Raw genomic sequence first — 215,963 nt, forward strand, 5'->3', positions numbered from 1 at the left:
GCGCAAGCATCCGGAGCCGGGTCCAGGAAAGCGAAGTTCATGCCCAGCGGAGTACCCGCCAGCGCTAACATGCGGCCCAACTGGCCGCCACCGATTACACCGATCTTCATCGTCAACAACCTCAGGCGATGCGTGGGTCTGGATTGTCCAGGACGCTGTCTGTCTGCTCAGCACGGAAGGTTTTCAGCACCGCGTGGAACTGCGGGTGCTTGGCGCCAAGGATACTCGCCGACAGCAGCGCCGCGTTGATCGCGCCCGCCTTGCCGATGGCCAGGGTGGCGACCGGAATGCCCGCTGGCATCTGCACAATGGATAGCAGCGAATCAACGCCCGACAGCATTGCCGATTGTACTGGTACGCCCAGCACCGGCAGGTGGGTCTTGGCTGCACACATGCCTGGCAAGTGGGCTGCGCCACCGGCACCGGCGATGATCACCTCGATGCCACGCGCCTCGGCTTCTTCAGCGTACTGGAACAGCAGATCCGGGGTGCGGTGGGCGGAGACCACTTTCACCTCGTAAGGGATGCCGAGCTTTTCCAGCATATCGGCGGTGTGGCTAAGGGTGGACCAATCGGACTTGGAGCCCATGATCACGCCAACCAGTGCACTCATCGTCGTGCCTCTTCTCTCTGGGCGCCCGCAGGCGCATCAAAAAACAACAAGCCACGCAAAATGCGTGGCTTGATTGTACGAATTATGGCCGGTCGTAACCGGCCGAAGGCCGCGCAGTATACCTCAATGAAGCAGATAAACAGCCCCTGTTGCGACCATCTGTCGACATAGGTTTTTAACCAGAACACTTTTTTTACTGACTCAAAAGTCAATCTACATGCCTGTATCAATTCTCTCTGTGAGAGTGAAGAAATTTGATGCTGACAACAAACTCTGAAATTCATTCAATTGATAACCAACCACAAGCCAACTAACAAAAAAACCATGACGCCTTTTACAACACTTTCCGACATACATCACCACTACACAAAAAAGTTGTTTTGAACTATCAATTTACGTCGTCACTCAAGACACAACAACCCATCAAACCAATGAAGAACACCTATGAATATATCATTCACACTAAAGCTTATACTTTTCGGAACTGTTTTTATTAGCGTCGCATCCCAAGCAACAATCGCTATTGACGAAAAACCCTGGCCCTTGGAAATATCTCAACCGGTTGTTAAGTCGCTTGATACTGCCAATACGAGCAAGCATACAATCTTCATTCATACATTCATCCACGATGATGTAAAAGAACCTCAGTCGGAAATATTTGAAAAGTTTTTCCTGCCAATGATCAAGGAAATCGAGGGCTTTACCCAGCGGCGTGTCTCCATTCAATTTATTCGAAATTTGCCACCCTACACTAACTTTGTTTATGAGAATGAAGACCATCAATCCACTGGAAAAAAATGGGACATATTGGCCTTAAAATACAAAAATGAAAAAAACCTTCCCTACAACAGAACAACGAAGTTTCTTTTGATTACCAAAAACCTCCTTAATAGCAAAGTAGCAGGCATTGCTGGTGTCGGCCAACAATTCGCCATTGCCTCACTGACCAATGTATTGGCCGTAGGACATGAAGTTGGGCACACGTTAGATGCCAAGCATGAAAACTCCGACTTACTCTACAGGGGCGGTTGGTGGTGCGATAGTTACATGAAGCCGAACCCGACTTACTTGGCCGGCAACTGTCATGTTTATACCGACGCAAACCGTCAACGAATCAGTGCCTATCTGAACAATGTTCCTTGACGCTATACGACAGCGATAGAACCGGAGTCAGTAATGCTGGCTCCAACGCACACCCTCACGACCCCGACGCTGCCCCACCTTCCAACTTGCGCCACAACAACCGCACGTTCGCCTTGCGCACCAGCGCACAGCGATACAGGCGAATCTCCAGCGGCACATGCCATTGCGGGCCGCCGCAGACCACCAACTCACCCCGCGCCAGTTCGGCACGCACGCTGAGTTGCGGCACCCAGGCGATGCCCAAGCCTTCAAGGGCCATGCTTTTCAGGCTGTCGGCCATGGCGGTTTCGTAGATGGTGGTAAAGCGCAGCGCCCGTTGGCGCAGCAACATGTTCACCGAACGACCGAGGAACGCACCGGCGCTGTAGGCCAACAGTGGCACGCTGCCTTCGCCTTCCAGATCGAACAGCGGCTTGCCATCGGCGTCTGCCGCGCAGACCGGCAGCATCTCGGTGTGACCAAGGTGTAGCGAGGGGAAGATTTCGGGGTCCATTTGCATGGCCGCGTCGGGATCATAGAACGCCAGCATCAGATCGCAGCCGCCTTCGCGCAAGGCATGCACGGCGTCACCGACGTTGGTCGCCACCAGCCGCGTGGCGATGTTCAAACCTTCGTTGCGCAACTGCGCGATCCAGCGCGGAAAGAAACCGAGCGCCAGGGAGTGCGCGGCAGCGACCTGCATCACTTCGCCCTGCCCGCCCTCCAAGTGATGCAGATGGCGTAGTACTTCGCCCAGCTGTTCGACCACGGTGCGCGCGGTGACCAGAAACAATTGCCCTGCCGCCGTCAGCTCCACCGGCGTGCGCGAACGGTTGACCAGGGTCAGCCCCAACGCGGCTTCAAGGCTGCGGATTCGCCGACTGAACGCCGGCTGCGTCACAAAACGCCGCTCGGCGGCCTGGGAGAAACTGCGGGTGGCGGCCAGGGCACTGAAGTCCTCCAGCCATTTGCTTTCCAGATTCATTACGTCCTCCCGGACACGCACCAATTTAGGTCACACGTTCGCCGTCAGGCTGGCGTCACACGGGCATTATGCCGAATATGCATAGCCTAGTGTTTAACAGCATTGGCCCAAAATTCTCCACAAGCCTAGCATTCACAGCGTTCCGGCACAGACCGGGTCCATATTGAGATGATTTCTATCATGTCCTCCGCTGCATCATTCCGCACAGAAAATGACCTGCTTGGCGCCCTCGAAGTACCGGCTCAAGCGTATTACGGTATCCAGACCCTGCGAGCGGTGAATAACTTCCGCCTTTCGGGCGTTCCGATTTCGCACTACCCGAAACTGGTTGTCGGTCTGGCCATGGTTAAACAGGCCGCTGCTGACGCCAACCGTGAGCTGGGTCACCTGAGCGAAGCCAAGCACGCCGCCATCAGCGAAGCTTGTGCACGCTTGATCCGCGGCGACTTCCACGAAGAGTTCGTGGTGGACATGATCCAAGGCGGTGCTGGCACTTCGACCAACATGAATGCCAACGAAGTCATCGCCAACATCGCACTGGAGGCCATGGGTCACCAGAAAGGCGAGTATCAGTACCTGCACCCGAACGACGACGTGAACATGGCGCAGTCGACCAACGACGCCTACCCGACGGCGATCCGTCTGGGTCTGTTGCTCGGTCACGACGCCCTGCTCGCCAGCCTCGACAGCCTGATTCAGGCGTTCGCGGCCAAGGGTGAAGAATTCAACCACGTCCTGAAGATGGGTCGTACCCAACTGCAAGACGCCGTTCCGATGACCCTCGGTCAGGAATTCCGTGCGTTCGCCACCACCCTGGGTGAAGACCTCGCACGCCTGAAGACTCTGGCACCGGAAGTTCTGACTGAAGTGAACCTGGGCGGCACCGCGATCGGCACCGGCATCAACGCCGACCCGCGTTACCAGCACCTGGCCGTTCAGCGCCTGGCAGTAATCAGCGGTCAACCACTGGTACCGGCCGCCGACCTGATCGAAGCCACCTCCGACATGGGCGCCTTCGTGCTGTTCTCCGGCATGCTCAAGCGTACCGCGGTCAAGCTGTCGAAGATCTGCAACGACTTGCGCCTGCTATCCAGCGGCCCACGCACCGGCATCAACGAGATCAACCTGCCGGCACGTCAGCCAGGCAGCTCGATCATGCCAGGCAAGGTCAACCCGGTTATTCCGGAAGCGGTCAACCAGGTAGCGTTCCAGATCATCGGTAACGACCTGGCCCTGACCATCGCGGCCGAAGGCGGCCAACTGCAACTGAACGTGATGGAGCCGCTGATCGCCTTCAAGATCTTCGACTCGATCCGCCTGCTGCAACGTGCCATGGACATGCTGCGCGAGCACTGCATCGTCGGCATCACTGCCAACGAAGCACGCTGCCGTGAACTGGTCGAGCACTCGATCGGCCTCGTCACCGCGCTGAACCCGTATATCGGCTACAAAAATGCCACCCGCATCGCCGGCCTCGCCCTTGAAAGCGGCCGTGGCGTGCTGGAACTGGTGCGCGAAGAAGGTCTGCTCGACGAAGCCATGCTCGCCGACATCCTGCGCCCGGAAAACATGATTGCTCCGCGTCTGGTGCCTCTGAAGGCATAACCCGGCGCGTTACTTGTAGCACCGCTCACCAGGTCGAGGGACTAGACACCTCTCACCTTTTGAGGGCTTGGGGATTTAGTCCCCAGGCCCTTTTTTTTAACTGTTTGAAAGGACACACGTCTTCTGTGTGAGCTAGCCTGCTCGCGATGAACGATGACGCGGTGCAGCTGTAAAACCGTGGCGCCTGCATCGCGAGCAGGCTCGCTCCCACAAGAGCCTGACAGCAAAAATGTCAGGTGTTTCAAAGGCTTCGTTTCACCGCATGCACCACAACCGTGCAGACGGATGGCACTGTCATCGGTATAGTGCCGCCCCTCTTCGCATGAGCGGTCGTCGGTAGCGAGGCCATAACCCATGCGAAACCCGAACTAATAACAAACCCGCGATATGAAACCGGGACGAACTTCGTACCGCCCATTGTGCCGTGCGCCAAGGGGTGTAACTCGATGTGTCTGTCCGGCCAGCATTGTTGCCTACACAAAAAACAGCGAGGAATAATCCATGCTCGAAGTCATTAACGACTTCCTCTCAGGGAAAGTACTGATCGTGCTCATTGTCGGGCTCGGTAGCTACTTCACGATCCGCTCGCGTTTCGTTCAATTGCGTCACTTCTTCCACATGTTCGCGGTGTTCCGCGACAGCCTCAAAAGCAGCGCCGGGCAACTGAGCTCGTTCCAGGCCCTGATGCTCAGCCTCGCCGGCCGTGTCGGTGCGGGCAACATCGCCGGTGTCGGTATTGCCGTGACCCTCGGTGGCCCAGGTGCGGTGTTCTGGATGTGGGTGACCGCGCTGGTCGGCATGTCCAGCAGCTTCTTCGAATGCTCCCTCGGCCAGCTCTACAAGCGCTGCGATTCCGAAGGCCAGTTCCGCGGTGGCCCGTCCTATTACATCCAGCACGGTTTGCAAAAACGTTGGTTGGGCATGCTGATGGCGTTCCTGTTGCTGGTGACGTTCGGCTTCGCCTTCAACGGCCTGCAAGCTCACGCTGTGACGCACTCGCTGAACAACGCGTTCGGCCTCGACACCACTTACACCGGCATCGGCCTGGCCGTGCTGCTGGGTCTGGTGTTCATCGGTGGGATCAAGCGCATCGCCAAGGTCGCCGACCTGTTGGTGCCGGTGAAAACCCTGGCGTACATCGGCGTGACCATCTACGTGATCGTGCTGCAGTTCGACCAAGTGCCGGACATGCTGATGACCATCGTCAAGAGCGCCTTTGGTCTGGACCAGGCCTTCGGCGGCCTGATCGGCAGCGCCATTATCATGGGCGTGAAGCGTGGCGTGTTCGCCAACGAAGCAGGTCTGGGCAGTGCACCTAACGTGGCGGCGGTTGCAGCGGTCGAACACCCGGTTGCGCAAGGCGTGGTCCAGGCGTTCAGCGTGTTCCTCGATACCTTCGTGATCTGCACCTGCACCGCGTTGCTGATTCTGCTCTCCGGTTTCTACACCCCTGGCTTCGAAGGCGACGGTATTGCCCTGACCCAGAACTCGCTGGCCGCCGTGGTCGGTGACTGGGGCCGGATGTTCATCTCCGTAGCTCTGGCATTGTTCGTGTTCACCTCGATCCTCTACAACTACTACCTGGGTGAGAACAACCTGCGCTTTTTGATCGGTGAAAACCGCAAAGCGCTGATGGGCTATCGCGCGCTGGTACTGGTGCTGATTTTCTGGGGCGCCATTGAAAACCTCGGCACCGTGTTCGCTTTCGCCGACATCACAATGACCATGCTCGCGTTCGTCAACCTGATCGCGCTCTTCCTGCTGTTCAAGGTCGGCATGCGCATCCTGCGGGACTACGATGACCAGCGTGCTGCCGGGATCAAGACTCCGGTGTTCGACTCCGCCAAGTTCCCGGACCTGGATCTGGATCGCCAGGCGTGGCCGGCCAACCCGCCTGCCGCTGTCGGCAAGACTGAAGTTGAGCAGCAAGGCGTACCCGCAGCGCAACGCTAACAGGTGAATGACGGGCGCATCGCGTGCGCCCGTCAGTTAAAGTTCGAAAAACTGTGGGAACTCTTCCTTTCGGAGAATCTTCATGAATTCGTCTACCTACCCCGCCGCTCAGCACGTCATGGTGCTCTACACCGGCGGCACCATCGGTATGCAGGCCAGCGCCAACGGCCTGGCCCCGGCGTCCGGCTTCGAAGCGCGGATGCGTGACTATCTGCACAGCCAGCCTGAGCTGGTGGTACCGCAATGGCGTTTCCGTGAAATGTCGCCGCTGATCGACAGTGCCAACATGACCCCGACGTACTGGCAGCAGTTGCGTGAAGCAGTGGTCGATGCGGTGGATGTTCAGGGCTGCGACAGCGTGCTGATCCTGCATGGCACCGACACCCTGGCCTACAGCGCGGCCGCGATGAGTTTCCAGTTGCTCGGCCTGCATGCCCGCGTGTGCTTCACCGGCTCGATGCTGCCGGCAGGTGTAACTGACAGCGACGCCTGGGAAAACCTCGGCGGCGCGCTGGTTGCGCTGGGCCAAGGCCTGGCACCGGGCGTGCATCTGCACTTCCATGGCGAACTGCTGGACCCGACCCGTTGCGCCAAGGTACGCAGTTTTGGCCGTCATCCGTTCAAGCGGCTGGAGCGTCAGGGTGGCGGTGTGAAAGCGCCTTCGCTACCAACACAGTTGAACTACAACCAACCCAAAAAACTGGCGAACGTCGCGGTGCTGCCGCTGTTTCCCGGCATCGGCGCCGAGGTGCTGAATGGCTTGCTCGACAGCGGCATTCAAGGTCTGGTGCTGGAGTGCTACGGCAGCGGCACCGGGCCGAGCGACAACCCCGGGGTCCTCGCCAGCCTCGGCCGTGCGCGGGATAACGGCGTGGTGGTGGTTGCCGTTACCCAATGCCATGAAGGTGGCGTGAAGCTCGACGTGTATGAGGCAGGCAGCCGCCTGCGTGGCGTTGGTGTGCTGTCCGGTGGCGGCATGACCCGTGAGGCGGCGTTTGGCAAGTTGCATGGTTTGCTGGGAGCCGGACTCGAAGCTGCCGAGGTTCGCCGTCTCGTTGAACTCGACCTCTGCGGCGAATTGAGCTGACACACCACAACCACGTGTAGGAGCGAGCTCGCTCGCGATGGTCGTTAACGATAACGCCGGGAGCCTGGCACCCCGCGGCGCTCTCAGGCTTTTCGCGAGCGGGCTCGCTCCTACAGTTTCCAGCGCTCGGCATATAACTTGCTGTGTTCCAGCTATCCCAAGGCTGGAAGTCTTTATGCTCCACTCCCACCTCACCACCCTCAATGCCGTCTCCCTGGTTCTCGATGCCTTCAAGGCACAAGGCTTGTCCAGCGAAGCACTGCTGGCCGGAAGCGGCATCAGTGCGGCGGATCTGAACCGTGCCGACACGCGCATTACCACCAATCAGGAAATGCAGGTCTGCGCCAACGCTGTCGCGCTCAAGCGTGACATCGGCCTGGAACTGGGCCGGCGGATGCACGTCTCCTGCTACGGCATGCTCGGTTACGCCCTGCTCACCAGTGCCACCTTCGGTGACGCTTTGCGTCTGGCGATGCGTTATCCGGCGCTGCTGGGAACACTTTTCGAACTGAGCCTTGAAGACGATGGCGAACGCATCTGGTTCGCCGCCGCCGATTACCGCGAGAGCCCGACCATGGCGGTGTTCAACGCCGAGTTCTGCCTGGTGTCGCTGAAAGTCACCTGCGACGACCTGCTCGGCCATCCTTTGCCCTTGCTCGGCGCACGCTTCGAACATGCCGCGCCCGACTACGAGACAAGCTACGCCGAACACTTCGATTGCCCTGTGCACTTCGGCGCGCGCAACAATGCCTTCGCCTTTGACAAGTGCTGGCTCGACCAGCCGTTGCCGCTGGCCGATGTGATCACCCATCAGGCCATGGCCGAACGTTGTCGCAAACAGAACATCGAGTTCACCGGGCGCCAGGCCTGGCTCGGGCGGATCCGCCAATTGCTCAGCGCACAACTGAATGCCGCGCCCGGGCTGGAGGGGCTGGCCGAGCAAATGAATTGTTCGGCGCGGACCTTGCGCCGGCATCTCAAGGACATGGGTTGCAGCTACCAGGAGCTGCTCGACGAACTGCGCTTCGAGCAGGCCAAGAAAATGCTTTGCGAGGATCAATTGCCGATCTATCAGATTGCCGAAGCGTTGGGCTTCAGCGAAACCGCGAGTTTTCGCCATGCCTTTGTGCGCTGGAGTGGTGTAGCGCCGAGTCAGTTCCGGCCCTGAGGGCTGTAGTGACCGATCTGCCGTCATCGCGAGAGCTCCGCATTATCAAGGGGCGAATTTCGGTCAAATGTTTTGGCCGTATTGATCCCCTTTTGGCCTTTCCTGCCGTTCTCCGATTCGCCGTACGCCGCAACACTGGGGGCAACCGAATCAGCCCTGCGGAGAACAACAAATGCTGACGATCTACTCTGACGATCACCACCTGCACCATGGCCGCTGTGAACTCATCGACGGCCAACTCAAGCCGTGCTTCGAGATGCCATCGCGCGCCGATCATGTGCTGCAACGCGTGCAGAACCAAAACCTTGGCCCAGTCGAAGCGCCGAAGGATTTCGGTCTTGAGCCTATCGCCCGCATTCACAGCCGCGACTACCTCGACTTCTTCAAAGGTGCCTGGGCACGCTGGACCGAGTTCAACACCGACGGTGACCTGCTGCCCTACACCTGGCCTGCACGCACCTTGCGTGCGATCAAACCGACCAGCCTGCACGGCCAACTCGGCTATTACAGCTTCGACGGCGGCGCCCCGATCACCGCCGGCACCTGGCAAGCGGCGTACAGCGCAGCACAAGTCGCGCTCACCGCCCAAGCTGAAATCCAGCGCGGCGCCCGTTCTGCTTTCGCCCTGTGCCGTCCACCGGGACACCACGCCGCCAGCGATTTGATGGGTGGTTATTGCTACCTCAACAACGCTGCCATCGCTGCCCAGGCGTTCCTCGATCAGGGCCACAAAAAAGTCGCGATCCTCGACGTCGATTACCACCATGGCAACGGCACCCAGTCGATTTTCTACGAGCGAAGTGATGTGCTGTTCACCTCGATCCACGGTCACCCGGAAGCCGAGTTCCCGTTCTTCCTAGGCTATGAAGACGAACTGGGCGAAGGCGCCGGTGAAGGCTTCAACTTCAACTATCCACTGGCCGCCGGTTCAGGCTGGGATACCTGGAGCGCAGCGCTGGAACAAGCCTGCAAAGAGATCGAAAGCTACGGCGCCGACATCATCGTGGTGTCCCTTGGCGTCGATACCTTCAAGGATGATCCGATCTCGCAATTCAAACTCGACAGCCCGGATTACCTGGCCATGGGCAAGCGCATCGCGGCGCTCGGCAAACCCACGCTGTTCGTCATGGAAGGTGGCTATGCCGTGGAAGAAATCGGCATCAATGCCGTGAACGTTCTCGAAGGTTTTGAAAGCGCTTAATGAGGAAGTAGAAGAATGAAAAGTCTTAAGCGTTTTATTTTTCCAGCGCTGTGCGCCACGCTGCTCAGTGGCGCCGCCCACGCTGAAGAGCGAACCCTGCGCGTCTACAACTGGTTCGACTACATCACCCCCAAGGCCCTGGAAGACTTCAAGGCTCAGAACACCCAGACCAAACTGGTCTACGACATCTTCGACACCAACGAAGCACTGGAAGCCAAACTGCTGACCGGCAACTCCGGCTACGACGTGGTGGTGCCGTCCAATGTGTTCCTCGCCAAGCAAATCGAAGCCGGCGTATTCCAGCCCCTGGACCGTAGCAAGCTGCCGAACTGGAACCACCTCGATCCCAAGCTGATGAAGCTGATCGAAGCCAACGACCCGGGCAACAAATTTGCCGTGCCGTACATGTACGGGACCATCCTGATCGGCTTCAACCCGGACAAGGTCAAGGCAGCCCTGGGCGCCGACGCGCCGGTAGACAGCTGGGACCTGATCTTCAAGGAAGAAAACATCAGCAAGCTCAAGCAGTGCGGTGTCGCCCTGCTCGACTCGCCCTCGGAGATCCTGCCGCTGGCCCTGCAACACCTGGGCCTGGACCCCAACAGCAAGAAGCCTGCGGACTACGCCAAGGCAGAAGCACTGCTGATGAAGATCCGTCCATATATCACCTACTTCCACTCGTCCAAGTACATGGCCGACATTGCCAACGGTGACATCTGTGTCGCAGTCGGCTATTCCGGCAGCTTCTCGCAAGCCGCCAATCGCGCCAAGGAAGCCAAGAATGGGGTGGTCGTCGACATGCGTTTGCCGAAGGAAGGCGCGCCGATCTGGTTCGACATGCTGGCGATTCCGAAGGGGGCGAAAAACCCCGAAGACGCCTACACCTTCATCAACTACCTGCTACAGCCGCAGGTGATTGCACCGGTCAGTGACTTTGTCGGTTACCCGAACCCGAACAAGGACGCCACGGAGCTGGTCGACCCGGCGATCCGCAACAACCCGAACCTGTACCCGACCGATGCGGCGATGGGTACGCTCTACACCCTGCAACCGCTGCCGCGCGATGCCGAGCGCGCGCGGACTCGGGCCTGGACCAAGATCAAGTCGGGCACCTGATAACCGACGCGGGTTTATCCTGACCTGCGGTTGCGCAGGTCTTTTTTTTGCCCGCGATATTTATTTACCGCCAACGCCGCTATACCCGTCGCTACTTTGCAATGGACCGCGCACCGAACCTTCCACGGTGCCTGCTACCCTCACAAAGGACGTGACCATGACAAGTACCTCCAGCCCTTCGTCTGAAACCAGCCTCTCCTCTGATCAAGATGCCCTTCTCACCCAATTGGTAACCGGCCCCTCGATCAGGGAAGTCGCCACACATGCGCTGCAACCAGCCCTGAAAGCGCTGTACCCGAATCTGCAAATCGATCCCCGCCTGGCCATGGTGGTGACGCCGACCTGGATCTTGCACAATGGCAGTGTCGAGCCTGGGTCAAGGCGCTTCGAGTCGCTGACAGACGCACTGGTACGCCATGGCGTAGCGCGGACACCCGTGATCTACCTCGACGGCGAGCACTACCTAACGTTGCAACCCCAGGTGCAGACACCGGCGCAACTGCCCGTCAGCATCGATGCCATCGGGCGCCTGCTCAATGAGTTGGCGCCACTGCTGTTTGTCGCGTTTCAAGAGCAACAAGTCGATTACTGGAACCAGTTCACCCGCGCATCGGCTCCACGCTGGCAGGCACTGTCCAAATCCTTGCGCGACCTGTGGAACATCGAAGCCAACCCGGACTGGGACAGCGACCAGCACGCCATGGCCGGCAAGCTTTTCGCCTACCCGGACAAGAACGCACGTCGTGCGCATGACCCTTATCAGTCACGCGCCTGCCTGATTGACCTGGACGGCCAAAGCGGCGCGGCTTCGACGCACATTAACATCGTCGACACGGCGGTACTGATCGGGACGCTGGGTAGCCGTACCCTGGTTCTCACTCACACCATCACCCGTGGCTTCCAGGTGTTTGACTCCTTGCAGGAGCTGGGCGCGTCGTTGCTGGCGAACACCGATGGACAAGTACAGGGAAATGTCCTGCATTGGCGCTTGATCGAACCGCCGGGTAATTATTTCGACCACCTGGCGTGCAACCTGATAGCTCTACAGGCCGATGCAATCGGTGCGCTGGCCAACGACCCCGCGGCGGCAAACCCGGACCTGGCGCCCCACGTCAGCCGTACGACCAACGAACTCGACCCGACGGACAAACAGTCGTCCTCGCGATTCAATCAGGTCGAACAATCGCTGCCAGACTGGATGGCCGATGCGTCATCCACTGATCTCACCGCTTACAGCCGTCATCTGATGGATCTGGTGACGGTGCGCAATCAGAACGCCGGGCAGTCCTTTCTGGACGGGCTCAAGCCGATCCGCGAATTCGCGCTGGATCAGATGCGCGAAGCCATGCTCGCGCAACATGCCGATGCCGCACATCTGAACCTGGCGGACATCGAGATCGTGGTCGATAGCCTGGTGGTCTGGGGCAGCTTTGTGCCAATGGTGGACCCTGAGCGCACCACCCTGAGCCTGGTCGACCTGGCGCTGCAAAACCTGATTGCCCTGCCGCAAGGCAACAAATTCGTACGCAGTTCCAGCACCGCCGCGCTGCCGCAGTGGATGACGGTGAGCTATCTGGAGGAACTGATTACACGCGTCGACATCGGCCAGAACTACCCGGCGCTGATCAAAAGCAAACTGCTCGCCGACCCCGTGGAAACCCTGCGACGTCAAAACCTGTTCACCAGCCATTTGCGCGTCGAGTTACCGCTGCTGGCCTTGCAGTTGAAGATTCGCAAGCAGCATGGCATCGACGAAACCGGTTACCGCTATGTCGCCGCCGTGGTGCAAGTGCTCGACGCAAATCGTTGGGTGGATGGCCAGGAGATCGTGATTCGCCCACTGGCCTTCGAGCCAGGCTGGCGCATCGGTGGCGCCGTCGATGAAGTGACCAACATGTTCGTGATCGGCCCCCGGCAGATGGAGAAGGGGCCGTGCTTGCTTTACCGGCCAATGCTTGAGCAACCACTGAGCCAGTATCCAACGCCGGCCAATTTGGTCTACGCCATCAAGCACTCGCCGACGTTGCGCCATTCCGTTCTCGCCTGGCTGCCGGATGACGCCCGCGCCAACTACGCCAACTATGCGTTCACCGGGGACCGACCTTCGGTCTGGAGCCTCTCTCAAATGCTGGCCGACCCGCTGACCTCCCTGCAAATGAGCGGCCCGATTTCCCTCGGCTCGCGGGTCCTGAGCGGCAATTACCTGGCCGTCCTGTACAAGGCCAACGTCAATGCGCTGGTCGAACTGGCGCAGCGGCAATCGTTGTCCAACGCGCAAAATCGCTGGGCGGTTTTCAAGCGGACAGCCTGGACGCTGCTTAACGCGGCGCTGCCCTTTCTTGGTCGAACCGTCGGGACGGCCGCCTGGATCTGGCAAGTACTGGATGACTTGCAGCAAACCCTCGACGCTGCCGACAGTGGCGACCAACAGCAGCAGAAATCAGCCATGACCGACCTGTTGCTGACCCTGGCCATGGTGCTTGCCCATCACGCCAGTACGCGCAATCCGCCTGCGCGCAGGGCCCAGGAAAAGCCCATTGCAACAGCGATCGAGCACCCGGAAAAACCGGCCCGACAACCTGTGACCGTCGTGCAATTACCCGACATCGTCAGCGAGCCCCCTCCTGTGCAACATCGCCAGACAGTGGCAACCGATGCGGCCCTGGACCTGACAAAAACCTTGGATCAGTTCAAGGTCGTTCCACCTGATCAGCTCACACCGCCCGACAGTGGCAACGGCCTATATCGCCACCTCTATCGAAAGGGAAACGCTTGCTACGCACTGGTGGGCGAGCGCTGGTTCGAAGTTTCTGTCGAGGACACGGGTGAAGTGTCGATCATCGACTCTCGAAAGCAACCCCTGCGCAACGGCCCGGCACTGATCAGCAACCAACGGGGCGAGTGGTTCGTCGACACGCGCCTGCGCCTGCGCGGTGGCGGTCTGTCGAGCCGACGCAAGGCATTGAAACAACAAAACCGTGCACGTATCGCCGAACTCAAGAAGCAACTGGCCGAGTTTGACGATGAACGCGAGCGGGCGCGTACAGAGCTGACTGACGCCCACAACACCATGAAAAAATCAGTCGGTGACGAAGCACGGTTGGCCGCGCAAACGCAGTTCCTCGAGAAGCTCGAGCGACGCACCCAGGAATACGCCGCCCCTATCGAGCAGTTGAAATCGCTGAACCTGCTCGACACGGTGCCCAACTACCGAACCGCCATGGTCGAGATGCTCGGCACTCAGTTGTTCTTCAACCAGACGTGGCTCGATCAGCGCAATGCAACGTTTGCGCAGACCCTGAGGGAAACCCTGGCGCTGCTCGATGCCGAGCAAACGGCAGGCGGGACCGGTAACCCTGCGACCTATCGGAAAATGGTCGACCTGACCGAGGGCGTGATCGGCAAAATAGAGTTTGCCCAATCACGGTTCCATGACTTGAGTCGACTCGGTAAAGATGCCGCTGAAATGGCCAGTACCTACCGGGCAAAACTGCCTGCTTTCAGTGTTAACGATCTCAAGGCGCTCCAGGTTTCGCTGGCTCGCGACGTCTGCTTGAAAGAAGGCAACAGCGCCGCTCTGATCGACGCTCGGGGTGCATTCGAGCGCTTGCTCGATAACACCAACCTGGTCATACAGACCTCGCAAGAACTGATGCTGCAAAACAGTGCCTGGGCGGCCGGCGAACGTATCGAAGGCCTCAACGGCATGCTCGAACAGTTTGCCGCTATCGACCAGGCCTTCGAAGACTTCAGCCTCACCCACAAGGACGCGGTTCTGGAGCAACCGTTTAAACACGTACGTGCACGGATCAGTGAATTCCAGCAGGAAACCGAAGCCAATCTGGCGCAACTGCTACGCGAACAACGGCCGGTAGAACCCCGACCCGGCCCGTCAAAACCCGCCTCGGCATCGCGCAAACGGGTGGTCAAGACACGCTTCAAGGGTACGGTTGTGGGCGAAGTGCGTCCCTCGACATCGGGAGAGCCGATCCTGCTTGATGTGAAATCACCCTTGACCGGTAAAGTGATCGCCACCTTTCACGAAAAAACACCCGGCGTCTGGGTTGAGCGCGTGCAACCCAGACGTCGTCGGCCAGCGGCGCAAATACCGGACCTCGCCACACAAATCACTCAGGGTCAGGAGCTGCTCGATGGCGTGGAAAGCTTCATCCAGAAAACCGAAGCGAGCGCAAAAAAAGCCGGCCGCATCCCGGTGGAAATCGAAGAATTGTTCCAGCACAAAGCCGAACAGCTCGACAAAAGCGCGAAGACACTCGAGCAAACCCTGACCGCTTCGAATACGACCGACGCTGCGACAACATTGGGTGCGGCCTTGAACACGGCGCGTGATCGACTGTACGCCGAGGGCTACCGGATTCGCGTCCAGATGATCAAGCAACAGCCGCCCACGGCCGCCCGTATCGAATGGCTTTCGAGCAAAAATGAAATCGATGTCGTGCGCAGTGGTGAACGACGTCGACTCAAGGGCCCGCGCAAGGACTACCTGCAGGAATACGAAATTCGCGAGCGAAGCACCAAGCAACCGTTGTGGTACGCCCACTTTCACTACGCCGGTCCCGACACGCCTGTCGAAGCGTTTACCGCCGCCCATTTGAAACTGCGTGATCAACGGATGATGACCGGAGGGGGCGACCTTAATTCCGCCTCCAGCAGCCAGGTGATCGCTATCTATCGCAGCGCAATCAGCCCGCAACTGGCGCGCTCGCTGTTTTTTTCGTAAGCCGCTACGTCAAAAAGGAAAATGACGATGACAGACCACCCTGAGAATACCCAAACCCCCGGTTCATTAAAAAAGAGCCAAGTGAATTACCAGACCAGCAGAGGACCCACTGTCGATGGCGTCGCCACCCTGCTCCTGCGCCAGGCGCTGAAGGTGTTGCACCCCGAACGCGAGATCGACCCTGACCAAACCATGATCGGTACGCCGCAATGGCAGGTCCGCGACGGCACGCTCGTGGCCATGCCCACACAGTTCGAATCGCTGACCCAGGCGCTGGTCCGGCAATTCTTTACCTCTGCCACTGCCAATTATCTTGAAGGCGAACACTTCCTGACATTGAACCCCCTGGCCACGCCGGTGGTGCATCTGGATATCGATATTGAAGCCATTGCCGGGCTGCTCAATGATTACTCACCGCTGCTCTTCGTTGCCTTCGGCGAGCAGCAACTGGCGTACTGGAACCGCAAGGGACAGCAAACGGAACATTGGCGGGAGCTGTCCGAATCCTTGCGCAAAACCCTTGATATACAAAGTGTAGAAGGCTGGGACGCTGATCAGTGTCGAGTGGCTCAAGCCGTATCGCGTCATCCCGACAAACAGGAACGGGTGGCACATGATTCGGCATTTTCAGCTATTGAAGTCAGTCTGATCGACGTCGATACCGTCGATGCCCGTGGCACCACCCGCCATCTGGTATTGGGTGGAGCCGCCGTGATTACCGGCCGCTACGAAAAGCGTGATTTGTTCATGATGTACACCGTGGAAAACGGTTACGAAACGTTCGACTCCCTGGATCAGTTAGGTAAAACCTTGCCGAGCCGAATCGATGCGCAACCGCCAGGGCAGAACCTGAAGTGGCAACTGTTCGAGCCCGAAGGCAACTTTTTCGACCACATGGCCTGGGCCTTGATAGCCACTCAACTGGATGCCATTGCTGCGTTGACGGATGACCGCCTGACCAGCGAAGCGCACGACCCCATCACCTCGACGCCGTTGATAGAGAACGCCAGCGACCCGGAAAAACAGTCGCTTATCGCGCTGGATGATTCCATTCCTGACTGGCTGTTCGATGCTTCGGCCGCCGACCTGGATCATTACAGCCAATCGATCAATGCACTGGGCAGACTGTACAAATACACCGACAAAAAACTGTTCCGGATTGCGCCCATCACAAGTTTCGCCCAGCAGCGCATGCGCGAGGCGATCATTGCTGACAAACCATCCGCTATCGATCTGCCGCTGGATACACTCGAAATCACCATCACCAACAGCTTCGAATCCGGTGGTTTGACGCTGCCCAACCCACTTGATATCCACATCGAAACCCTGGGCGAATACGCCCTGCAAAACAGTGCACCTTATCAAGCGAGCCTACGATTCAAGCCGCCGCATGCCGTCCCCGAATGGCTGGAGGACACCTACCTGACAGAGATGGCAAACAAGGTCGATATCGGCCAGGCGTATCCCAAACTGATTCGCGACAAACTGATCGATGACCCCGAGCAAGCCCCCTTGCAGCAGCACTTCTATATCAGCCAACTACGTATCCTGTTGCCGCTGATTGCGCTGGAGTGCAAGGTCCGGCGTATTGGCGGCGTCGATGAACTGGGTTGTCGCTGCCTTCACGAATGGCTCAAACCGACACCGGGCCAGCAACCGGTGGTCATCCGCCCCCTGACCTTCGTCCATTCCGGGAGTACCGATGGCGACACCGTGACCAATATGTTCATCATCGGCCCGCGCCAGCCAGATGCCGGCCCTTGCCTGCTCTATCGCCCATTGTTCGAACAATCGTTGCTGCAATTCCCTTCGCAGCAAAACCTGCTGTACGCCTTGCATCAGCCGGGCGAGTTGAGGGACTCGGTGTTGGCGTGGATGCCCGACTCGACCATCAGCTTCAAATATGCCCAATACACATTTCCCGTGGGGTTTCCCAACCCATGGCTGGCCGCGCAGCTGCTCGCCGAACCCTGGACATCCACGGACTGGTCCGGTCCCATCGGACTCTCCTCGAAAGAACTGAGCGGCGCTGTATTCCCCGTACTGTTCAAGACCCATGCCCAGGCCATGGCCGAACTTGCCGACCGCCAATCGTTATCCAATGCTCAACGGCGTTGGGCCGTGCTTCGAGACAGCGGATGGGCGCTGTTCAACGTCGCCGCCAATTTTCTCAGTGGCCCGGCGGGCGCCGCGGTTTGGGTGTGGCAGAGCATCACTGAAGTCGAGCAGGCGCTGGACGCCCACGAACGCGGTGACGCGCACGCCCAATGGAGCGCCGTCGCCGACATGCTGCTGAACCTGGGCATGATCCTGGCCCACCACGCCGCCACGCGACGCAAAGCCGGCGCCGGAATTGAAAAACCAGCCGAGCACGACAGACCGCTGAAAACCGAAGTCACTCCGGCGATCAGGCCCACGCAGGTCACCGTGACACGGGCATCGACCTCTCTTATGGGCGACCTTGCGCCCAGCCACTATTCTTCACTGGAGCCCGGCGGCTCGGTGCCCCATCGCTCCGCCACGGCATTGGCGCTTTATCTGGACGGCCTGAAAGTCTCTGCCATCGATCTTGCGAACCCCGACCTGCTAACCCTCCCGCGCGACAACGCGAGCTTGTATCGCCTGGATGAAAACACCTACGCACAGGTTGGCGAACGCTGGTTCCGTGTCATGGAAAACGACGACCAATACGTGCGAATCGTTGACCCGCAATCACCCTTGAAAACCGGCCCGCAGTTGGTACATGACAAGCACGGACGGTGGGTTGTTGACACGCGATTGCGCTTGCGCGGGGGTGCCGGTGGTACCAGTCTGCAAAGCCGGCTCAAAGCACAACGCAAGGCAAAGGAGCAGCAAAAGAAACAACTGAAGGCTGAACTGGACACGTTCAAACGACAGGAAGCGACCAACAACGCCGCTCTGAAAAAAGCCCAGTTAGAGATGCAGAACGCAGCCGGGCCAGCGCATGAGCAGGCGACACAGCGCTACTTGGGCCACGTGGAGAAGCTGATTGTTGATTACGATCAGGCATTGAAAAACCTCGAGCAATGGCATCTGAAGGGTGGAACCGAAGGCTATCTCGGCGATTTGCAGCGCATGACCATCGAGCTGCAAAAAAACCTGAGTCTATGGTTCGTGCTCAAGCGCAACGTCTACGCAAAACTCACCCAACGGCTGGCTGAAGATACCGTCATCGATTCAAACGTTTTAATGCAGACTCACGTTGAGGGCGTCAGGCAGGCGCTGGCATTGAGTCAGGACATGGTCGCGCGCCTGCAACTTTCCAAGGTCTCCCTGGAAACCCTTGAGGCGGTTGGCAGTGCAGGCATCACCACCGGGCAAAGCCTGCGAAAACTGTTGCCTGCATTCACGTCATGGGACTTGAAGTCGAACGAGATCGGCATGTCCCATGAGGTGTGCATGCGGGGCACAACCATTGACGTTAACGAGCCGGCTCGTGAAGCGGTGGGCTTGCTGATTATCGAGGCAGCCACCGCCGCTCATCGGCATGCGGCATTGATGAGAACACCCAGTGGCGAGGATGCCACTTCGCTTCGCATCGACAGCCTGAGCAGGCTGATCGATATCTACGCCGATGCCGGTCAACGACTTGAAGACCTTCCCGGCGAATTCCCTGACAAGGTAGAACCCGATGAGATCAAGCGGGTAAGCCGCTTGATCGGCGAGTTCAGGCAACTGGCCCAGGAGCAGCTGAATGTGTTATTGCCTGTCGGAGGCGAAAGCGTCGCACCAGTCACGCCCAAACCTGCCGTTGCCGGACCCTCTCGCCCCGCCGGAAAAGTCACCAAGACCCGGCCCCGTGATCCTGCACCCTCCAAAGTCCCTGCTTCCACCGAATTGGACCTCGAGGAGGTTCTGCCCACCCGGCCAAGACCCGCTCCACAGCCAATACTCGACGATATCGACACCCTCGACGAGGCCCTGACGCTGAAGGAGGGTGTACAGGCCTTTATTGATCGAACCCGCAAAGACGCCCACAAACCTAACCGTATTCCGGCGGATATGCAGGACTTGTTCGATCAGCAGGCCCAACGACTGGAACAAACCGCCGCCAGTGTCGAACGGGTCATGGCGCGTATTCGGGCGACCGGTGCAACACTGCCTCCGGTGGGCAACTTGAGTTCGGAACTCAATAGCGCCGCCGTCCAGTTACGCGCTCAAGGCATCGGTATTCGCGCCAGCCTGCTCAAGGATCGACAGCCCCGACAGGCGTATTTGCAGTGGCTGCTGGACAACAATCAGGTCCGGATCGTCAGGAACGAACAAGGCCGGATTAAAACCAAAAAGCGCCAGGACTATTTTCAGGAGTATCAGGTGCTCGACATTGGCAACCAGAACAAACCGCTGTGGCTCGCCCATTTTCACTACCAGTCCCTTGAAGCCCCGCTGGAGCAATACACCGCCGCGCACCTGAAAATCGCCGAACCACATCTGCAACAGTTCACTGCCGAACGTCGCGAGGCAATGACCACGTTGACGCCACTCGACTATGTACTGCGGCGCATCAGCGACCCGTCACTGTTCTTCAAGCTCGAAGCGCAACGCTGATCCAGGAAAACAGGCGGGTTGATCGCCCGCCTGTTTCAGCGAACACGCCATACCGACCGCAACCGCTCCAGCGCCGCCTCGATCGACTGTTCGGGCACCGCCGCGAAGCCCAATACCAGACCGGCACGTTGATCAATGGGAGTAATGGATTCCGGCAGCCAATAGCTGCTCAAACCGTTGATCTCGACATCGACACTGCGCGCCAATTCGATCAGTTCCTGTTCGCGCGCCACGCTTTCGACCGGCACGGTCATGTGCAGCCCGGCAGCGACTGTGGGCAACGGGCCAACGCCGGGGATATCCAGCGGCCAACCACTGAACAGTGTATTGCGCCGACTCAGTGCCGCACGGCGCATGCGACGAATATGCCGCTGGAAGTGTCCGGCCGCCATGAATTCGGCCATGACTGCCTGCGTGCTGACCTCGGAGTGGCGCACATCCACTGCACGACGCTGGGAAAACGCGTCCACCAGCCCCATTGGCAACACCAGATAACCCAGGCGCAGTGCCGGAAATGCGACCTTGCCAAAAGTGCCGACATACAACACTCGCCCGTGATGATCGAGTGCCGCCAAAGGCGCCAATGGCGCACCGCTATAGCGGTACTCGCCATCGTAATCATCCTCGACGATCCAGCCTTGGGTGCGCTCGGCCCAGGCCAGCAACTCCAGACGGCGAGCGAGGCTCATCACCACGCCAGTCGGGTATTGATGTGACGGCGTGACGTAGGTCAGGCGGCAATCACTGAGCCCCGCCAGCTCATCGCAGTCGATGCCCTCGCTATCCACCGCAACCCCGTGCAACCGCGCGCCGGCCACGGCGAACGCATGACCCGCCGCGCGGTAGCCCGGATTCTCAATCGCCACCCCATCGCCCGGCTCCACCAGCAACTGTGCACAAAGGCTGATTCCCTGCTGCGCGCCACTGGTGATCAAAATTTGTTCAGCCGTGCACTGCATACCCCGCGAACTGCGTAAATACGCGGCGATCATCCCGCGCAAACGTGCATCGCCTGCCGGGTCGCCGTAGCACAGTTGTTGAAAATCCGGCTTGCGCCAGAAAGCCGCATTCAGCTTGGCCCAGACGTCGAATGGAAACAGATCGAACGCCGGAACACCGACTCGAAATGCCCGGGGCGGACCGCTCGGCGGACTTGCCAAATGGTTGTTCTTGACTCGGGTCAGCGCGTCGTTGTGGATAACTTTGCTGGATGAATTCACAGGTAAATCGAGCCGATCTGTGGATAAGGTTGTGGGTAACCCTGTTGAAAACCCTGTGGATACTTTTGTGGATAGTTTTTTTGCCGGCACGGCTGCCTGGGGCAGTTGCGCGACATAAGTCCCATCGCCCACCCGCCCTTCGATAAACCCTTCGGCGTACAACTGATCGTAGGCGCGCACTACGCTGTTACGGGAAATTGCCAGCGCGGCTGCCAGATCACGACTGGCAGGTAGACGCGTACCGCTAGCCAGTCGCCCGTCCAACACACGGGTGCGCAATGCCTGGTAGAGCTGACGACTCAGCCCTTGGCGACGATCAAGTTCGATACCTGCCGGGTTGAAGGTCAGGGACAGTGATTCGCTAGTCATCACAATGGACCTATGAAATTGGTCATTAATGGCTCTTACAACAGACCAATAGCCTGCCTAGGATGCAGACATTCGCCAAGGAAAATATCTCCATGTACACGCCACGTGCTTTTGCCATCGACGAATTGTCCCAACTGCATGAACTGATCCTCGCCACCCGTCTCGCCATATTGGTGACCCACGGTGAAAGCGGCCTGCAAGCCAGCCATGTACCGGTGCTGCTGCATTGCGAACAAGGCTCGAACGGCACGTTGTACGGGCATCTGGCCAAAGCCAATCCACAGTGGAAAGACCTGCGCGACGGCGCCGAAGCCCTGCTGATTTTTGCCGGTGCCGACGCCTACGTCAGCCCTGGCTTCTATCCGAGCAAGGCCGAACACGGCAAAGTCGTGCCAACCTGGAACTACGTCGCCGTACACGCCTATGGCCGAGCCGAAACGTTCAGCGATGGAGGGCGGCTGCTCGACATCGTCAGCACCCTCACCGATCGTCATGAAGCTGGCCGCGCCCAGCCGTGGTCAGTGGCCGATGCCCCCGCCGATTACATTGACGGCATGCTCAAGGCCATCGTCGGTTTCGCCATTCCCATCGACCGTCTGGAAGGCAAGCGCAAGCTCAGCCAGAACCGCAGCCCCGCCGACATCGCCGGAGTGCGCAAAGGCCTGGCCGCCAGCCCCGACGTCAACGACCAAACCCTCGCCCAATTGATGCGCTAAGGAAATCACCATGAGTCAGATCGACATTCGCCAAGTCACCGCCGGTGATCACGCGGCATGGTTGCCGCTGTGGCAAGCCTACCTGCGCTTCTACAACACCGAACTTGCGGATACCGTCACTCAAAGCACCTGGCAGCGCATGCTCGACCCGAGCGAACCGACCCACGCCGCCCTCGCCTGGGCCGATGACAAAGCGGTGGGCATGGTGCACTTTATCTACCATCGTTCGAACTGGGCCATCGAAAACTCCTGCTACCTGCAAGACTTGTTGGTGGTCCCGCAAACCCGTGGTACCGGCGTCGGCCGCCAGTTGATCGAGTTCGTCTACACCACAGCCAAGGCCGACGGTTGCAACAAGGTCCACTGGCTGACCCACGAAACCAACGCCACCGCGATTCGGCTCTACGAGCGCATCGCCGAACGCCCCGGTTTCATCCAGTTTCGCAAAGCCATCTAGGTTCAAGGAGAACAGCATGTCGATTTCACTCGCCGACTGGAAAGGCGTTCCGCCCCCCACGACTCAACTGATCGAGGGGCGTTACATCCGCCTGGAAAGACTCGACCCGGCGCGCCACGGCGACGGCCTGTTCAAGGCCCTGCAAGGCCCGGGCGCTGACCCGAAGTTGTGGGACTACCTGCCTTACGGCCCCTTCCCGGAGCGCAACGTCTTCAACGACTGGCTGAACAACCACGCGACCAGCAGCGATCCGTATTTCTTCAGCGTGATCGACCGCGCCAGCGGCGAGGTCCAGGGCATTCTCAGCCTGATGTCCATCGTCCCGGCCCAGGGCCGCATCGAAATCGGCCACGTCACCTTCGGCGCCCCGATGCAGCGCTCGCCGAAAAGCACCGAGGCGGTTTATCTGCTGGCCAGAGAATCCTTCGCCCTCGGCTACCGTCGCCTGGAATGGAAGTGCAACAACGCCAACGCTCGCTCCAAATATGCTGCCGAGCGTTTGGGCTTCAGTTTTGAGGGTGTGTTTCGCCAGCACATGGTGGTCAAGGGACAGAACCGGGATACGGCGTGGTATTCGATCCTGGATTCGGAGTGGCCGGCGATTGGTGCGGGGTTTGAAAAGTGGCTGAGCGATGAGAACCAGACCGGTTCGGGGCAGGTGAAGTCGTTGGTGGAGTGTCGCGGGTAATCGACACCCCCTTCACTGATGGGACACAGGGTTTCAGGCACGGATTTGCAGACATAAAAAAAGGGGAGCACATGCCCCCCCGAGGTTTAAAGCGTTGAATCGAGGCTGTTAACTCAGCCTTCGATCTCGATCAGGATTTCGCCCGGGTTCACCCGGTCGCCCTTGGCCACGTGAATGGCGGTGACTTTGCCGGCGATGGCTGCCTGGACTTCGGTTTCCATCTTCATCGCTTCGGTGATCAGCACGGCCTGGCCTGCCTTGACGGTGTCGCCTTCCTTGACCAGCACATCGACGATGTTGCCCGGCATGGTGGTGCTGACATGGCCCGGCGCGCTGGCCTGCTTGCGCTTGCTGCTGCCGCCACTGACGAACTCGTTGAGCGGCTCGAACACCACTTCTTCCGGCATGCCGTCGATGGACAGGTAGAAGTGACGCTTGCCTTCGGCCTTGACGCCAACACCGGTGATGTCGACGCGATAGGTTTCGCCGTGAACGTCGATGACGAACTCGGTCGGCACGCCTTCGCCACCGGCAGAGGCCACGCCACCCGCTTCAGGAATCGGCAGCAGAACCTCTGGCGTGAGGGTGCCAGCAGCGCGTTCCTCGAGGAACTTGCGACCGATGTCCGGGAACATGGCGAAGGTCAGTACGTCTTCTTCAGACTTGGCCAGAGCGCCGATGTCGGCACGCAGCTTGGCCATTTCCGGTTTGAGCAGGTCGGCCGGGCGAACATCGATCACTTCTTCGCTGCCGATGGCCTGGCGACGCAGTTGTTCGTTCACGGTGCCCGGCGCCTTGCCGTAGCCGCCTTGCAGGTACAGCTTCACTTCGTTGGTGATGGTCTTGTAGCGCTCGCCGGCCAGCACGTTGAAGAACGCCTGGGTACCGACGATCTGCGAAGTCGGGGTCACCAGCGGCGGGAAGCCGAGGTCTTCACGAACGCGCGGGATTTCGGCCAGCACTTCACTCATGCGGTTGAGCGCGCCCTGCTCTTTCAACTGGTTGGCGAGGTTGGAAATCATCCCGCCCGGTACCTGGTTGACTTGAACACGGGTGTCGACGGTGGTGAACTCGCTTTCGAACTGGTGGTACTTCTTGCGCACCGCATAGAAGTACAGACCGATCTCTTGCAGCAGCTCCAGGTTCAGGCCGGTGTCGAACTCGCTGCCTTTAAGGGCGGCGACCATCGACTCGGTACCCGGGTGGCTGGTGCCCCAGGCGAAGCTGGAGATCGCGGTGTCGATGTGATCGGCACCGTTTTCGATGGCCTTCATTTGGCACATCGCGGCCAGGCCAGCAGTGTCGTGGGAGTGAATGAACACTGGCAGCGATTGCTCGGCTTTCAGAGCCTTGACCAGTTCACCGGTGGCGTACGGGGTCAGCAGGCCAGCCATGTCCTTGATCGCCACCGAGTCGCAACCCATGGCTTCCATTTGCTTGGCCTGGTTCACGAACGCCTCGATGGTGTGCACCGGGCTGGTGGTGTAGGCGATGGTACCCTGGGCGTGCTTGCCGGCGGCTTTCACCGCTTCGATGGCCACGCGCAGGTTACGCACGTCGTTCATGGCGTCGAAGATGCGAAACACGTCGATGCCGTTGACCGCTGCCTTGGCCACGAAGGCTTTGACCACATCGTCGCTGTAGTGGCGGTAGCCCAGCAGGTTCTGGCCGCGCAACAGCATTTGCAGGCGGGTGTTAGGCAGCGCGGCGCGCAACTGGCGCAGACGCTCCCACGGATCTTCTTTCAGGAAACGTACGCAGGCGTCGAACGTCGCGCCGCCCCAGCACTCCAGCGACCAGTAGCCGACTTTGTCGAGCTTGTCGCAGATCGGCAGCATGTCTTCGGTGCGCATGCGGGTGGCGAGCAGCGATTGGTGGGCGTCGCGCAGGATAGTGTCGGTAACGTGGATTTGCTTGCTCATTGTTCTATTCCTCACAGGCCTGCGTGGGCGGCGATGGCGGCGGCGATAGCCAGGGCCAGCTCTTCGGGTTTGCGCTTGATCGAGTAGTTGGTCAGTTCAGGGTGGCTCTCAACGAAGCTGGTGTTGAACTGGCCGCTACGGAATTCCGGGTTACGCAGGATTTCCTGGTAGTACGCGGCGGTGGTCTTGACCCCTTGCAGACGCATGTCATCCAGGGCGCGCAAGCCACGGTCCATCGCCTCTTCCCAGGTCAGCGCCCACACCACCAGTTTCAGGCACATGGAGTCGTAGAACGGTGGAATGGTGTAGCCGGTATAGATCGCCGTGTCGGTTCGCACGCCGGGGCCACCAGGAGCGTAGTAACGAGTGATCTTGCCGAAGCTCGGCAGGAAGTTGTTTTTCGGGTCTTCGGCGTTGATCCGGAATTGCAGGGCGAAACCACGGTGGTGGATGTCTTCCTGTTTAACCGAAAGCGGCAGGCCGGAGGCAATGCGGATCTGCTCGCGGACAATGTCGATGCCGGTGATTTCTTCGGTGATGGTGTGTTCCACCTGCACCCGGGTATTCATCTCCATGAAGTACACCTCGCCCTCGGCGAGCAGGAACTCCACAGTGCCAGCGTTCTCATATCCCACGGCCTTGGCTGCGCGCACCGACAGATCGCCGATATAGGCGCGCTGTTCCGGGGTCAGCTGTGGGCTTGGGGCGATTTCGATCAGCTTCTGGTTGCGGCGCTGGATCGAGCAATCACGTTCGAACAGGTGCACCACGTTGCCGAAGCTGTCGCCAAGAATCTGCGCTTCAATGTGCTTCGGATTGACGATACATTTTTCCAGGAACACTTCCGCCGAACCAAAAGCCTTGGTGGCTTCGGAAATGACCCGTGGGAAAGCCTGTTCGAGTTCTTCACGGCTGTTGCAGCGACGAATGCCGCGACCGCCACCACCGGAAGTGGCCTTGAGCATCACCGGGTAGCCGATGCGATCGCCTTCGGTCAGGGCTTCTTCGATGCCCGACACGTTGCCTTCAGTGCCCGGGGTCACCGGTACACCGGCCTTGATCATGCTGCGACGGGCTTCGGTCTTGTCGCCCATGCGGCGAATCACTTCAGCCGACGGGCCAATGAACTTGATCCCGCGTTCGGCGCAGATCTCCGCCAGCTCGGCGTTTTCCGAAAGGAAGCCATAGCCGGGGTGCAGTGCATCGCAACCGGTTTCCACAGCCAGGTTCACCAGCTTGCGCGGGTTCAGGTAACCGGCCAATGGCTCGGCACCAATGCTGTGGGCCTCGTCCGCTCGCTTGACGTGCAAGGCATGACGGTCGGCATCGGAGTAGATCGCGACCGAGCGAATGCCCATTTCGGCACAGGCACGTACGATTCGTACGGCAATCTCACCACGGTTGGCGATCAGGATCTTTGTTATCACTTGGAGTTTCCCTTGAGCCGGTGGTACCCACGACCTGTTAAACCCAGGTCGACGCGTGACCAAATGTTTCAATTTGGTCGCAGGCCCACACTAGCGCTCACAAGGGATTAACAAAAATGAATAATTATTGGGTCATGCATAAGTAAAGACTTATAGTTGATTCATCAGCCAGCGACGAGAGTGATCAAATTATGCGTAAGTCATTGATGCGCATGACTTTACGGCAATTGCAGATCTTCAACGAGGTCTGTGATTTGCGGTCGTACAGTCGCGCGGCCGAGGAAATGTCGCTCACACAACCTGCCGTCAGCCTACAGATTCGTCAACTTGAAGAGCTGATCGGCCAGCCTTTGTTCGATTACGTCGGCAAAAAACTCTACATGACCGAAGCGGCTGAAGCGTTACAGCGGGCCAGTCGGGATATTTTCGGGCGCCTGGAAAACCTCGACATGCAGCTGTCGGACATGCAGGGTTCGTTGCAGGGGCAATTGAAACTGGCGGTGGAATCCAGCGCCAAATATTTCGTGCCGCATCTGTTTGCCGCGTTCAAACGCCAGCACCCGGAAGTGAACCTGCAACTGACGGTGGTCAATCGCGGTCAGGTCATTCGACGTTTGTCGGACAACCGCGATGACCTGGTGATCATGTCCATGGTGCCTCAGGACATGGGCCTGGAATTCCTGCCGTTCCTGAACAACCCGATCGTCGCCGTGGCGCCACCGGATCACCCGCTGTGTCATATGGGGCCGCTACGCTTGCAGGATCTCGAACCCTACACACTGCTGCTGCGTGAGCCAGGTTCTGGGACGCGGCTGGCGTGCGAAGAATACTTCAAAGAGAAACGCGTGCACTTCAACCAGACTCAGGAAGTCTCGTCTGCCGAAGCCCAGCGAGAATGTGTATTGGCAGGCCTGGGCGTTGCGCTGTTGACGCGCCACGCCCTGAACCTTGAACTGGCAACCGGTGGGCTGATCGAGCTACCCGTCGAAGAGCTGCCACTGTTTCGCAGTTGGTGCCTGGTGCAGGCCAAGGCGAAACGGCTGTCACCGGTGGCTCACGCCTTCCTGGCGTTTATCCGTAGTGAACGGATTCAAATCAGCGCGCTGGTTGAGCGTTTCGACGGGAAGTCGAGGGAGTTGCCTGCCAGAAGTTGAGTTCCAACTCCGGAAAATCGCCAATTTCGGCCAGTAGCTGACGGCGTTCGCAGCGATCTTCGATGGCGCGACGGAATTCCATGCGGCGCTGATCTTCTTGCTGACGACGGGTTTTGACAGCGCTGTTGCGTTCTTCGTAGGGCATGGCCATTTCGAGTCTCCCAAGGCGAGTACGGGAGTTTCAAGATAGGCGCGGGGGATGACGGTTTGGCGGCTTGGGGGTTACAAACTGATGAAAATTGCGGTGTATTCGAGGCCGCCATCGCGAGCAAGCTCGCTCCCGCATTTGATTGCGCACGCCGCAGAACCTGTGGGAGCGAGCTTGCTCGCGATAAGGTCGGAACGACCTTCCTGCAATCTCAGGCCAGAATCAATCGTCCAGCGCTTTCACTGATTTGGGCGACAACCGCAAGCTGCGCAGGCTGCGCTTGACGCTCTTGAGGTGGTTGACCAGGCTCGGGCCGCGCGCCATGGCCACGCCCATCGCCAGCACGTCGATCACCACCAGGTGGGCGATACGCGAAGTCAGCGGCGTATAGATTTCAGTGTCTTCATGCACATCGATCGCCAGGTTGACCGTCGACAGCTCGGCCAATGGTGTCTGGCTTGGGCACAAGGTGATCAGCGAAGCACCACTTTCACGCACCAGGTTCGCGGTGATCAGCAGATCCTTGGAGCGCCCGGACTGGGAAATGCAGATCGCCACGTCGGTTGGCTTGAGCGTCACGGCCGACATCGCCTGCATGTGCGGGTCGGAATACGCCGCAGCGGTGAGCAGTAAGCGGAAGAACTTGTGCTGGGCGTCCGCCGCGACCGCACCCGAGGCGCCGAAGCCGTAGAACTCGACACGCTGGGCCTGGGACATCAGCGTCACCGCCCGCTGCAATTCCAGCGGATCGAGTTTCTCGCGAACCTCCATTAGCGTATGCAGGGTGGTGTCGAAAATTTTCAGGCTGTAGTCAGCGACCGAATCATCCTCATGGATCGCAAACTGGCCAAAACTTGCACCTGCCGCCAAGCTCTGGGCCAGCTTCAGCTTCAGGTCCTGAAAGCCGGAACAACCGATGGCACGGCAAAAACGCACGATGGTCGGTTCGCTGATGCCCACGCTGTGGGCCAGGTCGGCCATGGAACTGTGCATCACGGCCGCAGGATCAAGCAGCACGTGGTCGGCGACCTTGAGCTCCGACTTGCGTAACAGGTGGCGAGACTGGGCGATGTGTTGCAGCAGATTCAAAGGGCTGGACTCTTTGTTATTGGCAGGTGCCGGGGATGTAGCACGCTTGTAGTTATACTACATGAATCGGCTTTTTGCCTGCTCAATGCGTTACCGAATCCCTCGATTTCAGGTGCGGACACCTCATGTAGCCCTCGTCGACAGATGTAAACCAGTGATCGATCAGGCCCACAAGAAAACGATAACCTCCGATCGAGCCACTGGAAGTTCAGATAACGACTAATAACAAATAAAATCAAACATACAAACTTACATAGTCCCCGAATAAGTATCACCAAAAACAAAGCTGACCTTGCTACATTAATTGCGCAGGAGCAAAACAACTTATTCAAAAGGAATTAAATACAATGAGCATTCAAACAAAAAACTGGACTGTACAAATTGACCGTATGCCTGGCGCTGCTTCTTTTCGAGTATTCGGCACTGTAACCGTTGCCAACTCCGGAATTACACCCAAGCTGGTATTAAGCCAGGTACAGGACACCCCTTTTCTGCCTCTGGAGCTGGTCCTTGAGCGTACTGCTGATATTTCACTGCCGGTTTTAACAGACAAAATAGTAGAATACAAAGTACTTGGAAACCACGCTCCAACCAGCGTTGGTATCTTTTACAACGGCGGATTACTGCATCACATCGATAAGGTTCTAATAACCGACTAATTAGTTTTCATCCCTACGTAACACCGGGCCTCCCGCCGGTTAACTATTACCGTCGGGAGGCACGATATTACGATAGCAATTCATTCGACGCGTGGCGCTCTTAGCAAGGCTGCCAAGCTTTGCGCCTCCACCGGCCGACTGATCAGGTAACCCTGAACCTCGTCGCAGCGCTCACTCTTGAGAAACTCAAGCTGCTCCTGCCGCTCCACGCCTTCCGCGACGACCTTCAAAGACAAGCCATGAGCCATGGCAATGATCGCCCGGGTGATCGCCGCATCCTCGGTGCCTTCCCCCAGCCCCCGGATAAACGCCTGATCGATCTTCACGTAATCCACCGGAATCCGCTTGAGGTAACTCAGAGACGAATACCCCGTGCCGAAATCATCGATGGCCAGCTTCACCCCAAGATCACGCAATTGCTGGAAGGTCGCGATGATATGTTCGACGCTATCGAGCAACTGGCTTTCAGTGAGTTCCAGCTCCAGGAGGTGTGGCGCCAGCCCGGTCTCTTCCAGCACCTGCCGCACCAGACTGACCAGCTTGCCTTGGCGCAACTGATGTACCGACAGATTGACCGACACCCGGATCGGCTCAAGCCCTTGTCGCTGCCACTCACAGGCTTGCCAGCAGGCCTGACGCAGCACGAACTCACCGATTGGGCCGATCAATCCGGTTTCTTCAGCCAGGCCAATGAAATCCCCCGGCGGTACGCGGCCCATGGTCGGATGATCCCAACGCACCAAGGCTTCGGCGGCATTCAACCTGCCAGTGGCCAGGCATAGCTTCGGTTGGTAAAACACCTTCAGTTGTTTGTCTTCGATGGCTTTGCGCAAGTTGTTTTCCAGCTGTAAACGCTCCAACGTGCTGGCTTGCAAGCTGTCGGTGTAAAACTGGAAATTATCGCCACCCAGGTGTTTGGCGTGCTGCATTGCCATGTTCGACTGACTGACCAGTGCCGATATTTCCCGCGCGCTGTCCGGCAACAAGCTGATGCCCATCGACGCGCTGAGCACCAGCTCATGCCCGTCAATGGTCACCGGCAAACGCAACTTGTTCGCCAGACGAGTCGCCACCCTCGCCAGGCTCGAAAGGTTGCCGTAGGAATTGAACAGCACGGCAAACTCATCACCGGAAAGGCGCGCGATGGTGTCTGCTTCAGGCAATGCATTCACCAGTCGCCGGGCCATTTTCTGCAACAACTGATCGGCGACTTCATGCCCCAGGCTGTCGTTGAGTTGCTTGAACCGATCGAGATTGATGTGCAGCAACGCCAGGCTGCGATAACCGCCCTGCCGCACTCGTTGATGAGCCTCGTTGAGTCGTTCGCGAAACATCGCGCGATTGGCCAGACCGGTAAGTTCGTCGTAATGGGTCAGATAGCGCATGCGCTGTTCGGATTCTCGACGAGCCGAGAGATCAGCGAAGAAGCCCACAATATGGCTTACATTTCCCCGGACATCGCGCACGGCATTCAGTTGCAGCCATTGCGGATACATCTCGCCGTTCTTGCGGGTTTCCACCAATTCGCCCTGCCAGCTACCTTGCTGCTCCAGCGCCTGATGTATAGCGGCGTAATGCCTACGCGCATCGCGACTGCATGGCAACTCGACGACATTGCGTCCGATCATGTCGTCGATGTCATAACCGGTCACCCGACTGAAGGCTTGATTGATCGCGATCAGGACGTAGTTCGGATCGAAAATCACGATCCCTTCACTGGCCGCCTCGAACACGGTCGCCGCCAATTGCCGCTGCTCTTCCAGGCCTTTGCTGGCGCTGATGTCGCGGCGAGTGCCAACCATGCGAATCACCCGGCCGCTGTCGGCACGCTCGACTGCCCGCCCGCGGTCCTCGATCCAGACCCAGTGACCGTCGCCATGCCGCACGCGATACTCGATTTGATAGTCCTCAGTGCGGCCCTTCAAATGCTCGATCAGCGCCCTTTTCAGCGCAGGAAGATCCTCGGGGTGAAGCCGCGGCTTAAGGTGACGCAATATCGCCGTGACCTGTTCCGGCTCCAGGCCGAACAATTCCTGAATTTGTGTGTGATGGACTTCGTCGGTTTGCAGATTCCAGTCCCACAATCCCAACTCGCTGGCCTTCAATGCCAGCGCCAGGCGCGCCTCACTTTTGCTCAATGCCTGGTTGGCGGCGTCCAGTTCCAGGCTGCGCTGAGCGACTCGGTTTTCCAGGTCGACCTGGATCTCTCGCAATTCGTCCTCGGCACGTCGGCGCTGTTCTATCTCCTTGGCCAGCTTCTGATTGAGCTGATCACTGCAGCTTTGCGCCTGCTGCAGATGCTCGATCAGTGCCTGATTCTGAAAGCGTCGCATCAAGCCCCGATCGATCAATCGATTGACTTGCCAGGCAACCACGCTCAATGCACCGAGCAGGATCAGCCCGAACCAGCCCCAACCTTGCTGCTGTTCGTCAGCCCCCCAAAACATATAGGCGATGGCCGGCAACAGGCAGGGCAAGGTGAATGACAGGAAGGCCGGCAAGCTGACCGCATAAGCCACGCTGGCCGAGAGCGCTGCGGCACCGATGAGGCCGAAGACCCAGGCTTGCTGAATGAAGTTATCGGCGGGAACCAGGGCGATGCCGGCACCGGCCAGGGTCAGACCGGTGAGGCCGGAGCCCAGCAAAAACATCCGCCGCCAGATGGGGTGGGCCTGACGGTTGGGAATGGCCGAATCAAAGGCTGCGACCTGAATCACCCGCAACGCCACCAATGACAACAACCACACCAGCCAGACACTGACAAGGAAATAGCGCTGCGGGCTCCAGAGCAAACTTGCACAGACCAGGCCATTGATCAGCATGAACAACGTGGGCAGCAGCGAGCCTTGATACAACAGGCGCGTGCGTTCGACCGCCATTTCCATGGCGTACTGTTTACGGATCACCCGGGGCTCCACAGTGGGGCCCGACAGGTCGAAGCTGAGGGTCATAGGCGATGTTCTTGTTCTTATAATGATGAGCATGTGCCCGAAACTGCTCGGAGCATACACAAGCAATTGCCCGGACCAAACTGCTGCTGATCAATAATTCGCCAATTTTTTCGGACGCCGATGCCGCTGAAAATGCAGAAGGCACGCCCCGCCAATGCCTGCAGCCGATGACTGACCGGTCGTCCTTTGCATAACTTTCATCGGTTAAAGCGAAGCGGGGTTTGCCCGGTGTGTCGCGGCCCCCTAGAATGCCCCGATGCGCGATGATCTCTCCCTTCTGCTGAACTCCCTCAACGATGCCCAACGCCAGGCCGTAGCGGCCCCCGTGGGTCGTCAGTTGGTCCTGGCCGGTGCTGGTTCCGGTAAAACCCGAGTGCTGGTGCACCGTATCGCCTGGTTGATCCAGGTCGAAAACGCCTCGCCCCACTCAATCCTGTCGGTGACCTTCACCAACAAGGCCGCTGCCGAGATGCGCCAGCGCATCGAGCAGCTGATGGGCATCAACCCGGCCGGTATGTGGGTTGGCACCTTCCACGGCCTGGCGCACCGCCTTCTGCGGGCACACTGGCAGGAAGCGGGCTTAAGCCAGACCTTCCAGATTCTCGACAGCGATGACCAGCAGCGGTTGGTCAAGCGGGTGATCCGCGAGCTCGGCCTGGACGAACAGCGTTGGCCGGCCCGTCAGGCCCAATGGTTCATCAACGGCCAGAAAGACGAAGGCCTGCGCCCGCAACACATTCAAGCCAGTGGCGACCTGTTCCTGGCAACCATGCGCGGTATCTATGAGGCCTACGAGGCCGCCTGCCTGCGTGCCGGTGTCATCGACTTCTCCGAATTGCTGCTGCGCGCACTCGATCTGTGGCGCGATCACCCAGGCCTGCTCGCTCACTATCAAAAGCGTTTCCGGCACATTCTGGTAGACGAGTTCCAGGACACCAACGCCGTGCAATACGCCTGGTTGCGCCTGTTGGCCAAGGGTGGCGACAGCCTGATGGTAGTGGGCGACGACGACCAGTCGATCTACGGCTGGCGCGGCGCGAAAATCGAGAACATCTACCAGTATTCCGAAGACTTCCCGGACGCCGAAACCATTCGCCTGGAGCAGAACTATCGCTCCACCGCCGGCATCCTGAAGGCTGCCAACGCCTTGATCGCCAACAACACCGGGCGCCTGGGCAAAGAGCTTTGGACAGACGGTGGCGACGGAGAAGCGATCAACCTGTACGCCGCCTTCAACGAGCACGACGAAGCACGCTACGTTGTCGAAACCATCGAAAGCGCGCTGAAAACCGGCTTGTCTCGAAGCGATATCGCGATTCTGTACCGCTCCAACGCCCAGTCGCGGGTTCTAGAAGAAGCCTTGCTGCGCGAGCGCATTCCCTACCGCATCTATGGCGGTCAGCGCTTCTTCGAACGCGCCGAAATCAAGAACGCCATGGCCTACATGCGCTTGCTCGAAGGCCGCGGTAACGATGCTGCGCTGGAACGGGTCATCAACGTACCGGCCCGTGGCATCGGCGAGAAAACCGTCGAAGCGATCCGCGACCATGCGCGCCACAGCGATGTGTCGATGTGGGAAGCTATGCGCCAACTGGTGGCCAACAAAGGCCTGACCGGTCGTGCAGCCGGTGCCCTCGGCGCGTTTATCGAGCTGATCGAGAACCTCGCCGCCAAGTGCATGGAAATGCCACTGCACCTGATGACCCAGACCGTCATCGAGCAGTCGGGGCTGATCGCCTATCACGAAGCGGAAAAAGGCGAGAAAGGCCAGGCCCGGGTAGAAAACCTTGAGGAGCTGGTCAGCGCCGCGCGCAACTTCGAGAACAGCGAAGAAGATGAAGACCTGTCGCCATTGGCGGCGTTCCTCGGTCACGCATCGCTGGAGGCCGGCGACACGCAGGCCGACGAGCACGAAGACAGCATCCAACTGATGACCCTGCACAGCGCCAAAGGCCTGGAGTTTCCTTACGTGTTCCTGGTGGGTATGGAAGAAGGCCTGTTCCCGCACAAGATGAGCCTGGAAGAACCCGGCCGCCTGGAGGAAGAGCGTCGCCTGGCCTACGTAGGCATCACCCGGGCCATGCAGAATCTGGTGATGACCTACGCCGAAACCCGACGCCTTTATGGCAGCGAGACCTACAACAAGGTGTCGCGCTTCGTACGCGAAGTTCCGAAAGGCCTGATTCAGGAGGTGCGGTTGTCCAACAGCGTCAGCCGTCCGTTCGGCGGCAACCAGTCGATGAGTGGCAGCAACCTGTTCAGCGGCAGCGAGATTCCGCAGACCGGCTTCAGCCTGGGCCAGACTGTGCGCCACTCGATCTTCGGTGACGGCGTGATCCTCAACTTCGAAGGCGCCGGAGCTCAAGCCCGAGTGCAGGTGAACTTCAGCGAAGGCAGCAAGTGGCTGATGCTGGGGTATGCCAAACTGGAAGCAATCTAGCCTTTCTGTGCTGGCCTTGACTGATCCTGGAGGCGCAAACACATGGGCTCAGGCTTTTTTTCCTCCTGGACATTCTGGGCCCTGTTATCCGCGGTATTCGCGGCAATGACCGCCATTTTCGCGAAAGCCGGCATCGAAAACGTCAACTCCGACTTCGCCACCCTGCTGCGTACGATAGTGGTATTGGTCAGCCTGGCCTTGATTTTGTACGCCACGGGCCAATATCAGTCCTTGGGATCGATCTCTGCGAAGAGCTACCTGTTCCTGCTGTTGTCGGGCCTTGCCACCGGTGCATCGTGGATCTGCTATTTCCGCGCACTCAAGGTCGGTCCGGCGTCACTGGTTGCTCCAGTGGACAAACTCAGCGTGGTGCTGGTGGCTGTCCTTGGCGTTGTCCTGCTGGGTGAAAAACTCGACTTGCGCCAATGGGGCGGAATAGGCCTGATCACGGCCGGGGTGGTCATGCTTGCCCTGCGACGCTAGGCAAGCGTCCTACAAGCCCTGTCCACTCATCTGACAGATCAAAGTCAAAAGGCCTTATTGCACGGACTGGAGCTGAACACGACCTGTCAGGCAAAAGCCCGAAACACTCTGCCGCTAGCCAGCAACACTTCACCTGTGCAACATGGCGCGCGTGCCTTCCACAAATGGGAATTCCCTTTATGAAACGTTTTCTTAGCATCGCCATGGCGTTGTGCATCGGCCTGACGATGAGTCTCGACGTCAATGCCGCCAAGCGCTTCGGTGGTGGCAAAAGCGCAGGCGCTGCGCCGACTCACCAGACCAGCCAGATGGCTCCTTCTTCTCCAGGCATGGGCGGCGCTGCGGCGACCGCTGGTGCTGCCGGTGCCGCTGGCGCTGCTGCCAAGGCCGGTGGCGCTTCGCGCTGGCTCGGCCCACTGGCCGGTATCGCGGCCGGTGGCCTGCTCGCATCCATGTTCATGGGTGACGGCTTCCAGGGCATGCAGATCTTCGACATCCTGATCATGGCCGTCATTGCGTTCCTGGTCTTCCGTTTTATCGCCGCCCGTCGTCGCAAGCAGCAGGAGCAGTACGCTCCGGCTGGCCACGCGCCGATGCAACGTGAGGCGTTCGAACAAAAGCCTGCCGGCGGTTCGATCTTCGGTGGTTCGGCAGCGCCTGTTGCCGCTCGCCCGGTGATCAACGCCCCAGCCTGGTTCAACGAAGGAAACTTCGTCGAAGCGGCACGCAATCACTTCCAGTCCCTGCAACAGCACTGGGACGCCAACGAAATGGACAAGATCGCCGAGTTCGTGACTCCGCAAATGCTGGAGTTCCTCAAGCGTGAACGTGCTGACCTGGGCGACGGCTTCCAGTCCACCTACATCGATAACCTCAATGTACAGCTGGACGGTGTGGATGATCGCGCCGACAAGACCATCGCCACCCTGACCTTCACTGGCCTGTCGAAAACCTCGCGTTTCGACCAGGGCGAAGTCTTCAGCGAAAGCTGGAACATGGAACGCGCACAGGGCGAAAACCAGCCTTGGCTGGTGGCAGGTATCCGCCAGAACGGCTGATCCCGCGCAGAACTTCACTTGCTGTAAACAAAACCCCGGCTTAGGCCGGGGTTTTCTATTTCGCGGTTGCATCTATAGCAAGCTACTGTATAAACCGCCCCATATAAACCGCGCCATACAAGCAAGAGGATCCCGGACGTGGAAGAAATCATCGAACAACTGCGTGAAGCCAACGAACCGGTACCGGTCCCCTTGGAGTTGCCCGACGAAGACCTGCTGGTCGAAATCGAAGAACAACTGTTCATCGACATTCCGTTCGTCTTCAGAGAGTTTCTGCTGACCGTCAGCGATGTGGTCTACGGCAGCCTGGAACCGGTCACCGTAACCGACCCGCAATCCCACACCTACCTGCCCGACGTTGCCGCCAACGCCTGGGACGCTGGCGTCGATCGCAGTCTGATCCCGATCTGCCAGGACGGTGATGACTACTATTGTGTCGAAGAAGACGGCACCGTGGTGCTTTGGCAGGCCGAAGAAGAGCTGATCGCCGAAGAAACCTGGGAGTCAGTGTGGCACTGGGCACGGGACGTCTGGCTGGAAAGCTGATCCAGTCAACGCCGCAGGGTGGTCAATGCCCGGACGACTCCTTGTGATTGTCGAGGGTTTCCAGCAACGCCACCTGCATCCGCGTATGCACACGAATGAACCAGCGCCACAACAGCGCCGCCACGGCGGCCGCGACCACGGCGATCAGTACCAGCAACTTGTTGGTCGGCAGAATACTGGCCGACAAGGCTGCCAGCAGAAAAAAGATCACCAGCAGCGACAGGATCGGGATCACTTCGGCGATCACCCGGCGCACTCGCTGCGTGTGGCGCCCGGCCATCTCCGGCTTCACGCCCATTTCCGCGAGCAACATCGACAGCGCCTTTAGCTTGCGGTACGCCGCAATCAAAAAAGGCAGCGATAACAATAGCGCTCCGCCCCAGATCAACGCCTTTTGCCAGCTAGGATCGCTGATCCAGCCTTGCAGGTAAGCCGAAATGCGTTCGGCGAAGTACGCGCCCGAAAAGAAGATCGCGATCACCAGTGCCAGATTGACGCCCACCTGCAGCAAGATCCTGCGAATCATGGATGCCAGTAATGCGCCCTCACCCTGCGGCTGGATGCTGCGCAGCCATTCGCCATACATCCCCAGCACCCGTCCCAAGCGTTCTGGCATCGCACTGGCGAGCTTGATCGACAATGGATCGGCCGCACGGATCAGATAAGGCGTCAGCAGGGTCGTGATCACCGAAACCGCCACAGCCACGGGGTATAAAAAGTTACTGGTGACCTGCAACGTCATGCCCAGTGCCGCGATGATGAAAGAGAATTCGCCAATCTGTGAAAGACCCATCCCGACTCGCAGCGATGTACGTCCGTCATTGCCGGCGATAAATGCACCAAGGCCGCAGGACAACATCTTGCCGAGCACCACGGCTACGGTGATTACCGCGATTGGCCAAGCGTACTGAAGCAGGATTGCCGGATCGAGCATCAGCCCGATGGCCACAAAGAAAATTGCACTGAAAAGATCGCGAACCGGTTCAATCAAACGCTCGATTTTCAGCAGTTGCCGGGATTCCGCCATGATCGCGCCGATCAGGAATGCACCGAGGACCATGCTGTATTCAAGCTTGACCACCAGCAGGCAGAAGCCAAAACACAGGCCCAGCACCGTGATCAGCAGCATTTCGTTGCTTTCGAATCTGGCGACGTAGGCCAACAGCCGCGGCACCATCAGGATGCCAATGACCAAGGCGACGATCATGAACAGCGACAGTTTGCCGACCGTGGAAAACACTTCGCCGGAGCTGACCGTACCGCTGACTGCGATGCTGGACAGCAGCGCGATGATGCCGATGCCCAGAATGTCTTCGACGATCAGCACTCCGAATATCAACTGGGCAAACCGCTCGTTTTTCAGCTTCAGATCATTGAGCGCCTTGACGATGATGGTGGTCGAGGAAATCGCCAGGATCGCGCCGAGGAACAGTGAATCCATGGTGTTCCAGTCGAACCAGCGACCAATCTCGTAGCCGATCCAGATCATCAGCACGATTTCCAGGAATGCCGCGATGAATGCCGTGGCACCGACCTTGAACAACTTGCGCAGGCTGAACTCCAGGCCCAGGCAGAACATCAGGAATATCACACCGAGCTCGGCCAGGGTCTTGATGGTTTCTTCGTCGTGGATCAGGCCGAATGGCGGGGTGTGCGGGCCAATGATGAAACCGGCGACGATGTATCCCAGTACCACCGGTTGTTTCAGGCGATGGAAGACCACGGTGACCACGCCTGCGATCAACATGATCACTGCCAGATCCTGAATGAAACTGATGGCATGCATGGCGTGAGACTCCCTGGGTGGTATTGCTCGATCCCCGGACGCAGGAAAAGTCTGATCGAGCAGAACAAAAATCGGAATTGCACGTAGGAAATGCCCTTGAGGCGGGGCTTTTTTGCAGGGTAACACCGCGACTTCTGGCAGAAAGGCGGTGCAATATATGGAAACAGATCGATCCGGCGTGACGGCGACCCGGCACCCGGCGTCCCGATAACTGTTGGTTTGAAAAAAAACCGCCGAGGCACCCGCAGAGGTGCATCCCTCAAACCTGGCCTTGACCCGTGAGAATGCTATGGAACCCGGAAACGCCCAGCTGTCGATGACGGTATTGATGACCCCCGACATGGCCAATTTCTCTGGCAATGTTCACGGCGGCACCCTGCTCAAATACCTCGACGAAGTGGCCTACGCCTGCGCCAGCCGTTATGCCGGCCGCTATGTGGTGACCTTGTCGGTGGATCAGGTCATTTTCCGTGAACCGATCCATGTCGGCGAACTGGTGACCTTCCTGGCCTCGGTCAACTACACCGGCAACACCTCCATGGAGGTGGGCATCAAAGTGGTGACCGAGAACATCCGCGAACGCTCTGTGCGCCATACCAACAGTTGCTTCTTCACCATGGTCGCGGTGGATGAGCAGCGTAAACCTGCATCGGTACCACCGCTGCAACCGCAAAACAGCGAAGACAAGCGCCGCTATATGCAGGCCCAGCAGCGTCGGCAGATTCGTCAGGAGCTGGAAAAGCGCTATCAGGAAATCAAGGGCGACGCCTGAGCTGGTCTGTCAGGCTGATGGTGTTCGTTAGATAGCCATTCGCGAGCAAGCCCGCTCCCACACTGGATCTATGCAATACCGAAGATCAAATGTGGGAGCCTGCTCGCGAATGGGGGCAACGCAGAATCAAAGGCTGATCGAGGTCGCCTCGAACCGCACCCGCGGATGGGAAATCCGGTCCTGAGCCCGAACCAGTTCCAACTCGTAGCTGGCACAAGCCTGGGTTTCCAGCAGCACTTCATGCACCGCCGAGGCCGCGAACTCGAACGCGGCCACCAGGCTGTCGCCCAGCAGCACACGCGCCAGGAACAGGCCGGACGTCAGATCGCCCACGCCCACCGGCTGACGCGGGAACGCCAGCAACGGGCGTTGCAAATGCCAGCTGCCTTCGGCCGTCACCAGCAGCATCTCGAAGACCTCAGCAGACTTGCCTGGGTAGTCCAGATGCTTGACCAGCACCGCTTTCGGGCCGCGCACCAGCAATGCACGCGCCATTGCCAGGCAATCGAACAGCGATTGCGGCTTGCGTCCGGAGAAGCTATCCAGCTCCAGCTGGTTCGGGCACATGAAGTCCGCCACGGCGGCGGCCTCTTCCAGCAGAAAATCACTGACCTCCGCCGGAACACTGCAGCCCTTCTCCGGATGCCCCATGACCGGGTCACACAGGTACAGCGCCTTGGGATTCATCGACTTGATCCGCTCCACTCCCGTCAGGATCGCCCGGCCCTGGGCCGCACTGCCAAGGTAACCGGAGAGCACCGCATCGCAGTTGCCCAGCTCGCCAATCGCCGCGATGCCTTCGACCAGGTCAGGTATCTGGTGCGGCGCCAACACTTCACCGGCCCACTGACCGTACTGGGTGTGATTGGAGAACTGCACAGTGTTGAGCGGCCAGACATTCACCCCGACCCGTTGCATCGGGAAAACCGCGGCACTGTTGCCGGCGTGACCGAATACCACGTGGGACTGGATAGCGAGCAAATGCGGTGTACGTTTCATGCGGTGGATTTCCGTAAAACGATTGAAATTCTAGCCGCGCAGTATGCGACTAAACGCAGCCTGTACGACAGACCAGCGACACAGTTAAGCTGACACTATCTTGTTGGAGCACCCTGTTGATGCTGACTCTTGGAAATATATTCGTGCTGATGCTGTTCGCCACTGCCGGCGCATGGCTATGGCACAACCACGGCTTGCGCGAGCGCGCGCTGGAGCGGGTCAAGCAGCATTGCGGCAAACTCGGGATCGAGTTGCTCGACGGCAACGTGGCCTTGAAACGAATTGCGTTCATCAGGGATGCCAGTGGTCGGCGACGCCTGGCCCGTGTGTATAACTTCGAATTCACCGTGACGGGCGAAACCCGCCACAACGGTACCATTACCCAGTTCGGCGCTCACAGCGCACAGATTGAGCTGGCACCCTACCCGGTCCCGTTCGACGAAACCGAACCAGTGGTCGAAGTGGCGAAACCTCGCGCGGAAGTGATCGAGCTGAGCCAGTGGCGTCAGGAACACACCAAGTGGCGACCTTGAGCCATTAACCCGATCCGGATCGACATGCTGCCAGCTCACGCTGCAGTCGTTCTGCGTTCTGCGTTTCACTGAAAATCAACTCGATACGCGAATCCTGCCGCCATTCACTGGGCTGCCAGTCCAGCACCGAGTTATCCACAGCGTTCGCCGAGGCCCACCCGTGGGCGCTGTGGATAACCAGCTTCGCCCGCTTCCAGCCAAGGCAGTCAAGCCACCGGCCAACCAGAGCGGCATCAAACACCTGGCTTGGGTGCCAACGCCATCCGATGCTCCAGCCTCCGTCCTGTTCCTGACTCAAGCAAATGGGCAACGCGGGATCACTCCAGACCGCCGGCAGCTGCGCCAATCCCTTGGGCAAGACGAAGTTACCCACACCTGCCAGCGCTTTGGCATGCAGCCCCGGCAACTCGCTCAAGGGTAAAGCCGCCTGTTGCGTCCAGCACAGGGGGAGCGGCGGCAATTGCCCGGTGATTCGCTGGCGGCTTTCTTCTTCGAGCCCTTCAGACTTGTTCAACAGTAATAATCCCGCATAGCCCAGCGCCTGCTGTTGAACATCCGGCAGCGGTTTGCCCGCAGCGAGCGACTGGGCATCCAACACCAGCACACAAGGCTGGACAGCCAACACGCCTTGCCACGGCGCTTCGCTCAATTGCCTGAGCAGCTGCGCCGGATGCCCCAGCCCCGAGGGTTCGATGAACAGCCGATCCGGTTGTGCCTTGCGCAACAAGCGCCCAAGACCAATCTGAAACGGCGCACCGTTGACGCAACACAAGCAGCCCCCGGCCACTTCCCCCAGTGCGATACCATCGGCGTCCTGGGTCAGAAGCGCAGCGTCGAGACCGATCTGGCCAAACTCGTTGATCAACACCGCCCACCGCTCGCCAGCCGGGCGCTGGGCCAGCAGGTGCTTGATCAGGCTGGTCTTGCCGGCACCCAAGGGGCCGGCAATGACATGGGTGGGGATATTTTGCAGCATGGTTGATGATTTCTGAGGAGGTGGTGGATGCGGTTGATTGGCTTGGCGTTGCTCCTGGCACTCGTTTCAAGCGAAACGCTGGCCCAGGCTTGTGTGGTTCATAGCCAGGGCGAGCGACTTGATGTCCAGGTTTGCCAGCAGAACCGCAACATCCCGCCAAAACTCTTCGCCGATGGTTTCTGCCAACCGAACCTGGCTGGGCAGAAAGTCGACGTGCAGTATGTCGATCAATGTCCCGGCGGCGCATTTGGAATCTGCAGCAACGCCCAAGTCGCCAATATGCCCTACCGACAGGATATTCACTATTACGGCGTTGCCACCGACGCGGCGTATTTGCAGCCGTACTGCGAGGCCCAGAACCAAGGCGCCTGGATCAGGCCCTGAAGCGCCAGCAGAGGATCAGGCAGCTTCTTCGTACCAAGGGCCGAATGGATCAGGCAGCAAATGCCAACCCTCTACGCCCAGCGCCATTTCCTCATCGGTCAGCAGGCATGCGTCCAGCTCGGCCGCAAGCTGCGTGAAGTCGATGTTCTGGCCGATGAAAACCAGTTCCTGACGACAGTCCCCGCTGTCAGCGCTCCAGTTTTTCATGATCCCGGCGGTACTTTCTTCGTCTTGCGGCCATTGGTTTTTCGGTACGAACCGCCACCAGCGGCCGGCGAAGCCATAGCGCATCAAACCACCGGCCTGAGACCAGCTGCCGGCATCCATGTGCTTGCTCGCCAGCCAGAAAAAGCCCTTGGAGCGCAGCAGTTTGCCGTTGTCCCAAGGACCGTCGATGAAATTGAAGAAACGCTGAGGGTGGAACGGTCGGCGAGCCCGGTAAGCACTGGAAGCAATGCCGTATTCTTCGGTTTCCGGCACATGTTCGCCACGCAGCTCCTGCAACCATCCCGGTGCCTGGGCAGCCTTTTCGAAGTCAAAACGACCGGTGTTGAGAATCTTGTTCAAGGGAATTTCACCCATCGACATCGCAATGATTTCCGCCCTGGCGTTGAGCCGTTCAAGTATGGCGATCAACTCCTCACGCTGGTGGCTGCTGATCAAGTCGATCTTGCTGAGCAAAATCACATCGGCGAACTCGACCTGCTCAATCAACAGATCGGTAATCGAACGTTCGTCTTCCTCCCCTAGTGTTTCTCCTCGGGAAGCCAGGCTTTCGGCAGCCTGGTAATCGAGCAAGAAGTTCATGCCATCGACCACCGTGACCATGGTGTCCAGACGTGCGATGTCGTTGAGGCTCTGGCCGTTTTCATCGCGGAAGGTGAAGGTTTCCGCCACCGGCAGCGGTTCGGAAATACCGGTGGACTCGATCAGCAGATAGTCGAAGCGACCCTCCCTGGCGAGTTGGCTCACTTCCTCCAGCAAATCTTCACGTAACGTACAGCAAATACACCCGTTACTCATTTCCACTAACCGTTCTTCAGCCCGGTTAAGGCTGACATAGCGCTGGACTTCGGTGCCATCGACGTTGATTTCGCTCATATCGTTGACGATGACTGCAACCCGCAAGCCATCGCGATTACGTAGTATGTAATTAAGAAGTGTACTTTTTCCGGCACCAAGAAAGCCGGAGAGAACGGTCACGGGGAGTCGATTGGACATCTGCATATTCCTCACAGGGGTGCCCGGTCGCTGTGTCGGGCCTACACAATGTTATACTGTAACAATACAAATAAACCATCCTCTCTTGCTCAGCAGGGCAAACGACAGATGCTGAACGCCGCCGCCCTCGTGAGAAAGCCCATGCGCAACGCCCTTAAACCCGTATTGATCATGCTGTCCCTGCTGGTTGCTGCCGACGCGATGGCACAGATCCAGAACCTGGCCAAGTGCACTCGCAGCGCCAACCTGCTGGCCTGCGTGGATGCTGATGGCAACACCTACAGCGTCAATACCGCCGGAAGCACGATCTATTTGCGGGGTTTCGAAGTGGCCGGAAAACGCTATTGGGCACAGACCAACAGCCGCTACGGCCAGCTTACGTTTTTCACCGGTATCGCTTCCGACGGCGAGGCCTGGGTTGGCTACAACCGACGCGTCGGCTGGACCACAATCAACCGGTTTTCCAGCTCCGGCGGTAGCAGCGCCAGGTTCACCTGCAGCCGGATCGCTGGCTGTTAGGCCGGCTGTTTTTCTGCTCCTACTGCCAGGCAAATGACGTCTGTGCATGATGACGACCGACTCATGAAAAAGGCATCGCTGATCTAATTGTTATGATATAACATCTTATATAAGCCCCCACGATGGACCTGCTCATGAATGCGCTGACTCTGCCGGATATCGCCGCGCAGGCCTCACGCCAAGCCCTGCCACTGGAGTGGGTGGGCATGTGCGGCATTGCTCTTCCCATTTTGTTTGATGGCCAACGACTGAATGCAAAGGCCGATGCTGGCGTGAGCCTCGACGATGGCAACGCGCGTGGCATTCACATGTCACGACTCTATCTGGCGCTTGAATTGTTGGAACAGGAAAGCCTTTCAGCGGCTTTATTGCGGCGGGTTTTGCAGCGTTTTCTTGAGAGCCATGAAGGGCTGTCCAGCAGCGCTCACTTGACCCTTCACGCCGATTTGTTGCTGAAAAGGCCAGCGCTAATCAGCCCATTGGCGGGCTGGAAAAGTTATCCGGTGACCATCGAAGCGCGTTTGAAAAACGCGATGTTCCACGTGGAACTAAAAATCGACCTGCCTTATTCCTCAACCTGTCCGTGTTCCGCGGCCCTTTCTCGACAGTTGATTCAGCAGCAATTCGTCGATGATTTCGCCAACACGTCACTGCAACACGCTGAGGTTTTAGCCTGGCTCGGTTCCACCAACGGCATCGTCGCCACACCTCACAGCCAACGCAGCAGCGCAAAGTTACGCGTACGGTTGGCTGACTTTCTGGATGAGTTACCTCTGATTGCCGTCATCAACGACGCCGAAGCCGCACTCGGCACCGCCGTTCAAACAGCAGTAAAACGCGCCGACGAACAGGCCTTCGCCCTCGCCAATGGTCAGAACCTGATGTTCTGCGAGGACGCCGCACGCCGCTTGAACCTGGCCCTGAAACGTTCCACGGGCATCAATGCCTTCCACATACGTGTGATCCACGCCGAAAGCCTTCACGCCCACGACGCCGTAGCCGAAAGCCGATTCAACTGGGAGGCAGCATGATTGCTTGCCATGCCTTGCGCTGGGGCGTACCAGGACAGCCACTCACACCAGCGCTGGACTTCGAACTGCCGAAGGGCAGCTTGACCGCCATCATCGGTGCGAACGGGTCCGGTAAAAGCAGCCTGTTGAAGGTCATCGCTGGCCTGCAGAAACCCTTGGCCGGAAAGATACGTCTGGGTGTTCCAACCAGGGGCGGCGTGTCGTTCCTGCCTCAGCAACAGCACCTGGACAGGCAATTCCCGATCAGCCTTCATGCATTGATCGCCGCCGGTTTCTGGGGCAACAGACAATCAGCGGAAGTCCGCAGCCAACGATTGAAAGCCATCCTCGAAGACTGGTGCCTGAACGGCCTGGAAGATCGCCCCCTGATGGCCCTTTCCGGCGGTGAATTGCAACGCGCCCTGCTCGCCCGATTGAGCCTGACAGACGCACCCGTGCTGTTGCTCGATGAGCCCCACGCGGCCCTCGATGAACTCGGTCAGGCATTGCTCTGGAAACACATACACGATTGGCACCTCGACGGCCGGACACTGGTGGTCGTTTGCCATGACCTCACCGCTGTTCGCGAGCACATCCCACATACATTGCTGATCAAAAGCAGCGGTTGTGTATTCGGCCCGAGCGCCGAACTGATCCGCCAACAACCTCAATCGCAGGTGGCCTGATGATCGCTGCCGCGCATCTCTGGCTACCGTTCCACGAATTCGTCTTCATGCGTCGGGCGCTGCTCGGTGGTTTGCTCCTGGCGTGCAGTACAGCGCCTTTGGGGGTGTTCCTGATCCTCAGACGCATGAGCCTGATCGGTGATGCCGTCGCCCACGGCATCCTCCCCGGTGCGGCGTTGGGTTTCTGGTTTGCCGGGTTGAGCCTCCCTGCGTTGACCATCGGTGGCCTCGGCGCGGGCCTGAGCATGGCAGGCCTCGCAGCCTGGATTACGCGACGCACCGGCCTGCGAGAGGACGCCAGCCTCGCGGCGATCTACCCGATTTCCCTGGCCGGTGGCGTGCTGATTCTCGGCATCGCCGGCAAACGCCTGGACCTGTTGCACCTGCTGTTTGGTTCCGCGCTGGCAGTCGACGGCCCGACCTTGACCGGCATGCTTTGGGTCTCGGGCCTGAGCCTGATGGCCATGGCACTGATCTACAAACCACTGCTGCTCGACACCCTCGACCCGCTTTTTCTGCAAACCGTCAGCCGACTCGGTCCACTGGCCCACGGCGTGTTCCTGACACTGGTGGTGCTGAATCTGGTCATCGGTTTCCAGGCGATCGGTGCATTGATGGTGGTCGGCTTGATGATGTTGCCTGCCGCTGCGGCGCGTTTCTGGAGTCGCCGCTTGCCAATACTGATCGTCGTCGCCGCCGTGCTCGGCAGCCTCTCGGTATGGCTCGGTTTATTGATCTCGTTCTATTACTCGCTGCCCAGTGGCCCGGCAATCGTGCTGGTGGCCGGCGGTGGATATCTGTTGTCCGTGGTGTTTGGGCCGGTGCACGGCTTGCTGCGCCGCCCGCCTTTGCTCACATCCCAATGAGGTGTTAATCGATGCGCGCTTTACTTGTGCTGTTCAGCTTGATGGTGTCGATGTCACTGTCTGCCGCCGAAAAACTTCAGGTGGTGACCAGCTTCAGCATCCTCGCCGACATGACCCGGCAGGTCGGCAAGGATCACATCCAGATCACCAACATGGTCGGCCCGGACGCGGATGCGCACACGTACGAGCCGACACCGGACGACGCCAAAGCGCTACTCAAGGCCAGGCTCATCATCAAGAACGGCCTGGGTTTCGAGCCCTGGCTGGATCGCCTGGTGACAAGCACAGAGACTCGGGCGGCGGTCATCAGCGCAAGCCACGGTGTCATACCCCGTAGCCTGGATGAAGACGGTAAAACCGTTCCCGACCCGCACGCCTGGCATAACCTGGCGAACACCGAGCTGTACATCACCAACATCACCAAAGCGCTGATCGCCGCTGACCCGGCGAACACCGCCGACTATGAGCGCAACAGCCAGCTGTACCTGAAACAGGTCTACGCCCTGCTCGCCGAAGCCAAGGCCAAACTCGGCTCACTGCCATCGGGCAACCGCAAGGTCGTGACGTCCCATGATGCCTTCGGTTATCTCGGCCAAGCCTACGGCATCGAGTTCATGGCGCCTCAAGGACTCTCAACCGAGCGCGAGCCTTCAGCCGCCGAAGTGGCCGCACTGATTACCCAGATTCGTCAGGCCAAGGTCAAGGCGGTGTTCATGGAAAACATCAAGGACGCCCGCCTGCTCAAGCAGATCGCGGATGAAAGCGGCGCGCAGATCGGCGGCACGCTGTACTCCGATGCCCTGGCGGCGAGTGGTCCGGCCGGCACCTTCACAGGGTTGTTCGAGTACAACCTCAACACCCTTTACAACGCGTTGAGCAAGCCATGATCCGCAAGAACCCTTCTGGAGATTTACCGCTGATTGCCGAATCGGCCTACGTCGACAAGACGGCGATCATCTGCGGCAAAGTGGTAATCGGCGAAAACGTGTTCGTCGGGCCTTATGCCGTGATCCGTGCTGACGAAGTCGATGACTCTGGCGACATGCAGCCGATCAGCATCGGCGCCAACTCGAACATCCAGGACGGTGTGGTGATCCATTCCAAATCTGGTGCGGCGGTGACCATTGGCGAGTTCAGTTCCATCGCTCACCGCTCGATCGTGCATGGCCCCTGCACCGTGGGCAATAGAGTGTTCATCGGCTTCAACAGCGTGCTGTTCAACTGCGTGGTCGGTGACGGTTGCGTGGTGCGGCACAACTCGGTAGTTGATGGTCGCGACCTGCCTGAAGCTTTCTACGTACCTTCCACCACACGGATCGGCCCCAACACCGACCTCTCGCAATACCCGCCGGTGAGCGTCAGTGCTTCGGAATTTTCCGAAGATGTGGCGCGCACCAACGTCGACCTGGTACGCGGCTACAAAGCCCTGCAAAACGAGTTCTGAGCATGAGTAGCGTGCTGATTCGCAATGCCCGCGTTGCTGGAACTGGTCGCGGAGCAGATTTTGCCGACCACCACACTGGTGGCCAAAACCAGCCATCGCGTCAGGATAAAGTGCCTGGCACGACAAACGTCTTAATGAAGCACCCCTAAGGTTTATGCGATAACGCTCGTTAGAAGCACCAGAGTACGCCGACCATGATCCAGATCACCCTGCCCGATGGTTCATTGCGTGAGTACGATCAGCCTCTGTCCGTGCACGAGGTGGCCGCCAGCATCGGCCCCGAACTGGCCATCGCGGCCGTAGCAGGAAGGGTCAATGGTGTACTGGTGGACTGCGAATACCTGATCGAGGCGGATGCCCGGGTCAGCATTGTCACCCCCCGGGAGCCGGACGGCCTGGAAATCCTGCGTCGCTCCTGTGCATTGATGCTGGCCATGGCGGTCAAGCAACTCCACCCCCATGCGCAATTGCATGCGGGAAAGGAACTGGGTGATGGTTTCTATTACGAGTTTGCAGTCGAGCAACCACTGACCCCCGCAGACCTGCCTCTAATCGAAGCGCGCATGCAGTCATTGGCAGCAACCAACCACTCGATCCGTCGTCGCCCGGCGCGCGAAGCAGTGTCGCTGTACCGTCTGGGGGACGCCGAGTACCAGAGTCATGGACCGCACGTCCCAACCACCAAAGTCTTGCAGGCGTTTGCCCTGGATCACATCAGCGGCACGTTGCAACAACGGATCTACGGCACTTGCTGGTCGAGCCATCAGGAGCTGCAACACTGGCGCGTTCCACCCCATGTGGTGGTCGTTAGCATTGATGACCGCCAGACGACTTATGCACAAGAGGTGACCGAGTCCTTGCGCCAAAAAGGCGTGCATGCAAAGGCCGACCTGCGAAACGAAAAAGTCCGCTACAAGATTCGCCAGCACAGCCAGACCGTGCCGTTCCTGGTCGTGGTTGGCGAAAAGGAACAGGCTGGAGGGTTCGTCAGTGTGCGCAGTCGCACGGGGGAGGATTTTGGCCGGATGGCTGTCGAGGCGGCGTGTGAGTGGTTAAGTCGGCCGGGGATTCAGGGCGGCTGAATGGACGCTTTCGCGAGCGGGCTCGCTCCGACAGGGGGATTAGTGTTCGACACATAATCAATGTGGGAGCGAGCCTGCTCGCGAAGCTTTTTAAGCTCTTGGCTTCACCGTGCCGCAATCCTGCCCCAACCAGACGGCGCGGGACTCGAGGCTGCCCTTCTGCTGAATGCCGGTGGCGTTGAACGTCCCGTTGACCTTGGTGGTGAATTCGCGGTCACTGAGGAACGTCGCCACGCCGGCTCCCTGGGCTTTCGGGCAGCTAAAACGGAATTTCCACTGATTGCCGGAGCGGTCGGTGATTTCCTGTTTGCAGCCCGACTGTGGATCGGTCAGCGGGATGTTGTCGGTCTTGACCTGTTCAGGGGTCAGGCATGCCCGGATCCCTTTGCCGCCCATGGTGATGCCCTGCTTTTCCAGCAGCGCACGCTGCTCGGGAGTCATCTGGTTCTGGATCTGGCCGAGGATCAATTGCAGGTCCGGCATATTCTGCTCGTCGACCTTCATGTTGCTCGTGGTCAGCTCCCACAATCCTGGTTGCAGCATTTGCGCGTGAGCCGCCACAGGAAGTGCCAAACCCAGTGCCATGGCCAAACCCAGCAGACGAACGTTCATCGAGTAACTCCTGATCAGTAGTGGCCGTTAGACGTCAGCCGCAGGCTTCGGTTCATGGTCGAATTAATTAGCGACATTCTGCACGGAACATGGTCTGTTAAGCACTGAATCTTCAGGAGCAAGGTCGCCGCCCCCATGGATTATTTCGGACCACATATTTTCGGTTATACCATCGCCCTGTTGCACTTGCTGGGCATGATCGCGGCCATACACGCCGTGTTGACCGTCCGTACCGCCCAAGGCTCGATCGCTTGGGCCCTGTCGCTGTTTTTCATCCCTTACCTGACGCTGATCCCTTACCTGATGTTCGGCCGCAGCACCTTTGATGGCTACATCAAGGCCCGACGGCAGGCCAACGACGAGATGCGCAAGGCTGTTTCCGAACTCAACTGGCGACCTTGGGTAGAAGAAGCCCTCACCGCCCGCGCTTCGTCTGCCTACGCCTCACTTAGAGCGATGCCCAAGCTCGGACACATGCCCTGCCTGGCCAATAACCAAATGCGGCTGTTGATCAACGGCCAGTCGACGTTCGAGGCTATTTTCGATGCCATCGGTCAGGCGAAAGAGGCCGTGCTGATCCAGTTTTTCATCGTCCACGACGACCGCCTCGGCCAACGCCTGCAGACTTTGCTGTTGAAGAAAGCCGCCGAAGGCGTAGCGATCTATCTGTTGTATGACCGAATCGGCAGCCATTCCCTATCCAACGGCTACGTGCAGGCCTTGCGTGATGGCGGGGTCGAGGTCAAGGCTTTTGGCCCCCGTAATGGCTGGTTCAATCGCTTTCAGGTGAACTTCCGTAACCATCGCAAAATTGTGGTAGTGGACGGCATTCTCGGCTTCGTTGGCGGGCACAACGTCGGTGATGAATATATGGGCGAGAAACCGCCCTTGGCCCCTTGGCGCGATACCCACGTGCAAGTGCGCGGGCCAGTGGTGGCGTGCATGCAGGAGTCTTTCGCTGAAGACTGGTTCTGGGTGGCTCATGCCCTGCCGCCACTGATCCTGCCCGAGGTTTATCCAGAAGACGGCGTGCTGTGCCAGTTGCTCGCCAGCGGGCCGGCAGACGCCTACGAAACCTGTTCTCTGTTCTTTGTCGAAGCGATCCATGCAGCGACGGAACGGATCTGGATCACCAGCCCATACTTCATCCCCGATGAAGCCGTATTCGCAGCGTTGCGTCTGGCGGTACTGCGGGGTGTGGATGTGCGGCTGCTGTTGCCGTCTCGACCCGACCATCGAATCGTCTACGCCGCCTCCAGCCTCTACGCTTTCGAAGCCGTTCGTGCCGGTGTGCGGGTGTTCCGTTACGAGCCCGGATTCCTGCACCAGAAAGTGGTGTTGATCGACAGCGAAATCAGCGCCATCGGCAGCGCCAACCTGGACAACCGTTCGTTCCGGCTGAATTTCGAAGTGATGTTGCTGACCGTCGACAGCGCCTTTGCCGCTGAGGTGGAACAGATGCTCAACGATGACTTCGCCAATGCCCACGAAATCGCCAAAGGAGAAGGCCGGGAGACCCACCGCCTGCAGCAGATCGGCATGCGGGTCGCCCGGCTTATTTCGCCGGTTCTCTAGAGATAGATATCGTCACGGGTCCATGGCAGTTCATGACTGCCATCGGCATGGGTCTTCACCGCGAGAATCTGGTGCAGGTTGATCCAGCCCCGGGCAAACGCGTAAGCACAACCGGCCAGGTACAGCCGCCAGATACGCAGGGCTTGTTCCGGTATGAGCTTGGACGCCGCTTCGAGGTTGTCCTCCAGGCGCTCGCTCCAGTGATCGAGCGTGCGTGCGTAGTGCAGGCGCAAGCTCTCGACGTCAACGATTTCAAGCCCGGCTTCACTGATCTCGGCAGAAATCATCGACAGGTGCGGCAACTCGCCGTTGGGGAACACATATTTCTCAATGAATTCACCGGCACCGCGTCCCACCGGACGGCCATCGGTGTATTTGGCGGTGATCCCGTGATTCATCACCAGGCCGCCCTCTTTCACCGCACCGAACAGTGTCTTGCAGTACTCGGCGAGATTGGCGTGGCCGACGTGTTCGAACATGCCGACGCTGACCACTTTATCGAAACGGCCATCCTGCGGCAGATCGCGATAGTCGAGCAATTGCAGTTCAACCAAGTCCTCCAGGCCCTCCGCTTTTACGCGCTCCCGGGCCAAGGCCAACTGCTCCTTGCTGAGGGTGATACCGAACACTTTCGCGCCAAATTCTCGCGCAGCAAAACGCGCCAATCCGCCCCAACCACAACCCACATCCAGCAGATATTCGCCGGGCTGCAGGCGCAGCTTGCGACACAAATGACGGAACTTGGCTTGCTGGGCCTGTTCGAGGCTTTCGCTGCCGGTCTCGAAGTAAGCGCAGGAATACGCCATGTCGCTGTCGAGCCACAGCTGATAAAACGCATTGGAAAGATCGTAGTGGTAGGAAATCGCCTTGGCGTCCATCTCTTTGTCGTGGGCGCTACGAACCGGCTGATTGTCGTCGTCTTCGTCCAGCAATGCCTGGCTCCATTCATCGCAGACGCGAATCACATCGCTGATCGAACCTTCGAGTTCCAGTTTGCCTTCGACAAAAGCAGCACCGAGGGCGTCCAGGCTTGGATGGGTAAACTGGGTGACCATTTGTGGGTCCTTGACCACAATCGTGACGCTGGGCGCCGGTCCCAGATTGAGTTCATGGCCATCCCAGAGTCTCAGGCGAAGCGGTAATTGCAGATTCTGTAAGGCCGGTGGAAGATGCGCGAGCATGGAGAAGCCCCCTTGTTTCAGACGTCTAAACAGAGGGTAGACCATCTTTGAAAAATAGCTGGCTATCGAATTAATAGCCGTTTTCAATGATTCGCAACGCCTGCACCTGCCGCTGCGAACGCACAAAATGATGTGCCCTCATCTCCAATGACTACGAACCGGGCGCACAGTTCTAAAAAGTTTAAGCCCCGTGATTGCCCGGTTTAGAGCATTCGCCTTCAGGCTTCATCCTTAAGCTTGAGCAAAGGCTCCTGGAACCGCAGCAAACGACCGGCATTGCCCAACACCAACAAGGTGCTGAGGTTATGCAGCAGCGCCGCAATCATCGCCCCGGCAGCGCCAAGCCAGCCGAATGCGGCGAAGGCCACGATTGCCAGGGTCCAGCCCAGCCCGATGATCACATTCACCTGCAACGTCTGGCGGCACTGACGACTCAGGCGCACGCAAGTACCGAGACGGCGCAGGTCACTGCCGGTCAGCACGATGTCCGCCGATGCCAAGGCGATGTCTGCACCGCCCGCGCCCATGGCCACACCCACCACGCCAGCCTTGAGGGCAAGGGAGTCGTTGATGCCATCGCCGACCACCATCGGCCGGAAGCCGCTGTCGATTTCTTTGAGCACGCGGTTCAGTTTGTCTTCGGGCAGGGCCTGCGCTTCGACATCACTGATCCCGACATCCCGGGCGAGCGTTTGAGCGACGCTGTGCCGGTCACCGGTGAGCAACAACTGGCGACCCAACCCGAGTTCGCGCAACTCACCCAAGGCAAATTGCGCCTCGGGTTTGACGCTGTCGGCCAACAACAGCCAGGCGAGAAATTCACCGTTGAGCGCCAACCCGGCAATCGGACCGTCGTGATCGGGAACCTCCGTTGTACTGATGCCCAGTTGCGCGAACAGTTCCGGTCGGCCGAGCGCTGCTTCACCCTGCCCGGTCATCGCCACCACGCCCAGGCCCTGGCGCTCATGGATGTCAGTAAGCAGCAGGAAATGCTCCTGGGTCACCACCCCCGCGAGAGCACGACTGACCGGATGGCTGCTGGCCGAGCCAAGGCTGGCGGCGAGTTTCAATACATGACTGCGATCCTCCAGCGGACTGTCGATGGATTGCAGGCGCAAGGTGCCGAAGGTCAGCGTCCCGGTCTTGTCGATCACCAGCGAAGTCAGGTCCGCCAACTCTTCAAGGAACGCAGAACTGCGAATCAGAATCCCGTGGCGTGCCGCTACCGCCACCCCGGCAATCGCCGTGGCTGGCGCCGACAACACCAGCGCACAAGGACAGGCCGCCACCAACACCGCGAGCATCGCTTGAGCGTTGTTGGTGATGAACCAGGTCACCGCCGCCAGCAGCAACACCAGCACCATATAGCTGCCCGCGTAACGCTCCAGCAGACGAGTGATCGGCGGTTTCGAGCGCTCGGCGTTTTTCATCAGGGCGATGACTTTGCCAAGGGTTGATTCATGGCCGGTGCGGGTCACTTCGATCCGTAGCAGACCGTCGAGGTTGATCGCGCCACCGAACACCGACATGCCAACGCCCGCCTCCATCGGTACCGATTCGCCGGTAATTGAGGCGGTGTCCAGACTGGCCTGGCCGGACAACACTCGACCATCCGCCGGCACCCGGTCCCCGGCGCGTACCTCAACCAGGTCTCCCGCCTTGAGCGTGCCGTTGTCGACTTCAATGATGGATCCGTCCGCCTGAACCTTGCGCGCGTGGCTGCGGGTCAGTTTGCCGAGGGCGTGAATCGCCTCCTGGGAACCGATCACGCTGCGCTCCTCCAGCACGTGCCCGAAGATCATGATGATCGGCAACAGGGCCGCCGTCAGCAGATCCCCGATGGCCCAGGCACCCAGCATGGCTAGGGCAATCAATTGATCGGTGATGCCGTGCAGGCTTGGATAGCGCAGGCTGTACCAGGCTGAACGCATGACCGGAACGGCAACCAGCAGCGAGGCAAAACCCAGTAGCAGTTGACTGACACCAGTCTGCTCCGGCGCCAGCCAACGCCAGATCAAGCCCAGCGCGAGCAGGCCCAACGCGAGCATGGCCAGGGTCAACTGGCGCGCGGCGCGGCGCTGTTCGGCCGATGACAACAGGCTCGGTGCAGCGGCGGTCTGAGCGGTCATTGTGTAACTCCCTGAATAATCAGGCGGGAATCGTCTTTGGGATCGACCGTAGTGACCGAACCGGCCTGACCGAGAGTTTTCGGCAACCGCTCGCGATAAATGCGCAGCAGCATTTGCGGATCAGTGCCCTGTTGTTGCGCCTTGGCCAGGCTCAACACAGTGGCCGTGTCGGTAGACGCTTTGGCCAGTCGCTCACTGGCCTTGGCATGGGCAACTTGTAATGTTCTGTCGGCTTGCTCGTTGGCAGTTTGCGTCAGCTTTTCGGCTTCGGTACGCGCATTGGCCACGGCTTTGTCGGCTTGCTGACTGGCTGTCAGGACCGCATTGAAGGCATTGACCGCCGGGCTTGGCAGACTCGATTGCACATCGACCCGCGCCACTTCGATCCCCAAGCCCTGCCCCGTCTCGGTGAGTTCGGCCAGCCGTTGATTGATGCCCTGCACCAGATCGCCTCGTAAGCGCTCGCGCCGTTCCGCCGCCTGGCTATCAGCGCCGATCAATTCCGGGCGAGCGACCAGGATAGTGTCCAGATCCCGTGCGGCCGTGAGCGCGACCGCACTGCGGGTCACCAGACGATCCAGTGCCGGCAACACGTGTTCGCCTTGAAGCACGAATGCATAGGGCTCGGTGACTTTGTAGAAAACCCGCACATCCAGTTGCACCACACCGGCATCACCCGTTAACAGATAGCCGGAACCTGCGAGGGCATCGCTGATGGGTGTGGCAAAACTGGCCACGCGATCTGCCTGCATTGCGGCACCACTGCGCAACAAGCCTTCCACTCGGTGCTCGATCACTCGATCCGCCGCGGGCAACAAAATCACCTGCTCGAACGGTTGCGGCCAGGCCAATAACAGCCCGGCATTCTGAATGCGATCCAGCGCACCGAAATGCAAAACCACCGCGCGATTTTGCGGATCAATCTGCCTCACATTGGAAAACGCCCACGCCAATGCCGCCAACACCGTCACCGCGTAGAGGGCGAGAAACGCCAAGCGCCCGGCCTGAATCCAGGGGCTGCTCAACTCATTTGTTCCACGTGGAACCAAACTCATGGCTGCGATCCGGACTTGTTGTCGAGGCTCGGCGGACCGTCAACCAAGACCCGGAACGGTGCGGCGTCGGTACGCAGAATCAGCTTGGTTCCTGGCGTCACCACCGCGCCCAAGGTGTCGAGCGAGCGCAGCAGGTTGTAGAGCTGCGGCGATTGCGCGTAGGCGCGGCCATAAATCTGCGCCGCTTCGACGCGCGATTGCGCTTCGATATCTGCTGCTTTCACCGTGGCATCGGCCTGCACAATTCGCGCATCACGCTCGGCGGCAGAACGAATTTGCGCGGCTTCACGCTTGCCGATGGCCGTGCGCTCAGTAGCGATGGTTTCGCGCTCGGCACGCATCCGGTCGACTGTCGCGGTGAGCGTCACCGAAGGCAGCGTCAATCGCTCGATACCGACCTGCAACACGCGCACACCATAAGTGGTGAGCAACTGCTGATCGATTTGCTTGCGCAGTTGTGTTTCGAAATCGGCGATGCGTACCTGGCTGGCATCTGTGTTGACCAGGTTCGCCAGATCAAAACTGCTGGCGGTGGTTTCCAGCGCGGAGCCGACAAAGGTGCGAATCTGCCGCGCGGCTTCATCGGGCTGGTTCTGCACCGCGCGCATGAAACGTTGCACGTTGTCAGGGTCGCCCTGCACCTGCCACGCCACATAGGCCTGAACGATGATGCGCAGACCGTCTCGTGTGCCGACATCCTGCAAACCGCTGGACGTGGTACGCAGCCGCAGATCCACAGGGATCGCCGCTTCGAACGGTGCCGGCCAGCGCCAGCCCAGTCCCGGTTCCAGCAAGACCCGTGAGGGGTTGCCGAAGCGCGTGATCACCGTGGCCTCACCCGAGCGCACCTGCACCAGGCTCGCGGCAGCGACCGCAAACGCCACCAGCAATGCCGCCCACCCCATCCGACGCCATGGGAATGGACCGCCCTCCTGCGGATCGCCGTGATGATGGTGATGGCCGTGGTGATGACCGCCATGACTGTGATCGTGTCCGGCGTGGTCATCGTGATCGTGCGTATGGGACTGGCTCAATTGGCAGCTCCTGGCTGAGCGTTTTTACGCGGCGGCGCAGGGTCAACCGGCGGCGTGAACGTACGGAGGTCGATGGTCGGCGCATTACTACTGCCGCCCAGACGATGATCAAGAACCAGCAACTTGGCATTGGCCAAACCTTGGGACAACTGATTGAAATACTGCTCCAGCACAAAGGCCTGACCGGCGCTGGCATAGGCTTTTTGCTCGGCGTTGAATTTCAGGTCCGCGGCCTGGGCGCCAGCGTTGATTTCTCGGGCGCTGGCCGTCGCCTGATCGCGGGCGATGCTGGCCTGCAACTGCGCCTGATTGGTAGCTTCGGCAGCGGCGCCACGTTCACGGGCGATCAAGGCTTGCGCGCCAATCTGCGCCGCTTGCACGCCGTGATAGGCATTGGCTGCACCGGCCGGGGGGTGAATCGCCTCGACCACCGTGGCGAGTATTTCTACGCCGCTGTCGAGTTTTTGCAGGTCCGCCTGAACCGCGCGGCCGATCTCTTCAGCCAGCCCTACCCTGTCCTCGCCAAGCAATCCGTCGAGAGTGCGCGAGGCGAAGTCGTGAACCAGGATTCGGCTGGCGGTGCTGCGAATCAACATCGGTACATCGGCACTGTTATAGGTCGCAGCCAACGCCGCCTTATCGCTCAGACCAATGCGATAGACGAAGCGCACATCCATGTTGACGACCTGAAAGCTCTGCTTGTCGGCTCGGCTGCTGGCAATCACCTGGGATTTGTCATTCACATGGCTGGTGTCCCATAGGCGATTGGCAATCGCCGGGGCCGGGCCTTCGGCGGGATCGGCCTGAGCGGGGGCCGAGGTTTCGCCAACACTGGTGGCCAACTCGCGTACCACGCCATTCTCGACGCTCAACACCCGGCCCAATGGCCAAGGCAACCCCATATGCAAACCTGGGCCAAACACCTCCACTGGCTTACCGAATCGTTCGTAGATGCCACGCTCTTGCAGGGCAATCTCGTGAATGCCGGTCAGCGCCCAGCCAACAAGTGCAACCACCGCCAACACCGGCAGGAAGGCCCGACGCATGTAAGTGAAGGCCCAGATCTGCCGCAGGTCGATGCCGAAGCGGTTATGCAATTCGTGCTGCAACGCCAGCAATGGCTGTGGTGGCCAGCGCAACATGTCAGCGATAAAACTGCGCGCCAGTAGCTCCGGCTCAAGACGTTCACGGCGCGGGCTGAACAATGACAACACCGCGCGCAGCAACAGTTCTGCCGCCACCAGCCCCGGCAGCAGTCCAATCAACACCGCCAGGCGTACGGGCCATACCGAGGTTTCATCGGCAAACAACAGACAAAAAGCACCGAGCGCCAGGCTGATGATCGCCACACGGATCAATTGCGCCAACGTAGCGGCTTCAGGCCATTGCGCGGTGTTTTCCTGCGCCAGATGACGCTCCATCACCAACAGGCCGAACGCCAACAGCAAGAAGCACGCTGCCCCGACAGTGGCTGCCAGCCCCAGCGCTGCCGGGGGCAATGTGAGGTTCCAGGCCTGTTCGACGCCCAATACCGCCAACAATGCCCAGCCACCAAGCCACAGCGTTGGCGCGCCGATTTGCCCGAGCAGGTGCTGCGATTGCAGGCTGATCCGGTCCAGCAAACGCTCATACCACCCCGAAGGCGCGACAGATTCGTCGACAGCAATCACCTTCCCCACGGGGTTCATGGCGCGAGCACGCCACTGGGCCACCCACCAGGCCGATTGCAAACCCGCTATCAACACGACAAACGCCATGCTCAGGTTCAGCAGCAATGTTGGCCACAGTGTTTGCGAGGAAAACAACCCGGCAAAAAACGCCAGCAGCACACCTACTGTCGCGAGCACGCCCGCACCGATGGCGAACTGGCGCAAACGCCGCCCTTGAATGAACGCCTGCTGAAAGCGCGGCAACCCGGCTAACGGCGTTTCATCAACATCGAGATCGACTTGCATACCACCCCAGAGTGTCTTCGCTTGCATGGCAATTCGTTACGATATAACGAAAATGGTGAAATTTTCGTACTCGAGCGCGCTATCTAAAGATGCCCAACCTGTCGCTTGGCTGAAGCCTTGACCGAAATGCGGCAGAACGCACATATTACGTTCGTAATTTTACTCAGGAACTACTTTTACCCATCCCTTCCCCATTCGATCCAGGAGTACATCCATGAGCACTTATGACGTCGTGATACTCGGCGGTGGCCCCGGCGGTTACAACGCGGCGATCCGCGCCGGACAACTGGGTCTGAAAGCTGCCTGCGTGGAAGGACGCGCCACACTCGGCGGCACCTGCCTGAACGTCGGTTGCATGCCATCCAAGGCGCTGCTGCATGCCTCCGAACTGTACGACGCGGCCAAGGGCGCGGAATTCGCCAATCTGGGGATCGAAGTCAAACCCGTGCTCAACCTCAACCAGATGATGAAGCAAAAGGATGAAAGCGTTACCGGGCTGACCAAGGGCATCGAGTTTCTTTTCCGCAAGAACAAGGTCGACTGGATCAGAGGATGGGGCCACATCGACGGGCCGGGCAAAGTCACAGTGACCGATAGCGCCGGCGGCAAGACCGAACTGAGCGCCAGGGACATCATCATCGCCACCGGTTCCGAGCCTACGCCCCTACCCGGCGTGGATATCGATAACAAACGCATCCTCGACTCCACCGGTGCCCTGGCGCTGACCGAGGTGCCCAAGCATCTGGTAGTGATCGGCGCTGGTGTGATCGGCCTGGAGCTGGGTTCGGTATGGCGGCGCCTTGGGGCGCAGGTAACGGTGGTCGAGTTTCTCGACCGGATCTGCCCCGGCGTAGACATCGAAGCCGGCAAAACCCTGCAGCGCTCCCTGAGCAAGCAAGGCTTGAGTTTCAAATTGAGTTCAAAAGTGACCAGCGCCACCACCTCCGCCACCGGCGTGCAGCTCAGCATCGAGCCTGCCGCTGGCGGTGCTGCCGAGCTACTGGAAGCGGATTACGTATTGGTAGCCATCGGGCGCCGACCTTATACACAGGGCCTGGGCCTGGAGAACGTCGGCCTCGCCACGGACAAGCGCGGCATGCTCGCCAACAAGGGGCATCGCACCGAAGCCGTCGGGGTCTGGGTGATTGGTGACGTGACGTCCGGCCCCATGCTCGCCCACAAGGCCGAGGACGAAGCCATGGCCTGCGTCGAGCAGATGGTCGGCAAGGCTGGCGAGGTCAATTACAACCTGATCCCCAGTGTGGTCTACACCAAACCGGAGCTGGCCAGCGTCGGCAAGACCGAAGAGCAGCTCAAGGCTGAAGGCCGGGCGTACAAGGTCGGCAAGTTTCCCTTTACCGCCAACAGCCGGGCGAAGATCAACCACGAAACCGAAGGCTTCGCCAAAGTGCTGGCCGATGAACGCACGGACGAAGTCCTCGGCGTGCATCTGGTTGGCCCGAGCGTCAGTGAAATGATTGGCGAGTATTGCGTGGCCATGGAGTTCAGCGCCTCGGCCGAAGACATCGCCCTGACCTGCCACCCACATCCGACCCGTTCAGAGGCCTTGCGCCAGGCGGCGATGAATGTGGAGGGGATGGCGACACAGATGTAAGACTTGAAGAGTTGCAGTGACTGATTTATCGCCTTCGCGAGCAAGCCCGCTCCCTGTAGGAGCGAGCTTGCTCGCGATGCAAACGACTCGGTCTACAGCGGCAAATGCTCCAACGGCAACGCCCCCGGCGCCTTCACCGTGTGAATCGCAAAGTTGCTGCGGATGTCGCTCACACCCGGCAACTTCAACAAACGTCCGGTGAGAAACCGATCATAGGCACGCAAGTCCGGCACCACTACCTGCAGCAGAAAATCCGACTCTCCTGATACCAGAAACGCCGAAATCACCTCCGGCAATGCCGTCACCGCCAGGCGGAAGGCTTCTGCTTGCTCATCGTTATGACGCTCGACCTTGACCCCGACAAACACTGTCAGCCCCAACCCCACTTCGTCGCGATCCAGATTGGCCTGGTAGCCGCGAATCACCCCCGCCTCTTCAAGCATCCGAACCCGGCGCAAGCAAGGCGATGCCGACAGGCCGATCTCGTCTGCCAGTTGCACATTGCTCAGGCGGCCATCCCGTTGCAATGCGGCGAGAATCTTGCGGTCGTAGGCGTCAAGTTTCATGGTTTGGCAGATCCTGATGGTTCAAGCTTGATTAAGTGGCAGATTATGCCAATTCATGACCCGATAGAAACTGACAACGCAAGCACCTGCCCCGCCCTTCAGCCCTAGACTGGCACGACCAAATCGACAACGAATGGGGTGCAACATGCAAGGTCTCTGGCTGTTTTTCATGGCACTGGCGGTGGTCTACCTGTTGCCGGGGCCCGACATGATCCTGCTGTTGCAGACCGGTGCCCGCCAAGGCAAAGGCGCCGCGCTGGCCACGGCCGTGGGCCTGGGCATTGCCCGGGGTTGCCATGTGGCATTGGCGGCGCTGGGGCTGGCGGCACTGTTCAAGGCAGCACCCTGGACCTTCGACGTGGTACGCCTGGCCGGTGCCGCGTACCTGCTGTGGATCGGCATTCAGTGCCTGCGAACCACGATGCTGCCGAGCCTCACCAGCGCCGACACAACCGGCGAAAAACTGCGCTGGGGCGCAGCCATCCGACGCGGACTGCTGACCAACCTGCTCAATCCCAAGGCACTGCTGTTCTGCTCGGTGCTGCTACCGCAATTCATCGACCCACAGTCTGGGCCGGTGCTCGGGCAATTTGTGATCTTGGGCATGGTGCTGGTTAGTGTCGGGTTGCTGTTCGACAGCGCATACGCCCTGGTCGGCGCCGCACTCGGCCGTTGGCTGCAACGCAGCCCCTCAGCCCAGCGCCTGCAACAATGGTTGTTCGGCAGCCTGTTGATCGGTTTCGCCGTGCGGCTAACCTTTGTGCAACAGGCTTGAGCCTCACTGCGCCTTACGGCGGCGACGTTTGAACATCAACAGCGCGGCCGCCGCGAACGCCACTACGCTACCAACCTGTAACGGCATCTTGTACGGTCGCAAGGCCGAACGCGCAGCGTCGGTCACTTGGGTCACGTAGCGTTTGTCGGCGTTTTCGAAGTCGGGGTACGGGCACTGGTGGCCGAAATCGGCGGCCCATTCCACGTAAGGCCCTTCTTTGACATAACGCTGATATATCGCACTTTGCTCTTCGAGGCTGCTGTTCCACCCCGCCGCCTCGCACAGCACCGCCGCAAACGCCTGACTGGTGTGAGGCAAGTTATCCGCCGCCTTGCTCGCCAGCGCGGTGGCCACGAAGCGATAGTGATAACGCTGATCAGGCTGGGCAGCGCTGGCCTGCTGGCGCTTCACTTCGTCCTCGGCCACCAAAGGACCGACCTTGAGTTCGGTGTTTTCGAGAATGTAGTTACCGCCGAACGTGGCGTAATCCGGCGCCATTTCATAGCCCAGAATGTCCATGCCCCACTCGCGTGCCGTCCAGGCCGCATTGAACAGAGCAGCGGCACGACGGGTCGGCCACCAGGCTGAATCAGCCGCCAGACGTTGCTCGCCATACAGCTTCGCCTTGTGCCGCAAGCCATCATTGTCGAAGTACGCCGGCGCTTGCTCGTAATGCCCCTCGCGCAACAGCCTCCGGCCCAGCAGATTGCGCAGGCTCGCCGCCACCGGCAAGGGTACGTAGTTGTCGCGGTCCTGTTGGCTGAGCGGCGGCGGAGCCGGCACTTGAGTGTCTACGTAGTGTTTGAGTTCTTCGAGGGTCAACACGCGCTCGGCAACGGTGGCGGCGTCGAACCAGTAAATGCTCTGGCTGCGATACAACTGATCGAAGGCTTGCAGGTAATCCCCGCGTTGCAGGGCCAGGATCGCACTTTCACCCTCGACCCTGCATTTGGGCTGGAGCGTTTCGTAATCGAAGTCCTGTGTGCGGCGTTCGCCCCAGGATTCATTCTGCGGGAAGGCCTGCGCCGCTTTGGCATAGGCTGCGGCGGCCGAGTTCTTATCGCCCTCGCGCACCGCCAGTTTCGCCCGCAACCACCAGGCCAACCCACCATCGCCAGCGTGTTCGAGGAAAGCCTTGGCGCTGGCGTAATCACCCTGTTGATAATTCATTGCCGCCAGGCGGTCGGCGTTTTCGAGGCTGCCACGGGTACTGTTTTGCAGCAACTTGATCATTTTCTGTTCGTTGGGCGGTTGATCACCGAACGACCACCCCAACCGACTGATCAACGATGCTGTCACCAATTGCTGCACTGACTGGCCCTTGAGCAACTCGGCCGCTTGATCATCCGGCAGCGTCATCAGGTCTGCCATCAACAGCTTCAACGAGGTGTAGCCCACCGCGGAGCCGTGCAGATTCTGCGTGGCGTACAACTCGATGGCGCGGTTCCAGTCGCCAGCGGTGCGCACCACCCGGGCTTCTTCACCGAGGCTCGCGACACCCAGTTCCAGTGGATCACTGAAGCCGTCGATGCTCAGTTGCCGGGTTTGCTCGAAGGCGTCGCGGGATTGTTCGAGCAGATCCGGAGCCGCATTGGCTTCGGCGCTCATGACGAACAACGCTCGACCCAACGAGTAAGCCGCCCAGGTACTGCGCGAAGCCCGTTGCTCTGCGGGCAGGGCCAGCACTTTCTTGAAATACCCGGCGGCCAAGGCAGGATCACCCGCGGCAAATGCCACAGCGCCGGCCAGGTACAACCGGAGCTCAGGCGGCAGTTGCGCGCCCTCGCTTTCGACCTGGCGGGCATCGGTCAGGCTGCGCAAGTGTTTCACCAGCACCTGTTGTTCGGCGGAAAGTCCCGCCTGCTCGGCTTGATCGCGCAGCGCTACAGCGTCAGGTACATCCGAGTAGTCAACGCCAGCGGTGACGTTCTTCAACCCGTTGATGGCGTGGCCGAGGCGACTGATTTCGAAGCTGAAGTTGCCTTCCGGCAGCTCCGCCAGCGACTGACCACGGTTATCCAGCAGGCGCATGGGGAAGTCAGGGCCGCAGGCCAGTGCCGAACCCAGCGGCAGGCTGAGGCTCAGGCAAAGCAAATGACGCGGCCAGTTACGGGTGAACATTCGAGCCTCCTTGATCAATGTGTGCGCAGCGAGCCCAACCAACGGCACGCTGTCCGCCGGCCGGTATTCGGCCATCACGCAGGCGGGTGAAGGTAAGCAGATCCGGACGCTGTTGCAACGCGTAACCGGCCAAGGCATCGGCCCCCTCACAACCGCTGACCGCCAGTGTCAGGCGTTCGGGCCAGGCGCTGTCGAGATTGCCCTGGTTGCTGATGCCGATGTCATAGAGGCCATTGTCGGCCGAGAGTTTCAGTTTCAATTGACTGTCCAGGACATCACCACGCGCCACGGCGAGCAAAGTGGTCAGGCTCCAGGCCCGACGGTCGTTGGCCAATGGCAGGCGAAACCAGATCAGGCCCGCCAGACGTTTCGGTGGATCGGCACGCAACTCGGTGCCGAGGGTGCGCAATGACTGAGGGTCGGCCAGTAATTCCCGGCGCAGGCCTTCACGCTCCACGGTCACTTCGCTTTCCACAACAGGCGCGCCGCCCGCCGACGGCAGCAACGCCACGCCATAAGCCGGCAGCGCCAGATAGAAGGGTTTTGTCGTAATGCAGCTCCAGGCCTTCGCCCATTGCCGGGCCTGGTCAGCATCGAACAAGCCACGACGCGGATCGCTCACCGCGTGCACCTGCAACACACTGCTGTCGACTGTGGATAACAGCGCCGGCAGTTCGCGACTGTCGAGCCAGGATGGCAACGCGGTGATGCTCAGTACCAGCGAAGTCGGCAATGCTCCGCGCAACTGCGCGAGAAATTGGCGGTACTCCGGTAGCCGAGCGTTACCGGCATCGTGGTCGATTTCCACGCCGGCGAGGTTCAGCCCCTGGCCCTGCCAGTCGCCGATCACCTGGCGGATTTGCGCTGTGATCTCATCCTGATCCAGCGCCTTGAGCTGCCCATCCAGGCGAATCACTGCAATCACCGGCCGACCATCGCGCTTGAGCAGTGCCGGGTCAATCCGGGCACGACTCCAGCCCGCGTTGGGAAAGGCCTGCAAAGCCAGCACCCGCAACGTCGAAAAATCGGCGCGGCTATCCCTGAGGGCAGCGTCGTGGGCCGGCGTCCACTGCCGCTGCCAGACGTAAAGCTGTTGATCCAGCGGCGGTGCATCCTGTCTTTCGCAACCGGTGGTGAGCGCCAGCACCATCAGTAAGACCATCGAGCGTGTGAAAAAAACCATTGAAACGCCTGTTCCTGAAATGCAGAAAGGGCCTCTGCGGCCCTTTTTCGTTCTGCTCACTACCCTACCCAGCCATCGACCGGCGGACAATGTTCGCCTGCAATGATCTTCAGATATCGAGTACCAGCGGCTGCACCCCCTGCGCCGGAATCGCACAGCAAATCAGCACCTGTCCATCATCCGGCACCTCCGCTGGCGGCAGCGGGTAATGCACCTGACCGCTGATCAAGCGCGTCTTGCAGGTGCCGCAGGAGCCGCCACGACAACTGAATTCCGGGCGCAGGCCACGGCTTTCCGCCAACTCCAGCAAGCTGCCGCCCTCCGGCTGCCAGCGTGCTTCCTTGGCCGAGCGCTGGAACACCACCGGCACGGACGTGGTGGCGGCTGGCGGTTGCTCGATGACCACGGCATCGGGGTCCGGTCGCCGGCACAAGGTGGATGGGCCGAAGGTTTCGGCGTGAATCCGCGAATCGCGAATGTCCAACTCGCGCAAGCCGTCGTACAACGCCTGGGTAAAACTACCGGGGCCACAGACGACAAAATCCGGCTGATCGTAGTCCTCGACTGTCAGCAGATCCTTGAGCAGCGCGACGTCAATCCGTCCACTGAGGTCGAAGTCCTCTCCTTGTATCGCCTCGGCTTCCGGTTGACTGAGCAAACGCACTACCCGCACCGCGTCACCGGCGTCTTCGAGCAAGCGATCCAGTTCGCAGCGAAATGGCTGGTCGGCCAGCGTGCGCGAACTCTGGATGAACCATGTGGGCCGGATACGGCGGGTGCGTAACCCTTGGTAAACCACTTCCCGCAGCATCGATAACAGCGGCGTGATGCCGACCCCGGCCGCCAACAACACCAATGGTCGATGCTCATGGGGCGCCACGGTGAAATGCCCTTGCGGCGCCCGCGCCTCCAGCAGGTCGCCGACACGAATCTGCTCATGCAAATGCGTAGACACCCGCCCGTCACGCTTCACGCTGATGCGGAAAAAATCATCGGACGGTGCGCTCGATAAACTGTACGTGCGGATATGCACATCGCCATCTATTTTGAAGCGCAAAGGCAAATGCTGCCCGGCCTGGAACAGTGGCAACCCCGCTCCGTCGGCGGGCTCCAGGTAAATCGAGCGAATACTGTGGCTTTGCGCTTCAATCCGCGTCACCCGCAACGGCCGCCATTGATCGCCCAGGGCCTTGGCCTGCAAACGCGCGGTGGCTTGCTCCCATGTACCAGTGAGCAAACTGGTGGGTGACACGCCGTCAAAGCGCCAACGCAACGCCAGGGCGGCCGGGCGCCGTACGACTTGCTCGACATCGATTGTCCACAGACGCTCGGCTCCCTGGAACGCCTCGACTTGCGGGCCCTCCAGGATGATTTCGGTCCGCCCGCTGAGCTGCAGCAAGTCACCGGTATTGAAATCGATGAACAACAACCCGGCCCGGGGATTGAGCAGCAGGTTGCCCAAGGTATTGAAATGCAGGTTGCCAGCGAAATCCGGGATGGTCAGGCGATTGCCTTCCACACGTACGAAACCGGTCTGGCCGCCACGGTGAGATACATCCACCGAGCGCTCGCCATCGACATCCACATAACTGGCAACGAAGAACGTGTCCGCTTCGGCGATCATGGCCATGGCCGCGTCATCCAGTTCACTGAAATGTTGCGCGACACGCGTCGAAGGGTCGGCCAGTGGCACCGAGTGAAACTGGCGCAACTGAATGTACTGCGGGCAATTGCCGAAGGACTGATCCACCGTCACCGTGAAACCACCGGTTGTCATGGCCCGAACATGCCCATTGATGCGGTTGCGGCGGCGGGTGTGCAACTCGATGCCCAGCAGTCCGATGGCCGAGCCTTCGCTCAACTGCGCGGGATCATCAAAGGCCGGCAGACTGCGAAATTGCAGCAAGCCAGGTTCTGGCGAGTGTGCGAAACCGGGCTGGCCTTCAAGGACACTGGCCCAGGGATGACCATCGGCATCCACCGCTGCGTACAGCATGAACGGCAATTGTTGATAGAAGGTGCGGTGCTGATCCGGCATCTCGCGGCGAATCACCTTACGACCGAACGCCTCCATTCGTTCGGCAACGCCCACATGCGCCTGCAATTGTTTCTCGCCGGCATGCCAGGGTGAACGGTCCATACGGCTGCTCCCTTGCGCCTGTGGCGCAGAACGGGGCGGCCCAGCAACACCGGGCCACCAGCATCAGGCGGTTTTTTGCAGGCCAGCGACGGTGCGCGGCATACCGATAAAACCCGGCAAGGCTTCGATGCGGGCCAGCCAGGCACGAATGTTGGTGTACTCATCCAGCGACACATTGCCCTCAGGCGCATGGGCGATGTAGCTGTAGGCGGCGACGTCGGCAATCGTCGGATCAGTGCCGGCCAGGTACGGCGTATCGGCCAATTCGTGATCGATTACTTTGAGCACGGTATGGGCATAGGCAATCACTTCTGCAGCGTTGTAAGGCGCGCCGAACACAGTAATCAATCTTGCCCGGGCAGGGCCGAAGGCAATCGGACCGGCCGCCACCGACAACCAGCGTTGGACATTGGCGGCCCCTACCGGATCAGCCGGCAGCCAACGACCGTTGCCGTACTTTTGCGCCAGGTAAACCAGAATCGCGTTGGAATCGGCCAACACCACGCCCTGATCATCAATCACCGGTACCTGACCGAAAGCATTGAGCGCGAGGAACGCCGGTTGCTTGTGTTCACCTTTAGCGAGGTCAACGAAGATCAATTCGGTCGGCAGTTTCAGCAGGGACAGCATCAATTCGACACGATGAGCGTGGCCGGAACGTGGGAAGTTATAGAGTTTGATCGCTTGCATGGTCGACACCTCGGGTGAGTCGTGCTGTTCAGGAGAGAGATGGGTCGTATCTTCTACTCACCTCCAAAACAACAGAATCACCAGCCAACGCAATCCATCATTTCAACAGGTGAAATAATTCAATGCTTGAGCGCTGGGTGCTCGCGCAGGGTCTTCACCGCGAAATCGACAAAACTGCGCACACGGGCCGGTGCTTTGCGCCCGCCTTGATAGACCACATGGATGGGCAACGGCGGCAGTTCGAAGTCGGCCAGAATGATTTCCAGCTCACCAGCAGCCACCTTGCTCGCCACTTGATAAGACAATACCCGCGTGAATCCCAACCCCAGACTGGCTGCCGTGATGGCCGCCTGATTCGCTGTCACCACCAGTCGCGGTTCAACCCGGACACTCAAGGTCTCGCCGTCTTCAATGAATGGCCAACTCTTGAGTTGGCCGATAGCAGAAGTCGCAATAATCGGCGCCTGGACCAGTTCCCGGGGATGTCTTGGCCGACCATGGCTGGCCAGAAACTGTGGCGATGCGCAGATCACCCGCCGCACCTCGCCCACGCGGATCGCATGCTGGTTGCTGTCGGGGAGCTCGCCGATGCGGATGGCCACATCGACGCCCTCCTCGACCACGCTCACCACCCGATCCACCAGCAACGCGTTGATGCAAACCTCGGGGAATTGCGTCAGATAATTCACCATCAACGGCGTGACAAACAGCTCGCCAAACAAGACCGGTGCAGTGATGGTCAGTTGCCCACGGGGATGGATATGGCTGCCCGCTGCCGAGTCCTCGGCTTCCTGCACCTCGACGAGAATTCTCCGACAATCCTCCAGATATCGCTGACCGGCCTCGCTCAAATAAACGCTGCGCGTCGTACGCGTGAGCAGTTGTGTGCCTATTCGCTTCTCCAGCGCCGCGACCGCTCGGGTGACGCTGGCCGCCGACAGACCCAAACCCCGCGCCGCCGCCGAAAAACCCTGCTCCTTGGCGACAGCAACGAAGACCTGCATTTCCTGGAAGCGGTCCATGGGACTGTCCTCATTTCAAATAGATAAACCGCAACCGAAGGCCGGAATGTTAAGCGCAAATATTCAACAACATAGTTGGGCGCCAGACCATCAGGTAAATCAATGGGCTACTGCACTGTAGCGCCTGCACCGTGAAAACCAAGCGTGTCACAAACCTCAAAAAGCGGACCGTGGAGTATTGATAATTAATGACGATTATTTTCTTGCGATGGGTGCGACTGTAAGCAATTATTCTGATCATCCCGCTGCAATGGCGAATGCCCGGTAGAGAAAAAGAGCCATTGGCTCAGCTTCCAAACCGCTTCAGTCAAGGGCTCGCAGCGGATTCCATCAACTGCAGCAGGATTCCAGCCTGTATAAACAGGCGGAATATACGACTGCTCCTATACTACAAACCACCTGTTACCTATTGGGTTTTTGGTAGGTACCTCATTGAAGTTTTCTCTACTTAAAGTAAGGCGTTTTCGGTTTTTAACGCTTTGACGGCTGCCCGTCGATCTTGCTTTCTGGATTCACTTTGTAGGGAAGAGTTGAACTTCAACGGCCTGGCTAACCTGTGTGACACAGCAAGGAGTTCGACAATGTTGCGCACTAACATTTCCGCTAGAGCACTGTCCGGTGGTTTGCTCGATGTACTGATTCGCGCCGGGTTGATTACGGTGCTGGTACTGTTCTGCTTCCAGATCTTCCACCCCTTCCTCAACCTGATGCTCTGGGCAATGATTCTGGCCATTACCCTGTATCCACTGCATGCGCTCATCAAGCGCAAGCTGGTCAACAAGGACGGTCGTGCCGCCACCCTGATCGTGGTGGTCGCCCTGGCTTTGCTGATGGTACCGATCTACCTGCTGGGCACCTCGATCAGTGAATCGGTCCAGGGCACCCTGGCAGTCCTCAAGTCCGATACGCTGCAGATTCCACTCCCCAGCGAAAAAATCGCTTCCCTGCCGCTCATAGGCGAGCCGCTCTATGGCTACTGGATGCAGGCCGCCACCGACATGAGCAGCGTTCTCATGAAACTAATGCCTTATATCAAGTCCGTCGGCCTGACCTTGTTGGGCAAAATGGCTGATGTTGGTGTGGGCTTTCTGTTGTTCATCGGCGCCCTGATCATTGCTGGCGTGCTCATGGCCTATGGCGAAAACGGCGAAAGAAGTGCCCTGGCCATCACCTCGCGCCTTTCCGGACCAGAGCGTGGGCCACGTATTACCGTGCTCTGCACTGCAACCATCCGCGCGGTCGCCCAGGGCGTAGTGGGCATCGCGTTCATTCAGATGTTGCTGGTCGGCGTGGGCTTCGTTCTCATGGGTGTCCCCGGTGCCGGGCTACTGGCCATGGTGGCGCTGTTGATGGGGATCATGCAATTGCCGGTACTGCTGGTGACCCTTCCGGTGATCGCTTTTGTCTTCGCCACCGAAGGGACCAGCCTGGCCACCGTCGTGTTTGGCATCTACAGCCTGATTGCCGGGATGGCCGACAACGTCCTCAAACCGTTGATGCTGGGTCGTGGCGTCGATGTTCCGATGCCGGTGATTCTGATTGGTGCCCTGGGCGGCATGGTAAGCGGCGGCTTCATCGGTTTGTTCATCGGGCCGGTGGCGCTGGCGGTGGGCTACCAATTGTTCTGGCAATGGGTCCAGGACCAACCGTCTGCCGAGCTAATGAACGAGACACCCGAGATCGAGGCGTTGAACGATCAGCGTCCTGTCTGAGGAGTTTGCGCTTGATGCCACGCCCTGCCCGCATCAGCCGGCTTCTGCTCTGTGGCACCGTCGTCCTGGGGGGCTGTGTACAACTGGGCCCGGATTTCCAGTCGCCGGCCCAGCCCTGGGTCGACCACTGGAACAGCCCGGCCCTGGAGGTCGCCGGCCAACAACGCGCGCAACCTGACAGCCGCCAATGGTGGCGCGTGTTCAACGACCCAGTGCTGGACCATTTGATGGCCGAAGCCGATGCCCACAACGCCGACCTGCACCTCGCTGGCCTGCGGGTCATGGAGTCCCGGGCGCAATTGGGTATCGCCCTGAGTGGACGCTACCCGCAATTGCAGCAGGCCAGCGCCGACAGCCTGTACCTGAACCGTCGACAATCGGGCGGCGCCAACCCTCAGGACACGCATTTCTGGCAATACAGCGCCGGTTTCGATATCGGCTGGGAGCTGGATTTCTGGGGGCGTTTCAGCCGTGCCATCGAGTCGGCGGACGCATCCTGGTTTGCCGCCCAGGCCAACTATGAAAATGCCTTGGTGCTGTTGCACGCGCAACTGGCGCAAAACTACTACGCCTTGCGCACCGCCGAGGCGCGTCTGGCCATCGCCCGCAGTAACGCCAAATTGCAAAAACGCAGCTACGAAATCACCGAGCGCCTGTTCAACAGCGGGGCCGAAGCCGAACTTGATCTGCAACAAGCCAAGACCCAGTACCTGGGCACCCTCAGTACCATCCCGGATTTCGAGAGCCAGGTGGCGAGTTTGCGCAATGCGTTGTCCACCCTGATCGGCCAGCCACCCGGCTCGATCCCTGACCTCAATCGCAACACCGGCTTAGTGCCGCTGCTCGATACTGCGGTCTTGCAGGATGTGCCGGCCAACCTGCTGGTGCGGCGCCCCGATGTTCGTGCTGCCGAGCTGCAAGTGGCGGCGCAGTCGGCGTTGATCGGTGTGGCCGAGACTGACCTGTACCCCTCCATCAGCCTGCTGGGCAGCATCGTCTGGTCTGCCAGCTCGCTCAGCGGTGCATCCAACACCCTGGATATGGTGGCCGGCCCCAGTTTGCGCTGGGACATCTTCGACCATGGCCGGATCACCAACAACGTCCGCGTGCAGGATGCGCGCTTGCAGCAGTTGATCGTTATCTACCAGGACAGCGTGCGCCAGGCGGCACGCGAGGCGGACGACGCCGCGACCGGCTTGATCAAGGCACTGGAGCGCGACCGGATCCTCAGCGATGCATCGGTGGCTGCCGAACGTTCGGTGACCCTGGCCAATGCCCAATATCGCGAAGGCTATTCCGATTTCCAGCGCGTGCTGGATGCCCAGCGGGCCCTGTTTGCCCAACAGGATATCTACCTGGTCAACCGTGGCACCGCGGTCAACAGCCTGATCGCCCTATACAAGGCTCTTGGCGGAGGCTGGTACAGCGACCAGCCGATGATCGACCCGGCCACCCGCAAACAAATGCAAGAACGGACCGATTGGGGCGATCTGCTCGACGAACCGAAGGAAAGTGCCAATGACTGACAGCCAACAACCGGCCGCCGAGAAAGCCCCGACACCTGCCGCCGACCCTGCGAAAAAAGCGATCAACTGGGTGGTGCTGCTGATCATCCTGAGTCTGGTCTGGTACCTGATGGCCGACCGTTACACCCCCTACACGCAACAGGCACGAGTGCAGGCCTTCATTGTGCCTGTGGCGGCCGAGGTATCCGGCCGGGTGACCAAGGTGCACGTACGCAACAACCAGGACGTAAAGGCTGGCCAATTGCTGTTTGAAGTCAACCCGGAGCAGTACCAGATTGCCGTCGATCGCGCTCGCGCCGACCTTGAGTCAACCCGTCGCCAGGTGGGCGCCAACACCGCTGGCGTCGACTCCAAACAAGCGTCACTGCGTGCATCCCAGGCCAACGAGCTCAAGGCACGCCAAGACATCCAGCGGCTTGAACGTCTGTACAGAGAAGACCCGGGCACCATCTCGCTGCGACGCCTGGAGATATCCCGCGCCACCCTGGAAGAATCCATCAGCCAGGTCGCCGCGGCCAAGGCCGAGGTGCAACGTGCGCGCGAACAACAGGGCGGTAACGAAGACGAAAACGCCCAGTTGCTCAGCGCCGCCAGCAATCTTGAAAAAGCCGAGCTGGACTTGAGCAATACGAAGGTCCACGCGCGCTCGGCCGGCCTGATCACCGATCTGCGCACCGATGTCGGCCAGTTTGCTTCCGCAGGTGCGCCGGTGATGACCCTGATCGCCATCCACGATGTGTGGATCAGCGCCGACATGACCGAAAACAATCTGGGAAGTGTCCAGCCCGGGACGCCAGTGTCCATCGTCCTCGACGCCTTGCCCGGGAAGATTTTCAAAGGCCATGTGCGCAGCGTCGGCTATGGTGTCGATATCGGCCAGACCACCCAGCCGGGCAGCCTGCCGAAAGTAGAAAACAGCCGCGATTGGTTGCGCCCTGCCCAGCGCTTTCCGGTGATCATCGAGTTCGAACCCGGTGAGTTGACCAGCCCGCAAGGCATCCGGTCTGGCGGGCAGGCCGAAGTCATGGCATTTCCGAGTGAAAGTAACCCGCTGAATATCCTGGGCCGCCTGTTCCTGCGCGTGATGAGCTGGATGTCCTATGCGTATTGAGCGCCCGCCCCGGGTTCAGCGCACCCTGCGCCTGAGCTTCGGCACGGCGCTGTGCCTGGCGGCGAGCTTTGGTCTGGCCCTGCCCATCCCGTTCCTCTCTCCGATGCTGGCGCTGATGATGCTGGCAGCCATGAACCGACCATTGCCGTTCAAGGCCAGCCTGGGCCTGATCCTGATCCTTATGCTGACCACCGGGACCGGCCTGTTGCTCATTCCCCTGCTGCGTTACTACCCATTCAGCGGTGTGCTGCTGGTAGGGCTATGCCTGTTCCTGGCCTTCGGTTATGGCCTGCGCGGCGGCAACCCGCTGGTGGCGACTTTCCTGGTGGTGGGCCTGACCTTGATCAGTTCCGCCGGAACCGCTGAATTCGCCCTGGCGCTTGAGGTGATCGTGGCCCTGGTCAAGGGGCTGTTCCTGGCCGTCACCACGCTGACCATCAGCCATTGGCTGTTTCCCGACCCCGCCAGTGCCCCCGCGGCCAAACCTGGTCCGAGCCTTACTCCAACCGAAAGCAGTTGGCTGGCGCTACGTGCCACGCTGGTGGTACTGCCGACTTTCCTGCTGGCCATGATCGACCCGGCCAGCTACCTGCCGATCATCATGAAAGCCGTCAGCCTCGGCCAACAAAGCTGCGCGACCAGTGCCCGCACCGCCGGCCAGGAGTTGCTCGGCTCGACCCTGCTCGGTGGCCTGATGGCAATTCTTTTCTGGTGCGCACTCAGCCTGTTCGTCAACCTGTGGATGTTCTTTCTGTGGATGCTGCTGTTCGGTTTGCTGGTGGCCAGAAAACTCTACGGTGTGGCCATGACTCGACAACCACCGAGTTTCTGGCTCAACAGCCTGGCGACGCTGATCATTCTGTTAGGCCAATCGGTACAGGACAGTGCAGCGGGCAAGGACGTCTACACCGCCTTCGCCATCCGCATGGGCCTGTTCATATTGGTGACCTTGTACGCCTGTGTCATGGTCCATCTGCTGGACACACGGCGGGAGCGTCGAATTACGACCGCCTAGAAACAGAAAAACCCCCTGAGAAGGGGGTGTGACGAAACAATAAAGATTGTCACAGTACCTTACGTATTTCGCGGCCTGTAGGGCACTACAAAGCTAGCTCTTTGAAAATAAAGCTTGTCACAAAATTCCAAATCTCTCCAAAAATGGGTTCCGCTGCAAACAATAAAGATTGTCACAGGGCCTTCGGGGAAAATCGCAAAGAGGCACGCTGGCTTGATCACCACTTAACTCTCCATCACATGCGACACCAGCCTTCAGGATCACACCTAAACTCCGAGCGCCGCGATCAGCTTCGCTGGAGAAGCCACCACCTGCGTCCCGAAGCGCTTGGTAAGCGGCTGTATGACACTGCACATGTACTTATCAGCCCTGAAATAGGAGACGTAAGGAACGTACAGCGCATGGATGATATCCACGAAGTCGCTGGCCTTCATGGCCCGAGGACGCTCTGCGAAGGAGTTCTGGAGCGAGTCGTAGAAGGTACTGATGCAAATGAAAATGCCAGGGCAATATTCCTCAATGGCCGTGGTGTCATCGCACGCCGACGCCCCGGGCAACAGTAGTTTGAGCAGGCGGTTTACGATGTCGATCATCCCCTGCTTCTTCAGCTTCGCCCAGTGTGTACCGCTTACGCCCTTCATAACTGCAGCACGATCACTTTCTGGCAATTCTGCCAATTGCTCTCGTAGCTCCGTGAGCGTCTCTTCGCAGCTTTCCAGCAGCTGCCGGGCCGGACGCCTCACCCATTCCACGATAGAGCCCAACTGGTGGTGATGGTGAATGAACCATTGGGCCATGTAGCTGGGGTCGCGCAGGCTTTCCAAGAAGGCTTTGTCGGCTTCCTCCCGAGTTGCTCGACCCAGGACATAATTCTTGAGCACCGTAAAATCACGAGGTCGCATCGGCACTTTATCGGTCAGCTCGCTGTAATCCATCTGACCGAAGCGTTGCTCCAGATCGCTACGAAAATTGCCGCGCTTATTGGTCGTACCCGCCTTAAGCATCCTCCGCATTTTTCGATTGAGCGCGTGCTTGTCCATCTCCTGCTGCATTTTTCCGGCAACGTCTATCTCATCGAGGGGACTCATAAGTGACCCCATGTCCGGAAACCACTCGCCATTTCTATCAAAGACGTCCACGGGCTGTGGGCTTCGCGCGACCAAGCGAGAGAGCTCAGCTTTCATGAGCCGATCGAACGAGATCACCGTATTACGACCGCAGAGCTCTACCAGCAAATTCGTGCGCTCCACTGCGGCTTTGGAGTGCTGCTGATCCAGAGGAGACATCTCTGAGATGTGTGCTCCAGAGAACACGAAAAGTGCGCCCCCGCTAAGCTTGAGCGCTTTGAGGGTAGCCAATTGCTGCGCTTCTGACTCAACGAGCTGAGGTTTGCTCAGGGCGGAGTAATCGCAGCTATCGAGGTAGATGAGGGTTGGCTTGGGAGGCTGCAATCGTCGAAGTCCTTAATTACCCCGAATTGAGTATGCACAAGCGTGTGTGCTGCACATGGAGCTAGAAGCAGTATGTACCGTTACTCGTTTATAGGCATGAGTTTGTTCACAAGCTCAAGCTCGCGCATCAAACCGCACACCTTGAACCGCCCAGTTGCTCACCGCCCTTACGCATAACCGACAAGATGCTGCGGCTGCCCGCAGCACTACGACTTTCTGTGATCAGTTCATTGACCAAAAAGTACGGCACAAGCAATGCGCATGAATACTCATGTAGCACTGATGACATCCCAGCAGGAATGTTTGTTACTTATCACCTTAGCCTAATATAGTCGAAGAAATTTCATGAGCAGTGGGCATACAGCTTGTCGCTGAAAATGACTCAAAACTTTCGTATCCCTCCATTTTTGACCAAGCGTTTATCCATAGGGTGCATAGCTCGTACAAGAAAGTGGCATCTTTTTCAAGGAACGCCACGACAGTATGGGAAGCCGGATTTCGTACGCACTCTACTAGCTTCTGTTGTTGCGACTTTATAAGAGTTTCATTCGTGAATACTTCACTACCGCTGGGAGGTGACAAGGATAATATTGCTGGAATCATCACAAGCAAAGCGGTCAACGCTAATTTAGACCCTTGCCCCGGCAGTTTGAATTGTTCTACGCTAGCAAAAAATTCATTATATGGTGCTTCTGGGTAAATATTTTGAAACTTAATAAAGTCTATGCCGCAAAATCCAATACTGATTGCCTGAAGAATTGCCTCAGGGATGTTTACCAAGTGCAATATTCTTTGTATAGGCGAATCGACTTTGAATGCAGCTACAACATAGAGCCCAAGAGCCCTCAGTGTGGCTAGTCTGATTTCTATTTTTGAGGATGAGGATGTCAGTGCATCCAGCTGAAGTCTATTGAGCGGACCTGTCGCATTTTGCACAATGGATTTTGCTAGATTCTCGGTTTCTTTAACCCAATCTGCTACAACTTGAGGAAGATGGTGATTGTAATTATTGAGACGCTTTGTTAAGTGGATTACATTTTCCCAATCGACACCAAGCAAACCGACGCCAGGCTTAGGCTGCATTGCCAACCTCAGTAACACCGTTTCTTTGAATGCAATCAGTCGTGGGTCAGGGTCATCAAAAGTGTTAGCAATCTCAGCTGCTAACTCAAATTGCCCTTTGTTCATAGCCTCAAGACAAATCCCGTATACCTTCCACTTTGGTTGATCTCCTCTCAAAATTTTTCGAGCAAGGATCTGCGAACTACATACTAGTTCTCCACGTGGGGTTTCTTTAGCTAAAAAAGGATGCAGGGGATTGCTGAGGATAAAAGACATCTCCTGTCGCAGCAGCTTACCTATCGCAAGCTTTGACAGTAGGTGCCTGTCGCTTTCTCCATTAGTTATAAAAGACCTTACCAGAAACTTATCTAAAGTCTCTTCAATACGATCTATACAGGCCTCCACGACCTGCCCGTCTGGAAGATGCGAAAAATCCACGAGCGCCTTATAAACAGCATCAGGACCACCTCCCTTAGGAAATAACATGTTCGACTTTTGTGCCGACACCCCCCGGCAGGTCGCATAACTCACAAACTCTTCACGTGTAAGTGGGGCCATGACTACCTGATCATGATTATCACCGTAGACAGAGTTTAAAAATGGCAAACCAGGCTGCATTAATCGCCTAATCATCGCATAATTTAAAGGCGAGAAAGCCAATGTAGTTAGCTGCCCTGAATTTTCAAGCGTACGCATACCCGAAAGAACAGACGTCATGCCGGAGTCGTTAATTAATGCGAATGCGTGAAATCTCTCAATGGCGACTATCGGATAGTATCCGGCAGCTAACATCGCCTCAACAGTTGCTTGTATTACATCAGTGGGATAGTCGTCATCATCTGTTTCCAACTCGATGTTGTATCGACGTGTAAATCGCTTCGCGAAAGTTTGTGCAAAATGCTCGCAAGACAACAAACTATCAGTAGTCAAACTAATACAAACTGCCTTATGACGATCAAATGGGACTGGAGGAATAAAATTAGCCTCGGTCCAACTCCTAACTAGCTGGGAAGCCTCCGTTTCATCACAGCCCTGCGGAACCAAAAGTAGCATCGAACGACCCTTCTGAGCATTCCATGTTGTACTAGCCCTATTGCTGAACCAGTTGCAATTGGATCTCATTGGGCAACTCCTTGAAGTCGTGCGTTATACTCTTGCCAGTGCTTTTTAGCCCTGAATCCCTCACCGAAAAGCGGAACATGAAAGCGAACCGTAGAAGCTGACTCCATTCTTAGAATTTTTAGGTCGACTAATGATCGGAGGCGCCGATTCCAAGATGGTCGTTCATCTAATGAAGCGAGAGCATAATCTATCACAAAAGGGACAGTTGCATCTTCTGCAACTAATGAGCTAGCGCTCGCGACTCTATATAAAAGCATCCACAGTAAATCTCTTTCGCGAGGGCTTTCTAAAGATAGAATGCTATCAATCGGCTCTAAAATTTCATAAGCCTTAAAAGGAAGGTCACTTTTATTGTCGCCTATTAGCGCTGCAACAGCTAACCTCACATCTCTCTTGGTGGCGGATCCTACCCTGACCAGGTGCGCAACTGTAGCCCCAACTTGCCATAGAAACTGTGGCATACCGGCACACAATGAGAACGCATATTCGATGGCTGCTGGATCGAACTGAATAAATGCAGATACGCGTTTCGGCGCAATTAGAGCTGCGGCTTCTCTTGCATCCTTAAGCCCAGTGAGCTCAATTGATTGGCTACTACCAAAGAAAGCATTTTTATATTCGCGTGCAAAAACATTTATATGGTTACTACCAGAAAGTAGTATTCCAATTGATCCGGTAGTTTGTGAAACCTCCCTCAAACTTTGAAGTAATTGTTCGAGTTCAAGCTTTTTTTCACCTCCAGCTTGGTAAGGTGCCACTAGGGCCTCGGCTTCGTCTATTAGGAGGACGAATCTTTCGAGGGGAGCCCCGACCCATTCTATTATTTTTGAACTAAGCGCTATCAGTGAGTCAGAAAGGCTCTCTTCATCGTAACACTCTTGTATTGCATTGCGCGCAGCTTTCCAGTCTCCGTCAAAACGCTGTCGTATGCGACTACAGAGCGCATAATTCTGGTCTGTAATAGATAAATTAGGTCTAACCAATCCGTGTGAGATTGCGCGAAAGAGTGTCGCAGATACCGGTCGCTGGTGACCCACAAACTCCACTCGACGCTCCGCGAGAGAAAGGTAGAATGTTATCGCCGTAGCATTTCCGGGCTGTCTTAGACGTTTATGGAATGCGAACAATAGCGATGTCTTTCCTATCCTACGCATACCCGTTAGTAAGACAGGGCTAGGTCTTCTAGCTGACACCAAAACCTGATTCAAAAGTTCTAGCTCGTCATGTCGACCTATGAAAGTTTCTTCTATCGCTGGGGTGTTACTAACTCCAGGGTACAGATCAAGCAAAGTGTCAGTTGATAGCCGCGCACCGTTATATCCTCTCGGGTCGATCGAACGAACCCTGAAAATAATATCTTCTGCAAAAAGCTCATCTGTTAACGTCTTTGCTCTAATTCTAATCCTCACGCCATCCTTCGATTTACCTCTGGAGAACCAACTCGTTCCAAACGTTATTCGCAGAGTAAAGTCGGATGCAAAATAGGTTGGACGATTTGAAAGCTCAAGCCGCAGTGTACCGTCCTCAAAATAAACGTCGTCGCCTTCAAATAAACTCGCTTCTAGTTTTGCAGGAACCAAGCCATTCGGAGTAACGATTATAGGCAGTTCGAATATAGCATTTCTTTTGGAATCATGTAGGCAAAGGTCACCTTCATAATCAACGGCAAGATTTGGTTTTACAGCGTGCGCTGCGGTAGGAAGCTCTTTGATAAAGTTCCTAAATGGAACACTTTTTGCCGAACTTACTATCTGGTCTGCGACCGATTGTGCAACTGGTATAAGGTCAGGTCGAGCAGAAGCTACAGATCTGAGTTCGAATAGTTGCGACAGACGTGTTGCGATAACCGAGTCATGTCGAGCTGCTAGCCGGCAAATAGCTTCGGAAGCTCCATGATCATACATAAAACTCAAAATCGGAGTACGGATAAGGTGTGGGTCATTAATATTTGTCGCGGCATCCCACAGCCTATCGGCAATAGCTTGGCTTAGGTTTCCAGAAAGCAAAGTCTCAAGAACTTTTTCAACTCGAAATGGAACGCCAGTGACTAACATCTTCCGAAATGCGGACGACCTGCCAAGTATTTCTGCCCATCCACCGCTCGAGCTTGGGGTACGCGCCATGCCCTCGCCACTATCAGCCGCGATACTTCCGCTCAAAACAAAAAAAGCTAATGAAAGACGCTGTGATTCTGTTAGCTGCATTACAAGTTCATGCGATCCTGACAGCCATGAAGCAGCAGACTGTAGATGGTCAATTGCACTTCCACCTGGAATGGGCGATACATCAGAAAAAGCTAAGAAAACTCCTTTGAGGTTATTCTCGTCTGGTATCGAGTTAATTTTGTTACACAGATCTGATGCAAGCGCCCAGTTTTCGGATCTAATCAGCTCTGCAAGGCGCACACTATCGTAACTCTCATAGTGCTCTTCTGGCTTACTAATGTTTTTTCTTACACTCAGGCCTTCTGTTTCTCCCAATAAAGAATTTTCGATGGCATGAGTTAACTCTTCTGGAAGCTCACCAGTGTCTTTAAGCTGTGATGCGCATTCTGCGGGGCTACTGGCACTTACTATTGTTGCTGAGACCTCAAATATCCGATCCATAGCTGAGCTAAGATCTTCGGCCTCATCCAGTTGATTCATTGAAAGAGCGCGCTCTACAATAAAACTCAAAAACCACTCACAGATTACATATGTTGCACTTTTTTCCTGCGGTATCATTATGGGCGCTGACTTTGCCCAAACAACCAACCTATCTGCGGCTTCGCGAGCATACTCAGAGAAATCGAGCGAAATTTTCTCGCTCAACCATCTACCAGGATGTTCGTTTTCTGTCTTAAAAATGTTTAATAAGCTTTCCAATGTTGGTGGAAGATATTCGACGGATTCAAAAATCCTTTCTACTACCGTTAAGTGAGAACGCTTAAGCGCGTTTTGTTGAAGAATATTTTCCCAACGTTCTTCGAGCGCTGATAATCGGTCGTCATCAGACTTCCCCGTCTCGAACAAAGATAGCATTTTCTTAAGATATACGAGACGCCCTTCTGTTGTGCTATATTCCTCACCAACAGTCAACGGTTCGGAAGCAATTAACTCAAGCAAATCCAATGTATCAGAGGCAGTTCTTAGCTCTAGAGCAGCAATTGCAGCATTAAACAATCCATACTCTTCAATTTGCTCAATTACTGCTTCGCCGTATTGAGCCTTTATCGAATCGAGCCTTGCAACCAATGCGGCGCAAATTGGTGAACAAACCTCTAATACATATTCGCTTATAGCTTGATCGTTTCGCTCTTTCGAAAAAGCTACCGCATCGAAGATTTGCCCACTGGAAACTAGTGTCTTAGCTATCTGTAAACCTGAAGGGGATTGTCCCTGCGCTCGCCAATATAGACACGATGCTGCTACATCCCTAAAGCTTACTAAATTCGAGTAATAGAACTCCGGAATTTCAATATGCTGAGAAGCAAAGTCAGTTGCTTCTTCGGTCCAGGCTGAATCAAGATCGAATTCTGGGATTGGCCGAATTGATTGAAAGCTTGTTTCCCGTCTAGGCCTCTCTAAAATATCCGCTATCTGCCCTTCAAGCCACTCTATAGACCCGACATCAGTTGAGTTTCTGAGTTGACGGTGTAATCTCTTGATCTTCGCGGAGAGGCTTTTTACGCGCGCGTCTGGCCTGTGTTGGGATTCTGATAGACAATCTTTCAGCAACACAACCATCTGGGCAATATAACGTATTAACTGTTCTTTATGCCTTCTTTCCAACTTATCGTCTGGGCGCTCGATAGAAAATTCTGCGATTACTTCACGAGCTAATTCACCGTTCTCGACATACGAAAGGAAGCTTGTAATATTTTTTGCATTAAAGTCGCCAGTCTTTAATGCATTTTTAGATAGCGACTCTCGAGCCTTCTCTTTAAGCCGTCGGTAATTCCCCTGCATAGTGGCAGGAGTATTAGCAAATAAAACAAGCGAATTGAAGGAATCATCACCAGTAGGTACTTGCCTAATTAGTCTTGAAATGTCGGCAGCGGATCCTAGGATACCAGCGTTAGTGCAAAGAATCTCCACAAGCTCATAAACGCTACGACCAATAATATCAACACTTGTTAAATTTGAAGTTAGATCTAAAATTTGGGCTATTGGTTCAAAAAGCATTACGGTGCGGAACCGCTCCACAGCCATTATCCGGGACAGAACAATGCTTGACTTAGCCACAGTACTTTCCGGATCTATGAAGCTTAATAACATCCTTCTACTTTTTTGATTTGCGTTAATAAGCGGTTCCAAAACGCTTTCGGATACAAAGTTCTCTTTCTCTACGGCAGCTCTTAAAATTATTGCCTCACCAACACCCCAGGCATGCTCACTCTCTGTTGTTATCAAAGCGCCTAACTGATTACAATCTAGAGTTGGCAGAAGTTTTGATACAATCTCGACACCGGATGCTTTTGCAAATACTTCAAAGTTTAATTTGTAGTCTTCTCTTGCCTTCCTGTTTAACTCACTACTTTCGCAGGCGGCAATAAGCTCCTGAAGTGTTTCTAAATTTACACAATCTTTATTTCGGCCCTTCCAACTTTGAAGCTGATGGTAGGACGGTTTCAACGAGCGCAGCGCTAATTTTATCTGGCTGATTGATAGTGCAGACGCAATAATCTCATCGTCAACCGACTGCTCTGTGCTATCAACTTGTATCTCGGTTTTTAGAAAGCCGCCTATTTCTTTCCAACATTCTGTCTCTTGCTCAAAAACTATACTTCTAGACTTTGAAAGTTCCTTTTGGGCATTCCGTGCATTTTGAATTGAAGAAATCGCGGAAATCCATTTCTCCTCAGTAAGATTTATCAGAACCTGTGTGTTGCTTCCATGCCAAAGTATTGCTGTTTCTTGTGCTGAATCGCTGTTAATTTTCGCTTGGCGAAGAATATCAGTGGATGCAACGACCTCAAGACCAGCTTGCCGATTATCTATCAGATCTGTAGCAAAAAAATTTAGAATAGGCTCTTTAACTTGAATACTTGATCCAGGATCTGCAATTTCTTCTCTTTCTGCTTCTGTATACGAGATCGACGCTTTTTCTACAATGTTATTTGGCAACACTTTAATCAGGAGCGAACAACCTATCTCCGTAGCCGCCTTTACTAATTTTACTTTGTCATCAAAATTACTTAACACCGATGCATAGATAAGCACCATTCGAGCAAAATCAACAGTATCTGCGGCGAATGGGCAATTGCCTTTTGCGAATCCTTCGATTAAAAGCTCAGCTGTTAAGTATCTCTCTAGATCACGCTTATTTTTAGGTTGAGCCGTATCTAGAAACCAATCAAATAATGGTTCTACGTTAGGATCGTAACAATATGCTTTACCAAGAAGTTCACCAAACGAGCTTTTTGGCTCAAGGACTTTACTTTTTGTGCTTGGCCGACCGAACCTCAAAGCTGGTTGTTCGACAATAAATGAGAGCTCTTTAGATTTTACTCTGCACGGAGCTATAGAGGCATATAAGTTAGCTAGGGATTTTAATTGGTCTGCCTGATTACTCTCTTGCTTTTTTAGAGCTTGGGGAGCAATTTTTTTAATATGCGACCTGAGTCCGCCACGTATTGTACTTAGCGGGCATTTGAATGCTAATGGCCATAAGGTAAATATGACATGCTCGAGATGGTCAGGACTAAAAATATCATCTGGGAGCTGGCCATCAACACGGAGCGGCCATAAAAGGTGTATAGCGGTTCCAGTCTCACCGATCTCATTGTCGGCTGATTGCAACTGTGATGCCTTGGACATAGTCACCTTTCCCTAGGTTTACATTCGCATTTGATTTCAGGAGCGCGCCATCCGCTTTCTGCTTGGAGGGGTAGGACGACGATCAATGTAGCTCCATTCGTGTTGTCCCATCTACCATTTTTTGGCTACAAAGCTTAGGAAAGCATTCAGAGAATGGAATTGATGATTTTACGATGACAATAGTGGCCCACCCCATCTCTATGGTGCGGTTTTATGCCTGCTATCTGCGTTTTCCGCAAAAAATCAACGCTCAATTTTCGAATTTTTTAAAGGTTTCTTGCAATGCACGATCTTTCGCAGCGTCATTCCTTACGTTCCTCTAAGGCTATACATTCGACCACGGAGGATTGATGTGTGGAGATCCCCCTGCCTCCAGGAAACACGTCTTAAACCAAGAATTAGCGCTTTCTACGATGCTAGTGTTGACGCTAACGCTGAACTGATCCGTTTGCCGACGCAACACTGCCCCTCCTCCGACCGGAACAAATCCAGCACAGGCAATGGTTCGCAAGGAATCAGACTGGGTCAAGGACATCTCGGCAACTGGGTCAATTCGGCGGCGGTGCCAACCATTGCTATTTATGGGAGACGAACCAGCTGGTATTAGCAGTCGTTCGAATCTCTCGAGGAGAAGCGCTTTTAAATTCCCCGCCTACTTTGCTTCTACCGCTGAAGTGGGAAAATCTCAGGATAGTCAAACAGACGCTCAGCATAGGACTTTGCACTTCCAACTTGGCCGCGCAGTTGGGGCAGTCCAGCCCCAACAATTATGATTGGAAGACTCAACTGTGAAACCCGATGCAAAGCGGCAACGAGCGCGACCATCTCCGGTTCGGCAACGTACTGAAGGTTGTCGATGAATATCACTAGGACTGAACTTGCATGACGCGCAGCTTCACCAACCTGAGTCAATAGGGTGACAAGATCGCCCTCGAGATCGCCGTTATCGGCCAATCCCGGCTCAGGGTCATAATCGAAATCCACCTCAATATCTTGGTAGCCTCCTTTCAGTGATTTTGCGAAGCCTGAGAGCGCTCGGAGCGCCCTAACAGCAGCATCCTTGGCCGCCTGTACAGTACCCATGGACAGCAGCGCTGTCCTTAATTGTGGGACCAGCAATGAAGGCAAGGACCGCTTTTCCAATGCATCTGCAAAGGCCGTGTGAGTACCGAACGACTCCGCGTCCCTCAACATCTGATTAAGCAATACCGTCTTGCCGACACCTTGCAATCCGACAATTATGAGGCTTTTTGCTGGCCGCCCAATGCGTAGGCGTTCGATGGACACTCGCAACCGCTCACGTAGATCACCACGACCAACCAGCTCAGGAGGTTGTAAGCCGCCAATGGGTGAGTAAGCATTACGTATTACGGCCATAGAAATGCACTCCAGTAATCAGTACCAATATTGCCCAAAGCCGGCCCTTGGCGATAGGTGCGAAATCGCACTCCACTTGACCACCCGTTTGCATTCGACCTGGTCAGCCATTTGCGTTGCATCTGACCACCGATTGCTTTGGATTTGACCAGCATGCTTCGTAACTATGATTGGCAGAGAACGACACATTGCTAAGGGTGGCGGCAGCAGGCGGCAATATAGCCCCAGTAGGTCTGCAGGATGCGAACTGATGCACGTTAGTACCCGCATAGGTGGAGCACGGACATACGTCAGATACCACATCTGTGGGGGGCCATTTCAAATCGACCGATGATTTTCATCAATGTACTCTTCCACGGTCTCTAGTCCATGTGCCAGCAATCAGGTAGGAGGCAGGAGCCTAGCTAGACTTCCGATGATAGATTGGCGGGAACGAACATTCGCTGACAATCAATGGTATAGGTGATCGACGCCTCAGCGGCTGAGAGATCGCAGGACCAGAGCGAATCCGCTGATGGCTCCAAATGGAGGTCGATTATCTACCCCAACGGAACCCATCTTCCGTGCGAACATCCGAGTCTCTCAGACTGCAGGTAACTATTGCACATGCTCACACCGTGCATTCTATCTAGCGGTATAGTCTATAAGGATTCTCAAGAAATTGAGCTCCGAATGATAGACCATGTAATATATAGAGCGTCGACGCCATGATCAATTCAAAAGCAAACAGCGAGGCAGAACAGTGTTTTACACCCCACTCCCAGGAGAGTATATAGCATCCGTTATAAAAAGAGGTAATGAAACTCTCGGAATTAAAGGTATAAGTAGGGATAACTACTTAATAATCAAAACTGCTACAACATCAAGGAGAAGGGATGGAGAGATAATTTTCCCCCAATTATTTAAAGACCATGGAGTCACAGAGGAAGTTCTCTATGAGAATACGCTCTACCCGCTTACGGCAGCACTAGGCAGAATTCATGCTGGCACTATATATACACCAATGACGCGGTGGAAGATTTGCCTTGACTGCGTGACCACAGATCTTGCTCTTCATGGGACCGCCTACATACACTGCCGAAACCTACCCTCATCGGTATTTGTCTGCAGTATTCATGGATCTAGACTTTATGAAAAATGCCCAACTTGTAGCAAATCAATTACTGCACATAGCATTGGGGAACTTTCCAAATGCGGAAATAATTTTCCTAAGCCAGAGAAAAAGCTAAACATACCAATCCATCAATATTCGATATTTATTAGTGAGCTTCTAAGCTACGAGGGCGAGGCTTTCACCCCTAGAGCTGTAGAAAGCGTGTTTGCAAGATGGAGAACAACCACAAGCATAGTTCAACATAATCAATCAAGCAGAAGAGAGGTTTGGGAAAACCATATGAGCAACTTACTGGAGACCCATCTTAAACGGTCACATATTTTGTCGGTTGAAGCATGTGCAGCAACTGCATTTTTCACTTTTACTAAAGCAAAAAAATATTTTTCAGCAATTGAAGAACACGTAAAATCCTCAAAACATAGATATTGGAACAATTATCTAAAATTATTACGCGACAACGCAGAAAAGTCAGCTAATCCTTACAAGTCTGGAAATTTCAAACTCTGAAATGCGCCTAATCCGAATTCCGGCAAGTCGAAGAATCAAGCTTGTATAACAGCACTGTGGAAACGATAACTGTTTGATCGCCCAAGACACTTTACGCAGTTGGTAGTCGTGCTCTGTCTCGAGGAGAGACTCTAATGCTTTAGAACTTTCCGGAAACCTTGAAACATTTCTCAGAAAATTATAATCATTAGACAACTTACTAACTATAGCAGATTTGGTGATCTTAATCGGCTTACCCTCAGTAGCCATCAACTCGTCACGTGCCGCTACAAGCTCATGTGATAGAGTGACATCGCGGGCGCTCCAGTCGATACGACTTTTGATTCTCCTACCGATGCAATTATGCTTCGTATTCTTCCGCAACCATTCCTTATCGTGACGATATAGCCAAAAATAGCCAGTCTTATCGTGACACTTTTCATTAGGATCATCCATGTATGCCAGACGATACTTGACTATCTCAGCTTCGGAGACGGGTCTGCACCGGTGTTGGGTTGGAGAAATAAAGCTGCCTTCTTCAGATCGATCACTATGGTTGAAGTCACGTAAATGATCCATGGTCGACTCAAGTAGCCAGCATAGAAAGTAGAAATGGAATGGCTGAATTACTCGTCCACGCCGTCGAAGCAATCGCATAACCCATTCGCTTTCTTTAGTGACCGCCTGGAAATCACGTTCTTGGGCACAGCGTCTGAATCTGCGCTCTACATAGGTTTTTATCGCCTGCTCCATGAGTCGGCCCCGTTTGAGCATGCGCATTTCTGCTAGACGCCATCTAAGGAAGCCGCCGCGCACAAGATCACATACGCGCTGTGGGTTCATAAGCCCCCAAAACTGCATCTCCGCCACTGCATTCACAGCTTCCGAGGAGAGGTCATCCAAGACGAGGGTACCAGTAGATTCACCTGGCAGGAGCATGCAACGCCAATCCGAGCCACCAGGAAAGCTTGCGGAAAGAAGCACGTTGCCGTGATGTGGACAAGTGCAGACCCCTGCGGCCATGTGAATTCGGTGCCAATAGGGCACGCCATAGTCGTCGGCGTCATGCCGCAAGCACGCGTCGCAGTATCGGAAAGATGCATGCTTCAGCAGTCCTGAGGCAGTCATCCCCAGGCTCATCTTCAACCCTGTGCCCTGTGTACCTTGCATACACTGGAGGGCTGACTCGTACGCCTCCTCGCTCAGGAAGGGTTTGTAGAGCGGCAGCAACGTTCGAGTCTCGACAAGTTCCGCAATCGAATACTGTCCCTCCAATCGCTGCGATAAGGGCCCTAAGCAACAGGGCAGCACAGAGCCGCAGGTTCTTGAATAGGTACCGAACAACTCTTGGCTGGTTCGTCGATAGCTATCGTTGGCGACTAATCGATGGTAGCGGACCGCGAGGCTATACAGAGACTCGTCTGGTAACGGTTCTGGGAACAACAACAGACGATCCATCCTTTCGCCCTCGCGTCAGGAATGCTCACCAGATTGGTTCGTCATCGATCCAGCCTCGTTTCAAAAGCTCCGCCTGGACATCCCCGTCCTGATCCAAATGAACGTTCTCTAGGCTGTCAGTGACCACTCTAGCTACGGGCTTACCGACGGGCTTTCTCGGTTGCGTTTCTGCAGATGCGGGCATGCCTTGTAAGATCAGAGCGAGGTCTGCACGTTTAGCTCGACGGGCCAAGTCATGGTTAAGCATCTGCGCGATCTGATCTTTCGTGGGCATCATGTCCTCAAAATCGGCGATCTGCAGTGGGTCACCACTGCGCAACGCCTCGATCGGCTTATGAAGCATCCTCATCTGATTGTCGTAGACGCGCTGCAGCACCTGCGAAGTGACGGCCTCTAGCTCTTCTGATATCACGTGACGCTGAGCCAGCATCAACAGCTTGACGAGGAAGTCTGTGTTGCCCTGAGTAAGGTCGTAGATTTTCCTCAGGAGATTATCGTTCAGCGGAGTCGCGGATCCTGTCCAATCATATTCCCACAGGCGGGTGACGAGGTGCTCCCAAAAAGGATCGTCCTCGCTGAACCTGTCAAAGGTGATTTCCCCCATCCCTACGGCTCGCCTGGCGTTTCTCAGCACACCGGAGAAAAGAGGCAGCATTGCATTCGTCCCGACATAAACCAGCGGGACACCTGCATCGTTTGAAAGCGTGACGAAGAAATTAAGGAGCTTCTCCCTGTCTGCACCTCCACGCGAAGAGTTCAAATGCTGCATCTCATCAATGATCAGTGCCCCAACAAAATAGGCTTTGCACAGCTGGCTTATGTGCTGCAGCATCACGCTTACGCTGGATCGACTCACACTGAGCGATGAATACTTTTCAATTCCCAGGGCATTGTCTAAGGACGCGAAGAACGCAGCACAAAAACCGCGCAACGACCCATCATGGGGGCACTCGATCTTCAGCCAAACCACTTGAGTCTGGATGAACACCTTAAGTCCATACTTGCTGTGACTCACAACCTGCGGATAAAGCCTGGTTATCGCATCTAGGGCGGTAGTCTTACCCATTCCGCTCAGCCCAATCAGCGTCATGATGTTTGCAGAGGACTTGAAACCACCACGGCCCACGCTGCCTGACGAGGGTTGGCGATATCTAACCGTTTCTGCACTAAACGGATTTCGGGCGGTGTACCCATATCGGATCAGTTGGCTAAAGCAATCCTCTAGCTCAAGATGAATATCCAACGGGATTACTACGTCTTTCAGCCTATTTACACCGTGCCCCCGCAGTTTTGGGCTAAGTTCGAGCTCCGCAGGAGTAGGCTTGGGTGGCAGATTTCCTATGCTTCGGACCACATCGATATCAGTAAGAATCGCCGGTAGGCATTCAATCAATGGATTGCCATCATACTGCGGCATCCCTGTCTGACCGTAGGTAGCTTTAGCAAAAGCTGGAGTGTTCATTGATCCACCTCCTGAGCCTCACTGACGACCAGCCTGAGAAAAGCTGCACTCCTTGCGGAACCGGTCTTGCTGCGAATAGACGCTTGGTGTTCCACGGACGGCTGCGTACTTTCCACAAAGCGAAGCTGATTCAGGTCAGCCGTGTGGTTATCACGCTCAACCTGAACTTCAGTACTGCGCTTTTCCAGCTTTCTGCTTTTGAAATCAGCCTTCGATTTAGGGCTTCCAGCTCGATCCTTTTTGGCTTTAGCCTTACTGACGATGCTCTCTTGGAGATCCTTCAGCTTAGCGGCGTCGTTCAACGCCTCATATTTTGAATCAGGAGAAACCTGCCGAGTAATACTTAGGATGTCGATAACCTCCTCCATTCGGTAGCCGGCATATTTTTTTGCCTGGTGAGGAACAATGGTCATCGGCTGGAATTCGGCCCCATTTTTTACCCAGCAGTTTTCAATTGAATTAGGGTCGTACCAGACCCTGACATACCGACTCCGGAAATTATGCGAGTGAGCAAGCCATTTTTCCCGCTCAGCTAATTCACAGGTGTAGAGAACCCCTTGGAACTGAATCCCTGCGCGTGTAATGCGGCATTCCTGCGATGGCAACAGCGCGATCTTTAACTCCGCCGGGGTTACAACCTTCGTGTTGACCATGCTGTGTTCCATCGCCCAATTCCAGATATTGATTGGAGTCGGTTCAAGGTCATCCGCCATCATTACAGGCGTCAGTAAATGAGGGAGGTGCAGGCTCTTGTTGTGAGACAGCACACCAGCGATGATCATTTGAGTGAACTCATCAAGATCGAGGATTGCGTCGAGTTCATAGTCCCTGTCACCACGTTCCAGACGCCGAGCATCCACGCCACCAGGCACAAACTTCAGATCCAATTTTTCGTTGATCAAACGGAAGCGGCTTTCGACGATACCTTTCCAGTCTGGCCTGTAGGGAGGCGGGATATTAAGGACGGTACCCAGAGTGTTACTCATGACCTCGCCAGCTTCACTCAGCAGCTCTGCCCGGTCCGCGGTCAACTCGACAGGCAAATGGGAGCACGGCCACTCGGACTCTTCGATATCAATCCCATATCGCTTACAGAATTCTTTTTTTGGCGTATACGCGTTAAATAACGCATGCCTCGCGCCATTCCAGCTGGGCCCTTCAAGACCCACATGTATGCCGACAATCATCCGAGTGTAGCTATCAACGACCACATACAGCACCGGCCGTCCAATCAGCCAGTTTCTATTCACACGGTGGACGAGGTAGACATCTGCAATGGTTGAGTCGATCTCGTATCGATGACAAGGACCAGAGAGATCCTGTGACGCTTCTCCAGATAGAGGCCTGTAATCTTTGTTCCAACGAATACTGCCACGACGCCCCTTCAGCACATACAACGCATCAAAGAATTTCTTTCCGTTGTAGCTGAGCTGTCCAATACTGGGATGGCTGCCCCTCACGACGTCGCCCTTGAAGCCGTCTGCAGCGACTTCTCTATAGAACTTGTTCAACATCCAAGAGAAGCAGTCTCCGATAGTGCCGCATTTCCCGCTTGCATAACGGCTATACGCTAACTTAATCGCAGATAGATGACGCTCGTTTAAAAGAACCGCACCATCTTCAACGACGACGCCGCGATACTTTGGTCGACGCCCAGGGATGATGCCTGACTCTCGGCTTTTAGGTTTACCTCTTCCACCGCATTTTGATGTATTCCACAGAAAAGCATTTTTGACTTGTCCCATACTCCAATACCGGAACAGCAGCCGATAGATTTGCTTCCTATTGACTCCCATCACCTCAGCGTGTTTTTTGACATCTGCTCCGAAACTAATGGTCAAAATATCGATAGGTAACTTACCCTCGACCATACCCTTGATCAAATTCCAGCTTTTTTCCCGGCTGTTTTTCTCTCGATCGTTCAGCTCATCTTCATGGCGAATCATAAAATGAAGAGGCAGTTCAACATTTATAACCGCGGCCCCGGACTTTATCTCCGCAGCGAGCAATTCCCTCTCAACCAGCCAGGGTTTACGCGGGTTGGAGGACAGGTCGATAACGACAGCCTGGTCATCTCTAAACCCCAATACTCTTACCGGATTTTCGAGTAATTGGGATCCTTCGCCAGGAGAAATAATGCTATTCATTGTGAAATTAAGCATGACGGGAAACCTCACCCGATGAGAACTCACTCAAGTTCATAACCTCGACGTGCAGAGGTTTTGATAACTCGATAATTTTTGAATTCAGGTCAATTCTCAGCCTTCCTACCCAAGCCAGATGGAAAAATAGGCACTTCGCTCCCATGTATTCCATGTATAGCGCTTTCGCCACTTTAACCAGTAGGGTCTTCAGCGGTATCTCATCCGTTCTCACTCTGGGGATTACTTCTAACATCCAACTTATATTTTTTTCATTCGCAAGCGTTGGTGATATTAGCGCGTAGCTTCTGAGAATCAGGAGATTCCTAATTCTGACCTGCGAAAGTCTCTCGTAGAGAACCAGTTTCCACTCAATGTTTCTTCTGGCCCAGAAAATACGCTCAATCTCGAGCTTTTCGAGCAGTCTGTCCTGCTCACCTTTCGAAGCATCTTCGATCTCTTTTGCATACTTCATCGATCTCGCAACCAGTCGTTCTTTACCCGTACTGTCCACCTGCGTGATTAGAAAATCGGTCGTTAACACGAGAGGTACAGAAGTCCCGGGGTATACCGGCGGCCGGATATTAAGGCTCGAAGCGATAGCATGGGTTTCCACTGCAGGCAGCAGGGGGAACTGCTCACGGATATCAATGATGGACCGGTCATGCTCGAGTATCACGTGGTAGTGGTACTCAGCATTCGAAAGCAGGTGGTGAGCTCGATGGACTTTCACTCCTGGCACGATGTGCGAAGTCCCTTGGGAGGGAAACGACCGCACCTTGATCCACGGAACGTACTCCTCTCTGACCCCTTGGCCATCGCCGGCCGCTATCCGTTTATCGATCTTTTCCTGGGTAACTACCTTCGAGCGCACTGGCTTGTGGGGTGACGATTTAACCTGGCTCATCTGGTTAACCGGACTACCTAAATGACGTGGCCACGCCCCACAAGGAGCATTGCTGGCAGAGAGGGAAACCCATGCTGTCGAGTCGCAGCGCAGGGTGCTTCAGGGGAGTGTCACAACCTGACTACAGATTGTGAACCTGAATAATGATTGCGGTTGCCTCCCCGACGTAGGGAAGCAACCGTGACAACCTTTATTTCGTTGTGACAAGGTTTATTTGCTTGTGACAATCTTTATTTGTTGCAGACAGGGGGTTTTTCACCTGTGGATAACTTATTCCACAGTAACTGACTTCGCCAGGTTGCGCGGCTGGTCAACGTCGGTGCCCTTGAGTACGGCAACGTAGTACGACAGCAGTTGCAGCGGGATGGTGTAGAGAATCGGCGACAGGATGTCGTGGATGTGCGGCATGTGCACAACGTGAGTGCCTTCACCGTTGGTCATGCCGGCCTTCTCGTCAGCGAAGACTATCAACTGGCCACCGCGGGCGCGGACTTCCTGAAGGTTGGACTTCAGCTTCTCCAGCAGTTCGTTGTTCGGCGCCACGGTCACCACTGGCATGTCGTTATCCACAAGCGCCAACGGGCCATGTTTCAGCTCACCGGCCGGATAGGCTTCAGCGTGGATGTAGGAGATTTCCTTGAGCTTGAGTGCCCCTTCCATCGCCACCGGAAACTGCGCGCCACGGCCGAGGAACAGCGTGTGGTGTTTCTCCGCGAACAGCTCGGAGATTTTTTCCACGGTGCCGTCCATGGCCAGCGCCTCGCCCAGACGGGTCGGCAAACGACGCAACTCTTCGACCAACGTCGCTTCGACACCTTTGGCCAAGGTGCCACGAACCTGGCCCAGGGAAAGCGTCAGCAACAACAGGCCAACCAATTGCGTGGTGAAGGCTTTGGTCGAAGCCACACCGATTTCGCGTCCGGCCTGGGTCAACAGGGTCAGATCGGACTCACGCACCAAGGAGCTGATGCCGACGTTACAGATCGCCAGGCTGGCCAGGAAGCCCAGTTCCTTGGCGTTGCGCAGCGCGGCCAGGGTGTCGGCGGTTTCACCGGACTGAGAAATAGTCACGAACAAGGTGTCCGGCTGCACCACCACCTTGCGGTAGCGGAATTCGCTGGCGACTTCGACCTGGCAAGGAATGCCGGCCAACTCTTCGAGCCAGTAACGCGCGACCATGCCGGCGTGGTAACTGGTGCCACACGCGACGATCTGTACGTTACGCACTTTGGCGAACAGTTCCGCAGCCTGTGGGCCGAATGCCTGTACCAGTACCTGGTTCTGGCTCAGGCGACCTTCCAGGGTGCGCTGCACCACGGACGGTTGCTCGTGGATTTCCTTGAGCATGAAGTGGCGGAACTCACCCTTTTCAGCGGCTTCGGCGCCGTCGCGATACTGCACGGCTTCGCGCTCGACAGACTGGCCGTCAACGTCCCAGATCTGCACGCTGTCGCGGCGGATTTCGGCAATATCGCCTTCTTCCAGGTACATGAAACGGTCGGTGACCTGACGCAGGGCCAACTGGTCGGATGCCAGGAAGTTTTCCCCAAGGCCCAGGCCGATTACCAGCGGACTGCCGCTGCGGGCTGCGACCAGGCGATCCGGCTGCTGTGCGCTGATCACTGCCAGGCCGTAAGCACCGTGCAATTCTTTGACGGTCGCCTTGAGGGCCATGGTCAGATCGCGCAGATCCTTGAGTTTGTGGTTCAGCAGGTGGGAGATGACTTCAGTGTCGGTGTCCGAGGTGAACACATAGCCCAAGGCCTTGAGTTGTGCACGCAGGGCTTCGTGGTTTTCGATGATGCCGTTGTGCACCACCGCCAGGTCACCGGAGAAATGCGGGTGGGCATTGCGCTCGCACGGTGCACCGTGGGTGGCCCAACGCGTGTGGGCAATGCCCAGGCGACCGACCAGCGGCTCGGTGGCCAACGCCTGCTCCAGCTCACTGACCTTGCCCGGACGACGCAGGCGCTCGAGTTTTTCATCGTTGGTGTAGACCGCCACGCCAGCGCTGTCATACCCACGGTATTCGAGGCGTTTCAGGCCTTCGACGAGGATGGCGGTGATGTTACGTTCTGCGACTGCGCCGACTATTCCACACATGCTATTTCTCCTGACTGACAGCCGCGCAAATCAAAGTGATACCGCGGGCCTGAATCTGATCGCGAGCCTCAAGGGGCAGGCGTTCATCGGTAATAATGGTATGGACACTGCTCCATGGCAGCTCCAGGTTTGGAATCTTGCGGCCGATCTTGTCGGCCTCCACCATCACGACTACTTCGCGGGCGACTTCGGCCATGACCCGGCTCAGCCCGAGCAGCTCGTTGAAGGTGGTTGTACCGCGAACCAGATCGATGCCATCAGCGCCGATAAACAGCTGGTCGAAGTCGTAGGAGCGCAGTACCTGCTCGGCAACCTGCCCCTGAAAGGACTCGGAATGCGGGTCCCAGGTGCCACCGGTCATCAACAGCACCGGTTCGTGCTCAAGTTCGCTCAGGGCATTGGCAACATGCAGTGAGTTGGTCATCACCACCAGACCGGGTTGCTGTCCGAGTTCCGGGATCATGGAAGCGGTGGTGCTGCCACTGTCGATAATGATGCGCGCATGCTCGCGAATTCGCGCGACGGCGGCACGGGCGATGGCTTGTTTGTATTTGGAAACCGGCTGACCAATGTCGGCCACCAGTTCCTGAGGCAGGGTGATCGCCCCGCCATAACGACGCAGCAATAGGCCATTGCTTTCAAGCGCCGCCAGATCCTTGCGAATCGTAACTTCCGACGTTTCGAAGCGCTTGGCCAACTCATCCACACTGACTTCGCCCTGCTGATTGAGCAAGGCGAGGATGTTGTGACGACGCTGAGGTGTGTTGCGCTTTGACATGAACTAGCAAGTTTCGTTTCGAAAGATAGCGGAAGCAATCAAAACCTATCAGCGAAACTTCGTCAAGCACCATGCGATAAAAAGAGCTGTGGATAACCTGTAGGAGCGAGCTTGCTCGCGATGGACGTGAACGATGATGCATTTTTTCTGGAAAAATGCGCCGCTCTCGAATTCATCGCGAGCAAGCTCGCTCCTACAAGGGAGTTGTGGATAACTCAGCCCTTCTTGATCTTCTCCGGCCGCTTCCAGCCGTCGATGTTCTTCTGGCGAGCACGCCCAATCGCCAACTGGGACTTATCCACAGTCGAGGTAATGGTCGAACCGGCCGCCGTGGTCGCACCAGCCAGGATATCCACAGGCGCTACCAACGAGTTGTTGGAACCAATGAACACATCTTCGCCCAACACGGTTTTCCACTTGTTGGCGCCGTCGTAGTTGCAGGTGATGGTGCCGGCACCAATGTTGGTGCGCGCCCCGACTTCGGCATCGCCCAGGTAAGTCAGGTGACCGGCCTTTGCACCTTCGCCCAGGTGAGCGTTTTTCAACTCGACGAAGTTACCCACATGTGCCCGGGCTTCCAGCACGGTACCTGGACGCAGACGCGCAAACGGGCCGGCATCGCTGCTTTCACCCAGAATGGCACCTTCGATATGGCTGTTGGCCTTGATGACCACGCCTTTGCGCAGGGTGCTGTCCTTGATCACGCAGTTCGGGCCGATCACCACGTCATCTTCAATGACCACCTTGCCTTCGAGGATCACGTTGATGTCGATCAGCACGTCGCGCCCGACCGTCACTTCGCCACGAACATCGAACCGAGCCGGGTCGCGCAACGTCACACCTTGAGCCATCAAACGACGACCGGCGCGCAATTGATAATGCCGTTCAAGTTCGGAAAGCTGCTTGCGGTCATTGGCGCCCTGCACTTCCATGGCGTCGTGCGGTTGCTCGGTGGCCACCACCAGACCATCGCTCACTGCCATGGCAATGATATCGGTCAGGTAGTACTCGCCCTGGGCGTTATTGTTGGAGAGACGGCTCATCCAGTCGCCGAGACGGGCAAAAGGCAGCGCCAGAATGCCGGTATTGCCTTCGGTGATCTGGCGTTGGGCTTCATTGGCATCTTTCTGCTCGACAATGGCGGCAACCTTGCCAGCGCCATCACGAACGATACGGCCGTAACCGGTCGGATCATCCAGTTCGACGGTCAGCAGGCCCAATTGCTCTGGACCCACCTGCTTGAGCAGGCGCTGCAGAGTTTCGACCTCAATCAACGGCACATCACCATAGAGCACCAGCACGGTGTCGGACTGAATGAATGGCACGGCTTGAGCAACGGCGTGGCCGGTACCCAACTGTTTATCCTGCAGGACGAAGTTCAGGTCATCCGCCGCCAGGCGTTCGCGCACCGCATCGGCACCATGACCGATCACGACGTGAATGCGCTGTGGATCAAGTTGCCGGGCGCTGTGGATAACATGGCCGAGCATGGAGTTGCCGGCAATCGGGTGCAAAACTTTCGGCAAAGCAGAACGCATACGCGTGCCTTGGCCAGCAGCGAGAATAACGATTTCAAGAGACATGACTGGCTACCAATCCTGGGTGGTCAGCGGCTGCGACCGGGTTGTAAAAATCGGAAAAGAAAAAAGGGTAGCCGAGGCTACCCTTTTTAATCAATCACACAACAAGTGCAGCCTTAGTGGCCGAACTTCTTGCGGATCTGCTGGACGGTGCGCAGCTGAGCTGCAGCCTCGGCCAGACGTGCGGCAGCAGAACCGTAATCGAATTCTGCGCCACGTTCATGCAAGGCCTTCTCGGCTGCCTTAACGGCTTCCTGAGCGGAGGCTTCATCCAGGTCGGCAGCACGTTGCACGGTGTCGGCAAGAACCTTGACCATGTTCGGCTGAACCTCGAGGAAACCACCGGAGATGTAATACACCTCCTCTTCCCCGCCCTGCTTGACCAGGCGGATCGGACCTGGCTTCAGATTAGTGATCAGCGGCGCGTGACCCAGAGCGATACCAAGATCACCCAGTGCACCGTGCGCAATCACCATCTCGACCAGACCGGAAAAGATTTCTCCTTCCGCGCTGACGATATCGCAATGGACTGTCATAGCCATCTGATTGCCTCAACCTAAATTAGCGCCCGTTGCCGGGCGCCGGGATTACAGTTTCTTGGCTTTCTCGATCGCTTCTTCGATGCCGCCAACCATGTAGAACGCTTGTTCTGGCAGGTGGTCGTAGTCACCGTTGAGGATGCCTTTGAAGCCAGCAATGGTGTCTTTCAGGGAAACGTATTTACCCGATGCACCGGTGAAGACTTCAGCCACGAAGAACGGCTGCGACAAGAAGCGCTGGATCTTACGAGCACGGTTTACCAACTGCTTGTCGGCTTCCGACAGCTCGTCCATACCCAGGATCGCAATGATGTCCTTCAGTTCTTTGTAACGCTGCAGAACGTACTGAACGCCGCGAGCGGTGTCGTAGTGGTCCTGGCCGATTACGTTCGGGTCCAGCTGGCGCGAAGTCGAGTCGAGTGGATCGACCGCTGGGTAGATACCCAGGGAAGCGATGTCACGGGACAGAACGACGGTAGCGTCCAAGTGGGCGAAGGTGGTCGCTGGCGACGGGTCGGTCAAGTCATCCGCAGGTACGTATACCGCTTGGATCGAAGTGATCGAACCTTCCTTGGTCGAAGTGATACGTTCTTGCAGAACGCCCATCTCTTCAGCCAGGGTCGGCTGGTAACCTACTGCCGAAGGCATACGGCCCAGCAGTGCGGATACTTCAGTACCGGCCAGGGTGTAACGGTAGATGTTGTCGACGAACAGCAGAACGTCGTTACCTTCGTCACGGAACTTCTCGGCCATGGTCAGGCCGGTCAGTGCTACGCGCAGACGGTTACCCGGCGGCTCGTTCATCTGACCGTAAACCAGTGCCACTTTGTCCAGAACGTTGGAGTCCTTCATCTCGTGGTAGAAGTCGTTACCCTCACGAGTACGCTCACCCACACCGGCGAACACGGAATAACCGCTGTGCTCGATGGCGATGTTACGGATCAATTCCATCATGTTTACGGTTTTGCCTACACCGGCACCACCGAACAGACCGACTTTACCGCCTTTGGCGAACGGGCAAACCAGGTCGATAACCTTGATGCCGGTTTCCAGCAGGTCGTTGCCGCCTGCTTGTTCAGCGAACGAAGGCGCTGGACGGTGAATGCCCCAACGCTCTTCAGTGGCGATAGGGCCAGCTTCGTCGATCGGGTTGCCCAGAACGTCCATGATCCGGCCCAGAGTCGCTTTACCGACCGGTACGGAAATGGCTGCGCCAGAGTCGGTAACTTCCAGACCGCGCTTCAGGCCTTCGGTGGAACCCATCGCAATGGTACGAACCACGCCGTCGCCCAGCTGCTGCTGAACTTCCAGAGTGGTCCCGGCCGCGCTTTGTACTGTCAGCGCGTTGTAGATGCTCGGTACGCTGTCGCGTGGAAATTCCACGTCGATAACGGCGCCGATGATTTGAACGATACGTCCGCTACTCATAGCTGGATCCTCTGAATATTTGAACCGTTAAACCGCGGCAGCGCCGCCGACGATTTCCGAGATCTCTTGGGTGATCGCAGCCTGACGCGCCTTGTTGTAGACCAGCTGCAAATCGCTGATCAAATCACCGGCGTTGTCGGTAGCGTTCTTCATCGCGATCATGCGCGCAGCTTGTTCAGCCGCGTTGTTCTCGACCACCGCCTGGTAGACCTGCGACTCCACGTAACGGACCATCAAGCCGTCGAGCAGCTCCTTGGCATCCGGTTCGTAGAGATAGTCCCAGTGGTGCTTGAGGTCTTGATCCGGGGTTGCCACCAGTGGAATCAACTGCTCCACGGTAGGCTGTTGCGTCATGGTGTTGATGAACTTGTTGGACACCACGGACAGGCGGTCAATACGGCCGTCCAGGTAGGCATCCAGCATCACCTTGACGCTGCCGATCAGATCATTGATCGACGGCTCTTCACCCAGGTGGCTGATAGCTGCAACGACGTTACCGCCGAAGTTGCGGAAAAAGGCCGCACCCTTGCTACCAACGACACACAGATCGATCTCGACGCCGTTTTCGCGGTTTACCGCCATGTCCTTGACCAGGGCCTTGAACAGGTTGGTGTTCAAGCCGCCGCACAGACCACGGTCACTGCTCACTACGACATAACCAACACGCTTGATTTCGCGGTCGATCATGAACGGGTGGCGGTATTCCGGGTTGGCGTTGGCCAGATGCCCAATTACCTGGCGGATACGCTCCGCATAAGGACGGCTAGCAGCCATGCGCATTTGTGCCTTGCGCATTTTGCTGACCGCCACTTTTTCCATGGCGCTGGTAATCTTTTGCGTGCTTTTGATGCTCGCAATCTTACTGCGAATCTCTTTTGCGCCTGCCATGTAACACCTATCAGGTTAGCAAGCGGGAGCCTTGCGGCTCCCGCTGCGGCTTACCAGGTTTGGGTGGCCTTGAACTTCTCGATACCGGCTTTCATGCCAGCGTCGATTTCGTCATTGAAGTCACCTTTCACGTTGATCTTCGCCATCAAATCGGCGTGATCGCGGTTGAAGAAAGCAATCAGCGCTTGCTCGAAGCTGCCGATCTTGGCGATTTCAACGTCAGTCAGGAACCCACGCTCAGCGGCATACAGCGACAGCGCCATGTCAGCGATCGACATTGGTGCGTATTGCTTCTGCTTCATCAGCTCGGTAACGCGCTGACCATGCTCAAGTTGCTTACGGGTCGCTTCGTCCAGGTCAGAAGCGAACTGGGCGAATGCCGCCAGTTCACGGTACTGAGCCAGGGCGGTACGGATACCACCGGACAGCTTCTTGATGATCTTGGTCTGAGCGGCACCACCCACACGGGATACCGAAACACCGGCGTTCACTGCAGGACGGATGCCCGAGTTGAACATGGCCGATTCCAGGAAGATCTGACCGTCGGTGATGGAAATCACGTTGGTCGGAACGAACGCGGAAACGTCGCCAGCCTGGGTTTCGATGATCGGCAGTGCGGTCAGGGAACCGGTTTTGCCGGTCACTGCGCCGTTGGTGAACTTCTCTACGTATTCTTCCGAAACGCGGGATGCGCGCTCCAGCAGACGGGAGTGGAGATAGAACACGTCGCCTGGGTAAGCTTCACGGCCTGGTGGACGGCGCAGCAGCAGGGAAATCTGGCGGTAAGCCACAGCTTGCTTGGACAGATCGTCATAAACGATCAGCGCGTCTTCACCGCGGTCGCGGAAGAATTCACCCATGGTGCAACCGGAGTACGGTGCCAGGAATTGCAGCGCAGGAGATTCCGAAGCACTGGCAGCCACGATGATCGTGTTGGCCAGGGCGCCGTTTTCTTCCAGCTTGCGAACCACGTTGGCGATGGTCGATTGTTTCTGACCGATTGCTACGTAGACGCAGAAAATGCCGCTGTTCTTCTGATTGATGATCGCGTCGATCGCCAGAGCGGTTTTACCGATCTGACGGTCACCGATGATCAGCTCACGCTGGCCACGGCCGACAGGAATCATGGCATCGACAGCCTTGTAGCCAGTCTGTACAGGCTGGTCTACCGACTTACGCCAGATCACGCCTGGAGCAACTTTCTCGACCGCGTCGGTCTCGGTGTTGCCCAGTGGACCTTTGCCGTCAACAGGGTTACCCAGTGCATCGACTACGCGACCCAGCAGTTCCTTACCAACCGGAACTTCCAGGATGCGGCCAGTGCACTTGGCGCTCATGCCTTCAGCCAGAGACTGGTATGCGCCCAATACAACGGCACCTACGGAGTCTTGCTCCAGGTTGAGGGCCATACCGAAGACGCCGCCCGGAAACTCGATCATCTCGCCGTACATTACGTCGGCCAGACCGTGAATCCGCACGATACCGTCAGATACGCTGACGACAGTGCCTTCGTTACGGGCTTGGGAGGTCACATCGAGCTTGTCGATGCGGCCCTTGATAATTTCACTTATTTCGGAAGGATTGAGTTGCTGCATTGCTCTGCTGCCCCTTCAAACTCAAGATTTCAATGCTTCGGCAAGTTTCGCGATTTTGCCGCGAATCGAGCCATCGATAACCAGGTCGCCGGCGCGGATGACGACACCACCAATAAGGGCAGCGTCCTCCGCAACTTGCAGGCGCACTTCCCGGTTGAGTCGTGCACTGAGAACCTTGGCGAGTTTGTCTTGCTGTTCTTGGTTCAATGCGAAAGCACTGGTGACTTCAACGTCTACCGACTTCTCTTGTTCGGCCTTGTACAGGTCGAACAGAGCGGCGATCTCCGGCAACAGCGGGAGACGGTCGTTTTCGGCAACGACGTGGATGAAGTTCTGTGCCTTGGCATCAAACTTGTCGCCGCACACGTCAATAAACGTGGCGGCCTTTTCTGCGCTCGTCAGTCGCGGGGCCTTGAGCACGCGCTGCATGGTGTCGTCTTCCGACACCGCTGCAGCCAGGCCGAGCATGGCTGACCAATTGGCCAGTTGCTGGTGGGCCTGAGCGTGCTCGAAGGCCGCCTTAGCGTAAGGTCGGGCCAACGTGGTCAGTTCTGCCATGATCGCCCTCGCTTAGATTTCAGCAGCCAGTTGGTTAACCAGCTCTGCGTGCGCGTTTTGATCGATTGTGGCACCCAGGATCTTCTCGGCGCCGCCGACTGCCAGCAAGCCCACTTGGGCACGCAGCGCGTCTTTGACACTGTTCAGTTCCTGTTCGATCTCGGCCTGAGCCTGAACCTTCACACGGTCAGCGTCGACACGGGCCTTTTCAACAGCCTCTTCGACAATCTGGTTACCGCGTTTCTTGGCTTGCTCGATGATTTCAGCTGCCTGAGCTTTCGCTTCGCGCAGTTGGTGACCCGCTTTTTCTTGGGCCAACTCCAGGTCGCGAGCTGCACGGCTGGCAGCGTCCAGACCATCAGCGATCTTCTTTTGACGTTCGTGCAGTGCCGCGATGACCGGAGGCCATACGAACTTCATGCAGAACAGTACAAAAATCAGGAACGCAACGGACTGGCCAATCAGGGTCGCATTAATGTTCACGCCAACACCTCGCAGTTACGTTGTCCATCACACCAAATTACCCGGAAGATCCGAGTAATTAGCCAGCGATTTGACCAACGAACGGGTTCGCAAAGGTGAAGAACAGAGCGATACCAACACCGATCATGGTTACGGCGTCGAGCAGACCGGCAACGATGAACATTTTAACTTGCAGCATTGGAACCATTTCTGGCTGACGCGCTGCGCCTTCCAGGAACTTGCCGCCCAGCAGGCCGAAACCAATTGCGGTACCCAGTGCGCCCAGGCCGATCAACAGTGCAACAGCGATAGCGGTTAGACCAACTACAGTTTCCATCTTTCCTCCCGACTTTTACGTCGTATGGTTTAGGTTTTTTAGATTAAAGCGGTAAAACAAATCGTTTCAGATGCCCCGTAAGGAGCACCTTCCCGTTTTACCGGGAAGGACATCAGACTAGTCGAGACTGGCCTTAATGGTTTTCTTCGTGCGCCATCGACAGGTAGACGATGGTCAACATCATGAAGATGAACGCCTGCAGGGTGATGATCAGGATGTGGAACACAGCCCACGCCCACTGCAGAACAACGCCCAGGCCACTAAGCCAGAGCAGACCGCTGCCGAACATCACAGCAATCAGAATGAAGACCAACTCGCCGGCGTACATGTTGCCGAACAGACGCAGAGCCAGGGAGATCGGCTTGGCGATCAGGGTTACGAATTCCAGCAGGAAGTTCACCGGGATCAGCAGGGCCTGAACGAAAATGTTCTTGCTGCCGAACGGGTGCAGGGTCAGTTCGCCAATGAAGCCGCCGAGACCCTTGACCTTGATGCTGTAGAAAATGATCAGTGCGAAAACCGAGAACGCCATGCCCAGGGTCGCGTTAGGGTCGGTGGTCGACACGGCGCGGAACGGGATGTGTGCATCGCCGGAGATCATGATGGCCAGTTGAGGAATCCAGTCGACCGGTACCAGGTCGACGGCGTTCATCAGGAACACCCAGACGAAGATGGTCAGTGCCAGCGGTGCAATCACCGGGCTACGGCCATGGAAGCTGTCTTTCACGCTGCCATCGACGAATTCGACCAATACTTCAACGAAGTTCTGCAAAGCACCAGGCTGACCGGAAGTCGCTTTCTTGGCCGCCATGCGGAAAAGAAGAACGAAAATCAGACCCAATGCGACCGACCAGCCGAGAGTATCGACGTGGAAAGCCCAGAAGCCCATTTCCTTGGCTTCTGCTGCGGTGTGGGCAAAGCCCCAGCCGCCGGTAGGGTGCTGACCGAAGGTCAGGTTCTGCAAGTGGTGCTGGATATAGCCCGAAGCGGTTGTTTCTGCCATGGTTGCCTCAAACGCCCTAAGGTCTCGAAAGTCTTGTTCTCATCAGCAGGGGAGCGAACCAGCTGACCGACTGAGTCAGCACGAAGGCACCGAATACTGCAATCGGCGCCAGTGGCTTCACACCTGCAAACACCAGTGCAAACAGCACTGCCGTCAAAATCAGTTTGCCTGCCTCGCCGGCATAAAAAGACCGGACGATGGACTGGGCTGCTCGGGCGCCGGAAAACCGAAATGCCCTGTGAGCGAAATAAACATTGGGTAGCAAGGCTATCAGGCCTCCGCAGAGTCCCGAGTACCCGGCAACGACTCCATATCGGTACCAGAGCGCCAAAGCGGCGATCAGCAACACGACAAATTGAGCCATTAACACCGGAAAAACTGCCAGGCGATGGAAGGGCAAGCGGTTTGGCGTGCGGGTTTCCATCACTTTTACTCTCCAATGGTCGGCTGCCGAAATTCAATAACTTGGCATAATTTGTGCCGACAAAATGCGCGCAGAGTATAGGGGCGGTTCTGCCCCTATTCAACTGTCAGGTAGTGATTTCCGACTGCACGCTACATGAGGAAATGTTTCAGCGGATATGTGCAAGTACGCCTTGAAGCTCATCCAGTGAGTTGTAGCCAATCACCAACTGCCCTTTACCCTTCTTACCGTGGCGGATCTGCACCGCAGAGCCTAGGCGCTCGGCCAGGCGCTGTTCGAGACGGGCGATATCCGGATCCGGTTTTGTCGGTTCAACAGGCTCCGGTTTGCCACTCAACCACTGGCGAACCAGTGCCTCGGTTTGGCGCACGGTCAGCCCGCGTGCGACAACATGTCGCGCCCCTTCAACCTGTTGAATTTCCGGTAAACCGAGCAAAGCACGGGCATGACCCATTTCCAGGTCACCGTGGGACAACATGGTCTTGATGACTTCCGGCAAGGAAATCAGGCGCAACAGGTTGGCCACGGTCACTCGGGACTTGCCCACAGCTTCGGCCACCTGCTGCTGGGTCAGCTGGAACTCCTGCTGCAAACGCTGCAGGGCCACCGCTTCTTCGATCGGGTTCAGGTCTTCGCGCTGGATGTTCTCGATCAGCGCGATGGCGATCGCGGTTTCATCGGGCACATCGCGAACCATCGCCGGGATCGTTTCCTGCCCGGCTTGCTGGCTGGCGCGCCAGCGGCGTTCGCCGGCAATGATTTCAAAGCGGCCGCCGCCGATCGGGCGAACCACTATGGGCTGCATGACGCCCTGGGCCTTGATCGATTGCGCCAGCTCTTCGAGCGCCTGCGGATCCATGTCACGACGCGGCTGGTACTTGCCGCGCTGGAGCAGATCCAGGGGGAGATGTTGCAGCTCACGCAGATCGGCTTGCGCCGCTTGTTCTTCCAGCGAGCTGACAGTCGGACCACTCAACAGAGCATCCAGTCCACGTCCGAGACCTCGTTTCTTGACGGCCATGGGGATTCCTTAAGTTGCCTGAGCAGCAGCGATGCGTGAGTTTTTGCGTTGACGACGAACCATTTCGCCCGCCAATGCCAGGTAGGCAACGGCGCCTCGCGACGCTTTGTCGTATGCCAGCGCCGGCATGCCGTAGCTTGGCGCTTCGGCTAGACGGATATTGCGCGGAATGACGGTGTCGTAGAGCTGCTCGCCAAAGTGTTCCTTGAGCTGCGCCGAGACATCGTTCATCAAGCTCAGACGCGGGTCGTACATCGTACGCAGCAGGCCTTCGACCTTGAGGTTCGGGTTCAGCAGTTCAGAGATACGCTTGATGTTATCCACAAGGTCGCTCAAGCCTTCGAGTGCAAAGTACTCGCACTGCATGGGGATAATGACCCCATCAGCGGCAACCAGTGCGTTCAAGGTCAACATCGACAGCGACGGCGGACAGTCGATCAGGATGTAATCGTAGTTTTCCCGGATCGGCGCCAACGCGCTGCGCAGGCGGCTTTCCTTCATCTGCATTTCCAGCAGCACCACTTCGGCCGCGGTGAGATCGCGGTTGGCCGGCAACAACTGGTAACCACCGTGTTCGGAGAAGTGCATGGCCTGGGCCAGATCACATTCTCCGATCAGCAGGTCGTAGACCGAGTTTTCCAGGCCATGTTTATCCACACCGCTCCCCATGGTGGCGTTGCCCTGTGGATCAAGATCGATCAACAGCACCCTGCGCTTGGTCGCGACCAGGGATGCTGCGAGGTTGATGCAGGTGGTGGTTTTGCCCACGCCACCCTTTTGGTTCGCAATCGCGAATACCTTAGCCATTCTTGCTTGTGTTCCCAATCATGCCGTGCGGCGCAGTATCAGCAGATGGCGTTGGCCTTGGCAACCAGGTACGGCCAGGGCGTGTTCGCTATCGAGGTGGAAGTCTGCCGGCAATGCTACCAGCTCATCGGCCGGATGAACGCCCTTCATTGCCAGCCAGCGTGTTTCGCTATCGCCGAGGTGGCGCGTCCAATTGCTGAAGTTCTCCATGCTGCTGAACGCCCGGGAAATGATTCCGTTGAAAGGCTGTGCAGGCTGGAAGGCTTCGACGCGACTGTGGATAACTTGCAGGTTATCCAGTTTGAGTTCGAGTTTGACCTGGGTCAGGAAGCGGGTTTTCTTGCCGTTGCTGTCCAGGCAGGTCACCTGGGACTCGGGAAACAGGATCGCCAGCGGAATGCCAGGCATGCCGCCGCCGCTGCCGACGTCGAGCCAGCGACCGTTTTCGATGAACGACATCACGCTCAGGCTATCGAGCAAGTGGCGGGAGACCATCTCATCCGGATCGCGTACTGCGGTCAGGTTGTAAGCCTTGTTCCATTTTATCAACAGGGCCAGATAACCCAGCAGCTGCGCGTGCTGGATTTCTGTCAGCGTGACACCGAGCTGGCGAGCACCTGTGGATAACTCTTCTGCGTGTTGCGAGGTGACCAACGAACTCAAGCGCTTTGCTCCAACTGACGGCCCGCGCCGCGTTTTTTCAAATGAATCATCAACAGCGAAATGGCTGCCGGCGTAACGCCCGGTATGCGCGAGGCCTGGCCCAAGGTTTCTGGACGAGTCGCGCCGAGCTTGCTCTGGATCTCCTTGGAGAGACCGGAAATATTCGTGTAATCGATATCCACAGGCAGTTTGGTGTCTTCGCTGGCTCGCAGGCGAGCGATTTCGTCCTGCTGACGATCGATGTAACCGGCGTATTTGGTCTTGATTTCAACCTGCTCGGCAACCTGTGGATCTTCTGCGCCGCCACCGGTGACGGCGATCAGACCAGCGTAGTCGATTTCCGGACGGCTCAAGAGGTTGAGCAGGTTGTATTCGTGAGTCAGTGGCGTGCCGAATTTTTCGGCAATGGCATCGCCCTGTTCGGTACCAGGGCGTACCCAGGTACTTTTCAGGCGCTGCTCTTCCAGTTCGATGCTTTCGCGTTTTTTGCAGAAAGCCGCCCAGCGCACGTCATCCACCAGACCCAGTTCGCGACCTTTTTCGGTCAAGCGCAGGTCGGCGTTGTCTTCGCGCAGGATCAAGCGATATTCGGCACGTGAGGTGAACATCCGGTACGGCTCTTGGGTACCGAGGGTTATCAGGTCGTCGACCAACACGCCGATATAGGCTTCGTCGCGACGCGGGCACCAGGCCTCTTTGCCTTGCGCACGCAGTGCAGCGTTGGTCCCGGCGAGCAAACCCTGGGCACCGGCTTCTTCGTAACCGGTTGTGCCGTTGATTTGCCCGGCGAAGAACAAGCCGCCGATGACTTTGGTTTCCAGGCTGTATTTCAAATCCCGTGGATCGAAGTAGTCGTACTCGATCGCGTAGCCCGGACGCACGATGTGCGCGTTTTCCATGCCGCGGATCGATTGCACGATCTGCAATTGCACGTCGAACGGCAAGCTTGTGGATATACCGTTCGGATACAGCTCATGGGTGGTCAAACCTTCCGGTTCGATAAACACCTGATGGCTTTCCTTGTCGGCGAAGCGATGGATCTTGTCTTCGATCGACGGGCAATAACGCGGGCCGATCCCTTCGATCTCACCGGCAGCTGAATACATCGGCGAACGGTCGAGGTTCGCGGCAATGATTTCGTGGGTGCGCGCATTCGTGTGTGTAATCCAGCAGCTGACTTGCTTCGGATGCTGCTCTTTTGACCCCATGAACGACATCACCGGGATCGGCGTATCACCCGGTTGCTCGGACATCACCGAAAAATCCACAGACCGACCGTCGATACGTGGCGGAGTACCGGTTTTCAAACGACCCACCCGCAATGGCAGTTCACGCAGACGGTGAGCCAGCGCGATCGATGGCGGATCACCGGCGCGACCGCCGGAAAAATTCTGCAAACCGATGTGGATAAGTCCACCGAGGAACGTACCGGTGGTCAACACCACGGAATCAGCGAAGAAACGCAGGCCCATTTGGGTGACAACACCACGGACCTGTTCCTGCTCGACGATCAGATCGTCAGCGGCCTGTTGAAATATCCACAGGTTCGGCTGGTTCTCCAGGATTTCGCGGACAGCTGCCTTGTACAGAACCCGGTCTGCCTGCGCGCGGGTTGCTCGCACGGCCGGGCCTTTGCGGCTGTTCAACACGCGAAACTGGATACCGCCTTTATCGGTAGCCATGGCCATCGCGCCGCCGAGGGCGTCGATTTCCTTGACCAGGTGGCTTTTGCCGATCCCGCCAATGGCCGGGTTGCAACTCATGGCACCGAGGGTTTCCACGTTATGCGTCAGCAATAGGGTTTTAACCCCCATACGTGCTGAGGCCAGTGCTGCCTCGGTACCGGCATGACCGCCGCCGATGACGATCACTTCAAAACGGGAAGGGAAATCCACCACGCACCTCGTGCCTGCTTAAGTAGGTAATTCAGGAATAGTTTGAGCTCAGGTTTTTGGACCTGGTCGACAAGTATAGGGACTTCGCCCTTCCTAAAGAACCCTTTGCACAAAATTTAACCAGCTGTGGACAAGTCGGAGTTATAGAAATTAAAAAGAAAGAAATTTATTAAATCTTTGTTTTTATGTTTATTTCTATGCACCTACCTTTCTGTGGATATATTGCTATAGCCCTTTATTTTCAATGTGTACAGAGATTCAAAACCCTGTGTTCATGTGCCAATGAGGCCCTTGGATAACCGGTTTAAACCTGTGGATGAAAGGGGTGGTTATCCACAGGGGCGGTTATGTCCAGTTTTCGAGCCCTGTTATCAACTGACCTTAGCCGCGGTTATTCACAGGGCTTAATCCACAGAAAAGTGCCATTCGCTCGAAATTCGGGTGCAGGAATTCCGCTCAAGCAGACGAAGTCCGCTCGGCACTGGAAGTTTTTCAGAAAAGGAGAGAACAGACAGGCACGAATGGCCTGTCTGTGAATAACAGGAGGGCTACTTACCGATACAGAAGCTGGAAAAAATCCGCCCCAGCAGGTCATCGGAACTGAAAGCACCGGTGATTTCACCCAGCGACTGCTGAGCCTGGCGCAAATCCTCGGCCAACAACTCACCAGCACCGGCCAGGGTCAATTGGGTACGGCCATGCTCGAGGGCCGCACTGGCATGACGTAGCGCCTCAAGGTGTCGCCGGCGAGCGCTGAAGCTGCTTTCGGACGTTTGTTCATAGCCCATGCAGGCCTTGAGGTGATCACGCAGCAGCTCCAGCCCGACACCACCCGACCTGGCGCTCAGGCTGATGGTGACATGGCCGTCCTGGCTGACCTCCAGCGCAATGGCTTCGCCCGTAAGATCGGCTTTGTTGCGGATCAGGGTGACTTTCGCGGGATCGGGACGGATTTCGAGAAACTCCGGCCAGAGTGCGAAAGGATCGAGGGCTTCCGGTGCAGTGGCATCAACCACCAACAGTACCCGATCGGCTTCGCCGATAGCTTTCAAGGCACGCTCGACGCCGATTTTTTCCACATGATCATCGGTATCGCGCAGACCGGCGGTATCCACGACGTGCAGCGGCATGCCATCGATGTGGATATGTTCGCGAAGCACGTCACGGGTCGTGCCGGCAATTTCGGTCACGATCGCCGCTTCACGCCCGGCGAGGGCATTGAGCAAGCTGGATTTGCCGGCATTCGGACGACCGGCAATGACAACGGTCATACCGTCACGCAGCAAGGCGCCCTGCCCGGCTTCGCGCATGACGGTGGATAACTCGTCGCGCACCTTGTCGAGCATGCTCAGGACGTGGCCATCGGCGAGGAAGTCGATTTCCTCTTCCGGGAAATCGATGGCCGCTTCGACATAGATTCGCAGGCCGATCAGTTGCTCGGTGAGGTTATGCACACGTGACGAAAAAGCCCCCTGCAGGGAGCGCAACGCGTTTCGCGCAGCCTGGGCAGAACTGGCTTCAATCAGGTCGGCAATGGCTTCGGCCTGGGCGAGGTCCAGTTTGTCATTGAGGAAGGCGCGCTCACTGAATTCCCCCGGCCGGGCGAGACGGCAACCCAGTTCCAGGCAGCGCTTGAGCAACATATCCAGAACAATCGGACCGCCATGGCCTTGCAGCTCCAGCACATCTTCACCTGTGAACGAGTTCGGGCCGGGGAAATACAGGGCAATGCCCTGGTCCAGCACCTCGTCGTTTTCACTGAAAAACGGACCGTAGTGGGCAAATCGCGGCTTGAGCTCGCGACCGCTGAAGGCCTTGGCCGCAACGCTGGCCAACGGCCCGGAAATACGTACGATGCCTACACCGCCGCGACCTTGAGCAGTGGCGACGGCTGCGATGGTTTCGCGAGGAACGCTCATAAACCGGTATCCAGACAAAAGTGACAGATAGCAAAACGCCCCACTAGGGGGCGTTTTGAGTGGTTATCCACAGTGTAAATCAGGCAGCTGCTTTAGCGGCCGCTTCGATTTTACGCGTGATGTACCACTGTTGTGCGATGGACAGCACGTTGTTTACAACCCAGTACAGCACCAGACCGGCCGGGAACCACAGGAAGAAGAAGGTGAAGATGATTGGCATCAGCTTCATCACCTTGGCCTGCATCGGATCCGGAGGAGTCGGGTTCAGCTGCTGCTGGATGAACATGGTTGCACCCATGATGATCGGCAGGATGAAGAACGGATCCTTGATCGACAGGTCAGTAATCCACAGCATGAACGGCGCCTGACGCATCTCGACGCTTTCCAGCAGAACCCAGTACAGCGAGAGGAAAACTGGCATCTGCACCAGGATTGGCAAGCAACCACCCAGCGGATTGATCTTCTCTTTCTTGTACAGCTCCATCATGGCTTGCGACATTTTCTGCCGGTCATCGCCATGTTGTTCTTTCAGCGCGGCCAGTTTCGGTGCCACTGCACGCATGCGCGCCATGGATTTGTAGCTGGCAGCCGACAGCGGGAAGAAGATCCCTTTGATCAGCATGGTCAGGAAGATGATCGACCAGCCCCAGTTACCCACAATGGCGTGGATATGTTGCAGCAACCAGAAGATCGGTTGGGCGATGAACCACAGAATGCCGTAGTCGACAGTCAGTTCCAGACCTGGGGACAACTCTTTCAGTACGGCCTGGCTTTTCGGGCCTGCGTACAGAACAGCGCTGGTTTCAGCCTTGGCACCCGGTGCAACACTCATCGATGGGCCGGTATAGCCGATGATGTAGTTGCCTTTGCTGTCTTTACGGGTCTGGACGACGTTGTTTTCGCCCTTGGCCGGAATCCATGCGGTCACGAAGTAGTGCTGCAACCAGGCAACCCAACCGCCGGTGACGGTTTCTTTAACCGGTGCCTTGTCCATGTCCTTCATGGACACTTTCTTGTACGGCTCGGAACTTGTCCACAGGGCGGCGCCCAGGTAAGTCGCGGTGCCGGTAGCCGTGGTCGACGAAGGGTCGGCGCTGGCGTCGCGCTTCAACTGGGCGAACATCGCACCAGTCCAGGGCTGGGCGCTCTGGTTGTCGATCAGATAGGAAACGGTTACGTCATACAGGCCGCGTTTCAGGGTGAAACGCTTGATGTAGTTGACGCCGTCCTTGCTGAACTTCAGGTCCACGACCAATTGGTCCTGACCATCAGCCAGCTGATAAACCTTCTTCTCCGAGGAATAAACCGGACGACCGGCCGGATTTGCATCCGGACCGTTGGTGCCGATCAGACCGCTTTGCGCCAGATAAGTACGTTCGCCGCCGTTATCGAACAGCTGGAACGGAATTTCCGGGTGATCCTGACGACGCGGATACAGCGGCAGGGTCAGCTGGGCAACATCGCCACCTTGTGGGTCGACAGCCAGGTCCAGTACATCCGTTTTGATCTGGATGAGGTCCTTGCTCACAGCCACCGGCGTTTCGGCAGGTGCGCTGGTGTCGCTTGCAGCACGTGGAATGTCGTCACTGGCGGAAGCGTTGGAGCCAGATGCCGTATCCGGCAGGCCCGATGCAGTCGTATTGGTGGCAACATTCTGAGTCGGCAGGGCAGCCTGGCCATAGTCCTGGTTCCATTTAAGAACCATAACGTAGGACACGATTGCCAGGGCGACGATCAGGATCGTGCGTTTGATATCCATGATTACTCGGCCATCGAAGAAGAACGGGAGGTAGGGATAGGTGGAACCGGGTCATAACCACCGGGATTCCACGGATGACAGCGACCTAAACGACGAAAGGTCAGCCAGCCACCGCGAAGAAGGCCATGATTTTCGATGGCTTCTAACGCGTAGCAGGAACAACTGGGGTAGAAACGACAGTGACTGGCCATCAGGGGACTAATGGCATAGCGATAAAACTGGATCGGAACGAGTGCCAGTTTACGCATCTGGACTGTCTACCCCTACAGTTTCGGTTTTGACTGCTGGTACTGGCGAACTGCGAGCCAGTCGTTTCCAGAGTTTGCCGAAATGCTGAATCAATTCGGGGTTTTCTACGTCGCCCAAACCTTTGCGCGCGACGATAACAATGTCCCAGCCGACCAGAGAATCCTGGTTCAGGCGAAACGATTCGCGCATCAGACGTTTGAGGCGATTGCGCTCGACGGAGAGCTTCACGCTCTTTTTCCCGATAACCAACCCGAGACGGGGGTGATCAAGATCGTTGTTGCGCGCAAGGAGCAGGAGATTTTTCCCCGGAACCTTGCCGGTAGGGGAGTCAAAGACTGCCTTGAAATGCCGGGGGGTAAGCAGACGCTTTTCCCGACTGAAGTCCTGACTCACCTCCAGTGCCGGATTATCAAACTGCCAGACGCGCACGACCTTTGGCGCGACGACGCGACAGGACGGCACGACCGTTCTTGGTAGCCATGCGAGCACGGAAACCGTGGGTACGAGCGCGTTTGATAGTGCTTGGTTGGAAAGTACGTTTCATTGTCGTGTTACCTGGTTCGTCCACAACGGGCCGGAATGGCCCCCGTTTTAAGAGACCGGGGATTCTAGAGAAAGCAAGCCTTCAGGTCAATTTCCAACCAGCGTTTCCTTATAAATAGATCTCCAGAGGCTTTTCGGCGTTTGCACCTTGCGTAGATATAAAAATAAGAAAGGAAAGTATTTAAAGCTTTTCTGTAAAGCTTATAAAAGCTAGGGTCGCACTCTTCTGTGGATAACTCGATTCAGACCTTGTTTTACCTGATGTATAGAGAATGACAACTACAGTGGAAAACAGTGTTCAGCCTGTGCTGCGCTGTCGGATAACCTGTGTGTGAAAGGTCACCTTATCCACAGGCCGGTTATCCACTGAGTTTCGCCCCCACTTGTGCAATGACCTTAACCCCGGTTATCCACAGAGCTTATGCACAGACCACTTGTCGCCTTTTTTGAGAAGGAAACGGTGATTCTTCTTGGTCTATGAGCCACCTTCGTGTGGATAAGTCGGCGTCTGGTCGCTACAATGGCCGCTTGTTTTTGCCTCACCGGCTTTCAACTTAGGGGATATCCGTGTCAGTGGAACTTTGGCAGCAGTGCGTGGAGCTTCTGCGCGATGAGCTGCCTGCCCAACAATTCAACACTTGGATCCGTCCACTACAGGTCGAAGCCGAAGGCGACGAGTTGCGTGTCTATGCGCCCAATCGTTTTGTACTGGACTGGGTCAACGAAAAATACTTGGGGCGTGTTCTCGAATTGCTCGATGAGCACGGCAATGGCATGGCGCCTGCGCTTTCCTTATTAATAGGCAGCAAACGCAGTTCAGCACCCCGTGCTGCGCCCAATGCTCCCCTGGCCGCCGCGGCTTCCCAGGCCCTGGCTGTTCAAGCGCCTGCCAGTCCGCCGCCGGCACCTGCCCCTGCGTCGACCAAGCGTACGACGCAAAAAGTGGCCGAGGTCACCGAGGAAGAACCTTCCCGTGACAGCTTCGACCCGATGGCTGGTGCCAGTTCGCAACAGGCACCTGTGCGCGCCGAGCAACGTACCGTGCAGGTCGAAGGTGCGCTCAAGCACACCAGTTACCTGAACCGCACTTTTACCTTCGAGAATTTCGTTGAAGGTAAATCCAACCAGCTGGCGCGCGCCGCCGCCTGGCAGGTGGCTGACAACCCCAAGCACGGTTACAACCCGCTCTTCCTTTATGGTGGCGTCGGCCTGGGTAAAACCCACTTGATGCACGCTGTGGGTAACCATCTATTAAAGAAGAACCCGAATGCCAAGGTCGTATACCTGCATTCCGAGCGTTTCGTGGCGGACATGGTCAAGGCCCTGCAACTGAACGCGATCAACGAGTTCAAACGCTTCTACCGTTCGGTGGATGCGTTGTTGATCGATGACATTCAGTTCTTCGCCCGCAAGGAACGTTCGCAGGAAGAGTTTTTCCACACCTTCAACGCCCTGCTCGAAGGTGGCCAGCAAGTCATTCTCACCAGTGACCGCTACCCGAAGGAAATCGAAGGCCTTGAAGAGCGCCTCAAATCCCGCTTTGGCTGGGGCCTGACCGTAGCGGTCGAGCCGCCGGAGCTGGAAACCCGCGTGGCGATCCTGATGAAGAAGGCCGATCAGGCCAAAGTCGAGTTGCCTCACGACGCCGCGTTCTTCATTGCCCAACGCATTCGCTCCAACGTCCGTGAGCTGGAAGGCGCGCTCAAGCGTGTGATCGCCCACTCGCACTTCATGGGCCGCGATATCACCATCGAGCTGATTCGCGAATCCCTTAAGGACTTGTTGGCGTTGCAGGATAAACTGGTCTCTGTGGATAACATTCAGCGCACGGTCGCCGAGTACTACAAGATCAAGATTTCCGACTTGCTGTCCAAACGCCGTTCGCGTTCGGTAGCTCGTCCGCGTCAGGTCGCCATGGCGTTGTCCAAGGAACTGACCAACCACAGCTTGCCGGAGATCGGCGATGTGTTTGGCGGTCGCGACCATACAACGGTCTTGCACGCGTGCCGCAAGATCAACGAACTTAAGGAATCCGACGCGGACATCCGCGAGGACTACAAGAACCTGCTGCGTACGCTGACCACTTGATGAACACCAGCGCAGCTTATTAAGGCAAGGGACTAGACCATGCATTTCACCATTCAACGCGAAGCCCTGTTGAAACCCCTGCAACTGGTCGCAGGCGTCGTCGAACGCCGACAGACCTTGCCGGTACTTTCCAACGTGCTGCTGGTAGTCGAAGGCCAGCAATTGTCGCTGACCGGTACCGACCTGGAAGTCGAGCTGGTTGGTCGTGTTCAACTCGAAGAGCCGGCGGATCCGGGTTCCATCACCGTGCCGGCGCGCAAGCTGATGGACATCTGCAAAAGCCTGCCGAACGATGCGCTGATCGACATCAAGGTCGACGAGCAGAAGCTTGTGGTCAAGGCTGGCCGCAGCCGCTTCACCCTGTCGACACTGCCGGCCAACGACTTCCCTACTGTGGAAGAAGGCCCGGGTTCGCTGACCTGCAGTCTGGAGCAAAGCAAGCTGCGTCGTCTGATCGAACGCACCAGCTTCGCCATGGCCCAGCAGGACGTGCGTTACTACCTCAACGGCATGCTGCTGGAAGTCTCTGCTGGCGTCATCCGCGCCGTAGCCACCGACGGTCACCGTCTGGCCATGTGCTCGATGCAGGCCGACATCGGCCAGCCGGATCGTCACCAGGTCATCGTGCCGCGCAAAGGTATCCTCGAACTGGCACGCCTGCTCACCGAGCCGGACGGCAATGTCAGCATCGTGCTGGGCCAGCACCACATCCGTGCCACCACCGGTGAATTCACGTTCACCTCGAAGCTGGTCGACGGCAAATTCCCGGACTACGAACGCGTTCTGCCAAAAGGCGGTGACAAGCTGGTTCTTGGCGATCGCCAGGCTCTGCGCGAAGCGTTCAGCCGTACCGCGATTCTGTCCAACGAGAAGTACCGTGGTATCCGTCTGCAACTGGCCAGCGGTCAGTTGAAGATCCAGGCGAACAACCCGGAGCAGGAAGAAGCGGAAGAAGAAGTGGGCGTTGAATACAACGGAGGCTCTCTGGAAATCGGCTTCAACGTGAGCTACCTGCTCGACGTACTGGGCGTGATGACCACCGAGCAGGTTCGTCTGATCCTGTCCGACTCCAACAGCAGCGCGCTGGTGCAGGAATCGGATAACGACGACTCGGCCTACGTTGTCATGCCGATGCGTCTGTAATCATGTTCAGCAGAAGCTAGATGTCCTTAAGTCGCGTCTCGGTCACCGCGGTGCGCAATCTGCACCCGGTGACCTTCTCCCCCTCCCCCCGCATCAATATTCTTTACGGCGCCAACGGCAGCGGCAAAACCAGTGTTCTGGAAGCCATCCATCTGCTGGGGCTTGCCCGTTCGTTTCGCAGCACCCGTCTGTTGCCGGTCATTCAATACGAACAGCTTGCCTGTACGGTATTTGGCCAGGTTGAACTGGCGGAGGGTGGGCATAGCGCCTTGGGCATATCACGGGATCGCCAAGGGGAATTCCAGATCCGTATCGATGGGCAGAATGCGCGCAGCGCCGCGCAACTGGCCGAGATCTTGCCACTGCAACTGATCAATCCGGATAGCTTTCGATTGCTGGAAGGCGCACCGAAGATTCGCCGGCAGTTTCTCGACTGGGGTGTGTTCCACGTGGAACCGCGTTTCATGTCAACCTGGCAGCGCTTGCAGAAGGCCCTGCGCCAGAGAAACTCTTGGCTGCGGCATGGTACACTTGACGCCGTTTCGCAAGCGGTTTGGGACAGGGAACTGTGCCAGGCCAGCGCTGAAATTGATGAATACCGCCGCGCTTATATCAAAGCCTTGAAACCAGTCTTTGAACAAACCTTGAGCGAACTGGTTGAGCTTGAAGGCTTGACGCTCAGCTATTACCGCGGCTGGGACAAGGACCGTGAACTGAGTGCTGTGCTCGCCGGGTCTCTTCAGCGAGACCAGCAAATGGGGCATACCCAGGCCGGACCACAACGTGCTGATTTGCGTCTCAGACTGGGCGCGCACAACGCCGCGGACATCTTGTCCCGTGGCCAGCAGAAGTTGGTGGTTTGCGCATTACGGATTGCCCAGGGGCACTTGGTCAGCCAGGCTCGACGCGGTCAGTGTATTTATCTGGTGGATGACTTGCCGTCCGAGCTGGACGAGCACCACCGTCGCGCGCTTTGCCGCTTGTTGGAAGACTTACGCTGCCAGGTATTTATCACCTGTGTAGATCACGAATTATTGAGGGAAGGCTGGCAGACGGAAACGCCAGTCGCTCTGTTCCACGTGGAACAGGGCCGTATCACCCAGACCCACGACCATCGGGAGTGAAGGCATTGAGCGAAGAAAATACGTACGACTCAACGAGCATTAAAGTGCTGAAAGGCCTGGATGCCGTACGCAAACGTCCCGGTATGTATATTGGTGATACCGACGATGGCAGCGGCCTGCACCACATGGTGTTCGAGGTGGTCGACAACTCGATCGACGAAGCGCTCGCCGGCTACTGCGACGACATCAGCATCATCATCCACCCGGATGAGTCCATCACCGTTCGCGACAACGGCCGTGGCATCCCGGTAGACGTACACAAAGAAGAAGGCGTTTCGGCAGCCGAGGTCATCATGACCGTGCTGCACGCCGGCGGTAAATTCGACGACAACTCCTACAAGGTTTCCGGCGGTCTGCACGGTGTGGGTGTGTCGGTAGTTAACGCCCTGTCGGAAGAGCTGGTCCTGACCGTTCGCCGTAGCGGCAAGATCTGGGAACAGACTTACGTCCACGGTGTTCCGCAAGAACCGATGAAAATCGTTGGCGACAGCGAAACCACCGGTACACAGATCCACTTCAAGGCTTCCAGCGAAACCTTCAAGAACATCCACTTCAGCTGGGACATCTTGGCCAAGCGGATTCGTGAACTGTCCTTCCTCAACTCCGGTGTCGGTATCGTCCTCAAGGACGAGCGCAGCGGCAAGGAAGAACTGTTCAAATACGAAGGCGGCCTGCGTGCGTTCGTTGAATACCTGAACACCAACAAGACCCCGGTCAACCAGGTGTTCCACTTCAACGTCCAGCGTGAAGACGGCATCGGCGTGGAAATTGCCCTGCAGTGGAACGACAGCTTCAACGAGAACCTGTTGTGCTTCACCAACAACATTCCACAGCGCGACGGCGGTACTCACCTGGTGGGTTTCCGCTCCGCACTGACGCGTAACCTGAACACCTACATCGAAGCGGAAGGCCTGGCGAAGAAGCACAAAGTCGCCACCACTGGTGACGATGCCCGTGAAGGCCTGACCGCGATCATTTCGGTGAAGGTGCCGGATCCGAAGTTCAGCTCCCAGACCAAAGACAAGTTGGTGTCTTCCGAAGTGAAGACCGCGGTCGAACAGGAAATGGGCAAGTACTTCTCCGACTTCCTGCTGGAAAACCCGAACGAAGCCAAGCTGGTCGTCGGCAAGATGATCGACGCGGCCCGTGCCCGTGAAGCAGCACGTAAAGCCCGTGAGATGACCCGCCGCAAAGGCGCGCTGGACATCGCAGGCCTGCCCGGCAAACTGGCCGACTGCCAGGAAAAGGACCCTGCCCTTTCCGAACTGTACCTCGTGGAAGGTGACTCCGCGGGCGGCTCTGCCAAGCAGGGGCGTAACCGCAAGACCCAGGCGATTCTACCCCTCAAGGGTAAAATCCTGAACGTCGAGAAAGCACGTTTCGACAAGATGATCTCTTCCCAGGAAGTGGGCACCTTGATCACTGCGCTGGGCTGCGGCATCGGTCGCGAAGAGTACAACATCGACAAGCTGCGCTATCACAACATCATCATCATGACCGATGCTGACGTCGACGGTTCGCACATCCGTACCCTGCTGCTGACCTTCTTCTTCCGTCAGCTGCCGGAGCTGATCGAGCGTGGCTACATCTACATCGCTCAGCCGCCACTGTACAAAGTGAAGAAAGGCAAGCAAGAGCAATACATCAAAGACGACGACGCCATGGAAGAGTACATGACGCAGTCGGCTCTGGAAGATGCGAGCCTGCACCTGAACGAGGAGGCACCGGGTATCTCCGGTGAAGCCCTTGAGCGTCTGGTGAATGACTTCCGTCTGGTGATGAAGACCCTCAAGCGTCTGTCGCGCCTGTACCCACAGGAACTGACCGAGCACTTCATCTACCTGCCGGCTGTCAGCATGGATCAGTTGTCCGATCATGCAGCGATGCAGGACTGGCTGGCCCAGTACGAAGTGCGTCTGCGTACTGTCGAGAAGTCGGGTCTGGTCTACAAGGCCAGCCTGCGTGAAGATCGCGAGCGTGGCGTGTGGCTGCCAGAGGTTGAACTGATCTCCCACGGCCTGTCGAACTACGTCACCTTCAACCGCGACTTCTTCGGCAGCAACGACTACAAGACCGTCGTTTCCCTGGGCGCTCAACTGAGCACCCTGCTGGACGACGGCGCGTACATCCAGCGTGGCGAACGCCGTAAGTCGGTCACCGAGTTCAAGGAAGCCCTGGACTGGCTGATGGCTGAAAGCACCAAGCGCCACACCATTCAGCGATACAAAGGTCTGGGCGAAATGAACCCGGACCAGCTGTGGGAAACCACCATGGACCCAAGCGTGCGTCGCATGCTGAAAGTGACTATCGAAGACGCCATTGGCGCTGACCAGATCTTCAACACCCTGATGGGTGATGCGGTCGAACCACGTCGTGACTTCATCGAAAGCAATGCCCTGGCGGTGTCCAACCTGGACTTCTGATCCCGGTCGGCGCCAACGAAAAGGCCAATGCATCTGCATTGGCCTTTTTTATTGCCTGCCATTCACTCACGCGCTGCCGTTGCTGAGCAGGCAATGCGCCAGGCGGTATTCACGTTCGGTCATGACGATGGGTTCGCCTTGTCATGTCGACAATCAGCGATTGTTATGGGCATAAAAAAACCGGCTATATCTGCCGGTTTTTTTACGTCCAAAAAAAACTTATGCACGTTTTTATGGTTTTTATCATTCTAAGAAATATGTAAAAAAATCATAATGTTACGTACAAGAATCGACGCTTTTCAATGAAACGGTACACAGGTTATCCACAGAATTTCAGACAACCACCTGATCGTTTGAAACCGGTGCTTGCGGAGCCGGTGGTAGAGAGCCCATTTCCCGTTGCATTTGCTCGTTCCACGCCTGGACCCGGTCGTTCAATTCAGCAATGGCTCGTGGTCCAGTGCCTGCGGCATACATAGGCTCACCAATGATCACAGTAATGACGCCCTGCTTCTTCGCCCAACCGGTTTTCGGCCAGAACTTGCCTGCGTTGTGCGCAATCGGCAGCACCGGTAATTCGGCGTTAACCGCCAAGGCGCTGCCACCGCGCGAGAACTTTCCGACGGTGCCGAAAGGAACGCGCGTGCCTTCCGGGAAGATCAGCACCCAGACATTGTCCTTGAGCAACTCATCACCTTTTTGAGCCACATGCTTGAGCGCGGCTTTCGGGTTGTCGCGATCGATGGCGATCGGTCGCAACATGGCCATGGCCCAACCGAAGAACGGCACATAGAGCAATTCACGTTTGAGCACCTGGCTCAGCGGTGAGAAGTAAGCGGAGAGAAAGAACGTCTCCCACGTGCTTTGGTGGTTCGACTGAATGACGCAAGGCCGTTCAGGTACGTTCTCGGCACCCTTCACTTCGTAGCGAATACCAAGGAACACTTTGCTCAGCCACAGGGCACAACGGCACCAATACACGTTGATGAAGCGATAACGTGCCTTGAAGGGCAGAAACGGCGCGATAAAAAAACTCAGGCTGCACCACAGCAATGAGCTGGTGCCCAGCAGCAGGTAAAAGAGGAAGGTTCTGATGGCCTGCAATATCGACATGGTGACGTTTACCGTTGCGGGAATTGCCCGCCTGTATAAAGCGCACTCCTGATGGGTCCTTTATCAGGAATTTCAGAAGCACTCTAATTGTGGATAAGTTCTGCGGCAATCGCCGCCAGATCGTCAAAAATCAATGTGCCAACCGGAAGGGTCTTGCCCAAAGTCTTTTCGCCTTTCCCGGTCTTTACCAAAACTGGCTGTGAATCGACGGCTTTGGCGGCTTCCAGGTCACCAAGGCTGTCGCCGACGAACCAGAGATCGGTCAGCGACACGTTGTAATGAGCGGCGATGGCTTTCAACATCCCGGGTTTCGGCTTGCGGCAATCGCAACCTTCGTCCGGCCCATGCGGGCAGTAGACGATCAGGCCGACTTCACCGCCCTGCTCCGCCACCAACGCGCGCAAGCGCTCGTGCATGGCATTCAGGGTGGCAAGGTCGTAATAGCCGCGAGCGATGCCCGACTGGTTGGTAGCGACGGCTACCGTCCAGCCGGCCTTGCTCAACTGCGCGATGGCTTCGATCGATCCGGGGAGCGGAATCCACTCCTCCACCGACTTGATGTAAGCGTCGGAGTCGTAATTGATCACTCCGTCCCGATCGAGAATCAGCAGTTTCAACAGCAGTCCCTCAACCCAGCAGCGAAATGTCGGCGACGCCGAGGAACAGCCCACGCAGACGTGCCAGCAACGCATAGCGGTTGGCGCGGACCTTTGCGTCCTCCGCATTGACCATCACGGCTTCGAAGAACGCATCCACCGGTTCGCGCAGCGCAGCCAGGCGTGCCAGTGATTCGCTGTACTGACGCGAGGCGGCCATCGGCTGTACAGCCTGGTCAGCCTGCTGGATCGCCGAGTACAGGGAGAACTCGTTGGCGTTGTCGAAGTACTTGGCTTCCACGACTGTCGGAACGGAGCCTTCGACCTTGCTCAGCAAGTTCGACACGCGCTTGTTCACGGCGGCCAGGGCGGCAGCTTCCGGCAGTTTGCGGAAAGCCTGTACCGCTTGCACGCGCTGGTCGAAGTCCAGGGCCGAACCGGGCTTCAGGGCACGTACCGACAGGTAGGTCGCAACATCGACGCCTTCGTCTTCGTAACGGGCACGCAGGCGGTCGAAGATGAATTCCAGCACCGAATCGTTCAGGCCCGCAGCCTTGACCTTGGTACCGAACGCATTCACAGCGAAGGCCACGGCGTCGTTCAAGTCCAGATCCAGTTGCTTCTCGATCAGGATACGCAACACGCCCAGTGCAGCACGGCGCAGGGCGTACGGGTCTTTGCTGCCGGTCGGCAGCATGCCGATACCGAAGATTCCCACGAGGGTGTCGAGCTTGTCGGCAATGGCCACTGCCGCACCGGTCAGGGTGCTTGGCAGTTCAGCGCCGGCACCGCGCGGCATGTACTGCTCGTTCAGCGCCAGTGCGACATCTTCCGGCTCGCCGTCGTTGAGGGCGTAGTAGTAACCGGCGACACCTTGCATTTCCGGGAACTCGCCGACCATCTCGGTAGACAGGTCACACTTGGACAGCAGGCCGGCACGAGCAGCCCACGAAGCGTTGCCGCCAATGCGCGCCGCGATGTAGGCGGCGAGTCTGGAAACGCGTTCGGCCTTGTCGTAGACGCTGCCGAGTTTTTCCTGGAACACCACGTTTTGCAGGCGCAGGTTGAAGTCTTCGAGCTTTTGCTTCTTGTCTTGCTTGAAGAAGAACTCGGCGTCGGTCAGGCGTGGGCGAACCACTTTCTCGTTACCGGCGATGATCTGCTGTGGGTTCTTGCTCTCGATGTTGGCCACGGTAATGAAACGTGGCAGCAACTTGCCGTCGGCGTCCAGCAGGCAGAAGTACTTCTGGTTGTCCTGCATGGTGGTGATCAAGGCTTCCTGCGGCACGTCGAGGAAGCGCTCCTCGAACGAGCACACCAGCGGCACCGGCCATTCGACCAGCGCGGTCACTTCATCGAGCAGCGCTGGAGGAACGATTGCCGTGCCTTCCTGACGGGTGGCCAGCTCTTCGGTGCGCTTGCTGATGATCTCGCGACGCTCGTTGGCGTCGGCCAAAACGTAGGCGGCACGCAGATCGGCCAGGTAGCTGGACGGCGAACCGATGCGCACGTTTTCCGGGTGATGGAAGCGGTGGCCACGGGAGTCGCGGCCGGCCTTCTGGGCGAGGATGGTGCAGTCGATGACCTGGTCACCGAGCAGCATCACCAGCCACTGGGTCGGACGAACGAATTCTTCCTTGCGCGCGCCCCAACGCATGCGTTTCGGGATCGGCAGGTCGTTCAGCGAATCTTCGACGATGGTCGGCAGCAGGCTCGCAGTCGCCTTGCCAGCGATGCTCTGGCTGTAGCGCAGTTTCGGGCCGCTCTGATCGATTTCGCTCAGCTCGACGCCGCACTTCTTGGCGAAGCCCAATGCTGCCTGGGTTGGGTTGCCTTCAGCATCGAACGCGGCCTGACGTGGCGGGCCGTCGAGGTTGATGCTGCGATCCGGCTGCTGGGTGGCCAGTGCGGTGATCAGCACGGCCAGGCGGCGCGGAGCGGCATAAACGGTTTTGCTCTCGTAGTCCAGGCCGGCAGCTTGCAGGCCCTTGTCGATACCGGCGAGGAACGCCTCGGCCAGGGTGTTCAGGGCTTTGGGTGGCAGTTCTTCAGTGCCCAGTTCAACCAGAAAATCCAGAGCACTCATTGTGCAGCCTCCAGCTTGGCCAGTACTTCATCACGCAGGTCCGGGGTCGCCATCGGGAAGCCCAGCTTGGCGCGAGCCAGCAGGTAGGCTTGCGCAACGGAACGCGCCAGGGTGCGTACACGCAGGATGTATTGCTGACGCGCAGTCACCGAGATCGCCCGGCGCGCATCCAGCAGGTTGAAGGTGTGGGAAGCCTTCAACACCATTTCGTAGCTTGGCAACGGCAGCGGCTGGTCGAGTTCGATCAGGCGCTTGGCTTCGCTTTCGTAGAAATCGAACAGTTCGAACAGCTTGTCGACGTTGGCGTGTTCGAAGTTGTAAGTGGACTGCTCCACTTCGTTCTGGTGGAACACGTCGCCATAGGTCACTTTGCCGAACGGACCGTCAGCCCACACCAGGTCGTAGACCGAGTCCACGCCTTGCAGGTACATGGCCAGACGTTCGAGGCCGTAGGTGATCTCGCCGGTCACTGGGTAGCACTCGATGCCGCCCGCTTGCTGGAAGTAGGTGAACTGGGTCACTTCCATGCCGTTGAGCCAGACTTCCCAGCCCAGACCCCAGGCGCCGAGGGTCGGCGATTCCCAGTTGTCTTCGACGAAGCGAATGTCGTGGACCAGCGGGTCCAGGCCAACGTGCTTGAGAGAGCCCAGGTACAGTTCCTGGAAATTGTCCGGGTTCGGCTTCAGGACCACCTGGAACTGGTAGTAGTGCTGCAGACGGTTCGGGTTTTCACCGTAACGGCCGTCAGTCGGACGGCGGCTTGGCTGCACGTAGGCGGCGTTCCAGGTTTCCGGGCCGATGGCGCGCAGGAATGTTGCGGTGTGGAAAGTGCCGGCGCCTACTTCCATATCGTAGGGCTGAAGTACCACACAACCTTGCTCGGCCCAGTATTGCTGGAGGGCGAGGATCAAGTCTTGGAAGGTACGCACGGCTGGCGTAGGCTGGCTCACGAAATTCACCTGTTTCTTGGGCTGCGATTTAAAGAGCGGGAGTATACCCGATTCATTGCTGCGCACGCCCCCTGGAGCCTTATGCCACGCTGCTTTTGGTGTTCCGAAGATCCGCTGTACATGGCTTATCACGATCAGGAGTGGGGCACGCCGCTACGGGATGCGCAGGGATTGTTCGAGTTGCTTTTGCTCGAAGGGTTCCAGGCCGGGCTTTCCTGGATCACCGTGCTGCGCAAGCGCGAGCGTTATCGCGAAGTTTTGTTCGGCTTCGACGTGCAGCGCGTGGCGCAGATGAGCGATGCCGAAATTGACGAGCTGATGCTCGATCCCGGCATTATCCGTAACCGACTCAAGCTCAACGCGGCCCGGCGCAATGCCCAGGCCTGGCTGGCGCTGGAGGATCCGGTGGCGTTTCTGTGGTCATTCGTCGGCGGCACGCCTGTGATCAATCATTTCAAGGATCGCAGCGAGGTCCCGGCCGTGACGCCGACTGCCGTGGAAATGAGCAAAGGCTTGAAAAAGGCCGGTTTCACGTTCGTCGGGCCGACCATCTGCTACGCGCTGATGCAGGCCTCGGGCATGGTCATGGATCACACCCGCGATTGCGACCGCTACGCGCAGCTGGCGAACGGCGGTTAGAATGGCCGCCTCGCGCACAGCACAAGATCAGGAGTGACCTGTGGATAAGTTTAAAGGCGCCTTGCTGGTAGGCGCTCTGCGGCTGTTTGCCCTGCTTCCGTGGTGGGCCGTGCAGGCCGTGGGCTCGGCGATTGGCTGGGTTATGTGGAAAACCCCGAACCGTTCCCGCGACGTGGTACGGATCAATCTGTCCAAGTGCTTTCCGGACATGGACCCCGCCGAGCGTGAACGCCTGGTGGGCCAGAGCCTGAAAGACATCGGCAAGTCCCTGACCGAGAGTGCCTGCGCCTGGATCTGGCCGGCCCAGCGCTCCATCGACCTGGTGCGCGAAGTCGAAGGCCTCGACGTATTGAAGGACGCCCTTGCCTCCGGCAAAGGCGTGGTCGGCATCACCAGCCACCTGGGCAACTGGGAAGTGCTCAATCACTTCTATTGCAGCCAGTGCAAACCGATCATTTTCTACCGTCCGCCGAAATTGAAGGCAGTGGATGAATTGCTGCAAAAGCAGCGGGTGCAGTTGGGTAACAAGGTCGCGGCTTCCACCAAGGAAGGCATCCTCAGTGTCATCAAGGAAGTGCGCAAAGGTGGTGCAGTGGGCATTCCCGCTGACCCGGAACCGTCCGAATCCGCCGGGATCTTCGTGCCGTTCTTCGCCACTCAGGCGCTGACCAGCAAGTTCGTGCCGAACATGCTGGCCGGCGGCAAAGCGGTCGGCGTGTTCCTGCACGCCCTGCGCCTGCCGGACGGTTCGGGCTACAAAGTGATCCTTGAAGCCGCGCCAGAGGCCATGTACAGCACCGATACGGCAGAATCCTGTGCGGCCATGAGCCAAGTGGTCGAGCGCTATGTGCGGGCTTACCCGAGCCAGTACATGTGGAGCATGAAGCGCTTCAAGAAGCGCCCACCGGGTGAAGAGCGTTGGTACTGACTGACTTGGCACGCTCTGTGGATAACCTGTAGGAGCGAGCTTGCTCGCGATGGACGTTAACGATGATATGGGCTGCCAGGTTGAACGCGGCACCCTGGCATCCATCGCGAGCAAGCTCGCTCCTACACATATCCACAACCGTTCATTAGGGCGCAAAAAGATGTCCGAACACCGCAAATCATTTCGCATCAAGATCAGTCATGAAAGCTTTGGCGAATGCCTGGGCCAGACGCGCAATCTGTCGACCACGGGGGTCTACGTCAAGCATCCTGGGTTGTCGACTCTGCCCAAAGGCGCGGTGGTTTACGGTCAGGTGCAGGGCTTACCCACAGGCGCGCCGCGGGTGCGCATGGAAGTGGTGCAGGTGGACGCCGAGGGCATCGGTTTGCGTTATCTCTGAGTCAGTGCGCCTGACGCTCGAGCTTCTTCAGGAACACCGTCATTTCCTTCTCGGCCTGCTTGTCGCCATGGGCGCGAGCGGCTTCCAGGCCTTGCTCCCAGGCTTGGCGCGCGGCCGTAACGTCCGCCAGTGCCAGATGGGCCTTGCCCAGTAGTTTCCACGCCGCCGAATACTTCGGATCGAATTCGACGCAGCGCTGGAAATGCTCCGCCGCCTTGGCGTTTTCCCCCAGATCCAGATAGCCCTTGCCCAGACCGAAGCGTAGCAATGAGTTATCCACACCCTTGGCGAGCATTTTTTCCAGGGATTCGATCATCGGTGGATTCCTTGCCTGAGGCATGTCATGGGTTGATTTGTTGTAGGAGCGAGCTTGCTCGCGATGGCCGTCAACGATAATGCTGGAAACCAGACACCCCGCGTCGCTCTCGGGTTCATCGCGAGCAAGCTCGCTCCTACAAAGGCAGGCCGGCGCTAAATCCGCATCAGAAGAAGCTCAGCCCCACATGGAACAACTTCTCCACATCGCGAATATGCTTTTTATCCACAAGGAACAGAATCACATGGTCGCCCGCTTCGATCACGGTGTCGTCATGGGCGATGATCACTTCTTCGTCGCGGATAATCGCACCGATGGTGGTGCCTGGCGGCAGGCCAATGTTCTCGATTGCCTTGCCGATCACCTTGCTCGATTTCGCATCACCATGGGCAATTGCCTCGATGGCTTCCGCCGCACCCCGGCGCAGTGAGTGCACGCTGACGATGTCGCCCCGGCGCACGTGGGCCAGCAAGGTGCCGATGGTCGCCAGTTGCGGGCTGATGGCGATGTCGATGTCACCGCCCTGGATCAGATCGACATAGGCCGGGTTGTTGATGATGGTCATCACCTTCTTCGCACCCAAGCGCTTGGCCAGCAGCGAAGACATGATGTTGGCCTCGTCGTCGTTGGTCAGGGCCAGGAACAGGTCGGCGTCGGCAATGTTCTCTTCCATCAGCAGGTCGCGGTCCGAAGCACTGCCCTGCAACACCACCGTGCTGTCCAGTGTGTCGGAGAGATGACGGCAGCGTGCCGGGTTCATCTCGATGATTTTCACCTGATAGCGGCTTTCGATGGCCTCGGCCAGACGCTCGCCAATCTGCCCGCCACCGGCGATGACGATGCGTTTATAGGTTTCGTCGAGACGGCGCATTTCGCTCATCACCGCACGAATGTTCGCCTTGGCGGCGATAAAAAATACTTCGTCGTCGGCCTCGATCACCGTGTCGCCCTGGGGCAGGATTGGCCGGTCACGACGGAAAATCGCCGCAACGCGGGTTTCCACGTTCGGCATGTGTTCACGCAACTGCCGCAGTTGCTGGCCCACCAGCGGCCCGCCGTAGTACGCCCGCACCGCCACCAATTGCGCCTTGCCTTCGGCGAAGTCGATTACCTGCAAGGCACCGGGGTGCTGGATCAGGCGCTTGATGTAGTTGGTGACCACTTGTTCCGGGCTGATCAGCACGTCCACCGGAATCGCTTCGTTCTGGAACAACTGCTCTTCGCGGGTCAGGTACGCGGCTTCGCGAACCCGGGCGATCTTGGTCGGGGTGTGGAACAGAGTATGGGCGACCTGGCAGGCGACCATGTTGGTTTCGTCGCTGTTGGTCACCGCGACCAGCATGTCGGCGTCATCGGCTCCGGCCTGGCGCAACACGGTCGGGAACGAGCCACGACCTTGTACCGTGCGGATGTCCAGGCGGTCACCAAGGTCGCGCAGGCGTTCGCCATCGGTGTCGACCACAGTAATATCGTTGGCTTCGCTGGCCAGGTGTTCCGCCAGCGAACCGCCGACTTGCCCTGCACCGAGGATGATGATTTTCATCCAGTCACTCCATTGAATCCATTTAACCGCGCGCGGCGGCGATCTTGATCAGCTTGGCGTAGTAGAAGCCATCGTGGCCACCTTCCTGGGCCAGCAACTGGCGACCATGAGGTTGCTTGATGCCGGCCGCCATCGCGAGGTCCAGTTCCCGGGCACCCGGCGTGCGGGCGAGGAAGGCTTCGATGACTTCGGTGTTCTCGGTCGGCAGCGTGGAACAGGTGGCGTACAGCAGGATGCCACCGACCTCCAGGGTTCTCCACATGGCATCGAGTAACTCGCCCTGCAGCAGCGCCAACGCGGCGATGTCGTCGGGTTGGCGGGTCAGTTTGATATCCGGGTGACGACGAATCACACCGGTGGCCGAACATGGAGCGTCCAGCAGGATGCGCTGGAACGGCTTGCCGTCCCACCATGCCTGAGTGTCGCGGCCGTCGGCGGCGATCAGTTCGGCGCTAAGTTTCAGGCGTTCGAGGTTTTCCCGCACCCGCACCAGCCGCTTGGCTTCCAGGTCTACCGCCACGACGCCGGCCAGTTTTGGCTCGGCTTCGAGGATGTGGCAGGTCTTGCCACCTGGTGCACAGCAAGCGTCGAGCACCCGTTGACCCGGTGCGAGGTCGAGCAGATCGGCAGCCAGTTGCGCGGCTTCGTCTTGCACGCTGATCCAGCCCTCGGCGAAACCCGGCAGGCTGCGCACGTCGGCGGCGGCGTCAAGCACGATGCCGTCGCGGCTGTAGACACACGGCGTAGCGGCAACTCCCGCGTCAGTCAGCAAACCGAGGTAGGCATCACGGGTGTGATGGCGACGGTTGACTCGCAGGATCATAGGCGGATGCGCATTGTTCGCCGCGCAAATGGCTTCCCATTGATCTGGCCAGAACGCTTTCAAAGATTTCTGCAGCCAGCGTGGGTGAGCGGTGCGCACCACCGGATCACGTTCCAACTCGGCGAAAATCGTTTCGCTTTCGCGCTGAGCATTACGCAGCACAGCGTTGAGCAGCGCCTTGGCCCATGGTTTTTTCAGCTTGTCGGCGCAACCGACGGTTTCACCAATGGCCGCATGAGCCGGGACACGGGTGTAGAGCAACTGATAGAGACCAACCAGCAACAGCGCCTCGACATCGGCGTCGGCAGCCTTGAACGGCTTCTGCAGCAGCTTGGCCGCCAGCGCCGACAAACGTGGCTGCCAGCGCGCGGTACCGAACGCCAGGTCTTGGGTAAAGCCGCGATCACGGTCCTCGACCTTGTCCAACTGCGTAGGCAGCGAACTGTTGAGCGAGGCTTTTCCGTTCAGGACGGCAGCGAGTGCCTTGGCGGCGGCCAGACGCGGATTCATTGAGCGTCCGCCACTTGACCGAGGACAGTGCCGGTGGCGAATTTCTCGCGACGGCTGTTGAACAGATCGCTGAAGTTCAGCGCCTTGCCGCCGGGCAATTGCAGGCGGGTCAGGCACAAGGCCTGCTCGCCGCACGCGACGATAAGACCGTCCTTGCTGGAGCCGAGGATTTCACCCGGGGCGCCTTTGCCTTCGGCGAGGTTTGCGGCCAGTACTTTCAGGGCTTCGCCGTTCAAGGTGCTGTGGGTGATCGGCCATGGGTTGAAGGCACGGACCAGACGCTCCAGCTCAACCGCCGGGCGACTCCAGTCGATGCGTGCTTCGTCCTTGTTCAATTTGTGCGCATAGGTAGCGAGGCTGTCGTCCTGCATTTCGCCCTCCAGGGTTCCGGCGGCGAGGCCGGCAATCGCCTGGACTACAGCTGGCGGGCCCATTTCTGCCAGACGATCATGCAGGCTGCCGCCGGTATCTTCGGCGCTGATTGGCGTGGCGACTTTCAGCAACATCGGCCCGGTGTCGAGGCCGGCTTCCATGCGCATCACGGTCACGCCACTTTCGGCGTCGCCCGCCTCCACGGCGCGCTGGATCGGCGCCGCGCCCCGCCAGCGTGGCAGCAGCGAGGCGTGACTGTTGATGCAACCCAGACGCGGAATATCCAGCACCACTTGCGGCAGGATCAGGCCATAGGCGACCACCACCATCAAGTCCGGCTTCAGTGCAGCCAGTTCAGCCTGAGCATCTTCGTTGCGCAGAGTGGGCGGTTGCAGCACGGGGATATTGTTCTCCAGAGCAAGCTGCTTGACCGGGCTCGGCATCAGTTTTTGCCCGCGACCGGCCGGACGATCCGGTTGGGTGTAGACCGCGACGATCTCGTAAGGGCTGCTCAGCAGGGCATTGAGGTGTTCGGCGGCGAATTCCGGGGTGCCGGCAAAGACAATGCGCAGTGGCTCAGTCATGGGTGACGTCTCTTGAAAAGAAAAAGGCTTGCCGTAGCAAGCCTTTGAAGATGGGCATCAGGCGTTCTGGCGATGAAGCTTTTCCAGTTTCTTCTTGATGCGGTCGCGTTTGAGCGTGGACAGGTAATCGACGAACAATTTGCCGTTGAGGTGGTCGCATTCGTGCTGGATGCACACGGCGAGCAATTCTTCGGCGATCAGTTCGTAAGGCTGGCCGTCGCGGTCCAGTGCTTTGACCTTGACCCGTTGCGGGCGATCGACGTTTTCGTAGAAACCCGGCACCGACAGGCAGCCTTCCTGATACTGGCCCATCTCGTCGGTCAGCGTTTCGAGCTCGGGGTTGATGAACACTCGAGGCTCGGTGCGGTCTTCGGAGAGGTCCATCACGACGATACGTTTGTGCACGTTGACCTGGGTCGCGGCAAGGCCGATGCCAGGCGCTTCATACATTGTTTCAAACATGTCGTCGACCAACTGACGCACTTCGTCGTCCACTACGGCCACTGGCTTGGCGATAGTGCGCAGACGCGGATCAGGGAATTCGAGGATGTTTAAAATGGCCATAAGCTTGATTAGTGCACGTGTGAAGTAAGGTCGGGTCGATGGCCTGGCGGGTCCGAAGACATACAGGCTACCGTTGTAAAACGTAGCTCCATTCTTTTGACAAGCAAGTTTTGACAAGCAAGCCGGGAGCGAGCCGCCGAGGGCTCTGGCGTTTCACGCGAATGCACATAATAAAGGGATTCACCGCATGAGGAAATCACTACTCGCCCTGCTGCTCCTGGCTTCGGCAAGTTGGGCGTACGGGCAAGTGCTGCTTCGGGAAGAGATTCCCACCATAAAGCTGTCGCCAAAGGTTCGCAGCAGCCCGGTGAACGAGGCTATCCCCAGCGTTGCTCTGAAATCGATCAACAGCTTTCTGCTGAGTAACCGCATCGTCGACAAGGCCGAGGAATTCGACAAGGCGCCTTACATCGTCGCTGGTGATTCCGAACGGGTGCTCAGCGGCGCGGGTGACCGCATCTTTGCCCGCGGCCATTTCGATCCGGCGCAACCGGCGTACGGTATCTTCCGCCAAGGCAAGGTCTACACCGATCCGCAGAGCAAGGAAATCCTGGGGATCAACGCCGACGATATCGGCGGCGGCGATGTCGTGGCCATCGAAGGTGATGTCGCTACCCTGGAGTTGCTGCGTACGACTCAGGAGGTCCGCCTCGGCGATCGCTTGTTCAGCGGTGAAGAGCGCGCGATCAACTCGACCTTCACGCCCAGCGCACCGAGCCACGAAATCAACGGTTTGATCATCGATGTGCCGCGTGGGGTCACGCAGATTGGCGAGTTGGACGTGGTAACGCTGAACAAGGGTCAGCGCGACGGCCTAGCCGAAGGCAATCTGCTGGCGGTAATGAAAACCGGTGAAACCGTGAGGGACCGGATCACTGGCCAACCGTTGAAAATTCCCGATGAGCGCGCCGGTTTGCTGATGGTTTTCCGTACCTACGACAAACTCAGTTATGGGCTGGTGCTCAGCGCCTCGCGCTCACTGTCGGTGATGGACAAGGTACGAAATCCGTAAGAGTGCTTCACAAGTTACCAACAGAGTTATCCACAGCTTATTCCCGTTTGTACGGATGCTCATAACGATCAAGGATGATCCATGTCGATGCCTACTGTTACACCGGTTTCCCCCGCGGAACTGGAAGCTCGATTACGTCTGCACCGTTTGCCGGAACTCGGTCCTGCGCGTTTCAAGAAATTGCTCGAAGCCTTCGGTTCGGCATCCAAAGCCATCAGCGCGCCAGCCAGTGCCTGGCGCGCGCTGGGCTTGCCACTGGCCTGTTCCGAGGTCAGGCGTAGCACTGAGATCCGTGACGGCGCCAGTCATACATTGGCCTGGCTGGAGCGCCCGGCCCAGCATTTACTGATGTGGGACCAACCGGACTACCCGGCACTGCTGGCACAAATCAGCGATGCACCACCGCTGTTATTTGTCGCGGGCGATCCGGGCGTTCTGGAAAAACCACAATTGGCGATGGTCGGCAGCCGCCGCGCTTCCCGGCCAGGAATGGACACCGCTGCCGCGTTTTCCCGTAGCCTGGCGGGTGCCGGTTTTGTGATTACCAGCGGCCTGGCCCTGGGTATTGACGCCGCCGCGCACCAGGCTGCGCTGGACGTCGGCGGGCAAACGGTCGGTGTGCTCGGTACGGGGCTCGAGAAGTTTTATCCACAGCGAAATCGACGCCTGGCGGACGCCATGATCGCTTCGGGCAGCGCAGTGCTTTCGGAGTTTCCGCTGGATGCAGGTCCCAGCGCCGGCAACTTCCCTCGGCGCAACCGGATCATCAGTGGTTTGTCACTCGGGGTGCTGGTGGTTGAAGCGAGTGTCGCCAGCGGTTCACTGATCACCGCGAGGCTGGCGGCGGAACAGGGGCGCGAGGTGTTTGCGATGCCCGGGTCGATCCATCATCCCGGCGCCCGGGGCTGCCATCAGTTGATTCGTGACGGTGCGGTGCTGGTGGAAACCATTGAGCATATCCTCGAAGCCTTGCGCGGCTGGCAGCGACTGCCGTTATCCACAGAAACCTGCACCGCGGTATCTACTCACCCACTGCTGAAGCTGCTGCATGCCGCCCCTCACACCAGTGAAGCGCTGGCCGACGCAAGCGGCTGGGCCTTGCCGAAAGTGCTGGCGGCGTTGACGGAACTGGAAATGGATGGCAGCGCCGTATGCGAAAACGGGCGCTGGTTTGCACGGGTGAGCTAGGTTTTATAAACAAGATCGGTAAACTGCGCAGAGCCTTAGTCTGGAGTGTTTTTCATGGTCAACAGTTGGCGTGTGCAACAAGCCGCGCAAGCAATTCGCGCCGGGGCGGTGATTGCCTACCCAACCGAAGCAGTCTGGGGCCTGGGTTGCGACCCGTGGGACATCGATGCGGTGGAGCGTCTGCTGCTGATCAAGGGCCGGTCTGTGGAAAAGGGGCTGATTCTGGTCGCCGACAACATCCGTCAGTTCGATTTCCTCTTCGAAGACTTCCCCGAGTTGTGGATGGACCGCATGGCCAGTACCTGGCCGGGTCCGAACACCTGGTTGGTGCCGCACCAGAACCTGCTGCCGGAGTGGATTACCGGTGTGCATGAAACCGTGGCGCTGCGGGTCAGCGATCACCCGCTGGTGCGGGATTTGTGCGCGCTGGTCGGGCCGCTGGTGTCGACGTCGGCCAACCCGCAGGGGCGTCCGGCGGCACGTACGCGGATTCGCATCGAACAGTATTTCCGTGGCCAGGTGGATCTGGTGCTGGGCGGAAACCTGGGCGGACGCAAGAACCCGAGCGTGATTCGCGATCTGGCGACCGGCAGGGTTGTGCGCCCCGATTGAGACCGAGTTGACCCCAATCGCGGGCAAGCCCACAGGGGTTCTGTGTCGAACACAAATCCCCTGTGGGAGCGAGCTTGCTCGCGATGGCGTCAGTCAGGGCAACAAAACAACCGAGCCCGTCGTACGCCGCGCCGACAACTCGGTCTGCGCCTTCGCCGCGTCAGCCAGTGGATAACGCTGGCTGATGTCCACGGTCAGCTTGCCGCCGATGATCATCTCGAACAACTCGTCGGCCATGCGTTGCAGGTTCTCGGCGTTGTTCGCATAAGTGCCCAGGGTTGGCCGGGTCACGTACAGCGAGCCTTTCCCCGCCAGGATCCCCAGGTTCACGCCGTCGACCGCGCCGGACGCATTGCCGAAACTCACCACCAGCCCACGCGGCGCAACGCTGTCGAGTGAAGTCAGCCAGGTGTCCTTGCCAACGCCGTCGTACACCACCGGGACTTTTTTGCCGTCGGTCAATTCCAGTACGCGCTGGGCGACGTTTTCGTGGCTGTAGTCGATGGTCGCCCAGGCACCGTTGGCCTTGGCCAGCGCGGCTTTCTCCGCCGAGCTGACAGTGCCGATCAGCTTCACGCCCAAGGCCTTGGCCCATTGGCAAGCCAAGGAGCCGACACCGCCCGCCGCGGCGTGGAACAGGATGGTTTCGCCACCCTTGAGTTCATAAGTCTGGCGCAGCAGGTATTGCACAGTCAGGCCCTTGAGCATGACGCCGGCGGCCTGTTCGAAGCTGATGGCGTCCGGCAGTTTCACCAGATTGGCTTCGGGTAAGACGTGAACATCGCTGTAGGCGCCCAGCGGCCCGCTGCCATAGGCTACGCGATCGCCGATCTTGAAGCGGGTCACGTCGCTGCCCACTGCCTCGACCACGCCCGCACCCTCTGAACCGACACCCGACGGCAGGGACGGCGGTGGATACAAACCGCTGCGGTAGTAGGTGTCGATGAAGTTCAGGCCGATGGCCTTGTTGGTCACGCGTACTTCCTTCGGACCTGGCTCGGCGGGTTGGTAATCCACATATTCGAGCACTTCGGGGCCGCCATGGGCGCGGAACTGGATACGCTTTGCCATCAGAACTCTCCATAGGTCGTTTTACCAAGCTCCCTATCGGACTCCTAAGCTTGATCTTCGTCAACTGCGGCGGGGTGACTTGCGATGGTATGCTACGCGCCCATTTGCGCAGGCTGAGCTCCAATGGAGCGCCGCGTTGTTTTGCCCGATTCAAGGTGATGACATGACGACCCGCACCGAGGCCGTAAAAGCCTACCTGCTCGACCTGCAAGACCGTATTTGCGCCGCCCTGGAAGCCGAAGACGGTGGCACGCAATTCGTCGAAGACGCCTGGACCAGGCCGGCGGGCGGTGGCGGTCGTACCCGTGTGATAGAAAACGGCGCGGTGATTGAAAAGGGTGGCGTCAACTTTTCCCATGTCTTCGGCAGTGGTCTTCCACCATCTGCCAGCGCCCATCGACCAGAGCTGGCCGGCCGCGGCTTCGAAGCCCTCGGCGTGTCGCTGGTCATCCACCCGCACAACCCGCATGTGCCGACTTCCCACGCCAACGTGCGTTTTTTCATCGCCGAAAAAGAAGGTGAAGAGCCGGTCTGGTGGTTCGGTGGCGGCTTCGACCTGACCCCGTATTACGGCAACGAAGAAGACTGCATCCACTGGCACCGCGTCGCCGAGCAAGCCTGTGCGCCGTTCGGCCCGGATGTTTACCCGCGTTACAAGGCCTGGTGCGACAGCTACTTCCACATCAAGCATCGTCACGAACCGCGTGGCATCGGCGGGCTGTTTTTCGACGATCTGAACGAGTGGGACTTCGACACCAGCTTCGCTTTCATGCGCGCTATTGGTGACGCGTACATCGACGCCTACCTGCCGATCGTGCAGCGCCGCAAGAACGATGCGTTCACCGCCAAACAGCGTGAGTTCCAGGAGTTCCGCCGTGGCCGCTACGTTGAATTCAACCTGGTCTACGACCGTGGCACGTTGTTCGGCCTGCAATCGGGCGGGCGTACCGAGTCGATCTTGATGTCGCTGCCACCGCAAGTACGCTGGGGTTACGACTGGAAAGCCGAGCCTGGCAGTGAAGAAGCGCGTCTGACCGAGTACTTCCTGCAAGACCGCGATTGGTTGGCCAAAGCCTGAACGAGGAAACCTGATGGACCGTTATGTCGTATTCGGTAACCCGATTGGCCACAGCAAATCTCCGCTGATCCATCGCCTGTTCGCTGAGCAGACCGCACAGAAACTGGATTACAGCACGCTGCTGGCGCCACTCGACGACTTTTCCACCTGTGCCCGGACTTTTTTCCTCGAAGGGCGCGGCGCCAATGTGACGGTGCCGTTCAAGGAGGAGGCCTATCGATTGGCGAACAGCCTGACCGCGCGGGCGCAGCGTGCGGGTGCAGTCAACACCTTGAGCAAACTGGACGATGGCAGTCTGCTGGGCGACAACACCGACGGTGCCGGGCTGGTGCGGGACCTGACGGTCAACGCCGGGTTCAGCCTCAAGGGCAAACGCATCCTGTTGCTCGGTGCTGGCGGTGCGGTGCGAGGTGCTTTGGAGCCGTTGCTGGCCGAGCAACCGGCCTCGGTGATCATCGCCAACCGCACGGTGGACAAGGCTGAGCTGCTGGCGGAACTGTTCTGCGATCTGGGGCCGGTCTCGGCCAGCGGCTACGACTGGTTGCAGGAGTCGGTGGACCTGATCATAAACGCGACGTCGGCGAGCCTGACCGGCGATGTGCCGCCTATTGCCCCCAGCTTGATTGAGCCTGGCAAAACGGTGTGCTACGACATGATGTACGGCAAGGAACCGACCTCGTTCTGCCGCTGGGCCAGCGAACACGGGGCGGCGGTGTCGATGGATGGCTTGGGCATGCTGGCCGAGCAAGCGGCGGAAGCGTTCTTTCTGTGGCGCGGCGTGCGCCCGGATACGGCGCCGGTGCTGGCTGAACTCCGCCGGCAATTGGCCTTGTAACCTACTTGTAGGAGCGAGCTTGCTCGCGAAAAATCTGAGGGCGCTGTTGGGCATCTGGTTTTGCGTGTAATCGTTCACGACCTTCGCGAGCTAGCTCGCTCCTACAGTGAGCGGTGTTTCAATCCTCAAACCGGATCGGGCATTTCTCCGCCCCTTCCAGCTTCCTCAACTCTTCCACCACCTGCGGCCGGGCCCGGCGCAAGGTCAGGCTGCGGTTCTGGCGAAGCAGGCGCCGCGCTTCCTGATGCAGCATTTCCACCCCTGAGTAGTCGATGAAGTTGATCTGCTGCGCCTCGATCACCACACGCGCGCCGTGCATGCGTTGCAGGCGCACTTGCAGGTAATGGCTGGCGCCGAAAAAAATCGAGCCCCCCACTCGTAGAATGTCTTCCTCGCCATCTCGCACATGCTGCACCCGTGGTTGCGATGTGCGTTTGAGGTAGAAAAAAAGCGAGGCCAACACGCCGGCGTAGATCGCTGTCTGCAACTCCAGCAGCAGCGTTGCGACGCAGGTCAGCGCCATGACCAAAAATTCGGCGCGGCTGACCCGCAACAACGCACGGATGCCGCGATGGTCCACCAGGCCCCAAGCGATCAACAGAATGCTGCCCGCCATGGCTGGAATCGGGATGTGCGCAATCAGGCTCGCGCCGAAGATCGCAAACAGCGCCACCCACAATGCCGAAAAAATCCCGGCCAGCGGCGAACAGGCCCCCGCTTCGTAGCTCAGGCCTGAGCGAGTGAAGGAGCCGGCCGACAGCGATCCGGAAAAAAACGCACCGATGATATTCGACAAGCCCTGGGCGCGGACTTCCTGATTCGCGTCGAGTAGTTGCTGCGAACGTGCCGAGATCGAGCGGGCGATCGACAGGCTGGTTACTAGCCCGAGCATGCCGACCGCCACCGCGCTGGGCAGCAGGCGCAGGATCAGATCCAGGTCCAGGGGCAATGGGCTGAAGGGCGGCAGTTTGCCGGTGAAGGCGCTTACCAGTTGCACATGGCCGAACATTGATGGCCAGAGCCAAACCAGCAAGCCGCCGAGAATCAGGGTGATCAAGAGCGTCGGCCAGCGTGGCAGCAGCAGTTTGAGAATAGCGCCGACCACCACGGTCGCCAGACCTAGCGCCAGCGAAGGTTTGTCCATTTCGCCGAGATGGCGCAACAACGTGATGAAGCTATCCAACGCGGTGGCCTGGCTGGGCAAGTCCAGCCCCAGCAGGTTAGGCAATTGACCGATGGCAATCACCACGGCAGCACCCAGGGTGAAGCCGAGTACCACCGAGTGCGAGACGAAATTCACCAGCGCGCCGAACCGCAGCAAACCCAGCAGCCACTGAAAGATGCCAGCAAGAAACGTCAGCAACAGGATCAGCATGACGTAGTCCTGCGACGCTGGAACGGCCAGAGGACTGACACTGGCATACAGAACAATGGAGATGGCGGCCGTAGGACCGCAGATCAAATGCCACGACGACCCCCAGAGGCAGGCGATCAGCACGGGGATGATTGCGGCGTACAGGCCGTATTCCGGCGGCAGGCCGGCGATCAGTGCGTAGGCAATGGATTGCGGCAACGCGAGGATCGCGCCGCTGAGGCCGACGATCAGGTCGCGCCCGACACTGGCACGGGTTTGCCGGGGTAGCCAGGTGAGGAATGGAAAGACTGAATGGCGGCTGGGAAGGGCCATGGGTCCTCTCGGGTGGGGATTTTGCGCAAGGGTAGCAGGACAAGGCGATCATTGTGGCGGTGCGGCGGTCCGACACGCCCCCTCGCCACAAAGACCATTTCGCTTCTGGTTTAGAGTTTGGCTTTGACCGCCGGCAACGCATCCTTGCCATCCACGGTCTTCACCCCATCGAGCCATTTTTCCAGCACTGTCGGGTTGGCCTTGATCCACGCCTTGGCCGCGTCGGTATTGCTGACCTTCTTGTTCACCACCTCGGCCATGATGCTGTTTTCCATCTCCTGAGTGAAACTCAGGTTGGTCAGCAGTTTGCCGACGTTCGGGCAGGCCTGTGCATAACCTTTTCGGGTCAGGGTATGCACGCTGCCGGTGTCACCGAAGTATTTCTCGCCACCCTTCAGATAGTGCATTTTCAGCTGCACGTTCATCGGGTGCGGGGTCCAGCCGAGGAAAGTCACGAATTTCTGTTTTTTCACCGCGCGGGACACTTCCGCCAGCATCGCCTGCTCGCTGGACTCGACCAGTTTCCACTGGCCCATGTCGAAATCGTTTTTCTTGATGATCTCTTGCAGCGAGATGTTCGCCGGCGCGCCGGAGCCGATGCCGTAGATTTTGCGGTCGAACTTGTCGGCGTATTTGTTCAGGTCGGCAAAGTTATGCACACCAGCGTCCCATACGTAGTCCGGGACAGCGAGGGTGAATTCGGTGCCGTCGAGATTCTTCGCCAGTTGCGTGACATCGCCGCTTGCGACGAATTTGTCGTAGAAGCCCTGCTGCGCCGGCATCCAGTTGCCCAGGAACACATCGACCTGGCCGTCCTTCAACCCGCCAAAGGTGATCGGTACCGCGAGGGTGTCGACCTTGGCCTTGTAGCCCATGCCGTCCAGCAGAAACCCGGTGATGGCGTTGGTCGCGGCGATGTCGCTCCAGCCCGGGTCGGCCATCTTCACCGTCTCGCAACTCTGATCGGCAAACGCCGAGGCACTGCCCAGAGCCAGGAGCCCGACCGTCAGTACTGTGGATAACCTTTGCATGGACTTCCCCTTAACATTATTGGTTTTGGCAGGGTTGTGGATAACGTGCTTTACGTTCCAGATCGTCGAGGTCGATGTGGTTACGCATGTACTGCTGACTGGCGTCCACCAGCGGCTGGTGATCCCAGCTCTTCAACTTGCCGAGGGTCAGCGCCTCGGCCACGAAGCGTCGGCGCCGCTGGCTTGCGAGCACCTGCTGGTGAATCGCCGGGATGTTCCATTTGGCCCGCGCTTCGGCGAGAAAATCGTCGAACAACTGGCGATGTTGCGGCGAATGACTGAGTTCTTCCTGTTCGCGAGGGTCATTCTGTACGTCGAAGAGTAGGCAAGGGTCGTCTTCGCTGTAGATGAATTTATAGGCACCGCGGCGGATCATCATCAACGGGCTGACGGTGCCTTCGGCCATGTATTCACCAAACACTTCATCATGGCCGCCCTGCCCTTGCAGGTGCGGAACCAGCGAGCGGCCGTCCAGTGGCAAGCCCGGTTCCAGCGAGCCGCCGGCCAGTTCGACGAATGTCGGCAACAGGTCTGCCGTGGAAACACTGGCGCTGACCCGGCCGGCGCCGAACTGCCCCGGTGCGCTGACCAACAGCGGCACCCGTGCGGCCATTTCATACCAGTGCATTTTGTACCAGAGGCCGCGCTCACCGAGCATGTCGCCGTGGTCACCGGAAAACACGATGATGGTGTCATCGATCAGCCCGGTATCTTCGAGTGTTTGCAGGAGTTTGCCGACGTTGCTGTCGATATAGCTGCACGCGCCGAAATAGGCGCGACGGGCATCGCGGATCTTATCCACAGGCAGTGGCTTGTCCCACAGGTCGTAGACCTTGAGCAGACGTTGCGAGTGCGGATCGAGGTCATGCGGGTCCGGGATTGTAGGCAGCGGGATATCGGCATCGTCGTACAAATCCCAGAAAGCCTTGGGAATGGTGTACGGATCGTGCGGGTGAGTCATCGAAACGGTCAGGCAGAACGGCTGGTCGCCATCCTCGCGGATATGATCGAACAGGTACTGCTGGGCCTTGAACACCACCTCTTCGTCGAAATCCAGTTGATTGGTGCGTACGCAAGGGCCGGCCTGCAGCACCGACGACATGTTGTGATACCAGGTCGGGCGCACGTCCGGTTCATCCCAGTTCACCGCCCAGCCGTAGTCGGCCGGGTAGATGTCACTGGTGAGGCGTTCTTCGTAGCCATGCAGTTGGTCTGGCCCGCAGAAATGCATCTTGCCCGACAGGGCTGTGCGGTAGCCGAGGCGGCGCAAGTAGTGGGCGTAGGTCGGTACGTCAGCGGGGAAATCGGCGGCATTGTCGTAGGCACCGATCTTGCTCGGCAACTGGCCGCTGACCAGGGTGAAGCGCGACGGCGCGCACAGGGGGCTGTTGCAATAAGCCGAGTCGAACACCACGCCTTGTGCGGCGAGGCGGCTCAGATGAGGCAGTTTGATGGGCGATGGGCCGTAGAACGGCAACATTGGCGCGGCCATTTGATCGGCCATGATGAAAAGAATGTTCTTGCGCTTCATGTGATCGCGGCATTCCATAGTGGATGTTTATGCGAGAGTGCTGGCTTTGAGAATGAAACCCCCGCACCTTGCGGTAAAGCCCATACGCGGCAATGACTAGGATAAGCACAGCTTATGTATGACGCCCTTGGTGACCTGTCACTGGATCTGCTTCGCGCCTTCGAAGCGGCGGCCCGTCAGCGCAGCTTCACAGCGGCGGCGGTTGAACTGGGTACCACGCAACCGGCCATCAGCCAGCAGATCAAGCGCCTGGAAGAACAACTGGCAACACGCCTGTTCGACCGCATTTATCGCGGAATCGAATTGACAGAGGCTGGGCAGATACTTTTTGAGCAGGTTCAGCTCGGTTTGCAGAATATAGACGCAGGATTGAACGCAATCAGCGCACAGCAACAGCATGAAGTGCTGCAGGTGGCCACGGATTTTGCCTTCGCTGCCTATTGGTTGATGCCGCGCCTACACCGCTTTCACGCGGCCAATCCGCAGGTGGATGTCAGCCTGGTCACCAGTGAACGCAGCCATAACATGCTACGTACCGATATCGATGTGGCGGTGCTGTTCGGCGATGGACGCTTCAAGCAGGGTGAAAGCCATTGGCTGTTCAGCGAAGAAGTGTTTCCGGTGTGCAGCCCGCAGTTGTTGAGCGAGCGTCCACTGCCCTTGCCAGCCCAGGCATTGCTGGAGTTTCCTTTGTTGCACCTGCGTGGGGAACACAGCAGTAACTGGTTCGACTGGAGTGGTGTGTTCCGCGAACTGGGCATCACTTCGCCACCGGCGCCCGGGCAGTTGCGCTTCGATAATTACACCTTGCTGATTCAGGCGGCGATTGGCGGCCAGGGCGTGGCCATCGGCTGGCGCCACCTTGTGGATAACTTGCTGGCGCAAGGGTTGTTGTGTCGACCGATCGGCGAAACGGTGATGTCGAGACTGGGTTACTACGTGGTTCTGCCCCAGCGCAAAAGACGCGGAGCATTGATCCAGCAGTTTGTGGATTGGTTGATGGCGGAACAGGCCAGCAGTGCGCAATCGCTCAACGGCCTGACGCTGCCGTCCATTGCGGTTTAACTGTCGGTTGCGATGAAGTTGACGTGCTCGCCGATGTGCAGGTTCAGGTGCAATTCATCGGCAATGCCCACGGCAGTGCGGGCCAGCCGTTTGAGCGGTTCAGCCAACCCCGGTTCGGGGTTGCCACCGATGTTGGCAAAGTGTTCGATGGTCAGCCCTGGTACCCCGCGCGGTTCGTTAACCAGCGTCCATTTCAAAGGACTGCTTTGCAGTGCCTCGCGGATTTCCTCGGCGGCGTGACGTTGCAAGCTATCCTCGGTTTCCGGGTCGTCCAGCACGTCGAAATCACCCACCAGAAACAATCGGGCGATGTTTGCTGCCTGCATGCCATCGATGAGCGCATCCACTGCCAGCACCTGCTCGACCGGGCCGGGCACGATGGTTTTTTCCACGTGTTCGCTATTGAGCGGTAACCCTGGTGCGTCCAGTAAGCAGATAACCACTGAACTGCCGGCCACACTCTGCTTGACCCGTTGCGCGTCGAACAGGTCGCCAGTCTTGGTGCGCAGCCCCGGACGGGGTGCCAGCGCCGTCAGTTCATCGAGAATCGCGATCACTTCATGCTGGCGTCGCAGCATTTCGGCTATCAGCGCGCTGCCCAGGCTACTCATGGCACCATAAAGCACTACTTTCACGAGGGGGGTTTCGGCATTTTTCATGGCTGGGCTTCCTGTTTTCCAGCGTCTATATAACGTGAGACCCGCAGGAAACGGCGAGGGTTCGAACAGCTTTCAGAGGGATTCAGATGCAGCAGATAACGGGCTACCACGCCCACGTTTATTTCGATGCCAACACGATCTCGCAGGCGCGGGCCTTATGTGAACGGGCGGCGCAATTGTTTCCATTGAAAATGGGCCGCGTGCACGAGCGCCCGGTCGGTCCGCACCCGGACTGGAGCTGCCAGTTGGCGTTCGAACCGCAGGTGCTGGGCGACGTTCTGCCGTGGCTGGCGCTGAACCGCAAGGGGTTGGTGGTGTTCCTGCACCCGGACACCGGCGACGATTTGCTTGACCACACCGAGCACGCGATCTGGATGGGCGCGATTCGGCCGCTGGACCTGTCTGTTTTTTGATCAGGGTTTTTCTTCAGCCTCACCGGGCAAATGTTCGTCCAGATGCAGCCACGGCAAGCGGCTGTCGGTCCAGATGTGCCGCTCGGCTGGTGCTTGCTCAGGATGGTCGAGGGTGGCGATGGTCAAGTCGATGCTTTCCGGGCTTAGTTGCGTCGCTAGTGCCAGTTGCGCCCCACAGTGGCCGCAGAAATATCGTGCACAGGTGGATGAAGAATCGTACCGCGACGGCGTCCCGGCCAGCCATTGAAAGGCGGATGCCGGCACGGTTATCCAGGTAGTCACGATGCCGCCGCTGACCCGTCGGCAAATCGAACAATGACAGTGGGCGATATCGTGCAGCGGCCCGCTGAATTGATAGCGCAGTTGCCCGCAATGGCAGCCGCCGGTGTGAAGTTCGCTCATGTTCAACCTCCCGCCCTGTGTTCAGGGACTTGAAACCCAATCCGACGATCGGTTGCACATCCGGTCCTTGCTTTCATTGGCGAAAGCTGGCTGAAAGCTTCCCCGATTAGGATCGCCCCCACTACCGGCAACAGACCGGTTGGCCAATGCCAGCGTTTTATCGCTCGCACAGCCCATTTAACAACAACAATGGTGATTCTGATGTCCTCTTCCATCCGCCGCTTCGCTGCAACTCCGCCCGTACGTCTCGTGCTTCCCGTTCTGCGCTGATCCCGCCTGATCCGCCCATTCCCTAGCCGCGCTACGCCTGGAGTATTCCCATGCTGACTTTCCTTGGCTTCGCCATGGTCATCACGTTCATGTTCCTGATCATGACCAAGCGCCTGTCCGCGCTGATCGCCCTGATCATCATTCCAATCATCTTTGCCCTGTTCGGTGGTTTTTCGCCGAAGATCGGTCCGATGATGCTCGAAGGCATTACCAAGCTGGCGCCAACCGGCGTGATGCTGATGTTCGCTATCTTGTACTTCGCCCTGATGATCGACTCCGGCCTGTTCGACCCGGCCGTGCGCAAGATCCTCAAACTGGTCAAGGGCGACCCGCTGAAAGTTTCGGTCGGCACCGCCGTTCTGGCGCTCGTTGTCTCCCTCGATGGTGACGGCGCGACCACTTATATGATCTGCGTGGCCGCCATGCTGCCGCTCTACAGCCGTATCGGCATGAGCCCGCGAATCATGGCCGGCCTGATCATCCTCGCCGGTGGCGTGATGAACATGACCCCATGGGGTGGCCCGACCGCTCGCGCCGCCAGTGCGTTGCATGTGGATCCGTCCGACATCTTCGTACCGATGATTCCTGCGATGCTGGCTGGTGTGGTGGCGATCCTGGTCATTGCCTACTTCTACGGCAAGCGTGAACGTGCACGCCTGGGTGAACTGCACCTGGTGGGCGAGGAAATCGACCACAGTGAAATCAGCGTTTCGCAGTTCCCGGATGCCCGTCGTCCGAAGCTGATCTGGTTCAACGGCGCCCTGACCCTGGCCCTGATGTGCACCCTGATCGCCGGCCTGCTGCCGTTGCCGGTACTGTTCATGGTGGCGTTCAGTATCGCCATGATCGTCAACTATCCTTGCCTGCAACAGCAGAAGGATCGCGTCGCGGCTCACGCCGGTAGCGTACTGGCGGTGGTCGGGTTGATCTTTGCGGCCGGTATCTTCACCGGTATCCTGACCGGCACCGGGATGGTCGACGCCATGTCGAAGAGCCTGTTGGCGGTGATTCCGGACTTCCTCGGCCCGTACCTGGCAGTGATCACGGCGTTGGTAAGCATGCCGTTCACTTTCTTCATGTCGAACGATGCATTTTATTACGGCGTGTTACCGGTACTTGCCGAAGCCGCCAGCCATTACGGTATAACCGCAGTGGAAATGGCACGTGCCTCGATCGTCGGTCAGCCCGTCCACTTGTTGAGCCCGCTGGTTCCATCGACCTACCTGTTGGTGGCCCTGGCTGGCATCGACTTCGGTGACCACCAGCGCTTCACCCTGAAGTGGGCAGTGCTGGTTTGTATCTGCATACTGATTGCTGCACTGCTGTTGGGGACTTTCCCGGTGTTCAGCACTCTATAAGCCCAAGACTCACCACTTCGGGTCCAGGCTTCGCTGTTTGAAGCCCGGGCCCGTTTTGGTTTAACAATCGCTCAAAGGAATACACATGGAATGGCTGACCAACCCTGAAATCTGGGTTGCCTTCTTCACCCTGACCGCCCTGGAAATCGTCCTGGGTATCGATAACATCATCATGATTTCGATCCTGGTCAGCCGCATGCCCAAACACATGCAGGCGCGCACCCGGATTTTCGGTCTGGCGCTGGCCATGATCACGCGAATCCTGCTTCTGCTGTCGATCACCTGGGTCATGCGCCTGACGGCGGACCTGTTCGTAGTATTCGGCCAGGGTATTTCCGGACGCGACCTGATCCTGTTCTTCGGTGGTCTGTTCCTGTTGTGGAAAAGCTCGCAAGAGATGTACCACGCGCTGGAAGGTGAAGACGAAACCAACGAAGAGCCTTCGGGCAAGGGCGGCAACTTCCTCTACACCATCATCCAGATTGCGATCATCGACATCGTGTTCTCCCTGGACTCGGTGATCACCGCAGTCGGCATGGTCTCTCACGTACCGGTCATGGTCGCGGCAATCATCGTAGCCGTACTGGTGATGATGTGGGCATCTGGCACCATCAGTGAGTTCATCGACAAGCATCCATCGCTGAAGATGCTGGCGCTGTCGTTCCTGCTGATCGTCGGTACGGTGCTGATTGCCGAATCCCTGGACGTGCACGTGCCAAAAGGCTACGTCTACTTCGCCATGGCGTTCTCGCTGGCGGTGGAAGCGATCAACATCAGGATGCGCACCGCCATCGCGAAAAAGAAGAAACAGCAGGATCCGGTAAAGCTGCGCAAGGACATTCCGGGCCAGTAACCCGGTAGCGGTCAATACGCAAAACCTGTGGGAGCGAGCTTGCTCGCGATGGTGGTCTGTCAGTCAACACCCATGTTGAACCTGATGGCCTCATCGCGAGCAAGCTCGCTCCCACAGTGCTTTGTGTGGCTGGAAGATCGCTCTTTTCATGACAGTTTTGTTTCAATCGCGTCTTTGGCTATGCGATGCTGGCGCGCAGACCGTTAGCCAACTACAGCTTAAGTACAGAACGTAGAACGTCACGCGGTACCGTCAACTTGCTCCTTTGGGGCGCTACACCACAGGGGGTCATTATGCTCACCCTGCTCAATTTGCTTTCTGCCGTGGCCCTGCTGATCTGGGGCACGCACATCGTCCGAACCGGCATCCTGCGGGTCTACGGCACCAACTTGCGCCATGTCATCAGCCATAACATGTCCAACCGCTGGCTGGCTTTCCTATCCGGGATCGCCGTGACGGCGATGGTTCAGAGCAGCAACGCCACCGCCATGCTGGTCACCTCCTTTGTCGGCCAGGGCCTGATGGCGCTTACGCCAGCGTTGGTCACCATGCTCGGTGCCGATGTCGGTACGGCCCTGATGGCGCGGGTGCTGACGTTCGATCTGTCGTGGTTGTCGCCGTTGCTGATTTTTGCCGGGGTGATTTTCTTTCTGTCGCGCAAGCAGACTCGACTCGGACAGATGGGCCGTGTCGCCATTGGCTTGGGGTTGATCATTCTGGCGCTGCAACTGATTGTTGAAGCCGCGCACCCGATTACCCATGCCAAAGGGGTGAAGGTGATTTTCGCCTCGCTCACCGGCGATATCCTGCTCGATGCCCTGGTCGGCGCGCTGTTCGCGATGCTTTCCTATTCCAGCCTGGCCGCTGTATTGCTCACCGCGACCCTGGCGGGCGCCAGCGTGATCAGCCTGCCGGTGGCCATCGGGCTCGTGATCGGCGCCAATATCGGCAGCGGCGTACTCGCCTTCCTCAGCACCAGCATGCAGAACGCCGCCGGGCGCCAAGTGGCGCTGGGCAGCCTGCTGTACAAACTGATTGGTCTTTTACTGATCATTCCAGTGCTCGATCCGCTGGTGCACTGGCTCGATGGCCTGGATTTCAGCCCTCAGGAAATGGTCATTGGCTTTCACCTGCTCTACAACATCGCGCGTTGCCTGATCTTGCTGCCCAGTGTTGGGCCGATGGCCAGGTTTTGTGCCTGGGTGCTGCCGGAGCGCCCGCTAGCCAACGGTACGGCCAAGCCCCGACACCTTGACCCCACGGCGTTGGTCACCCCCGGTTTGGCGCTGGCCAACGCAGCCCGGGAAACCCTGCGCATAGGCGACCTGATCGACAACATGCTCGAAGCCATGCTCGACGTGTTGCGCGGAAAGCAAACCGCCGTCACCCAGGAAATGCGGCGCCTGACCGACGATGTCGAAGCGCTCTACAGCGCGATCAAGTTGTATCTGGCGCAAATGCCCCGGGAAGATCTCAGCGATCAGGACAGCCGACGCTGGGCGGAAATCATCGAACTGGCGATTAACCTGAAACTGGCCAGCGACTTGATCGAACGCATGCTGCGCAAGGTCCAGCAGCAGAAAACCTCGCAGCGCCGGTCGTTTTCCGAGGTGGGGCTGGACGAATTGACCGGACTGCAAACTCAGTTGATTTCCAACCTGCGGCTCGGGATGTCGGTGTTTCTCAGTGGCGACCCGGAAAGTGCCCGCCAGTTGGTGCGTGAAAAACGTCGTTTCCGCGCACAGGAACGGCGCCTGGCTCACGCTCATGTCAGCCGCTTGCAACGTAAAATCGTGCAAAGTATCGAAACCAGTTCGTTGCACCTGGAGCTGATCGCCGACATGAAGCGTCTTAATTCGCTGTTTTGCAGCAGTGCCTACGTGGTGCTGGAAACATCGGACACAGGTGCGCTGGTGGTCGACGATTTGAGCGACATCACTCATTCACCCTGAACGTCCAGAGTTGGCTGAAGTCTGTTGAACTTAGGCTAGCCGTATGGAAGCTTGTTATGCGTTGTCTGTTGTTCGCCTGCCTGTTGCTTGGTTCATTCCCGTCATTCGCCTTGGATCGCTTCCAGGTTGAGGGCTACACCCTGCGCAACGGTTTGCAGTTGCTGCTCAAGCCCGGCACTGACCACGGGCATGTGGCGATCCGGCTGGTGGTCGGCGTTGGCCTGGACGATTTCAAGTGCGAAGAAAAGGAGTTGCCGCATCTGCTGGAACACTTGTTGTTCAGCGGTATCGACGCCAGCGGCGAAGGCGGCCTGGAAGAAAGCATGCAGGCTCTGGGCGGCGAGTGGAACGCGTTCACCAGTAATGCCGATACGACTTTCGTCATCGAAGCCCCGGCGAAAAACCAGCGCAAGGTGCTCGACCTGTTGCTGGCGCTGCTGACCCAGACCCGCTTCGATGACAGCGCCATCAAAGCGGCCAAGCAAGTGGTCGAGCGTGAAGACGGCGGCCACTACTCGCACCTGCAACGCTGGCTCGATCGTCAGGACCTCGGCCACACGGCCAGCAAACAACTGGCCGTGGAGTTGGGCCTCAAATGCCCGGAGCGTGCGCAAGTCGATGACCTGACCCGTGAACAACTGGAGCAGGTGCGCAAGGACTGGTATGCGCCGAACAACATGACCCTGATCGTGGTCGGCGACCTCGACAAGTTGCTGCCAGCCTATCTGGAGCGGGCGTATGGCGCGCTGGAAGCGATCACCCCTGGCGAGCATCCGCCGCTGCCGCAAATCCAGGCCAGCGCCACCCATGAGCGCACCTTGACCCACAGTCTGGTCGGCAACGGCGCCAAGTTGCACTGGCTGGTGCCGGAGCCGGTACTGGAGGATGGGCACGATGAAACCTTCGATTTGCTCAAGGACTATCTGGATTGGGCGCTTTATCGCCAGTTACGCCTGGCTCACGGTTTGTCCTACGGCCCGTGGGCGGAGCGCGAGGTGTTCGGAGGCGTAGGTTTCATGAGCCTCAACGCCGACCTTGAGCGCGACGCCGTGGCCGATGCCGAACAAGTACTCGAGGACCTGAAGGCCGGCCTGCTCAAGGACGGCCTCAATGCCGACACCTTCAACCGCCTCAAGCAGGCCGCGATTGCCCGCCAGGCCTGGGCCGTACAAGGCAACAGCGCGTTGGCCGACTACTACTGGAGCGCGATCGGTAACTACGAGGACGGTCACTTCACCAACCCGGCCCGGGAGCTGCAAGGGGTGACCCTGGAAGAAGCGAACAAGGCCGTGCGCGAATTGCTCCTGCAACCGGGGTATTTGCGGATCGAGAAGCCTTTGTTCAGTTATGACCAGTTGATGTGGCTGGTGGTCGGTGGGGTGGGCTTGATTGTGTTGATGTTGGTGGGCTGGCGTTTGCACCGCAGGAAGTAACCATTCCATGTGACAACGGACTGAGAGGCCTTGCCGGTTCCCTGTGGGAGCGAGCTTGCTCGCGATAGCGGATTGTCAGCCGCCGAAAATGTTGGATGTGCCGGCCTCATCGCGAACCCTCGCCACAGCGCCGCACCAGCGGTACCCTGTCGAGGTTTTTTCCTACGACGACTGTGAAACCAACGAATGCAAAACCTATCCCTTTTCGTACAGCGCATCCTTGATTTGATGAAGCGGTACCCTGGGGTCATTGCGCTCTTTGGTTTCATCTCCGGGGTGGGCAGTTTCATTCTGGTCGATCGCCAGCAAGGCCTGGCGAGCTGGATCACCACCATCATGCTGATCAGCTGGATCTGGCTGATGCTGGAAAACAGCCTGACCAAGCTGTTCACGCGCATCTTCAAGCGCGAAATACCTGAACCGTTGTTGCGTTACGCAACGCAGATGATCCATCAGGAAAGCCTGTTCTTTGTCCTGCCGTTCTTCTTCATCACCACGACGTGGAACAGCGGCCAGTTGTTTTTCACCGGGTTGCTGGGCGTCGCGGCGCTGATTTCGATCGTCGACCCGCTCTACTACAAGTGGCTGGCCCCACGGCGCTGGGCGTTTCTGGCCCTGCACACTCTGACCCTGTTCGCCGCGCTGCTCACCGCATTGCCGGTGATCATGCACCTGACCACCGCGCAAAGTTTCAAATGGGCACTGGGTATCTCGGTGCTGCTGTCGTTCCCGAGCCTGGCGTCGATCTTCCCGATTCGTACCCTGCGCAATGCGCTGGCGATCTTGAGTATCACCCTGGGCATCGGCGCCGTTGGTTGGGAGCTGCGCTCGTGGGTGCCGCCGGCGACGCTGTGGATGACCGATGTAGCCATCAGTACGCAAATGCAGGATCGTACACCTGGCGCCAGCCTCGACGAAGTCAGCGCCGAACAGATCCGTAATGGCGGGCTTTACGCGTACACGGCGATCAACGCCCCGCGTGGCCTGGACGAACGGATTTATCACGTCTGGAAGTTCAACGGTAAAGAAGTCGACCGCATTCCCCTGGATATTCGTGGCGGGCGCAAGGAAGGTTACCGGGCCTGGACCCACAAGCAGAACTTCCCGGGCAACCCGGCCGGTAAATGGCAGGTTAGGGTCTTGACCGAAGATGGCCAGGTCATTGGCGTGCTGCGCTTCAAAGTCACGGACAGCACAGCGATCAAAGAAAAGTAGTCCGGTTCGTGCTATTACGTAGAACTGCGTAATCACTGAACAAGCACGGAGCTTATGATCAGCAGCACGATGGCCGGCAACGCCCGATTGGACTCCTCGATTACCCCTGCGCGGTTGCGGGTGACGGGCGACTGGACGCTTGCCCATTACGCTGACCTCAAGCTGTTGAGCGAAAAACTTCACGGCCAGTACGACGCCAACACCCCCATCGACCTCAATGGTCTCGGTGCCCTTGACACCGCCGGTGCCTCGCTGTTGGTCGAGTTGCTCGGCTCCGAGCGCCTCGGTCGTTCTGCCGAACATCCTGATTGCACACTCTCTGCCGCTGATCGGGCGTTGCTGCAAACCGTCTACTGCTCGTTGACCGATTTCTGCGTACCGATCAAGGAACCGGAAGTCAGCGTTTCCATTCAATTGCTGACCCGCATTGGCCGCGCGGTGAACGCTGTCTGGCAGGACACCCTGCAACTGCTGGGTTTCATCGGCCTGATCATCGAAACCATCGTCCGCGGCCTGTTCCGTCCCAAGCGATGGCGCGTCACGCCGATGATCGCCCATATCGAACAGACTGGTCTCGACGCCGCCCCCATCGTTGCGTTGCTGACTTTTCTGGTGGGCGCCGTGGTGGCGTTTCTCGGGTCGACGGTGCTGGCCACTTTCGGCGCCACCGTCTTCACCGTGGATCTGGTGGGGTTTGCCTTCCTGCGCGAATTCGGTGTGCTGCTGACCGCGATCCTGATGGCCGGGCGCACCGCCAGTGCGTTCACGGCGCAAATCGGTTCGATGAAGGCCAACGAAGAAATCGACGCCATCCGCACGCTGGGCCTCGATCCCGTGGAGTTGCTGGTGGTGCCGCGGGTCCTGGCGTTGCTGATCGCCCTGCCGATGCTGACCTTCCTGGCGATGCTGTCAGGGATTATCGGCGGTGCCGTGGTCTGCGCGGTGGCGCTGGATATCTCGCCAGCGATGTTCCTGTCGCTGCTGCAAACGGACATCGGCGTTCAGCACTTCCTGGTGGGGATCGTCAAAGCGCCGGTGTTCGCCTTCCTCATCGCCGCCATTGGTTGTCTCGAAGGCTTCAAGGTCAGTGGCAGCGCTGAGTCTGTGGGCGCGCACACCACGTCGAGTGTGGTGCAATCGATTTTCGTGGTGATCGTGATGGATGCGATCGCCGCGATGTTTTTCATGGAGATGGGTTGGTGAGTCGTATCCCCAGAGCGCCCTCCGAGGCGGTGATTGAAGTCCGTGGGCTGTGCAACCGCTTCGGAAGCCAGAGCGTGCACGAGAACCTCGACCTGGATTTGTACAAGGGCGAGATTCTCGCCGTGGTCGGCGGCTCCGGCAGCGGCAAGTCGGTGCTGCTGCGCAGTATTGTCGGGTTGCGCCAGCCCAGCGAAGGCGTGGTGAAAGTTTTCGGGAAAAACCTGCCGACCTTGTCCGAACACGAGCGCTCGCGGGTGGAGCGGCGATTCGGCGTACTGTTCCAGAAAGGCGCGCTGTTCTCTTCACTGACGGTGACCGAGAACGTCGCCCTGCCGCTGATCGAACATGCCGGCTTGAGCCGCAACGACGCCGAGCACCTGGCGGCGGTGAAAATGGCTCTGGCCGGGTTGCCGCTGTCGGCCGCAGAGAAGTACCCCTCGTCGCTGTCCGGCGGCATGATCAAGCGCGCTGCGCTGGCCCGGGCATTGGCACTGGACCCGGACATACTGTTTCTCGACGAACCCACCGCCGGTCTCGACCCGATCGGCGCCGCCGCGTTCGACCAATTGATCCTGACCCTGCGCGATGCTTTGGGCCTGAGTGTCTTTTTGGTGACCCACGACCTCGACACGCTCTACACCATCACTGACCGGGTGGCGGTGCTGGCGCAGAAAAAAGTGCTGGTGGCGGACGCCATCGACAAGGTTTCGGAAACCGACGATGCGTGGATTCACGAATACTTCCATGGCCCTCGTGGCCGCGCGGCATTGACGGCCGCCCAACAGCTCAACGAGGTCTGACATGGAAACCCGAGCCCATCATGTATTGATCGGCCTGTTCACCGTGATTGTGGTGACGGCTGCGCTGCTGTTCGGCCTGTGGCTGGCCAAGTCCAGTGTCGACACCGAGTTCAAGGACTACGAGGTCGTGTTCAACGAGGCGGTCAGCGGTTTGTCCAAGGGCAGTTCGGTGCAGTACAGCGGGATCAAGGTCGGTGACGTGATCTCGCTACGCCTGGACCCGAAAGACCCGCGCCGGGTGCTGGCGCGAATTCGATTGGCCGGCGATACCCCGGTCAAGGAGGACACCCAGGCCAAACTGGCCCTGACCGGCGTCACCGGGACTTCGATCATCCAACTCAGCGGCGGCACACCACAGAGCCCGACGCTCAAGGGCAAGGACGGCAACCTGCCGACCATCGTCGCCTCTCCCTCGCCCATCGCCCGGCTGCTCAATGACAGCGAAGACCTGATGGCCGGGGTGAGTACGTTGATGCATAACGCCAATCTGATGTTCTCCACGGAAAACATCGAGCGTATCAGCAACACCCTGGAGCACCTGGAGCAAACCACCGGGGCCATTGCCGATCAGCGCGGCGATATCCGCCAGGCCATGCAGCAACTGGCCTCGGTGGGCAAGCAGGCCAACACCATGCTGGAGCAGACGACGGTGTTGATGCGCAATGCCAACGGGCTGCTCAACGAGCATGGCAAGGAAGCGCTGGGCAGCGCCGAGCAGGCGATGAAGTCGCTGCAGGAGAGCAGCGCCACCCTCAACAAACTGATCACCGCCAATCAGGATTCGCTCAACAGCGGCATGCAAGGCCTTAATGGCCTGGGCCCGGCGGTCCGTGAAATGCGCGAAACCCTGAGTTCGTTGCGCACCATTACCACACGCCTGGAAGCCAACCCCAGCGGTTACCTGCTGGGCAGTGACAAGACCAAGGAATTTACGCCATGAAGCTGATTCGGATTGTCCTCCTCGCTGGCTTCACATTGATCAGTTCGTGCTCGATCCTGCCCAAGCCCGAACCCTTCGAGGTCTATCGATTGCCGTCGGCCCAGAGCGCATCGGCCAGCCATGGCACGCCGCAGCGCTGGTCGCTGCGCCTGAGCAAATTCCAGTCCAGCGAAGCGTTGAACAGTCCGAGCATTGCCGTAATTCCCCAAGGCGATGTGATCAGCCACTACAAGGGTTCACGCTGGAGCGACCCGGCGCCGGTGCTGGTGCGCAATCGCCTGCTGGAAGGTTTCCAGCATGACGGGCGGGTGCCGCTGCTGAGCACCGATGACAGCATTTTCCAGACCGATCTTGAATTGGGCGGCAGCCTGCAGTCGTTCCAGACTGAATACCAGGGCATGAATGCCAGCGCGGTCGTGCGTCTGGATGCATTGCTGGTGCGCAGTTACGACCAGCGCATCCTCGCCAGCCGCCGCTTTGAAGTGCGCCAGCCACTCAGCGATGTGCAGGTCCCGGCGGTGGTGGCCGGGTTCGGTCAGGCGAGTGATCAGTTGACTGTGCAGGTGGTGAGCTGGGCGGTTGAGCAAGGACAGAAACTCGCCCCGCCGCCCAGACCTTGAGGACTTGCGCAGTCCTGTGGGAGCGAGCTTGCTCGCGATGACTGAGGCACCTTCACAATCAATGTGCCTGACACACCGCTATCGCGAGCAAGCTCGCTCCCACAGTTGATTTGTGTCGGCCTGATCAGCTCGGCAAAAACGCCTGATGCAACTCTTCCAGCGTCTCAAAGTGATACGCCGGCGCTTCGGCGCTCAACTCTTCATGGCTGCCGAACCCGTAACCTACCGCCGCCGCGTCCAGGCCATTGCTGCGCGCGCCGATCAGGTCGTGCTTGCGGTCGCCGATCATCAAAGTGTTGGCCGGGTCCAGGTTTTCTTCGGCCATCAGGTGAGCGATCAGCTCGACCTTGTTGGTCCGGGTGCCGTCCAGTTCGCTGCCGTAAATCACCTTGAAGTGTTTGGCAAAGTCGAAATGCCGGGCGATTTCCCGGGCGAACACCCACGGTTTCGAGGTCGCGATGTACAGCCGTCGTCCTTGTCCGCCCAGGGTCTCCAGTAGTGGCGTGACACCATCGAACACCCGGTTTTCGTAGAGGCCGGTGACCTTGAAGCGCTCGCGGTAGAAATTCACCGCTTCCCAGGCCCTGGCTTCATCGAAGTCGTAGAACTGCATGAATGCCTGCAACAACGGCGGGCCGATGAAGTGTTCGAGTCTGGCCAGGTCCGGCTCATCGATACCCAGTTTGCTCAGGGCGAACTGGATCGAACGAGTAATGCCCTCACGTGGGTCGGTCAGGGTGCCATCGAGGTCGAACAAAACGGTTTGGTAATGCATGTCGAATCCTGAGTAAGGGGCCGGGTCAAAGCTGGTCGTAGCCTTCGGCCAGATGCAGGTCCTTGAGCTTCACGTAGTTCGCCGCGCTGTAGGTGAAAAACGCGCGTTCCTTGTCAGTCAGCGGGCGGATCTGCTTCACCGGGCTGCCCACATACAGAAAGCCGCTTTGCAGATGCTTGCCCGGCGGCACCAGGCTGCCGGCACCGATGATCACCTCATCGTCGACCACCGCACCGTCCATGACGATGCTGCCCATGCCGATCAACACCCGGCTGCCCACCGAACAGCCATGCAGCATGACCTTGTGGGCGATGGTCACGTCATCGCCGATCAGCAACGGGAAGCCATCGGGGTTGAACGGGCCGGCGTGGGTGATGTGCAGCACGCAGCCATCCTGCACGCTGGTGCGCGCGCCGATGCGGATGCGGTGCATGTCGCCACGGATCACCGTCAGCGGCCAGACCGAGCTGTCTTCGCCGACCTCAACGTCGCCGATCACCACCGCCGAGCTGTCGACAAAAGCGCCTTTACCCAGCAGCGGCGTATGGTTCTGATACTTGCGAAGGTTCACGATAGGGTTTCTCTCTATTGCTGATAGCTGCGGTGAACGTCGATTGTAATTAAGATGGCTGCATGTTTCTCCAGCCAAGGTATCAACCGTGAGCGTGAACAACCCTCTTTTGCAGTCCTATGACCTGCCGCCGTTCTCCGCCATCCGCGCCGAACACGTACAACCGGCCATTGAACAGATCCTGGCTGACAACCGTGCCGCTATCGTCGAGATCCTCAAGACCCAGGTCAAACAGCCAACGTGGGCTGGCCTGGTGCTGGCGATGGACGAACTCAACGACCGTCTGGGCGCCGCCTGGAGCCCGGTCAGCCACCTCAATGCCGTGTGCAACAGCGCCGAACTGCGTGAAGCCTACGAGTCGTGCCTGCCGGCCTTGAGCGCCTATTCCACTGAAATGGGTCAGAACCGCGAACTGTTCCAGGCTTTCGAAGCCCTGGCCAGCAGCCCGGAGGCCGCCGGTTTCGACGTGGCGCAGAAAACTATCCTGGAACACTCCCTGCGTGACTTCCGTCTGTCGGGTATCGACCTGCCGGAAGCCGAACAAAAGCGTTACGCCGAAGTGCAGAGCAAGCTGTCCGAGCTGGGCAGCCGTTTTTCCAACCAGTTGCTCGATGCCACTCAGGCCTGGACCAAGCACATCACCGATGAAGCCGCCCTCGCCGGCCTGACCGATTCGGCCAAAGCGCAAATGGCCGCCGCGGCTCAGGCCAAGGATCTGGACGGCTGGCTGATCACTCTGGAATTCCCGAGCTATTACGCGGTGATGACCTACGCCCAGGACCGCGCATTGCGTGAAGAAGTCTACGCCGCGTACTGCACCCGGGCGTCGGACCAGGGGCCGAATGCCGGCCAGAACGACAACGGCCCGGTCATGGAAGAAATCCTCGACCTGCGTCAGGAACTGGCAAAACTCTTGGGGTTCAGCAGTTTTTCCGAGTTGAGCCTGGCGACCAAAATGGCCGAGTCCAGCGATCAGGTGCTCAGTTTCCTGCGCGACCTGGCCAAGCGCAGCAAACCGTTCGCTGCCCAGGATCTGGAACAGCTCAAGGCTTACGCCGCCGAACAGGGCTGCCCGGATCTGCAAAGCTGGGACAGCGGTTTCTACGGCGAAAAACTCCGTGAACAGCGTTACAGCGTCGCTCAGGAAGCCCTGCGCGCCTACTTCCCGATCGACAAGGTACTCAGCGGTCTGTTCGCCATCGTCCAGCGCCTGTACGGCATCGAGATTGCCGAGCAGAAAGGCTTCGACACCTGGCACCCGGATGTTCGCCTGTTTGAAATCAAGGAAAACGGCCAGCACGTCGGCCGCTTCTTTTTCGACCTCTATGCTCGCGCCAACAAGCGTGGCGGCGCCTGGATGGATGGCGCCCGCGACCGTCGTCGCACCGCTGGCGGTGTATTGCAAAGCCCGGTGGCCAACTTGGTGTGCAACTTCACCCCGGCCGACAGCGGCAAGCCTGCGCTGCTGACCCACGACGAAGTCACCACCCTGTTCCACGAGTTCGGTCACGGCCTGCATCACCTGCTGACTCGCGTCGAGCATGCTGGCGTGTCCGGCATCAACGGCGTGGCTTGGGATGCGGTCGAGCTGCCGAGCCAGTTCATGGAAAACTGGTGCTGGGAGCCGGAGGGCCTGGCGCTGATTTCCGGTCATTATGAAACCGGCGAACCGCTGCCTCAGGACCTGCTCGGAAAGATGCTTGCGGCGAAAAACTTCCAGTCCGGCCTGATGATGGTGCGCCAACTGGAGTTCTCGCTGTTCGACTTCGAACTGCACGCCACCCACGGCGACGGCCGCAGCGTGCTGCAAGTGCTTGAAGGCGTGCGTGACGAGGTTTCGGTGATGCGTCCGCCGGCCTACAACCGCTTCCCCAACAGTTTTGCGCACATCTTTGCTGGCGGTTACGCCGCGGGTTACTACAGCTATAAGTGGGCTGAAGTGCTGTCGGCCGATGCGTTCTCGAAGTTCGAAGAAGAAGGCGTGCTCAACGCCGACACCGGTCGTGCGTTCCGCGAAGCAATCCTGGCCCGTGGCGGCTCCCAGGAGCCGATGGTGCTGTTCGTCGACTTCCGTGGTCGTGAGCCATCAATTGACGCACTCTTGCGCCACAGCGGCCTGAGTGAGGGCGCTGCAGCATGAGTGAGGGACCTGTGATTACGAAAAAACGCTTTATCGCCGGGGCGGTCTGCCCGGCATGCAGCGAGCCGGACAAATTGATGATGTGGAATGAAGACCAGGTCCCGCACCGAGAGTGCGTGGCCTGCGGTTACTCCGACACACTCAATGAGCAAGGGCTGTCGGTGCCCAAGGAGTTGGGTACGCGGGTGAACACCAGCGCCCCAAAACCTGCCGACACCAAGGTTCAGCCGGTTCAGTTCTTCCCGAATCCGAAGCTGAAGAAAAAGCCTGACGAACAAAACTGAGTGAAAAAAGCCCCCCGTTGCGCAATGCAGCGGGGGCTTTTTTTATTCGATGTGAGCGGACTTGAACCAGCTCTTCATTGAACACGCAGCGAATGGGCTGGTGCTGCAATCGCCATTGGCCAGGGCCGTGCGCAGTTTTTCCACGTCGGCCTGCATCATGTAGCGAATTCCGTCCTTGAAGTGGGTGCTGTCGCCAAAGCCGCCCTGGGTCATTTCATTCAGGGCCTCCTCCTTGGTCCAGCCCTGGATGACAGTCCGGTACATTGCGGCCATCAGGCCGGTACGGTCGGAACCGTGTTTGCAGTGCATCAGCACCGGGCCTTTGGCTTCGGCGGACCGAATGGCGCGCAAGGCCTTGAGCACATCGGCGTCATCCACATGGTTGGTGCGATAAGGCAGTTGTACTTGCGTGATGCCTGGCGCGGACAACCAACTGGAGTCTGCTTCGGGCAGGAAATTGATCACAGTGCCCACCTTGAGTTTCTCCAGCAGCGGCACCGCGCCCTTGTCCGGCAAGGCGCTGCGATAGAGCGTCGGCGACATCTGGAAGAGGTTGTATTGCTTCTCTATCTGTTGAGCCCAGTCTGCTGGACGCTGCATCACACTGTCGTCAGCAAGTGCCGGTGTCAGGTTAGCGAGCACAACCAGCGACAAGCATATTGCAGATAAAAAACGTGGAAAAAGCATGCTTGAGCGACCGTTCAGAAAGGGACGGGAAGATGGTGGCAAGGATTAGCCATGCACGGTCAAAGGCCTGTGAGCTGACTGTCAAAGAATCGTGAAGTCTGCGCTCAGGTTATAGTTTCAGTTTGATGAAGGATTTGAGCAGCTCGTTCAGTCCGACCCCATAGTTAAACACCTGTCCAGTTAAAGGGTTGCGCTTGCGACCTTCAAAAGACGAGCCGGCATTCGCAGATTTAGTCTCGTACACACCGAGGCTATACAGTTGATGATCATCTTCGTCAATTTCAAATTCCTCAACGTCTACTCGAAGCTCGGGTGATTCAGCAGGAAGACGATAAAGGTACGCTATGCCCTCTGGAGTAATTATTTGTTGATGATAAAAAGCGAGTGCAAGTTGTGTAAGGGCGGCAATGTCCTTTTCGTCGATGCCATTGTCTGGAGTGACATTGATATCGGACCAAGGATCAAAATCGAGCTTTGAAGTCTTGCCTTCGTCTTTTATATGGAGTGTCACTGATGGAGCGCTTGCGAGAATATCAGCGAATTGCTCCATTGTTTTGTTCGGATACTCGCCTGCCCTTATTAGCTTGATGATTACCTGCACACCTTTCGTCGTTTCTATCTGTTGTAGATAAACACCGGTTTTTATGAGCATTGACATTTTTATCTTCCAGGCTGTCTGGAATGCATGCGGGAGCCCGCATGCATTCGGCAATAGCACTTTCCAGTGATCGGAAAGTCAGGGCTCAGGGATTGACGATACTGGCATAAGCCTTCGCCAGCGCCTGTAACTTGGCTTTGTCGTCGGCACCGATGGTTCCGTCTCCATCGACATCCTTGCCCACGCTCCGGATGCTGAAAGAGTTGCCAAGGTCGGTGGAAGTGGCTGTGTAGTAAGTTGAGTCGACCAGTTTCTCAATTTGAATTTCATTTTCCTCATCCCAACTCAGCTCTTTGCGAGCCAGTTGCAAAGAAACCAGGGTGTTGGGTTCCGAAGGGCTTGGTTGCATGAGTTGAAGGAAAATACCGCGCTGATTAAAGAAAGACATTAATAAATCCTTTTATTTGATTGCTGTTGAGAGTATTGCCTGTTGGGTTGAATATACGGGTGGGTATTGAATCCAACCACTGACTATATGTTTCCTTAGTTTTCTGATTATTAATGAACAAGTAAGCATCATGATGCCCCTTTGTCAGATGAGGGGCTGAGCGGTACTGGTCAACAGGCAGTGGGTCGGTTACTGTATGGATATACAGATCAAGGAGTCCGCCGATGGTAAGCTCTCTGCCTCCCCGCGGCCGCGGCACCGCAACCAACCCGCATAACCGCTTTGCCGCCAGCCATTCGGTGGTTGAGGATGACGGCTGGTATCAGGAAGTACCGCTCACCCAGGGCACCGAGGTGAGCATTGAAACGGCGAAAACCATCATTACCCGCAACACGTCACCGGACTTGCCCTTCGATCGATCAATCAATCCCTATCGCGGTTGCGAGCATGGCTGCATCTACTGCTACGCGCGGCCAAGCCATGCCTATTGGGACATGTCGCCCGGGCTGGATTTCGAGACAAAGCTGATCGCCAAGACCAACGCTGTGGATGTGTTGGAGCAACAACTGTCCAAACGCGGCTATCAATGTGCGCCGATCAACCTCGGCTCCAACACCGACCCCTATCAGCCGATCGAGCGTGAGTACAGGATCACCCGGCAAACCCTCGAAGTACTGCTGCGATATCGTCATCCCGTGACCATCGTCACCAAAGGCTCGCTGATCCTTCGCGATTTGGACCTGCTGACCGAACTTGCACAGCAAAACCTGGTGGCGGTGATGATCAGCCTGACCACCCTGGACGACGAACTCAAACGCATCCTTGAACCCCGCGCCGCAGCGCCCAAGGCCCGGTTGCGGGCGATCAGGGTCATGCGCGAGGCGGGCATTCCGGTGGGCGTCCTGTGTTCACCGATGATTCCGATGATCAACGACAGCGAACTCGAAAGCCTGCTCGCCGAGGCTCACAGCGCCGGAGCACAAAGCGCCGCCTACATGATGCTGCGTCTGCCGCTGGAAGTGGCGCCGCTGTTCGAAGAATGGCTGGGAGCCCACTATCCGCAACGGGCGGCGCATGTGCTGAGCCTGATTCGCCAGAGCCGTGGCGGTGAACTCTACGACAGCCGCTTTGGCGCTCGAATGCGCGGCGAAGGTCCCTTCGCCGACCTGCTGGCACAGCGTTTTGCCAAAGCCATCAAGCGCCTGGGGCTCAATCGCCGGGAAGGCTTTGACCTGGACTGCGATGCCTTTTGTCCGCCCGGTCGCCAAATGTCGTTGATTTGAGGACAATTGGCCTATGGTTGAGTACTGAGGATCGCGCTCGCGTCTTAGGCTGGTCACGTTTTTTGTGACCTGTAACACGCATTCTAGAGCGTTTTATTCAGTTTCAATTAAGATTCGGCCGCTACCTTGTTCATCGAGTGACTGATGGGTCGAGATGTTTGGCCTGGATGTTTTTTAACCAGCCACTGGCTTCACACCGGACCACACGGGATGACTCCCTGAGCCCGCTAATGAGGATGAATTGATGAGTGACAAGGATAAACAGCCGTTGGCTGCGTCGGCTTCAGCCCAACCCGAGGCCGAAACCGCCGATGCAGCGTTGCAGCATATCGTTGACGGCTTTTTGCATTTTCATCATGAGGTCTTTCCTCAACAGGAAGAGCTCTTCAAGAAACTCGCCACGGCCCAGCGGCCACGAGCGATGTTCATCGCCTGCGCCGATTCGCGCATCGTTCCCGAGTTGATTACCCAGAGCTCCCCCGGCGACTTGTTCGTGACCCGTAACGTCGGCAACGTCGTGCCGCCTTACGGGCAAATGAACGGTGGTGTTTCCACGGCCATCGAGTACGCCGTACTGGCTCTTGGGGTGCATCACATCATCATTTGCGGGCATTCCGACTGCGGCGCCATGCGCGCGGTGCTCAACCCGGACAGTCTGGAAAAAATGCCCACTGTCAAAGCCTGGCTGCGTCATGCCGAAGTGGCCAAAACCATGGTGCAAGAGAACTGCAACTGCTCTAGCGAAAGCGAAAGCATGCACATCCTCACTGAAGAGAATGTGATCGCCCAGTTGCAGCATCTGCGCACCCATCCGTCGGTGGCTTCGCGTATGGCCAACGGTCAGCTATTTATTCACGGCTGGGTCTACAACATCGAAACCAGCGAAATCAAAGCGTACGACGCCGATCAAGGCTGTTTCCTGCCGCTCAATGGCAGCCTGCCAATTCCCGTGGCGACGCCCAAAGCGCGCTTCTAAATCCTCCTAAATCGTTGTGTGGTTCAGCCGAGGCTGCCGTTCAGGCAGCCTGGCTTTGCCATGCCTGAAGAAAAATTTCGGGAGACTCACCATGCGTGCTGCTCGACTCAAAGCTGTTCTGCCACGGGAGCTGCTGGCTTCGGTGGTTGTGTTTCTGGTCGCCCTGCCTCTGTGCATGGGCATCGCGATTGCTTCGGGGCTGCCGCCGGCCAAAGGCCTGATCACCGGCATCATCGGTGGTCTGGTGGTCGGCTGGTTGGCCGGTTCGCCACTGCAAGTCAGCGGACCGGCGGCGGGCCTGGCCGTTCTGGTATTCGAATTGGTCCGCCAGCACGGCATCGCCATGCTCGGGCCGATACTGTTGTTGGCAGGTTTGCTGCAACTGGTGGCTGGCCGATTGAAGCTGGGCTGCTGGTTTCGAGTGACGGCACCCGCAGTGGTGTACGGCATGCTGGCCGGGATTGGCGTGCTGATCATCCTGTCTCAGGTGCATGTGATGCTGGATGCCGTGCCCAAACCTTCGGGTCTGGATAACCTGGCAGCCTTCCCGGCGGCGCTCTCTCTGGCGTTGCCCACGTTTGGCTGGCAAGCCGGGTTGCTCGGTTTGTCGACAATCGCCGTCATGTGGCTATGGGATAAATTCCGTCCGCAATCCCTGCGTTTCGTTCCTGGTGCGCTACTGGGCGTCGGTCTGGCCACGCTTGCCAGCCTGATGCTGGCGTTGCAGGTCAAACGGGTTGAGGTTCCGGCCAACCTGACGGAGGCCATCGACTGGCTCAAGCCAGCGGATCTGCTCAACCTGGCTGATCCGACCTTGCTGATCGCGGCGTTTGCCGTGGCTTTCATCGCGAGCGCCGAAACGTTGCTTTCAGCCGCCGCGGTTGATCGTATGCACAGTGGTCAGCGCTCGGACTTCGACCGGGAATTGTCGGCGCAAGGTATCGGCAACATGCTGTGTGGCTTGCTTGGAGCGTTGCCGATGACCGGCGTTATCGTACGCAGTTCGGCGAATGTTCAGGCTGGCGCAACCACGCGGTTTTCGACCATTTTCCACGGCTTGTGGTTGTTGGCGTTCGTACTGTTGCTATCCAGCGTGCTGCAAAGCATTCCGGTGGCGAGCCTGGCGGGCGTGCTGGTGTACACCGGTTTCAAGCTAGTGGATCTCAAGGTATTCCGTGGTTTGGGCCGGTATGGTCGGGCGCCGATGTTCACCTATGCGGCAACCGCGCTCGCCATCGTTTTCACGGACCTGCTGACTGGCGTATTGATTGGCTTTGGCCTGACGCTGGTGAAACTGGCGCTGAAAGCTTCGCGGTTGAAAATCAGCCTGATCGACCTGCCTCAGGAAGGGGAAATGGAGTTGCGCCTGGTGGGCGCGGCGACCTTCCTCAAAGTGCCGGCGTTGACCAAGGTGCTGGGTAGTATTCCACCAGGCGCGACGGTGCATGTGCCGCTTAATAACCTGAGCTACATCGATCATTCGTGTCTGGAGCTTCTGGAGGAGTGGGGGCGGGCGAATGCGTCCAAGGGTTCGAAGCTGTTGATTGAATCGCGGGGATTGAAGCGCAGACTCGAGGGGCGGGTGCGAACGAATACCGGCATAGGGGCGGCCGGGTAGATAACAGTGTGGGAGCGAGCAAGCCCGCTCCCACAGGGGGTGTTTACCGGTGGATCAAGCCGCCGGTTGATCCAGTTCCAGGCCTACGCCCAAACGGCGGGACATGCACGGCCAGCGTTTCCACGCGGCGCCGGTGTCCGGGCTGTTGAGCTTCTCGCGGTAGGCTTCCACGGACTCCAGTGCGAAGGTCTCGTCGTTGAGCATCTCGTCGATGGCGTGATGCACGACCTCGTCCAGTTGGTTGGCGAACGGCTCACCGATCAATTGGTGAGCAATCAGATTAGCGACAGTCATGTCCAAGGGGATCAGTGGCTGGCCAAGATGCTTGATGTACAGGTCGTTGACCTCTTCGACAAACCGGTGCGCCAGATAGGCTTCATCCAGCAGACTGTCGAGTCCGGCATGGCCGGCCATGATGACTGGCGGCTGGAGGAAGTACTGCTCGGCGATTTTCAGCACCGGTTTGATCTGTGACTCAATGCCCGCTTCCCTGGCGACTTCATTGGCTGCATCCAGCAGATCAGGCACTTCTTCGATGTAGGCGGCGACAAATCGCGTCAGTACGCCTTTGGTATCGGCCTCCGGCAATTGGATCGCCGGGTGCAGATGAGACAGTTTGCTTTCCAGTTGACGCGCCAGCAGACCGGTCTCGGCTTCGTGTTGTTTGGCTGTTTGGATCTGCTCGCGCAATGCGGCGGTGTTCATGAAAACTCCAGGAAACAAGGCAATGAAATAGGGAAGACATAACTTAGCTGGCTTACGAAAAATGCTAAGACGCATTTGTCATAATTATTTCATCCTTGAGACGGTCCCGTTATATCGGTTTGCCACCACTCGTCTGCATCCTTCTCCATTCGTGCCCTGCAACGCAAGTTAATGCTGTTTCAGATCATTTACGCCTTCGCATTGCGAGGTGAGAGTCGCTGTCTATACTCGGGGTGGAATGGAGTTAGCTGATGACGCCCGACTGCATATGCAGCAAGGCCCGGTGCTCAAGTTCGTAGTCTGATGCAGCCGCTCCCTTGCCGCAGGTGAAAGCCGGCGGGATAACAAGAACGATAAGGGGAACCCGCAATGATGCGACATCCACATGTCTGGATGGGCCTCCTGTTGTGGTCGATTTTCAGTCAGGCGCAAGCTGCCTGGACTGTGAATATGGCGCCTGGAGCGACTGAAATCAGTCACGCAGTATTCGACCTGCACATGATCATTTTCTGGATCTGTGTGGTGATCGGCATCATCGTATTTGGTGCCATGTTCTGGTCGATGATTCTCCACCGCCGCTCGACCGGGCAGGTGGCCGCCAAATTTCATGAAAGCACCACCGTCGAAATCCTCTGGACCATCGTGCCCTTCCTGATCCTGGTGGCCATGGCGGTTCCCGCTACCGCGACCCTGATCAAGATGTACGACGCCAGTGAGCCGGAGATCGACATCCAGATCACCGGTTACCAGTGGAAGTGGCACTACAAATACCTGGGCCAGGACGTCGAGTTCTTCAGCAACCTGACCACCCCCCAGGATCAGATCCACAACAAGGAAGCCAAGGGCGAGCACTATCTGCTCGAAGTCGACAAGCCATTGGTGCTGCCGGTCGGTGCCAAAGTGCGCTTCCTTGTGACCTCCGCCGACGTGATCCACTCCTGGTGGGTGCCGGCTTTCGCGGTCAAGCGCGATGCGATTCCCGGGTTCGTCAATGAAGCCTGGACCCGTATCGACAAGCCCGGCATTTACCGTGGCCAGTGCGCCGAGTTGTGCGGCAAGGATCATGGCTTCATGCCGACCGTGGTCGAGGTCAAGGAAAAGGCCGATTACGAGAAATGGCTGGCCGATCGCAAGGCCGAGGCCGCGCAACTCAAAGAGCTGACCAGTAAGGAATGGACGCTCGAGGAGCTCAAGGAGCGCGGCGACAAGGTCTATCACACCACCTGCGTGGCCTGTCACCAGGCCGAAGGCCAGGGGCTGCCGCCGATGTTCCCGGCACTCAAGGGCTCGAAAATCGCCACCGGACCGAAAGATGCTCACCTGAGCATTGTCTTCCACGGCAAGCCTGGTACTTCCATGGCCGCATTCGGCAAGCAACTCTCGGAGGTCGATATCGCCGCGGTCGTGACCTATGAACGTAACGCCTGGGGCAACAACAAGGGCGACATGGTCACGCCTAAAGAAGTGCTGGAGCTGAAACAGGCGGAAAGCAAATGACCCGGTCTATTGCGTACACCAGCAACCGGTCGGGGCAATGCGCTCCGGCCCGCCCAGCCTCTCTGTTTGCAGGAGACATGAAATGACGGCTGTCATCGATGACCCTGTCCATACCCATACCGAGCACGCCCATGGCCCTGCCAAAGGCCTGATGCGCTGGGTGCTGACCACCAACCACAAGGATATCGGCACGCTGTACCTGTGGTTTGCGTTTTCCATGTTTCTCTTGGGCGGTTCATTCGCGATGGTGATTCGCGCCGAGCTGTTCCAGCCGGGGCTGCAGATCGTCCAGCCGGAATTTTTCAATCAGATGACCACCATGCACGGTCTGGTGATGGTCTTCGGTGCGGTGATGCCGGCCTTCGTCGGCCTCGCCAACTGGATGATCCCGCTGATGATCGGCGCGCCGGACATGGCCCTGCCGCGCATGAACAACTTCAGCTTCTGGCTCTTGCCGGCGGCGTTCCTGATGCTGGTGTCGACCCTGTTCACTGCCGGTGGCGGGCCGAACTTCGGCTGGACGTTCTATGCGCCGCTGTCGACGACCTACGCGCCGGAAAGCGTGACCTTCTTCATTTTCGCCATCCACTTGATGGGGATCAGTTCGATCATGGGCGCGATCAACGTGATCGCCACCATCCTCAACCTGCGCGCCCCCGGCATGACGCTGATGAAAATGCCGTTGTTCGTCTGGACCTGGCTGATCACCGCGTTCCTGCTGATTGCGGTGATGCCGGTACTGGCCGGTTGCGTGACGATGATGCTGATGGACATCCACTTCGGCACCAGTTTCTTCAGTGCCGCCGGTGGCGGAGACCCGGTGCTGTTCCAGCATGTGTTCTGGTTCTTCGGTCACCCCGAGGTGTACATCATGATCCTGCCGGCCTTCGGCGCCGTCAGCTCGATCATTCCGGCCTTTTCGCGCAAGCCACTGTTCGGCTACACCTCGATGGTCTATGCCACCGCGAGTATCGCGTTCCTGTCGTTCATCGTCTGGGCGCACCACATGTTCGTGGTCGGCATTCCGCTGGTGGGCGAGTTGTTCTTCATGTACGCCACGTTGCTGATTGCGGTGCCGACGGGCGTGAAGGTATTCAACTGGGCCAGCACCATGTGGCAGGGCTCGCTGACGTTCGAGACGCCGATGCTGTTTGCCGTGGCGTTCGTGATCCTGTTCTCCATCGGCGGTTTCTCCGGGCTGATGCTGGCTATCGCCCCGGCGGACTTCCAGTACCAGGACACCTACTTCGTGGTCGCGCACTTCCATTACGTGCTGGTGCCGGGGGCGATCTTCGGGATCTTCGCCTCGGCCTACTACTGGCTGCCGAAATGGACCGGCCACATGTACGACGAAACCCTCGGCAAGCTGCATTTCTGGCTGTCGTTCATCGGCATGAATCTGGCCTTCTTCCCGATGCACTTTGTGGGGCTGGCGGGCATGCCACGACGGATTCCGGACTACAACCTGCAGTTCGCCGACTTCAACATGGTGTCGTCGATTGGCGCATTCATGTTCGGCGCCACGCAGATCTTCTTCCTGTTCATCGTGATCAAGACCATTCGCGGCGGCGCGCCGGCACCGGCCAAGCCGTGGGATGGGGCCGAAGGTCTGGAGTGGAGCATCCCGTCGCCGGCGCCGTATCACACATTCACCACGCCGCCGGAAGTGAAATGAACGCCTGGCCCTTTGTAGGAGCAAGCTCGCTCGCGATGGTCGTCAACGATGACGCTGGAAGCCTTACGCACCACGGCGCTCTCAAGTTTTTCGCGAGCAAGCTCGCTCCTACAGGGGGGGGTGGAAATCATGGCTGACTCGATTTCGATGAAGAAACTGGTCACGCGCCTGCTGACCGTGGTGGTGGCAATGTTTGTGTTCGGCTTTGCCCTGGTGCCGATCTACGACGTGATGTGCAAGGCCTTCGGCATTAACGGCAAGACCGGCGGGCAGTACGAGGGTGAGCAAACGGTCGACACCTCGCGGCAGGTGCGCGTGCAGTTTCTGTCGACCAACACCGCCGACATGCCGTGGGACTTTTACCCCAAACATGACGAATTGACCGCGAACCCGGGGGCGGTGAACGAGATGATCTTCATCGCCCACAACCCCACCGATAAACCGATGAGCGCCCAAGCCGTGCCGAGCATCGCGCCCAGCAATGCGGCGGCGTACTTCCACAAGACCGAATGTTTCTGCTTTACCCAGCAAGTGCTGCAGCCCGGTCAGCGGATCGAGATGCCGGTACGTTTCATCGTTGACCGTGATATGCCCAAGGATGTGAAGCACCTGACGCTGTCCTACACGCTGTTCGATATCACCGCCCGACATCCACCGGTAGCTGTAAACACTGGCGGCTGAGCGTGCCCGATAAGGAGAACAATAAATGGCAACTCATGAACATTATTACGTCCCGGCCCAGAGCAAATGGCCGATCATCGCCACGGTCGGGATGTTCGTCACGGTGTTTGGCCTGGCCACCTGGTTCAATGATCTGAAAGCAGCGCGTCCGGAATCCCACGGGCCGCTGATCTTTTTTGTCGGTGGCCTGTTGCTGGCCTACATGCTGTTTGGCTGGTTCGGCACGGTGATCAAGGAAAGTCGCGGCGGCTTGTACAGCGCACAGATGGATCGCTCATTCCGCTGGGGCATGAGCTGGTTCATCTTCTCGGAGGTGATGTTCTTCATCGCCTTTTTTGGCGCGCTGTTTTATGTGCGTCAAATCTCCGGACCGGCGCTCGGTGGTGAGGGTGCAAAAGGCATGGCGCACATGCTGTGGCCGAACTTCCAGTTCACCTGGCCGTTGCTGAGCAACCCCGACTCGAAACTGTTTCCGCCGCCCAAGGAAGTCATTAGCCCCTGGGGCCTGCCGCTGCTCAATACCGTGTTGCTGGTCAGTTCCAGCGTGACCGTGACCATCGCCCACCATGCCTTGAAAAAGGGGCATCGCGGCGCACTGAAACTCTGGCTGGCGCTCACTGTATTGCTCGGCAGTGCGTTCCTCATCTTCCAGGCCGAAGAGTACATGCACGCCTACCGCGAACTGGGCCTGACCCTGGGCTCGGGCATCTACGGCGCGACCTTCTTCATGCTCACCGGGTTCCACGGCGCCCACGTCACCATCGGCACCATCATCCTGTTCGTGATGCTGGTGCGGATCATGCGCGGGCATTTCGACAACGAGCACCAGTTCGGTTTCGAAGCGGCGACTTGGTATTGGCACTTCGTGGATGTGGTGTGGATCGGGCTGTTTGTTTTCGTCTATGTGCTTTAAAGCAGCTCGTAGGAGCGTGTTACCAAGGGGCATTGGAAACCAACTGGCCGCTGAAAAAGCCCCAGGCAATCAAGCCAAGGGTAAGGGCGGCCAGGGTCACACGAACACTCAAGGCAATGACGAGGCGGTTTGAGCGGCTGTCGTCCTTGACCAGAAAAAACAGGCCGCTGAACAGGCTGACAACCGTGGCAATCAGCATCAGGACGATGGCTGCTTTGAGCATGGTGAGACTCCGGGGGGACAAGCGATGTATTTGAGTATAGCTATCGCGATGACCGATTTTCTGGCAATGCCATGAAGTGCTTTCGGCCAGGTATCGTGCCAACGCTGGTGGTGGCGTTGTTGCTGCCGCTACTGGTGTCCCTGGGGCTCTGGCAGTTGAGCCGGGGCGCGGATAAAAGCGTGCTGCTGCAAAGCTACACCGAGCGGCGGGCCGCCGAGCCGATGACCAGCACCGAACTGCAACACACGACAGACCCGGCCTTCCGTCGGGTTCACCTGTACGGCCAGTTCGATGCCGAACACAGCCTGCTGCTGGATAACAGTCAACGCAACGGCAGGGTTGGCGTCGAGCTGTTGCAACCCTTTCACGATCAGGCGACCGGGCTTTGGCTGCTGGTCAATCGCGGCTGGTTGCCTTGGCCGGAGCGCCGCACACCACCGCAATTCAAGACACCCACCGAGGCGGTAAGCCTCGACGCGTGGGTCTACGTCTCCCCTGGGGCGACGTTCCAATTGCACGCAGACCCCACAACATTGACATGGCCGAAACTGATTACGGCCGTTGAGCCAAACAAGTTCTGGACAGCACTGAATCGCGAAGGCTTTGCCTACGAACTGCGCGCCGAAACCGGCCCCGCCACCTATCAGGCCGATTGGCCCGTAGTCGCCATGGGCCCGGAAAAACACATTGCTTATGCCGTGCAGTGGTTCGCCATGGCGATCGTCCTGTTCGGTCTTTATCTCTATCTCGGCTGGCACAACGCAAAGGAGAAACACCATGGGAGCGGCCATGAATCCACCCAGCATGTCTGAGGCGAAACCGTTGGTGAACCGGCGCAAGGGCCGTATGCAATTGCTGCTGATCCTGCTCGGGGTTATCGGTCCGATGATCCTTGCCACCGGCATGTACAAGCTGAATTTCTGGGTGCCCGAGGGCCGCAGTTATCACGGCGAACTGATCGGCAACGGTCAGACCCGCGTGGACATCGGCGTGCAGGCCCAGGAAGAGCGTTGGCAGATACTGGTGACCGCGCCCAGGGATTGCGCGGTGGACTGCCAGCAACTGGTGTATCTGGCGCGGCAAATCCAGATCGGCCTGGGCCGCGATGCGTCCCGCGCCATCCATGCATTGGCCACCGCGCAGACGCTGAACAGCGATTACGAGACTAAACTTCAACGCGAGTACCCGCAGTTGCAACGTTATTCACTGGACTTGCCTGCCTACACAAAAGGCGCTCAGAGCAATGACGTGCCGCACCTGTGGATCATCGACCCCCACGGCAATCTGGTTCTGCGCTACGACCCGTCGGTGAAGGGCAAGGACTTGCTCAACGATCTGCGCCACCTGCTGAAACTGTCGAACATCGGATAAGGGCATCGTCATGGTCAAGCCTGGATTTCGCCTCGCGTTGTTTGCCACCTTGCTGGCACTGATTGTGGTGTTGCTCGGCGCCTACACGCGCCTGACCCACGCCGGCCTCGGCTGCCCGGACTGGCCCGGCTGCTATGGCTTCATCAGCGTGCCGAAAAGCGAAGCCCAACTGGCCCATGCCGAATTGCATTTCCCGGACGCTCCGGTAGAGGCCCATAAGGGCTGGAACGAGATGATCCACCGCTACTCCGCCGGCACGCTGGGGCTGTTAATCGCGGTGTTGGCGGGTCGTGCGTGGGTGCATCGCCGCCATCCCGGACAGCCGGTGAAGCTGCCGTTGTTCCTGTTGGCGGTGGTTGTTGGCCAGGCCGCGTTCGGCATGTGGACGGTAACGCTCAAGCTCTGGCCGCAGGTGGTCACCGGGCATTTGCTGGGCGGCTTCGCGACCTTGAGCCTGTTGTTTCTGCTGACCTTGCGCCTGTCCGGCGTACTGCCGGCGCTGACCGTGCCACGACGTTTGCAGCACTGGGCGACGGCAGGGTTGTTGCTGGTGATCGGGCAAATCGCCCTCGGGGGCTGGGTCAGTTCCAATTACGCCGCCGTGGCCTGCATCGACTTTCCGACCTGCCACGGCCAGTGGTTGCCAGCGGCGGACTTCGCCAACGGCTTTCACCTGACCCAGCACATCGGCCCGAACTACCTCGGCGGGCAACTGGACAGCGATGCCCGGACGGCCATTCACCTGACTCATCGCATCGGCGCGTTACTGGTCACCCTGGTATTGCTCGGTCTGGCCTGGCAACTGAAGGCGGTTGGCATGACGCGCCTGGCAGGCCTGGTGCTGATCGCACTCGGCGCACAAATCACCCTGGGCATCAGCAACGTGTTGTTCCATCTGCCGCTGCCGGTGGCCGTCGCGCATAACGCGGGCGGCGCGGCGCTGTTGCTGACCATGGTGCTGGTCAATTACCACGCCCGAACCAGTCTGGTCCGGGTCAAGCAAGCGCGCTGGCACTTCAGCCCGCGTAAACACTCAGCCGGGCCCATAACAATAAAAGGAGAAATGCCATGGCGATTCTGATCGGCGAACGTCCCAGTCAGGCGATCTGGCGTGACTACCTGGAACTGACCAAGCCCAAAGTCGTGGTGCTGATGCTCATCACTTCGCTGGTGGGGATGTTCCTCGCAACCCGCGCCGGGGTGCCGTGGACGGTGCTGATTTTCGGCAACCTGGGCATCGCCCTGTGTGCCGGTGGCGCGGCGGCGGTCAACCATGTGGTGGACCGGCGCATCGACGCGGTGATGGCGCGCACCCACAAACGGCCGCTCGCCGAAGGCCGGGTTTCGCCGACCGCCGCGCTGACGTTCGCGCTGGTATTGGCGGTCCTCGGACAAGCCATGCTGCTGGCGTTCACCAACCCGCTGACCGCGTGGCTGACCCTCGCCTCGTTGCTCGGCTACGCGGTGGTCTACACCGGATTCCTCAAGCGCGCGACCCCGCAGAACATCGTTATCGGTGGTCTGGCCGGTGCCGCGCCGCCATTGCTCGGCTGGACCGCCGCCACCGGTCACGTCAGTGCCGAACCGCTGCTGCTGGTGCTGATCATCTTCGCCTGGACCCCACCGCACTTCTGGGCGCTGGCGATCCATCGCAAGGAGGAATACGCCAAAGCCGACATCCCGATGTTGCCGGTCACCCATGGCGAGCACTACACCAAGATTCACATCCTGCTTTATACCTTCGCATTGCTTGCCGTCAGCCTGATGCCTTATGTGATACACATGAGCGGCACGCTCTACCTGGTCTGCGCGCTCGGGCTGGGCGCACGGTTTCTGCAATGGGCCGTGGTGCTGTACCGTGGCACTAGGCCGCACGCGGCGATCAACACGTTCAAGTACTCTATTTACTACTTGTTCCTGCTGTTTATCGCCCTGCTCGTAGACCACTACCTATTGTTGAACCTATGACTCGAACCCAGAAAACCGTCTTCATACTTGTCGCCCTGGTCGCATTGATCCTGGGCCTGACCGTCAACAAGGTGCTGTCCGGGAAAAACCAGGGCGATCCGACGGCGCTGATCGACGCCGGCATCATCTTGCTGCCGCAGAGCCGTAATCTGCCGGACGTGATGATGACCAATCAGGACGGCCAGCCGGTCGCGATCAATGAATTGAAAGGCAAGTGGAGTCTGCTGTTCTTCGGCTACACCTTCTGCCCGGACATCTGCCCGACCACCCTCGCCCAGTTGCGGCAGATCAAGAGCGAATTGCCACCCGAGGCTGTGGATAAATTGCAGATTGTGCTGGTCAGCGTCGACCCGAACCGCGATACGCCCAAGCAGCTCAAGCAGTACCTGGGCTACTTCGACCCACAGTTCATCGGCCTGACCCCGGCGTCGACCGATGAACTGCAAACGATCGCCAACGCGGTGAGCATTCCGTTCATTCCGGCGGACACGAGCAAGCCGAACTACACCGTTGATCACAGCGGCAACCTCGCGGTGATCGGGCCGGACGGCACCCAGCGCGGCTTCATCCGCGCGCCGCTGAACAATGCGAAGCTGGTGGCGCAGTTGCCGGTGATGCTCAAGCGCAACTGAAAACACCACCAAACCCTGTGGGAGCGAGCTTGCTCGCGATGGCGGTGTATCAGTCAGCTTGGATGTTGAATGTAATGGCCCCATCGCGAGCAAGCTCGCTCCCACAGGGGCCGTATTTTCAGGCACAAAAAAGGGGATGCACTTGGCATCCCCTTTTTCGTTTACGTCAGCTGATCAGAACGCCGGCACCACCGCGCCTTTGTACTTCTCGAGGATGAAGGCTTTCACTTCCGGGCTGTGCAGCGCGGTAACCAGCTTCTTCATCGCATCGCTGTCCTTGTCGTCCGGGCGAGCCACCAGAATGTTCACGTAAGGCGAGTCGCTGCCTTCGATCACCAGCGCATCCTTGGCCGGATCGAGCTTGGCTTCCAGCGCGTAGTTGGTGTTGATCAGCGCCAGGTCGACCTGAGTCAGCACGCGCGGGATGGTCGCGGCTTCCAGTTCGCGGATTTTCAGATCCTTGGTGTTCTCGGTGATGTCCTTGACGGTCGACAGGATGTTGTTCGAATCCTTCAACTTGATCAGGCCGGCCTTGGCCATCAGCAACAGCGCACGGCCGCCGTTGGTAGCGTCGTTCGGGATGACCACGTTGGCGCCGCCAGGCAGTTCAGCGAGGGTCTTGTACTTGCTGGAGTAAGCGCCCAGGGGCTCCAGATGCACGCCAGCCACAGAAACCAGATGGGTGCCCTTGGCCTTGTTGAACTCATCCAGGTACGGCTGGTGCTGGAAGAAGTTGGCGTCCAGGCGTTTTTCCGCGACCTGCACGTTTGGCTGGATGTAGTCGGTAAATACCTTGACCTTCAGGTCCACGCCTTCTTTGGCCAGGGCCGGCTTCACGAATTCGAGGATCTCGGCGTGCGGAACCGGAGTGGCCGCGACGGTCAGGGTTTCAGCGTGGGCAGAGAATGCCGCAACGGCCGCGAAGGCCACGAGTAGTTTTTTCATTCAGCTAACTCCATGTGAGGCGCCCGTTTGGCGCCTGCCAGCGAATGGCCGGCTCATGTCTTACTTACGGGAAAAGTGGACGACCAATTTGTCGCCAACGGTTTGCAGTACCTGGACCAGTACCAGCAGCAACACCACTGTCACCACCATCACATCGGTCTGGAAACGCTGGTAACCGAAACGGATCGCCAAGTCACCCAGACCACCAGCGCCAACGACACCGGCCATCGCCGTGTAGGACACCAGTGTAATGGCGGTCACCGTAATCGCCGCGAAGATGCCCGGACGAGCCTCAGGCAGCAAGGCATTGGTGATGATCTGTCGTGTAGTCGCGCCCATGGCCTGGGTCGCTTCGATGATGCCGCGATCCACTTCACGCAGGGCGGTTTCCACCAGTCGCGCGAAAAACGGCGTGGCACCCACTACCAGCGGCGGAATTGCACCGGCGACACCAAGGGAGGTACCGGTGATCAACACGGTGAACGGAATCATCACGATCAGCAGGATGATGAACGGCAGCGAGCGCAGGATGTTCACCACCAGTGACAACATCGCGTAGATGCCTTTGGCTTCCAGCAACTGGCGCGGGCTGCACAGGAACAGCAGCACACCCAGCGGCAGGCCAAGCAGTACGGTGAACAACAGCGAACCACCCAGCATCAGCAAGGTGTCACCGGTGGCCAGCCAGATTTCGAACCAGTCGATATTGGCGAAGAAACTTGTCAGGGCTTCCATTAGCGCAGCACCTCCATGTGGACGTCGGCTGCGGTGAAGCGGGCGAAGGCTGCTTCCATGTCACCGCCGGTCACGGCCAGGGTCAGTTGCCCGTAGGGGACGTCTTTGATGCGGTCGATGCGACCGGCCAGGATGCTGTAGTCCACACCGGTTTCCCGGGCGACGGTGCCCAGCAACGGCGCGTAGGTCGCGTCGCCCTGAAAGGTCAGTCGCACGATGCGGCCTGGCACGTGAGCGAAGTCGTCACGCTGTTCGCTTTCGTCGATCTGCTCGTCTTCCTGCACGAAGCGCTTGGTGGTCGGGTGCTTCGGATGCAGGAACACTTCGGCCACCGAGCCTTGCTCGACGATCACGCCAGCGTCCATCACGGCTACCTGGTCGCAGACTCGGCGGATCACGTCCATCTCGTGGGTGATCAACACGATGGTCAGTTTCAGCTCGCGATTGATCTCGGCCAGCAATTGCAGGACCGATGCGGTGGTTTGCGGGTCGAGGGCGCTGGTGGCTTCGTCGCACAGCAGGATTTTTGGCTTGGTCGCCAGCGCACGGGCAATGCCGACACGCTGCTTCTGCCCGCCGGACAATTGCGCCGGGTACTTTTTCGCGTGGTCGGACAAGCCGACCCGCGCCAGCAACTCGGCCACGCGCGAATCGATCTCGCTGCGCGACAATTCGCCGGCCAGGGTCAGAGGCAGCGCGACGTTGTCGGCGACAGTCTTGGAGGCCAGCAGGTTGAAGTGCTGGAAAATCATCCCGACCTGCTGACGGAAGCGGCGCAGGCCGTTGGCGTCGAGTGCAGTGACTTCTTCACCGTCGACGGTGATTTTGCCGCCACTGGCGTTTTCCAGGCGATTGATCAGACGCAGCAGGGTACTTTTTCCTGCGCCGGAATGACCGATCAAGCCGTAAACCTGCCCGTTCTCAATCGTCAGACTGGTCGGATGCAGGGCGGGGATTTCCTTACCGGCGACGCGGTAGGTTTTATGGACGTTTTGAAACTCGATCACGTAGCGAACCTTGTGGGGCGCGTTAGAAAAGGATCAGCGGTTAGCCGGGCGCGCATTTTAGCCTGTCCGTATAGAGGTTCTTAGCATTTATTTCGTATTTATCCTGTCATTTGGCAATAACGCGATCAAAGGTCAGAAAAAAGGAACGGCTGAAGAAACTCACCCAAGGCCGAAGGCAACTTCGACATGGTGGGCAGCATCGGGTTTGGGACAGAGAGGCGAAGGCCAAGGCAATTCCGGCCTGAAGATCTGTGGAGCCAGGGAGACCGCCATCGCGAGCAAGCTCGCTCGTACAGTAGAGAAGTGTTGGTCACAAAATGTGTGGGCAACCCGAAACCCTGTGGGAGCGAGCGTGCTCGCGATGCTTTTAAGATTTACGAGGCGTAAGAACCATCTGCGCAGGGACACTGCGCAAAATCTGCCGCTCCAGCTTCAGATCAAACTCAGGATCGAGTTTCTTCACCCGTTTGGTCAGCAAGTTGGCCAGCCAAGGGTAATCATTAGTGCGTGGAGCCTGAATGCTCACGTCGCACTGAAAATTCACCACATCGGCGGCAATGGCATCCAGTTGGCGACGCAGTTTGCCCATATCGTTGATATTGAGCACGACCGTGGTGCTTTCAGCCGTCAGGTCGATAACCTTGGCTTTTGGCTTGGCTTCGGCAGCCTTGAGGGCGGCTTCGGCTCTTTCCAGTTCGGCCTTGCGCGCCTGGGCAATCGAGCCGTTGACTCCGCCGGTCAGTGCCGGAGCCTTGGGCATCAACGCGCGGGCACGGCTCAGGGCAGTTGCTGCGGCATCCACGTCACCCTTTTGCAGCACGATCTGGCTGCGACGCAGATAGGCTTCGGCCAGCTGCCGCTGGTATTGCTCAAGGGAAGCATCGTTAGGCGATTCGGCCTGCAAGGCTGCCAATTGGTCTTCGGCGATGGCCAGTTCATCGCTCGCGATGTTTTGTTCCAGCTGTACGATGGCCGCGGCCCGCGCATCGGCGGCCTCGGTGGCCGCCGGTGGCGTGCTTTGGCAGGCGCCCAGCAGCAAAGAAAATGCGACAAGGAGCAGATAACGGGAGGCGAACGACTTCATTCCTGCGACTCTCTATTTGCGCAAAAAACGAGCAAGTCTACACCCCTCGACGGGGCAGAACAAAACTCAGCAGAAATAGCGCGGCGGCCGTCACCACAATCGACGGGCCGGCCGGGGTGTCCTTGAACCAGGACAGCGCCAGCCCGCCACACACGGCGAGTATGCCCAGCAGGCTCGCGCCCAGTGCCATCTGTTCCGGCGAGCGAGCGTGACGTTGTGCCGCAGCCGCCGGGATGATCAGCAACGAAGTAATCAGCAATACGCCGACGATTTTCATCGCCACGGCAATTACCACGGCGATCAACAGCATTAACGCCAGGCGCAATCCCGCTACGGGCAAACCTTCGACCCTGGCCAGTTCTTCATGCACCGTGATCGCCAGCAATGGTCGCCACAACGTAACCAGCAAGACCAGTACCGCCGTGCTGCCGCCAAGAATCCAGGCCAGATCGGTCGGGCTGATCGCCAGCAGGTCACCGAACAGATACGCCATCAGGTCGATCCGCACTTCGTGCATGAAGCTTAGTACCACCAGGCCCAGAGAGAGCGTGCTGGGTGCGAGAATTCCCAAAAGTGTGTCGGATGCGAGCGGCTGGCGTTGTTGTAACGTCACCAGCATCACCGCCAACAGCAAGCAGCCAACAGTGACGGCAACGGTCGGGGTGACATCCAGCAGAAAACCCAGGGCCACGCCGAGCAATGCCGCATGGGACAGGGTGTCGCCGAAGTAGGCCATGCGCCGCCAGACCACGAAAGACCCCAGCGGGCCTGCGACGACGGCCAGGGCCAGGCCTGCAAGCAGGGCGTAGAGCAGAAAATCAGCCATGCTTGCAGCTATCTCCGTGAACATGGGGTTGGCCCGACGCGGGCGCCTTGACCACCGAGCCATGCAAGTCGTGGGCGTGGTCGTGATGGTGGTGATAAATCGCCAGGCTTTGTGCGTTCTTTCCGAACAGTTCGACGAAAGCCGGATCGCCGCTGACCTGCTCGGGATGGCCGGAACAGCATACGTGACGATTGAGGCAAACCACCTGGTCCGTGGTGCTCATCACCAGATGCAAATCGTGGGAGACCATCAGCACACCGCAACCATGACGGTCACGCAGGCGGGTGATCAGGCTGTACAGCTCGGCCTGGCCGGCCACGTCGACACCCTGTACCGGTTCGTCGAGTACCAGTAGTTCCGGTTCGCGCAGCAAGGCACGGGCCAGCAACACACGTTGCATTTCGCCACCGGAAACGCTTTGCACCGGGCTGTCGATCACCTGTTCGGCGCCGACTTCCTTGAGTGCAGCCAAGGCCATCGCACGGTCAACCCCCGGTACCAGGCGCAGGAAACGCAGGACCGACAGTGGGAGGGTTGGATCGACATGGAGTTTTTGCGGCATGTAACCAACCCGCAGTTTCGGCTTGCGCCAGACGCTGCCGCTGTCTGGTTTCAACAGGCCGAGCACGGCACGCACCAAGGTGGTTTTGCCTGCGCCGTTGGGGCCGATCAGGGTAACGATCTGCCCCGGCTCGACGCTCAGTTCGATGTTATCCAGCACCGGTTGCCCGGCGAACGTGACGGCAACCTGCTCAAGACGGATTAGCGCGTTGCTCATCAAGCCTCCTGGCAACCGGAGCAGAGACCGACCACTTCAACGGTCTGGCCTTCGACGACAAACCCGACATCCCTGGCGCTGGCAATGATCGCGTCGCTGATGGATTTTTGCTCAAGTTCGATCGCGGCGTGGCACTCACGGCAGATCAGGAACTGCCCCTGGTGAGCATGTTCCGGGTGGTTGCAGCCGATGAAGGCGTTTAGCGAGGAAATCCGATGGACCAGGCCGTTTTCCAGCAGGAAATCCAGCGCGCGGTACACCGTCGGCGGTGCGGCGCGGCGACCGTCCTGCTCGCTGAGGACCGCGAGAATGTCATAGGCACCTAAAGGCTTGTGGCTTTGCCACACCAGCTCCAGCACTCGCCGGCGCAACGCGGTCAGGCGCAGCCCTTGACGTGCGCACAGGGCATCGGCCTCGGACAAAGCGCTGTGAACGCAATGCGAGTGGTCGTGGGGGCGGCTGGCGATCGGTGTTTTTAGCATGAGCGGCGACGAGGTTTGTGAGAGACGTTATTATGTTACCCGTTCTCGCCTCTTCGAGTGGTCATCGTGTCCCGACTTTTTTCTGTTTTTGTCGCATTTATCGCAAGTTTTCTGCTGATCGGTTCGGCGCAGGCCGAGGTCAAGGTCCTTACCAGCATCAAGCCTCTGCAACTGATCGCAGCGGCGGTGCAGGACGGCGTGGCGATCCCCGAGGTTTTGTTGCCACCGGGTGCCTCACCGCATAACTATGCGTTGCGCCCTTCCGACGTACGCAAAGTGCAGTCGGTAGACCTGCTGTACTGGATCGGTCCGGACATGGAAGGTTTCCTGCCACGGGTGCTCAATGGTCGTACGTTGCCCAACGTCGCCGTGCAGGATTTGCCGGGCATGAAACTGCGTCGCTTTGCCGAAGATAGCCACTCCCACGCCGAAGAAGCCGACGAACACGACCACGATCACCGTCCGGGCAGCCTCGATGCGCACCTGTGGCTGGCGCCAGTCAACGCCCGTGTCATCGCCACGAAAATGGCGGCTGATCTGAGTGCCGCCGATCCTGACAATGCCGCACGTTATCAGAGCAATCTGAAAGCCTTCGACGGGCGTCTCGATGCTCTGGATGCGCGCCTGAAGAAACGCTTGGGCGACGTTCAGGGTAAGCCCTACTTCGTTTTCCACGAAGCCTTCGACTACTTCGAAGACACTTACGGCCTCAAGCACGTGGGTGTGTTCAGCGTCGCGGCCGAAGTGCAACCCGGTGCCCAGCATGTCGCGGCGATGCGTGCGCGATTGCAGGAAGTCGGCAAGACCTGCGTGTTCAGCGAACCGCCGCTGCGGCCCCGTCTGGCGGAAACCCTGGTGGCGGGTTTGCCGGTGAAACTGGCTGAACTTGATGCGCTGGGCGGGTACACGCCAGCGACTGCCCAGGGCTATGAGCAGGTGTTGGAGAAATTGGGGAATGATCTGGCGGGGTGCCTGGAGTCGTTGTAACCGACACCAGACTTTGTGGGAGCGAGCTTGCTCGCGAAGGCGGCATTACATCAACATCAATGTTGACTGACCCGCCGCTATCGCGAGCAAGCTCGCTCCCACAGGTCAAAGCCTTTAAAGGGCGAAAGGCAGCGGCGTATTAACCGTCTGCCGCTGCGCCAGGCGCAACTGGAACTCCATCGGATCGTGAATCAACACATCCTGTCCGGCAAACGACTCCGCCGCGATCAGACGTGACAACCAGAACCGTACGCAAGCTACCCGCAGCATGGTCGGCCATAACTCGGCTTCGGCGGCGGTGAACGGTCGCAAGGCCGCGTAAGCGCCCAGCAAGGCCCGCGCTCGTGGTCCATCGATTACGCCATCGTCGTCCGAGCACCAGTCGTTCAAGGCAATCGCCACGTCGTAGAGCATCGGCCCGGAGCAGGCGTTGTAGAAGTCGATCAGCCCGGTCAGGTGCGTGCCTTCGAACATCGCGTTGTCGCGGAACAGGTCGGCGTGAATGTTCGCCCGTGGCAGTGCCAGGATTTTTTCTTTCTGCCGAGTGATTTCTTCCAGCGCCCGTTGCAGCAGGTCTTTCTGTTCGGCACTGAGGTGCGACAGGAATTGCGTGCCCTCCTCCAGCATCCAGTCCAGGCCGCGATCGGTTTTGCGCTTGATCATATTGGCCTGGGTTGCCAGGTGCAGATGGCCGAGCAATTCACCCACCTGCGCGCAATGTTGCGCGTTGGCTTGCTTGATGTGCTTGCCGGCCAGGCGCGGTTGCAGCAACGCAGGTTTGCCCGCCAGTTCGCGCAAGGCCACGCCGTCTGTGGTGCGCAAGGCGTAAGGCACCGGCAGGTCGGCGCCGTGCAATACGTCGAGCAGTTCGATGAAGAATGGCATTTCCTGAACCGGGCCGCGCTCGATCAGGGTCAGGACAAATTCGCCCTGCTCCAGGCTGATAAAGAAATTGGTGTTTTCGCTACCGGCGGCAATCCCCTGGAAATCAAGCAGGCGGCCGAGGCCATAAGGGGCGAGAAAAGCTTCCAGCTCGGGCCGAGCCAGGGGGGTGAACACAGACATGTTTAAGCTGCCAGTACGGGCGCCGCTGTTGAGCCAGCGCCGATTGAAATTAAGAAACTACTTCCACTCGAAAATCTTCCACGACGGAATCAGCATATCGGGCTGATCCGAGCGGATAAAGTTACCGTCCGATCCATCTGCCCGCACCAGAAAGTACGGTTTTCCGCCCTTTGGTGTTACCTGAATGGCATACAGGAAGCCATTCTGGCGGTACTCCTTGATCGTATTGTCGCCTTCCGTGCGAATGGTCACATCCGGTTCCGGCGATGGCGCATCGTCCGCCGCCATGACGGCCATTGGTGTGATTGCAAACAAGCCAGCCAGCAACAGGCGATTTAGTGTGCGCATGATAACCTTGTCCCTTTGTCGTCAACGGTCCCGCTATTCTAGCGCCGGACCCGCCGAAAAGGTTGATCCTGCTCATGAGCCAAGCCCCCCTCGTCCTGGTGGACGGTTCTTCTTACCTGTACCGCGCCTTTCACGCGCTGCCACCGCTGACCACGTCCAAAGGCCTGCCGACCGGTGCGGTCAAGGGCGTGCTGAACATGCTCAAGAGCCTGCGCAAGCAATATCCGGACAGTCCGTTCGCCGTGGTGTTCGACGCCAAGGGTGGGACTTTTCGCGATGAGATGTTTGCCGAATACAAGGCCAACCGTCCGAGCATGCCCGACGATATGCGCGTGCAGATCGAGCCGCTGCACCAGAGCGTGATCGCCCTGGGCTTCCCGCTGCTGTGTGTCGAAGGCGTCGAGGCCGATGACGTGATTGGCACCCTGGCCCGCAGCAGCGCGGCGGCGGATCGTCCGGTGATCATCTCCACCGGCGACAAGGACATGGCGCAACTGGTCGACGGTCACATTACCTTGGTCAACACCATGTCCGGTAGCAGCATGGACGTGGAGGGCGTGAAGGAGAAATTCGGCGTCGCTCCGGAGCAGATCATCGATTATCTGGCGCTCATGGGCGATTCTTCCGACAACATTCCGGGTGTTCCAGGCATCGGTCCGAAGACGGCTTCCGGCCTGCTGGTCGGTGTGAACGGCGGTCTGACCGAACTCTATGCGCAACTCGACATCGTGCCGACCCTGCCGATTCGCGGCGCCAAGACCCTGCCGGCCAAGCTCGAAGAGCACAAGGAAATGGCCTTCCTGTCCTATCAGCTGGCGACCATCAAGGTTGACGTGCCACTGGACGTTGGCCTCGACGACCTGAAAATGGGCGCGGAAGATCCTGCGAAACTCTACGAGTTGTACTCCCTGCTGGAGTTCAAGAGCTGGCTGAACGACCTTGATCGCGATGCCAAACGCCTGGAACTGAGCGCTGCCGCCGAGCCAGCACCGGCCGCCGATCTGTTCAGCGAACCAGAGGCCGAAGCACCGGCCGTCGCTGCTGAAGCCGCCTATGAAACCATCCTCGATCAAGCGCGGTTCGATGCCTGGCTGGAAAAACTGAACAACGCCAAACTGTTTGCCTTCGACACCGAAACCACCGGCATCGATGCGCAGCAGGCGCAACTTGTGGGCCTGTCGTTCGCGGTTCAGGCTAACGAAGCGGTCTACATCCCGTTGACCCATTCCTACATTGGTGTGCCACAGCAGCTGGATCGTGACACGGTCCTGCGTGCGCTCAAGCCGATTCTGGAGGATCCGAACAAGCTCAAGGTCGGCCAACACGCCAAGTTCGACATGAACATCCTGGCCAACTGCGCCATCGGCGGCGATCAGGACAACGGTATTACTGTGCGTGGCGTCGCCTTCGACACCATGCTTGAGTCCTACGTGCTCAACTCCACGGCCACCCGCCATGACATGGACAGCCTGGCGCAGAAGTATCTGGACCACACCGCGGTAAGTTTCCAGGACATCGCCGGCAAAGGCGTGAAGCAGCTGACGTTCGACCAGATCGCTCTGGAGCAGGCCGGGCCTTACGCCGCCGAAGATGCAGATATCACCTTGCGTCTGCACTATGCCCTGTTCGAAAAGCTCTCGGCTATTCCGAGCCTGGCCAGCGTACTGACCGACATCGAAATCCCGTTGGTGCCGGTATTGGCGCGTATCGAACGCCAGGGCGCGTTGGTCGACGCTGCCTTGCTGGGCGTGCAAAGCATCGAACTGGGCGACAAGATGGTGGCGCTGGAGCGTGAAGCCTTCGAGATTGCCGGCGAGGAATTCAACCTCGGTTCGCCCAAGCAACTAGGTGTGATCCTATACGAGAAGCTCGGCCTGCCGGTACTGAAGAAAACCGCCAAGGGCCAGCCATCAACCGCCGAAGAAGTGCTGGCCAAACTGGCAGAAGACGACTATCGATTGCCGAAAGTGCTCATGGAATATCGCTCCATGAGCAAGCTGAAAAGCACCTATACCGACCGTCTGCCGGAGCAGATCAACCCGCGTACCGGGCGGATCCATACCTCGTATCACCAGGCGGTGGCGTCCACCGGGCGGCTGTCCTCCAGCGATCCGAACTTGCAGAACATCCCGGTGCGCACCGCCGAAGGGCGTCGCATCCGCCAGGCCTTCGTGGCTCCGGTCGGTTACAAGCTGCTGGCTGCGGACTATTCGCAGATCGAACTGCGGATCATGGCGCACCTGTCCCGGGATGAAGGGCTGATGAACGCCTTCCGCCACAATCTGGACGTACACACCGCGACCGCCGCCGAAGTGTTCAAGGTCGAACTGGCCGAAGTGACCTCCAACCAGCGCCGCAGCGCCAAGGCGATCAACTTCGGCCTGATCTACGGCATGGGCGCACAGAAGCTCGGCAAGGACATCGGCGTCGACACCAAGACCGCCAAGGCTTACATCGATACCTACTTCGCCCGGTACCCTGGCGTTCGCCAGTACATGGACCGCACGCGTGCCCAGGCCGCTGAGCAAGGTTATGTCGAGACGTTCTTCGGCCGTCGCCTGTACTTGCCGGACATCAACTCCAACAAGCCGCAAGAGCGCGCCGCTGCCGAACGCACGGCAATCAACGCACCGATGCAAGGCACCGCTGCGGACATCATCAAGAAAGCCATGGTCGCGGTGGATAACTGGCTGACCGCATCGGGCCTCGACGCCAAAGTCATCTTGCAGGTGCACGATGAACTGGTACTCGAGGTGCGTGAAGACCTGGTAGACCAGGTTCGCGATGAAATTCGCGTACACATGAGCGAGGCGGCGAAGCTGGATGTGCCGTTGCTGGTCGAAGTGGGTGTTGGAAATAACTGGGATGAGGCTCACTGAGCCATCTTGTAGGAGCGAGCTTGCTCGCGATGGAATTTCAGTCGAAATCGATGTGTCTGACACTCCATCGCGAGCAAGCTCGCTCCTACAGAAAACTGTCGAGTTCTGCTGCGGCATAGTGCCGCGGCAGAGCGGCGCAAAAAAAACAGCTTGGTCCGGAGGGCTATCAGAGTAATTTCAAAGCTATCTGAAAAAAATCTGAACTAATCTTGCACAGCACCACTCAGAGTTACTGAATGGCTGGTGAAGCCCTTCGATGCTCCTATGTTGTGTTAAGTGTTGGCAGATATCTGGACCCCGCCCTAGCGGTCTAGAGCTTCAACCCCGGAACTTCTCCCTCCCCATATGAAGCCCGGGGTTTTTTTTGCCCCGAGAAAAACTGTCTGTGATGCGGCTCAGGCACCACAAACAGTTTTTGATATTTATTGAATCTCTGTTTCGGCACCTTTGTCCGCCAGCTCCATCCACCCAGCCAGTACGGTGTAGGCATCTTCCAGGCCCATGCGTTTGGGGGCCGAAAACAGCTGGATTGTCACCAGATCGCCCCAACCCTTGCGGATTTCCGCCTGAACCTTGAGCAGTGTGTTCTTGGCCGCGCCATAGGTCAGCTTGTCCGCTTTGGTCAGCAGAATATGCATCGGCATGCCGGCAGCCACGGCCCAGTCGAGCATCAGCAGGTCGAAATCGGTCATCGGATGGCGGATGTCCATCATCAGGATCAGACCTTTCAAACTCTCGCGACCACCCAGATATGCCTCCAGGTGACGCTGCCAGTGTTGCTTGAGCGGGATCGGTACTTTTGCATAACCGTAGCCCGGCAGGTCGACCAGACGGCGTTCATCGTCTAGCTTGAAGAAATTCAACAGTTGCGTGCGCCCCGGGGTTTTCGAGGTGCGCGCCAGGCTGGCGTGGGTCAGGGTGTTCAAGGCACTCGACTTGCCGGCGTTGGAACGCCCGGCGAAGGCGACTTCGAAGCCCTCGTCATCCGGACATTGGTCGACTTTGGCGGCGCTGAGCATGAAGGTGGACTGTTGGCACAGACCGAGGATGGGGTTCTTGAGTTGCATGGGATTTCCGATGTGGGCGGCGCCAGGAATGGGTGCGGCAAGCAGTGTCGCTTCCGTTTCAGTGACGCCAGTATATAATGCCGCAGATTTTGTGTGCGCTTTGTCCCAGCGTAGGATGAAGTTCACGAGAGCGACAGACCTTGATTGCGCACTAGAACGCAGCTCGCTCTCAACCCTGAAAAGGTCGTTTTATGACGAAATGGCTGCTAGCTGCCGGTGTATTGATGCCGCTTTACAGCGCTCAGGCTACACAGGATCCGGAAGCTGTGTACAACCGTGTTTGTGGTGCCTGTCATTCCGGCCAACTCCCCATGGCGCCGAAAAAAGGCGATCAGGAAGCTTGGACGCCGAGGTTGGCGAAAGGTATGGAGACGCTGGTGCAACACGTGACCCAGGGTTTCAAGGCGATGCCGCCGCGTGGTTTGTGCATGGACTGCAGTGCCGAGGATTACCAAGCCATCATCCTTTGGATGAGCGAGTAAGCCCGGTCCATAACTCTTAACCCTTAGCCGTAGTTGGATTAGCTGATGAAGAAATTGATCGTGAGTCTGCTGTTGATCGTGGGCATCTCCGGCATGGCCCATGCTGCAGGTGAGGCAGTACAACCGGGTGATGCAAAAGCCGGCCAGGCCAAAGCCGCCGTCTGTGGCGCCTGCCACGGTCCGGATGGCAACAGCATGGCGCCAAACTTTCCGAAACTGGCAGGTCAGGGTGAACGCTACCTGACCAAGCAATTGCACGACATCAAGTCGGGCAAGCGCACCGTTCTGGAAATGACCGGCCTGCTGACCAACCTGAGCGATCAGGACCTGGCGGACATCGCCGCCTACTTCGCCAGCCAGAAAGGCAGCGTCGGTGCCGCCGATCCGAAGATCGTCGCTCGGGGTGAGGCCTTGTTCCGTGGTGGTGACTTGGCCAAGGGTCTGCCAGCCTGCACCGGTTGCCACTCGCCAAATGGCGCAGGTAACGCGGCTGCCGGTTTCCCGCACCTGGGTGGACAGCACGCTCAATACGTCGGCAAGCAACTGGTCGATTTCCGCAAGGAAGAAGGTGGCCGCACCAACGACGGCGATACCAAACCGATGCAGAGCATTGCCAAGAAGCTGAGCGACGAAGACATCGCCGCGGTGTCCAGCTACATTCAAGGCCTGCACTAAGGCCGGTGGATCGGGCGTTGAACGGTGTGCTGATCGCCTGCAACGTTAACGTTCGATTAATCCGTCTCGGCAAGTATAAAAAGGGTGGCCTTGGCCGCCCTTTTTTGTGGCCGCTGCCGTTACACTACAGAACTCAAGCCCGCCAGGATCTGTCTGAAAACTATCGCGCGCGGCGAAAAAATTTGTCCAGGAGTAAAGCATGCGTAATCTGATCATCAGTGCCGTTTTTGCCGCTGCCAGCCTGTTTGGCATGACTGCCCAGGCTGCCGAAGCCCCAGCCGCCCCTTATGTCGAGCTGGCCAATCCGGTTCCGGTTGCCGTGCCTGGCAAGATCGAAGTGGTGGAGCTGTTCTGGTACGGCTGCCCGCATTGCTATCATTTTGAACCGACAATCAATCCTTGGGCTGAAAAGCTGCCATCCGATGTGAATTTCAAGCGTATTCCGGCCATGTTCGGCGGAGCTTGGGATGCTCATGGCCAAATGTTCTTGACCCTTGAGTCCATGGGTGCTGAGCATAAGGTTCATGCTGCGGTATTCGACGCGATCCAGAACAAAAAAATGAAGCTGATCGACAAGAATGACATGGCTGACTTCCTGGCTACCCAGGGCGTAGACAAGGATAAATTCCTGGCCACCTTCGACTCTTTTGCTATCAAGGGTCAGGTTGTTCAAGCCCGAGAACTGGCCAAGAAGTATGAAATCTCCGGCGTTCCAACCCTGGTCGTCAACGGCAAGTATCGCTTCGACGTGGGTTCTGCCGGCGGCGCCGAACAGGCCCTGCAACTGGCCGACAAACTGATTGACAAAGAGCGAGCGGCTAACAAGGCTGCCGCCAACTAAGGGCAGTCACTGCCATGCGCCGATGGGGTACTGAACGCATCGTTGGCCTGCATGATCCACGGGTCAACGAGCATCATCTGGAGTCCACGGGCCTGCCCGCAGACAGCCGTCTGCGCTTGCTCAGTTTCAATATCCAGGTCGGTATCAGTACCGAGCGCTATCGGCATTACCTGACCCGGGGCTGGCAGCATCTGCTGCCGCACACGGGGCGTGCCGATAACCTGCAGAAAATCGGCAATCTGCTGGGCGACTTCGATCTGGTTGCCTTGCAAGAGGCCGATGGCGGCAGCCTGCGATCAGGCTACGTCAATCAGGTCGAACACCTGGCTCAGCTCGGCGCCTTTCCCTACTGGTATCAACAACTCAATCGCAATCTCGGTCGCCTGGCCCAGCACAGCAATGGCGTGCTCAGCCGATTGCGCCCTTGGGCCATTGAAGATCATCCGTTGCCGGGGCCAAAGGGTCGCGGGGCCATTCTGGTACGGTTCGGCGAAGGCCCCGAAGCGCTGGTGGTGGTCATGATGCACCTGGCGTTGGGCGCCCGGGCGCGCAGCCTGCAACTGGCCTACATCCGCGAGTTGATTGGCGACTACAAGCACCAGGTGCTGATGGGGGACATGAACACCCATGCCAGTGACCTGCTGCAACATTCCCCGTTGCGCGATCTCGGCCTGCTCGCGCCGCAGCTGGAAGCGACGTTTCCCAGCTGGCGCCCACAGCGCTGCCTGGACCATATCCTGCTGAGCCCAAGCCTGACCCTGGAAAAGGTTGAGGTGCTGGCACAGCCCATTTCCGATCACCTGCCGGTCGCGGTAGAGATTCGTTTGCCGGGTTCGCTCACGGCCGATGCATTGCCCGCGTTGAGTCCTGCCCCTCGCGGATCCCATGAATGAGCGACGAAGCACAGCGCTGGAAAGAGAAATACCTCAAAAGCATCGAACAACAGGAAAAGCTCGAACGTCGCTGGGACGCGCGGCTCGACTTGTTGCGTCGTGGGCTGGTGCGCAGCACCCTGGCAGCGGAAGGTACAGACCGCGCCGTTGACCAATGCATGAAGGAAATGCGCGAAGTCGTGCGCACCGATGACATGGACGCCGGCTTGGCTGCGCTGATTCCACGCCTGGAAAAAGCCGTGCTCGACTCTGAACAGCGTCGGGAAACCCGAGTCAACCAGACCAGCGCCGCCTTGACTGCGCTGGTCACGCAACTGCAAACATTGCCATTGCCACGGGATGTGAGTCGGCCACTCAAGAATTTCGCCAAGCAACTGGATGCGCGGGTCAGTCAGGCGCGCGAGATACCCTTGCTGCTCAGCGAACTGAGTGGCTTGCAGGGCAAGGCCCTGAGCCAGCTGGAGACCCCAACGGAGAATGGCCGGCCGGGCTTGCTGCAGCGGTTGTTCGGCGGTCGTGAAGCGCAGGAGACGGAGGCATCAACGGCCGCTGCTCCTGCGCTGGCTGCCCCTGTAGCCGAGAACCCTGCGGCAAGCTGCGAGGTACCCGCTGTTGAGCGAGTCGAGGACGAGTTTGCGCCGACCGGGTCAACTGGGGTTTTTGCACCTCCGGCTGCGGAGCCTCAACCACTCAGCGCAGCTGTTGCAGAAGTCGAAACGGCCGAGAAATCGACCCCGGAAACCATCGCGATATCACCTGAGTCGCAAGTGAACCCCGACGAGCTAACGGCGCAAGCATCGCCCGATAGCTTGCCCTTACCTCCGATTCCGATGCAGGACGTGGCCGTTGTCGATCAGGCACCATCCGAACACGACATTCTCTACGCACTCCCGGATTCCCCTGAGCCCTCCTACAGCTCGGTGGCCAGCCACATCGAAGACACGTTGCTGGGGCTGCTCGACGATCTGACACTGCCCGAGCGTCATCGTCCACAAGCCGAATCGATGCGCGATCGTCTGAAAAACGGTCTGAACTGGTACGAATTACTGCCGATTCTCGACGACTTCGCCACATTGATGCTGGCCATTACCGACAGCGGCCAGCATGAGTTCGAAGCCTATTTGCAACGACTGAACGAGCGTCTCGAATCGTTCCAGAGCAACTTGCAGGCCGCCACCGCGGGACACGCCGACAACCGTTCGGCTGCGCGACAGATGGACACGCAGATCCGCGAAAAGGTCGATGGCCTGCAAAACAGCATGCAGGAAGCTGCGGACCTGGAAGATCTCAAGCGCTTACTGGAAAGCCATCTCGAAGGCTTGCTGGGCACCATGGACCAGCACCAGAAACAGCGCGATGAGCGCGAGCAGGAGGTCGCTGCGCGCCTGCACAGCCTGGCCGAGCGGGTCGCCCATATGGAGCAGGAGGCCCAGGGTTACCGCGAGCACCTTGAAGAGCAACGACAGAAGGCATTGGTCGACCCGTTGACCGGGCTGCCCAACCGCGCGGCCTGGAGCGAGCGCCTGGGTCATGAAGTCACGCAATGGCAACAACATGGCAACACGCTGTTGCTGGCCATGCTCGACCTCGATCATTTCAAGCGCATCAATGACAACTACGGGCACCTGGCCGGTGACAAAGTGCTGAAAATCATCGCCAGTGTATTGCGCAAGCGACTGCGCGGGACAGATTTCATTGCCCGGTTTGGCGGCGAGGAGTTTGTGCTGTTAATGCCATCCACGGTGCCGGCGGCGGGGCGGAAGATGCTGGAAAGCTTGCGGGCCTCCATTGAAGCCTGTCCATTCCACTTCAAGGGAGAGCCGGTGACCATCACCGTGTCTATCGGAATGACGGCGTTCAGGCCGGGTGAACATAGCGATCAGGCACTTAAAAGAGCCGATCAGGCGCTGTATCGCGCAAAAAATGCTGGCCGGAACCGAGTAGAACCGAGCTGACGGTTATCTGTTCCATTTTGTTTAATTCGATGGGATTGCCGTCCGCCCGCAAGGCATTACGTTACACTGTTGCATTCTTGTCTTGCGTGTACTGCCTTTCGCCATGAAATATTTTGCTCTGATCTTATCGCTGATTGTACTTGCCGGCTGTGCCAGCGGTCCCCGTTTCGACACCAGCCACTCTTCGGCCAATTACGACAGCCGCGTGCAATTTGTGGTGGTGCATTACACCAATGCCTCGCTGGAGCGTTCGTTGCAATTGCTGACCCACGGTGAAGTCAGCAGCCATTACCTGATTGGCGACGACAAGGGCGCCACCATCTACAAGCTGATGGATGAAAATGTGCGGGCCTGGCACGCCGGGGAGAGCGAGTGGAATGGCCGCACTTGGCTGAACTCCAGTTCCATCGGTATCGAAATCGTCAACCCGGGCTTCGAGGACACCCCGACCGGACGCGTGTGGTATCCCTACACCGAAGACCAGGTTCAGTCATTGATCGTGTTGCTCAAGGACATTAGCAAGCGTCACGGCATACAACCTCGCGAGATCATTGGCCATAGTGATATTGCACCCTTGCGCAAGCTTGACCCGGGGCCGCTGTTCCCCTGGAAGCGTCTGGCTGCCGAAGGCTTGGGCATCTGGCCGAATGAACAGTCGGTGGCGCGCCAGCAAATGTTGTTCGCCGAGCAGTTGCCGAGCATCAGTTGGTTTCAGGCGCAGTTGGCTCGCCTGGGCTATGCCTCGCCACGGACCGGCGAGCTCGATGTCGCGACACGACATGTGATAGCGGCATTTCAGATGCATTTCCGTCCGGCGCGTTTCGATGGCACACCGGATGCGCAAACCGCCGCGCTACTGTTGGTGTTGAACCAGACAAAATAATGACGCCCGCCCGACGGTCAGGGCTTTTTTTCAATCAGCAGCTATAACTCATTGGTAATCCATCGGATATTACACAATGACCGCTGCTCGAGAGACCTTCCGTAGTTGGTTCCATCGCCCCTGGTTCCTGGGGCTGATGTCTACTGTCTTGAGCGCAACGTTATTGATGGCCGGCAGCCTGTTCGTCGCCATACACCAGGTCGAGCAAAGCGAAAGCGAAGAAATGAATGCTCAGGGCGAACGCTTCCTCGCCCGCCTCGAACAGCTCTTCGGGCAGCTGCGTGAAAGCCTTGATGACCTTGAAGCGCAACCGTTGCGCGGCTGCGATGCTGAAATGATCGCGACCTTGCAACAGGTTACGTTCAATTATCGCTTCGTCTACGAAGCAGCCTACATGGACTCTTCACGAATCTGCTCCAATCGCCCTCGTCAGGAAGGGCTGTCGTTGAGTCGATCACCAGACATCAAAGGCCCGACTTACAGCTATTGGCTCAACACCACCACCGAACCCGACGAGAACCGCGCCGCGCTGATGCTCGGGCGCGGGAATTTCCGGGTGGCGACCTCTCGCGGGCATTTGACCGATATGGTCGACCTGTCGCCGGGCAGCAGCCTGTTGGTAGTCCTGGACCATGGCGCGCGCGCGATTCCGGTGCTGGGTGCTTCTCAGGTCTGGCCGCCGGCTGAAGTCTGGCCACCGATTAACCGTGATGCGCTGCAGATCACCCAGACACGTCTGATATACCGGATGCCCACCGACAACCCGGAGTATCAATTGGTGTTGATCAGCCCGCGTACCGGAATGCATATCCCGGCAGTCTGGTGGTGGCTACTACCGGCCAGCCTCGCGCTGGGCATATGCGTTGGGTTCCTGGTGTTTTTGCTGGTACGCCAACGCCAGTCACTGGATGCCGAGCTGACCGGCGCGATTCGCCGTGGCGAGTTGCAGGTGCTGTATCAACCAATTTTCGACCTCGATAGCCGCAACTGTGTCGGGGCTGAAGCGCTGCTGCGCTGGCGCAGGCCAGACGGTACTCTGACCAGTCCCGATCTGTTCATTCCGATGGCGGAGAACACCGGGCAGATTCGCCAGATGACGGACTTCGTCTTGCAGCGCCTGCTCGAGCAACTAGGCCAGTTGCTGCGTGCGAACCCGCAGCTGTACATCTCGGTCAATCTCGCGGCGTGTGATGTGATGGTTCCGCGGATTGGCCAGGTGATGGCGCGCCTGCTGACCCTGCATCGCGTCGCTGCGCGACAAATTGCTTTTGAAGTCACTGAGCGCGGGCTGGTCGATGTGGTGGTGGCCCGGGAAAACCTGCAAGCGCTAAGGGATGTCGGGCATCAGGTGTTGATCGATGATTTTGGCACCGGCTATTGCAGTCTCGCCTATTTGCAAACCCTGCCGGTCGATTGCCTGAAAATCGACAAGGCGTTCATTGATGCGCTGGGCCATGACGCCGCCAGCAGCGGTGTGGCCCCGCATATCATTCATATGGCCCAGTCGCTGCACCTGAAGGTGATTGCCGAGGGCATTGAACATGAGGCCCAGGCCGCATTCCTGTGCAGTGAAGGCGTAAAGTTCGGTCAGGGCTGGCTGTTCGCCCGCGCGTTGAGCGCAGTGCAGTTCACTGAGTTGATTACCCGGGGGCGTCGTCGGGCCGGCCGGCGCCTGGATGACGAAGCGTGAGGGTGACTTAAACGGTCAGCGTCATGTAGAACTGAGTACCTTGCCCCGGCCGCGAGTAGACACCAATCCGTCCGCCATGCAATTGCACGATTTCCTTGCACAAGGCCAGGCCGAGCCCGGCCCCGCCCTTCTTGCGTCCAACCTGCACGAAGGGCTCGAAGATCCGTCCCTGCTGACCGTAGGCAATACCTTCGCCGTTGTCCTCGACACTGATGATGACCCGGTCACCGTGACGCCGGGCCTGTAAGCGTATCCGCCCGCCGGAGCCAGTGTGACGCAAGGCGTTGTCGAGCAAATTGTCGAGTACCCGCTCCAGTTGTGGCTGGTCGGCCTGCAGCCGCGGCAAAGGCCCCTGCAGTTCCACCAGCAGATTGATTTCCTTCTCTTCGGCCGATGTGGCAAAACGTGACCGAGCCTGTTCCAGTAACGCCTCGATGGAACACGGCGTCAGGGTGAGTTTCTGCAAGCCGTTCTGGTAACGGGAGAAATTCAGCAGGTCATTGATCAACTGCATCAGCCGCTGCATCTCTTCGTTCACGGTATCGAGCAGGTCGGCTTCCCGGGAATCCGGGGCAAAGTGAGCGCGCTCACGGAACAATCCGAAGGCCATGTGCATGCCGGTGACCGGTGTGCGCAATTCATGGGAGGCTCGCAATACGAATTCGCTGCGTACCCGTTCGAACGCTCGTTGCTCCGTGACGTCATGCAGCACCATCACGGCACCCAGAATATGGCCCTGGGTATGGCTGACCGGGGTCAGGCTGTAGGTCAGCAGTCTCGACTCACCATCAACTTCGACACTCAAGTCTTCCGGCGCCCGCTCCAGCGTGCCGCCGCGTAGCACCAGTTGCAGTTGCTCGTCGAGCTCGGGGCGCTCCAGCGCCGAACCCAACCCCTGACCCAGACGATCGGACTCCCAGCCCAACTGACGCTGGGCTACAGGGTTAAGGTGTTCCAGATGGCCCTGACGGTCGATCATCAGCAGTCCGTCGTCGATGCTGTCGAGCACGGCCTGCAAGCGCTGCTGACCGGCCAGAAGCTCATCTACGTTGGTGGCCTGATGTTCACGCAGCGCCTGGGCCATGATCCCGAAACGGCGGGTCAGCTGGTTCAGTTCCACCGCCGAAGAAATCGGCAGGGTGACATCGAAATTGCCTTGGCCGATATTGTCCGCCGCCTTGGCCAAGGCCTCGATGGGCTCTCCGAAACGCCGGGCGATGGCTTGTGCGGTCACGAAGCCGATGATCAGCACCGCCAGCCCCACCAGGCCAAGCAATCCGGCAAATAGCAGCGCCTGCTCCCGGGCCTGGCGCTCGGTATCGCTGATGTTATCAAGCGCGCGCTTGTGCTCGGCGATCAGGCCATTACGTAGCGCATTGAATTTTTCCGTCAGGTTATCGTTGCTGCTGAGCACCTTTGACGGGTCCGGGGACGCTTCATAAGCCTGGATAAAGCGCTCGTAGTCGGCCTTGGCTTTTCTGAAACCGTGCTCACTTGCGGTTTCCTCCGGTTCCTGGGCGATGCCCTCCTCCAGCAGTTCGAAATAACGCTGCTTCGAGGCGGCGAAAGCGGCAGAGTCAGGTTTCTCGCTGAGCATGATGATCAGTTGATCACCCAGGGTCTGACGCAGCTTGAGCCCCAGGTCCAGGGTGATGAAGCTACTGCGGATCAGTGCTTCCTGGCTGCCGGCCATCTGCATCACGCTGACCAGCCCGAGCAAGAGCCCAAGCAATGCGACGGTGATCAGTGCAGAGATGCTCAGGAAAAGCCGGGTCCGCAATTTCATCGCCAGTTTCATCGGCGATTGCTCACAAGTTGTACTGCTTGCGTTTGCGGTATAGCGTCGAGGCGTCGATGCCCAGGGTTTTCGCCGCTTGATCCAGGGTATCGGCGGTGGCGAGGACCGCACCGATGTGGGCCTTCTCCAGCTCATCCAGGCTCAGTGCCGCGCCGATGCGAGGTGCATTGTTGACCGGGGTCTCAGCCATGCCCAGATGACTGATCTCGACCCGCTCCTGCGGACAGATGATGCTCGCCCGTTCGATCACGTTGCGCAGTTCACGGATGTTACCCGGCCAGCGATAGCCCAGCAGTGCTTCCCGGGCCTCGTCGCTGAAGACGCGCGCGGGACGGGCGTACTCCTTGACGAAGCGTGCCAGGAAACGGTCGGCCAGGTTGAGAATATCTTCTCGGCGTTCGCGTAGCGGTGGCAGGTGCAAAGTAATGACATTCAGGCGATAGAGCAGGTCTTCACGGAAACGACCGTCGCGCACCATGTCCTCAAGGTTGAGGTTGGTGGCTGCAAGGATGCGCACATCGGCACGGCGGGTCACCGGATCACCGACGCGCTCATATTCCTTGTCCTGAATAAAACGCAGCAACTTCGGCTGCAATGTCAGGGGAAAGTCGCCGATCTCGTCGAGAAATAGCGTTCCGCCGTCAGCTTGGTTGACTCGGCCCAAGGTGCTTTCGCTGGCGCCGGTGAAGGCGCCGCGGCTGTGGCCGAAGAGTTCGCTTTCCATGAGCTCGGCGGTCAGCGATGGGCAGTTGATCGTGACGCAGGATTTCTTCGCGCGTTTGCTCCAGCCGTGAATGGCTTGGGACAGTTCGCCCTTGCCGGTACCTGATTCACCCAGAATCAGGATATTGGCATCGGTCGTGGCAACCTGGCGGGCGGTTTCGAGTACCACTTTCATGGCCGGACTGTGGGAGTCCAGACCATCCATGGGCTTGCGTACCTCGCCTTCTAGGGCTTCCAGTCGCGCCGACAATTGCCGCACTTCCAGTTGCTTGGCGGTTGCCAGCCGCAATTGATCGGGGCTGCACGGTTTGACTAGATAGTCGGCGGCGCCAGCCTGTATCGCATCCACCGCCGTGTCGACGGCAGAGTGCGCAGTGACGATCACCACCCGCATCCAGGGTGCCTGGATACGCATCTGGGCCAGCACATCGAGGCCGTTGTCTTCACCCAGGCGCAAGTCGAGGAAGCACAGGTCGAAGACCTGTCGTTGCAACAGGGCTTCTGCCTGCGCGGCGCTGGTGGCGGTGGCCACGCTGTAGCCTTCGTCTTCGAGGCAATAACGGAAAGTACGCAGGATGGCGGATTCGTCATCCACCAGCAGAATGCGGCCTTGATGCTCAGTGGCGGATTCCATTTTCCTACGCTCCTTAATGAATGATCTTAATTTAGTCCCGGAGAAATCGGGCAAGTTGCATGATTGATTCTGAGCCATTCCTGTCATGGCAGGGTAGCTCTCATCCAATGCATTGGTTAGCCACCTGATTTTGCGGGTCCTTTAATAGATACCCGGTTTCTGACAGCGGCCAGCGTGAATTTCTGACCTGCGCACCCTCCTCTCAATTCAAAAAATTTACGCCTTCCTTCAAACCAGTCGTGCAATACGCACGACTGCACAAGGGGCATCGTGCAGGATGCGCGCGAAGTGGTTTCTTTGTTGTTCGTAACATATTGATATTAAAGGAAATTAGTTCTAATCAAAGCTGGCATGCGCTCTGCAATCTTCTGGTTAACCAAGGCATTCAAAAACAAGCGCCCGCTATCGAATACCGCCACCCCAGTGGCAGGAGATCCAGGATGAACCGTCAACGTGTCGCCAACCTGCACCTCTCGCCTGTGTATATCCAGCAAGGACTGTTTGCGGTTCTGGCGCTGTTGATCACCCTGATCGGTGGCCAGCAGTTTCTGCGCTGGGAGCAGAGCCGGCAGCCGGAAGTGCCATTCCTGTCGATTCCGCATCCGGTCCAAACCCATTTCAGCGCTGTCAGCAGCAGTCAGGCCGATAGCCCACCGATGCGCATGATGGATGTCGACCAGGCCGGGCCTGTGGGTGAGATACGTCATCAAGAGCGTTGGGTGTTCTAGGCAAAACTTCCGCCGCACCCCATGCGCCGGGAAACGCAGCACCTTTAAACAGAAGCGTAAGGAGAATCACCATGTTGAGCTGGGCAATCACATTCCTGATCATTGCCATCATCGCCGCGGTACTGGGCTTCGGTGGTATCGCGGGCACCGCCACGGGTATCGCCAAGATTCTGTTTGTCGTGTTCCTGGTGATGTTCATTGCCTCCTTCTTCTTTGGCCGTCGCGGTCGAGGCTGATATGAGAGCGTTGTTCAAGACACTGGCAGCCGCCCTGCTGTTGGGCGGTAGTGCCATGGCATGCGGGCTGGCGTTTTCCCGACATGCCTGAGGCCCCATTCAGGGCCTGCTGATAGAACAGAATTTGTACACGAAGGAGGCCAGCGCCTCTTTCTACCTGCGCCACCTGAGGAAGGCCGGCGCATGACCAAGGGGTCGGGACGTTCTGCCTGTTTCAGGGGCGGAGTGACCTACGGGTACAGGGGGTACCTGCGCAAGGGCCGGGTCAGGAAAAGCTGCTGCGCAAGTTCGTTGGACCGCCAAGGCTCGACGGACTTGCCAAGGGCTTGATCAAGCAACATATTGAAATAGAGCGCTCGTCTCGATTTCATCAGTGTTATCCCGTCCTTCTCCGTGTTACGTCGGAAAATACTTTTCCCGGTGTTTCATCTGCGACCGTATATCGAGAAAAATCACCTTTCTTTGGCCGCGATTTTTCCCTTTGTCCTGCGCGATTTTGCTCAAAAATCAACGTTCGGCCACTGCTCGAAAAATATTCAATCTGCTCTGTGATGGCCGGTTCACGGCACTTATGCCTGCCGAAATGTCGTATTCGAACCGGTTGGGACGCGCGTTTCGGTAAAAAAACCTCATGCCGATTCGGCATGGGGTAGGCGTTTACGGCATTAGACGGCGCTTCCTTGCATCGGAATAGTTGCGCCTTTTTTCGCCTGCCAGAGAGCCGTAAACACGCGCTTCGGGGCACCTTATACGGGGGGCAGATGCACTGGACTTTTTCGCCACAAGCGTTCCAGTTCGCGCATCTCCCTGAGTCAAACAACAAGTAAGGGTAAAGATATGAAGAAGGCAAAGCTTAGCCTCGCCTGGCAGATCCTCATCGGTCTGGTATTGGGGATTGCAATCGGTGCGCTGCTCAACCATTTCAGTGCCGAAAAAGCCTGGTGGATCAGCAACGTCCTGCAACCGGCAGGCGATATCTTTATCCGTCTGATCAAGATGATCGTGATCCCGATCGTCATTTCCTCTTTGATCGTCGGCATTGCCGGCGTCGGTGATGCCAAGAAGCTGGGGCGCATCGGCTTCAAGACCATCATCTACTTCGAGATCGTCACCACCATCGCCATCGTGGTCGGCCTGCTGCTGGCCAACCTGTTCCATCCGGGTGCCGGCATCGACATGAGCACCCTGGGCACTGTGGACATTTCCAAGTACCAGGCCACAGCGGCCGAGGTTCAGCATGAACACGCGTTCATCGAAACCATCCTCAACCTGATCCCGTCGAACATCTTCGCGGCCATGGTTCGCGGCGAAATGTTGCCGATCATCTTCTTCTCTGTTTTGTTCGGTCTTGGTTTGTCTAGCCTGCAGGCGGATCTGCGCGAGCCGCTCGTGAAGATGTTCCAGGGCGTTTCGGAAAGCATGTTCAAGGTCACTCACATGATCATGAACTACGCCCCGATCGGCGTGTTCGCACTGATCGCGGTGACTGTTGCCAACTTCGGCTTCGCGTCGCTGATACCGCTGGCCAAACTGGTGATCCTGGTTTACGTCGCCATCGCCTTCTTCGCTTTCGTGATCCTGGGCCTGATCGCTCGCCTGTTCGGCTTCTCGGTGATCAAGCTGATGCGCATCTTCAAGGATGAGCTGGTACTGGCCTACTCCACCGCCAGCTCCGAAACCGTGCTGCCGCGCGTGATTGAGAAGATGGAAGCCTACGGCGCGCCGAAAGCCATTTGCAGTTTCGTGGTGCCGACCGGTTACTCGTTCAACCTCGACGGTTCGACTCTGTACCAAAGCATCGCGGCGATCTTTATTGCCCAGCTGTATGGCATCGACCTGTCGATCAGCCAGCAACTGCTGCTGGTACTGACGTTGATGGTCACCTCCAAAGGCATCGCCGGTGTACCGGGTGTGTCCTTCGTGGTACTGCTGGCTACTCTGGGCAGCGTCGGTATTCCTCTGGAAGGCCTGGCGTTCATCGCTGGTGTCGACCGCGTCATGGACATGGCTCGTACCGCACTGAACGTGATTGGCAACGCCCTGGCCGTTCTGGTTATCGCTCGTTGGGAAGGCATGTACGACGACGCCAAGGGCCAGCGCTACTGGAACTCCCTGCCGCACTGGCGCAGCAAGGAAAAACTGCCGGCGGGTGAAACCTCCAGCAATTGATGCAAAACCTGTGGGAGCGAGCTTGCTCGCGATGGTGGCAGGAGCACCGGACTTATCCAGAATGCCCGCATCATCATTGACGTCCATCGCGAGCAAGTTCGCTCCTACAACAAACCCCGGAGAAATCCGGGGTTTGTCGTTTCTGGCTACCCCGCTATCATTCGCGGATCTTTTGGGGGGATTTGACTGATGCTCAATGGCCTGTGGCTTGGCTTCTTCATCGTGGCAGCTATATCGGCGCTGGCCCAGTGGCTGATCGGTGGCAACGCCGGGATATTCGCGGCGATGGTGGAAAGCATTTTTGCCATGGCCAAGCTGTCGGTCGAAGTCATGGTGCTTCTGTTCGGCACCCTGACCCTCTGGCTGGGTTTTTTGCGTATTGCCGAGAAAGCCGGGATCGTCGAATGGCTGGCAAGGGTCCTGGGGCCACTGTTTTTGCGCCTGATGCCTGAAGTCCCGCCAGGTCATCCAGCCATCGGCCTGATCACCCTTAACTTCGCGGCCAACGGCTTGGGCCTGGACAACGCCGCCACACCGATCGGCCTCAAGGCCATGAAGGCACTGCAAGAACTCAATCCCAGCGCTACCGTCGCCAGCAATGCACAGATCCTGTTCCTGGTGCTCAACGCCTCCTCGCTGACCCTGCTGCCGGTGACCATCTTCATGTATCGCGCCCAGCAAGGCGCGCCGGACCCAACGCTGGTGTTCCTGCCGATTCTGCTGGCGACCAGTTGCTCGACCATTGTCGGCTTCCTGTCGGTGGCGTTCATGCAGCGCCTGCGCGTCTGGGACCCCGTGGTGCTGGCCTACCTGATTCCCGGCGCCCTCGCCCTCGGTGGCTTCATGGCGTTGCTGGCGACCCTTTCGGCGACCGCTCTGGCCGGCCTGTCATCGATCCTCGGTAACTTGACGCTGTTTGGCCTGATCATGCTGTTTTTAGTGATCGGCGCGCTGCGCCAAGTGAAGGTCTACGAGGCCTTCATTGAAGGTGCCAAAGAGGGTTTCGATGTCGCCAAGAACTTGCTGCCCTACCTGGTGGCGATGCTTTGCGCGGTGGGTGTCCTGCGGGCATCCGGGGCACTGGACTTCGGTCTGGACGGGATCCGTCATCTGGTGGAATGGGCCGGTTGGGACACGCGTTTCGTCGATGCGCTGCCGACGGCGATGGTCAAACCCTTCTCGGGTAGCGCCGCCCGGGCGATGCTGATTGAAACCATGAAGACCTCGGGCGTGGACAGCTTCCCGGCGCTGGTGGCAGCAACAATCCAGGGCAGTACCGAAACGACGTTCTATGTGCTGGCGGTGTACTTCGGTGCCGTGGGCATCCAACGCGCACGCCATGCGGTTGGCTGCGCATTGCTGGCGGAGCTTGCCGGGGTGCTGGGTGCTATCGGGGTTTGCTACTGGTTCTTTGGTTGATCGGCCCCGCCAGCCAACACTTTCAGCGCGGCCTTGCGCTCACCCGTCGGCAAGGCGCCGAGCTTTTCCACGGCGGTGTAAAATTTGAGCCAGTCGCCACCCTCCTGATGGAACAGCGCGGCAAAAGCCGGCACCCATTGGTCGTACAAGCCAAACGGCAATAACCGGGCGTTGTTCATGGGGGCATGGATCCACGCGTCGTAGCGTTTGTCTGCGGCCCACTGACTGTCACGCAATTGGCGGTATTCGCTGCGCAAGCGATCGAACTCGGCCGCCTTGCGCTGGCGCATTTGTTCGGTTGGCAACGGCAAGGTGTAGAGCTTTTCCAGTCGGGTGCGGGTCTTGAGTACCAACTCAGTGAACTGCTCGCGCTGACGTGCCTGCGCATTGTTATCCGGTGGCATGTGGCGGTAGGCGCGCCATTGTCGAGTACCTTCCTGCTCGACGAAAGTGGCGAAGGATTCGTTGAACTCCGTGTCGTCCTTCACATAGAAACGCTGATGGGCGAGCTCGTGAAAGATCAGCGTGGCCAGTCGCTCATCGCTCCAGCCCACCATCGAACTGATGATCGGGTCGTTGAACCAGCCAAGTGTCGAATAGGCCTCGACGCCGCCAATCGACACATCCATGCCTTGCAAACGTTGCAAAGCCGCTTCGCCGCGGGCTGCGCTCTGGCTGTAGTAACCGCGATAAGCAACACAACCGGCGATGGGGAAGCAGTGGTTTACGGGCTTGAGGGAAAATTCCGGTGTGGCGAAGACATTCCAGACGACGAAGGGACGCCCAATGTCCGCGTACAGGCGGTAGCTCTGGTTATCCGGCAGGTGCAATTGCTGGCTGGCGAAGGTTCGGGCCTTTTGCGATTGTTCCAGGTGTGTGCGCAGTTTTTGATCGCGCGCCGGGTCGGCAATCACGCTGGAAACAGGCTCCCTCGCCCGCAGCAACTGCAGTTGGCCGCTGGCCAGTTGGCTGTAATAGCTGGTGCTGGTGCAGCCGTTGAGCAACAAAAACAGCAGGCTCGGAAACAAAACGCGAAAAACGCGATCAAGTAACCCAAGGCTAGGAAGCGGCCTGATCACAATAATTCTTCCTTGGAGAGTCTTTCCACAAGACTATCCCGCCAGACTGGAGCTCCGCTATGCGCATGTTGATACTGTCAGGAGGCCTGCTGATGCTGGCCGGCTGTGCTGGTTTCGGAATACCCCACCATGATCCTGCACAAGCCTGGATCGACCTTGATTCGACGCAGGAAGATACGGCGCTGCAGGCGCTGGAGGTCGATGACAAAATCACCGACGATAAACGCTATTTCCAGGTTCATCCCGGTAGCCATGAGTTGACGGTCCGTTACCAATTCGCGGTCCAGCCCACCAATATCGGCCCGGACGCCGAGCCGTTGTGGCGCGATTGTCAGTTGAGCGTGAAATTCAGCGACTTCAACGCGGGTGAGCGTTATCAACTACAGGCGGGGAACATCGGTTTTCGGCCTTGGGCGAGACTCTACGATCAACAGCGCAAAGTGATTGGCCAAGGCACACCGGCGGGCTGTCAACACACCTGATCGGCGTTATGCTGGATGCATATCCCTTGGGACATCCATCATGCGCAGGTTGATGCTGTTACTCTCCGTCGGTGTTGTCGCGGGCTGCCAAAGCCCGATGCCGACACCTAATCCACAAATGGCCTGGGTAGAGTTTTCGACGCCCTTCCCCAACGACAAGTTGTTGATGGCCGAACGACTGGATAAACAACGCCTGCGCGACGGGCGTTTTTTCGAGGTCACGCCGGGCCGCCATGAACTGATTGTGCGTTTCGATTTTGAAGTACCCGGTGGCGGATTAGGGATGATGGGCGGCCCCTCGGAACGGCTGTGCTACCTGACCATCAATTACGATCATTTCGAAGCCGGCCAGCGTTACGTGCTCGAAGGCCGTTCCATTGCATTTACCCCCGGTGCCCGGTTGTACAACGCCAAGCGTGAAATCGTTGCTGAGGACCGGGAATCCTACTGCCTGATGTGAGCGGTTAGCGGTCGTTTTTCTGGTAGATGATTTTCTTGGTGCCGTTTTCGCACGAGCCCACCACCATGTTCTGGTCATGGACCTCGTCGTTGGTGACGATTTCAAGCGTGTAGGAAGATACGCCGCGGGCCTGGATCTTGGCTTCGATCTCGGCCTTGAGTTCTTCGCAGGGTTTCGGTGCCGCCAAGGCCGAAGTGGCAAGTGCGCAACAGATAACCGCCAAGGCAAAACGTCTCATGGTTGAAGCTCCTTTGAGGCAGCACGCACAATCGTGTTTTTCGCTGCTGTCATTTATTCGACCACAGTTTTAGCGGGCGAGTCTGTGGTGACGCAAAAAAGATCGCAACCTTGAGCACCTTTTGCCAAATGATCCCGGCAGGTTGCGCAAGGCAGCGATCTTTTCGTTTCAATTAGAATCTAGCCGACCAATGTTGCCTCCAGGCTGATCTTCGCATTCAGCACTTTGGATACCGGGCAGCCCTCTTTGGCCTTGTTGCTGAGTTCTTCGAACTGCGCCTGCGTCGCCCCGGGGATTTTCGCTTTCAGAATCAATTTCACTGCGGTGATCGCAAAACCGCCGTCCACTTGATCCAGAGTGACTTCTGCCTGGGTGTCGATTCTATCGGCCTTCAGGCCGGCATCACCGAGAATCATGGAAAACGCCATGGAGAAACAGCCGGCGTGGGCCGCACCGATCAACTCTTCCGGGTTGGTGCCCCGGCCGCCCTCGAAGCGCGCCTTGAAGCCATAGGGAGCTTCCCGGAGCACGCCGGTTTCAGTGGAAATCGAGCCGATGCCGGTTTTCAGATCACCTTCCCAATGGGCCGATGCTTTCTTAACGATAGCCATGCCTGTCTCCTCAAGATTGGCGCGAAACGTCGCGCCTTCGTGGTTTTCAATTGCCAGGGTTGTGAGGATAGACAGTGGCGCAAAGTTCATCTCGCCCGATCAGTCTGCTTTTTTCGCGGGATTTTTTACCGGGCTATTGAAACTCGGGTATATGCCCACATTGCATGAGTACGCTTTTGGATTCGGCAGGTTTGCGCTCGCAAGAACAAACCTGCGCCCTCAATTGGAGAAGCAGGTTTATGAAACGACTGTCCGATATCAAGTTCTCGACCCTCGATCTGGTGCCCGTTCGCGAGAACGGCAGCGCGGCCCAATCGCTGCGCAACTCGCTGGACTTGGCGCAACATGTCGAGAAGTTCGGTTACAACCGCTTCTGGGTAGCTGAGCACCACAACATGGATGGAATCGCCAGTTCCGCGACGTCGGTGCTACTCGGTTACCTGGCCGGTGGCACGTCGACCATTCGAGTCGGTTCGGGCGGGGTAATGTTGCCCAACCACGCACCGTTGGTGATCGCCGAACAGTTCGGCACCCTGGAAAGCCTTTATCCGGGCCGGATCGATCTGGGCTTGGGGCGTGCTCCCGGTTCCGACCAGATGACCGCACGCGCACTGCGCCGCGAACGCTCCGGCAGCGCTGACGATTTCCCGGAAGACGTGGCGGAACTGGTGCGCTACCTTGGGCCACGCACCCCGGACCAACGCATCATCGCCATGCCGGGGACTGGGACCAACGTGCCGGTCTGGTTGTTGGGGTCGAGCCTGTTCAGTGCGCAACTGGCCGGTGAGCGCGGTTTGCCCTACGCCTTCGCATCGCATTTCGCACCACGCTACATGCATGAAGCGATTCGGGTCTACCGCAATCACTTCAAGCCGTCAGCCGTTTTGGACAAGCCCTACGTGATGCTCGGCGTGCCATTGGTAGCAGCCGATACCGACGAGCAGGCCGATTTCCTGGCGACCTCGGTGTTCCAGCGGATTCTCGCCCTGATGCGTGGCCAAAGCCTGGTACAGCGTCCGCCAGTGAAAACCATGGACGGCCTGTGGCTGCCCCATGAGAAAGATGCCGTGCACGATTTCCTTGGCCTGGCGATGATCGGCAGCCCACAGAAAATCCGCGCCAAACTCGAGGTCCTGATCGAACGGACCCAGGCTGACGAGCTGATTTTCACCTGTGACCTGTACGAACATTCGGATCGCGTGCATTCCTACGAGTTGCTGGCGCAGGTCATGCGAGGCTGATACTCAAACGGCAGGCTTAAAAAAGCCGACACCGTGGTGTCGGCTTTTTTTCAGGCGGAATTCTGCCTACTTTTTATAGACGATCACTTTGGCACCCGCTTCGCATTTGCCAACAACTTTCCCGCCGGCAGCGGCACCTTTGTCGACAATCTCCAGCGAGTAACCGGATACTCCCTTGGCATCAAGTTTCGCTGCGATTTCGGCTTTCAGCTCTTCGCATGGCTTGCCGCCCGCCAACGCGCTCCCCACAAGGCTCAACAAACCTACTGCCAACATAAACTTCTTCATCGGTTGCATTCCCTGGTCGGATCATAGGGGTAACCAGCCGTGAGCCGGACGCACTCATGTTGTGCTTTGCCATTCCCTATGGCATTCGACCGGCGTGCAAGTTCAGAAGACTAGCCCAAAGTCAGCTGCTGGCAATCCGGAACCCGACTTTCAAGGTCACCTGAAAGTGCGCAGCCTTGCCGTCCCTTATGTGCCCACGGGTCTCGGTCACTTCAAACCATTCCATGTACTTGATGCTTTTGCTGGCTTCGGCCAGCGCGTTGTTGATCGCATCTTCGATACTGCTGGTGGACGAGCCGATCAGCTCGACTTTCTTGTAGGTGTGATGGTCAGACATGGCGTTCTCCTCGGCGTGTGAATTACAGACTAGCAGTGATTTTTTCTATTTCTTCTGTTAGCCGTTCTGAGGGTGAAGTTCAGATTTTCTGCACTTTCTCGAACCCATGAAGTCCCAATCAACACACGCCACTCATCATCAATGCAGGAGAGCCACCATGGCCAACACCTCGTTACGCAAAGCCTCATTGCAAAGCATGGAAGCCGAGATCGAGAGTCTGCTCAAGTCTTTGGAAAGCCTGAAAGACGACGCCTCGGACGAGTCGCGTAAAACCCTCAAGACCTTGAAAAGCAACGCCGAGAATGCTTTGAAGCACTCGCGCCATTTGCTTGGCGACGCCTATGAAGAGGTCAAGGTCAAAACTCGTGAAACCGGGATTGCCACCCGGGACTACGCCCAGGAACATCCTTGGACAACAGCTGGTGTCGCCGTGGGTGCATTAGGCTTGCTGGCTGCTTATCTGTTGTGCAAGCGTGATTAATCCGCGCGACGCAGCTCGTTCTTGAGCCACTGCGCCAGTTGCCGGGCGCGTCCGTCCGCGGCGCGCTTGGGGAGCCACAACGCCAGTTGCGCCGGGGTTTCACTGAAGCCCCAAGGCGCAACCAGGCGGCCTGCCTTCAAGTCCTCCGTCACCAAGGGTTCGGGGGCAATCGCCACGCCCAGACCTGCGACGGCGGCTTCCAGCAAGTAATACAAATGTTCAAATCCCTGACCGTACTTCAGCGCCCTGGCGTCAAGTCCGCGTGGTTGCGCCCAGTTCGGCCAGGCTTGCGGGCGTGACGTGGTGTGCAGCAAGGGTTCGTTCAGCAGTGCAGTTTCCGGCGCTTGCTTGAGCCGTTCATAGCCGGCGAACCGCGGGCTCATGACCGGGCCGATACGTTCGCTGGCCAGCTCAAAAACCTGCATGTCTGCCGGCCAGGGTGGCTCGGCAAATACGAGCAAGGCATCCAGCCCCGGTCTGCGCGGATCCAGATCGCCTTCTCCGGCCGACAGGTGCAAGCGTAAGTCCGGCAGGTCGGCATTGAGTCTCCCCAGTCTTGGGATAAACCAGCGCGCCAGCAGACTTCCAGAGCAACCGAGCACGAATGGCGCATCGGCAGAACTTTGTGTGAGTTCGGCGCAAACGCTGCGCAGGCGCTCGAAGGCTTCGCTGCTGGCGTCACGCAGGCGTAACCCGGCATCTGTGAGTTTCAGGCCGCGACCATCCTTTATGAAAAGGCTTACGCCGAGGTGTTCTTCAAGTAACTTGAGTTGCCGACTGACTGCGCCGTGGGTGACGTGCAGCTGCTCGGCCGCCTGACTGACGCTGTTCAAGCGGGCAGTGGCTTCGAAGGCGCGAAGCGCGTTCAGCGGAGGAAGGTCATGGCTCATTTGATATGTGAGTTTTTCTGACAGGTTGTGGCGATCTTATCGGTTTTCAGGCCGAGGCGTCAGGGGTAGAGTGAAGCCCACTATCTCTTTATGCATCACTTCATGCCTTCAACTGGAGCGCCCCATGACCCAGACTAATCTGCGCAACGGCCCTGATGCCAACGGCCTGTTTGGCGCGTTCGGCGGCCGCTACATTGCCGAAACCCTGATGCCGTTGATCCTCGACCTGGCCCGCGAATATGAGTTGGCCAAGGAAGATCCTGCATTCAAGGAAGAACTGGCCTACTTCCAGCGCGACTACGTCGGACGTCCAAGCCCGCTGTACTTCGCCGAGCGCCTGACCGAATTCTGCGGCGGCGCGAAGATCTACCTCAAGCGTGAAGAGCTGAACCACACCGGCGCGCACAAGATCAACAACTGCATCGGCCAGATCCTGCTGGCGCGGCGCATGGGCAAGAAGCGCATCATCGCCGAGACCGGCGCCGGCATGCACGGTGTGGCCACGGCCACTGTTGCTGCGCGTTTCGGTCTGGATTGCGTGATTTACATGGGCACCACTGACATCGAGCGTCAGCAGGCCAACGTGTTCCGCATGAAGCTGCTGGGTGCCGAAGTGATTCCGGTGGTAGCCGGTACCGGCACGCTGAAAGATGCGATGAACGAAGCCCTGCGTGACTGGGTGACCAACGTCGACAGCACCTTCTACCTGATCGGCACCGTGGCTGGTCCGCACCCTTACCCGGCGATGGTTCGCGACTTCCAGGCCGTGATCGGCAAGGAAACCCGCGAGCAGCTGCAAGCCCAGGAAGGTCGCCTGCCGGACAGCCTGGTGGCGTGCATCGGCGGTGGTTCCAACGCCATGGGCCTGTTCCACCCGTTCCTCGACGACAAGAGTGTCGAGATCATCGGCGTCGAAGCCGCCGGCTATGGCATCGAGACCGGCAAGCATGCGGCCAGCCTGAACGGCGGCGTACCCGGTGTGTTGCACGGCAACCGCACCTTCCTGCTGCAGGACGACGATGGCCAGATCATCGATGCCCACTCGATCTCCGCCGGCCTAGACTACCCGGGCATCGGCCCGGAACATGCCTGGTTGCATGACATCGGTCGCGTTCAGTACACCTCGGTGACCGACGACGAAGCCCTCGCTGCGTTCCACCAGTGCTGCCGCCTGGAAGGGATCATCCCTGCCCTGGAAAGCGCCCATGCCCTGGCTGAAGTATTCAAGCGCGCACCGACCTTGCCAAAGGATCACCTGATGGTGGTCAACCTGTCCGGCCGTGGCGATAAAGACATGCAGACCGTGATGCACCACATGGAACAATCCAAGCAGGAGAAACACTGATGAGCCGCCTGCAAACGCGTTTTGCCGAACTCAAGGAACAGAATCGCGCCGCTCTGGTGACCTTCGTGACCGCCGGTGACCCAGGCTATGACACGTCCCTGGCTATCCTCAAGGGCTTGCCGGCGGCTGGCGCCGATGTGATCGAGCTGGGCATGCCCTTCACCGATCCGATGGCTGACGGACCGGCAATCCAGCTCGCCAACATCCGTGCGTTGGGTGCCAAGCAGAATCTGGCGAAAACTCTGCAAATGGTTCGCGAGTTCCGCAAGGACAACAACGAAACGCCGCTGGTGCTGATGGGGTACTTCAACCCGATCCACATGTACGGCGTACCGCGCTTTATCGCCGAAGCCAAGGAGGCCGGCGTTGACGGCCTGATCGTGGTTGACCTGCCGCCGGAGCATAACGGCGAACTGTGCGACCCAGCACAGGCCGCGGGCCTGGACTTCATTCGCCTGACCACGCCAACCACCGACGATGTGCGTCTGCCGACCGTTCTCAACGGCAGCTCCGGCTTCGTCTACTACGTATCGGTGGCCGGTGTGACCGGCGCCGGCGCTGCCACGCTGGAACACGTCGAGGAAGCGGTCGCCCGTCTACGTCGCCATACTGACCTGCCGATCAGCATCGGTTTCGGTATCCGGACTCCGGAACAGGCGGCGTCTATCGCGCGTCTGGCCGACGGTGTTGTGGTGGGCTCGGCGTTGATCGATCACATCGCCAATGCATCCTCCCCGGAGCAAGCCGTGGATGGCGTACTGAGCCTGTGCTCAGCGTTGGCCGAAGGCGTGCGTAAGGCCCGCGTCAGCTGAAGGTAAAGTTCCTGATACAGAGGAATTAGAGCCGGGCAGCATAGGCTGAACAGCAAAAAGGGCTTCAGGACTGAGTTCTGAAGCCCTTTTTGCTATGTGTGGCTAAACGCTGTAAGTCTTTTGGGAGCGAGCTCGTTCCCACAGGTTGCGGTATCAAGGCAACTCTATCCCGCCTGATGCCTTGTGCAGTTTGCGCAGGTGTTCACCAATCTGCTTCACGTTGGCCTCGTTGGCGGCCATTTCGGCGGCGCGGCCCGGTTCAAGCAATGCCCTTACTTCCTTGTCCAGATCCCCGGACAGCGCCAGGAGCTGCTTCTGGCGCTGGCTGCTTTCCGATTCCAGATGCTCCCACTCGCTCGGTTGCGGCAGGCCATAACCCTTGGTGCCCAGCAGTTCTGCCGGCCGGCTGAGAAAGCCACTGTTGGCCAGAATGTCCTTGAGCGTCTCGTTGGCCTTGTCCATGCCGCCATTCTTTAGTTCTCGGGCGCCCAGATAGCGCTGCTTCACTTCATCCTGGGCCAGCAGCAACTGCTGACGGAAGCTGGCCTGTTCCAATAGCAGCAACGCCGCGCTCGTGCGCAAATCGGCCTGCTCGAACCATTGCCGACGCTCTGCCGCTTTCAATTCGAGCCAGTCTTCGACGGTTTCCTGTTTGATCGGCAAGTGCTTTTTCAGGATCTCGAACATCGCCTGATAACGCTCGCGGAAGGAGTCGAAACGATAACCCAGGCGCAAGGCTTCTCGTGGGTCGTCCAGCACACTGGCGTCCGCCAGTCCGCGGCCCTTCAGCACTTCGAGCAAACCGTTGGGCATGATGTTGTCGAGTCCCACCAATTGCGGGTTATTGGTGCCGCCACGCAGTAACTTCAGCTCTTCTACCGCGCAGTTGTTCGACAGGAAGAAGTAGTTGCCGTCGTAGCTCCAGTGCATCTCGGCGGCACGTCCGACCACGTCTTCAATCTCTCTGCGCGACAGGTTCAGAGGCACGGAGGCCAGGCTGCGCAATTCGGTCTTGGTGTATTCGTCGATGACCTGGGATAGCGGCAGGATAAACAGTCGCGACGGGTATTTACCGACCAGGCCATCCCAGCTCGACAGTTGCACGTCGCCGACGAAGGCGCGGTAAGACAGCACCAGATGCTGGTCCAGATCCAATCGGCAATCCGGTCCGCGTGGTCGGCCTGGCGCGCAGATCACCAGGCGCAACATGCTGTGACCCCAGCGGCTGAACAGGTTCTGGTTGGCCTCGGCCAGCAGATAGTCAATGGCATAGACTCGCTCCGGATCGACCTGGCCCAAAGGTGTCTTGGCGAAGTCGCTGCCGGCATTGAGGAACGCGAAGGTCTTGCTACAGGTGTCTTTGGCGGCAGGCGCCCAGCCGAAATGTTCCTGGTAGTAGCGATACAGCGAGGGACGGCGGCAGGCGTAGCTCGGGTCGAGGAGGAAATACTCTATGTTGACCGCGACGAACTCCTTTGGACTGCTGGTCTCGTAGATGTCCGGGCTGCGGGCAATCTGGCGATTGTGCTGTTCGCGTTCACCGCGACGGCCTACATATTGCTGCCAGCCAGCGAGGTCGAGCAGACGCGGATCGTCACTGAGGGTAAAACGCCGATCGGACTGGCCCCGGCATTGGTCGGGAATGCCAACCAGCCCTGAGCTGTTGTTGCGCTGGGTGCAGCGCTGAATCAGCTTGCGTTCGGCATCCGACCACAGGCGCGAGCGATCGTAGATGTGCGTCAGCTCGTGCACCACCGTGGCCAGCATTTCCCGGCGCACGGTGCCATGGGGGCGATGGGTTTTCTTGGTCGCGGCGCTGCCATCGGTGAGGCTGGCCAGCAAGTTGCGGTTCAGATCGAGTTCGGACACCAGTGACGCCTGACCGTAGGCGTTGGCCGGCATGTCATCCGTCCAGTCGACGTCGATGCGTCGATCGAGTTGCTCGATAAAGCGTGGCGGCAGTGCCTGCATGGCTTCATCGAGCAACGCCTGGCTGGCTTGCTGTTGCGCGGGAGTCAGACCTTCGGTCTTGAGCTGTAATTGAAGGCCAGCGTGGGCCATGTTGCCGAGCAGCAACATGGCCCCGGCCAGCAGCCAGGCACCTTGGCGCTTCACAGTGCGAGGATGGCTTCGGCGAGATCCTGGTCACTGGCGTCACGAGCTTCCGGCACACGGGTACGCAGTAAATCGAAGGCGGATTCCAGGTGAGCGCCACGAATGTCGCCATTGCTGGCAACGAAACTGGCGGCATCGTCCTGAGCTTCGCGCACAATTTTCGAATCGCGAATGGACGTGGTGGTGTCGGAGGTGAAATCGAGGGTGCGCTGGGTAGCACGGATCAGAATATTACTGGTGGCAACCAGAGTATGTGCCTGGGCCACATCGGCCAACAGCAGCAGACCTAAGGTGGCAGCAATCAGCGGGTTACGCATGGAATGACTCCAGAAAAAACAGGGATAACTATTGGACGAGAATTGCTTGTGCCAGTTCAAGGTCGTTGGCATGAAGTTTTGCCTGGGTTCGACGCAGATACCGCAACGCCGCCTCCAGTCGTGAGCCTCTCAGTTGGCCGTCACTGGCAATGAATGCCGCGGCGTCATCATGGGCAGCGGGCAGCAGTTTATGGTCGAAGGGGGCAGAGGTCACCAAACTTGTGGCGTAACCGCTGGCGACGATGCCTTGGGTGGACAGGTTGAAGGCGTCATAGGCGTGGGCCGATCCGCAGTAACCAAGGGTAAGAAAGGCTGGAGCGATCAAGAAACTTGAAGGAAAACGCATGAGACTCGACAGTTGAAAGTGAGTCCCAAGGCTAGCGCAAGGCCCGCCCTAGAGCCAGCGCCGAAACATTGGGGCACGTCGGGCGTGCCCCATGCCTTGTGCAGTTGTTTAGATCGTCAGGATTGCCTGCGCCAGTTGTGCGTCGGTTGCGTTCAGCTGTGGCGCCTGGCGGTGAATGTGGTCGATGGCGCTTTCCAGTTTCACTCCGCGAATGGAACCTTCGCTGGCGACGAAGCTGGCAGCGTCATCACGGGCCGCGAGGACGATCTTGTCATCCTTGAAGGACGACGATATGACGTCGGAGGTCGCATCGGATGTGGCTTTGAGCGCGTTAACTACAGCGTCGGTGGTCACGATGAAGCTGGTTGCGCTGGCATTGGCTGCCACGGCAAACAGGGCTGCAGCGCTGAGCAGGCGGAGACGGGACATGGGTAACTCCTTTTGGTAAACCAGTTGAAAAATGGCGCAGTGTCTGCAAAGTCAGACGCCAGGCGCTTGGCGCTCGCCACGTTCTGACTTGATATTAGGCCTGAGTGTGTCAGTTCGAACAGCCCGTCATGCAAACAGGTAGTCAGCGCCAGAACGGTTTATCCAATTCATTGATGCGCTCAGCGTGGCTGATGCCGAGATCCGATAGCTGACGATCATCGAGTTGAGCCAGTAAACGTCGTGTTCTCGCCCTTTCCAGGCTAGCGAAGAATCCAGTCAGCAGATCTCTGACCCGGTGCAAGAAAGGTCTTGATCGAATTGATGGGGTCGAAACATCCTGTAAAGAACTCATGGCGCGTTCCCTGTCCTGATAAGTGGAGGCTCCATGCTGACACCGGTCGAATATCCATTGCAGACACACTGCGACGATATTGTACTCATCCAGTTTGTAGTTTTTGCAAACTGTACTGGTGCTCAGGGTTCCCTACTGTAAAAGTGGATTTGACAGGCCAAAACGACAAAACCCGTCGTGGCTTCCCACGACGGGTTTTGTTTTTTCAATTCGGGTTGCTGGCGGTGGACCTTCAGGTCGTCGCCAGCGACGCTAACTTAGCGCCAGAACGGCTTGCTCAGCTCTTCGTAGCGTTGTGCTTCGCTAATCCCGGCATCAGCCAGCAGACGCGAATCCAGACGAGCCAATTGATGGCGGCTGGTGATGCGGCGCTGCCACAGCATCAAGTTGGCGATAACGCGCAGAGGCAGGGAAGCCTGGGTTTTTGCAGCGGTGTCTTCGAAGAACAGTTCGGAACTGAGTGTACGTTCCATGGTTTTCATCCTTCCGCTTATGGCGGGATTAGGTAGTGGCTTAACTGGTGCCCATGATCCTCTCGTTTGCCTAGTCTCTGTAGATACAGTTCACCTGTATTGTGCGAGCTCAGTTAACTGTTTATAGGGGGTGTACTGGTCGAATTTGAGGTAACTGTACCTGTCTGCACTGTTAAGGTGCAAAATTGCTATTTTGACTTGACGAGGTAGGAATTTTCCTTAGGAAATGACCGGTACAGTAGTACAGTTTTTTCCATAATGTGAAGCAGCAAGAGCAAGCTGACGAAACTGTGTTTGCGCCAGCTGCTATCTGTACCAATTACTTATTCAGCATTTGCCCGGTTTCTTCCAGGTTGATGTGCCAGCTCAGGGCATCACGCAGGATGTGCGGGGTGTGCCCGCCGATGGCGCACGCGGTGGTGAAGTAATCATTCAGCGCTTGGCGGTAATCCGGGTGCACGCACTTGTCGATGATGACCCGGGCACGTTCCCGAGGCGCCAGGCCTCGCAAGTCTGCCAGGCCCACTTCGGTCACGAGGATGTCGACGTCATGTTCGGTGTGGTCAACATGGCTGACCATCGGCACCACGCTGGAGATCGCACCGTCCTTGGCGATCGACTTGGTCACGAACACGGACAGATGCGCGTTGCGCGCGAAGTCGCCCGAGCCGCCGATGCCGTTCATCATCCGCGTGCCGCAGACGTGAGTGGAGTTGACGTTGCCATAGATGTCGAACTCCAGTGCCGTGTTGATGCCGATGATGCCAAGGCGGCGCACGACTTCAGGGTGGTTGGAGATCTCCTGCGGACGCAGAACCAGTTTGTCCTTGTAGCGCTCCAGATTGCCGAACACGTCGGCATTGCGCCGGCTCGACAGGGTGATCGAACTGCCCGAGGCAAAACTCAGCTTGCCCGCGTCGATCAGGTCGAAGGTCGAGTCCTGCAGCACCTCGGAATACATTGTCAGGTCTTCGAACGGCGAGTCGATCAGGCCACACATCACCGAGTTGGCGATGGTGCCGATACCGGCTTGTAGCGGGCCGAGCTTGTTGGTCATGCGCCCGGCTGCCACTTCCTGTTTGAAGAAGTCGATCAGGTGGTCGGCAATGGCTTGGGTCTCGACGTCCGGCGCCAGCACAGTGGAGGGCGAGTCAGCCTGGTTGGTGACTACGATGGCGACGATTTTTTCCGGTGGAATCGGGATGGCGGTGCTGCCAATGCGATCATCGACCTTGACCAGCGGAATCGGTGTACGGGTCGGACGGTAGGTCGGAATGTAGATGTCGTGCAGGCCTTCGAGATTCGGGTTGTGCGCCATGTTGATTTCGACGATCACGTGCTTGGCGAAAATCGCGAAGCTGGCCGAGTTGCCGACCGAGGTGGTTGGCACGATATGCCCTTGCTCGGTGATCGCCACGGCTTCAATCACGGCAATGTCCGGCAGCTTCAATTGCTGGTTGCGCAATTGCTCCACGGTTTCCGACAAGTGCTGGTCGATGAACATGACTTCGCCGGCATTGATCGCCTTGCGCAGAGTGCTGTCGACCTGAAACGGCATGCGTCGCGACAATACACCGGCTTCGGTCAACTGCTTGTCGAGGTCGTTACCCAGGCTTGCGCCGGTCATCAGGCTGATCTTCAGCGGCGTGACCTTGGCACGCTCGGCCAGCGCCTGGGGCACGGCCTTGGCTTCGCCTGCGCGAGTAAAGCCACTCATGCCGACGGTCATGCCGTCCTCAATCAGAGCGGCAGCGTCGGCAGCGCTCATCACTTTGTCCAACAACGAAGGCAGGCGAATACGGTCACGGTACATGGATTGTTATCTCGGGCAACAGGTAGCAGGATGTGCAGTCTAGTGAATTGTGCCGGCTTCTGTCCCGCTACCAAGGTCGCAATCGAGGTGTCTATTCCGGGCATTTCAAGCAAAACACCGTTACCGGATCGGTAACAAAAGGATGGTTTGTCCGACGATTTGCGCAAACAAAAACGCCCCGACGAGTCGGGGCGTTCTGTGTGTCGCAGAGGGTTACTCGACGGCTTTAACCATGTCTTCGATGACCTTTTTAGCGTCGCCAAACACCATCATGGTCTTGTCCAGGTAGAACAGTTCGTTGTCCAGGCCGGCGTAGCCGCTGGCCATCGAGCGCTTGTT

Annotated in this window: 193 protein-coding genes and 4 pseudogenes (1 of these 197 running past the window's edge); 93 read left to right on the forward strand and 104 right to left on the reverse strand. The window is 58.1% G+C overall.

Annotated features, from left to right (window positions below; all coding sequences use genetic code 11):
* Positions 1-110: the start of a 5-(carboxyamino)imidazole ribonucleotide synthase gene (locus AC3WTM_RS02775; protein ID WP_057712717.1), read on the reverse strand. 973 nt of this gene lie to the left of the window's left edge; only the first 110 of its 1,083 coding nucleotides appear in the window; it begins with the start codon at positions 108-110; its stop codon lies off the left edge, out of view.
* 11 nt (positions 111-121) lie between these two features.
* Positions 122-613 carry a 5-(carboxyamino)imidazole ribonucleotide mutase gene (gene purE / locus AC3WTM_RS02780; RefSeq protein WP_046038893.1) on the reverse strand — a complete coding sequence of 164 codons (492 nt, stop codon included), beginning with the start codon at positions 611-613 and terminating at the stop codon, positions 122-124.
* 444 nt (positions 614-1,057) lie between these two features.
* Between purE and AC3WTM_RS02785 the strand changes: the two genes are divergently transcribed.
* The gene (locus tag AC3WTM_RS02785; protein ID WP_102669424.1) at positions 1,058-1,756 is read left to right on the forward strand and encodes a hypothetical protein; all 699 of its coding nucleotides are present in this window, start codon (positions 1,058-1,060) and stop codon (positions 1,754-1,756) included.
* A gap of 55 nt (positions 1,757-1,811) precedes the next feature.
* Here AC3WTM_RS02785 and AC3WTM_RS02790 read toward each other — a convergent pair whose 3' ends face one another.
* Positions 1,812-2,720 carry a LysR substrate-binding domain-containing protein gene (locus AC3WTM_RS02790; protein ID WP_102669425.1) on the reverse strand — a complete coding sequence of 303 codons (909 nt, stop codon included), beginning with the start codon at positions 2,718-2,720 and terminating at the stop codon, positions 1,812-1,814.
* Positions 2,721-2,900: 180 nt separating this feature from the next.
* On the opposite strand from AC3WTM_RS02790, the gene AC3WTM_RS02795 reads away from it, so the two are divergent.
* From AC3WTM_RS02795 to AC3WTM_RS02830, 8 genes are all read left to right on the forward strand, one after another.
* Positions 2,901-4,325, forward strand: a complete 1,425-nt coding sequence (locus AC3WTM_RS02795; protein WP_046038891.1) for an aspartate ammonia-lyase — start codon at positions 2,901-2,903, stop codon at positions 4,323-4,325.
* Between the two features lie 501 nt (positions 4,326-4,826).
* The gene (locus AC3WTM_RS02800) at positions 4,827-6,278 is read left to right on the forward strand and encodes an alanine/glycine:cation symporter family protein (RefSeq protein ID WP_102669426.1); all 1,452 of its coding nucleotides are present in this window, start codon (positions 4,827-4,829) and stop codon (positions 6,276-6,278) included.
* Positions 6,279-6,360: 82 nt separating this feature from the next.
* Positions 6,361-7,365 (forward strand): asparaginase, encoded by a 1,005-nt coding sequence (locus AC3WTM_RS02805; protein ID WP_102669427.1) that lies wholly within the window; start codon positions 6,361-6,363, stop codon positions 7,363-7,365.
* Positions 7,366-7,540: 175 nt separating this feature from the next.
* Positions 7,541-8,533, forward strand: coding sequence for an AraC family transcriptional regulator (locus AC3WTM_RS02810; protein ID WP_102669428.1), 993 nt, complete (start codon positions 7,541-7,543; stop codon positions 8,531-8,533).
* 172 nt (positions 8,534-8,705) lie between these two features.
* Entirely contained in the window at positions 8,706-9,734 is a 1,029-nt protein-coding gene (locus tag AC3WTM_RS02815) for a histone deacetylase family protein (RefSeq protein WP_102669429.1), read from the forward strand.
* 15 nt (positions 9,735-9,749) lie between these two features.
* Positions 9,750-10,850: a polyamine ABC transporter substrate-binding protein gene (locus tag AC3WTM_RS02820; protein WP_102669430.1), complete on the forward strand. Its 1,101-nt coding sequence runs from the start codon at positions 9,750-9,752 to the stop codon at positions 10,848-10,850.
* A 157-nt stretch (positions 10,851-11,007) separates the two neighbouring features.
* Positions 11,008-15,591, forward strand: coding sequence for a hypothetical protein (locus AC3WTM_RS02825; protein WP_102669431.1), 4,584 nt, complete (start codon positions 11,008-11,010; stop codon positions 15,589-15,591).
* An 81-nt stretch (positions 15,592-15,672) separates the two neighbouring features.
* The gene (locus tag AC3WTM_RS02830) at positions 15,673-20,160 is read left to right on the forward strand and encodes a dermonecrotic toxin domain-containing protein (protein WP_102669432.1); all 4,488 of its coding nucleotides are present in this window, start codon (positions 15,673-15,675) and stop codon (positions 20,158-20,160) included.
* A gap of 35 nt (positions 20,161-20,195) precedes the next feature.
* Here the strand turns inward: AC3WTM_RS02830 and pdxR are convergent, their stop codons facing one another.
* Positions 20,196-21,749, reverse strand: a complete 1,554-nt coding sequence (pdxR, locus tag AC3WTM_RS02835) for a MocR-like pyridoxine biosynthesis transcription factor PdxR (RefSeq protein ID WP_492587590.1) — start codon at positions 21,747-21,749, stop codon at positions 20,196-20,198.
* Between the two features lie 92 nt (positions 21,750-21,841).
* Between pdxR and AC3WTM_RS02840 the strand changes: the two genes are divergently transcribed.
* Genes AC3WTM_RS02840 through AC3WTM_RS02850 form a run of 3 tightly spaced genes read left to right on the forward strand, consistent with a single transcriptional unit; the run spans position 21,842 to position 23,610 of the window.
* Positions 21,842-22,465 carry an FMN-binding negative transcriptional regulator gene (locus tag AC3WTM_RS02840; protein WP_057712705.1) on the forward strand — a complete coding sequence of 208 codons (624 nt, stop codon included), beginning with the start codon at positions 21,842-21,844 and terminating at the stop codon, positions 22,463-22,465.
* 10 nt (positions 22,466-22,475) lie between these two features.
* On the forward strand, positions 22,476-22,922 hold the full coding sequence (locus tag AC3WTM_RS02845) for a GNAT family N-acetyltransferase (protein ID WP_102669437.1): 447 nt from the start codon (positions 22,476-22,478) through the stop codon (positions 22,920-22,922).
* Positions 22,923-22,938: 16 nt separating this feature from the next.
* Positions 22,939-23,610, forward strand: coding sequence for a GNAT family N-acetyltransferase (locus AC3WTM_RS02850; RefSeq protein WP_102669438.1), 672 nt, complete (start codon positions 22,939-22,941; stop codon positions 23,608-23,610).
* 113 nt (positions 23,611-23,723) lie between these two features.
* Here AC3WTM_RS02850 and oadA read toward each other — a convergent pair whose 3' ends face one another.
* Together oadA and AC3WTM_RS02860 are read right to left on the reverse strand one after the other, a co-directional pair.
* Complete coding sequence (gene oadA, locus AC3WTM_RS02855; RefSeq protein ID WP_102669439.1) at positions 23,724-25,532, reverse strand: sodium-extruding oxaloacetate decarboxylase subunit alpha; 1,809 nt, start codon at positions 25,530-25,532, stop codon at positions 23,724-23,726.
* 11 nt (positions 25,533-25,543) lie between these two features.
* A complete protein-coding gene (locus tag AC3WTM_RS02860) occupies positions 25,544-26,959 on the reverse strand; it encodes an acetyl-CoA carboxylase biotin carboxylase subunit (protein ID WP_060540229.1) in 1,416 nt (471 codons plus the stop codon).
* A gap of 191 nt (positions 26,960-27,150) precedes the next feature.
* Here AC3WTM_RS02860 and AC3WTM_RS02865 point away from each other — a divergent pair, with 191 nt between their 5' ends.
* Positions 27,151-28,113, forward strand: coding sequence for a LysR family transcriptional regulator (locus tag AC3WTM_RS02865; RefSeq protein WP_008018315.1), 963 nt, complete (start codon positions 27,151-27,153; stop codon positions 28,111-28,113).
* Here the strand turns inward: AC3WTM_RS02865 and AC3WTM_RS02870 are convergent.
* The gene (locus tag AC3WTM_RS02870) at positions 28,055-28,264 is read right to left on the reverse strand and encodes a PA3496 family putative envelope integrity protein (RefSeq protein WP_008018316.1); all 210 of its coding nucleotides are present in this window, start codon (positions 28,262-28,264) and stop codon (positions 28,055-28,057) included. The genes AC3WTM_RS02865 and AC3WTM_RS02870 overlap by 59 nt on opposite strands.
* Positions 28,265-28,483: 219 nt before the next feature.
* A complete protein-coding gene (gene hexR / locus AC3WTM_RS02875; RefSeq protein WP_007954250.1) occupies positions 28,484-29,350 on the reverse strand; it encodes a transcriptional regulator HexR in 867 nt (288 codons plus the stop codon).
* A 347-nt stretch (positions 29,351-29,697) separates the two neighbouring features.
* Between hexR and AC3WTM_RS02880 the strand changes: the two genes are divergently transcribed.
* A complete protein-coding gene (locus AC3WTM_RS02880) occupies positions 29,698-30,009 on the forward strand; it encodes a hypothetical protein (protein ID WP_102669440.1) in 312 nt (103 codons plus the stop codon).
* An 80-nt stretch (positions 30,010-30,089) separates the two neighbouring features.
* Here the strand turns inward: AC3WTM_RS02880 and AC3WTM_RS02885 are convergent, their stop codons facing one another.
* Positions 30,090-32,960, reverse strand: coding sequence for an EAL domain-containing protein (locus AC3WTM_RS02885; RefSeq protein WP_102669441.1), 2,871 nt, complete (start codon positions 32,958-32,960; stop codon positions 30,090-30,092).
* A gap of 256 nt (positions 32,961-33,216) precedes the next feature.
* Between AC3WTM_RS02885 and uvrD the strand changes: the two genes are divergently transcribed.
* The 4 genes from uvrD to AC3WTM_RS02905 all read left to right on the forward strand — a co-directional run bounded on the left by uvrD (position 33,217) and on the right by AC3WTM_RS02905 (position 37,487).
* Positions 33,217-35,400: a DNA helicase II gene (gene uvrD, locus AC3WTM_RS02890; protein ID WP_102669442.1), complete on the forward strand. Its 2,184-nt coding sequence runs from the start codon at positions 33,217-33,219 to the stop codon at positions 35,398-35,400.
* A gap of 42 nt (positions 35,401-35,442) precedes the next feature.
* Positions 35,443-35,883, forward strand: coding sequence for an EamA family transporter (locus AC3WTM_RS02895; protein ID WP_102669443.1), 441 nt, complete (start codon positions 35,443-35,445; stop codon positions 35,881-35,883).
* Between the two features lie 179 nt (positions 35,884-36,062).
* Positions 36,063-36,941: a Tim44 domain-containing protein gene (locus AC3WTM_RS02900; RefSeq protein ID WP_057712698.1), complete on the forward strand. Its 879-nt coding sequence runs from the start codon at positions 36,063-36,065 to the stop codon at positions 36,939-36,941.
* Between the two features lie 138 nt (positions 36,942-37,079).
* Entirely contained in the window at positions 37,080-37,487 is a 408-nt protein-coding gene (locus tag AC3WTM_RS02905) for an SMI1/KNR4 family protein (RefSeq protein ID WP_003187120.1), read from the forward strand.
* A 22-nt stretch (positions 37,488-37,509) separates the two neighbouring features.
* Here AC3WTM_RS02905 and AC3WTM_RS02910 read toward each other — a convergent pair whose 3' ends face one another.
* A complete protein-coding gene (locus AC3WTM_RS02910) occupies positions 37,510-39,273 on the reverse strand; it encodes a cation:proton antiporter (RefSeq protein WP_102669444.1) in 1,764 nt (587 codons plus the stop codon).
* 289 nt (positions 39,274-39,562) lie between these two features.
* Here AC3WTM_RS02910 and AC3WTM_RS02915 point away from each other — a divergent pair, with 289 nt between their 5' ends.
* Positions 39,563-40,045 (forward strand): acyl-CoA thioesterase, encoded by a 483-nt coding sequence (locus AC3WTM_RS02915; protein ID WP_057712696.1) that lies wholly within the window; start codon positions 39,563-39,565, stop codon positions 40,043-40,045.
* 126 nt (positions 40,046-40,171) lie between these two features.
* Here AC3WTM_RS02915 and pdxY read toward each other — a convergent pair whose 3' ends face one another.
* Positions 40,172-41,044 (reverse strand): pyridoxal kinase PdxY, encoded by an 873-nt coding sequence (gene pdxY, locus AC3WTM_RS02920; protein ID WP_102669445.1) that lies wholly within the window; start codon positions 41,042-41,044, stop codon positions 40,172-40,174.
* A 119-nt stretch (positions 41,045-41,163) separates the two neighbouring features.
* On the opposite strand from pdxY, the gene AC3WTM_RS02925 reads away from it, so the two are divergent.
* The gene (locus AC3WTM_RS02925) at positions 41,164-41,577 is read left to right on the forward strand and encodes a DUF3301 domain-containing protein (protein ID WP_057712694.1); all 414 of its coding nucleotides are present in this window, start codon (positions 41,164-41,166) and stop codon (positions 41,575-41,577) included.
* Positions 41,578-41,581: 4 nt separating this feature from the next.
* Here the strand turns inward: AC3WTM_RS02925 and AC3WTM_RS02930 are convergent, their stop codons facing one another.
* Entirely contained in the window at positions 41,582-42,553 is a 972-nt protein-coding gene (locus AC3WTM_RS02930) for a CobW family GTP-binding protein (protein ID WP_102669446.1), read from the reverse strand.
* A gap of 27 nt (positions 42,554-42,580) precedes the next feature.
* Here AC3WTM_RS02930 and AC3WTM_RS02935 point away from each other — a divergent pair, with 27 nt between their 5' ends.
* The gene (locus AC3WTM_RS02935; RefSeq protein ID WP_102669447.1) at positions 42,581-42,937 is read left to right on the forward strand and encodes an NADH:ubiquinone oxidoreductase; all 357 of its coding nucleotides are present in this window, start codon (positions 42,581-42,583) and stop codon (positions 42,935-42,937) included.
* A 15-nt stretch (positions 42,938-42,952) separates the two neighbouring features.
* Here the strand turns inward: AC3WTM_RS02935 and zigA are convergent, their stop codons facing one another.
* Positions 42,953-44,158, reverse strand: a complete 1,206-nt coding sequence (gene zigA, locus AC3WTM_RS02940) for a zinc metallochaperone GTPase ZigA (RefSeq protein ID WP_102669448.1) — start codon at positions 44,156-44,158, stop codon at positions 42,953-42,955.
* A 141-nt stretch (positions 44,159-44,299) separates the two neighbouring features.
* Between zigA and AC3WTM_RS02945 the strand changes: the two genes are divergently transcribed.
* The 8 genes and pseudogenes from AC3WTM_RS02945 to AC3WTM_RS02980 all read left to right on the forward strand — a co-directional run bounded on the left by AC3WTM_RS02945 (position 44,300) and on the right by AC3WTM_RS02980 (position 49,765).
* Entirely contained in the window at positions 44,300-44,677 is a 378-nt protein-coding gene (locus AC3WTM_RS02945) for a glutamine synthetase (RefSeq protein WP_102669449.1), read from the forward strand.
* Positions 44,678-44,811: 134 nt separating this feature from the next.
* On the forward strand, positions 44,812-45,708 hold the full coding sequence (gene folE2, locus AC3WTM_RS02950) for a GTP cyclohydrolase FolE2 (RefSeq protein WP_102669450.1): 897 nt from the start codon (positions 44,812-44,814) through the stop codon (positions 45,706-45,708).
* A complete protein-coding gene (locus AC3WTM_RS02955; protein WP_102669451.1) occupies positions 45,705-46,373 on the forward strand; it encodes a metal ABC transporter ATP-binding protein in 669 nt (222 codons plus the stop codon). The genes folE2 and AC3WTM_RS02955 overlap by 4 nt, the downstream gene beginning before the upstream one ends.
* Positions 46,373-47,239, forward strand: coding sequence for a metal ABC transporter permease (locus AC3WTM_RS02960; protein WP_102669452.1), 867 nt, complete (start codon positions 46,373-46,375; stop codon positions 47,237-47,239). Before AC3WTM_RS02955 ends, AC3WTM_RS02960 begins: the two co-directional genes overlap by 1 nt.
* Positions 47,240-47,250: 11 nt before the next feature.
* The gene (locus tag AC3WTM_RS02965; RefSeq protein WP_102669453.1) at positions 47,251-48,126 is read left to right on the forward strand and encodes a metal ABC transporter substrate-binding protein; all 876 of its coding nucleotides are present in this window, start codon (positions 47,251-47,253) and stop codon (positions 48,124-48,126) included.
* Positions 48,123-48,683 carry a gamma carbonic anhydrase family protein gene (locus AC3WTM_RS02970; protein ID WP_090452234.1) on the forward strand — a complete coding sequence of 187 codons (561 nt, stop codon included), beginning with the start codon at positions 48,123-48,125 and terminating at the stop codon, positions 48,681-48,683. The genes AC3WTM_RS02965 and AC3WTM_RS02970 overlap by 4 nt, the downstream gene beginning before the upstream one ends.
* Positions 48,684-48,704: 21 nt before the next feature.
* Positions 48,705-48,785, forward strand: a pseudogene (locus AC3WTM_RS02975) (hypothetical protein); the annotation flags it as partial.
* Positions 48,786-48,877: 92 nt separating this feature from the next.
* Positions 48,878-49,765 carry a His/Gly/Thr/Pro-type tRNA ligase C-terminal domain-containing protein gene (locus tag AC3WTM_RS02980; RefSeq protein WP_102669454.1) on the forward strand — a complete coding sequence of 296 codons (888 nt, stop codon included), beginning with the start codon at positions 48,878-48,880 and terminating at the stop codon, positions 49,763-49,765.
* A 90-nt stretch (positions 49,766-49,855) separates the two neighbouring features.
* Here the strand turns inward: AC3WTM_RS02980 and AC3WTM_RS02985 are convergent, their stop codons facing one another.
* Entirely contained in the window at positions 49,856-50,377 is a 522-nt protein-coding gene (locus tag AC3WTM_RS02985) for a DUF3617 domain-containing protein (RefSeq protein WP_102669455.1), read from the reverse strand.
* Positions 50,378-50,512: 135 nt separating this feature from the next.
* On the opposite strand from AC3WTM_RS02985, the gene cls reads away from it, so the two are divergent.
* Positions 50,513-51,952 carry a cardiolipin synthase gene (cls, locus tag AC3WTM_RS02990; RefSeq protein ID WP_102669456.1) on the forward strand — a complete coding sequence of 480 codons (1,440 nt, stop codon included), beginning with the start codon at positions 50,513-50,515 and terminating at the stop codon, positions 51,950-51,952.
* On the opposite strand, the gene cfaB is transcribed toward cls, so the two are convergent.
* The 5 genes from cfaB to hflK (AC3WTM_RS03015) form a co-directional block, all read right to left on the reverse strand.
* Positions 51,949-53,133: a C17 cyclopropane fatty acid synthase CfaB gene (cfaB, locus tag AC3WTM_RS02995; RefSeq protein WP_102669457.1), complete on the reverse strand. Its 1,185-nt coding sequence runs from the start codon at positions 53,131-53,133 to the stop codon at positions 51,949-51,951. The two genes, cls and cfaB, sit on opposite strands and share 4 nt — an antisense overlap.
* A gap of 218 nt (positions 53,134-53,351) precedes the next feature.
* Complete coding sequence (locus tag AC3WTM_RS03000; RefSeq protein ID WP_102669458.1) at positions 53,352-55,262, reverse strand: cation-translocating P-type ATPase; 1,911 nt, start codon at positions 55,260-55,262, stop codon at positions 53,352-53,354.
* The gene (hflK, locus tag AC3WTM_RS03005; protein WP_102669459.1) at positions 55,259-56,317 is read right to left on the reverse strand and encodes a protease modulator HflK; all 1,059 of its coding nucleotides are present in this window, start codon (positions 56,315-56,317) and stop codon (positions 55,259-55,261) included. Before hflK (AC3WTM_RS03005) ends, AC3WTM_RS03000 begins: the two co-directional genes overlap by 4 nt.
* Positions 56,314-57,351: a protease modulator HflC gene (gene hflC, locus AC3WTM_RS03010; protein WP_102669460.1), complete on the reverse strand. Its 1,038-nt coding sequence runs from the start codon at positions 57,349-57,351 to the stop codon at positions 56,314-56,316. The genes hflK (AC3WTM_RS03005) and hflC overlap by 4 nt, the downstream gene beginning before the upstream one ends.
* Complete coding sequence (hflK, locus tag AC3WTM_RS03015) at positions 57,348-59,306, reverse strand: protease modulator HflK (protein WP_102669552.1); 1,959 nt, start codon at positions 59,304-59,306, stop codon at positions 57,348-57,350. Before hflK (AC3WTM_RS03015) ends, hflC begins: the two co-directional genes overlap by 4 nt.
* Before the next feature lie 214 nt (positions 59,307-59,520).
* Between hflK (AC3WTM_RS03015) and lpdA the strand changes: the two genes are divergently transcribed.
* A complete protein-coding gene (gene lpdA / locus AC3WTM_RS03020; protein WP_057712677.1) occupies positions 59,521-60,921 on the forward strand; it encodes a dihydrolipoyl dehydrogenase in 1,401 nt (466 codons plus the stop codon).
* 92 nt (positions 60,922-61,013) lie between these two features.
* Here the strand turns inward: lpdA and AC3WTM_RS03025 are convergent, their stop codons facing one another.
* Entirely contained in the window at positions 61,014-61,487 is a 474-nt protein-coding gene (locus AC3WTM_RS03025) for an Lrp/AsnC family transcriptional regulator (protein WP_007969928.1), read from the reverse strand.
* Positions 61,488-61,632: 145 nt separating this feature from the next.
* Here AC3WTM_RS03025 and AC3WTM_RS03030 point away from each other — a divergent pair, with 145 nt between their 5' ends.
* Positions 61,633-62,262, forward strand: a complete 630-nt coding sequence (locus AC3WTM_RS03030) for a LysE family translocator (protein WP_102669461.1) — start codon at positions 61,633-61,635, stop codon at positions 62,260-62,262.
* A 3-nt stretch (positions 62,263-62,265) separates the two neighbouring features.
* Here AC3WTM_RS03030 and AC3WTM_RS03035 read toward each other — a convergent pair whose 3' ends face one another.
* The 5 genes from AC3WTM_RS03035 to AC3WTM_RS03055 all read right to left on the reverse strand — a co-directional run bounded on the left by AC3WTM_RS03035 (position 62,266) and on the right by AC3WTM_RS03055 (position 69,418).
* Complete coding sequence (locus tag AC3WTM_RS03035) at positions 62,266-64,383, reverse strand: hypothetical protein (RefSeq protein WP_102669462.1); 2,118 nt, start codon at positions 64,381-64,383, stop codon at positions 62,266-62,268.
* Entirely contained in the window at positions 64,370-65,566 is a 1,197-nt protein-coding gene (locus AC3WTM_RS03040) for a DUF3142 domain-containing protein (protein ID WP_102669463.1), read from the reverse strand. The genes AC3WTM_RS03035 and AC3WTM_RS03040 overlap by 14 nt, the downstream gene beginning before the upstream one ends.
* 109 nt (positions 65,567-65,675) lie before the next feature.
* Complete coding sequence (locus AC3WTM_RS03045; protein ID WP_102669464.1) at positions 65,676-67,706, reverse strand: 2Fe-2S iron-sulfur cluster-binding protein; 2,031 nt, start codon at positions 67,704-67,706, stop codon at positions 65,676-65,678.
* 63 nt (positions 67,707-67,769) lie between these two features.
* Entirely contained in the window at positions 67,770-68,396 is a 627-nt protein-coding gene (locus tag AC3WTM_RS03050) for a glutathione S-transferase family protein (protein WP_102669465.1), read from the reverse strand.
* 119 nt (positions 68,397-68,515) lie between these two features.
* Positions 68,516-69,418, reverse strand: a complete 903-nt coding sequence (locus tag AC3WTM_RS03055) for a LysR family transcriptional regulator (protein ID WP_102669466.1) — start codon at positions 69,416-69,418, stop codon at positions 68,516-68,518.
* Between the two features lie 581 nt (positions 69,419-69,999).
* On the opposite strand from AC3WTM_RS03055, the gene AC3WTM_RS03060 reads away from it, so the two are divergent.
* From AC3WTM_RS03060 to AC3WTM_RS03075, 4 genes are read left to right on the forward strand one after another with little or no spacing between them, the layout of a single operon-like run.
* Positions 70,000-71,130 carry an AI-2E family transporter gene (locus AC3WTM_RS03060; RefSeq protein ID WP_102669467.1) on the forward strand — a complete coding sequence of 377 codons (1,131 nt, stop codon included), beginning with the start codon at positions 70,000-70,002 and terminating at the stop codon, positions 71,128-71,130.
* 14 nt (positions 71,131-71,144) lie between these two features.
* Positions 71,145-72,656, forward strand: a complete 1,512-nt coding sequence (locus AC3WTM_RS03065) for an efflux transporter outer membrane subunit (RefSeq protein ID WP_102669468.1) — start codon at positions 71,145-71,147, stop codon at positions 72,654-72,656.
* On the forward strand, positions 72,649-73,767 hold the full coding sequence (locus AC3WTM_RS03070; RefSeq protein WP_102669469.1) for an HlyD family secretion protein: 1,119 nt from the start codon (positions 72,649-72,651) through the stop codon (positions 73,765-73,767). Before AC3WTM_RS03065 ends, AC3WTM_RS03070 begins: the two co-directional genes overlap by 8 nt.
* Positions 73,757-74,782, forward strand: coding sequence for a DUF2955 domain-containing protein (locus AC3WTM_RS03075; protein WP_102669470.1), 1,026 nt, complete (start codon positions 73,757-73,759; stop codon positions 74,780-74,782). The genes AC3WTM_RS03070 and AC3WTM_RS03075 overlap by 11 nt, the downstream gene beginning before the upstream one ends.
* 266 nt (positions 74,783-75,048) lie before the next feature.
* Here the strand turns inward: AC3WTM_RS03075 and AC3WTM_RS03080 are convergent, their stop codons facing one another.
* From AC3WTM_RS03080 to AC3WTM_RS03100, 5 genes and pseudogenes are all read right to left on the reverse strand, one after another.
* Positions 75,049-76,233: a hypothetical protein gene (locus AC3WTM_RS03080; RefSeq protein WP_102669471.1), complete on the reverse strand. Its 1,185-nt coding sequence runs from the start codon at positions 76,231-76,233 to the stop codon at positions 75,049-75,051.
* A 101-nt stretch (positions 76,234-76,334) separates the two neighbouring features.
* Positions 76,335-76,468: pseudogene (locus AC3WTM_RS03085) on the reverse strand (IS3 family transposase); the annotation flags it as partial.
* An 83-nt stretch (positions 76,469-76,551) separates the two neighbouring features.
* Complete coding sequence (locus AC3WTM_RS03090; RefSeq protein ID WP_146023689.1) at positions 76,552-78,348, reverse strand: hypothetical protein; 1,797 nt, start codon at positions 78,346-78,348, stop codon at positions 76,552-76,554.
* 65 nt (positions 78,349-78,413) lie between these two features.
* Positions 78,414-84,215, reverse strand: a complete 5,802-nt coding sequence (locus AC3WTM_RS03095) for an ATP-binding protein (protein WP_102669473.1) — start codon at positions 84,213-84,215, stop codon at positions 78,414-78,416.
* A 663-nt stretch (positions 84,216-84,878) separates the two neighbouring features.
* Positions 84,879-85,592, reverse strand: coding sequence for an ATP-binding protein (locus AC3WTM_RS03100; protein WP_102669474.1), 714 nt, complete (start codon positions 85,590-85,592; stop codon positions 84,879-84,881).
* A gap of 742 nt (positions 85,593-86,334) precedes the next feature.
* On the opposite strand from AC3WTM_RS03100, the gene AC3WTM_RS03105 reads away from it, so the two are divergent.
* Positions 86,335-87,213 (forward strand): hypothetical protein, encoded by an 879-nt coding sequence (locus tag AC3WTM_RS03105; RefSeq protein WP_146023690.1) that lies wholly within the window; start codon positions 86,335-86,337, stop codon positions 87,211-87,213.
* Here AC3WTM_RS03105 and AC3WTM_RS03110 read toward each other — a convergent pair.
* The 26 genes and pseudogenes from AC3WTM_RS03110 to rpmH all read right to left on the reverse strand — a co-directional run bounded on the left by AC3WTM_RS03110 (position 87,175) and on the right by rpmH (position 113,712).
* Positions 87,175-88,131 (reverse strand): TnsD family Tn7-like transposition protein, encoded by a 957-nt coding sequence (locus AC3WTM_RS03110; protein ID WP_256585994.1) that lies wholly within the window; start codon positions 88,129-88,131, stop codon positions 87,175-87,177. The two genes, AC3WTM_RS03105 and AC3WTM_RS03110, sit on opposite strands and share 39 nt — an antisense overlap.
* 54 nt (positions 88,132-88,185) lie before the next feature.
* A pseudogene (locus AC3WTM_RS03115) lies at positions 88,186-88,650 on the reverse strand (TniQ family protein); the annotation flags it as partial.
* Positions 88,651-88,675: 25 nt separating this feature from the next.
* Positions 88,676-90,112 (reverse strand): ATP-binding protein, encoded by a 1,437-nt coding sequence (locus tag AC3WTM_RS03120; protein WP_102669476.1) that lies wholly within the window; start codon positions 90,110-90,112, stop codon positions 88,676-88,678.
* The gene (locus AC3WTM_RS03125; RefSeq protein WP_102669477.1) at positions 90,109-92,274 is read right to left on the reverse strand and encodes a TnsB C-terminal domain-containing protein; all 2,166 of its coding nucleotides are present in this window, start codon (positions 92,272-92,274) and stop codon (positions 90,109-90,111) included. Before AC3WTM_RS03125 ends, AC3WTM_RS03120 begins: the two co-directional genes overlap by 4 nt.
* A complete protein-coding gene (locus AC3WTM_RS03130; RefSeq protein WP_102669478.1) occupies positions 92,267-93,160 on the reverse strand; it encodes a TnsA endonuclease N-terminal domain-containing protein in 894 nt (297 codons plus the stop codon). The genes AC3WTM_RS03125 and AC3WTM_RS03130 overlap by 8 nt, the downstream gene beginning before the upstream one ends.
* Before the next feature lie 270 nt (positions 93,161-93,430).
* Positions 93,431-95,263, reverse strand: a complete 1,833-nt coding sequence (gene glmS, locus AC3WTM_RS03135) for a glutamine--fructose-6-phosphate transaminase (isomerizing) (protein WP_102669479.1) — start codon at positions 95,261-95,263, stop codon at positions 93,431-93,433.
* A gap of 1 nt (position 95,264) precedes the next feature.
* The gene (locus AC3WTM_RS03140; RefSeq protein ID WP_057712664.1) at positions 95,265-96,041 is read right to left on the reverse strand and encodes a DeoR family transcriptional regulator; all 777 of its coding nucleotides are present in this window, start codon (positions 96,039-96,041) and stop codon (positions 95,265-95,267) included.
* A gap of 215 nt (positions 96,042-96,256) precedes the next feature.
* Entirely contained in the window at positions 96,257-97,624 is a 1,368-nt protein-coding gene (gene glmU / locus AC3WTM_RS03145; RefSeq protein WP_102669480.1) for a bifunctional UDP-N-acetylglucosamine diphosphorylase/glucosamine-1-phosphate N-acetyltransferase GlmU, read from the reverse strand.
* A 113-nt stretch (positions 97,625-97,737) separates the two neighbouring features.
* The gene (locus tag AC3WTM_RS03150) at positions 97,738-98,163 is read right to left on the reverse strand and encodes a F0F1 ATP synthase subunit epsilon (protein ID WP_007969909.1); all 426 of its coding nucleotides are present in this window, start codon (positions 98,161-98,163) and stop codon (positions 97,738-97,740) included.
* Between the two features lie 45 nt (positions 98,164-98,208).
* Complete coding sequence (gene atpD, locus AC3WTM_RS03155; RefSeq protein ID WP_008002330.1) at positions 98,209-99,588, reverse strand: F0F1 ATP synthase subunit beta; 1,380 nt, start codon at positions 99,586-99,588, stop codon at positions 98,209-98,211.
* A 27-nt stretch (positions 99,589-99,615) separates the two neighbouring features.
* Positions 99,616-100,476 (reverse strand): F0F1 ATP synthase subunit gamma, encoded by an 861-nt coding sequence (atpG, locus tag AC3WTM_RS03160; protein WP_008045673.1) that lies wholly within the window; start codon positions 100,474-100,476, stop codon positions 99,616-99,618.
* 50 nt (positions 100,477-100,526) lie between these two features.
* Entirely contained in the window at positions 100,527-102,071 is a 1,545-nt protein-coding gene (atpA, locus tag AC3WTM_RS03165) for a F0F1 ATP synthase subunit alpha (RefSeq protein ID WP_030132553.1), read from the reverse strand.
* A gap of 21 nt (positions 102,072-102,092) precedes the next feature.
* On the reverse strand, positions 102,093-102,629 hold the full coding sequence (locus AC3WTM_RS03170) for a F0F1 ATP synthase subunit delta (protein ID WP_008045680.1): 537 nt from the start codon (positions 102,627-102,629) through the stop codon (positions 102,093-102,095).
* 12 nt (positions 102,630-102,641) lie between these two features.
* A complete protein-coding gene (locus tag AC3WTM_RS03175; protein ID WP_008045681.1) occupies positions 102,642-103,112 on the reverse strand; it encodes a F0F1 ATP synthase subunit B in 471 nt (156 codons plus the stop codon).
* Between the two features lie 58 nt (positions 103,113-103,170).
* Positions 103,171-103,428 (reverse strand): F0F1 ATP synthase subunit C, encoded by a 258-nt coding sequence (atpE, locus tag AC3WTM_RS03180; RefSeq protein ID WP_003097235.1) that lies wholly within the window; start codon positions 103,426-103,428, stop codon positions 103,171-103,173.
* Positions 103,429-103,561: 133 nt separating this feature from the next.
* The gene (atpB, locus tag AC3WTM_RS03185) at positions 103,562-104,431 is read right to left on the reverse strand and encodes a F0F1 ATP synthase subunit A (RefSeq protein WP_095194534.1); all 870 of its coding nucleotides are present in this window, start codon (positions 104,429-104,431) and stop codon (positions 103,562-103,564) included.
* A 16-nt stretch (positions 104,432-104,447) separates the two neighbouring features.
* Positions 104,448-104,855 carry a F0F1 ATP synthase subunit I gene (locus tag AC3WTM_RS03190; RefSeq protein ID WP_008045685.1) on the reverse strand — a complete coding sequence of 136 codons (408 nt, stop codon included), beginning with the start codon at positions 104,853-104,855 and terminating at the stop codon, positions 104,448-104,450.
* A gap of 148 nt (positions 104,856-105,003) precedes the next feature.
* Positions 105,004-105,876 (reverse strand): ParB/RepB/Spo0J family partition protein, encoded by an 873-nt coding sequence (locus AC3WTM_RS03195; RefSeq protein WP_102669481.1) that lies wholly within the window; start codon positions 105,874-105,876, stop codon positions 105,004-105,006.
* Between the two features lie 9 nt (positions 105,877-105,885).
* Positions 105,886-106,683, reverse strand: coding sequence for a ParA family protein (locus AC3WTM_RS03200; protein ID WP_046038783.1), 798 nt, complete (start codon positions 106,681-106,683; stop codon positions 105,886-105,888).
* Between the two features lie 18 nt (positions 106,684-106,701).
* A complete protein-coding gene (rsmG, locus tag AC3WTM_RS03205; RefSeq protein WP_102669482.1) occupies positions 106,702-107,346 on the reverse strand; it encodes a 16S rRNA (guanine(527)-N(7))-methyltransferase RsmG in 645 nt (214 codons plus the stop codon).
* Complete coding sequence (gene mnmG, locus AC3WTM_RS03210) at positions 107,343-109,241, reverse strand: tRNA uridine-5-carboxymethylaminomethyl(34) synthesis enzyme MnmG (protein WP_057712658.1); 1,899 nt, start codon at positions 109,239-109,241, stop codon at positions 107,343-107,345. Before mnmG ends, rsmG begins: the two co-directional genes overlap by 4 nt.
* Before the next feature lie 548 nt (positions 109,242-109,789).
* Positions 109,790-111,160: a tRNA uridine-5-carboxymethylaminomethyl(34) synthesis GTPase MnmE gene (gene mnmE / locus AC3WTM_RS03215; RefSeq protein ID WP_102669483.1), complete on the reverse strand. Its 1,371-nt coding sequence runs from the start codon at positions 111,158-111,160 to the stop codon at positions 109,790-109,792.
* A gap of 79 nt (positions 111,161-111,239) precedes the next feature.
* Positions 111,240-112,919 (reverse strand): membrane protein insertase YidC, encoded by a 1,680-nt coding sequence (gene yidC / locus AC3WTM_RS03220; RefSeq protein WP_102669484.1) that lies wholly within the window; start codon positions 112,917-112,919, stop codon positions 111,240-111,242.
* A 2-nt stretch (positions 112,920-112,921) separates the two neighbouring features.
* A complete protein-coding gene (gene yidD, locus AC3WTM_RS03225) occupies positions 112,922-113,167 on the reverse strand; it encodes a membrane protein insertion efficiency factor YidD (protein ID WP_010207715.1) in 246 nt (81 codons plus the stop codon).
* On the reverse strand, positions 113,160-113,561 hold the full coding sequence (rnpA, locus tag AC3WTM_RS03230; protein ID WP_015097448.1) for a ribonuclease P protein component: 402 nt from the start codon (positions 113,559-113,561) through the stop codon (positions 113,160-113,162). Before rnpA ends, yidD begins: the two co-directional genes overlap by 8 nt.
* A 16-nt stretch (positions 113,562-113,577) precedes the next feature.
* Positions 113,578-113,712 (reverse strand): 50S ribosomal protein L34, encoded by a 135-nt coding sequence (gene rpmH / locus AC3WTM_RS03235; protein WP_003213577.1) that lies wholly within the window; start codon positions 113,710-113,712, stop codon positions 113,578-113,580.
* 566 nt (positions 113,713-114,278) lie between these two features.
* On the opposite strand from rpmH, the gene dnaA reads away from it, so the two are divergent.
* From dnaA to gyrB, 4 genes are read left to right on the forward strand one after another with little or no spacing between them, the layout of a single operon-like run.
* Complete coding sequence (dnaA, locus tag AC3WTM_RS03240; protein ID WP_102669485.1) at positions 114,279-115,799, forward strand: chromosomal replication initiator protein DnaA; 1,521 nt, start codon at positions 114,279-114,281, stop codon at positions 115,797-115,799.
* 39 nt (positions 115,800-115,838) lie between these two features.
* Complete coding sequence (dnaN, locus tag AC3WTM_RS03245; RefSeq protein ID WP_007969885.1) at positions 115,839-116,942, forward strand: DNA polymerase III subunit beta; 1,104 nt, start codon at positions 115,839-115,841, stop codon at positions 116,940-116,942.
* Between the two features lie 20 nt (positions 116,943-116,962).
* Positions 116,963-118,066 (forward strand): DNA replication/repair protein RecF, encoded by a 1,104-nt coding sequence (gene recF / locus AC3WTM_RS03250; RefSeq protein ID WP_007969883.1) that lies wholly within the window; start codon positions 116,963-116,965, stop codon positions 118,064-118,066.
* A 5-nt stretch (positions 118,067-118,071) separates the two neighbouring features.
* Complete coding sequence (gene gyrB / locus AC3WTM_RS03255) at positions 118,072-120,489, forward strand: DNA topoisomerase (ATP-hydrolyzing) subunit B (protein WP_102669486.1); 2,418 nt, start codon at positions 118,072-118,074, stop codon at positions 120,487-120,489.
* 333 nt (positions 120,490-120,822) lie between these two features.
* Here gyrB and AC3WTM_RS03260 read toward each other — a convergent pair whose 3' ends face one another.
* From AC3WTM_RS03260 to glyQ, 4 genes are all read right to left on the reverse strand, one after another.
* Complete coding sequence (locus tag AC3WTM_RS03260) at positions 120,823-121,602, reverse strand: lysophospholipid acyltransferase family protein (protein WP_057712652.1); 780 nt, start codon at positions 121,600-121,602, stop codon at positions 120,823-120,825.
* A gap of 83 nt (positions 121,603-121,685) precedes the next feature.
* A complete protein-coding gene (gene gmhB, locus AC3WTM_RS03265; protein ID WP_173677898.1) occupies positions 121,686-122,225 on the reverse strand; it encodes a D-glycero-beta-D-manno-heptose 1,7-bisphosphate 7-phosphatase in 540 nt (179 codons plus the stop codon).
* Between the two features lie 4 nt (positions 122,226-122,229).
* Entirely contained in the window at positions 122,230-124,284 is a 2,055-nt protein-coding gene (gene glyS, locus AC3WTM_RS03270) for a glycine--tRNA ligase subunit beta (RefSeq protein WP_102669488.1), read from the reverse strand.
* The gene (gene glyQ, locus AC3WTM_RS03275; RefSeq protein WP_003187265.1) at positions 124,281-125,234 is read right to left on the reverse strand and encodes a glycine--tRNA ligase subunit alpha; all 954 of its coding nucleotides are present in this window, start codon (positions 125,232-125,234) and stop codon (positions 124,281-124,283) included. The genes glyS and glyQ overlap by 4 nt, the downstream gene beginning before the upstream one ends.
* A gap of 81 nt (positions 125,235-125,315) precedes the next feature.
* On the opposite strand from glyQ, the gene tag reads away from it, so the two are divergent.
* The 3 genes from tag (at position 125,316) to AC3WTM_RS03290 (ending at position 127,201) form a co-directional block, all read left to right on the forward strand.
* Complete coding sequence (gene tag, locus AC3WTM_RS03280; RefSeq protein WP_057712649.1) at positions 125,316-125,873, forward strand: DNA-3-methyladenine glycosylase I; 558 nt, start codon at positions 125,316-125,318, stop codon at positions 125,871-125,873.
* A 40-nt stretch (positions 125,874-125,913) separates the two neighbouring features.
* Positions 125,914-126,801: a lysophospholipid acyltransferase gene (locus AC3WTM_RS03285; protein WP_057712648.1), complete on the forward strand. Its 888-nt coding sequence runs from the start codon at positions 125,914-125,916 to the stop codon at positions 126,799-126,801.
* A gap of 160 nt (positions 126,802-126,961) precedes the next feature.
* Positions 126,962-127,201 carry a PilZ domain-containing protein gene (locus AC3WTM_RS03290; protein ID WP_102669553.1) on the forward strand — a complete coding sequence of 80 codons (240 nt, stop codon included), beginning with the start codon at positions 126,962-126,964 and terminating at the stop codon, positions 127,199-127,201.
* Position 127,202: 1 nt separating this feature from the next.
* Here the strand turns inward: AC3WTM_RS03290 and AC3WTM_RS03295 are convergent, their stop codons facing one another.
* The 5 genes from AC3WTM_RS03295 to def all read right to left on the reverse strand — a co-directional run bounded on the left by AC3WTM_RS03295 (position 127,203) and on the right by def (position 131,913).
* Positions 127,203-127,517, reverse strand: coding sequence for a tetratricopeptide repeat protein (locus AC3WTM_RS03295; protein ID WP_102669489.1), 315 nt, complete (start codon positions 127,515-127,517; stop codon positions 127,203-127,205).
* Positions 127,518-127,683: 166 nt separating this feature from the next.
* Complete coding sequence (gene trkA / locus AC3WTM_RS03300) at positions 127,684-129,060, reverse strand: Trk system potassium transporter TrkA (protein ID WP_008045725.1); 1,377 nt, start codon at positions 129,058-129,060, stop codon at positions 127,684-127,686.
* Positions 129,061-129,082: 22 nt separating this feature from the next.
* Positions 129,083-130,393, reverse strand: a complete 1,311-nt coding sequence (rsmB, locus tag AC3WTM_RS03305) for a 16S rRNA (cytosine(967)-C(5))-methyltransferase RsmB (RefSeq protein WP_102669490.1) — start codon at positions 130,391-130,393, stop codon at positions 129,083-129,085.
* Positions 130,390-131,349, reverse strand: coding sequence for a methionyl-tRNA formyltransferase (gene fmt / locus AC3WTM_RS03310; RefSeq protein WP_102669491.1), 960 nt, complete (start codon positions 131,347-131,349; stop codon positions 130,390-130,392). The genes rsmB and fmt overlap by 4 nt, the downstream gene beginning before the upstream one ends.
* A 57-nt stretch (positions 131,350-131,406) precedes the next feature.
* Positions 131,407-131,913, reverse strand: coding sequence for a peptide deformylase (gene def / locus AC3WTM_RS03315; protein WP_057397338.1), 507 nt, complete (start codon positions 131,911-131,913; stop codon positions 131,407-131,409).
* 229 nt (positions 131,914-132,142) lie between these two features.
* Here def and AC3WTM_RS03320 point away from each other — a divergent pair.
* The 3 genes and pseudogenes from AC3WTM_RS03320 to tsaC form a co-directional block, all read left to right on the forward strand.
* Positions 132,143-132,925 (forward strand): annotated as a pseudogene (locus AC3WTM_RS03320) (peptidoglycan-binding protein); the annotation flags it as partial.
* An 81-nt stretch (positions 132,926-133,006) separates the two neighbouring features.
* Complete coding sequence (gene dprA, locus AC3WTM_RS03325; RefSeq protein ID WP_102669493.1) at positions 133,007-134,113, forward strand: DNA-processing protein DprA; 1,107 nt, start codon at positions 133,007-133,009, stop codon at positions 134,111-134,113.
* Between the two features lie 54 nt (positions 134,114-134,167).
* Positions 134,168-134,725, forward strand: coding sequence for an L-threonylcarbamoyladenylate synthase type 1 TsaC (gene tsaC, locus AC3WTM_RS03330; protein ID WP_102669494.1), 558 nt, complete (start codon positions 134,168-134,170; stop codon positions 134,723-134,725).
* Positions 134,726-134,818: 93 nt separating this feature from the next.
* Here tsaC and AC3WTM_RS03335 read toward each other — a convergent pair whose 3' ends face one another.
* The gene (locus AC3WTM_RS03335; protein ID WP_102669495.1) at positions 134,819-135,796 is read right to left on the reverse strand and encodes an NADPH:quinone reductase; all 978 of its coding nucleotides are present in this window, start codon (positions 135,794-135,796) and stop codon (positions 134,819-134,821) included.
* A gap of 163 nt (positions 135,797-135,959) precedes the next feature.
* Between AC3WTM_RS03335 and hemF the strand changes: the two genes are divergently transcribed.
* Positions 135,960-136,874: an oxygen-dependent coproporphyrinogen oxidase gene (hemF, locus tag AC3WTM_RS03340; protein ID WP_102669554.1), complete on the forward strand. Its 915-nt coding sequence runs from the start codon at positions 135,960-135,962 to the stop codon at positions 136,872-136,874.
* A gap of 13 nt (positions 136,875-136,887) precedes the next feature.
* On the forward strand, positions 136,888-137,709 hold the full coding sequence (gene aroE / locus AC3WTM_RS03345; RefSeq protein ID WP_102669496.1) for a shikimate dehydrogenase: 822 nt from the start codon (positions 136,888-136,890) through the stop codon (positions 137,707-137,709).
* Positions 137,710-137,827: 118 nt separating this feature from the next.
* Here the strand turns inward: aroE and AC3WTM_RS03350 are convergent, their stop codons facing one another.
* From AC3WTM_RS03350 to betC, 3 genes are all read right to left on the reverse strand, one after another.
* Complete coding sequence (locus AC3WTM_RS03350; RefSeq protein ID WP_102669497.1) at positions 137,828-139,396, reverse strand: SulP family inorganic anion transporter; 1,569 nt, start codon at positions 139,394-139,396, stop codon at positions 137,828-137,830.
* 110 nt (positions 139,397-139,506) lie between these two features.
* Complete coding sequence (gene choX, locus AC3WTM_RS03355; RefSeq protein ID WP_102669498.1) at positions 139,507-140,427, reverse strand: choline ABC transporter substrate-binding protein; 921 nt, start codon at positions 140,425-140,427, stop codon at positions 139,507-139,509.
* Positions 140,428-140,443: 16 nt separating this feature from the next.
* The gene (gene betC / locus AC3WTM_RS03360; RefSeq protein ID WP_102669499.1) at positions 140,444-141,958 is read right to left on the reverse strand and encodes a choline-sulfatase; all 1,515 of its coding nucleotides are present in this window, start codon (positions 141,956-141,958) and stop codon (positions 140,444-140,446) included.
* 114 nt (positions 141,959-142,072) lie between these two features.
* Here betC and AC3WTM_RS03365 point away from each other — a divergent pair, with 114 nt between their 5' ends.
* Positions 142,073-143,023, forward strand: coding sequence for a choline sulfate utilization transcriptional regulator (locus AC3WTM_RS03365; RefSeq protein ID WP_102669500.1), 951 nt, complete (start codon positions 142,073-142,075; stop codon positions 143,021-143,023).
* On the opposite strand, the gene AC3WTM_RS03370 is transcribed toward AC3WTM_RS03365, so the two are convergent.
* Positions 143,020-143,682, reverse strand: coding sequence for an NAD(P)-dependent oxidoreductase (locus tag AC3WTM_RS03370; RefSeq protein ID WP_102669501.1), 663 nt, complete (start codon positions 143,680-143,682; stop codon positions 143,020-143,022). The genes AC3WTM_RS03365 and AC3WTM_RS03370 overlap by 4 nt on opposite strands.
* Before the next feature lie 86 nt (positions 143,683-143,768).
* On the opposite strand from AC3WTM_RS03370, the gene AC3WTM_RS03375 reads away from it, so the two are divergent.
* The gene (locus AC3WTM_RS03375; protein ID WP_057712632.1) at positions 143,769-144,095 is read left to right on the forward strand and encodes a DOPA 4,5-dioxygenase family protein; all 327 of its coding nucleotides are present in this window, start codon (positions 143,769-143,771) and stop codon (positions 144,093-144,095) included.
* Here the strand turns inward: AC3WTM_RS03375 and AC3WTM_RS03380 are convergent, their stop codons facing one another.
* Positions 144,096-144,497, reverse strand: a complete 402-nt coding sequence (locus AC3WTM_RS03380) for a GFA family protein (RefSeq protein WP_102669502.1) — start codon at positions 144,495-144,497, stop codon at positions 144,096-144,098.
* A 320-nt stretch (positions 144,498-144,817) separates the two neighbouring features.
* Here AC3WTM_RS03380 and AC3WTM_RS03385 point away from each other — a divergent pair, with 320 nt between their 5' ends.
* The 9 genes from AC3WTM_RS03385 to AC3WTM_RS03425 all read left to right on the forward strand — a co-directional run bounded on the left by AC3WTM_RS03385 (position 144,818) and on the right by AC3WTM_RS03425 (position 155,141).
* A complete protein-coding gene (locus AC3WTM_RS03385) occupies positions 144,818-146,125 on the forward strand; it encodes a CitMHS family transporter (RefSeq protein WP_102669503.1) in 1,308 nt (435 codons plus the stop codon).
* Positions 146,126-146,210: 85 nt separating this feature from the next.
* Positions 146,211-146,978 carry a TerC family protein gene (locus AC3WTM_RS03390; RefSeq protein ID WP_102669504.1) on the forward strand — a complete coding sequence of 256 codons (768 nt, stop codon included), beginning with the start codon at positions 146,211-146,213 and terminating at the stop codon, positions 146,976-146,978.
* A 293-nt stretch (positions 146,979-147,271) separates the two neighbouring features.
* Positions 147,272-148,930, forward strand: coding sequence for a Na/Pi cotransporter family protein (locus AC3WTM_RS03395; RefSeq protein ID WP_102669505.1), 1,659 nt, complete (start codon positions 147,272-147,274; stop codon positions 148,928-148,930).
* A gap of 56 nt (positions 148,931-148,986) precedes the next feature.
* Positions 148,987-150,363, forward strand: a complete 1,377-nt coding sequence (locus AC3WTM_RS03400) for a M16 family metallopeptidase (RefSeq protein ID WP_102669506.1) — start codon at positions 148,987-148,989, stop codon at positions 150,361-150,363.
* 186 nt (positions 150,364-150,549) lie between these two features.
* Positions 150,550-151,578, forward strand: a complete 1,029-nt coding sequence (locus tag AC3WTM_RS03405) for a DUF5924 family protein (RefSeq protein WP_102669507.1) — start codon at positions 150,550-150,552, stop codon at positions 151,576-151,578.
* A 54-nt stretch (positions 151,579-151,632) separates the two neighbouring features.
* The gene (locus AC3WTM_RS03410) at positions 151,633-152,781 is read left to right on the forward strand and encodes an ABC transporter permease (protein ID WP_102669508.1); all 1,149 of its coding nucleotides are present in this window, start codon (positions 151,633-151,635) and stop codon (positions 152,779-152,781) included.
* On the forward strand, positions 152,778-153,581 hold the full coding sequence (locus tag AC3WTM_RS03415; RefSeq protein ID WP_102669509.1) for an ABC transporter ATP-binding protein: 804 nt from the start codon (positions 152,778-152,780) through the stop codon (positions 153,579-153,581). Before AC3WTM_RS03410 ends, AC3WTM_RS03415 begins: the two co-directional genes overlap by 4 nt.
* Position 153,582: 1 nt before the next feature.
* On the forward strand, positions 153,583-154,521 hold the full coding sequence (locus AC3WTM_RS03420) for an MlaD family protein (protein ID WP_102669510.1): 939 nt from the start codon (positions 153,583-153,585) through the stop codon (positions 154,519-154,521).
* Positions 154,518-155,141 carry an ABC-type transport auxiliary lipoprotein family protein gene (locus tag AC3WTM_RS03425; RefSeq protein WP_102669511.1) on the forward strand — a complete coding sequence of 208 codons (624 nt, stop codon included), beginning with the start codon at positions 154,518-154,520 and terminating at the stop codon, positions 155,139-155,141. The genes AC3WTM_RS03420 and AC3WTM_RS03425 overlap by 4 nt, the downstream gene beginning before the upstream one ends.
* Before the next feature lie 124 nt (positions 155,142-155,265).
* On the opposite strand, the gene AC3WTM_RS03430 is transcribed toward AC3WTM_RS03425, so the two are convergent.
* Both AC3WTM_RS03430 and AC3WTM_RS03435 read right to left on the reverse strand, forming a co-directional pair.
* Positions 155,266-155,916: an HAD family hydrolase gene (locus AC3WTM_RS03430; RefSeq protein WP_102669512.1), complete on the reverse strand. Its 651-nt coding sequence runs from the start codon at positions 155,914-155,916 to the stop codon at positions 155,266-155,268.
* Between the two features lie 25 nt (positions 155,917-155,941).
* On the reverse strand, positions 155,942-156,487 hold the full coding sequence (locus AC3WTM_RS03435; protein WP_102669513.1) for a gamma carbonic anhydrase family protein: 546 nt from the start codon (positions 156,485-156,487) through the stop codon (positions 155,942-155,944).
* An 88-nt stretch (positions 156,488-156,575) separates the two neighbouring features.
* Between AC3WTM_RS03435 and prlC the strand changes: the two genes are divergently transcribed.
* Both prlC and AC3WTM_RS03445 read left to right on the forward strand, forming a co-directional pair.
* Entirely contained in the window at positions 156,576-158,627 is a 2,052-nt protein-coding gene (gene prlC, locus AC3WTM_RS03440) for an oligopeptidase A (protein WP_102669514.1), read from the forward strand.
* Positions 158,624-158,911, forward strand: coding sequence for a YheV family putative zinc ribbon protein (locus AC3WTM_RS03445; RefSeq protein WP_057712619.1), 288 nt, complete (start codon positions 158,624-158,626; stop codon positions 158,909-158,911). Before prlC ends, AC3WTM_RS03445 begins: the two co-directional genes overlap by 4 nt.
* 42 nt (positions 158,912-158,953) lie before the next feature.
* Here AC3WTM_RS03445 and AC3WTM_RS03450 read toward each other — a convergent pair whose 3' ends face one another.
* The 3 genes from AC3WTM_RS03450 to AC3WTM_RS03460 form a co-directional block, all read right to left on the reverse strand.
* Positions 158,954-159,598: a phosphatase domain-containing protein gene (locus AC3WTM_RS03450; RefSeq protein ID WP_207238421.1), complete on the reverse strand. Its 645-nt coding sequence runs from the start codon at positions 159,596-159,598 to the stop codon at positions 158,954-158,956.
* A 109-nt stretch (positions 159,599-159,707) separates the two neighbouring features.
* Positions 159,708-160,256, reverse strand: coding sequence for a hypothetical protein (locus AC3WTM_RS03455; protein WP_102669515.1), 549 nt, complete (start codon positions 160,254-160,256; stop codon positions 159,708-159,710).
* An 85-nt stretch (positions 160,257-160,341) separates the two neighbouring features.
* A complete protein-coding gene (locus AC3WTM_RS03460) occupies positions 160,342-160,644 on the reverse strand; it encodes a hypothetical protein (RefSeq protein WP_102669516.1) in 303 nt (100 codons plus the stop codon).
* Between the two features lie 224 nt (positions 160,645-160,868).
* On the opposite strand from AC3WTM_RS03460, the gene AC3WTM_RS03465 reads away from it, so the two are divergent.
* The 3 genes from AC3WTM_RS03465 to AC3WTM_RS03475 all read left to right on the forward strand — a co-directional run bounded on the left by AC3WTM_RS03465 (position 160,869) and on the right by AC3WTM_RS03475 (position 164,521).
* On the forward strand, positions 160,869-161,927 hold the full coding sequence (locus AC3WTM_RS03465; protein ID WP_102669517.1) for a PA0069 family radical SAM protein: 1,059 nt from the start codon (positions 160,869-160,871) through the stop codon (positions 161,925-161,927).
* Positions 161,928-162,171: 244 nt separating this feature from the next.
* Positions 162,172-162,903 (forward strand): carbonic anhydrase, encoded by a 732-nt coding sequence (locus tag AC3WTM_RS03470; RefSeq protein ID WP_102669518.1) that lies wholly within the window; start codon positions 162,172-162,174, stop codon positions 162,901-162,903.
* A 91-nt stretch (positions 162,904-162,994) separates the two neighbouring features.
* Positions 162,995-164,521, forward strand: coding sequence for a SulP family inorganic anion transporter (locus AC3WTM_RS03475; RefSeq protein ID WP_102669519.1), 1,527 nt, complete (start codon positions 162,995-162,997; stop codon positions 164,519-164,521).
* Positions 164,522-164,575: 54 nt separating this feature from the next.
* On the opposite strand, the gene AC3WTM_RS03480 is transcribed toward AC3WTM_RS03475, so the two are convergent.
* Complete coding sequence (locus AC3WTM_RS03480) at positions 164,576-165,226, reverse strand: hypothetical protein (protein WP_102669520.1); 651 nt, start codon at positions 165,224-165,226, stop codon at positions 164,576-164,578.
* A 369-nt stretch (positions 165,227-165,595) separates the two neighbouring features.
* On the opposite strand from AC3WTM_RS03480, the gene coxB reads away from it, so the two are divergent.
* The 4 genes from coxB (at position 165,596) to AC3WTM_RS03500 (ending at position 169,992) form a co-directional block, all read left to right on the forward strand.
* The gene (gene coxB, locus AC3WTM_RS03485) at positions 165,596-166,723 is read left to right on the forward strand and encodes a cytochrome c oxidase subunit II (RefSeq protein ID WP_057712612.1); all 1,128 of its coding nucleotides are present in this window, start codon (positions 165,596-165,598) and stop codon (positions 166,721-166,723) included.
* 82 nt (positions 166,724-166,805) lie between these two features.
* The gene (ctaD, locus tag AC3WTM_RS03490) at positions 166,806-168,398 is read left to right on the forward strand and encodes a cytochrome c oxidase subunit I (protein ID WP_102669521.1); all 1,593 of its coding nucleotides are present in this window, start codon (positions 166,806-166,808) and stop codon (positions 168,396-168,398) included.
* Positions 168,399-168,527: 129 nt separating this feature from the next.
* Entirely contained in the window at positions 168,528-169,079 is a 552-nt protein-coding gene (locus AC3WTM_RS03495) for a cytochrome c oxidase assembly protein (protein WP_056726726.1), read from the forward strand.
* 25 nt (positions 169,080-169,104) lie between these two features.
* Positions 169,105-169,992, forward strand: a complete 888-nt coding sequence (locus tag AC3WTM_RS03500; RefSeq protein ID WP_090452324.1) for a cytochrome c oxidase subunit 3 — start codon at positions 169,105-169,107, stop codon at positions 169,990-169,992.
* Between the two features lie 19 nt (positions 169,993-170,011).
* On the opposite strand, the gene AC3WTM_RS03505 is transcribed toward AC3WTM_RS03500, so the two are convergent.
* Positions 170,012-170,215 (reverse strand): twin transmembrane helix small protein, encoded by a 204-nt coding sequence (locus AC3WTM_RS03505; protein ID WP_057712609.1) that lies wholly within the window; start codon positions 170,213-170,215, stop codon positions 170,012-170,014.
* Positions 170,216-170,286: 71 nt separating this feature from the next.
* On the opposite strand from AC3WTM_RS03505, the gene AC3WTM_RS03510 reads away from it, so the two are divergent.
* From AC3WTM_RS03510 to AC3WTM_RS03530, 5 genes are read left to right on the forward strand one after another with little or no spacing between them, the layout of a single operon-like run.
* Entirely contained in the window at positions 170,287-171,027 is a 741-nt protein-coding gene (locus tag AC3WTM_RS03510; RefSeq protein ID WP_102669522.1) for an SURF1 family protein, read from the forward strand.
* Positions 170,993-171,586 (forward strand): PA_0111/PP_0108 family redox-active disulfide protein, encoded by a 594-nt coding sequence (locus AC3WTM_RS03515; protein ID WP_102669555.1) that lies wholly within the window; start codon positions 170,993-170,995, stop codon positions 171,584-171,586. The genes AC3WTM_RS03510 and AC3WTM_RS03515 overlap by 35 nt, the downstream gene beginning before the upstream one ends.
* A gap of 10 nt (positions 171,587-171,596) precedes the next feature.
* Positions 171,597-172,667: a COX15/CtaA family protein gene (locus AC3WTM_RS03520; protein WP_102669523.1), complete on the forward strand. Its 1,071-nt coding sequence runs from the start codon at positions 171,597-171,599 to the stop codon at positions 172,665-172,667.
* Complete coding sequence (gene cyoE / locus AC3WTM_RS03525; protein ID WP_008045805.1) at positions 172,655-173,554, forward strand: heme o synthase; 900 nt, start codon at positions 172,655-172,657, stop codon at positions 173,552-173,554. Before AC3WTM_RS03520 ends, cyoE begins: the two co-directional genes overlap by 13 nt.
* A complete protein-coding gene (locus AC3WTM_RS03530; RefSeq protein WP_057712605.1) occupies positions 173,551-174,186 on the forward strand; it encodes an SCO family protein in 636 nt (211 codons plus the stop codon). Before cyoE ends, AC3WTM_RS03530 begins: the two co-directional genes overlap by 4 nt.
* 174 nt (positions 174,187-174,360) lie before the next feature.
* On the opposite strand, the gene AC3WTM_RS03535 is transcribed toward AC3WTM_RS03530, so the two are convergent.
* From AC3WTM_RS03535 to zur, 7 genes are all read right to left on the reverse strand, one after another.
* Complete coding sequence (locus AC3WTM_RS03535) at positions 174,361-175,131, reverse strand: MetQ/NlpA family ABC transporter substrate-binding protein (protein ID WP_102669524.1); 771 nt, start codon at positions 175,129-175,131, stop codon at positions 174,361-174,363.
* Positions 175,132-175,191: 60 nt separating this feature from the next.
* Complete coding sequence (locus AC3WTM_RS03540) at positions 175,192-175,866, reverse strand: methionine ABC transporter permease (RefSeq protein ID WP_057712603.1); 675 nt, start codon at positions 175,864-175,866, stop codon at positions 175,192-175,194.
* The gene (locus AC3WTM_RS03545; RefSeq protein WP_102669525.1) at positions 175,866-176,873 is read right to left on the reverse strand and encodes a methionine ABC transporter ATP-binding protein; all 1,008 of its coding nucleotides are present in this window, start codon (positions 176,871-176,873) and stop codon (positions 175,866-175,868) included. The genes AC3WTM_RS03540 and AC3WTM_RS03545 overlap by 1 nt, the downstream gene beginning before the upstream one ends.
* Positions 176,874-177,240: 367 nt before the next feature.
* Positions 177,241-177,957, reverse strand: coding sequence for a PA5502 family lipoprotein (locus tag AC3WTM_RS03550; RefSeq protein WP_057712601.1), 717 nt, complete (start codon positions 177,955-177,957; stop codon positions 177,241-177,243).
* A 37-nt stretch (positions 177,958-177,994) separates the two neighbouring features.
* Complete coding sequence (gene znuB / locus AC3WTM_RS03555; RefSeq protein WP_102669526.1) at positions 177,995-178,783, reverse strand: zinc ABC transporter permease subunit ZnuB; 789 nt, start codon at positions 178,781-178,783, stop codon at positions 177,995-177,997.
* A complete protein-coding gene (gene znuC / locus AC3WTM_RS03560; RefSeq protein WP_007989407.1) occupies positions 178,776-179,561 on the reverse strand; it encodes a zinc ABC transporter ATP-binding protein ZnuC in 786 nt (261 codons plus the stop codon). Before znuC ends, znuB begins: the two co-directional genes overlap by 8 nt.
* Positions 179,561-180,043 carry a zinc uptake transcriptional repressor Zur gene (zur, locus tag AC3WTM_RS03565; protein ID WP_102669527.1) on the reverse strand — a complete coding sequence of 161 codons (483 nt, stop codon included), beginning with the start codon at positions 180,041-180,043 and terminating at the stop codon, positions 179,561-179,563. Before zur ends, znuC begins: the two co-directional genes overlap by 1 nt.
* Positions 180,044-180,109: 66 nt before the next feature.
* Between zur and AC3WTM_RS03570 the strand changes: the two genes are divergently transcribed.
* Positions 180,110-181,030, forward strand: a complete 921-nt coding sequence (locus AC3WTM_RS03570; RefSeq protein ID WP_102669556.1) for a zinc ABC transporter substrate-binding protein ZnuA — start codon at positions 180,110-180,112, stop codon at positions 181,028-181,030.
* A gap of 114 nt (positions 181,031-181,144) precedes the next feature.
* Here AC3WTM_RS03570 and AC3WTM_RS03575 read toward each other — a convergent pair whose 3' ends face one another.
* Both AC3WTM_RS03575 and AC3WTM_RS03580 read right to left on the reverse strand, forming a co-directional pair.
* Positions 181,145-182,095, reverse strand: a complete 951-nt coding sequence (locus AC3WTM_RS03575) for a homoserine kinase (protein ID WP_102669528.1) — start codon at positions 182,093-182,095, stop codon at positions 181,145-181,147.
* A gap of 57 nt (positions 182,096-182,152) precedes the next feature.
* Positions 182,153-182,443, reverse strand: a complete 291-nt coding sequence (locus AC3WTM_RS03580) for a DUF2782 domain-containing protein (RefSeq protein ID WP_102669529.1) — start codon at positions 182,441-182,443, stop codon at positions 182,153-182,155.
* A gap of 74 nt (positions 182,444-182,517) precedes the next feature.
* On the opposite strand from AC3WTM_RS03580, the gene polA reads away from it, so the two are divergent.
* On the forward strand, positions 182,518-185,322 hold the full coding sequence (gene polA / locus AC3WTM_RS03585; RefSeq protein ID WP_102669530.1) for a DNA polymerase I: 2,805 nt from the start codon (positions 182,518-182,520) through the stop codon (positions 185,320-185,322).
* A 422-nt stretch (positions 185,323-185,744) separates the two neighbouring features.
* Here the strand turns inward: polA and yihA are convergent, their stop codons facing one another.
* The gene (gene yihA, locus AC3WTM_RS03590) at positions 185,745-186,389 is read right to left on the reverse strand and encodes a ribosome biogenesis GTP-binding protein YihA/YsxC (RefSeq protein ID WP_102669531.1); all 645 of its coding nucleotides are present in this window, start codon (positions 186,387-186,389) and stop codon (positions 185,745-185,747) included.
* 191 nt (positions 186,390-186,580) lie between these two features.
* Here yihA and AC3WTM_RS03595 point away from each other — a divergent pair, with 191 nt between their 5' ends.
* From AC3WTM_RS03595 to AC3WTM_RS03625, 7 genes are all read left to right on the forward strand, one after another.
* Positions 186,581-186,871: a c-type cytochrome gene (locus tag AC3WTM_RS03595; RefSeq protein WP_008002190.1), complete on the forward strand. Its 291-nt coding sequence runs from the start codon at positions 186,581-186,583 to the stop codon at positions 186,869-186,871.
* A gap of 45 nt (positions 186,872-186,916) precedes the next feature.
* Positions 186,917-187,546, forward strand: coding sequence for a c-type cytochrome (locus tag AC3WTM_RS03600; RefSeq protein ID WP_102669532.1), 630 nt, complete (start codon positions 186,917-186,919; stop codon positions 187,544-187,546).
* A gap of 199 nt (positions 187,547-187,745) precedes the next feature.
* Positions 187,746-188,387 carry a thiol:disulfide interchange protein DsbA gene (gene dsbA, locus AC3WTM_RS03605; protein WP_102669533.1) on the forward strand — a complete coding sequence of 214 codons (642 nt, stop codon included), beginning with the start codon at positions 187,746-187,748 and terminating at the stop codon, positions 188,385-188,387.
* A gap of 14 nt (positions 188,388-188,401) precedes the next feature.
* Positions 188,402-189,280, forward strand: a complete 879-nt coding sequence (locus AC3WTM_RS03610) for an endonuclease/exonuclease/phosphatase family protein (protein ID WP_057712592.1) — start codon at positions 188,402-188,404, stop codon at positions 189,278-189,280.
* Positions 189,277-191,235 (forward strand): GGDEF domain-containing protein, encoded by a 1,959-nt coding sequence (locus AC3WTM_RS03615; RefSeq protein ID WP_102669534.1) that lies wholly within the window; start codon positions 189,277-189,279, stop codon positions 191,233-191,235. Before AC3WTM_RS03610 ends, AC3WTM_RS03615 begins: the two co-directional genes overlap by 4 nt.
* A gap of 103 nt (positions 191,236-191,338) precedes the next feature.
* Positions 191,339-192,118 (forward strand): N-acetylmuramoyl-L-alanine amidase, encoded by a 780-nt coding sequence (locus AC3WTM_RS03620; RefSeq protein ID WP_102669557.1) that lies wholly within the window; start codon positions 191,339-191,341, stop codon positions 192,116-192,118.
* 76 nt (positions 192,119-192,194) lie between these two features.
* Positions 192,195-193,808 (forward strand): EAL domain-containing protein, encoded by a 1,614-nt coding sequence (locus tag AC3WTM_RS03625; RefSeq protein ID WP_102669535.1) that lies wholly within the window; start codon positions 192,195-192,197, stop codon positions 193,806-193,808.
* 7 nt (positions 193,809-193,815) lie between these two features.
* On the opposite strand, the gene AC3WTM_RS03630 is transcribed toward AC3WTM_RS03625, so the two are convergent.
* Positions 193,816-195,606, reverse strand: a complete 1,791-nt coding sequence (locus AC3WTM_RS03630) for a KinB sensor domain-containing domain (protein ID WP_102669536.1) — start codon at positions 195,604-195,606, stop codon at positions 193,816-193,818.
* 10 nt (positions 195,607-195,616) lie between these two features.
* Positions 195,617-196,963 carry a sigma-54-dependent response regulator transcription factor AlgB gene (gene algB, locus AC3WTM_RS03635; protein WP_057712588.1) on the reverse strand — a complete coding sequence of 449 codons (1,347 nt, stop codon included), beginning with the start codon at positions 196,961-196,963 and terminating at the stop codon, positions 195,617-195,619.
* Positions 196,964-197,403: 440 nt separating this feature from the next.
* On the opposite strand from algB, the gene AC3WTM_RS03640 reads away from it, so the two are divergent.
* From AC3WTM_RS03640 to AC3WTM_RS03655, 4 genes are all read left to right on the forward strand, one after another.
* Positions 197,404-197,691, forward strand: a complete 288-nt coding sequence (locus AC3WTM_RS03640; RefSeq protein ID WP_102669537.1) for a hypothetical protein — start codon at positions 197,404-197,406, stop codon at positions 197,689-197,691.
* A 71-nt stretch (positions 197,692-197,762) separates the two neighbouring features.
* Positions 197,763-197,927, forward strand: a complete 165-nt coding sequence (locus AC3WTM_RS03645) for a DUF1328 domain-containing protein (protein ID WP_003177151.1) — start codon at positions 197,763-197,765, stop codon at positions 197,925-197,927.
* 837 nt (positions 197,928-198,764) lie between these two features.
* Positions 198,765-200,096 (forward strand): glutamate/aspartate:proton symporter GltP, encoded by a 1,332-nt coding sequence (gene gltP, locus AC3WTM_RS03650; protein WP_057712586.1) that lies wholly within the window; start codon positions 198,765-198,767, stop codon positions 200,094-200,096.
* 189 nt (positions 200,097-200,285) lie between these two features.
* A complete protein-coding gene (locus AC3WTM_RS03655) occupies positions 200,286-201,515 on the forward strand; it encodes a nucleoside recognition domain-containing protein (protein WP_102669538.1) in 1,230 nt (409 codons plus the stop codon).
* Here the strand turns inward: AC3WTM_RS03655 and AC3WTM_RS03660 are convergent.
* The gene (locus AC3WTM_RS03660; protein WP_102669539.1) at positions 201,497-202,594 is read right to left on the reverse strand and encodes an aminopeptidase; all 1,098 of its coding nucleotides are present in this window, start codon (positions 202,592-202,594) and stop codon (positions 201,497-201,499) included. The two genes, AC3WTM_RS03655 and AC3WTM_RS03660, sit on opposite strands and share 19 nt — an antisense overlap.
* A 59-nt stretch (positions 202,595-202,653) precedes the next feature.
* Here AC3WTM_RS03660 and AC3WTM_RS03665 point away from each other — a divergent pair, with 59 nt between their 5' ends.
* Positions 202,654-203,076 carry a PA0061/PA0062 family lipoprotein gene (locus tag AC3WTM_RS03665; RefSeq protein WP_102669540.1) on the forward strand — a complete coding sequence of 141 codons (423 nt, stop codon included), beginning with the start codon at positions 202,654-202,656 and terminating at the stop codon, positions 203,074-203,076.
* Positions 203,077-203,116: 40 nt separating this feature from the next.
* Positions 203,117-203,536 carry a PA0061/PA0062 family lipoprotein gene (locus AC3WTM_RS03670; protein WP_102669541.1) on the forward strand — a complete coding sequence of 140 codons (420 nt, stop codon included), beginning with the start codon at positions 203,117-203,119 and terminating at the stop codon, positions 203,534-203,536.
* Positions 203,537-203,540: 4 nt separating this feature from the next.
* Here the strand turns inward: AC3WTM_RS03670 and AC3WTM_RS03675 are convergent, their stop codons facing one another.
* Positions 203,541-203,774 carry a DUF1161 domain-containing protein gene (locus AC3WTM_RS03675; RefSeq protein WP_102669542.1) on the reverse strand — a complete coding sequence of 78 codons (234 nt, stop codon included), beginning with the start codon at positions 203,772-203,774 and terminating at the stop codon, positions 203,541-203,543.
* Between the two features lie 179 nt (positions 203,775-203,953).
* The gene (locus AC3WTM_RS03680; RefSeq protein ID WP_102669558.1) at positions 203,954-204,385 is read right to left on the reverse strand and encodes an OsmC family protein; all 432 of its coding nucleotides are present in this window, start codon (positions 204,383-204,385) and stop codon (positions 203,954-203,956) included.
* Positions 204,386-204,624: 239 nt separating this feature from the next.
* Between AC3WTM_RS03680 and AC3WTM_RS03685 the strand changes: the two genes are divergently transcribed.
* Entirely contained in the window at positions 204,625-205,626 is a 1,002-nt protein-coding gene (locus tag AC3WTM_RS03685; protein WP_102669543.1) for an LLM class flavin-dependent oxidoreductase, read from the forward strand.
* A 66-nt stretch (positions 205,627-205,692) separates the two neighbouring features.
* On the opposite strand, the gene AC3WTM_RS03690 is transcribed toward AC3WTM_RS03685, so the two are convergent.
* Both AC3WTM_RS03690 and AC3WTM_RS03695 read right to left on the reverse strand, forming a co-directional pair.
* Complete coding sequence (locus AC3WTM_RS03690; protein WP_102669544.1) at positions 205,693-205,914, reverse strand: DUF1161 domain-containing protein; 222 nt, start codon at positions 205,912-205,914, stop codon at positions 205,693-205,695.
* Positions 205,915-206,035: 121 nt separating this feature from the next.
* Positions 206,036-206,251, reverse strand: coding sequence for a dodecin (locus AC3WTM_RS03695; protein WP_008045871.1), 216 nt, complete (start codon positions 206,249-206,251; stop codon positions 206,036-206,038).
* 157 nt (positions 206,252-206,408) lie between these two features.
* Between AC3WTM_RS03695 and AC3WTM_RS03700 the strand changes: the two genes are divergently transcribed.
* On the forward strand, positions 206,409-206,732 hold the full coding sequence (locus tag AC3WTM_RS03700) for an ElaB/YgaM/YqjD family protein (protein WP_057712578.1): 324 nt from the start codon (positions 206,409-206,411) through the stop codon (positions 206,730-206,732).
* Here the strand turns inward: AC3WTM_RS03700 and AC3WTM_RS03705 are convergent.
* Positions 206,729-207,622 (reverse strand): LysR family transcriptional regulator, encoded by an 894-nt coding sequence (locus AC3WTM_RS03705; RefSeq protein WP_102669545.1) that lies wholly within the window; start codon positions 207,620-207,622, stop codon positions 206,729-206,731. The two genes, AC3WTM_RS03700 and AC3WTM_RS03705, sit on opposite strands and share 4 nt — an antisense overlap.
* 124 nt (positions 207,623-207,746) lie before the next feature.
* On the opposite strand from AC3WTM_RS03705, the gene trpB reads away from it, so the two are divergent.
* The gene (gene trpB, locus AC3WTM_RS03710) at positions 207,747-208,967 is read left to right on the forward strand and encodes a tryptophan synthase subunit beta (protein WP_102669546.1); all 1,221 of its coding nucleotides are present in this window, start codon (positions 207,747-207,749) and stop codon (positions 208,965-208,967) included.
* Positions 208,967-209,779, forward strand: coding sequence for a tryptophan synthase subunit alpha (gene trpA, locus AC3WTM_RS03715; RefSeq protein WP_102669547.1), 813 nt, complete (start codon positions 208,967-208,969; stop codon positions 209,777-209,779). Before trpB ends, trpA begins: the two co-directional genes overlap by 1 nt.
* 153 nt (positions 209,780-209,932) lie before the next feature.
* On the opposite strand, the gene AC3WTM_RS03720 is transcribed toward trpA, so the two are convergent.
* From AC3WTM_RS03720 to AC3WTM_RS03755, 8 genes are all read right to left on the reverse strand, one after another.
* Entirely contained in the window at positions 209,933-211,894 is a 1,962-nt protein-coding gene (locus tag AC3WTM_RS03720) for a DUF7844 domain-containing protein (protein ID WP_102685544.1), read from the reverse strand.
* Complete coding sequence (locus AC3WTM_RS03725) at positions 211,891-212,211, reverse strand: DUF2388 domain-containing protein (RefSeq protein WP_057712574.1); 321 nt, start codon at positions 212,209-212,211, stop codon at positions 211,891-211,893. Before AC3WTM_RS03725 ends, AC3WTM_RS03720 begins: the two co-directional genes overlap by 4 nt.
* Positions 212,212-212,239: 28 nt before the next feature.
* Positions 212,240-212,557 carry a DUF2388 domain-containing protein gene (locus tag AC3WTM_RS03730; protein WP_102669549.1) on the reverse strand — a complete coding sequence of 106 codons (318 nt, stop codon included), beginning with the start codon at positions 212,555-212,557 and terminating at the stop codon, positions 212,240-212,242.
* Between the two features lie 108 nt (positions 212,558-212,665).
* Entirely contained in the window at positions 212,666-212,986 is a 321-nt protein-coding gene (locus AC3WTM_RS03735; protein ID WP_057712572.1) for a DUF2388 domain-containing protein, read from the reverse strand.
* Between the two features lie 142 nt (positions 212,987-213,128).
* Positions 213,129-213,338, reverse strand: coding sequence for a DUF1127 domain-containing protein (locus AC3WTM_RS03740; RefSeq protein ID WP_102669550.1), 210 nt, complete (start codon positions 213,336-213,338; stop codon positions 213,129-213,131).
* Between the two features lie 257 nt (positions 213,339-213,595).
* Positions 213,596-213,811: a DUF1127 domain-containing protein gene (locus AC3WTM_RS03745; protein WP_008018491.1), complete on the reverse strand. Its 216-nt coding sequence runs from the start codon at positions 213,809-213,811 to the stop codon at positions 213,596-213,598.
* A gap of 319 nt (positions 213,812-214,130) precedes the next feature.
* A complete protein-coding gene (scpC, locus tag AC3WTM_RS03750; RefSeq protein WP_102669551.1) occupies positions 214,131-215,624 on the reverse strand; it encodes a succinyl-CoA:acetate CoA-transferase ScpC in 1,494 nt (497 codons plus the stop codon).
* A 213-nt stretch (positions 215,625-215,837) separates the two neighbouring features.
* A partial coding sequence (locus AC3WTM_RS03755; RefSeq protein ID WP_146023691.1) for an NAD(P)(+) transhydrogenase (Re/Si-specific) subunit beta occupies positions 215,838-215,963 on the reverse strand: 126 nt, incomplete at its 5' end.

The organism is Pseudomonas sp. EU05-FHT14B02 (assembly GCF_058791055.1).

What these genes read in the sequence shown, in the direction of transcription:
- AC3WTM_RS03680 (WP_102669558.1), bottom strand. Translation starts at nt 204,385, where the DNA reads ATGGCTATCGTTAAGAAAGCATCGGCCCATTGGGAAGGTGATCTGAAA.
- AC3WTM_RS02925 (WP_057712694.1), top strand. Translation starts at nt 41,164, where the DNA reads ATGCTGACTCTTGGAAATATATTCGTGCTGATGCTGTTCGCCACTGCC.
- AC3WTM_RS03580 (WP_102669529.1), bottom strand. Translation starts at nt 182,443, where the DNA reads ATGCGCACACTAAATCGCCTGTTGCTGGCTGGCTTGTTTGCAATCACA.
- def (WP_057397338.1), bottom strand. Translation starts at nt 131,913, where the DNA reads ATGGCCATTTTAAACATCCTCGAATTCCCTGATCCGCGTCTGCGCACT.
- AC3WTM_RS02845 (WP_102669437.1), top strand. Translation starts at nt 22,476, where the DNA reads ATGAGTCAGATCGACATTCGCCAAGTCACCGCCGGTGATCACGCGGCA.
- AC3WTM_RS03040 (WP_102669463.1), bottom strand. Translation starts at nt 65,566, where the DNA reads ATGGTTTTTTTCACACGCTCGATGGTCTTACTGATGGTGCTGGCGCTC.
- trpB (WP_102669546.1), top strand. Translation starts at nt 207,747, where the DNA reads ATGACCCAGACTAATCTGCGCAACGGCCCTGATGCCAACGGCCTGTTT.
- AC3WTM_RS03125 (WP_102669477.1), bottom strand. Translation starts at nt 92,274, where the DNA reads ATGCTTAATTTCACAATGAATAGCATTATTTCTCCTGGCGAAGGATCC.
- AC3WTM_RS03375 (WP_057712632.1), top strand. Translation starts at nt 143,769, where the DNA reads ATGCAGCAGATAACGGGCTACCACGCCCACGTTTATTTCGATGCCAAC.
- recF (WP_007969883.1), top strand. Translation starts at nt 116,963, where the DNA reads ATGTCCTTAAGTCGCGTCTCGGTCACCGCGGTGCGCAATCTGCACCCG.
- zigA (WP_102669448.1), bottom strand. Translation starts at nt 44,158, where the DNA reads ATGTCCAATCGACTCCCCGTGACCGTTCTCTCCGGCTTTCTTGGTGCC.
- AC3WTM_RS02825 (WP_102669431.1), top strand. Translation starts at nt 11,008, where the DNA reads ATGACAAGTACCTCCAGCCCTTCGTCTGAAACCAGCCTCTCCTCTGAT.
- AC3WTM_RS03110 (WP_256585994.1), bottom strand. Translation starts at nt 88,131, where the DNA reads ATGCTCCTGCCAGGTGAATCTACTGGTACCCTCGTCTTGGATGACCTC.
- AC3WTM_RS03695 (WP_008045871.1), bottom strand. Translation starts at nt 206,251, where the DNA reads ATGTCTGACCATCACACCTACAAGAAAGTCGAGCTGATCGGCTCGTCC.
- yihA (WP_102669531.1), bottom strand. Translation starts at nt 186,389, where the DNA reads ATGCAACTCAAGAACCCCATCCTCGGTCTGTGCCAACAGTCCACCTTC.
- atpD (WP_008002330.1), bottom strand. Translation starts at nt 99,588, where the DNA reads ATGAGTAGCGGACGTATCGTTCAAATCATCGGCGCCGTTATCGACGTG.
- ctaD (WP_102669521.1), top strand. Translation starts at nt 166,806, where the DNA reads ATGACGGCTGTCATCGATGACCCTGTCCATACCCATACCGAGCACGCC.
- AC3WTM_RS02885 (WP_102669441.1), bottom strand. Translation starts at nt 32,960, where the DNA reads ATGACCCTCAGCTTCGACCTGTCGGGCCCCACTGTGGAGCCCCGGGTG.
- folE2 (WP_102669450.1), top strand. Translation starts at nt 44,812, where the DNA reads ATGAATGCGCTGACTCTGCCGGATATCGCCGCGCAGGCCTCACGCCAA.
- AC3WTM_RS03510 (WP_102669522.1), top strand. Translation starts at nt 170,287, where the DNA reads ATGAAGTGCTTTCGGCCAGGTATCGTGCCAACGCTGGTGGTGGCGTTG.
- yidD (WP_010207715.1), bottom strand. Translation starts at nt 113,167, where the DNA reads ATGCGTAAACTGGCACTCGTTCCGATCCAGTTTTATCGCTATGCCATT.
- AC3WTM_RS03495 (WP_056726726.1), top strand. Translation starts at nt 168,528, where the DNA reads ATGGCTGACTCGATTTCGATGAAGAAACTGGTCACGCGCCTGCTGACC.
- AC3WTM_RS03410 (WP_102669508.1), top strand. Translation starts at nt 151,633, where the DNA reads ATGATCAGCAGCACGATGGCCGGCAACGCCCGATTGGACTCCTCGATT.
- AC3WTM_RS03000 (WP_102669458.1), bottom strand. Translation starts at nt 55,262, where the DNA reads ATGACCGCTCAGACCGCCGCTGCACCGAGCCTGTTGTCATCGGCCGAA.
- AC3WTM_RS02865 (WP_008018315.1), top strand. Translation starts at nt 27,151, where the DNA reads ATGCGTAAGTCATTGATGCGCATGACTTTACGGCAATTGCAGATCTTC.
- AC3WTM_RS03430 (WP_102669512.1), bottom strand. Translation starts at nt 155,916, where the DNA reads ATGCATTACCAAACCGTTTTGTTCGACCTCGATGGCACCCTGACCGAC.
- dprA (WP_102669493.1), top strand. Translation starts at nt 133,007, where the DNA reads ATGTCGATGCCTACTGTTACACCGGTTTCCCCCGCGGAACTGGAAGCT.
- pdxY (WP_102669445.1), bottom strand. Translation starts at nt 41,044, where the DNA reads ATGAAACGTACACCGCATTTGCTCGCTATCCAGTCCCACGTGGTATTC.
- AC3WTM_RS02965 (WP_102669453.1), top strand. Translation starts at nt 47,251, where the DNA reads ATGCGCGCTTTACTTGTGCTGTTCAGCTTGATGGTGTCGATGTCACTG.
- cyoE (WP_008045805.1), top strand. Translation starts at nt 172,655, where the DNA reads ATGGCGATTCTGATCGGCGAACGTCCCAGTCAGGCGATCTGGCGTGAC.
- AC3WTM_RS02935 (WP_102669447.1), top strand. Translation starts at nt 42,581, where the DNA reads ATGCGGTTGATTGGCTTGGCGTTGCTCCTGGCACTCGTTTCAAGCGAA.
- AC3WTM_RS02785 (WP_102669424.1), top strand. Translation starts at nt 1,058, where the DNA reads ATGAATATATCATTCACACTAAAGCTTATACTTTTCGGAACTGTTTTT.
- AC3WTM_RS02810 (WP_102669428.1), top strand. Translation starts at nt 7,541, where the DNA reads ATGCTCCACTCCCACCTCACCACCCTCAATGCCGTCTCCCTGGTTCTC.
- AC3WTM_RS03465 (WP_102669517.1), top strand. Translation starts at nt 160,869, where the DNA reads ATGGTAAGCTCTCTGCCTCCCCGCGGCCGCGGCACCGCAACCAACCCG.
- znuC (WP_007989407.1), bottom strand. Translation starts at nt 179,561, where the DNA reads ATGAGCAACGCGCTAATCCGTCTTGAGCAGGTTGCCGTCACGTTCGCC.
- AC3WTM_RS03595 (WP_008002190.1), top strand. Translation starts at nt 186,581, where the DNA reads ATGACGAAATGGCTGCTAGCTGCCGGTGTATTGATGCCGCTTTACAGC.
- AC3WTM_RS03455 (WP_102669515.1), bottom strand. Translation starts at nt 160,256, where the DNA reads ATGTCAATGCTCATAAAAACCGGTGTTTATCTACAACAGATAGAAACG.
- AC3WTM_RS02795 (WP_046038891.1), top strand. Translation starts at nt 2,901, where the DNA reads ATGTCCTCCGCTGCATCATTCCGCACAGAAAATGACCTGCTTGGCGCC.
- cfaB (WP_102669457.1), bottom strand. Translation starts at nt 53,133, where the DNA reads ATGCTCGCGCATCTTCCACCGGCCTTACAGAATCTGCAATTACCGCTT.
- AC3WTM_RS03675 (WP_102669542.1), bottom strand. Translation starts at nt 203,774, where the DNA reads ATGAGACGTTTTGCCTTGGCGGTTATCTGTTGCGCACTTGCCACTTCG.
- AC3WTM_RS03445 (WP_057712619.1), top strand. Translation starts at nt 158,624, where the DNA reads ATGAGTGAGGGACCTGTGATTACGAAAAAACGCTTTATCGCCGGGGCG.
- AC3WTM_RS03630 (WP_102669536.1), bottom strand. Translation starts at nt 195,606, where the DNA reads ATGAAACTGGCGATGAAATTGCGGACCCGGCTTTTCCTGAGCATCTCT.
- AC3WTM_RS03260 (WP_057712652.1), bottom strand. Translation starts at nt 121,602, where the DNA reads ATGTCGATATTGCAGGCCATCAGAACCTTCCTCTTTTACCTGCTGCTG.
- AC3WTM_RS03515 (WP_102669555.1), top strand. Translation starts at nt 170,993, where the DNA reads ATGGGAGCGGCCATGAATCCACCCAGCATGTCTGAGGCGAAACCGTTG.
- AC3WTM_RS03390 (WP_102669504.1), top strand. Translation starts at nt 146,211, where the DNA reads ATGGAATGGCTGACCAACCCTGAAATCTGGGTTGCCTTCTTCACCCTG.
- AC3WTM_RS03705 (WP_102669545.1), bottom strand. Translation starts at nt 207,622, where the DNA reads ATGAGCCATGACCTTCCTCCGCTGAACGCGCTTCGCGCCTTCGAAGCC.
- AC3WTM_RS02850 (WP_102669438.1), top strand. Translation starts at nt 22,939, where the DNA reads ATGTCGATTTCACTCGCCGACTGGAAAGGCGTTCCGCCCCCCACGACT.
- AC3WTM_RS03190 (WP_008045685.1), bottom strand. Translation starts at nt 104,855, where the DNA reads ATGGAAACCCGCACGCCAAACCGCTTGCCCTTCCATCGCCTGGCAGTT.
- AC3WTM_RS02955 (WP_102669451.1), top strand. Translation starts at nt 45,705, where the DNA reads ATGATTGCTTGCCATGCCTTGCGCTGGGGCGTACCAGGACAGCCACTC.
- hemF (WP_102669554.1), top strand. Translation starts at nt 135,960, where the DNA reads ATGACGACCCGCACCGAGGCCGTAAAAGCCTACCTGCTCGACCTGCAA.
- rsmB (WP_102669490.1), bottom strand. Translation starts at nt 130,393, where the DNA reads ATGAATCCGCGTCTGGCCGCCGCCAAGGCACTCGCTGCCGTCCTGAAC.
- dnaN (WP_007969885.1), top strand. Translation starts at nt 115,839, where the DNA reads ATGCATTTCACCATTCAACGCGAAGCCCTGTTGAAACCCCTGCAACTG.
- AC3WTM_RS03475 (WP_102669519.1), top strand. Translation starts at nt 162,995, where the DNA reads ATGCGTGCTGCTCGACTCAAAGCTGTTCTGCCACGGGAGCTGCTGGCT.
- AC3WTM_RS02895 (WP_102669443.1), top strand. Translation starts at nt 35,443, where the DNA reads ATGGGCTCAGGCTTTTTTTCCTCCTGGACATTCTGGGCCCTGTTATCC.
- glyS (WP_102669488.1), bottom strand. Translation starts at nt 124,284, where the DNA reads ATGAGTGCTCTGGATTTTCTGGTTGAACTGGGCACTGAAGAACTGCCA.
- AC3WTM_RS03505 (WP_057712609.1), bottom strand. Translation starts at nt 170,215, where the DNA reads ATGCTCAAAGCAGCCATCGTCCTGATGCTGATTGCCACGGTTGTCAGC.
- polA (WP_102669530.1), top strand. Translation starts at nt 182,518, where the DNA reads ATGAGCCAAGCCCCCCTCGTCCTGGTGGACGGTTCTTCTTACCTGTAC.
- AC3WTM_RS03130 (WP_102669478.1), bottom strand. Translation starts at nt 93,160, where the DNA reads ATGAGCCAGGTTAAATCGTCACCCCACAAGCCAGTGCGCTCGAAGGTA.
- purE (WP_046038893.1), bottom strand. Translation starts at nt 613, where the DNA reads ATGAGTGCACTGGTTGGCGTGATCATGGGCTCCAAGTCCGATTGGTCC.
- pdxR (WP_492587590.1), bottom strand. Translation starts at nt 21,749, where the DNA reads ATGACTAGCGAATCACTGTCCCTGACCTTCAACCCGGCAGGTATCGAA.
- AC3WTM_RS03045 (WP_102669464.1), bottom strand. Translation starts at nt 67,706, where the DNA reads ATGGACCGTTCACCCTGGCATGCCGGCGAGAAACAATTGCAGGCGCAT.
- AC3WTM_RS02980 (WP_102669454.1), top strand. Translation starts at nt 48,878, where the DNA reads ATGATCCAGATCACCCTGCCCGATGGTTCATTGCGTGAGTACGATCAG.
- AC3WTM_RS03385 (WP_102669503.1), top strand. Translation starts at nt 144,818, where the DNA reads ATGCTGACTTTCCTTGGCTTCGCCATGGTCATCACGTTCATGTTCCTG.
- glmU (WP_102669480.1), bottom strand. Translation starts at nt 97,624, where the DNA reads ATGTCTCTTGAAATCGTTATTCTCGCTGCTGGCCAAGGCACGCGTATG.
- AC3WTM_RS02930 (WP_102669446.1), bottom strand. Translation starts at nt 42,553, where the DNA reads ATGCTGCAAAATATCCCCACCCATGTCATTGCCGGCCCCTTGGGTGCC.
- tsaC (WP_102669494.1), top strand. Translation starts at nt 134,168, where the DNA reads ATGGTCAACAGTTGGCGTGTGCAACAAGCCGCGCAAGCAATTCGCGCC.
- AC3WTM_RS03050 (WP_102669465.1), bottom strand. Translation starts at nt 68,396, where the DNA reads ATGCAAGCGATCAAACTCTATAACTTCCCACGTTCCGGCCACGCTCAT.
- trkA (WP_008045725.1), bottom strand. Translation starts at nt 129,060, where the DNA reads ATGAAAATCATCATCCTCGGTGCAGGGCAAGTCGGCGGTTCGCTGGCG.
- betC (WP_102669499.1), bottom strand. Translation starts at nt 141,958, where the DNA reads ATGAAGCGCAAGAACATTCTTTTCATCATGGCCGATCAAATGGCCGCG.
- AC3WTM_RS03610 (WP_057712592.1), top strand. Translation starts at nt 188,402, where the DNA reads ATGCGCCGATGGGGTACTGAACGCATCGTTGGCCTGCATGATCCACGG.
- AC3WTM_RS03740 (WP_102669550.1), bottom strand. Translation starts at nt 213,338, where the DNA reads ATGAGTTCTTTACAGGATGTTTCGACCCCATCAATTCGATCAAGACCT.
- AC3WTM_RS02960 (WP_102669452.1), top strand. Translation starts at nt 46,373, where the DNA reads ATGATCGCTGCCGCGCATCTCTGGCTACCGTTCCACGAATTCGTCTTC.
- AC3WTM_RS03450 (WP_207238421.1), bottom strand. Translation starts at nt 159,598, where the DNA reads ATGCTTTTTCCACGTTTTTTATCTGCAATATGCTTGTCGCTGGTTGTG.
- AC3WTM_RS03745 (WP_008018491.1), bottom strand. Translation starts at nt 213,811, where the DNA reads ATGGAACGTACACTCAGTTCCGAACTGTTCTTCGAAGACACCGCTGCA.
- AC3WTM_RS03470 (WP_102669518.1), top strand. Translation starts at nt 162,172, where the DNA reads ATGAGTGACAAGGATAAACAGCCGTTGGCTGCGTCGGCTTCAGCCCAA.
- AC3WTM_RS03500 (WP_090452324.1), top strand. Translation starts at nt 169,105, where the DNA reads ATGGCAACTCATGAACATTATTACGTCCCGGCCCAGAGCAAATGGCCG.
- AC3WTM_RS03645 (WP_003177151.1), top strand. Translation starts at nt 197,763, where the DNA reads ATGTTGAGCTGGGCAATCACATTCCTGATCATTGCCATCATCGCCGCG.
- AC3WTM_RS03170 (WP_008045680.1), bottom strand. Translation starts at nt 102,629, where the DNA reads ATGGCAGAACTGACCACGTTGGCCCGACCTTACGCTAAGGCGGCCTTC.
- AC3WTM_RS03370 (WP_102669501.1), bottom strand. Translation starts at nt 143,682, where the DNA reads ATGAAAAATGCCGAAACCCCCCTCGTGAAAGTAGTGCTTTATGGTGCC.
- AC3WTM_RS03690 (WP_102669544.1), bottom strand. Translation starts at nt 205,914, where the DNA reads ATGAAGAAGTTTATGTTGGCAGTAGGTTTGTTGAGCCTTGTGGGGAGC.
- AC3WTM_RS03090 (WP_146023689.1), bottom strand. Translation starts at nt 78,348, where the DNA reads ATGCTACTTTTGGTTCCGCAGGGCTGTGATGAAACGGAGGCTTCCCAG.
- AC3WTM_RS02985 (WP_102669455.1), bottom strand. Translation starts at nt 50,377, where the DNA reads ATGAACGTTCGTCTGCTGGGTTTGGCCATGGCACTGGGTTTGGCACTT.
- AC3WTM_RS03665 (WP_102669540.1), top strand. Translation starts at nt 202,654, where the DNA reads ATGCGCATGTTGATACTGTCAGGAGGCCTGCTGATGCTGGCCGGCTGT.
- AC3WTM_RS03365 (WP_102669500.1), top strand. Translation starts at nt 142,073, where the DNA reads ATGTATGACGCCCTTGGTGACCTGTCACTGGATCTGCTTCGCGCCTTC.
- dsbA (WP_102669533.1), top strand. Translation starts at nt 187,746, where the DNA reads ATGCGTAATCTGATCATCAGTGCCGTTTTTGCCGCTGCCAGCCTGTTT.
- AC3WTM_RS03070 (WP_102669469.1), top strand. Translation starts at nt 72,649, where the DNA reads ATGACTGACAGCCAACAACCGGCCGCCGAGAAAGCCCCGACACCTGCC.
- AC3WTM_RS03400 (WP_102669506.1), top strand. Translation starts at nt 148,987, where the DNA reads ATGCGTTGTCTGTTGTTCGCCTGCCTGTTGCTTGGTTCATTCCCGTCA.
- AC3WTM_RS03025 (WP_007969928.1), bottom strand. Translation starts at nt 61,487, where the DNA reads ATGAAACTTGACGCCTACGACCGCAAGATTCTCGCCGCATTGCAACGG.
- AC3WTM_RS03120 (WP_102669476.1), bottom strand. Translation starts at nt 90,112, where the DNA reads ATGAACACTCCAGCTTTTGCTAAAGCTACCTACGGTCAGACAGGGATG.
- AC3WTM_RS03530 (WP_057712605.1), top strand. Translation starts at nt 173,551, where the DNA reads ATGACTCGAACCCAGAAAACCGTCTTCATACTTGTCGCCCTGGTCGCA.
- AC3WTM_RS03655 (WP_102669538.1), top strand. Translation starts at nt 200,286, where the DNA reads ATGCTCAATGGCCTGTGGCTTGGCTTCTTCATCGTGGCAGCTATATCG.
- AC3WTM_RS02900 (WP_057712698.1), top strand. Translation starts at nt 36,063, where the DNA reads ATGAAACGTTTTCTTAGCATCGCCATGGCGTTGTGCATCGGCCTGACG.
- algB (WP_057712588.1), bottom strand. Translation starts at nt 196,963, where the DNA reads ATGGAATCCGCCACTGAGCATCAAGGCCGCATTCTGCTGGTGGATGAC.
- AC3WTM_RS03575 (WP_102669528.1), bottom strand. Translation starts at nt 182,095, where the DNA reads ATGTCTGTGTTCACCCCCCTGGCTCGGCCCGAGCTGGAAGCTTTTCTC.
- atpB (WP_095194534.1), bottom strand. Translation starts at nt 104,431, where the DNA reads ATGGCAGAAACAACCGCTTCGGGCTATATCCAGCACCACTTGCAGAAC.
- rpmH (WP_003213577.1), bottom strand. Translation starts at nt 113,712, where the DNA reads ATGAAACGTACTTTCCAACCAAGCACTATCAAACGCGCTCGTACCCAC.
- aroE (WP_102669496.1), top strand. Translation starts at nt 136,888, where the DNA reads ATGGACCGTTATGTCGTATTCGGTAACCCGATTGGCCACAGCAAATCT.
- oadA (WP_102669439.1), bottom strand. Translation starts at nt 25,532, where the DNA reads ATGAGCAAGCAAATCCACGTTACCGACACTATCCTGCGCGACGCCCAC.
- AC3WTM_RS03350 (WP_102669497.1), bottom strand. Translation starts at nt 139,396, where the DNA reads ATGGCCCTTCCCAGCCGCCATTCAGTCTTTCCATTCCTCACCTGGCTA.
- AC3WTM_RS03670 (WP_102669541.1), top strand. Translation starts at nt 203,117, where the DNA reads ATGCGCAGGTTGATGCTGTTACTCTCCGTCGGTGTTGTCGCGGGCTGC.
- AC3WTM_RS02820 (WP_102669430.1), top strand. Translation starts at nt 9,750, where the DNA reads ATGAAAAGTCTTAAGCGTTTTATTTTTCCAGCGCTGTGCGCCACGCTG.
- AC3WTM_RS03540 (WP_057712603.1), bottom strand. Translation starts at nt 175,866, where the DNA reads ATGGAAGCCCTGACAAGTTTCTTCGCCAATATCGACTGGTTCGAAATC.
- AC3WTM_RS03095 (WP_102669473.1), bottom strand. Translation starts at nt 84,215, where the DNA reads ATGTCCAAGGCATCACAGTTGCAATCAGCCGACAATGAGATCGGTGAG.
- AC3WTM_RS02970 (WP_090452234.1), top strand. Translation starts at nt 48,123, where the DNA reads ATGATCCGCAAGAACCCTTCTGGAGATTTACCGCTGATTGCCGAATCG.
- AC3WTM_RS03405 (WP_102669507.1), top strand. Translation starts at nt 150,550, where the DNA reads ATGCAAAACCTATCCCTTTTCGTACAGCGCATCCTTGATTTGATGAAG.
- AC3WTM_RS03290 (WP_102669553.1), top strand. Translation starts at nt 126,962, where the DNA reads ATGTCCGAACACCGCAAATCATTTCGCATCAAGATCAGTCATGAAAGC.
- AC3WTM_RS02880 (WP_102669440.1), top strand. Translation starts at nt 29,698, where the DNA reads ATGAGCATTCAAACAAAAAACTGGACTGTACAAATTGACCGTATGCCT.
- AC3WTM_RS03030 (WP_102669461.1), top strand. Translation starts at nt 61,633, where the DNA reads ATGCAAGGTCTCTGGCTGTTTTTCATGGCACTGGCGGTGGTCTACCTG.
- AC3WTM_RS03600 (WP_102669532.1), top strand. Translation starts at nt 186,917, where the DNA reads ATGAAGAAATTGATCGTGAGTCTGCTGTTGATCGTGGGCATCTCCGGC.
- AC3WTM_RS03615 (WP_102669534.1), top strand. Translation starts at nt 189,277, where the DNA reads ATGAGCGACGAAGCACAGCGCTGGAAAGAGAAATACCTCAAAAGCATC.
- hflK (WP_102669459.1), bottom strand. Translation starts at nt 56,317, where the DNA reads ATGAGTTTGGTTCCACGTGGAACAAATGAGTTGAGCAGCCCCTGGATT.
- AC3WTM_RS03535 (WP_102669524.1), bottom strand. Translation starts at nt 175,131, where the DNA reads ATGAAAAAACTACTCGTGGCCTTCGCGGCCGTTGCGGCATTCTCTGCC.
- AC3WTM_RS03295 (WP_102669489.1), bottom strand. Translation starts at nt 127,517, where the DNA reads ATGATCGAATCCCTGGAAAAAATGCTCGCCAAGGGTGTGGATAACTCA.
- AC3WTM_RS03150 (WP_007969909.1), bottom strand. Translation starts at nt 98,163, where the DNA reads ATGGCTATGACAGTCCATTGCGATATCGTCAGCGCGGAAGGAGAAATC.
- mnmE (WP_102669483.1), bottom strand. Translation starts at nt 111,160, where the DNA reads ATGAGCGTTCCTCGCGAAACCATCGCAGCCGTCGCCACTGCTCAAGGT.
- AC3WTM_RS02815 (WP_102669429.1), top strand. Translation starts at nt 8,706, where the DNA reads ATGCTGACGATCTACTCTGACGATCACCACCTGCACCATGGCCGCTGT.
- cls (WP_102669456.1), top strand. Translation starts at nt 50,513, where the DNA reads ATGGATTATTTCGGACCACATATTTTCGGTTATACCATCGCCCTGTTG.
- glmS (WP_102669479.1), bottom strand. Translation starts at nt 95,263, where the DNA reads ATGTGTGGAATAGTCGGCGCAGTCGCAGAACGTAACATCACCGCCATC.
- AC3WTM_RS03100 (WP_102669474.1), bottom strand. Translation starts at nt 85,592, where the DNA reads ATGGCCGTAATACGTAATGCTTACTCACCCATTGGCGGCTTACAACCT.
- AC3WTM_RS03035 (WP_102669462.1), bottom strand. Translation starts at nt 64,383, where the DNA reads ATGTTCACCCGTAACTGGCCGCGTCATTTGCTTTGCCTGAGCCTCAGC.
- AC3WTM_RS03625 (WP_102669535.1), top strand. Translation starts at nt 192,195, where the DNA reads ATGACCGCTGCTCGAGAGACCTTCCGTAGTTGGTTCCATCGCCCCTGG.
- atpG (WP_008045673.1), bottom strand. Translation starts at nt 100,476, where the DNA reads ATGGCAGGCGCAAAAGAGATTCGCAGTAAGATTGCGAGCATCAAAAGC.
- AC3WTM_RS03730 (WP_102669549.1), bottom strand. Translation starts at nt 212,557, where the DNA reads ATGCGTTTTCCTTCAAGTTTCTTGATCGCTCCAGCCTTTCTTACCCTT.
- AC3WTM_RS03195 (WP_102669481.1), bottom strand. Translation starts at nt 105,876, where the DNA reads ATGGCCGTCAAGAAACGAGGTCTCGGACGTGGACTGGATGCTCTGTTG.
- AC3WTM_RS02915 (WP_057712696.1), top strand. Translation starts at nt 39,563, where the DNA reads ATGGAACCCGGAAACGCCCAGCTGTCGATGACGGTATTGATGACCCCC.
- atpA (WP_030132553.1), bottom strand. Translation starts at nt 102,071, where the DNA reads ATGCAGCAACTCAATCCTTCCGAAATAAGTGAAATTATCAAGGGCCGC.
- hflK (WP_102669552.1), bottom strand. Translation starts at nt 59,306, where the DNA reads ATGCAAGTCGATCTCGATGTTGATGAAACGCCGTTAGCCGGGTTGCCG.
- scpC (WP_102669551.1), bottom strand. Translation starts at nt 215,624, where the DNA reads ATGTACCGTGACCGTATTCGCCTGCCTTCGTTGTTGGACAAAGTGATG.
- AC3WTM_RS03550 (WP_057712601.1), bottom strand. Translation starts at nt 177,957, where the DNA reads ATGAAGTCGTTCGCCTCCCGTTATCTGCTCCTTGTCGCATTTTCTTTG.
- lpdA (WP_057712677.1), top strand. Translation starts at nt 59,521, where the DNA reads ATGAGCACTTATGACGTCGTGATACTCGGCGGTGGCCCCGGCGGTTAC.
- AC3WTM_RS03685 (WP_102669543.1), top strand. Translation starts at nt 204,625, where the DNA reads ATGAAACGACTGTCCGATATCAAGTTCTCGACCCTCGATCTGGTGCCC.
- AC3WTM_RS03380 (WP_102669502.1), bottom strand. Translation starts at nt 144,497, where the DNA reads ATGAGCGAACTTCACACCGGCGGCTGCCATTGCGGGCAACTGCGCTAT.
- AC3WTM_RS03075 (WP_102669470.1), top strand. Translation starts at nt 73,757, where the DNA reads ATGCGTATTGAGCGCCCGCCCCGGGTTCAGCGCACCCTGCGCCTGAGC.
- coxB (WP_057712612.1), top strand. Translation starts at nt 165,596, where the DNA reads ATGATGCGACATCCACATGTCTGGATGGGCCTCCTGTTGTGGTCGATT.
- choX (WP_102669498.1), bottom strand. Translation starts at nt 140,427, where the DNA reads ATGCAAAGGTTATCCACAGTACTGACGGTCGGGCTCCTGGCTCTGGGC.
- AC3WTM_RS03725 (WP_057712574.1), bottom strand. Translation starts at nt 212,211, where the DNA reads ATGCGTAACCCGCTGATTGCTGCCACCTTAGGTCTGCTGCTGTTGGCC.
- AC3WTM_RS02945 (WP_102669449.1), top strand. Translation starts at nt 44,300, where the DNA reads ATGCGCAACGCCCTTAAACCCGTATTGATCATGCTGTCCCTGCTGGTT.
- AC3WTM_RS03520 (WP_102669523.1), top strand. Translation starts at nt 171,597, where the DNA reads ATGGTCAAGCCTGGATTTCGCCTCGCGTTGTTTGCCACCTTGCTGGCA.
- AC3WTM_RS03735 (WP_057712572.1), bottom strand. Translation starts at nt 212,986, where the DNA reads ATGTCCCGTCTCCGCCTGCTCAGCGCTGCAGCCCTGTTTGCCGTGGCA.
- fmt (WP_102669491.1), bottom strand. Translation starts at nt 131,349, where the DNA reads ATGACTGAGCCACTGCGCATTGTCTTTGCCGGCACCCCGGAATTCGCC.
- AC3WTM_RS02790 (WP_102669425.1), bottom strand. Translation starts at nt 2,720, where the DNA reads ATGAATCTGGAAAGCAAATGGCTGGAGGACTTCAGTGCCCTGGCCGCC.
- AC3WTM_RS03065 (WP_102669468.1), top strand. Translation starts at nt 71,145, where the DNA reads ATGCCACGCCCTGCCCGCATCAGCCGGCTTCTGCTCTGTGGCACCGTC.
- AC3WTM_RS03460 (WP_102669516.1), bottom strand. Translation starts at nt 160,644, where the DNA reads ATGTCTTTCTTTAATCAGCGCGGTATTTTCCTTCAACTCATGCAACCA.
- AC3WTM_RS03200 (WP_046038783.1), bottom strand. Translation starts at nt 106,683, where the DNA reads ATGGCTAAGGTATTCGCGATTGCGAACCAAAAGGGTGGCGTGGGCAAA.
- AC3WTM_RS03620 (WP_102669557.1), top strand. Translation starts at nt 191,339, where the DNA reads ATGAAATATTTTGCTCTGATCTTATCGCTGATTGTACTTGCCGGCTGT.
- AC3WTM_RS03700 (WP_057712578.1), top strand. Translation starts at nt 206,409, where the DNA reads ATGGCCAACACCTCGTTACGCAAAGCCTCATTGCAAAGCATGGAAGCC.
- AC3WTM_RS03420 (WP_102669510.1), top strand. Translation starts at nt 153,583, where the DNA reads ATGGAAACCCGAGCCCATCATGTATTGATCGGCCTGTTCACCGTGATT.
- uvrD (WP_102669442.1), top strand. Translation starts at nt 33,217, where the DNA reads ATGCGCGATGATCTCTCCCTTCTGCTGAACTCCCTCAACGATGCCCAA.
- AC3WTM_RS03640 (WP_102669537.1), top strand. Translation starts at nt 197,404, where the DNA reads ATGAACCGTCAACGTGTCGCCAACCTGCACCTCTCGCCTGTGTATATC.
- AC3WTM_RS02805 (WP_102669427.1), top strand. Translation starts at nt 6,361, where the DNA reads ATGAATTCGTCTACCTACCCCGCCGCTCAGCACGTCATGGTGCTCTAC.
- yidC (WP_102669484.1), bottom strand. Translation starts at nt 112,919, where the DNA reads ATGGATATCAAACGCACGATCCTGATCGTCGCCCTGGCAATCGTGTCC.
- AC3WTM_RS03140 (WP_057712664.1), bottom strand. Translation starts at nt 96,041, where the DNA reads ATGTCAAAGCGCAACACACCTCAGCGTCGTCACAACATCCTCGCCTTG.
- AC3WTM_RS03480 (WP_102669520.1), bottom strand. Translation starts at nt 165,226, where the DNA reads ATGAACACCGCCGCATTGCGCGAGCAGATCCAAACAGCCAAACAACAC.
- zur (WP_102669527.1), bottom strand. Translation starts at nt 180,043, where the DNA reads ATGCTAAAAACACCGATCGCCAGCCGCCCCCACGACCACTCGCATTGC.
- AC3WTM_RS03425 (WP_102669511.1), top strand. Translation starts at nt 154,518, where the DNA reads ATGAAGCTGATTCGGATTGTCCTCCTCGCTGGCTTCACATTGATCAGT.
- AC3WTM_RS02800 (WP_102669426.1), top strand. Translation starts at nt 4,827, where the DNA reads ATGCTCGAAGTCATTAACGACTTCCTCTCAGGGAAAGTACTGATCGTG.
- AC3WTM_RS03395 (WP_102669505.1), top strand. Translation starts at nt 147,272, where the DNA reads ATGCTCACCCTGCTCAATTTGCTTTCTGCCGTGGCCCTGCTGATCTGG.
- trpA (WP_102669547.1), top strand. Translation starts at nt 208,967, where the DNA reads ATGAGCCGCCTGCAAACGCGTTTTGCCGAACTCAAGGAACAGAATCGC.
- AC3WTM_RS02910 (WP_102669444.1), bottom strand. Translation starts at nt 39,273, where the DNA reads ATGCATGCCATCAGTTTCATTCAGGATCTGGCAGTGATCATGTTGATC.
- AC3WTM_RS03335 (WP_102669495.1), bottom strand. Translation starts at nt 135,796, where the DNA reads ATGGCAAAGCGTATCCAGTTCCGCGCCCATGGCGGCCCCGAAGTGCTC.
- znuB (WP_102669526.1), bottom strand. Translation starts at nt 178,783, where the DNA reads ATGGCTGATTTTCTGCTCTACGCCCTGCTTGCAGGCCTGGCCCTGGCC.
- AC3WTM_RS03055 (WP_102669466.1), bottom strand. Translation starts at nt 69,418, where the DNA reads ATGGACCGCTTCCAGGAAATGCAGGTCTTCGTTGCTGTCGCCAAGGAG.
- tag (WP_057712649.1), top strand. Translation starts at nt 125,316, where the DNA reads ATGCCACGCTGCTTTTGGTGTTCCGAAGATCCGCTGTACATGGCTTAT.
- AC3WTM_RS02840 (WP_057712705.1), top strand. Translation starts at nt 21,842, where the DNA reads ATGTACACGCCACGTGCTTTTGCCATCGACGAATTGTCCCAACTGCAT.
- gltP (WP_057712586.1), top strand. Translation starts at nt 198,765, where the DNA reads ATGAAGAAGGCAAAGCTTAGCCTCGCCTGGCAGATCCTCATCGGTCTG.
- AC3WTM_RS02870 (WP_008018316.1), bottom strand. Translation starts at nt 28,264, where the DNA reads ATGGCCATGCCCTACGAAGAACGCAACAGCGCTGTCAAAACCCGTCGT.
- AC3WTM_RS03060 (WP_102669467.1), top strand. Translation starts at nt 70,000, where the DNA reads ATGTTGCGCACTAACATTTCCGCTAGAGCACTGTCCGGTGGTTTGCTC.
- atpE (WP_003097235.1), bottom strand. Translation starts at nt 103,428, where the DNA reads ATGGAAACTGTAGTTGGTCTAACCGCTATCGCTGTTGCACTGTTGATC.